The organism is Nocardia colli, assembly GCF_008704205.1.
Lineage (GTDB): Bacteria > Actinomycetota > Actinomycetes > Mycobacteriales > Mycobacteriaceae > Nocardia > Nocardia colli.
Genome location: NZ_VXLC01000014.1, coordinates 1 through 230,686 on the forward strand (window position 1 = coordinate 1; position 230,686 = coordinate 230,686).

At 67.9% G+C, this 230,686-nt stretch carries 214 protein-coding genes; 123 read left to right on the top strand and 91 right to left on the bottom strand.

Features of this window, described 5'->3' with window-relative positions; all coding sequences use genetic code 11:
* Positions 1-996: 996 nt before the first annotated feature.
* From pgl to tkt, 5 genes are read right to left on the bottom strand one after another with little or no spacing between them, the layout of a single operon-like run.
* Positions 997-1,746 (bottom strand): 6-phosphogluconolactonase, encoded by a 750-nt coding sequence (pgl, locus tag F3087_RS24420; protein ID WP_150404373.1) that lies wholly within the window; start codon positions 1,744-1,746, stop codon positions 997-999.
* The gene (gene opcA, locus F3087_RS24425; protein ID WP_191094123.1) at positions 1,739-2,647 is read right to left on the bottom strand and encodes a glucose-6-phosphate dehydrogenase assembly protein OpcA; all 909 of its coding nucleotides are present in this window, start codon (positions 2,645-2,647) and stop codon (positions 1,739-1,741) included. Before opcA ends, pgl begins: the two co-directional genes overlap by 8 nt.
* Positions 2,644-4,203: a glucose-6-phosphate dehydrogenase gene (zwf, locus tag F3087_RS24430; RefSeq protein ID WP_150404375.1), complete on the bottom strand. Its 1,560-nt coding sequence runs from the start codon at positions 4,201-4,203 to the stop codon at positions 2,644-2,646. Before zwf ends, opcA begins: the two co-directional genes overlap by 4 nt.
* A 5-nt stretch (positions 4,204-4,208) precedes the next feature.
* Positions 4,209-5,339 carry a transaldolase gene (tal, locus tag F3087_RS24435; protein WP_150404376.1) on the bottom strand — a complete coding sequence of 377 codons (1,131 nt, stop codon included), beginning with the start codon at positions 5,337-5,339 and terminating at the stop codon, positions 4,209-4,211.
* A 6-nt stretch (positions 5,340-5,345) separates the two neighbouring features.
* Positions 5,346-7,487, bottom strand: coding sequence for a transketolase (gene tkt, locus F3087_RS24440; protein ID WP_150404377.1), 2,142 nt, complete (start codon positions 7,485-7,487; stop codon positions 5,346-5,348).
* Positions 7,488-7,921: 434 nt separating this feature from the next.
* Between tkt and F3087_RS24445 the strand changes: the two genes are divergently transcribed.
* Positions 7,922-8,908 (top strand): heme o synthase, encoded by a 987-nt coding sequence (locus F3087_RS24445; RefSeq protein WP_191094124.1) that lies wholly within the window; start codon positions 7,922-7,924, stop codon positions 8,906-8,908.
* A gap of 152 nt (positions 8,909-9,060) precedes the next feature.
* On the opposite strand, the gene F3087_RS24450 is transcribed toward F3087_RS24445, so the two are convergent.
* Entirely contained in the window at positions 9,061-10,488 is a 1,428-nt protein-coding gene (locus F3087_RS24450; protein ID WP_150404378.1) for an FAD-dependent monooxygenase, read from the bottom strand.
* A gap of 90 nt (positions 10,489-10,578) precedes the next feature.
* Between F3087_RS24450 and F3087_RS24455 the strand changes: the two genes are divergently transcribed.
* Positions 10,579-11,175 carry a TetR/AcrR family transcriptional regulator gene (locus F3087_RS24455; RefSeq protein ID WP_150404825.1) on the top strand — a complete coding sequence of 199 codons (597 nt, stop codon included), beginning with the start codon at positions 10,579-10,581 and terminating at the stop codon, positions 11,173-11,175.
* Between the two features lie 169 nt (positions 11,176-11,344).
* Here F3087_RS24455 and F3087_RS24460 read toward each other — a convergent pair whose 3' ends face one another.
* Positions 11,345-12,310 (bottom strand): quinone oxidoreductase family protein, encoded by a 966-nt coding sequence (locus tag F3087_RS24460; RefSeq protein WP_150404379.1) that lies wholly within the window; start codon positions 12,308-12,310, stop codon positions 11,345-11,347.
* Between the two features lie 61 nt (positions 12,311-12,371).
* On the opposite strand from F3087_RS24460, the gene F3087_RS24465 reads away from it, so the two are divergent.
* The 4 genes from F3087_RS24465 (at position 12,372) to F3087_RS24480 (ending at position 15,276) form a co-directional block, all read left to right on the top strand.
* Positions 12,372-12,722: a hypothetical protein gene (locus tag F3087_RS24465; RefSeq protein ID WP_150404380.1), complete on the top strand. Its 351-nt coding sequence runs from the start codon at positions 12,372-12,374 to the stop codon at positions 12,720-12,722.
* A gap of 3 nt (positions 12,723-12,725) precedes the next feature.
* A complete protein-coding gene (locus tag F3087_RS24470; protein WP_150404381.1) occupies positions 12,726-13,502 on the top strand; it encodes a transporter substrate-binding domain-containing protein in 777 nt (258 codons plus the stop codon).
* 97 nt (positions 13,503-13,599) lie between these two features.
* Entirely contained in the window at positions 13,600-13,809 is a 210-nt protein-coding gene (locus tag F3087_RS24475; protein WP_223885307.1) for a hypothetical protein, read from the top strand.
* A 9-nt stretch (positions 13,810-13,818) separates the two neighbouring features.
* A complete protein-coding gene (locus F3087_RS24480; RefSeq protein ID WP_150404382.1) occupies positions 13,819-15,276 on the top strand; it encodes a flotillin family protein in 1,458 nt (485 codons plus the stop codon).
* A 50-nt stretch (positions 15,277-15,326) separates the two neighbouring features.
* Here the strand turns inward: F3087_RS24480 and F3087_RS24485 are convergent, their stop codons facing one another.
* Positions 15,327-16,238, bottom strand: coding sequence for a 2-hydroxyacid dehydrogenase (locus F3087_RS24485; protein ID WP_191094125.1), 912 nt, complete (start codon positions 16,236-16,238; stop codon positions 15,327-15,329).
* Positions 16,239-16,434: 196 nt separating this feature from the next.
* Between F3087_RS24485 and F3087_RS24490 the strand changes: the two genes are divergently transcribed.
* From F3087_RS24490 to F3087_RS24540, 11 genes are all read left to right on the top strand, one after another.
* Positions 16,435-17,268: an MlaE family ABC transporter permease gene (locus tag F3087_RS24490; RefSeq protein WP_150404383.1), complete on the top strand. Its 834-nt coding sequence runs from the start codon at positions 16,435-16,437 to the stop codon at positions 17,266-17,268.
* A complete protein-coding gene (locus F3087_RS24495; RefSeq protein WP_150404384.1) occupies positions 17,268-18,137 on the top strand; it encodes an MlaE family ABC transporter permease in 870 nt (289 codons plus the stop codon). The genes F3087_RS24490 and F3087_RS24495 overlap by 1 nt, the downstream gene beginning before the upstream one ends.
* Positions 18,138-18,140: 3 nt before the next feature.
* On the top strand, positions 18,141-19,169 hold the full coding sequence (locus tag F3087_RS24500) for an MlaD family protein (protein WP_150404385.1): 1,029 nt from the start codon (positions 18,141-18,143) through the stop codon (positions 19,167-19,169).
* The gene (locus F3087_RS24505) at positions 19,166-20,173 is read left to right on the top strand and encodes an MlaD family protein (RefSeq protein ID WP_150404386.1); all 1,008 of its coding nucleotides are present in this window, start codon (positions 19,166-19,168) and stop codon (positions 20,171-20,173) included. Before F3087_RS24500 ends, F3087_RS24505 begins: the two co-directional genes overlap by 4 nt.
* Complete coding sequence (locus F3087_RS24510; protein WP_223885309.1) at positions 20,164-21,216, top strand: MlaD family protein; 1,053 nt, start codon at positions 20,164-20,166, stop codon at positions 21,214-21,216. Before F3087_RS24505 ends, F3087_RS24510 begins: the two co-directional genes overlap by 10 nt.
* Positions 21,216-22,265, top strand: a complete 1,050-nt coding sequence (locus F3087_RS24515) for an MCE family protein (RefSeq protein ID WP_150404387.1) — start codon at positions 21,216-21,218, stop codon at positions 22,263-22,265. Before F3087_RS24510 ends, F3087_RS24515 begins: the two co-directional genes overlap by 1 nt.
* Positions 22,262-23,281, top strand: a complete 1,020-nt coding sequence (locus F3087_RS24520; RefSeq protein ID WP_150404388.1) for an MlaD family protein — start codon at positions 22,262-22,264, stop codon at positions 23,279-23,281. Before F3087_RS24515 ends, F3087_RS24520 begins: the two co-directional genes overlap by 4 nt.
* On the top strand, positions 23,278-24,222 hold the full coding sequence (locus F3087_RS24525; protein WP_150404389.1) for an MlaD family protein: 945 nt from the start codon (positions 23,278-23,280) through the stop codon (positions 24,220-24,222). The genes F3087_RS24520 and F3087_RS24525 overlap by 4 nt, the downstream gene beginning before the upstream one ends.
* Positions 24,223-24,390: 168 nt before the next feature.
* Positions 24,391-24,924 carry a hypothetical protein gene (locus tag F3087_RS24530; RefSeq protein WP_150404390.1) on the top strand — a complete coding sequence of 178 codons (534 nt, stop codon included), beginning with the start codon at positions 24,391-24,393 and terminating at the stop codon, positions 24,922-24,924.
* Positions 24,925-24,967: 43 nt separating this feature from the next.
* Positions 24,968-25,642, top strand: coding sequence for a TetR/AcrR family transcriptional regulator (locus tag F3087_RS24535; RefSeq protein WP_150404391.1), 675 nt, complete (start codon positions 24,968-24,970; stop codon positions 25,640-25,642).
* The gene (locus F3087_RS24540; protein ID WP_150404392.1) at positions 25,639-26,238 is read left to right on the top strand and encodes a TetR/AcrR family transcriptional regulator; all 600 of its coding nucleotides are present in this window, start codon (positions 25,639-25,641) and stop codon (positions 26,236-26,238) included. Before F3087_RS24535 ends, F3087_RS24540 begins: the two co-directional genes overlap by 4 nt.
* Here the strand turns inward: F3087_RS24540 and pip are convergent.
* From pip to mptB, 5 genes are all read right to left on the bottom strand, one after another.
* On the bottom strand, positions 26,235-27,194 hold the full coding sequence (gene pip / locus F3087_RS24545) for a prolyl aminopeptidase (RefSeq protein WP_150404393.1): 960 nt from the start codon (positions 27,192-27,194) through the stop codon (positions 26,235-26,237). The two genes, F3087_RS24540 and pip, sit on opposite strands and share 4 nt — an antisense overlap.
* 93 nt (positions 27,195-27,287) lie before the next feature.
* Positions 27,288-28,256 (bottom strand): COX15/CtaA family protein, encoded by a 969-nt coding sequence (locus F3087_RS24550; RefSeq protein ID WP_150404829.1) that lies wholly within the window; start codon positions 28,254-28,256, stop codon positions 27,288-27,290.
* 56 nt (positions 28,257-28,312) lie between these two features.
* Positions 28,313-29,104, bottom strand: coding sequence for an ABC transporter permease (locus tag F3087_RS24555; protein ID WP_150404394.1), 792 nt, complete (start codon positions 29,102-29,104; stop codon positions 28,313-28,315).
* Positions 29,101-30,033, bottom strand: coding sequence for an ABC transporter ATP-binding protein (locus tag F3087_RS24560; RefSeq protein WP_150404395.1), 933 nt, complete (start codon positions 30,031-30,033; stop codon positions 29,101-29,103). Before F3087_RS24560 ends, F3087_RS24555 begins: the two co-directional genes overlap by 4 nt.
* Entirely contained in the window at positions 30,030-31,724 is a 1,695-nt protein-coding gene (gene mptB, locus F3087_RS24565) for a polyprenol phosphomannose-dependent alpha 1,6 mannosyltransferase MptB (RefSeq protein WP_223885310.1), read from the bottom strand. Before mptB ends, F3087_RS24560 begins: the two co-directional genes overlap by 4 nt.
* 93 nt (positions 31,725-31,817) lie before the next feature.
* Between mptB and F3087_RS24570 the strand changes: the two genes are divergently transcribed.
* The 9 genes from F3087_RS24570 to F3087_RS24610 all read left to right on the top strand — a co-directional run bounded on the left by F3087_RS24570 (position 31,818) and on the right by F3087_RS24610 (position 40,383).
* A complete protein-coding gene (locus tag F3087_RS24570; RefSeq protein WP_150404397.1) occupies positions 31,818-32,576 on the top strand; it encodes a TetR/AcrR family transcriptional regulator in 759 nt (252 codons plus the stop codon).
* Between the two features lie 39 nt (positions 32,577-32,615).
* Entirely contained in the window at positions 32,616-33,635 is a 1,020-nt protein-coding gene (locus tag F3087_RS24575) for a zinc-dependent alcohol dehydrogenase (RefSeq protein WP_150404398.1), read from the top strand.
* A 356-nt stretch (positions 33,636-33,991) separates the two neighbouring features.
* Complete coding sequence (locus F3087_RS24580; RefSeq protein ID WP_150404399.1) at positions 33,992-34,795, top strand: helix-turn-helix transcriptional regulator; 804 nt, start codon at positions 33,992-33,994, stop codon at positions 34,793-34,795.
* The gene (gene sufB / locus F3087_RS24585) at positions 34,792-36,228 is read left to right on the top strand and encodes a Fe-S cluster assembly protein SufB (protein WP_150404400.1); all 1,437 of its coding nucleotides are present in this window, start codon (positions 34,792-34,794) and stop codon (positions 36,226-36,228) included. The genes F3087_RS24580 and sufB overlap by 4 nt, the downstream gene beginning before the upstream one ends.
* Positions 36,228-37,436: a Fe-S cluster assembly protein SufD gene (sufD, locus tag F3087_RS24590; RefSeq protein ID WP_191094126.1), complete on the top strand. Its 1,209-nt coding sequence runs from the start codon at positions 36,228-36,230 to the stop codon at positions 37,434-37,436. Before sufB ends, sufD begins: the two co-directional genes overlap by 1 nt.
* Before the next feature lie 67 nt (positions 37,437-37,503).
* The gene (sufC, locus tag F3087_RS24595) at positions 37,504-38,280 is read left to right on the top strand and encodes a Fe-S cluster assembly ATPase SufC (protein ID WP_150404401.1); all 777 of its coding nucleotides are present in this window, start codon (positions 37,504-37,506) and stop codon (positions 38,278-38,280) included.
* 1 nt (position 38,281) lies between these two features.
* Positions 38,282-39,535, top strand: a complete 1,254-nt coding sequence (locus tag F3087_RS24600; RefSeq protein ID WP_150404402.1) for a cysteine desulfurase — start codon at positions 38,282-38,284, stop codon at positions 39,533-39,535.
* A gap of 3 nt (positions 39,536-39,538) precedes the next feature.
* Positions 39,539-40,018, top strand: a complete 480-nt coding sequence (gene sufU / locus F3087_RS24605; RefSeq protein ID WP_150404403.1) for a Fe-S cluster assembly sulfur transfer protein SufU — start codon at positions 39,539-39,541, stop codon at positions 40,016-40,018.
* The gene (locus F3087_RS24610; RefSeq protein ID WP_107657857.1) at positions 40,015-40,383 is read left to right on the top strand and encodes a metal-sulfur cluster assembly factor; all 369 of its coding nucleotides are present in this window, start codon (positions 40,015-40,017) and stop codon (positions 40,381-40,383) included. Before sufU ends, F3087_RS24610 begins: the two co-directional genes overlap by 4 nt.
* A 107-nt stretch (positions 40,384-40,490) precedes the next feature.
* Here F3087_RS24610 and F3087_RS24615 read toward each other — a convergent pair whose 3' ends face one another.
* Complete coding sequence (locus F3087_RS24615) at positions 40,491-41,141, bottom strand: hypothetical protein (protein WP_150404404.1); 651 nt, start codon at positions 41,139-41,141, stop codon at positions 40,491-40,493.
* The gene (locus F3087_RS24620) at positions 41,131-41,787 is read right to left on the bottom strand and encodes a CDP-alcohol phosphatidyltransferase family protein (protein WP_150404405.1); all 657 of its coding nucleotides are present in this window, start codon (positions 41,785-41,787) and stop codon (positions 41,131-41,133) included. The genes F3087_RS24615 and F3087_RS24620 overlap by 11 nt, the downstream gene beginning before the upstream one ends.
* A 318-nt stretch (positions 41,788-42,105) precedes the next feature.
* Between F3087_RS24620 and F3087_RS24625 the strand changes: the two genes are divergently transcribed.
* Together F3087_RS24625 and F3087_RS24630 are read left to right on the top strand one after the other, a co-directional pair.
* The gene (locus tag F3087_RS24625) at positions 42,106-42,531 is read left to right on the top strand and encodes a DUF4189 domain-containing protein (RefSeq protein WP_150404406.1); all 426 of its coding nucleotides are present in this window, start codon (positions 42,106-42,108) and stop codon (positions 42,529-42,531) included.
* A gap of 144 nt (positions 42,532-42,675) precedes the next feature.
* Positions 42,676-43,107 (top strand): DUF4189 domain-containing protein, encoded by a 432-nt coding sequence (locus tag F3087_RS24630; RefSeq protein ID WP_150404407.1) that lies wholly within the window; start codon positions 42,676-42,678, stop codon positions 43,105-43,107.
* A gap of 65 nt (positions 43,108-43,172) precedes the next feature.
* On the opposite strand, the gene F3087_RS24635 is transcribed toward F3087_RS24630, so the two are convergent.
* From F3087_RS24635 to F3087_RS24645, 3 genes are read right to left on the bottom strand one after another with little or no spacing between them, the layout of a single operon-like run.
* A complete protein-coding gene (locus tag F3087_RS24635) occupies positions 43,173-43,835 on the bottom strand; it encodes a methionine ABC transporter permease (protein ID WP_150404408.1) in 663 nt (220 codons plus the stop codon).
* Between the two features lie 11 nt (positions 43,836-43,846).
* A complete protein-coding gene (locus tag F3087_RS24640; RefSeq protein ID WP_150404409.1) occupies positions 43,847-44,896 on the bottom strand; it encodes a methionine ABC transporter ATP-binding protein in 1,050 nt (349 codons plus the stop codon).
* Positions 44,893-45,768, bottom strand: a complete 876-nt coding sequence (locus F3087_RS24645) for a MetQ/NlpA family ABC transporter substrate-binding protein (RefSeq protein WP_150404410.1) — start codon at positions 45,766-45,768, stop codon at positions 44,893-44,895. The genes F3087_RS24640 and F3087_RS24645 overlap by 4 nt, the downstream gene beginning before the upstream one ends.
* Before the next feature lie 132 nt (positions 45,769-45,900).
* Between F3087_RS24645 and F3087_RS24650 the strand changes: the two genes are divergently transcribed.
* The gene (locus F3087_RS24650) at positions 45,901-46,767 is read left to right on the top strand and encodes a MetQ/NlpA family ABC transporter substrate-binding protein (RefSeq protein WP_150404411.1); all 867 of its coding nucleotides are present in this window, start codon (positions 45,901-45,903) and stop codon (positions 46,765-46,767) included.
* A 6-nt stretch (positions 46,768-46,773) separates the two neighbouring features.
* Here F3087_RS24650 and F3087_RS24655 read toward each other — a convergent pair whose 3' ends face one another.
* Positions 46,774-47,811, bottom strand: a complete 1,038-nt coding sequence (locus F3087_RS24655) for an isopenicillin N synthase family dioxygenase (RefSeq protein WP_150404412.1) — start codon at positions 47,809-47,811, stop codon at positions 46,774-46,776.
* Positions 47,812-48,043: 232 nt separating this feature from the next.
* Between F3087_RS24655 and F3087_RS24660 the strand changes: the two genes are divergently transcribed.
* The 3 genes from F3087_RS24660 (at position 48,044) to F3087_RS24670 (ending at position 49,686) form a co-directional block, all read left to right on the top strand.
* The gene (locus F3087_RS24660) at positions 48,044-48,460 is read left to right on the top strand and encodes a hypothetical protein (RefSeq protein WP_150404413.1); all 417 of its coding nucleotides are present in this window, start codon (positions 48,044-48,046) and stop codon (positions 48,458-48,460) included.
* Positions 48,461-48,494: 34 nt separating this feature from the next.
* Positions 48,495-48,791 carry a hypothetical protein gene (locus tag F3087_RS24665; RefSeq protein WP_150404414.1) on the top strand — a complete coding sequence of 99 codons (297 nt, stop codon included), beginning with the start codon at positions 48,495-48,497 and terminating at the stop codon, positions 48,789-48,791.
* A gap of 280 nt (positions 48,792-49,071) precedes the next feature.
* Positions 49,072-49,686: a hypothetical protein gene (locus tag F3087_RS24670; RefSeq protein ID WP_150404415.1), complete on the top strand. Its 615-nt coding sequence runs from the start codon at positions 49,072-49,074 to the stop codon at positions 49,684-49,686.
* Between the two features lie 167 nt (positions 49,687-49,853).
* On the opposite strand, the gene F3087_RS24675 is transcribed toward F3087_RS24670, so the two are convergent.
* Genes F3087_RS24675 through F3087_RS24690 form a run of 4 tightly spaced genes read right to left on the bottom strand, consistent with a single transcriptional unit; the run spans position 49,854 to position 53,310 of the window.
* The gene (locus tag F3087_RS24675; RefSeq protein WP_150404416.1) at positions 49,854-50,411 is read right to left on the bottom strand and encodes a GNAT family N-acetyltransferase; all 558 of its coding nucleotides are present in this window, start codon (positions 50,409-50,411) and stop codon (positions 49,854-49,856) included.
* A gap of 33 nt (positions 50,412-50,444) precedes the next feature.
* Positions 50,445-51,368 carry a non-homologous end joining protein Ku gene (gene ku / locus F3087_RS24680; protein WP_150404417.1) on the bottom strand — a complete coding sequence of 308 codons (924 nt, stop codon included), beginning with the start codon at positions 51,366-51,368 and terminating at the stop codon, positions 50,445-50,447.
* A gap of 55 nt (positions 51,369-51,423) precedes the next feature.
* A complete protein-coding gene (locus tag F3087_RS24685; RefSeq protein ID WP_150404418.1) occupies positions 51,424-52,536 on the bottom strand; it encodes a lycopene cyclase family protein in 1,113 nt (370 codons plus the stop codon).
* A gap of 9 nt (positions 52,537-52,545) precedes the next feature.
* A complete protein-coding gene (locus tag F3087_RS24690) occupies positions 52,546-53,310 on the bottom strand; it encodes an SDR family oxidoreductase (RefSeq protein WP_150404419.1) in 765 nt (254 codons plus the stop codon).
* A 162-nt stretch (positions 53,311-53,472) separates the two neighbouring features.
* Between F3087_RS24690 and F3087_RS24695 the strand changes: the two genes are divergently transcribed.
* Positions 53,473-55,104 carry an ABC-F family ATP-binding cassette domain-containing protein gene (locus F3087_RS24695; RefSeq protein ID WP_150404420.1) on the top strand — a complete coding sequence of 544 codons (1,632 nt, stop codon included), beginning with the start codon at positions 53,473-53,475 and terminating at the stop codon, positions 55,102-55,104.
* Between the two features lie 80 nt (positions 55,105-55,184).
* Positions 55,185-55,418 (top strand): helix-turn-helix domain-containing protein, encoded by a 234-nt coding sequence (locus tag F3087_RS46705; RefSeq protein WP_040736162.1) that lies wholly within the window; start codon positions 55,185-55,187, stop codon positions 55,416-55,418.
* 256 nt (positions 55,419-55,674) lie between these two features.
* Here F3087_RS46705 and F3087_RS24705 read toward each other — a convergent pair whose 3' ends face one another.
* The 3 genes from F3087_RS24705 to F3087_RS24715 all read right to left on the bottom strand — a co-directional run bounded on the left by F3087_RS24705 (position 55,675) and on the right by F3087_RS24715 (position 58,068).
* Positions 55,675-56,604: a hypothetical protein gene (locus tag F3087_RS24705; RefSeq protein WP_223885311.1), complete on the bottom strand. Its 930-nt coding sequence runs from the start codon at positions 56,602-56,604 to the stop codon at positions 55,675-55,677.
* A 44-nt stretch (positions 56,605-56,648) separates the two neighbouring features.
* Complete coding sequence (locus tag F3087_RS24710) at positions 56,649-57,149, bottom strand: hypothetical protein (protein WP_150404422.1); 501 nt, start codon at positions 57,147-57,149, stop codon at positions 56,649-56,651.
* Positions 57,150-57,564: 415 nt separating this feature from the next.
* On the bottom strand, positions 57,565-58,068 hold the full coding sequence (locus tag F3087_RS24715; RefSeq protein WP_191094127.1) for a cupin domain-containing protein: 504 nt from the start codon (positions 58,066-58,068) through the stop codon (positions 57,565-57,567).
* Positions 58,069-58,139: 71 nt separating this feature from the next.
* Between F3087_RS24715 and F3087_RS24720 the strand changes: the two genes are divergently transcribed.
* The 7 genes from F3087_RS24720 (at position 58,140) to F3087_RS24745 (ending at position 71,271) form a co-directional block, all read left to right on the top strand.
* Positions 58,140-58,667 (top strand): MarR family winged helix-turn-helix transcriptional regulator, encoded by a 528-nt coding sequence (locus tag F3087_RS24720; protein WP_150404423.1) that lies wholly within the window; start codon positions 58,140-58,142, stop codon positions 58,665-58,667.
* An 807-nt stretch (positions 58,668-59,474) separates the two neighbouring features.
* The gene (locus F3087_RS24725; RefSeq protein ID WP_150404424.1) at positions 59,475-60,287 is read left to right on the top strand and encodes an SDR family NAD(P)-dependent oxidoreductase; all 813 of its coding nucleotides are present in this window, start codon (positions 59,475-59,477) and stop codon (positions 60,285-60,287) included.
* 31 nt (positions 60,288-60,318) lie between these two features.
* Entirely contained in the window at positions 60,319-60,393 is a 75-nt protein-coding gene (locus F3087_RS47485; protein ID WP_375914870.1) for a 50S ribosomal protein bL37, read from the top strand.
* A gap of 193 nt (positions 60,394-60,586) precedes the next feature.
* On the top strand, positions 60,587-61,381 hold the full coding sequence (locus tag F3087_RS24730) for a hypothetical protein (RefSeq protein WP_150404425.1): 795 nt from the start codon (positions 60,587-60,589) through the stop codon (positions 61,379-61,381).
* A gap of 648 nt (positions 61,382-62,029) precedes the next feature.
* Complete coding sequence (locus F3087_RS24735; RefSeq protein WP_150404426.1) at positions 62,030-66,349, top strand: hypothetical protein; 4,320 nt, start codon at positions 62,030-62,032, stop codon at positions 66,347-66,349.
* 648 nt (positions 66,350-66,997) lie between these two features.
* Positions 66,998-67,234: a hypothetical protein gene (locus F3087_RS24740; protein ID WP_150404427.1), complete on the top strand. Its 237-nt coding sequence runs from the start codon at positions 66,998-67,000 to the stop codon at positions 67,232-67,234.
* A 230-nt stretch (positions 67,235-67,464) separates the two neighbouring features.
* Entirely contained in the window at positions 67,465-71,271 is a 3,807-nt protein-coding gene (locus F3087_RS24745) for an AAA family ATPase (RefSeq protein WP_150404428.1), read from the top strand.
* Positions 71,272-71,459: 188 nt separating this feature from the next.
* Here the strand turns inward: F3087_RS24745 and F3087_RS24750 are convergent, their stop codons facing one another.
* Together F3087_RS24750 and F3087_RS24755 are read right to left on the bottom strand one after the other, a co-directional pair.
* Positions 71,460-72,026, bottom strand: a complete 567-nt coding sequence (locus F3087_RS24750; protein ID WP_147132001.1) for a TetR/AcrR family transcriptional regulator — start codon at positions 72,024-72,026, stop codon at positions 71,460-71,462.
* Between the two features lie 87 nt (positions 72,027-72,113).
* A complete protein-coding gene (locus F3087_RS24755; RefSeq protein WP_150404429.1) occupies positions 72,114-74,933 on the bottom strand; it encodes an aconitate hydratase in 2,820 nt (939 codons plus the stop codon).
* A gap of 332 nt (positions 74,934-75,265) precedes the next feature.
* Here F3087_RS24755 and F3087_RS24760 point away from each other — a divergent pair, with 332 nt between their 5' ends.
* The 9 genes from F3087_RS24760 to F3087_RS46050 all read left to right on the top strand — a co-directional run bounded on the left by F3087_RS24760 (position 75,266) and on the right by F3087_RS46050 (position 84,255).
* On the top strand, positions 75,266-75,838 hold the full coding sequence (locus tag F3087_RS24760) for an Rv1476 family membrane protein (protein ID WP_150404430.1): 573 nt from the start codon (positions 75,266-75,268) through the stop codon (positions 75,836-75,838).
* Between the two features lie 265 nt (positions 75,839-76,103).
* Positions 76,104-77,519 (top strand): NlpC/P60 family protein, encoded by a 1,416-nt coding sequence (locus F3087_RS24765; RefSeq protein ID WP_150404431.1) that lies wholly within the window; start codon positions 76,104-76,106, stop codon positions 77,517-77,519.
* A 145-nt stretch (positions 77,520-77,664) separates the two neighbouring features.
* On the top strand, positions 77,665-78,879 hold the full coding sequence (locus tag F3087_RS24770; RefSeq protein WP_150404432.1) for an AAA family ATPase: 1,215 nt from the start codon (positions 77,665-77,667) through the stop codon (positions 78,877-78,879).
* A gap of 26 nt (positions 78,880-78,905) precedes the next feature.
* The gene (locus tag F3087_RS24775; RefSeq protein ID WP_150404433.1) at positions 78,906-79,907 is read left to right on the top strand and encodes a DUF58 domain-containing protein; all 1,002 of its coding nucleotides are present in this window, start codon (positions 78,906-78,908) and stop codon (positions 79,905-79,907) included.
* Positions 79,904-80,908, top strand: a complete 1,005-nt coding sequence (locus tag F3087_RS24780) for a VWA domain-containing protein (RefSeq protein WP_150404434.1) — start codon at positions 79,904-79,906, stop codon at positions 80,906-80,908. The genes F3087_RS24775 and F3087_RS24780 overlap by 4 nt, the downstream gene beginning before the upstream one ends.
* 78 nt (positions 80,909-80,986) lie before the next feature.
* The gene (gene fabG1 / locus F3087_RS24785) at positions 80,987-81,703 is read left to right on the top strand and encodes a 3-oxoacyl-ACP reductase FabG1 (RefSeq protein WP_150404435.1); all 717 of its coding nucleotides are present in this window, start codon (positions 80,987-80,989) and stop codon (positions 81,701-81,703) included.
* Between the two features lie 77 nt (positions 81,704-81,780).
* Positions 81,781-82,617 carry an NADH-dependent enoyl-ACP reductase InhA gene (inhA, locus tag F3087_RS24790; RefSeq protein WP_150404436.1) on the top strand — a complete coding sequence of 279 codons (837 nt, stop codon included), beginning with the start codon at positions 81,781-81,783 and terminating at the stop codon, positions 82,615-82,617.
* Between the two features lie 17 nt (positions 82,618-82,634).
* The gene (locus F3087_RS24795) at positions 82,635-83,696 is read left to right on the top strand and encodes a ferrochelatase (protein WP_150404437.1); all 1,062 of its coding nucleotides are present in this window, start codon (positions 82,635-82,637) and stop codon (positions 83,694-83,696) included.
* A 70-nt stretch (positions 83,697-83,766) separates the two neighbouring features.
* A complete protein-coding gene (locus F3087_RS46050; protein ID WP_191094128.1) occupies positions 83,767-84,255 on the top strand; it encodes a hypothetical protein in 489 nt (162 codons plus the stop codon).
* A 103-nt stretch (positions 84,256-84,358) separates the two neighbouring features.
* Here the strand turns inward: F3087_RS46050 and F3087_RS24805 are convergent, their stop codons facing one another.
* The 3 genes from F3087_RS24805 to F3087_RS24815 form a co-directional block, all read right to left on the bottom strand.
* Entirely contained in the window at positions 84,359-85,111 is a 753-nt protein-coding gene (locus tag F3087_RS24805; RefSeq protein ID WP_150404438.1) for a serine protease, read from the bottom strand.
* A 103-nt stretch (positions 85,112-85,214) separates the two neighbouring features.
* On the bottom strand, positions 85,215-86,030 hold the full coding sequence (locus tag F3087_RS24810; protein ID WP_150404439.1) for a hypothetical protein: 816 nt from the start codon (positions 86,028-86,030) through the stop codon (positions 85,215-85,217).
* 90 nt (positions 86,031-86,120) lie between these two features.
* Entirely contained in the window at positions 86,121-86,948 is an 828-nt protein-coding gene (locus F3087_RS24815) for a DUF3097 domain-containing protein (RefSeq protein WP_150404440.1), read from the bottom strand.
* Positions 86,949-87,069: 121 nt separating this feature from the next.
* On the opposite strand from F3087_RS24815, the gene F3087_RS24820 reads away from it, so the two are divergent.
* The 6 genes from F3087_RS24820 (at position 87,070) to F3087_RS24845 (ending at position 94,972) form a co-directional block, all read left to right on the top strand.
* A complete protein-coding gene (locus F3087_RS24820) occupies positions 87,070-87,501 on the top strand; it encodes an NfeD family protein (protein WP_150404441.1) in 432 nt (143 codons plus the stop codon).
* Entirely contained in the window at positions 87,501-88,799 is a 1,299-nt protein-coding gene (locus F3087_RS24825) for an SPFH domain-containing protein (protein WP_150404442.1), read from the top strand. The genes F3087_RS24820 and F3087_RS24825 overlap by 1 nt, the downstream gene beginning before the upstream one ends.
* 33 nt (positions 88,800-88,832) lie before the next feature.
* On the top strand, positions 88,833-90,128 hold the full coding sequence (locus F3087_RS24830) for an ABC transporter substrate-binding protein (protein WP_223885312.1): 1,296 nt from the start codon (positions 88,833-88,835) through the stop codon (positions 90,126-90,128).
* On the top strand, positions 90,125-92,008 hold the full coding sequence (locus F3087_RS24835; protein ID WP_150404443.1) for a hypothetical protein: 1,884 nt from the start codon (positions 90,125-90,127) through the stop codon (positions 92,006-92,008). Before F3087_RS24830 ends, F3087_RS24835 begins: the two co-directional genes overlap by 4 nt.
* 282 nt (positions 92,009-92,290) lie before the next feature.
* Positions 92,291-94,030, top strand: a complete 1,740-nt coding sequence (locus tag F3087_RS24840) for a tetratricopeptide repeat protein (protein WP_150404444.1) — start codon at positions 92,291-92,293, stop codon at positions 94,028-94,030.
* A gap of 267 nt (positions 94,031-94,297) precedes the next feature.
* Positions 94,298-94,972: an O-methyltransferase gene (locus F3087_RS24845; protein ID WP_150404445.1), complete on the top strand. Its 675-nt coding sequence runs from the start codon at positions 94,298-94,300 to the stop codon at positions 94,970-94,972.
* Between the two features lie 71 nt (positions 94,973-95,043).
* Here F3087_RS24845 and F3087_RS24850 read toward each other — a convergent pair whose 3' ends face one another.
* The 3 genes from F3087_RS24850 to F3087_RS24860 are packed head-to-tail and all read right to left on the bottom strand — an operon-like array spanning position 95,044 to position 97,393.
* On the bottom strand, positions 95,044-95,616 hold the full coding sequence (locus F3087_RS24850; protein ID WP_150404446.1) for a 3'-5' exonuclease: 573 nt from the start codon (positions 95,614-95,616) through the stop codon (positions 95,044-95,046).
* Between the two features lie 45 nt (positions 95,617-95,661).
* Positions 95,662-96,657 (bottom strand): zinc-binding dehydrogenase, encoded by a 996-nt coding sequence (locus tag F3087_RS24855; protein WP_150404447.1) that lies wholly within the window; start codon positions 96,655-96,657, stop codon positions 95,662-95,664.
* 52 nt (positions 96,658-96,709) lie between these two features.
* On the bottom strand, positions 96,710-97,393 hold the full coding sequence (locus tag F3087_RS24860; protein WP_150404448.1) for a TetR/AcrR family transcriptional regulator: 684 nt from the start codon (positions 97,391-97,393) through the stop codon (positions 96,710-96,712).
* 91 nt (positions 97,394-97,484) lie between these two features.
* Here F3087_RS24860 and F3087_RS24865 point away from each other — a divergent pair, with 91 nt between their 5' ends.
* From F3087_RS24865 to F3087_RS24875, 3 genes are all read left to right on the top strand, one after another.
* Positions 97,485-98,984, top strand: coding sequence for an MFS transporter (locus F3087_RS24865; RefSeq protein WP_150404449.1), 1,500 nt, complete (start codon positions 97,485-97,487; stop codon positions 98,982-98,984).
* 52 nt (positions 98,985-99,036) lie between these two features.
* Positions 99,037-99,795, top strand: a complete 759-nt coding sequence (locus F3087_RS24870) for a hypothetical protein (protein ID WP_150404450.1) — start codon at positions 99,037-99,039, stop codon at positions 99,793-99,795.
* An 83-nt stretch (positions 99,796-99,878) separates the two neighbouring features.
* A complete protein-coding gene (locus F3087_RS24875; protein ID WP_223885313.1) occupies positions 99,879-100,772 on the top strand; it encodes an SDR family NAD(P)-dependent oxidoreductase in 894 nt (297 codons plus the stop codon).
* Between the two features lie 197 nt (positions 100,773-100,969).
* Here the strand turns inward: F3087_RS24875 and F3087_RS24880 are convergent, their stop codons facing one another.
* Complete coding sequence (locus tag F3087_RS24880) at positions 100,970-101,173, bottom strand: hypothetical protein (protein ID WP_150404451.1); 204 nt, start codon at positions 101,171-101,173, stop codon at positions 100,970-100,972.
* Between the two features lie 442 nt (positions 101,174-101,615).
* On the opposite strand from F3087_RS24880, the gene F3087_RS24885 reads away from it, so the two are divergent.
* Genes F3087_RS24885 through F3087_RS24895 form a run of 3 tightly spaced genes read left to right on the top strand, consistent with a single transcriptional unit; the run spans position 101,616 to position 103,637 of the window.
* A complete protein-coding gene (locus F3087_RS24885) occupies positions 101,616-102,248 on the top strand; it encodes an urease accessory protein UreF (RefSeq protein WP_191094155.1) in 633 nt (210 codons plus the stop codon).
* A gap of 26 nt (positions 102,249-102,274) precedes the next feature.
* On the top strand, positions 102,275-102,991 hold the full coding sequence (gene ureG, locus F3087_RS24890) for an urease accessory protein UreG (RefSeq protein WP_150404453.1): 717 nt from the start codon (positions 102,275-102,277) through the stop codon (positions 102,989-102,991).
* Positions 102,981-103,637, top strand: coding sequence for an urease accessory protein UreD (locus F3087_RS24895; protein WP_150404454.1), 657 nt, complete (start codon positions 102,981-102,983; stop codon positions 103,635-103,637). The genes ureG and F3087_RS24895 overlap by 11 nt, the downstream gene beginning before the upstream one ends.
* A 315-nt stretch (positions 103,638-103,952) precedes the next feature.
* Here F3087_RS24895 and F3087_RS24900 read toward each other — a convergent pair whose 3' ends face one another.
* From F3087_RS24900 to F3087_RS24910, 3 genes are all read right to left on the bottom strand, one after another.
* Positions 103,953-104,219, bottom strand: coding sequence for a hypothetical protein (locus F3087_RS24900; RefSeq protein ID WP_150404455.1), 267 nt, complete (start codon positions 104,217-104,219; stop codon positions 103,953-103,955).
* A gap of 209 nt (positions 104,220-104,428) precedes the next feature.
* The gene (locus tag F3087_RS24905; protein ID WP_150404456.1) at positions 104,429-105,148 is read right to left on the bottom strand and encodes a DUF456 domain-containing protein; all 720 of its coding nucleotides are present in this window, start codon (positions 105,146-105,148) and stop codon (positions 104,429-104,431) included.
* A gap of 312 nt (positions 105,149-105,460) precedes the next feature.
* Complete coding sequence (locus tag F3087_RS24910) at positions 105,461-106,924, bottom strand: NAD(P)/FAD-dependent oxidoreductase (RefSeq protein ID WP_150404457.1); 1,464 nt, start codon at positions 106,922-106,924, stop codon at positions 105,461-105,463.
* 245 nt (positions 106,925-107,169) lie between these two features.
* Here F3087_RS24910 and F3087_RS24915 point away from each other — a divergent pair, with 245 nt between their 5' ends.
* Positions 107,170-108,681 carry a cytochrome P450 gene (locus F3087_RS24915; protein ID WP_150404458.1) on the top strand — a complete coding sequence of 504 codons (1,512 nt, stop codon included), beginning with the start codon at positions 107,170-107,172 and terminating at the stop codon, positions 108,679-108,681.
* Positions 108,682-108,702: 21 nt separating this feature from the next.
* Here F3087_RS24915 and F3087_RS24920 read toward each other — a convergent pair whose 3' ends face one another.
* The gene (locus F3087_RS24920) at positions 108,703-109,548 is read right to left on the bottom strand and encodes a serine hydrolase (RefSeq protein ID WP_150404459.1); all 846 of its coding nucleotides are present in this window, start codon (positions 109,546-109,548) and stop codon (positions 108,703-108,705) included.
* 667 nt (positions 109,549-110,215) lie between these two features.
* Here F3087_RS24920 and recC point away from each other — a divergent pair.
* The 8 genes from recC to F3087_RS47330 all read left to right on the top strand — a co-directional run bounded on the left by recC (position 110,216) and on the right by F3087_RS47330 (position 122,238).
* Positions 110,216-113,605 carry an exodeoxyribonuclease V subunit gamma gene (gene recC / locus F3087_RS24930; protein ID WP_150404461.1) on the top strand — a complete coding sequence of 1,130 codons (3,390 nt, stop codon included), beginning with the start codon at positions 110,216-110,218 and terminating at the stop codon, positions 113,603-113,605.
* Between the two features lie 331 nt (positions 113,606-113,936).
* Positions 113,937-117,440 (top strand): UvrD-helicase domain-containing protein, encoded by a 3,504-nt coding sequence (locus F3087_RS24935; RefSeq protein WP_150404834.1) that lies wholly within the window; start codon positions 113,937-113,939, stop codon positions 117,438-117,440.
* A 142-nt stretch (positions 117,441-117,582) separates the two neighbouring features.
* Positions 117,583-119,496, top strand: coding sequence for an exodeoxyribonuclease V subunit alpha (gene recD / locus F3087_RS24940; protein WP_150404462.1), 1,914 nt, complete (start codon positions 117,583-117,585; stop codon positions 119,494-119,496).
* 49 nt (positions 119,497-119,545) lie between these two features.
* Positions 119,546-120,019 carry an RNA polymerase sigma factor gene (locus F3087_RS24945; RefSeq protein WP_150404835.1) on the top strand — a complete coding sequence of 158 codons (474 nt, stop codon included), beginning with the start codon at positions 119,546-119,548 and terminating at the stop codon, positions 120,017-120,019.
* A complete protein-coding gene (locus F3087_RS24950; protein ID WP_150404836.1) occupies positions 120,019-120,633 on the top strand; it encodes a methylated-DNA--[protein]-cysteine S-methyltransferase in 615 nt (204 codons plus the stop codon). Before F3087_RS24945 ends, F3087_RS24950 begins: the two co-directional genes overlap by 1 nt.
* Positions 120,634-120,679: 46 nt before the next feature.
* Positions 120,680-121,408, top strand: a complete 729-nt coding sequence (locus F3087_RS24955; RefSeq protein ID WP_150404463.1) for a 2OG-Fe(II) oxygenase — start codon at positions 120,680-120,682, stop codon at positions 121,406-121,408.
* A complete protein-coding gene (locus F3087_RS24960; protein WP_150404464.1) occupies positions 121,395-121,667 on the top strand; it encodes an Ada metal-binding domain-containing protein in 273 nt (90 codons plus the stop codon). The genes F3087_RS24955 and F3087_RS24960 overlap by 14 nt, the downstream gene beginning before the upstream one ends.
* A 61-nt stretch (positions 121,668-121,728) precedes the next feature.
* Positions 121,729-122,238 (top strand): methylated-DNA--[protein]-cysteine S-methyltransferase, encoded by a 510-nt coding sequence (locus F3087_RS47330; RefSeq protein WP_150404465.1) that lies wholly within the window; start codon positions 121,729-121,731, stop codon positions 122,236-122,238.
* A 17-nt stretch (positions 122,239-122,255) separates the two neighbouring features.
* Here the strand turns inward: F3087_RS47330 and F3087_RS24970 are convergent, their stop codons facing one another.
* Positions 122,256-122,648, bottom strand: coding sequence for a hypothetical protein (locus tag F3087_RS24970; RefSeq protein WP_150404466.1), 393 nt, complete (start codon positions 122,646-122,648; stop codon positions 122,256-122,258).
* Between the two features lie 112 nt (positions 122,649-122,760).
* On the opposite strand from F3087_RS24970, the gene F3087_RS24975 reads away from it, so the two are divergent.
* Positions 122,761-123,402, top strand: coding sequence for a TetR/AcrR family transcriptional regulator (locus tag F3087_RS24975; protein WP_150404467.1), 642 nt, complete (start codon positions 122,761-122,763; stop codon positions 123,400-123,402).
* Between the two features lie 61 nt (positions 123,403-123,463).
* Here the strand turns inward: F3087_RS24975 and F3087_RS24980 are convergent, their stop codons facing one another.
* On the bottom strand, positions 123,464-123,667 hold the full coding sequence (locus tag F3087_RS24980; RefSeq protein WP_069166293.1) for a cold-shock protein: 204 nt from the start codon (positions 123,665-123,667) through the stop codon (positions 123,464-123,466).
* Between the two features lie 878 nt (positions 123,668-124,545).
* On the opposite strand from F3087_RS24980, the gene F3087_RS24985 reads away from it, so the two are divergent.
* From F3087_RS24985 to F3087_RS25005, 5 genes are all read left to right on the top strand, one after another.
* Positions 124,546-125,442 carry an alpha/beta hydrolase gene (locus F3087_RS24985; RefSeq protein ID WP_150404837.1) on the top strand — a complete coding sequence of 299 codons (897 nt, stop codon included), beginning with the start codon at positions 124,546-124,548 and terminating at the stop codon, positions 125,440-125,442.
* A 145-nt stretch (positions 125,443-125,587) separates the two neighbouring features.
* Positions 125,588-126,184, top strand: coding sequence for a TetR/AcrR family transcriptional regulator (locus tag F3087_RS24990; protein WP_150404468.1), 597 nt, complete (start codon positions 125,588-125,590; stop codon positions 126,182-126,184).
* Positions 126,185-126,291: 107 nt separating this feature from the next.
* Positions 126,292-127,494, top strand: coding sequence for a cytochrome P450 (locus F3087_RS24995; protein WP_150404469.1), 1,203 nt, complete (start codon positions 126,292-126,294; stop codon positions 127,492-127,494).
* Positions 127,495-127,506: 12 nt separating this feature from the next.
* The gene (locus tag F3087_RS25000; protein ID WP_150404470.1) at positions 127,507-127,737 is read left to right on the top strand and encodes a ferredoxin; all 231 of its coding nucleotides are present in this window, start codon (positions 127,507-127,509) and stop codon (positions 127,735-127,737) included.
* A 116-nt stretch (positions 127,738-127,853) separates the two neighbouring features.
* Positions 127,854-128,213: an SRPBCC family protein gene (locus tag F3087_RS25005; RefSeq protein WP_150404471.1), complete on the top strand. Its 360-nt coding sequence runs from the start codon at positions 127,854-127,856 to the stop codon at positions 128,211-128,213.
* On the opposite strand, the gene F3087_RS25010 is transcribed toward F3087_RS25005, so the two are convergent.
* From F3087_RS25010 to F3087_RS46715, 4 genes are all read right to left on the bottom strand, one after another.
* Positions 128,207-128,794 carry a class IV adenylate cyclase gene (locus F3087_RS25010; protein ID WP_150404472.1) on the bottom strand — a complete coding sequence of 196 codons (588 nt, stop codon included), beginning with the start codon at positions 128,792-128,794 and terminating at the stop codon, positions 128,207-128,209. The genes F3087_RS25005 and F3087_RS25010 overlap by 7 nt on opposite strands.
* A 24-nt stretch (positions 128,795-128,818) precedes the next feature.
* The gene (locus tag F3087_RS25015) at positions 128,819-129,667 is read right to left on the bottom strand and encodes a helix-turn-helix domain-containing protein (RefSeq protein WP_150404473.1); all 849 of its coding nucleotides are present in this window, start codon (positions 129,665-129,667) and stop codon (positions 128,819-128,821) included.
* Complete coding sequence (locus F3087_RS25020) at positions 129,664-130,179, bottom strand: DUF6879 family protein (RefSeq protein WP_223885314.1); 516 nt, start codon at positions 130,177-130,179, stop codon at positions 129,664-129,666. The genes F3087_RS25015 and F3087_RS25020 overlap by 4 nt, the downstream gene beginning before the upstream one ends.
* A gap of 62 nt (positions 130,180-130,241) precedes the next feature.
* Positions 130,242-130,490 (bottom strand): hypothetical protein, encoded by a 249-nt coding sequence (locus F3087_RS46715; protein WP_223885315.1) that lies wholly within the window; start codon positions 130,488-130,490, stop codon positions 130,242-130,244.
* A 143-nt stretch (positions 130,491-130,633) separates the two neighbouring features.
* Here F3087_RS46715 and F3087_RS25030 point away from each other — a divergent pair, with 143 nt between their 5' ends.
* The gene (locus tag F3087_RS25030) at positions 130,634-131,044 is read left to right on the top strand and encodes a P-loop NTPase family protein (RefSeq protein WP_223885316.1); all 411 of its coding nucleotides are present in this window, start codon (positions 130,634-130,636) and stop codon (positions 131,042-131,044) included.
* A 2-nt stretch (positions 131,045-131,046) separates the two neighbouring features.
* Here the strand turns inward: F3087_RS25030 and F3087_RS25035 are convergent, their stop codons facing one another.
* Positions 131,047-131,481, bottom strand: a complete 435-nt coding sequence (locus F3087_RS25035; RefSeq protein WP_223885317.1) for an NUDIX hydrolase — start codon at positions 131,479-131,481, stop codon at positions 131,047-131,049.
* 130 nt (positions 131,482-131,611) lie between these two features.
* On the opposite strand from F3087_RS25035, the gene F3087_RS25040 reads away from it, so the two are divergent.
* Complete coding sequence (locus F3087_RS25040) at positions 131,612-133,624, top strand: TerD family protein (RefSeq protein WP_150404475.1); 2,013 nt, start codon at positions 131,612-131,614, stop codon at positions 133,622-133,624.
* A 36-nt stretch (positions 133,625-133,660) separates the two neighbouring features.
* Here F3087_RS25040 and F3087_RS25045 read toward each other — a convergent pair whose 3' ends face one another.
* Both F3087_RS25045 and F3087_RS25050 read right to left on the bottom strand, forming a co-directional pair.
* On the bottom strand, positions 133,661-135,022 hold the full coding sequence (locus tag F3087_RS25045; RefSeq protein ID WP_150404476.1) for an aldehyde dehydrogenase family protein: 1,362 nt from the start codon (positions 135,020-135,022) through the stop codon (positions 133,661-133,663).
* On the bottom strand, positions 135,022-136,077 hold the full coding sequence (locus tag F3087_RS25050) for an AMP-binding protein (protein ID WP_150404477.1): 1,056 nt from the start codon (positions 136,075-136,077) through the stop codon (positions 135,022-135,024). Before F3087_RS25050 ends, F3087_RS25045 begins: the two co-directional genes overlap by 1 nt.
* A 144-nt stretch (positions 136,078-136,221) precedes the next feature.
* On the opposite strand from F3087_RS25050, the gene F3087_RS25055 reads away from it, so the two are divergent.
* From F3087_RS25055 to F3087_RS25070, 4 genes are all read left to right on the top strand, one after another.
* Positions 136,222-137,100, top strand: a complete 879-nt coding sequence (locus F3087_RS25055) for a LysR family transcriptional regulator (RefSeq protein ID WP_150404478.1) — start codon at positions 136,222-136,224, stop codon at positions 137,098-137,100.
* Positions 137,101-137,429: 329 nt separating this feature from the next.
* Positions 137,430-138,035 carry a response regulator transcription factor gene (locus tag F3087_RS25060; RefSeq protein ID WP_150404479.1) on the top strand — a complete coding sequence of 202 codons (606 nt, stop codon included), beginning with the start codon at positions 137,430-137,432 and terminating at the stop codon, positions 138,033-138,035.
* 203 nt (positions 138,036-138,238) lie between these two features.
* A complete protein-coding gene (gene rpmB / locus F3087_RS25065; RefSeq protein WP_150404480.1) occupies positions 138,239-138,457 on the top strand; it encodes a 50S ribosomal protein L28 in 219 nt (72 codons plus the stop codon).
* Between the two features lie 14 nt (positions 138,458-138,471).
* Complete coding sequence (locus tag F3087_RS25070) at positions 138,472-138,825, top strand: hypothetical protein (protein WP_150404481.1); 354 nt, start codon at positions 138,472-138,474, stop codon at positions 138,823-138,825.
* Positions 138,826-138,882: 57 nt separating this feature from the next.
* On the opposite strand, the gene F3087_RS25075 is transcribed toward F3087_RS25070, so the two are convergent.
* Together F3087_RS25075 and F3087_RS25080 are read right to left on the bottom strand one after the other, a co-directional pair.
* The gene (locus tag F3087_RS25075; RefSeq protein WP_150404482.1) at positions 138,883-139,644 is read right to left on the bottom strand and encodes a nucleotidyltransferase domain-containing protein; all 762 of its coding nucleotides are present in this window, start codon (positions 139,642-139,644) and stop codon (positions 138,883-138,885) included.
* Positions 139,645-139,809: 165 nt separating this feature from the next.
* Positions 139,810-140,400 carry a helix-turn-helix domain-containing protein gene (locus F3087_RS25080; RefSeq protein WP_150404483.1) on the bottom strand — a complete coding sequence of 197 codons (591 nt, stop codon included), beginning with the start codon at positions 140,398-140,400 and terminating at the stop codon, positions 139,810-139,812.
* Between the two features lie 80 nt (positions 140,401-140,480).
* Between F3087_RS25080 and F3087_RS25085 the strand changes: the two genes are divergently transcribed.
* Positions 140,481-141,500: an NAD(P)/FAD-dependent oxidoreductase gene (locus F3087_RS25085; RefSeq protein ID WP_150404484.1), complete on the top strand. Its 1,020-nt coding sequence runs from the start codon at positions 140,481-140,483 to the stop codon at positions 141,498-141,500.
* 318 nt (positions 141,501-141,818) lie between these two features.
* Here F3087_RS25085 and F3087_RS25095 read toward each other — a convergent pair whose 3' ends face one another.
* The 7 genes from F3087_RS25095 to F3087_RS25125 are packed head-to-tail and all read right to left on the bottom strand — an operon-like array spanning position 141,819 to position 150,108.
* Positions 141,819-143,936, bottom strand: a complete 2,118-nt coding sequence (locus F3087_RS25095; protein WP_150404486.1) for an MMPL family transporter — start codon at positions 143,934-143,936, stop codon at positions 141,819-141,821.
* Positions 143,933-145,132, bottom strand: a complete 1,200-nt coding sequence (locus tag F3087_RS25100) for a peptide synthetase (protein WP_150404487.1) — start codon at positions 145,130-145,132, stop codon at positions 143,933-143,935. Before F3087_RS25100 ends, F3087_RS25095 begins: the two co-directional genes overlap by 4 nt.
* Positions 145,133-145,162: 30 nt before the next feature.
* Positions 145,163-146,209 carry an NAD-dependent epimerase/dehydratase family protein gene (locus tag F3087_RS25105; protein ID WP_150404488.1) on the bottom strand — a complete coding sequence of 349 codons (1,047 nt, stop codon included), beginning with the start codon at positions 146,207-146,209 and terminating at the stop codon, positions 145,163-145,165.
* Complete coding sequence (locus F3087_RS25110; protein ID WP_150404489.1) at positions 146,206-146,481, bottom strand: hypothetical protein; 276 nt, start codon at positions 146,479-146,481, stop codon at positions 146,206-146,208. The genes F3087_RS25105 and F3087_RS25110 overlap by 4 nt, the downstream gene beginning before the upstream one ends.
* Positions 146,478-148,151, bottom strand: coding sequence for a fatty acid CoA ligase family protein (locus F3087_RS25115; RefSeq protein ID WP_150404490.1), 1,674 nt, complete (start codon positions 148,149-148,151; stop codon positions 146,478-146,480). The genes F3087_RS25110 and F3087_RS25115 overlap by 4 nt, the downstream gene beginning before the upstream one ends.
* Positions 148,148-149,050 carry a beta-ketoacyl-[acyl-carrier-protein] synthase family protein gene (locus F3087_RS25120; RefSeq protein WP_150404491.1) on the bottom strand — a complete coding sequence of 301 codons (903 nt, stop codon included), beginning with the start codon at positions 149,048-149,050 and terminating at the stop codon, positions 148,148-148,150. The genes F3087_RS25115 and F3087_RS25120 overlap by 4 nt, the downstream gene beginning before the upstream one ends.
* An 8-nt stretch (positions 149,051-149,058) precedes the next feature.
* The gene (locus tag F3087_RS25125; protein ID WP_150404492.1) at positions 149,059-150,108 is read right to left on the bottom strand and encodes a 3-oxoacyl-ACP synthase III family protein; all 1,050 of its coding nucleotides are present in this window, start codon (positions 150,106-150,108) and stop codon (positions 149,059-149,061) included.
* A 559-nt stretch (positions 150,109-150,667) separates the two neighbouring features.
* On the opposite strand from F3087_RS25125, the gene F3087_RS25130 reads away from it, so the two are divergent.
* The gene (locus F3087_RS25130) at positions 150,668-152,161 is read left to right on the top strand and encodes a flavin-containing monooxygenase (protein WP_150404493.1); all 1,494 of its coding nucleotides are present in this window, start codon (positions 150,668-150,670) and stop codon (positions 152,159-152,161) included.
* Here F3087_RS25130 and F3087_RS25135 read toward each other — a convergent pair.
* Positions 152,158-152,856, bottom strand: a complete 699-nt coding sequence (locus F3087_RS25135; RefSeq protein WP_223885318.1) for a TetR/AcrR family transcriptional regulator — start codon at positions 152,854-152,856, stop codon at positions 152,158-152,160. The two genes, F3087_RS25130 and F3087_RS25135, sit on opposite strands and share 4 nt — an antisense overlap.
* Positions 152,857-152,997: 141 nt before the next feature.
* Here F3087_RS25135 and F3087_RS25140 point away from each other — a divergent pair, with 141 nt between their 5' ends.
* Positions 152,998-153,765 carry a ferredoxin reductase gene (locus tag F3087_RS25140; protein WP_150404494.1) on the top strand — a complete coding sequence of 256 codons (768 nt, stop codon included), beginning with the start codon at positions 152,998-153,000 and terminating at the stop codon, positions 153,763-153,765.
* 70 nt (positions 153,766-153,835) lie between these two features.
* On the opposite strand, the gene F3087_RS25145 is transcribed toward F3087_RS25140, so the two are convergent.
* Entirely contained in the window at positions 153,836-154,507 is a 672-nt protein-coding gene (locus tag F3087_RS25145; RefSeq protein ID WP_150404495.1) for a TetR/AcrR family transcriptional regulator, read from the bottom strand.
* A gap of 168 nt (positions 154,508-154,675) precedes the next feature.
* On the opposite strand from F3087_RS25145, the gene F3087_RS25150 reads away from it, so the two are divergent.
* Both F3087_RS25150 and F3087_RS25155 read left to right on the top strand, forming a co-directional pair.
* Positions 154,676-156,247 carry a succinic semialdehyde dehydrogenase gene (locus tag F3087_RS25150; RefSeq protein ID WP_150404496.1) on the top strand — a complete coding sequence of 524 codons (1,572 nt, stop codon included), beginning with the start codon at positions 154,676-154,678 and terminating at the stop codon, positions 156,245-156,247.
* 31 nt (positions 156,248-156,278) lie between these two features.
* Positions 156,279-157,109: an SDR family oxidoreductase gene (locus tag F3087_RS25155; RefSeq protein WP_150404497.1), complete on the top strand. Its 831-nt coding sequence runs from the start codon at positions 156,279-156,281 to the stop codon at positions 157,107-157,109.
* A gap of 3 nt (positions 157,110-157,112) precedes the next feature.
* Here the strand turns inward: F3087_RS25155 and F3087_RS25160 are convergent, their stop codons facing one another.
* Both F3087_RS25160 and F3087_RS25165 read right to left on the bottom strand, forming a co-directional pair.
* Positions 157,113-157,913, bottom strand: coding sequence for a putative protein N(5)-glutamine methyltransferase (locus F3087_RS25160; RefSeq protein WP_150404498.1), 801 nt, complete (start codon positions 157,911-157,913; stop codon positions 157,113-157,115).
* Positions 157,914-158,036: 123 nt separating this feature from the next.
* A complete protein-coding gene (locus F3087_RS25165) occupies positions 158,037-158,906 on the bottom strand; it encodes a YdcF family protein (RefSeq protein WP_150404499.1) in 870 nt (289 codons plus the stop codon).
* A gap of 224 nt (positions 158,907-159,130) precedes the next feature.
* Between F3087_RS25165 and F3087_RS25170 the strand changes: the two genes are divergently transcribed.
* The 7 genes from F3087_RS25170 to F3087_RS25200 all read left to right on the top strand — a co-directional run bounded on the left by F3087_RS25170 (position 159,131) and on the right by F3087_RS25200 (position 166,131).
* A complete protein-coding gene (locus F3087_RS25170) occupies positions 159,131-159,982 on the top strand; it encodes a bifunctional 5,10-methylenetetrahydrofolate dehydrogenase/5,10-methenyltetrahydrofolate cyclohydrolase (RefSeq protein ID WP_150404500.1) in 852 nt (283 codons plus the stop codon).
* Between the two features lie 287 nt (positions 159,983-160,269).
* Positions 160,270-161,568, top strand: coding sequence for an MFS transporter (locus F3087_RS25175; protein ID WP_223885319.1), 1,299 nt, complete (start codon positions 160,270-160,272; stop codon positions 161,566-161,568).
* 77 nt (positions 161,569-161,645) lie between these two features.
* Positions 161,646-162,365 carry a GntR family transcriptional regulator gene (locus F3087_RS25180; RefSeq protein WP_150404502.1) on the top strand — a complete coding sequence of 240 codons (720 nt, stop codon included), beginning with the start codon at positions 161,646-161,648 and terminating at the stop codon, positions 162,363-162,365.
* 124 nt (positions 162,366-162,489) lie between these two features.
* The gene (locus F3087_RS25185) at positions 162,490-163,032 is read left to right on the top strand and encodes a thiamine pyrophosphate-binding protein (protein ID WP_150404503.1); all 543 of its coding nucleotides are present in this window, start codon (positions 162,490-162,492) and stop codon (positions 163,030-163,032) included.
* A 2-nt stretch (positions 163,033-163,034) separates the two neighbouring features.
* Positions 163,035-163,625 (top strand): thiamine pyrophosphate-dependent enzyme, encoded by a 591-nt coding sequence (locus tag F3087_RS25190; protein ID WP_150404504.1) that lies wholly within the window; start codon positions 163,035-163,037, stop codon positions 163,623-163,625.
* The gene (locus F3087_RS25195) at positions 163,622-165,001 is read left to right on the top strand and encodes an aldehyde dehydrogenase family protein (RefSeq protein WP_150404505.1); all 1,380 of its coding nucleotides are present in this window, start codon (positions 163,622-163,624) and stop codon (positions 164,999-165,001) included. The genes F3087_RS25190 and F3087_RS25195 overlap by 4 nt, the downstream gene beginning before the upstream one ends.
* Positions 164,998-166,131 (top strand): mandelate racemase/muconate lactonizing enzyme family protein, encoded by a 1,134-nt coding sequence (locus tag F3087_RS25200; protein WP_150404506.1) that lies wholly within the window; start codon positions 164,998-165,000, stop codon positions 166,129-166,131. Before F3087_RS25195 ends, F3087_RS25200 begins: the two co-directional genes overlap by 4 nt.
* A 9-nt stretch (positions 166,132-166,140) precedes the next feature.
* Here F3087_RS25200 and F3087_RS25205 read toward each other — a convergent pair whose 3' ends face one another.
* Positions 166,141-166,911, bottom strand: a complete 771-nt coding sequence (locus F3087_RS25205) for a hypothetical protein (RefSeq protein WP_150404507.1) — start codon at positions 166,909-166,911, stop codon at positions 166,141-166,143.
* A 170-nt stretch (positions 166,912-167,081) separates the two neighbouring features.
* Positions 167,082-167,507: a MarR family winged helix-turn-helix transcriptional regulator gene (locus tag F3087_RS25210; RefSeq protein WP_150404508.1), complete on the bottom strand. Its 426-nt coding sequence runs from the start codon at positions 167,505-167,507 to the stop codon at positions 167,082-167,084.
* Between the two features lie 83 nt (positions 167,508-167,590).
* On the opposite strand from F3087_RS25210, the gene F3087_RS25215 reads away from it, so the two are divergent.
* The gene (locus F3087_RS25215; protein ID WP_223885320.1) at positions 167,591-169,348 is read left to right on the top strand and encodes an ABC transporter ATP-binding protein; all 1,758 of its coding nucleotides are present in this window, start codon (positions 167,591-167,593) and stop codon (positions 169,346-169,348) included.
* Here F3087_RS25215 and F3087_RS25220 read toward each other — a convergent pair.
* The 3 genes from F3087_RS25220 to F3087_RS25230 form a co-directional block, all read right to left on the bottom strand.
* Positions 169,345-170,244 carry an alpha/beta hydrolase gene (locus F3087_RS25220; RefSeq protein ID WP_150404510.1) on the bottom strand — a complete coding sequence of 300 codons (900 nt, stop codon included), beginning with the start codon at positions 170,242-170,244 and terminating at the stop codon, positions 169,345-169,347. The two genes, F3087_RS25215 and F3087_RS25220, sit on opposite strands and share 4 nt — an antisense overlap.
* A 129-nt stretch (positions 170,245-170,373) precedes the next feature.
* Entirely contained in the window at positions 170,374-171,126 is a 753-nt protein-coding gene (locus tag F3087_RS25225; RefSeq protein WP_150404511.1) for a L,D-transpeptidase, read from the bottom strand.
* A 488-nt stretch (positions 171,127-171,614) separates the two neighbouring features.
* Positions 171,615-172,019 carry a winged helix-turn-helix transcriptional regulator gene (locus F3087_RS25230; RefSeq protein ID WP_150404512.1) on the bottom strand — a complete coding sequence of 135 codons (405 nt, stop codon included), beginning with the start codon at positions 172,017-172,019 and terminating at the stop codon, positions 171,615-171,617.
* A gap of 67 nt (positions 172,020-172,086) precedes the next feature.
* On the opposite strand from F3087_RS25230, the gene F3087_RS25235 reads away from it, so the two are divergent.
* Positions 172,087-173,007: an NADP-dependent oxidoreductase gene (locus F3087_RS25235; RefSeq protein ID WP_150404513.1), complete on the top strand. Its 921-nt coding sequence runs from the start codon at positions 172,087-172,089 to the stop codon at positions 173,005-173,007.
* A 3-nt stretch (positions 173,008-173,010) separates the two neighbouring features.
* Here F3087_RS25235 and F3087_RS25240 read toward each other — a convergent pair whose 3' ends face one another.
* Together F3087_RS25240 and F3087_RS25245 are read right to left on the bottom strand one after the other, a co-directional pair.
* The gene (locus F3087_RS25240; protein WP_150404514.1) at positions 173,011-173,976 is read right to left on the bottom strand and encodes a TIGR03557 family F420-dependent LLM class oxidoreductase; all 966 of its coding nucleotides are present in this window, start codon (positions 173,974-173,976) and stop codon (positions 173,011-173,013) included.
* Positions 173,977-174,044: 68 nt separating this feature from the next.
* Positions 174,045-174,704: a cyclodeaminase/cyclohydrolase family protein gene (locus F3087_RS25245; RefSeq protein WP_150404515.1), complete on the bottom strand. Its 660-nt coding sequence runs from the start codon at positions 174,702-174,704 to the stop codon at positions 174,045-174,047.
* Between the two features lie 131 nt (positions 174,705-174,835).
* On the opposite strand from F3087_RS25245, the gene F3087_RS25250 reads away from it, so the two are divergent.
* The gene (locus F3087_RS25250; protein WP_150404516.1) at positions 174,836-175,873 is read left to right on the top strand and encodes an LLM class F420-dependent oxidoreductase; all 1,038 of its coding nucleotides are present in this window, start codon (positions 174,836-174,838) and stop codon (positions 175,871-175,873) included.
* Between the two features lie 113 nt (positions 175,874-175,986).
* On the top strand, positions 175,987-176,460 hold the full coding sequence (locus F3087_RS25255) for a hypothetical protein (protein WP_150404517.1): 474 nt from the start codon (positions 175,987-175,989) through the stop codon (positions 176,458-176,460).
* A 22-nt stretch (positions 176,461-176,482) separates the two neighbouring features.
* Here the strand turns inward: F3087_RS25255 and F3087_RS25260 are convergent, their stop codons facing one another.
* The 8 genes from F3087_RS25260 to mftR form a co-directional block, all read right to left on the bottom strand.
* A complete protein-coding gene (locus tag F3087_RS25260; RefSeq protein WP_150404841.1) occupies positions 176,483-176,821 on the bottom strand; it encodes an STAS domain-containing protein in 339 nt (112 codons plus the stop codon).
* A gap of 172 nt (positions 176,822-176,993) precedes the next feature.
* Positions 176,994-177,623: a flavin reductase family protein gene (locus F3087_RS25265; protein ID WP_150404518.1), complete on the bottom strand. Its 630-nt coding sequence runs from the start codon at positions 177,621-177,623 to the stop codon at positions 176,994-176,996.
* A 63-nt stretch (positions 177,624-177,686) separates the two neighbouring features.
* A complete protein-coding gene (locus F3087_RS25270) occupies positions 177,687-180,029 on the bottom strand; it encodes a SpoIIE family protein phosphatase (protein ID WP_150404519.1) in 2,343 nt (780 codons plus the stop codon).
* Between the two features lie 13 nt (positions 180,030-180,042).
* Entirely contained in the window at positions 180,043-180,678 is a 636-nt protein-coding gene (locus F3087_RS25275) for a SpoIIE family protein phosphatase (protein ID WP_150404520.1), read from the bottom strand.
* Positions 180,671-181,096, bottom strand: a complete 426-nt coding sequence (locus F3087_RS25280; RefSeq protein WP_150404521.1) for an ATP-binding protein — start codon at positions 181,094-181,096, stop codon at positions 180,671-180,673. Before F3087_RS25280 ends, F3087_RS25275 begins: the two co-directional genes overlap by 8 nt.
* Positions 181,074-181,463, bottom strand: a complete 390-nt coding sequence (locus F3087_RS25285) for an STAS domain-containing protein (protein ID WP_107660644.1) — start codon at positions 181,461-181,463, stop codon at positions 181,074-181,076. The genes F3087_RS25280 and F3087_RS25285 overlap by 23 nt, the downstream gene beginning before the upstream one ends.
* A 14-nt stretch (positions 181,464-181,477) precedes the next feature.
* Positions 181,478-182,383 (bottom strand): STAS domain-containing protein, encoded by a 906-nt coding sequence (locus tag F3087_RS25290; RefSeq protein WP_040735778.1) that lies wholly within the window; start codon positions 182,381-182,383, stop codon positions 181,478-181,480.
* A gap of 127 nt (positions 182,384-182,510) precedes the next feature.
* Positions 182,511-183,104, bottom strand: coding sequence for a mycofactocin system transcriptional regulator (mftR, locus tag F3087_RS25295; protein WP_150404522.1), 594 nt, complete (start codon positions 183,102-183,104; stop codon positions 182,511-182,513).
* A gap of 133 nt (positions 183,105-183,237) precedes the next feature.
* Between mftR and mftE the strand changes: the two genes are divergently transcribed.
* Complete coding sequence (mftE, locus tag F3087_RS25300; RefSeq protein WP_396897585.1) at positions 183,238-183,942, top strand: mycofactocin biosynthesis peptidyl-dipeptidase MftE; 705 nt, start codon at positions 183,238-183,240, stop codon at positions 183,940-183,942.
* Entirely contained in the window at positions 183,939-185,162 is a 1,224-nt protein-coding gene (gene mftD, locus F3087_RS25305) for a pre-mycofactocin synthase MftD (RefSeq protein ID WP_150404524.1), read from the top strand. Before mftE ends, mftD begins: the two co-directional genes overlap by 4 nt.
* A 4-nt stretch (positions 185,163-185,166) precedes the next feature.
* Here the strand turns inward: mftD and F3087_RS25310 are convergent, their stop codons facing one another.
* The gene (locus F3087_RS25310; RefSeq protein WP_150404525.1) at positions 185,167-185,637 is read right to left on the bottom strand and encodes a MarR family winged helix-turn-helix transcriptional regulator; all 471 of its coding nucleotides are present in this window, start codon (positions 185,635-185,637) and stop codon (positions 185,167-185,169) included.
* A 258-nt stretch (positions 185,638-185,895) separates the two neighbouring features.
* On the opposite strand from F3087_RS25310, the gene F3087_RS25315 reads away from it, so the two are divergent.
* Positions 185,896-187,572, top strand: a complete 1,677-nt coding sequence (locus tag F3087_RS25315; RefSeq protein ID WP_150404526.1) for a fumarate hydratase — start codon at positions 185,896-185,898, stop codon at positions 187,570-187,572.
* A gap of 33 nt (positions 187,573-187,605) precedes the next feature.
* Here the strand turns inward: F3087_RS25315 and F3087_RS25320 are convergent, their stop codons facing one another.
* On the bottom strand, positions 187,606-188,784 hold the full coding sequence (locus tag F3087_RS25320) for an alkane 1-monooxygenase (protein WP_150404527.1): 1,179 nt from the start codon (positions 188,782-188,784) through the stop codon (positions 187,606-187,608).
* A gap of 185 nt (positions 188,785-188,969) precedes the next feature.
* Here F3087_RS25320 and F3087_RS25325 point away from each other — a divergent pair, with 185 nt between their 5' ends.
* The 5 genes from F3087_RS25325 (at position 188,970) to F3087_RS25345 (ending at position 192,167) form a co-directional block, all read left to right on the top strand.
* Positions 188,970-189,827 carry a class I SAM-dependent methyltransferase gene (locus F3087_RS25325; RefSeq protein ID WP_150404528.1) on the top strand — a complete coding sequence of 286 codons (858 nt, stop codon included), beginning with the start codon at positions 188,970-188,972 and terminating at the stop codon, positions 189,825-189,827.
* A gap of 280 nt (positions 189,828-190,107) precedes the next feature.
* Positions 190,108-190,575, top strand: a complete 468-nt coding sequence (locus F3087_RS25330; RefSeq protein ID WP_223885321.1) for a hypothetical protein — start codon at positions 190,108-190,110, stop codon at positions 190,573-190,575.
* 476 nt (positions 190,576-191,051) lie between these two features.
* Complete coding sequence (locus F3087_RS25335; RefSeq protein ID WP_150404529.1) at positions 191,052-191,282, top strand: hypothetical protein; 231 nt, start codon at positions 191,052-191,054, stop codon at positions 191,280-191,282.
* Complete coding sequence (locus F3087_RS25340; RefSeq protein WP_150404530.1) at positions 191,279-191,584, top strand: hypothetical protein; 306 nt, start codon at positions 191,279-191,281, stop codon at positions 191,582-191,584. The genes F3087_RS25335 and F3087_RS25340 overlap by 4 nt, the downstream gene beginning before the upstream one ends.
* 52 nt (positions 191,585-191,636) lie before the next feature.
* Positions 191,637-192,167, top strand: coding sequence for a M15 family metallopeptidase (locus F3087_RS25345; protein WP_150404531.1), 531 nt, complete (start codon positions 191,637-191,639; stop codon positions 192,165-192,167).
* Between the two features lie 7 nt (positions 192,168-192,174).
* Here F3087_RS25345 and F3087_RS25350 read toward each other — a convergent pair whose 3' ends face one another.
* Positions 192,175-193,047, bottom strand: coding sequence for an NAD(P)-dependent oxidoreductase (locus F3087_RS25350; RefSeq protein ID WP_150404532.1), 873 nt, complete (start codon positions 193,045-193,047; stop codon positions 192,175-192,177).
* An 82-nt stretch (positions 193,048-193,129) separates the two neighbouring features.
* On the opposite strand from F3087_RS25350, the gene F3087_RS25355 reads away from it, so the two are divergent.
* The 4 genes from F3087_RS25355 to F3087_RS25370 all read left to right on the top strand — a co-directional run bounded on the left by F3087_RS25355 (position 193,130) and on the right by F3087_RS25370 (position 198,221).
* Positions 193,130-193,780 carry a TetR/AcrR family transcriptional regulator gene (locus F3087_RS25355; RefSeq protein ID WP_150404533.1) on the top strand — a complete coding sequence of 217 codons (651 nt, stop codon included), beginning with the start codon at positions 193,130-193,132 and terminating at the stop codon, positions 193,778-193,780.
* A gap of 52 nt (positions 193,781-193,832) precedes the next feature.
* Complete coding sequence (locus F3087_RS25360) at positions 193,833-195,437, top strand: FAD-dependent oxidoreductase (protein WP_150404534.1); 1,605 nt, start codon at positions 193,833-193,835, stop codon at positions 195,435-195,437.
* 347 nt (positions 195,438-195,784) lie between these two features.
* A complete protein-coding gene (locus tag F3087_RS25365) occupies positions 195,785-196,801 on the top strand; it encodes a poly(ethylene terephthalate) hydrolase family protein (protein ID WP_150404535.1) in 1,017 nt (338 codons plus the stop codon).
* Between the two features lie 28 nt (positions 196,802-196,829).
* Complete coding sequence (locus tag F3087_RS25370) at positions 196,830-198,221, top strand: serine hydrolase domain-containing protein (RefSeq protein WP_150404536.1); 1,392 nt, start codon at positions 196,830-196,832, stop codon at positions 198,219-198,221.
* A gap of 72 nt (positions 198,222-198,293) precedes the next feature.
* On the opposite strand, the gene F3087_RS25375 is transcribed toward F3087_RS25370, so the two are convergent.
* The 6 genes from F3087_RS25375 to F3087_RS25400 form a co-directional block, all read right to left on the bottom strand.
* On the bottom strand, positions 198,294-199,625 hold the full coding sequence (locus F3087_RS25375; RefSeq protein ID WP_150404537.1) for an FAD-binding oxidoreductase: 1,332 nt from the start codon (positions 199,623-199,625) through the stop codon (positions 198,294-198,296).
* Positions 199,626-199,701: 76 nt separating this feature from the next.
* Positions 199,702-200,712, bottom strand: a complete 1,011-nt coding sequence (locus F3087_RS25380) for a hypothetical protein (protein WP_150404538.1) — start codon at positions 200,710-200,712, stop codon at positions 199,702-199,704.
* A gap of 23 nt (positions 200,713-200,735) precedes the next feature.
* Positions 200,736-201,077, bottom strand: coding sequence for a RidA family protein (locus F3087_RS25385; RefSeq protein WP_150404539.1), 342 nt, complete (start codon positions 201,075-201,077; stop codon positions 200,736-200,738).
* Positions 201,074-202,171: an alpha-hydroxy acid oxidase gene (locus tag F3087_RS25390; RefSeq protein WP_150404540.1), complete on the bottom strand. Its 1,098-nt coding sequence runs from the start codon at positions 202,169-202,171 to the stop codon at positions 201,074-201,076. Before F3087_RS25390 ends, F3087_RS25385 begins: the two co-directional genes overlap by 4 nt.
* A complete protein-coding gene (locus tag F3087_RS25395) occupies positions 202,168-203,556 on the bottom strand; it encodes an amino acid permease (RefSeq protein WP_150404541.1) in 1,389 nt (462 codons plus the stop codon). Before F3087_RS25395 ends, F3087_RS25390 begins: the two co-directional genes overlap by 4 nt.
* Before the next feature lie 213 nt (positions 203,557-203,769).
* Positions 203,770-204,939, bottom strand: a complete 1,170-nt coding sequence (locus F3087_RS25400; RefSeq protein ID WP_150404542.1) for an MFS transporter — start codon at positions 204,937-204,939, stop codon at positions 203,770-203,772.
* Between the two features lie 132 nt (positions 204,940-205,071).
* Here F3087_RS25400 and F3087_RS25405 point away from each other — a divergent pair, with 132 nt between their 5' ends.
* On the top strand, positions 205,072-205,653 hold the full coding sequence (locus F3087_RS25405; RefSeq protein ID WP_150404543.1) for a TetR/AcrR family transcriptional regulator: 582 nt from the start codon (positions 205,072-205,074) through the stop codon (positions 205,651-205,653).
* Positions 205,654-205,730: 77 nt separating this feature from the next.
* On the opposite strand, the gene F3087_RS25410 is transcribed toward F3087_RS25405, so the two are convergent.
* The 4 genes from F3087_RS25410 to F3087_RS25425 form a co-directional block, all read right to left on the bottom strand.
* A complete protein-coding gene (locus F3087_RS25410; protein ID WP_150404544.1) occupies positions 205,731-209,915 on the bottom strand; it encodes a TIGR02680 family protein in 4,185 nt (1,394 codons plus the stop codon).
* Positions 209,916-209,919: 4 nt separating this feature from the next.
* On the bottom strand, positions 209,920-211,329 hold the full coding sequence (locus F3087_RS25415) for a TIGR02678 family protein (protein ID WP_150404842.1): 1,410 nt from the start codon (positions 211,327-211,329) through the stop codon (positions 209,920-209,922).
* Positions 211,329-212,999, bottom strand: a complete 1,671-nt coding sequence (locus F3087_RS25420) for a TIGR02677 family protein (protein ID WP_396897586.1) — start codon at positions 212,997-212,999, stop codon at positions 211,329-211,331. The genes F3087_RS25415 and F3087_RS25420 overlap by 1 nt, the downstream gene beginning before the upstream one ends.
* Positions 213,000-213,171: 172 nt before the next feature.
* A complete protein-coding gene (locus tag F3087_RS25425; protein ID WP_150404545.1) occupies positions 213,172-214,311 on the bottom strand; it encodes an XRE family transcriptional regulator in 1,140 nt (379 codons plus the stop codon).
* Between the two features lie 328 nt (positions 214,312-214,639).
* On the opposite strand from F3087_RS25425, the gene F3087_RS25430 reads away from it, so the two are divergent.
* Positions 214,640-214,945, top strand: coding sequence for a hypothetical protein (locus F3087_RS25430; RefSeq protein ID WP_150404546.1), 306 nt, complete (start codon positions 214,640-214,642; stop codon positions 214,943-214,945).
* Positions 214,946-215,390: 445 nt separating this feature from the next.
* Here the strand turns inward: F3087_RS25430 and F3087_RS25435 are convergent, their stop codons facing one another.
* Positions 215,391-216,275, bottom strand: coding sequence for a PAC2 family protein (locus F3087_RS25435; RefSeq protein ID WP_150404547.1), 885 nt, complete (start codon positions 216,273-216,275; stop codon positions 215,391-215,393).
* A 149-nt stretch (positions 216,276-216,424) separates the two neighbouring features.
* On the opposite strand from F3087_RS25435, the gene metH reads away from it, so the two are divergent.
* The 6 genes from metH (at position 216,425) to F3087_RS25465 (ending at position 226,724) form a co-directional block, all read left to right on the top strand.
* Positions 216,425-220,021, top strand: coding sequence for a methionine synthase (gene metH / locus F3087_RS25440; protein ID WP_150404548.1), 3,597 nt, complete (start codon positions 216,425-216,427; stop codon positions 220,019-220,021).
* A 477-nt stretch (positions 220,022-220,498) separates the two neighbouring features.
* Positions 220,499-222,214, top strand: a complete 1,716-nt coding sequence (locus F3087_RS25445; RefSeq protein WP_150404549.1) for a serine/threonine-protein kinase — start codon at positions 220,499-220,501, stop codon at positions 222,212-222,214.
* Between the two features lie 119 nt (positions 222,215-222,333).
* Positions 222,334-223,005, top strand: coding sequence for an HAD family hydrolase (locus F3087_RS25450; RefSeq protein WP_263407235.1), 672 nt, complete (start codon positions 222,334-222,336; stop codon positions 223,003-223,005).
* Positions 223,006-223,154: 149 nt separating this feature from the next.
* Positions 223,155-224,018 carry a HalD/BesD family halogenase gene (locus F3087_RS25455; protein ID WP_150404550.1) on the top strand — a complete coding sequence of 288 codons (864 nt, stop codon included), beginning with the start codon at positions 223,155-223,157 and terminating at the stop codon, positions 224,016-224,018.
* A gap of 61 nt (positions 224,019-224,079) precedes the next feature.
* Positions 224,080-224,916, top strand: a complete 837-nt coding sequence (locus tag F3087_RS25460; protein ID WP_223885323.1) for a class I SAM-dependent methyltransferase — start codon at positions 224,080-224,082, stop codon at positions 224,914-224,916.
* Positions 224,913-226,724 carry a choline/carnitine O-acyltransferase gene (locus F3087_RS25465; protein ID WP_150404551.1) on the top strand — a complete coding sequence of 604 codons (1,812 nt, stop codon included), beginning with the start codon at positions 224,913-224,915 and terminating at the stop codon, positions 226,722-226,724. The genes F3087_RS25460 and F3087_RS25465 overlap by 4 nt, the downstream gene beginning before the upstream one ends.
* A 72-nt stretch (positions 226,725-226,796) precedes the next feature.
* On the opposite strand, the gene F3087_RS25470 is transcribed toward F3087_RS25465, so the two are convergent.
* Positions 226,797-227,765 (bottom strand): NAD(P)H-dependent flavin oxidoreductase, encoded by a 969-nt coding sequence (locus F3087_RS25470; protein ID WP_191094130.1) that lies wholly within the window; start codon positions 227,763-227,765, stop codon positions 226,797-226,799.
* Between the two features lie 138 nt (positions 227,766-227,903).
* Between F3087_RS25470 and F3087_RS25475 the strand changes: the two genes are divergently transcribed.
* The 4 genes from F3087_RS25475 (at position 227,904) to F3087_RS25485 (ending at position 230,556) form a co-directional block, all read left to right on the top strand.
* Positions 227,904-228,185 (top strand): phosphoribosyl-ATP diphosphatase, encoded by a 282-nt coding sequence (locus tag F3087_RS25475; RefSeq protein ID WP_174412539.1) that lies wholly within the window; start codon positions 227,904-227,906, stop codon positions 228,183-228,185.
* Between the two features lie 48 nt (positions 228,186-228,233).
* Positions 228,234-229,085: an ATP phosphoribosyltransferase gene (gene hisG / locus F3087_RS25480; protein WP_150404553.1), complete on the top strand. Its 852-nt coding sequence runs from the start codon at positions 228,234-228,236 to the stop codon at positions 229,083-229,085.
* A gap of 125 nt (positions 229,086-229,210) precedes the next feature.
* Positions 229,211-229,345, top strand: coding sequence for a hypothetical protein (locus F3087_RS47165; RefSeq protein WP_263407236.1), 135 nt, complete (start codon positions 229,211-229,213; stop codon positions 229,343-229,345).
* Entirely contained in the window at positions 229,345-230,556 is a 1,212-nt protein-coding gene (locus F3087_RS25485) for a YeiH family protein (RefSeq protein ID WP_150404554.1), read from the top strand. The genes F3087_RS47165 and F3087_RS25485 overlap by 1 nt, the downstream gene beginning before the upstream one ends.
* Positions 230,557-230,686 lie beyond the last annotated feature (130 nt).

Consider the following 230,686-nt stretch of genomic DNA (forward strand, 5'->3'; position numbering starts at 1 on the left):
CACTCGACCTTTGCCCCATCTATGTCCCGCTGGGCGAGCGGCGGTGCGCTGAGCGGGACTAGGCAGAGTGCATAGTCGGCGTTTGGCTCAGCCGTGTCCCGTTCGATGCGCGATGGCGCCCGGACCGGGACATGGCGGAGTGCCCACTCGGCATTCGCTACGGCCATGTCCCGCACGGCGCGCGGGGGTGCGCTGAGCGGGACTAGGCAGAGTGCATAGTCGACGTTTGGCTCAGCTGTGTCCCGTTGGGCGTGCGGTGGTGCGTCGAGTGGGACTAGGCAGAGCGACTACTCGGCGTTTGGCTCAACCCTGTCCCGTTTTGCGAGCAGTGACACCCGGACCGGGGCATGGTGGAGCACTTGCTCGACATTTGGCTCGGTCAGGTCCCGTTGACCGAATAGTGGCCTGGAGCGACGGGCGAGACCACTGGCGTGCGCCTCGTTGGTCATGGCCCGGTCGCGTATCCCTAATGCGGCCACGGCACTTGGCTTGGCTACCAGTCGAATTCGAGGCAACCCCCGCCATGTCCCGTTCGACGCACGTAACCCTAGGTCGGCGGTCCCGAGCGGGCACGACGGAGCCCTCACTCAACATTTGCCTCAACCATGTCCCGCTCGGCGCATAGTGGTGGTTCGAACGGGACACGGCGGAGCGTGTACTCGGCATTTGTCTCGACCATGGTCCGGTGGGCGAGCAGCGACCCGGAGCGACGGGCGGAACGGAACCATTGGCGTGCACGTCGTCGGCCGGATCTCGGCCGGCCACCCCCAACATATCGACGGCTCTTAGATCAGCGACCAGTCGACCCCCCGCCCGTCATGTCCCGTTCAGCGCACTTAACCTCTAGGTCAGCACCCCGAGCGGGACATGACGGAGCCCTCACTCGACTTTCGCCTCAACCTTGTCCCGCTCGGCGCGTTGTGATGAGGCGAGCGGGACGTGGTTGAGGGCCTTCTCGGCGTTTGGCTTCGCCATGTCCCGGTTGGCTGATGACGCTCAGTCCGGGAGTTGGAGGGCTGAGGCTGCGTCTTGGTCTAGGAGCCAGGTGGTGGATTCGAGGCCTACTGCGCCGGCGGAGGGGATGTCTACTGGGTCGGCGCCGGAGATGGCGGCGGCTACTGCGTCGGCTTTGGCTGCGCCGCCTACTACCAGGACTACGTGGCGGGTGCGGTGGATGGCGGGGAGGGTGAGGGTTACCCGGACCGGGGGTGGTTTGGGGGAGTTGGTTACGGCTACGACGAGGTCGTGGGTTTCGCGGACGGCGTCGGTGTCGGGGAACAGGGAGTTGATGTGTCCTTCGCCGCCCATGCCGAGGAGGTGGAGGTCGAAGGAGCCGTGCTCGGCGAGGTAGGCGTGCACGGCGGTGGAGTATTCGGCGGCGGCCTCGATGGGGTCGGGGTATTCGCCGTCGGAGGCCGCGACCGGATGGACGCGGGCCGGGTCCACGGGGACGTGGTCGAGCAGCGCCTCGCGGGCCTGCAGGTCGTTGCGTTCGGGGTCGGCTGCGGGAACGAAACGTTCGTCGCCCCAGAAGAAGTCGACGTTGGACCAGTCGATGTCGCCGGGGGATTTGCGAACCAGTTCGAGCAGGCCGATGCCGGTGCCGCCGCCGGTCAGGACGACCGACGCGGTGCCGCGCTCGGCTTGGGCGGCGACCACGACGTCGACGAAGCGGGTGGCCGCAGCGGCGATCAGGGATTCGGTATCGATGTGGACTTCGACGGTATCTTCAGCGGACTCACTCATAGGTCACCTTCTCGATTCCGGCGAGGGCCTCGGCGTAGATCTCGTCGGCGTCGAGTCGGCGCAGTTCCTCGGCGAGGCAGTCGCGAGTTTCCCGGCGGGCCAACGCGATTCGCTGATCGGGGTCACCGGTGCGGGTCAGGGTGGCGGTGCGCCCGGTCTGCGGTCGTTCGATGGTGACCGACACGGACGGGCGGTGGATCTCCACCCGCAGCGCGCCGGAACGGCGGATCACCGGGCAGTCGAGCCGGATGGCGAGCCAACCGGCCAGGGTGTCCAGCGCCGGTTCGTCGCGCAGCCCGGAGACCAGCACCGATTCGACCGGCTCGAAGGGCGGTTCGTCCAGCGCGGCGGCCAGCAGCGCCCGCCAGTAGGTGATCCGGCTCCAGGCCAGATCGGTGTCGCCGGCGGCGTAGGACTCGAGCCGCTTCTTGATCGCGGCCTGCGGGTCGGCGGCGAAGGTGGCGTCGGTGATGCGCCGAGTCGCCAAGCGCCCCACCGAATCCTTGGACGGGAACTCCGGGGCGCCGCGCGGCCACCAGGCCACCACGGGGGTGTCCGGCAGCAGGAACGGGATGACGACGCTGCTCTCGTGATTGATCAGCTCGCCTTGCAGCCGCAGCACGATCACCTCGGCCGCGCCTGCGTCACCGCCGACCCGGATCTGCGCGTCCAGCCGGGTTTCGGCCTCGCGGTCTCCGCGCGCCAAAACGACCACCCGGCAAGGGTGTTCGCGACTGGCATCGTTGGCGGCATCGATCGCGTCTTCGGCCTCGGAGCTGTCCAGCGTGCACACGACCAGGGTGAGCACCCGCATCATGGTGATCACGCCGTTGCTCTCGCGCAGCTGCACGATGCGCTTGGTGACCTCGCCGGTGGTGGTGTTCGGGATGTCGATGATCACGGCCGCCGCCATTCGCGCCCGGTGCGGGCGAGCATCTCGTCGGCCGAGGCCGGACCCCAGGTGCCCGCCTCGTACGGTTCGGGTTTACCTTCGGTTGCCCAGTGCTCGAGCACCGGATCCAGGATGCCCCAAGACAATTCGACCTCCGCGTTCACCGGGAACAGCGACGGCACCCCGAGTAGCACATCGAGGATCAGGCGCTCGTAGGCCTCGGGGGAGGACTCGGTGAACGCCTCGCCGTAGCTGAAATCCATGTTGACGTCGCGCACTTCCATGCTCGACCCCGGCACCTTCGACCCGAACCGGGTGGTGATGCCCTCGTCCGGCTGCACCCGGATGACCAGCGCGTTCTGCCCGAGATCCTCGGTCATGGTCTGGTCGAACGGCAGGTGCGGCGCGCGCTTGAACATCACCGCGATCTCGGTCACCCTGCGCCCCAGCCGTTTTCCGGTGCGCAGGTAGAACGGCACGCCGGCCCAGCGACGGGTGTCGACCTCCAGCGTGATCGCGGCGTAGGTCTCGGTGCGCGACTCGGGGTCGAAACCCTCCTCGTCGAGCAGGCCGACCACGTGCTCGCCGCCCTGCCAGCCCTCCGCGTACTGCCCGCGCGCGGTCGTCTCATCAAGCGGCTCAACGAGTTTCGTCGCCGAGAGCACCTTGATCTTCTCCGCCTGCAACTGCTTGGGCTGGAAGCTGATCGGCTCCTCCATCGCGGTGAGCGCGAGCAGCTGCAACAGGTGGTTCTGGATCACGTCGCGGGCGGCGCCGATGCCGTCGTAATAGCCTGCGCGCCCGCCCAATCCGATGTCCTCGGCCATGGTGATCTGCACGTGGTCGACGTAGTTGGCGTTCCAGATCGGGTCGTAGAGCTGGTTGGCGAAGCGCAGCGCCAGGATGTTCTGCACCGTCTCTTTGCCGAGGTAGTGGTCGATCCGGAAGACGGTCTCCTCCGGGAACACCCCGTTGACCAGCGCGTTGAGCTCCTGCGCGCTCTCCAGATCGTGCCCGAACGGCTTCTCGATCACCACTCGCCGCCACGGCTTGCGCCCGGCGGCGTCGGTGCTGCTCGGCTGCGCCAGCCCGTGTTCGGAGAGCTGGTTGAGCACCACCGGGAACATGTTCGGCGGAATCGACAGGTAGAAGGCGTGATTGCCGCCGGTGCCGCGCTCCTTGTCCAGCTTCGCCAGGGTGTCGGCGAGGGTGGCGAAGGCCTTGTCGTCGTCGAAACTGCCCTGCACGAACCGGATTCCCTCGGCCAGGTGGTCCCAGACCTCTTGGCGGAAGGGCGTGCGGGCGTGCGTCTTCACCGAGTCGAGCACGACTTTGGCGAAGTCTTCGTCGGCGTAGTCGCGCCGGGCGAAGCCGACCAGCGCGAAACCCGGGGGCAGCAGCCCCCGGTTCGCGAGGTCGTAGATGGCCGGCATCAGTTTCTTCCGGGACAGGTCACCGGTGACACCGAAGATCACCATGCTGCACGGGCCCGCGATGCGCGGCACCCGCTTGTCCCGCTCGTCACGCAGCGGGTTCTGCCAGGTCGGGTTCTTGGGGCCGGCCATCGTTGTCAGTTGTTCCCGGCCGCGGACAGCTCTTCGGTGGTCGCCTCGAGCAGCTCCGCCCAGGACTTCTCGAACTTGTCCACGCCTTCGGTCTCGAGCACCTGGAACACGTCGTCCAGGTCGATGCCGACGGCGGAGAGCTTGTCGAAGACCTCCTGCGACGCCGCCGCGGTGCCGCTGAGCGTGTCACCGCGGATCTCGGCGTGATCGGCGACCGCCTCCAGGGTCTTCTCCGGCAGCGTGTTCACCGTGTTCGCACCCACCAGCTCGGTGACGTACATGACGTCGGAGTACTCGGGGTTCTTCACGCCGGTCGAAGCCCACAGCGGCCGTTGACGATTCGCGCCCGCGGCACCGAGGTGGTTGTAGGTGGAGGTGTGCGCGCCGCCGTCGAACACGTCCTGGTATTCGGCATAGGCCAAGCGCGCGTTGGCGATTCCGGCCTGCCCGCGCAGCGCGAGCGCCTCGTCGGTGCCGATCGCCTCGAGCCGCTTGTCGATCTCGGTGTCCACCCGGGACACGAAGAACGAAGCGACGGAATGGATCTTGCCCAGGTCGTGGCCCGCGGTCTTGGCGCCGCGCAGGCCGTCGAGGTAGGCGCCCATCACCGCGCGGTAGCGCTTGACCGAGAAGATCAGCGTCACGTTCACGCTGATACCCTCGGCGATCGTCTTGGTGATCGCGGGCAGGCCCGCCTCGGTGGCCGGGATCTTGATGAACAGATTCGGCCGGTCGACCGTCTTCCACAGGTCGATCGCCTGCGCGAGGGTCTTGTCCGCGTCGAAGGCGAAGCGCGGGTCGACCTCGATGGAGACGCGGCCGTCGACCCCGTTGGACGCCTCGAAGACGTCGGCGAAGACATCACAGGCCGAGCGCACGTCGTCGGTGGTGATGATGCGGATCGCGGCGTCGGCGTCCGCGCCCTGGGCGGCAAGCTCTTTGAGCTGTCCGTCGTAGGCGTGGCCCTTACTGAGCGCACCCTGGAAGATCGTCGGGTTGGTGGTGACCCCGACGACGCTGCGGGTCTCGATCAGCTCGGCCAGGTTGCCGGACTGGATCCGGTCCCTGGACAGGTCGTCGAGCCATACGGACACACCGGCCGCGGACAGGGCGGCGGTATTCGCGTTCTGTGCCATGAGCGCTTATCCCTTCACGTTCTCGAGTGCGCGCTGCGCGGCGGCAACGACGTTGTCCGGAGTGAAGCCGAACTCGCGGAACAGAGTCTTGTAGTCGGCCGAGGCACCGAAGTGCTCGATCGAGACGGTCTCACCCGCGTCACCGACGAACCGGTGCCACGGCATCGCGATGCCGGCCTCGACGCTGACCCGGGCGCGGATCGCGGGCGGGAGCACCTCGTCCCGGTACGCCTGGTCCTGCGCGTCGAACCACTCCACACACGGCATCGAAACCACCCGGGTGCCGATGCCCTGCGCCTCCAGCGTAGTCCTGGCCTCGACCGCGAGCTGAAGCTCCGAACCGGTAGCGATGAGGATCACCTGCGCAGTGCCGGTGGAGGATTCGGCCAGGATGTAGCCGCCCTTGGCGACGCCCTCGTAGCTGGTGCCCTCCTGGATCGGCAGATCCTGGCGGGTCAGCGCGAGCGCCGACGGGCCGTCCTGGTGCGGCAGCTCGGAGACCGAGAAGTGCGAGGAGTGCTCGCTGCTGTCGCGTTCGAGGATGGTCCGCCACGCGTAGGTGGTCTCGTTGGCGTCGCCGGGGCGCACCACATTGAGGCCGGGGATGGCGCGCAGCGCGGCCAGGTGCTCGATCGGCTGATGCGTCGGGCCGTCCTCGCCGAGGCCGATGGAGTCGTGCGTCCACACGTAGATGGCGGGCACGCGCATCAGCGCGGCCAGGCGCACCGCGGGGCGCATGTAATCGCTGAACACCAGGAAGGTGCCGCCGTACGGGCGGGTCGGGCCGTGCAGGGCGATGCCGTTGAGGATCGCGCCCATCGCGTGCTCGCGCACACCGAAGTGCAGGGTGCGGCCGTACGGGTTGGCCTTCCACATGCCGGTGGAGATGGACTCGGGGCCGAAGCTGCCCTCGCCGGACATGGTGGTGTTGTTGGACTCGGCGAGGTCGGCCGAGCCGCCCCACAGTTCCGGCAGCACCGGCGCGAGCGCGGCGAGCACCTTGCCGGAGGCCTTGCGGGTGGCGACGCCCTTCGGGTCCGGGTCGTAGGTCGGCAGGCTGTCGGCCCAGCCCTTGGGCAGGTCGCGCTTGGCCAGCCGGTCGAAGAGGGTCTTGTTGTCCGGGTTGGCCTGCGCCCACGCATCGAACTGCTCCTGCCAGGCGGCGTGCGCCTGCTTGCCGCGCTCGACCGCCTTGCGGGTGTGCTCGATCACCGCGGCGTCGACCTCGAAGTTCTGCTCCGGATCGAAGCCGAGGATCTTCTTGGTGGCGGCCACCTCGTCCGCGCCCAGGGCGGCGCCGTGCGCGGCGCCGGTGTTCATCTTGGTGGGCGCCGGGTAGCCGATGATGGTGCGCAGCACGATGATCGACGGCTTGCCGGTCTCCGCCTTGGCCGCGGCCAGCGCCGACTCGATGGCGACGACGTCCTCGCCGCCCTCGACGATCTGGACGTGCCAGCCGTAGGCCTCGTAGCGCTTGGCCACGTCCTCGTCGAACGCGATGGTGGTGTCGTCCTCGATGGAGATCTTGTTGTCGTCGTAGATCAGCACGAGGTTGCCCAGCTGCTGGGTGCCGGCGAGCGAGGAGGCCTCGGAGGTGACGCCCTCCTCCATGTCACCGTCGGAGGCGATCACGTAGATGAAGTGATCGAACGGGCTGGCGCCCGGCGCGGCGTGCGGATCGAACAGGCCGCGCTCGCGGCGCGACGCCATCGCCATGCCGACCGCGGAGGCCAGACCCTGACCCAGCGGGCCGGTGGTGATCTCGACGCCGTCGGTGTGGCGGAACTCGGGGTGGCCCGGGGTGAGCGAGCCCCACTTGCGCAGGTTCTTCAGGTCCTCCAGCTCCAGGCCGAAACCGGCCAGGTACAGCTGGATGTACTGGGTGATGCTGGAGTGACCGCAGGACAGCACGAAGCGGTCCCGGCCGACCCAGCTCGGATCGCTCGGGTCGATCCGCATGGTGCGCTGGTAGAGCGAGTACGCCAGCGGCGCCAGGCTCATCGCGGTGCCCGGGTGCCCGTTTCCGGCGTTCTGTACCGCGTCCGCGGCGAGCACTCGGATCGTGTCGACGGCCTTGGTGTCCAGATCCGTCCAGTCGTCCGGGTGATTCGGCTGAGTGAGGGCGCGGATGTCGTCTGTGACTGACACGACCGAGGTTCTCCTGACATTGGTTTCGTCGACGGCGGCATTACTGGCGGCGATGAACGCACGGCAGCGGCGCGTGCAAGCCGGTGTGTACCCAACCACCCTAGATGTGCCCGCTCACGGGCACGAGGGGAACCCTGTGTTTATTGGCTGCGTCTGTCGGCCACGCGGACGCGGTCCGTTCGCGGGCCTGGAGGTCGCACGAGAACGAGGTCCGTTGCCCCGTGTGCTGGACCACATTTCGGATGTTGTTGCGTGGGGCTATGCGCGGAGCAGGGTCGGCGGGGGTCTACCATCCTCTGTAGTAGTAGCCGCGCCGCACGGCTGAAGGGGCGCCGAGGCGGGCGAAGGTCCAGCTCTCGCGCATCCAAGTCGGCGGGACCGAGCGCGCTGCTTGGTCCATGCCGGATGCGATGCACAGCGTGCGAGGAGAAACAGTGCGGATTGGGCAACAGCCGGGTGGCAATGACGCGCACGGCTCCGCTCCGACGGCGCTGGCCGACCGGTTCGCGGGTCCGGGCCTGCCGTCTCGACTGACCCGGCGGGTGCTCGCGTATATCGCGCTCACCAAGCCGCGGGTGATCGAGTTGCTGCTGGTGGCGACGATTCCGACGATGCTGCTCGCCGACCGCGGGCACATCGACATCCGCCTCATCCTGGTCACGCTGTTCGGCGGCTGGATGGGCGCGGCCAGCGCGAACACCCTGAACTGCGTCGCCGACGCCGACATCGACAAGGTGATGAAGCGGACCGCGAAGCGCCCGCTGGCCAGGGAGGCGGTGCCGACCTCGCACGCCTTCGTGTTCGGCGTGCTGCTCGGCCTGGCCTCGTTCGCCTGGCTGTGGTGGCAGGCGAACCTGCTCAGCGGCGTGCTCGTGGTCGCGACGATCCTGTTCTACGTCTTCGTCTACACCCTCGGCCTCAAGCGCCGCACCTCGCAGAACGTGGTGTGGGGCGGCGCGGCGGGCTGCATGCCCGCGCTGGTCGGCTGGTCCGCGGCGACCGGCGGCATCGGCTGGCCGGCCATCGCGCTGTTCGGCGTCATCTTCTTCTGGACGCCGCCGCACACCTGGGCGCTGGCCATGCGCTACAAGGAGGACTACCGCGCGGCCGGCGTGCCGATGCTGCCGGTGGTGGCGACCGAGCAGGTGGTAACCAAGCAGATCGTCATCTACACCTGGCTCACCGTGCTCACCACGCTCGCCCTGGTCCCGGCGACCGGTGTCGTGTACGCGGCCGTGGCGCTGGTGGCCGGAGCGTGGTTCCTGCTCATGGCACACCAGCTGTACTCCGGCGTGCGGCGTGGCGAGTCGGTGAAGCCCCTGCGGTTGTTCCTGCAGTCGAACAACTATCTCGCCGTGGTGTTCTGCGGCCTCGCAGTCGATTCCGTGCTCGGCTGGGACACCATCGGCACCTGGTTCTAAGCGCACAGATTCGGATCGCGCGCATCGATTCGCTTCGTGCGCAGGAATTTGTCAGCGAATTCGCGCGCGGCTGGATGAACCGTGCGCGGCCGGCAGAGGTTGGCGCGGGATCCGATCGGCGCGCAGGTCGAGGCGTGCGCGGCAGGCGGAGTTCAGGCGCGGTGGGCGACGTAGCCGTCGGGACGGATCCGGATGCGGGTACCGGGGCGGGCGGCATAGGCGGCGAACGCGTGGCCTTCGATGTCGATGACGTGCCGCTCGGATGCCGCTGCGCCGAGGCGGACTACTGTGTAAACCTGCACGCCCGGTTCGATCGGAAGTTCGGCGGTCTCGCCGAAGCACAGCACCGTCGCATGCGGACCGCGGAACAGGTCGAACAAGCGAATCGGGTTGCCCGCCATGTCTTTCAGTGGGGCGTCGGGAGCGCGATCACCGGCGACGAGCTCGCCACGGTCGGCCGGGTCTCGGTAGCTGATGTCGAGTTGCTGGGTTTCCGGGCCGCGTTCCATCGCGTCCTCGTCGCCGTCGACCAGTTTGTCGAGCAACGCGGAGCTGACGCCGAGCACGCGGGCGGCGACGGTCCTGCGCTCGGATTCGTAGCTGTCCAACAGTGATTCGTCGCCGTCCAGCGCGGCGGCCAGCTTCCAGCCGAGGTTGTAGGCGTCCTGGATGCCGGTGTTCATGCCCTGCCCGCCGGTCGGCGGATGCACGTGGGCGGCGTCGCCGGCCAGGAAGACGCGCCCGTCGCGGAAGCGTTCGGCCAGCCGGACATTCGGCCGCCAGACGGTGACCCAGGTCAGCTCGGTCAGCGTGAGATCGGTGCGGCCGCAATAGCGGTCGGCGTACTCCTGCAAGACGTCGAGGGTCGGCTCGGCGTCGCCGGTCAGCGGGGCGGCGAACTGGAACTGCCGCCCACCGGGCAAGGGGGACAAGGCGATTCCCTCCATCGGCCGATCGGCCCCGGCGAACCAGTAGCCGAACTCGTGATCGAGCACGTCGGCCCGGACATCGCCGAGCAGCATGCGCAGCGATTCGTCGGTGGTGCCCTCGAACGCGATGCCGAGCTGTTTGCGCACGGTGCTGCGCCCGCCGTCCGCGCCGACCAGATAGTCGACCCGGACGGTCTCCGCGGTCCCGTCGCGGGTCAGTGTCGCGGTGACGCCGGTCGCGTCCTGCTCGAAGCCGGCCAATGCGGTGCCGAGTTCGACCCGCACACCGAATTCCGCGAGCCGCTCGCGCAGGATCGCCTCGGTGCCGGACTGCCCGAGCAGCCACGGATTGGGGTAGGGGAGCGCGGGCGTCGGCGCGATCGGCTCCCACATCCGGCGCTCGCCGACGAACTCGCCGCCGAGGTAGGCCCGCATGATCGGCGTCGGAATGCCCGCGGCCAGCACCGCGTCCAGCACGCCGAGGTCGTCGAACACCTCCAGGGTGCGCGGCTGGATGCCGTCGCCGCGCGAGCCCGCGAAGAACTCGGTGGCCTGATCGATGACGCGTACCGGGACGTTCCGGCGGGCCAGATCGAGGGCGAGGGTGAGTCCGGTGGGGCCGGCGCCGGCGACGAGTACCTGGTTCCGCATGATTTCTCCTAGATGAACTGTCATTCAATGAATTCTGATTCAGTATTGGAGTTGGTACGTTCCCTGTCAAGGAGGTGGGTGCAGGTGTCGATGAGTCGCAAGGAGAAGTCGGCCGAGACCGAGCTCGCGCTGAAGGCGGCGGCCCTAAGGCTGTTCGCGGAACGTGGCTACCTGAACACCAAGATCGTCGACATCACGACCGCGGCCAATCGCGCGGCCGGGTCGTTCTACAACCATTTCGCCGGCAAGGAAGAACTACTCCAGGCGCTGCTGAACGACGTCGCGGCGGCGGGCGACGTGACCGCGGAGGGACCGGACCACAATCCGGACTTCACCGATCCAGCGGCGATCCGCTTCCACGTCGAGGGTTACTGGATCGCGGCGCGCCAGCACTGGGCGGTGTTCCGCTCGATCCAGCAGGCGGCGCTGGTCAACGATGAATTCGCCAGGCAGGCAGGACAGTTCGCGATCCAGCAGCGGCGGGATATCGCCGATCATCTGGATCAGTTCGGTCCACGTGGGCTCGCGTTGCCGACCACTCCTGATGCGAGCCTGGCGATGATGTTCCTGCTCACCACCAGCATGGTCCAGGCGGTCGAAGAGGGCACCGTCGAACTAACCGACAAGCAAGCGGTAGAAGCCTTGACCCGCTTCATCTACCGCGGACTGACCGGCCTCGACTACTAGCGCCGCGGCGGGGCGCTCCGGTATCGCCGCACGCCTTTTGACATCCGCACGCGTGTCAGTGCGGCGAGTTGTGGTGCGGGAAGTCAGAAGGCGTGCGGCGTCGGCTGAACCGCCTGAGTGTTCGCGACGCGGGTTGCAGCACGCGTCGAGAACACGCTCCTAGGTCAAGTCAGGGGATCAGGACGATCGAGCCGGTGGTTTTGCGTGCTTCGAGGTCGCGGTGGGCCTGTTCGGCTTCGGCGAGCGGGTAGGTTGCGCCGACCAGGATTCGTAGCGTGCCGTCCGCGATGGCGTTGAAGATATCGGTTGCGCGCCAGACCAATTCGTCCCGGTCGCGGGTGTAGAAGGCGAGGCTGGGGCGGGTGACGAACAGCGAGCCCGCGCCGTTGAGACGTTGCAGATCGAACGGGGGGACCGGGCCGCTGGCCGCGCCGAAGAGCGCGAGCATGCCGCGCACGCGCAGCGATGCCAGGCTGGCCTCGAAGGTGGCCGCGCCGACTCCGTCGTAGACCGCGGCGACCCCGACCCCGTCGGTGAGTGCGCGTACCTGGTCGGCGAGGTCGTCGTCGTAGCGCAGCACCTCGGCGGCGCCTGCCTCGCGGGACAGTTTTTCCTTCGCGTCCGAGGACACCGTGGTGATCACACGCGCACCGCGCGTCGCAGCGAGCTGGGTGAGGATCAGGCCGACGCCGCCCGCACCCGCGTGCACCAGGACGGACTCGCCGGGCTGCGGGGTGTAGATCGACTCGATCAGATAGTGCGCGGTCATGCCCTGCAGCAGCGCGGACGCGGCGACCGCGGGCTCGACGTCGTCGTGCACCTTGATCGCGACGGTCGCGTTCACCGCGACCCGCTCGGCGTAACTGCCCGGCCCCGCGGCCCACGCGACCCGGTCGCCGACGGCGAATTCGGTGACGTTCGCGCCGATCTCGGCGACCACCCCGCTCGCCTCGGAGCCGGGGATGTACGGCACCGCCTGCGGATAACGCCCGGTCCGGATGTAGGTGTCGATGTAGTTGATGCCGATCGCCTGCACGTCGACCAGCAGCTGGTCCGGGCCGATCTGCGGATCGGGCACCTCGACGTACTTCAGCACTTCGGGACCACCGTGTTCGGACACCTGGATCGCACGCATGAGATCTGTTCTACACCGACAGGTGCTGGACGGTTTCCTACTGGTCGGTAAACTTCCCTCCATGAGTGCTCATGCCGCCACGGCGCCAGTGAAGTTGTCGGGCGCCCTCGTGGAGTCCGTCAAGGGATTCGTCGCCGATCACGACGGTTCGGCCACCGCCGTGTTGCAGCCGGTCGGCCGGGCCGGGGTCCGGGTGACGCTGGTCGGCGCCGACGGCATCCTCGGCGACCGCGTCGTCGCCGACCTGGCGACCGCGAAGGAACTCGTCGCCACCGTCGACGGCCTGACCGAGGCCGACGAGTGGGACCGCGAGCTCACCTCGATCGTCACCCCGCGCAAGTCGCACTGGGCCAAGATGGCCGGCTGGGTAGCCCACCAGAAGCGGTTCCCCAAGGCGCGCAACGAGAGCTGAGCGATGCGCGGAACGCGACTGCTCGGCGCGCTGCTGCTGGCCGGGACAGTCCTTGTCGCACCGGCGATTCCGGCCGGCGCCGAGCCGAATGCCCTGCGCGTGTGCACGCCGGGGGACTATCCGCCGTATTCGGTCGCCGCGGGCGGATACCGGGGCGTGGACATCGATCTGGCCCGCGGATTCGCCGACGTGCTGCGGCGCCCGGTCGAATTCGTGCCGGTCACCTGGGCCACCCTGAAGACGGATTTCGCTGAGCAGCACTGCGATATCGCCGTCGGCGGCATCTCCGATTCGCCCGCCCGCCGCGCCTTCGCCGACTTCTCGATCACTTACGGCACCGACGGCAAGACGCCGATCACCCGGCGCGGCAACGACACCGACTTCTCGACGATCGAGCAGATCAACCGTCCCGAGGTGCGGGTGATCGCGAATCGCGGTGGCACCAACGAGGAGTTCGCCCGCAAGAACTTCCCGGACGCCCAGCTCACCCTCTGGCCGGAGAATCTCACCATCTTCGACGAGGTCGAACAGGGCCGCGCCGACGTCTTCGTCACCGACGGCGTCGAGGGCCGCTACCGCGTCCGCCGGCACCCCGGACTCCAGGTCCTGCACCCGGACAAGCCGTTCGACTCGTTCGGCAAGGTGCTGCTGATTCGCAAGGACGATCCGGTCCTGTCCACCGCGCTGAACGCCTGGCTGGCAACACAACTCGCCACCGGCGGCGTGGACCGCCTGTTCGACCAGTGGATCGGGCCGAACCCGACCGTCCCGGCCGGCTGAGGGGTCCGCTGCCCGTATGGTTTTTGTAAAGATGCTTGCGACAGGGGATTCGGCGGAGTCACCGTTAAGGGTTGAACCGTAGGGGTCGGAGGTGTCGGTGGCGACGGACGTGATCGGTAAGGTCGCGCGCGTAACCGCGGCGATTCGACCGGACCATCTCGGCGAGGTGGTGATCGAGGTGCGGGCGGGGACCGAACGATTCCTGGCGCGCGCGGCCGACGGGGAGACAACCATTCCGAAGCACACCCAGGTCCTCGTGATCGGGAGCCTGGGTGGTCGCACGGTCGAAGTCACTCCCTTGAAATGAAGGTGCATCATGGACGTCCAACTCTTGGTCGTCATCGGGATCGTCGTCGTTCTCATCCTGTTGGCTGTGCTGTTCCGCCTGTCCTGGCGCGTCGCGGAACCCGATGAGGCACTGATTATTTCGGGATTCCGAGCCGGGGAGGGTCCATCGGGGGTCGGCGAGAGCATGGGCTTCCGGATCGTCACCGGACGCGGCTGCTTCGTCATGCCCGGCCTGACCAAGGTGCGCTTCATCTCGCTGGAGGCGCACGAGAGTCAGATCCTGGTGCCGTGCGTGAGCCAGCAGAAGATCAACCTGCAATTGGGCGGCGTGGTGGTCTACAAGATCGGCGACGACTACCGCTCCATCGCCAATGCCGCCCGCCGCTTTCTGGATCGGCCCGCCGAGGAGCTGGAAACCAAGGTGCAGAACGTGTTTGTCGGACACCTGCGGGCGATCGCGGGTTCGATGACCGTCGAGGACATGATCAGCGATCAGGACAAGTTCTCCGAGCAGGTGCGTGATCGCTGCTCGCAGGAGATGGAATCCTTCGGCCTGGTGATCGACAGTTTCCAGATCCAGTCGATCGCCAGCGGTTCGAATTACATTGCCAACCTTGCCATTCCGCATCAGGCGGCGGTCGAGCAGCAGGCGCGGATCGCGCGGGCCAATGCCGACCGGGAGGCGATCGAGCAGGAGCAGGCGGCGCAGCGGCAGATCGCGCTCGCCATGCGCGACACCCAGATCAAGAAGGCGGAGTATCAGGCCGAGATCGACAGCGCCAGTCAGGAAGCCGCACAACAGGGTCCGCTCGCCGAGGCCACCGCGCGGCAGGCGGTGGTCGAGGTGGCGACGAAGGTCTCCCAGCTCGAGGCGCAGCAGATGGAACAGCAGTTGCAGGTGGACGTGCGCAAGCCCGCGGACGCGGAGGCCTACCGGCAGACCACCCTCGCGACCGCCAGCCGCGACGCTCGGATCAGTCAGGCCGAGGCCGACGCCCAGGAGACCCGGTTGCGCGCGGAAGCCGCTGCGGCACAGACGAAGATGCAGGCGCTGGCCGAGGCGGAATCGATCAAGCTGCGCGCGGCGGCGCAGGCGGACGCGACCCGGCTGGCCGGTCAGGCGGAGGCGGACGCGATCAAGGCCCGCGGCTTGGCCGAAGCCGACGCGGTCCGTGCGCACATGGAAGCGGAGGCGGCCGGCATCCAGTTGCGGTCCGAGGCGATGAGTCAGAACCAGGAGGCGGTGATCGCCCAGCAGATCGCCGAGAAGCTGCCGCAGATCGTCGCCGCGGCCGCGGCGCCGTTCGAACACATCGACAAGTTCACCGTGCTCAACGGCGCCCAAGGGGTGACCTCGGCGCTGGCCGAGATCATTCAGCAGGCGGGCGCGCTCACCTCGATGGCGCGCGAATCATTGCTCCCGGCAATGACTTCCGGCGTCAAGCCGGCGGAGAACGGCCACGCCGGCGCGGAGCTGTCGAAGTGAATCAGCGCCATCGCGCCGCATAGTATTGCCCGAAGCCTGGTGTGCGGCGCTCAATATTCGCCGCGCACCAGGTTTTTCGGCTCCTCCCCAGACAGGAAGCGGATGATCTCCGCGCGGACAACGGCATAACCGCGTTCGAAACTGCCGGTGCTGTTGCCGCCGACATGCGGGGTGAGTACCAGGTTCGGGGCGGTCCACAGCGGATGACCCGGCGGGAGCGGTTCGGGGTCGGTGACGTCCAGCGCGGCCCGCAGGCGACCGGACAATAGTTCGGCCACCAAGGCGTCGGTGTCGACGATCGGACCGCGCGCGATATTGACCAGAATGGCGTGGTCGTCCATCGCGGCGAGGAACGCGGCGTCGACCATGCCGACGGTGCGCGAGGTGACCGGGACAGTCAGCACGACGACGTCGTGCCCGGGGATAAGACCGGGAAGTTCGTCGACGCCGTGCACCCCGTCGCGGGCCCGGCCGCCGACCAGGGTCACCGCGGTGTCGAAGCCGCTCAGCCTGCGCACCAGTTCGGCGGTCAGATCGCCCGCCCCGACGATCAGGATCCGCTTGCCGACCAGCGTCTCGGTCTGATGGAAGTCCCAGTGCTGTGCGCGTTTGGCGTCGGTGAAGGGGCCGAGGTCGCGGTAAATGTGCAGCAACGCGGCCATCACCCACTCGGCCGAACTGCCGCCGTGCGCACCGCGTCCGGTGGAAAGCCGCACGCCGTCGGGCAACTGACTGATCCAGCCCTCGGCGCCCGCGGTCATCGTCTGCACCAGTCGCAGCTTGGTCAGCCGGGACAGGTCGACCGTGTCGGCCCTGGACAGAAACTTCGGTACCAGCACCTCCGCGTGCTCCGCGCCGTCCGGCAGCGCTTCGCCTGCGTGGTAGCGCAATAGCTGGACGCCGTCGATTCCGGACAGCGCCGTCATGCCGTAGTCGTCCGGCACCAGAACAATGACCGCCATGCCCGCCAGGTTAGCGGCCGCGGCACCGGCCGCGCAGCCTTCCGTCCGGACATTTTCCGGCCGCTCGGGCCGTGGGAACGCATTTGTCCGCAACTGTCTCAGTCGGTGAGCGGATTGCGCCGAAACGACCGCAGAGTGACATATCAGTCGGTTAAATTGTGCCTCGCCGGGGGGAGCCGGTGGAATCGAGGTCGCAGTGGTCGTAGACAGGGTCGCTCGGGTGTCCGAGCCGCTGGTGCGGTGGGGATTCGATCTGGTGTTGAAGAGTCTGCGGACCTTCGGCCGGACGTTACAGCTCGCGGCCGCCGCGTTCAGCTTTCTGGTCGGCGACGTCATCAAACTGCGGCATCCGTGGCGCGACACCCTCCAGCAGGGCTGGTTCATCGTCAGCGTCACCGCGATTCCCGCTGTGCTGGTGGCGATTCCGTTCGGCGTGATCGTCTCGGTCCAGGTCGGCAGCCTGACCCAGCAGGTCGGCGCCACCTCGGTGGCCGGCGCGGCGGGCGGGCTCGGCGTCATCCGGCAGGGCGCGCCGATGGTGACCGCGCTGCTGCTCGGCGGCGCGGCCGGCTCGGCGATCGCCTCGGATCTCGGCGCGCGCACGATCCGCGAGGAAGTAGATGCGTTGCGCACCATGGGAATCGACCCGGTGCGGCGTCTGGTCGCGCCGCGGCTGGCGGCGATGATCGTGTTGACGCCGCTGCTGTGCCTGCTGGTCATCTTCATGGGCGTGTTCACCGGTTACGTGGTGGCGGTGGGCTTCCAGGGGGTGACGCCGGGCAGCTACCTGTCCTCGTTCGCGGCCTTCGCGACCATGGCCGACCTCGCGGTGGCGATCGCCAAGTCGGTCGTGTTCGGGGTGATCGTGCTGATCGTCGCCTGCCAGCGCGGGCTGGAGGCGACGCACGGGCCGAAGGGCGTCGCGAACGCGGTGAACGCGGCCGTGGTGATCGGGGTGATCGCCGCGTTCGGCGTGAATCTCGTGATCACCCAGCTGGTTTCGATGTTCCTGCCGCAGAAGGTGGGCTGATGACGGAGATTCCCGCCCAGTATCGGCCGTTCGGCCGGGCCGGCCGCCTCGTCGAGCGCGGCGCCCGCGGACCGCTGACCCTGTTCGAATCGCTGGGCCATCAACTGACTTTCGTGATCCAGGTGCTCGCTGCGGTGCCGCACACGCTGCGCGCCTACCGGCGCCAGACCATGCTGATCCTCACCGACATCACCTGGGGCAGCGGCAATATCATCGTCGGCGGCGGCACGGTGGCGGTGCTCGTGTTCCTCGGCGTCGCGGTCGGCGGCTCGATCGGCGTGGAGGGCTTCACCGCGCTGAACATGGTCGGCATGGGTCCGCTGACCGGATTCGTCTCCGCCTACGCGAACACCAGGGAGATGGCGCCGATGGTCGCCGCGATCGGTTTCGCGGCGCAGGCGGGCTGCCGGATGACCGCGGAGATCGGCGCGATGCGCATCTCCGAGGAGATCGACGCGCTGGAAGCCATTGGCATCCGGCCGGTTCCGTTCGTGGTGACCACCAGGGTGATCGCCGGCATGATCACCATCGTCCCGCTCTATCTGCTGACGTTGATCCTCAGCTACCTGTCCTGCGCGGTGGTGGTCAACGTGCTGCACGGCCAGTCCTCGGGCACCTACTACCACTATTTCGACGCCTTCCTGCAACCCGGCGACGTGATCGCGTCGCTGATCAAGGCGACCGTCTTCGTGGTGATGATCATCCTGATCCATGGCTACCAAGGGTTTTACGCGACCGGCGGGCCCGAGGGGGTCGGCCGCGCATCGGGGCGGGCCATCCGCGCCAGCCTGGTGCTCGTGGTGATCGCGGACATGATCATGACGATCGTCTTCTGGGGTCTCGATGTCGGAATCAAGATTTCGGGGTGACGCGTGCCGATATTCGTTGATCATTCAGGACGCACCGCCGGGCGGTGGATGCTGCGGCTGCGCGGGCTGGTCGTCGCGGCCGTCATCCTGGTGGTGGCCGTGTTCACCACGCAGTACGCGCAGGGGAAGTTCGCCGACAAGTTCACCCTGACCATCGATGCGGCCACCCTCGGCGAGGGGCTGGCGCCGGGCGCGGAGGTGAAGTTCCGCGGCTTCGGCATCGGCACCGTGCGCAAGGTCCAGACCGTCGACTACGGGCATCAGCGCATCGAGCTGGCGCTGGATCGCGGCCAGGCCGCCGCGCTGACCGACGACGTGTCGGCGCGGTTCACCTCTTCGAACATCTTCGGTTCCAGCGCAATCGAATTGGTGAACACCGGCCACGGCGGGCGGCTGCCGGAGAACACCACGCTGTTCATCGGCGCCAACGCGAGCAACGCGACCGTGTCCAGTGTGTTCCGCCGGGCAGCGCGGCTGACCCAGGTGCTCGATTCCGACACCGTGCGGGCGCTGTTCGATCTGCTGCTGGACAACACCGCCTCGCTCGGTCCCGCGGTGCAGTCGTTCTTCGCCACCGCCAGGGTGCTCGCCATGAATCAGCGTGCGCCGCTGGCGCATTACCTGGATATCGGCGCCGACGTCAGCACAGGCGTCGCGCAGACGACACCGCCGGTGGTCGACGTGATCCTCGGCGTGCTCGACAACAGCGAGTACTTCGGTTCGGCCGAGAACCGGGAGCGGACAAAGCATTCACTGTCCACCTTGGATACCGCGCTGCTGCTGCCGGTCACCGATCTCTTGCGCCGGGACAACCCCGATCTCGCCGCGATCCTCGGCGGCGTCCTGGATCTGGTGGTGCCGATCAGCGCGTCCATCGGCACCGTCGCGCCCGCGTACAACCGGCTGCCCGCCTTGCTCGCCCGGATCGACAGCGCCTTTCCGGTGGTGGACGGCCGGGTGCAGCTCCAGCTCGAGGTGATCGTGAAAAACATGCCCTATCTGGCGGATTCGATCATCGGGGTGCCGCGATGAACAGTGTGACCGGCGCGGCCGTCAAGCTCGGCATCTTCGTCGCGATCGTCGCGGTGTGCTCGGCCTTCATTGTGGCCGCGCTGAATACCCCGGTGCCGGAGGATAAGGTCTCCTATGACGCTGTCTTCACCGATATTTCGGGGCTCTACGCCGGGGATGTGGTGCGGATGTCCGGCGTTGCGGTCGGGAAGGTCGACGAGGTCGCGTTGGACGGCGCTCGCGCCCGGGTGCGGTTCACCGTGGACCGGCAGCGTCCGGTGTTCGACAACACCGAAGCCGCTGTGCGATACCAGGATCTGATCGGCCAGCGCTACATCGAGCTGATGACCCCGAAGACCGGCGGGGTGCGGCTCGGCGCCGGCGCCACCATTCCGGTGGAGCGCACCATCCCGAGCTTCGATGTGTCCAAGCTGTTCAACGGTTTCAAGCCGCTGTTCGAGACCTTGGACACCGCGCAGCTCAACCAGTTCGGCACCAATATCCTGCGGGTGTTGCAGGGCGACGGCAGCGGCATCGGGCCCGCGCTCGCCGACTTGGATCAGCTCACCAAGCACGCCAAGAGCAGCGAGGCGGTGGTCGTGCTGCTGATCCACAACCTGGGGGAGATCTCCCGCTCGATCAGCGGAAAGTCTGCGGCGGTCGGCGATCTGGTCAAACAGCTGAACGGCGTGCTGAGCGCGTTCGGCAGCCGGACCGCGACGATCATCACCGCCATCGAACAGGCCAACCGCACGCTGGTGCCGCTCATCCCGCTGCTCGAGGAACTACAAGGGGCCTACGACCAGAGCTACCTGCCGCTGGACGGTTTGCTGCGCAGGCTGTTGCCGCAGACCGATCAGCTGGTCGAAATCCTCTCGCTGGTGCCGTCAGTGCTCACCGGGCTCAATCAGAACATCCCGGCGAGCGGCGAGGCGAAGACATATTCCTGCGCGGGTGGCGAACTCGGGCTACCCGGCATCGGCACCGTCGTGCTGGGCAATCAGAAGCTGGTGGTATGCAGATGACCGGTGCGGCAAGGCAACTGGCCGGGCTCCCGTTCCGGCTGTTCGGCGAGCTGAAACAGCTACGCAGCGAGAAGTCGGAATCCTGGTCCCAATTGCGCTGGGGCATCGCCGGAGTGCTGGTGAGCGTGCTCGCTCTGCTGGCCGCCGCGGTGCTCTATGTGGTGCCGTTCGGCGAGCAGTCCTACACGGCGGACTTCCGCAGTTCCGGCGGCGCCCGCACCGGCGACGAGGTGCGGATCGCGGGAATCAAAGTGGGACAGGTCCGTTCGGTGGAGCTGGTGGGCGACCACGTCGAGGTGCGCTTCGGCGTGGACCGCGAGGTGCACGTCGGCGACGCCTCGGCGGTGGCGGTGAAGATGCTGACCCCGATCGGCGGGCACTACCTGTCGCTGGCTCCGCAGGGGGAGTCAGCGCTGGGCGGCAAGCACATTCCGCCGGAACGGACCGCCACGCCGTTCGAGCTGACCGACATCATCGACGTCGCCACCCCGGTGCTGAACCAGGTCGACGGCACCACCTTGCGCAGCACCATCGCCGAGGTGAACGCCGCGCTGGCCGGTCAGCCGGACGCGGTGCGCTCGATCATCGGCAACTTCAACGACCTGACCGGCGTGCTGGCCGACCGGTCGAAGCAGCTGGACTCGGCGGTGCGGGTGTCCGACGAATACATCGGCGCGATCGCCACCGATCGGGCGGTGCTCGCCGACTTCGTGCGGGAGCTCGGCGTCGTCGCGGTGGTGCTCGGGCAGCGCAAGGGCGAGGTCGTCCAGGTCTTCGAGCTGTTGAAGCGGTTCTTCGCGGTGCTGCATCGGCCGGTGCTGGCCTACGGCGATTCGATCGAGCCGTCCGTCGCCGAGTTCGAGGCGCTGTTCAACAAACTCGTGCAGGATCCCGGCCGGCTCGACTCGGTGATCGCGGGGATCAAGGACTTCATCGGGAAGATCTCGGCCATGCTCGGCGCGGACGGGGTGACGATCGACCAGTCCGCCAGCGTGATTCGTGGTCCGGCGCTGTGCATTCCGTACGAGGGGAGGACGTGCTGATGCGGATATGGGGCAGAACGGGTTTGGTCATCGCCGCCGTAGTCGTCACAGTCGCGGTGGTGGTCGGGGTGAGCGGCGCGACCTGGATGGACCGGGTGCAGCCGGCGAAGCAGACCATGTGCGCCGAATTCACCGACACCGTCGGGCTTTACGAGGGCAACACGGTCACCATGCTCGGCGTGGAGATCGGCACCGTCTCCGGCATCGAGGCACTCGGCGACCGGATGAAGGTGACGATGACGATCGACGGCGGGCGCGACCTGCCCGCCGACATCAAAGCGGTGACCATGTCGAGCTCGATCGTCACCGACCGGCACGTCGAGCTGACCAAGACCTACACCGGTGGACCGAAATTCGATACCGCGCACTGCATTCCGCTGGAGCGGACCAAGACGCCGGTCGGTATCAGCGAGGCCCTCGATGCGCTCGGCAAGCTCTCCGGCGACCTGCTCGGCGGGCAGCAGTCGCCGACGCCGGGTGCGCCCTCGGACACCCTGCTCGACCAGACGATCACCGGCGCGGTCCGATCCCTGGACGGCACCGGGCCGCAGTGGAACGCCTTGCTGCAACGCCTGTCTCAGGTCGTCGGCGATCCAGCGGACCGGGATGTGGTGATCCGCAGGCTCGTCGACAACCTCGATCAGCTCACCACCATGTTCATCACCAACTGGCCGGATATGCAGGCGCTGCTGGACAATCTGAAGAACGGCGTCCAACTGGTCGACGGCTTCTCCGCGGAACTGTCCAGGGCGGTCGATCTCGCGCTGCAATTCCTGCCGGTGATCGCGCGCAATGTCGGCAAGTACGACCAGCAGTCCTACGAGTTCCTGGACCGGATCGTGCCGGAGGTGCACCGGTACGCGGTGCTGGCGGGCAGCATCGTCGACCTGCTGGTGCAGTTGCCGCCGCTGGCGGATCGGCTGACCCAGGTGTTCGACCCGGCGACGGGCGCGGTGCGGGTGAATTACCTTCCGCCGCACTATGAATCGGCGGACGGCAGTCAGCCGGGTCTGGTGCGGGTGATCCTCGGATCGTTGGGGGCGCCGTGAAGCGACTGATACCCGCGCTCGGCGCGGTGCTGCTGCTGTTGACCGGGTGTGGGCTGCGCGCGACCGACGTGCCGATCCCCGGAACGTATCTGGCCGGGGACACCTTCTCGATCCGGATCGAATTCGGTTCGGTGCTGAACCTGCCGGACCGGGCAAAGGTGATCTCCGAGGGCGTCGAGGTCGGCATGCTCGACCGGATCGAGCTGATCGGCGATACCGCCGTCGCCACCGTCGACCTGAAATCCGATGTGCAACTGCCGAAGTCGGCCACCGCGGAACTGCGGCAGAGCACCGTCCTCGGGGACATCCACATCGCGTTGCAGGCGCCGCCGAACGCCGGCCCGCCGTTCCTGGTGAACGGCGACGTCATCCCGCGCTCGCGCACGGTGCCCGCCGCGAATGTGGAAGACATCCTGCGGGCGCTGTCGAACATCGTCACCGGCGGGCGTTTCGGGGAAATGCAGGAGCTGGTCTCGAGCGTCAACGCCTCGTTCCCGACCGATCCGGCGGACCTGTCGCGCATCCTGGCCGGCGGCAAGAACGCGCTGCACGACCTGGCCACGCACGGCGCGGAGATCGATCGGATCCTGGCCGCCGCGGCCAGCGTGACGACCACCCTCGAGGCAAACAAGGACAACGTCGATCGCACGCTCACCCTCGGGCCGAGCCGGGCCGCCGGCCTGTCCGACGTGCTGTTCGGGCTGGTCCAGCTGATCATCGACGGCGGCGAATTGGCCAGGTACGTAGGCGATCTCGCGCTGCCGCTCCGCGGCGATCTGCACGACGTGATCAGCATCCTCGCGCCCGCGGCGCTCACCATCGCGAGCGCCGACACCACGGTGCCGATGAACGTCGACGCGATGAACAAGTTGTTGCGCGACAAGCTGATCCCGTTCTTCAGTGCGCCGCCGAACATTCGGGTGCAGCGGGTCAGCGCGGACGCGGTCGCCGCCGACGCGTCGGCCCGCTCGGACCAGATGATCCAGGTGCTGCGCTCGATTGGAATGGTCCGATGAAGCTCTCCGGTCCGGTCTCGCTGGCCCTGCTGCTCGTCATGACCGTGGTCTGCGCCGCGTACATGGCCGTCGGCGTGCTCGACATCGATCCGCGGCGCACGACGAATACCGTGACGGTGCTGATGGATACGTCCGGCGGGCTGATGCAGACCTCCCAGGTCGACCTGCGCGGCATGCGGATCGGGAAGGTGCGCGCGATCACCGCCACCGGCACCGGGCTCGCGGTGCGGATCGAGCTGGACGCGAAGTACCGGGTGCCGATCGGCAGCGAGGTGCACGTCAGCAACCTGTCCGCAGCGGGCGAGCAGTTCATGGACTTCCGCCCGACCGGCCTGGCCGGCCCGTATCTCGGCGACGGCAGCGTGATCCCCGCGCATCAGGTGCGCATCGCGACGACGGTCAGCGAGGCGCTGGCCAAGCTGGACGTGCTGAACGCGCAGATCGATCCGGCGAAGATCGAACAGCTCGCGACCATCCTGTCCCAGGGGTACGCCGGTCGGGAGAGGGAGATCGCCAACCTGACCCGGGCGCTGACCATGACGGCGCAGATGCTGCACGACAAGCGCGACGAGATCACCCGGCTGTATGTGAACGGGCAGGACCTCGCCGAGAACTTCGACGGGTACGGGCCGGTGATCGGCGGCTGGGCCGGCGATTTCACCTCGGTGCTGCCCGAGGTGGTGCACCTGATCATGGGCTTCCAGGGTTATTCCTATGCGGGCGAGCACATCTGGGACGAGCCGCTCGGACCGCTGGTGCAGAAGATCGACCAGTACCTCGCGGTGCTCGGGCCCGATCTCGCGCACATCGCCACCGCGTTGAAGCCGTCCACCAGTGTGCTGAAACCCGTTCGGGTGGACGCGGGTTCGATCATCGACCTGCTGTCGGCGACCTTCCCGGAAGACGGCACCGCCCGAATCACGCTCGACGTTCCGAAATAGAGAGTTGAGGACCGCATGACCACGAACGAGCCCGCCGACGCGACCGAAACCGGCACGGAACCAACGTCGCTCACTGCCTCGGCACCCGAAACTGGGGCCGCTGCGGCGTCCGAGGCCGGTGCAACCTCGCCCCGCGTGGCCGCTACCCCCATACGTGTCGCTACCTCGGTGAATGAGCCGAATTTTCTGCGGCGCAACGGCATCAGCTACGTTCTCGGCGGCCTGACCGTCCTGCTCACCGTGCTCAGCATCGCGCTCGGCCTGTCCTGGCAGTCCACCTCCGACGATCTCAGCGCCCTGCGCGGGCAGAACGCCGATCGGGACAAGGCCGCCGAGATCGCGAAGGACTACACCCTGCGCTCGCTCACCTACGACTACAAGAACCTGCCCGGGTTCTTCGACGGCGTGCAGCGCGGCACCTCCGACGCGCTGCGCAAGCGCTACGACGAGGTGCACGACACCTTGGCGAAGATCATGAACGAGGCGCAGGTGGTGGCGACCGGGCAGGTGCTGGGCACCACGGTGGACGCGCAGGGCAACGAGCAGTTCTCGGTGACGGTGTTCGCGACGCAGAAGACGCAGAACATCCAGCAGCCGACGCCGGCCACCGTGCCGAACCTGCTGGTGGTCACCGTGGCGAAGAACGGCGGCGACTGGCAGGTGGTCGACTACGGCCCGAAGGGCGAGGCGCCGGCGCGTTGATAGGCTGACGAGCTATTTGTGCTGGTTCTGACGAAGGAGTGCTGTGCCGGAGCAGCCCCGCGCCGCCCGTCGTGGTCGGCCACCGCTGGCCGGTCTGCCGGAACGGCGCAGGCAGCAGATCATCGAGTCGGCCTATGCGGTGTTCGTCGAGCGGGGTTACGAGGCGACCGCGATCTCCGATGTGGCCGCGCACGCCGGCATCGGGCAGGGCACGGTGTACCGGTACTTCGCGAGCAAGCGCGAAATCCTCGACCATGTGGTCGATTTCGGGATCGAGAAGCTCATCGGCGCGCTGGAGCCGCAGACGCTGCTGAGCCGTCCGACGTCGGCGCAGGAACTGCTGGCGGGGGTGCGGGCGGCCATCGTGCGGTTGTACGCCATGCTCGAGCACGATCCGGACTTCATCCGGCTGGTGCTCGTCGAGGCGAACGCGATCGACAAGGAACTCAGCGATCGGCTGCTCGGGCTGGAGTTGCTCGTCAGTACCTTTGTGGCGCAAGAACTTCGGCGTGGAGTATCGGCCGGGTGGATTCGCGCGGACATCGATCCCGAAGTGACGGCGCACATTACGATGACCCTGGTGGTGCCCGGGTTGTTGCAGGAGATGCGCGGGGACAACACGCCGCAGGCGCGGGAGCGGGTCACCGACGGGGTGCTCATCGTGCTCGAAAAGGCTTTGCGGCCACGCGATTCCGTCGCCGCCGGAACCGGGCTATGAATGCTGCCCAACGGCGCGCCGAGCTCGTGTTCGCCGCCTATGAGTTGTTCGTGGACAAGGGGTATCGGGCGGTGGTCGTCGCCGATATCGTCGCCCGGGCCGGGGTCAGCCACGGCACCTTCTACAACTACTTCACCAGCAAGCGCGACATCCTCGACGCGGTCATCGACCACTACTTCGAGTTGATCCGCGACCGGGTGTTCGGCCGGGCGGTGACCGGACATCGGCCGCAGACGCTGGACGAGTTCTGCGTGCTGTCGGGGCGGGTCATCGATCAATGCTACGAATTGGTCGGCGACGAACCGGGTTTGGTGACCTTCATCCTGCTCGAGGCGACCTCGATCGACGACCGGGTGGCCGAGCGTTCGATGCGGAACCTGACCATGTACGGCGACGAGGCGACCGCGTGGATCAAGCACGGAATCGCCCTCGGGTACCTGGATTCCGCGCTCGATCCGCGCTTGACCGGCGAGATTCTGCTCTCGATCCTGTTGTCCGCCTTGCTGTCCGCGATCCGGGCCGGCGCGGACGGGCTGGATCAGGTGCGGGTGCGCACCGACCTGGTCGGGTTCGCCCGGGCGGCGCTCGAACCCTAGCGGCGGCCGAAGCGGGCGAGGGCGTCGAGGATGCTCGCGCGCATGGCCGGGCTGCCGGTGTGGCCGGATTCGTCGATGACGTGCAGTTCCGCGTCGGGCCAGGCCTGGGCCAGCTGCCAGGCGTTCTGCAGCGGGGTGCCGAGATCGAGGCGTCCGTGGATCAGTACGCCGGGGATTCCCGCGAGTTTGTGTGCCTCGTCGAGCAGTTGCCCGTCCGGAATCCAGGCGTCGTTGGCGAAGTAGTGCGTGCAGATCCGGACGAAGGCGAGCAGCGCGTCGTCCGGTTTGTCGCTGTAAGCGCCTGGGTGGCCGAGGGTTTCGTGCGCGATGACGGCGTCCTCCCACGCGCACCAATTGCGGGCCGCCGTCGCGCGCACGTCCGGATCTGGATTGTTCATCAAACGGCTATATGCGGCAACGAGATTCCCGTCGCGTTCGGATTCGGGCAGTGCGTTGCGGAACGTCTCCCACGGGCCCGGCAGGAAGCGCGCGACGCCGCGGTAGAGCCAATCGGTCTCCTCCGGCCTGGTCATCGTAACGCTGACCAGCACGATCTCGGACACCCGCGCGGGATAGCGTTCGGCGTAGGCGAGGATCAGCGTCGAACCCCAGGAACCGCCGTACAGCAGCCACTGCTCGATGCCGAGGTGTACCCGGAGCCGCTCCATGTCCTCGATCAGGTGCTCAGTGGTGTTGTGCGCCATATCGACTGCCGGATCCGAGGCATGCGGCAGGCTCTCGCCGCAGCCGCGCTGATCGAACAGCACGATGCGGTAGACGGCGGGATCGAAGTTCTTCCGCGCGCCGCGCTTACCCCCGCTACCCGGTCCGCCGTGCACCACCAGGGCCGGCTTACCGTCCGGATTACCGCTGGTCTCCCAGTAGATCCGGTTGCCGTCGCCGACCTCGAGCAGTCCGTGCGCGTAGGGCTCGATCTCCGGAAATGGTTGCGTCACTTCGACGATGCTAGAAGACCCGCGCGGCCTCGGGCCGGCGGGTCCGGGCATGCAGCGCGAGCACGAATCCCGCCGCGGCGGCGATGACGCCGGTCAGGCGGACTGCTTCGCGGTGACGGTCGCCGGCAGTGGCTCGTGCGTGCGCAGCGAAGCCCACAGTGCGGCGGTGGCGGCGACGCAGGCGGCGGCCCCGCCGACGTGGATGACCACCAGCGCGGCCGGGACGTGGGTGAAGTACTGCACGATGCCGACCAGGGATTGCGAGCAGACGAGCGCGAGCAGCACGAACAGGCGCTTGCGGATCGCGGGGGTGACGCCGACCGCGAACAGGCCGAAGCCCAGGCCGATCAGCAGCGCCAGATAGCCGACGAGCAGCTGCGAATGCAGATGCACCAGGGTGACGATCTCGATCTGCAGGCGCTCGACCTGGCGCTCGATGCTCTTGTCGCCCGCGTGCGGTCCGGCGGCGGTGACCAGCGTTCCGGCGATCAGCACGCCGCTCAGCGCGACACCGCTGAGCGCGGTCAGCCAGCGCAGCGGCGCGGGCGCCTGCACGGTGTCGACGCCGTCGTCGGGTTCGCTGATCTTCGCGTAGAGCACCACGGACAGCCAGACCATCAGCATCGAGGCCAGCAGGTGCACCGAGACGGTCCACCAGAGCAGCCCGGTGCGCACGGTGATGCCGCCGATGACGGCCTGCAACAGCGTGCCGCCGGGCATCAGCCAGGCATAGATCAGCACGTCGCGGCGGCGCCGGGCGCGGATGACCGCGAGCACGATCAGCGCGGCGGCCAGCGAGACGACGAAGGTGAGCAGCCGGTTGCTGAACTCGACGGCCTGATGCAGCACCGGCACCTCGGACACGCCGACCGGGGTGAAACTGCCGGGGAAGCACCGCGGCCAGGTCGGGCAACCGAGGCCGGAGGCGGTGACCCGGACGACGGCCCCGGTGACCGCGATGCCCGCCTGCGTGAGGATGACCGCGATCGCGGTCAGGCGCTGCACCCGCAGCGAGGGCAGCGGCAGCTTGTCGACGAGTCGCAGAAAGGCGCGATACAGCACGTCACGATGGTAGAGCACGGTCAACTACACGCTGTCGTTGGTACCGGCTCGGCGGCCTACTCGAAGCGGAAGTAGCGCGCGGCCAGCAGACCCGAGACCGCGCCCCACACGGCGAGCACGGCGATGCCGAACCAGTCGACGCTGCTGCGCATCGCGTCCTCCAGGGTGACCGCCAGCGCGCCCGAGGGGACCAGGCGGGCAAGCACATTCACCGCGGCGGGCAGATCGTCGGAGGCGAACACGACGCTGGCGATGCCGAGCATGACAAACCACAGGATGTTCGCCAGCGCCAGCACGATCTCCGCCTTCAGCGTGCCGCCGAGCAGCAGGCCCATCGCCGCGAACGTCGCGGTGCCGAGCGCGATCACCAGCGCGCCGAGCGCGAGTCCGGCCGGCTCGGGGCGCCAGCCGAGCGCGAAGCCGATCACGCCGAGCAGAATCGCTTGCAGCACAACGACGATCAGCACGGCCGCGCTCTTGCCCGCGATGATGCCCCAGCGGGGGAGCGGAGTGGCGCCGAGGCGTTTCAGCGCGCCGTAGCGGCGGTCGAAGCCGACCGCGATGGCCTGTCCGGTGAACGCGGTGGACATCACCGCGACCATCATCACTGCGGGCACGATCTTGTCCACCCGGTCGTCGCCGAGGTCGCCGAACGGCAGCAGGCTGAGCCCGACCAGCAGGGTGATCGGGATGAACATGGTCAGCAGCAGCTGTTCGCCGTTGCGCAGCAACAGGATCAGCTCGAGCCGGGTCTGCGCGAGCATCATCGCCGCGCGCGAGCTCGGCCGCGGGTCCGGGGCGAAGGTGCCCGGGGTGAAACGGTTGGCGGTCAGGTCGGGCTGAGTCATCCGCGTAGGTCCCGTCCGGTGAGTTCCAGGAAGACGTCTTCGAGCCTGCGCTGATCGATCCGGATGTCGGTGGCCAGCACGTTCACTCGCGCGCACCACGCGGTCACCGTGGCCAGCACCTGCGGATTGATCTCGCCCTCCACCAGATACGTGCCCGGGGTCGTCTCGCGCGGCGAGAAACCTTCCGGCAGTGCCGATTTCAACAGATCCAGATCGAGTTTCGGTGGGGCGGAGAAGCGTAACTGTCCCGCGGCGCCGTGCGCGGTCACCTCGGCGGGCGTGCCCGACGCGACGATCCGGCCGTGATCGATGATCACCAGCTGATCGGCCAGCTGCTCCGCCTCGTCCATCAGATGCGTGGTCAGCACCACGGTGACCCCGTCGCGCCGCAACGCATCGATCAACTCCCACACGATCAGCCGCGCCTGCGCATCCAACCCCGCCGTCGGCTCATCCAGGAACACGATCTCCGGCTTCCCCACCAGCGCACAAGCCAACGCCAACCGCTGCTGCTGCCCACCGGACAACCGCCGATACGGCGTCCCCCGATTGTCCTGCAACCCGAGCGTCTTCAACAACCACTCCGGATCCAGCGGATCAGCAGAATAAGCCGCCACCAGATCGAGCATCTCGCCCGCCTTGGCCCCCGGATAAGCCCCGCCCCCCTGCAACATCACCCCGATCCGCGGCCGCAACCGATCCGAATCCGCAATCGGATCCAGCCCCAGCACCCGCACCGCCCCCGCATCCGGCGTAACAAACCCCTCACACATTTCCACCGTGGTGGTCTTGCCGGCCCCGTTGGGGCCGAGCAGCGCAAGTACCTGCGCGCGTTCGACATCGAAGCTCAAACCGTCGACCGCCGTGGTCTCGCCATAACGCTTGACGACACCGTCGACGCGAACGGCAGGTCCGGAGGCTCGGTTCACGATGTCACACCGTAAGAGGTGGGCAGTTGTGACGGAGCCGACACCCCCTGCTGCGCCCGCCACGGCAGTTTGTTTCGGGTTATCACGATGAACAGCACCGAGACGATCACGGTGGCGATCGCGGCGCCGACGATCTGGAACACCTCGAGATCGGCGCCGCGCGGCATCAGGATGACGCTGACCACCGCCGAGAAGGCCACGGCCGGAACGCGGAACGCCGGCCGGGTCGCCCAAGCGGCCAGCGGCACGATCGCCCACAGCACGTACCAGGGCTGCACCACGGGGAACAGCAGCACGATCGCACCCATCGAGACGCCGAGCGCGCCGACCGGATGCAGCCGGCCGACACCGGTGGCGACCAGCATGCGCACCGTGAGGAAGCCCGCGATCACCGCCGCGATCGGGCGGGTGATGCTCAACAGCGCGGTGGTGTGATCGCCGAGTCCGAGCAGCACCCCGCCGAACCCGGTGATGATGCTGAGCACCGTCGGCACCGACATCCAGCTGCGCACCTTGTTCGCGACATTGAGCGTGTGGATCCAGCCGAAGCCGAGCCCGCTCATCGAACCGATGAAAAGGGTGGTGCCGATCGCGATGGCGCCGAGCATCGCCGCGGCGATGAGCACATTGCGCAGGTTGAATCCCCAGCGTCGAGCCAACGCCATGCCGACGAACCCGAGCGCGACGATCGAGGTGAGCTTCACCGACGACGAGAGCGTGATGACGATCGCCCCGCCGATCAGCCACGTGTAAGCCCGGCCGTCGAACGGATGTATGTCTTCGATTGCTCGGAGGCAGAACTCCATGCCGGCCAGCATCAGACCGAGCATCAGCGCGTCGTTGTGCACGCCGCCGACCAGGTGGAACAGCACCAGCGGATTCGCGGCGCCCAGCCACAGCGCGCTCACCGGCGCCACGCCGCAACGCACCGACAGCCGGGGCAGCGCCCAGACGATCAGCGCGACGCCGGCCAGCGCGAGCATCCGGTGCACCCACACGCCCGCGATGATGTTGTCACCGGTGATCTCGGCGATGCCACGACCGAGCCAGAGGAACAGCGGCCCATACGGCGCCGGGGTGTCACGCCAGATGTTCGGCACGTTGTTGGTCAGCACGTTGTCGATGCCGAGCCCGGCGACCGGGCCCTCCTGATACGGGTCTATGCCGCGCGCCGCGATTTCGCTTTGGGCCAGATACGAATACACGTCGTTGCTGAACAACGGTGGCGCGATGCTGAGCGGGATGATCCAGAGCAGGAGCGTGCGGTCGAGCTGGGAACGGCTGAGCCGGTGCAGCGGAGACCCGCCGATACCGCCGACGGCGAAGCGCCCCAACAACAACCAGGCCAGGACCACCACGACCGTGCCGGTCATGCACATGGCCAGTGATCCGGTGTGGGCGCGGGCGAAGATGCCTAGGACGCGGACGCCGGAGGTGGGGTTCTGGTGGACGGGTTGGGCGCCGATGCCGAGGGCGCTGATCGCCATCAGGACGGTTCCGGTGGCGCCCATCAGGCGGATGCGGTCCAGTTGGACGCGTTCTTTCCGGTCGAGGCCGGGAACCTCGGTCTCGTCCTGGTGCAGGACCGCGATCGTGTGATCGGCGGTCGGCACGTCCAACCCGAGTGCTCGGCGCCCGAATGCCAGTGTCCTGCGCCGCGCGCCCTCCAGTACCGCCACGAGACGAAGCATAAGGGGCGCGGTCGCGGACAGTCCCGGCACAGACCGGTGACGGCGGTGCTCGTTCCGATCGGCAGCGTCGCCGACCGGGGCACAATCAGACACATGGTTTCGGAGTCCAGGCGGCGGATCGAAGTCGCCGCGTGCGGGCTGCTCGCGCGGCACGGGTATCACGGGTTCGGTCTGAAGGCGTTGAGCGAGGCGGCCGGATTGCCGTATGGCTCTATCTACCACCACTTTCCAGGGGGCAAGGAGGAGATCGCGGTGGCCGCGATCACCGGCACCGGGACGCTCACCGGGCGGATGATCCGGCAGGCGCCGACGGACGTGTTCGCCACGACGACCACCATTTTCGAGTTCATGGTGCGCAAGCTGGCCGCCTCGGAATGGGACGACGGATGTCCGATCGGCACGCCTGCGCTGGACGGCGGCAGTGATGCCGAGTCGATCCGCGCCGCCTGCGCGACCGCCTTCGAGGCGATGGAGCAGGCGTTCGCCGGACTGCTCGCCGAGCTGGGGTTGTCCGCGCAGGACGCGGGGGAGCTGGCCACCACGGTGGTCGCCGCGTACGAGGGCGCGACCATCCTGTCCCGGGTGCGGCGCTCGGAGGCGCCGCTGCACACGGTGGCGGCGGCGATGGAGCGGCTGATCCGGGTGACGTTCACCGAGGCCGGCCTGCCGAACGGCGATCCGGGTACGCCGGACAGCGGCGAGTCGGGCACCGGGTCGTCGGATGTCGACGCGGGAATGATCGAGGTGGACCAGGCGGCCTCGGTCGAGGAGCGGGTGGTCGCGGCCGCCGCGGAATCCGAGGTCGCCGGAATTGTTCCGGAAGTTATTGCCGAGCAGGGAAATTCCTTGTGAGGCATTGACTAGAAAGAACGTTCTAGCGAGACTCGGACGATGAAGCGTCTGATGTTGACCGGTCCCGGCGAGCTGCGCTGGGAAGAACACCCCGAACCCGAGCTCGCCGAACCGGGACAGGCGCTGGTGCGCCCGATCGCCCTGGCCACCTGCGACATCGATCCGGCCGTGCTGCGCGGCGCGTTCCCACTGCCGGGTCCGTACTCGTTCGGGCACGAGGGCGTGGTCGAAGTCGTCGCGATCGGCGATGCGGTGCGCACCGTCGCGGTCGGCGACCGGGTGGTGGTGCCGTTCCAAATCTCTTGCGGCACATGCCCTGCCTGCCTGCGCGGCCGCACCGGCAATTGCACCAGCCATCCGCCGCTGTCCAGTTACGGCCTCGGCCCGCTCGGCGGCCTGGACTGGGGCGGACTCTGGGCCGACCTGGCGCTCATCCCGCACGCCGACGCCATGCTCGTGCCGCTCCCGCCCGGCATCGACCTGGTCGCCGTCGCGAGCGCCAGCGACAACATCCCCGACGGCTATCGCGCGGTCGGCCCGCAGCTCGCGGACAACCCCGGCGCCGAGGTGTTGATCATCGGCGGTCCGGCGGCGCCGTCGATCGGCCTCTACGCCGCAGGCCTCGCCGTCGCGCTCGGATCGGCGCGGGTCGTCTACCTCGACGACTCCGTCGAACGGCTGGAGATCGCGAAATCCCTGGGCGCCGAGGCGATCGAAGGCCCGCGCGACGCCCGCGTCGGCCGATTCCCCATCACCGTCGAATCCGCGGGCGGCGCAAAGGCGTTGCGCGCCGCGATCGACGCCACCGCCTACGACGGCTGGTCCACCAGCGTCAGCGTCCAGCTCACCGACGTGCCGCTGCCGATCTTCGAGATGTACTCCCGCTGCTGCACGTTCCACACCGGACGTGCGCACGCCCGCCCCGCCATCCCCGAAGTCCTGGACCTGGTGGCGGCCGGCCGCTTCGATCCGTCGCTGGTTACCACCCGGACAGCAAACTGGGACGACGCCGTGGACGCTCTGCTGGAGACGCCGATGAAGCTCGTCGCCGTCCGCTGAACCGTCTCGGCGAGGTGGTCGAATGACCATGTGTGATGTATCGCACTGATCACGATCGGGACCGAATGGACCGTCGAAACATCAGCGGCCCAGTCGGCCGATCCCGCGGCGGCGAACTGCTCGCATGTCGCGACGCTCGGCGGCTGTTCACCGAACCAGCAGGTCAAGGCCCATATTTGTGGTCGTTTTAAGACTCGGCTTAAATAGCGGCCTACTCGCGTATCGATCCGCAACTCCGCGGCACCGCGGATCGCCCTCCGCGAGACCCCGGACCGACGGTCTGTGCAGGTCACGAGCCCCGAGAACTCAGGGCACCCTTATTAGATTTCGGGAACGAATTCCGCCACACTGATGTTGTGAAAACCGTGGGTTTGCGGGATGAGGACGAAAGGGCTGGTCGTAAGGCCGGTACCGGGTCGTCTGCTGCGCCCGCGACCGCAGGCGAGGGACACACCCGCGCGGCCATCGTTCAGCTGCTGCTGGAAGAGGGCCCGATCACCGCGACCGCCATCGGCACCACGCTGGGCCTCGCCCCGGCCGGCGTCCGGCGGCACCTGGACGCACTGATCGACTCCGGTCAGGCCCGGGCCAGCAGGTCCGCGCCGTGGCAGCAGAAGGGGCGCGGCCGTCCCGCCAAGCAGTATCAGCTCACCGCCGCGGGCCGTGGCCAACTGGGTCACGCCTACGACGACCTGGCCGGCGCCGCGATCCGCCAGCTCGGCGAGATCGGTGGCGAACAGGCCATCACCGAGTTCGCCCGGAAACGGGCCAGGACTATCGTGGCCGGGATCGCACCGGTCGAGGAGCACACGCCGCAACGCACCGAGGCCAAGGCCGAGGAGATCGCGGACGCGTTCACCGAGGCCGGTTTCGCCGCCTCCACCCGCAAGGTGGGCACCGGCGTGCAGATCTGCCAGCACCACTGCCCGGTCGCGCACGTCGCGGAGGAATTCCCGCAGCTGTGCGAGGCCGAACTCGAGGCGTTCCGTGACCTGCTCGGCACCCATGTGCAGCGGCTGGCCACGATCGCCAACGGCGACTGCGCATGCACGACGCACGTGCCGCTGCTCGTACTACCGATCACCAAAAAAACTTCACCAGAAATCGCTGCACAGCCCGCAGCGGTACGAACGAACGACTCCGGAAGGAGTGCCGAATGACGACAACCACCGACCAGGTGCAGCCGCTCACTCAGGAAGAGACCATCGCTTCGCTGGGTAAATACGGCTACGGCTGGGCCGATTCGGATGTGGCCGGAGCCAGCGCGCAACGAGGCCTGTCCGAGGCGGTTGTTCGCGACATCTCGGCGAAGAAGAGCGAGCAGGACTGGATGCTCGACATCCGGCTCAAGGCGCTGCGCATCTTCGATCGCAAGCCCATGCCGAACTGGGGTTCCAACCTCGACGGCATCGACTTCGACAACATCAAATACTTCGTCCGCTCCAGCGAGAAGCAGGCGGCGACCTGGGACGACCTGCCCGAGGACATCAAGAACACCTATGACAAGCTCGGCATCCCGGAAGCGGAGAAGCAGCGCCTGGTCTCCGGTGTCGCGGCGCAGTACGAGTCCGAGGTCGTCTACCACTCCATCCGTGAGGACCTGGAGAAGCAGGGCGTCATCTTCCTCGACACCGACACGGCGTTGAAGGAGCACCCGGAGCTGTTCCAGCAGTACTTCGGCACGGTGATCCCCGCGGGCGACAACAAGTTCTCCGCGCTGAACACCGCCGTGTGGTCGGGCGGCTCGTTCATCTACGTGCCGCCGGGCGTGCACGTCGACATCCCGCTGCAGGCCTACTTCCGGATCAACACCGAGAACATGGGCCAGTTCGAGCGGACCCTGATCATCGTCGACGAGGGCGCCTACGTGCACTACGTCGAGGGCTGCACCGCGCCGATCTACAAGTCGGACTCGCTGCACTCCGCGGTGGTCGAGATCATCGTGAAGAAGGGCGGCCGCTGCCGCTACACGACCATCCAGAACTGGTCGAACAACGTCTACAACCTGGTCACCAAGCGGGCCAAGGCGGAGGCGGGCGCGACCATGGAGTGGGTCGACGGCAACATCGGCTCCAAGGTGACCATGAAGTACCCGGCGGTCTGGATGACCGGCGAGTACGCCCGCGGCGAGGTGCTCTCGGTGGCGTTCGCCGGCGAGGGCCAGCACCAGGACACCGGCGCGAAGATGCTGCACCTGGCGCCGCACACCTCCTCGAACATCATCAGCAAGTCGGTGGCGCGCGGCGGTGGCCGGGCCTCCTACCGCGGCCTGGTGCAGGTGAACAAGGGCGCGTACGGGTCGAAGTCGACGGTGAAATGCGATGCGCTGCTTGTCGATACGATCAGCCGCTCGGACACCTACCCGTACGTCGACATCCGCGAGGACGACGTGACGATGGGTCACGAGGCCACCGTGTCGAAGGTGTCCGAGGACCAGCTGTTCTACCTGATGAGCCGCGGCATGACCGAGGACGAGGCCATGGCCATGGTGGTGCGCGGCTTCGTCGAGCCCATCGCCAAGGAACTGCCGATGGAATACGCGTTGGAACTGAACCGGCTCATCGAGCTGCAGATGGAAGGAGCCGTCGGCTGATGGCGACAGGTGTCATTGGAGCGGTCGAGGGCGAGAACCCCGCGAAGCCGATTCAGAACCCGGGCGCTGGGGCCGCGACCAACAAGGGCGAGGTCTTCACCTCGTTCGACGTCAACGCCTTCGAGGTGCCGTCGGGCCGCGACGAGGAGTGGCGGTTCACCCCGCTGCGCCGGCTGCGCGGCCTGCACGACGGCTCCGCGGTGCGTGACGGTCAGGCCACGGTCGAGGTCAGCTCGGTCGAGGGCGTTCAGGTGGAAACCGTCGGGCGCGCCGACGAGCGCCTCGGTGCCGCCGGTACCCCCGCGGATCGCGTTGCCGCCCAGGCGTTCTCGGGCTTCGAGTCGGCGACCATCGTGTCGGTCGGCGCGGAGTCCGAGGTCGCCGAGCCGGTGGTCGTCACGGTCACCGGCCCCGGCGAGGGCCGGACCGCCTACGGCCACTTGCAGATCCGGCTCGGCAACTTCGCCACCGCCACCGTGGTCATCGACCAGCGCGGCAGCGGAACCTACGCGGAGAACGTCGAATTCGTGCTCGGCGACAGCGCCAAGCTGACCGTCGTCGCGGTGCAGGACTGGGCCGACGACGCGGTCAACGCGACCGCGCACCACGCGCTACTCGGCCGCGACGCCACGCTGCGCCACATCGCCGTCACCCTCGGCGGCGACCTGGTCCGGCTCACCGGAACCGTCCGCTACGCGGGCCCCGGCGGCGACGCCGAGCTGCTCGGCCTCTACTTCGCCGACGCCGGTCAGCACTTCGAGCAGCGCCTGCTGGTCGACCACTCGCAGCCGAACTGCAAGTCGAACGTGCTGTATAAGGGTGCGCTGCAAGGCGATCCGGACTCGCCCAAGGGCGACGCGCGGACCGTGTGGGTCGGCGACGTGCTGATCCGCGCCGCCGCCGAGGGCACCGACACCTTCGAGGTGAACCGCAACCTGGTGCTCACCGACGGCGCGCGCGCCGACTCGGTGCCGAACCTGGAGATCGAGACTGGCGAGATCGCCGGCGCCGGTCACGCCAGCGCCACCGGCCGCTTCGACGACGAGCAGCTGTTCTACCTGCGCGCCCGCGGCATCCCGGAAGACGTGGCGCGCCGCCTGGTCGTGCGCGGCTTCTTCCAGGAGATCATCCAGAAGATCGCGGTCCCCGAGATCCGGGAGCGGCTGGAGTCGGCCATCGAGGCCGAGCTCGCCGCTGTCGGCGTCTGATGCGCGACTGCTTGCAGGTCGCGCACAACAACACAGCCACTCACTCCCACAAAGGAACTCGAATTCGATGACCACCCTGGAAATCAAGGACCTGCACGTCGAGGTCGCCAACCCGGACGCCTCCGGCGAGCCCATCAAGATCCTGAAGGGCGTCGACCTCACCATCAAGTCCGGTGAGACGCACGCCATCATGGGCCCCAACGGCTCCGGTAAGTCGACCCTGTCCTACGCGATCGCCGGCCACCCGAAGTACACGGTGACCTCCGGCTCGATCACCCTCGACGGCGAGGACGTCCTCGCGATGTCCGTCGACGAGCGGGCGCGCGCGGGCCTGTTTCTGGCCATGCAGTACCCGGTCGAGGTCCCCGGCGTCTCCACCCCGAACTTCCTGCGCACCGCCGCCACCGCCGTGCGCGGCGAGGCGCCCAAGCTGCGGCACTGGGTCAAGGAGGTCAAGGAGTCGATGGCCGAGCTGGAGATCGATCCGGCCTTCGCCGAGCGCAACGTGAACGAGGGCTTCTCCGGCGGCGAGAAGAAGCGCCACGAGATCCTGCAGCTTGGCCTGCTCAAGCCGAAGATCGCCATCCTGGACGAGACCGACTCCGGCCTGGACGTCGACGCGCTGCGCATCGTCTCCGAGGGCGTCAACCGCTACAAGGAGCGCGAGAACGGCGGCGTGCTGCTGATCACGCACTACACCCGGATCCTGCGCTACATCGAGCCGGAATTCGTGCACGTCTTCGTCAACGGCCGCATCGTCGCCGAGGGCGGCTCGGAGCTGGCCGACGAACTCGACGCCAACGGCTACGTCCGTTTTACCCAGACTGCTATTGCGGGAGCTTGATATGACCGCCACGGTCCGCACCCTCGACGTGGCCCGTATCCGGGCCGACTTCCCGATCCTGAGCCGCACGGTTCGGGACGGGAAACCGTTGGTGTACCTGGACTCCGGCGCGACCTCGCAGCGACCGCTGGCGGTGCTCGACGCGGAACGCGAGTTCCTGGTCACGCACAACTCGGCGGTGCACCGCGGTGCGCATCAGCTGGCCGAGGAGGCGACCGACGCCTACGAGAGCGCCCGCGCGGACATCGCCCGGTTCGTCGGGGTCTATGCCGACGAGATCGTGTTCACCAAGAACGCGACCGAATCGCTGAACCTGGTGACGTACTCGTTCGCCGACGATCGGTTCCCGTATCAGGTCGGTCCCGGTGACGAGATCGTCATCACCGAGCTGGAGCATCACGCGAATCTCGTTCCGTGGCAAGAGCTTGCGCGGCGGACCGGCGCGACGCTGAAGTGGTACGGAGTGACCGACGACGGGCGGATCGATCTCGATTCGCTCGAATTGTCGCCCGCCACCAAGGTTGTCGCGTTCACGCATCAGTCCAACGTGACCGGCGCGATCACCGATGTCGCCGAATTGGTCCGCCGGGCAAAGGCGGTCGGCGCGCTGACCGTGCTCGACGCCTGCCAGTCGGTGCCGCACCTGCCGGTGGATTTCCGTGAGCTCGAGGTTGATTTCGCGGCGTTCTCCGGGCACAAGATGTTCGGTCCGTCCGGTGTCGGCGTGCTGTACGGGCGGCGTGCGCTGCTGGCCGAGACGCCGCCGTTCATCACCGGTGGTTCGATGATCGAGACCGTGACCATGGAGGCCACCACCTTCGCGGCGCCGCCGCAGCGGTTCGAGGCCGGCGTGCCGATGACCTCGCAGGTCGTCGGATTGGGCGCGGCCGTGCGGTATCTCGAAGCGCTCGGCATGGATGTCGTTGCGGAGCACGAACATTCGCTGGTCGGTGCCGCGATCGAGGGGCTGAACGCGATCGACGGTGTGCGGATCCTCGGCCCGGTCGAGAACGTGGACCGGGGTGGCGCGGTGTCGTTCGTGGTCGACGGTATCCACGCCCACGACGTCGGTCAGATTCTCGATGACGAAGGTGTCGCCGTCCGGGTCGGCCACTTCTGCGCGTGGCCGCTGCTGCGCCGGTTGGACGCCGCCGCGGCGGTACGCGCCTCGTTCGCCGCCTACAACACGCTCGACGAGGTCGACGCACTGGTCGCGGCCGTGCGGAAGGCTCAGAGCTTCTTTGGGGTTGCATAGAACATGCGCATGGAGCAGATGTACCAGGAAGTGATCCTGGACCACTACAAGCACCCGCATCACCGCGGGCTGCGGGAGCCGTTCGGTGCCGAAGTGCACCACGTGAACCCGACCTGCGGTGACGAGGTCACTCTGCGCGTGCAGCTCGACGCCAACGGGGACGTCGCCGACGTCTCCTACGACGGTCAGGGTTGCTCGATCAGCCAGGCCTCGACCTCGGTCCTCACCGACCAGGTGATCGGCCTGCCGGTGCAGCAGGCGCTCAAGGTGGTCGACTCGTACAGCGAGATGATCTCCAGCCGCGGCACCGTCGAGGGTGACGAGGACATGATCGGCGACGGCATCGCCTTCGCCGGCGTCTCCAAGTACCCGGCGCGAGTGAAATGCGCCTTGCTCGGCTGGATGGCGTTCAAAGACGCGGTGGTCCGGATAACCTCGGCAGAAGAGGCGCAACGTTCGATGGGAAACGGGGATCAGGCATGACCGACACACCGGCAACCGAGACGGCTGAGCAGGTCGAGCTGTCCGCCGAGGACATCAAGCGTCTCGAGGACCTCGAGGAGGCCATGCGCGACGTGGTCGACCCCGAGCTGGGCATCAACGTCGTCGACCTCGGCCTGGTCTACGGCCTGTCCGTGCAGGACGAGGTGGCCATCCTCGACATGACCCTCACCTCCGCCGCCTGCCCCCTCACCGACGTCATCGAAGACCAGTCCCGCAACGCCCTCGTCCGCAGCGGCCTGGTAGACGACCTCAAAATCAACTGGGTCTGGATGCCCCCGTGGGGCCCCGACAAGATCACCGAAGACGGCCGCGAACAACTCCGCGCCCTCGGCTTCACCGTCTGAGTTCAGTTTCACCGACAGCCGCTGAACGGAATGCCCTGGTCGAAGGGTGTTTCCTCAGCGGCTGTCGGCGTTTGTGCAGAGTGTCGTTGCTCGTCGGCCTGGCGGGGCTAGCCGAGGTGCCGACGGCGAATCACTTTGATCCCCAAGGCGACCATGATGGCGATAGATATGGTTCCGAAATTCATCCAGAAGTGCATGGAGCTCGGTGGAGCTTGGGCTAGCTCGCGCAGCATCGGATGTTCGAATGCCATTGTTGCCAGCAGGAAGCCAGCGAACAACCACAACACAATTATTGATCCCATGAACTTTCCCGGGTTCATCGCATTGGGTGCCAAGGCGATCGAGGTGGCCAGAATTGGTACGTAAGGGCTGTGTTCTAGTCCGCCGGTCTGCATGACGAGGAAAGCGAGCGCCAGGAATTGTGCGGTCGATGATGACCACACGAAGACCCAGTAAACCCACGGCGGCAATTCCGTCCGTTCACGGGCGGGCCGGACAGCGGCTGCGTTTCGCACCGCCTCGACCGTATCGTCGATCATCGTCGTTCCTGCGCCGATCACCAGCATGCCCAGGATCGCGCAGATCAGGTAGACGACGAAGGTCTGGCGGGGCACTGGGACCTGATCGCCGTAGAACCCCCACATGATGGCAATGAACAAGCCCACCAAGATTGCGGCAAGCGTGTTGACACCGGATTGCCTTTTCGTGGTCAGCGTCGCCAGGGCGCTGTTTCCGTCTTCGGAGGGATCAGGTGTCACTGCGACCCCTCTGTGGCGATGGCCAGGTGGCTGGCACCTGGACGATGCCGATGAGACTCCGGTCGGCGGTCAGCCGCACCATCTGAGCTGCATAGGTAATGGTGCACCACGCGAGGCCGGCAACCATGCTCCATGTCAGTGGCCACGGCACCTGACCTGTGTACGTCAGCAGACCTCCGGTCATGGCCGTTCCAATGCCTAGTGCCTTGTGTGGCAACGCACCGACACCGATGAAGCCGCGGCGGATCGCCTTGGTCGCCATGTACGACTGGAGGCAGTCCCTGACGATGAGCGCGAGCCACACCACCGGCACCGTGAAGGTGGCGATCGAGTAGGCCAGAAAGGCGCTGTGGATGGCCGCTCGATCGACTGTCGAATCCAGGGCGCGGCGGGTCATCGACTCCGGGCCGAACTTGCGGGCGAAGATCCCATCTAGGATGTCAAGGACCACAAACAGAATCAGCCCCCCGACGGTGATATTCGGCGAGTGTGTGAGAACTCCGTAGATCATGACCGGAATCAAAGGTAGCCGCACATACGTCACGAGCACCGCGAGATGCTGCATCTTGGGCGGGGTAGCGGTCTCCAGGAGCAGCATGGCGATGCCTTTCGTTGGGTGCGGATCAGAGTACTGATCGTCCGGCATTCTCGAGTGTCAATGAATACGCCTGTGGGAAAGCGGTTTTCAGTTCAACTCGATGTCTATCGAAACAAAACTTCTCTTGATGGAAATTGGTCGGGTGACCGACAGGGGTTGCGCGGACGGTGAGCATCGGCTCTGCGCCGCTGGGAAGGTACTGGAGAACTGCGGTCGTCGCCTGCGAAGGCGGCTAGTCGGCCGAATCTCGGTCGGCGCATTCGTCTGTGCTTCCGCTTTCGTTGGGCCGCAACGGGATACTGGACACGGAGGCATTGCTCAGCGATGATCAGCTTCGCGTTACTTCATTGAACCGGGGAGAATCTGGTGTCAGTTCTGAGTAGGGTCGCGGTCGGTGCGGCTCTGACATCCACTGCGGCGCTTGCCTTCGTGGGCGCGGGCTCGGCGGGTGCGGCGGGTAATTACTATGGGACGCTGGCGCTTTCGCCGGGGACCGGGAAGGTGGTCGAGGCGACCGATCAGCCGACCTGGGTGGCGGCGGATGCGGCGGCGATCCGGAACTGCGCGGTGTACGACTGCCGGATCATGGTGCGGTTCGCCAATGGTTGTGCGGCGATCGCGCGCGGCGCGGACGGGCAGTATGCGGCGGACTGGGCGGCGTCGCGGGAGGACGCGGAGCGGTTGGCGATCGCCAAGCTCGGTGAGAGTGCGCCGCCGTTCCCGGATCTGGGCAGTGCCTCGCCGCGGGCGGCGAGCATCGTGCTGTCTTCGTGCACCAAGAACGCCAGCTGAATTTCGTGCGCGCTGCGATCTGAGGGTTTCACTTCGAAAGACCCTATGGCCCAGTCTATTTCGTTCGTCGAAATGATTTGGACAATTCGAGTGCCGTGCCCCATGATCTGACTCGGAGTTATTTCTTTCTCGGGGAGGATCACAATGTCGTTGTCGCGCAAGGCTGCTCTAGGCCTGGTCGTGTCATCCGCGGCCGTCCTGGTCGCAGCCGGTGCGGGCGCCGCCCATGCCGGGCCGGACTCGGAGGGCAGGTACTACGGGTCGATCGCGTTGAACCCCAAGAACTGGGACACCGCGTCGGCGTGGAACTACTCGAGCTATGCCGGGTCCGACGCCCGCGCGCTGGCCGAGTGTGGCAGCCGGGACTGCTTCGTCGTCGTCCGCTTCTCGGACGGCTGCGGTGCGATCTCGGCCAGCTCGGACGGCAAATGGGCCGTCGGCACCGGCCGGGACCGGGGCGAGGCGGAACGAAACGCCATCGCCGCCCTCGGCCCGCTGGCCCCGCCGTTCCCCAACTTCGGCAGCTCGGCACCCAAGCGGGCCGAGATCCTGCACTCGCAGTGCTCGCCGGAGTAAGCACGGCATAACCGCAACGAGGGGTGTCCACGCCGAGCGCGGACACCCCTCGTTCAGTTATTGCCTCAGCGGCGCAACACCTTTCGCGCCAGCCAGTTGCCGAAGAACTGAATCCCCTGCACGCCGGCGATGATGATCAGCGTGGCCACCAGGGTGACCTGCCAGTCGAACCGCTGATACCCGTAGACCAGCGCGAAATCGCCGAGCCCGCCGCCGCCGACGGTGCCGGCCATCGCGGAGATGTCCACGATCCCGATCACCACGAAGGTGTAGCCGAGCACCAGCGGCCCCAGCGCCTCGGGGATCAGCAGCGTGAAGATGATCCGCAACGGCCCGGCGCCGACCGCCCTGGCCGCCTCGATCACGCCGGGATCGACCGTCACCAGGTTCTGCTCCACGATCCGCGCGATGGCGAACGACGCCGCCACGATCATGACGAACGCCGCGGCGTCGGTACCGATAGTGGTGCCGACCACCTTCAACGTCACCGGGCCGAGCGCCGCGAGCAGGATGATGAACGGGATCGGCCGCACCACGTTCACGATCACGTTGAGCAGCACGTTGATCGGCGCGTTCGCCAGCAGTCCGCCCTTGCGGGTGGTGTAGAGCAGGGTGCCGAGGAAGAGCCCGATCAGCCCGCCGACCACGAAGGTGATCATCACCAGATAGATGGTGGTGCCGATCGCCTCGGTCAGGACCGGCTGGAGTTTGTCCCAATCTGTCTGCATCGGTACTCCTTTCAGCCCTTCTGATCGGTTCGAGCGACCTGCAATCGGTCGTCGCTACGGCGTTCGAACTCCTCGATCACCTTGTCGATCGCCTCGTCGGCGCCGTGCAGCGCCAGCGTGACGCTGCCGAATGTCTTGTCCTGCAACGTGCTCACGCCGCCGTAGACCACCTCGAAGCGCACATCGGCATGTGCCGCGGTGGCCAGCGCCGCGCCGATGCCGCGCCGGTCGTCGATGTCGACCGTGACCAGCCGGCCGCCGTGCAGCTCACCGAGCCTGCGTAGTTCGTCCGCGGACGGACGGTTGTGCAGCACGGTCTCCACGAACGACTGCGTCGGCGCCGCCTGCGGGGTCGCGAAAACCTCGAAAGTGCTGGCGAGTTCGACGATCCGGCCCTCCGCGAGCACGGCGACCCGATCGGCCACCGCGCGGATCACGTCCATCTCGTGGGTGATCACCACGATGGTGACGCCGAGCTCCCGGTTGACCTTCTTCAGCAGTCGCAGGACCTCGCCGGTGGTTTCCGGGTCGAGCGCCGAGGTCGATTCGTCGGCGAGCAGCAGCTTCGGCGAGGTGGCCAGGGCGCGGGCGATGCCGACCCGCTGCTTCTGGCCGCCGGAGAGCTGATCGGGGTAGCTGCGCGCCTTGTCGGACAGCCCGACGAACTCCAGCAGCTCGGCGACCCGCGCCTTGCGCTCGGTCCGCTTCCACCCCGCCACCTTCAGCGGATACTCGACATTGCCTGCGGCCGTGCGTGATCGGAACAGGTTGAACTGCTGGAACACCATCCCGATATCGCGGCGCAGCCGCCGCACCTCGGCCTCCCGCACCCCGGTGATCGGGGTGCCGGAGATCTCGACGGTGCCGCTGCTCGGCTTCTCCAGCGCGTTGATCAACCGGACGAGCGTGCTCTTGCCCGCGCCGGAATAGCCGATCACGCCGAAGATTTCGCCCTGCTCGATCCGCAGATCGATATCGTCCAGCGCGACTTGGGCATTCGCGCCCTTACCGAAAACCTTGGTAACCGAACGGAACTCGACAGCGGGCGGCTGCTCGGTCACTTGGTGTCGCGGATGGTCTGCTGCACCCGCTGCAGAATCTGTTCCAGCTCAGGGCCGCTGCGCTGCACCTCGACGGCGGTGTTCTTGGTGACCTCGCTGTGCGCCTTCTGCACCTCCGGGTCGTGCCAGAGCTCGACCAGCTGCAGCAGCTTCGGATTGTTCTTGTCCTCGGCCCGGGTCACCAGCGCGTTGATGTACGGCTCGGCCGCCGGGTTCTTCGGATCGTCCTTGTACAGCGCCGAATTGGGGTCGACGCCGGAACGCTCCAGGAAGGTGTTGTTGATGATCGAGCCGTCGACCGAGGCAAGCGAGAGCGCGGTCTGGGCCGCGTCGACCGGGGTGACCTTGACCTTGGACGCGCCCTTGTCGATGTCGGCGGGGCTCGGCGACTTGACGTCGGAGGACAGCTTCAGCAGGCCGGCCGCCTGCAGCACGAACAGGGCCCGCGCCTGGTTGGTCGGGTCGTTCGGGATCGCGATCTCCGCGCCCTGCGGCAGGTCCGCGAGCGTCTTGTGCTTCTTGGAGTACAGGCCCAGCGGCACGATGTAGGTGGCGCCGATCGGCGTCAGGGTGTCGTTGTTCGCGACGTTGTAGGCACCGAGGAACTGCAGGTGCTGGAACAGATTCACATCGATCTGCTTCTGCGCCAACGCGAGATTCGGCTGCTTGTAATCGGAGAAGTTGGTGATCTTCAGCGTGATGCCCTTGTCCTTGGCGCGCTGCTCGAAGACGTCCCAGGCCTTGTCCTTGTCGGTCGTGCCGATTCGCACTACCGTGTCGGAGGAAGCCTTGTCGTCAGAACCGCACGCCGTAAGGGTGAGGGCCGCGGTTGCTACCAGGACCGGGATCGCCAGTACCCGATGGAATTTCACTCGTGCTCCCGAAATGTTTGTTGCGATATGAACCCGGTAATCCAAGCGGCCCGGCAACCGGGGAGACAACGGTTTGGATTGTGGTGAGCAAAACCCTTCCGAAAAGTTGGACGACCGTCTAGTTTGCTCGCAATGCGCTTGATGCACCGACTACTGCTGATCCCCATCCTGTCCGCCCTGGCCGTCGCCTCGGTTTCGTGTGGCGCGGAGCACCGCGACGATGTGATCCGCATCGGTGTGAACGATCTCGCACTGCCGCACTGGGACGTGTACAAGAAGAAAGCCGCCGATCAGGGCATCACCATCGAGTTCGTCAACTTCACCGACTACAACCAGCCCAATCCCGCACTGGCCCAACGCCGCATCGATCTCAACAAGTTCCAGCACGTGCGGTACCTGGCCAACTACAACGCCCGCAACAACGACACCCTGGTCCCGGTCGGCGCGACCGAGATCTTCCCGCTGGCGCTGTACTCGCGTAAGCACAAGTCGGTCAACGACATTCCGCAGGGCGGCCAGATCACGCTCAGCAACAACCCGGCCAACCAGGTGCGTCCGCTGCTGAGCCTGGCCGCGGCCGGGCTGATCGTGCTGAAGGGCAACGCGGGTTGGGACTCCAAGCTGGAGGATGTCGACACGTCCGCCTCGAAGGTGAAGCTGACCCCCATCGACCCGACGCTGACCGCGCAATCGCTCGGCAGCGTGGACGCCGCCTTCGTCGACGACACCTTCGCTCGCCCAGCGGGTCTGACGAAGAACGAGACCATCTACACCGACGATCCGGAACGGCCGGAACTCAAGCAGTACATCAACATCTTCGCCGCCCGGGCCGCCGACAAGGACAACCCGACGCTGCTGAAACTCGCTCGGCTGTACCACGATCCGGAGGTCGAGGCCGCGGTGCGCGCCGAGACCGGGTATCAGGGCATCTTCAAGACCAACGACCCGGCCGATCTGCAGGCCGCGGCGACGGAGCTGGAAGCCAAGTTCCGCAAGTAGTTTCGGTTACGAGCGCGCCGAGAGGGCCCGTGCGGCTTCGCGCGGCGCGTTCGTATTCGGTTGCAGGCCACGGGAACCAGCGAGCTTCGCCTGCACGTGTTCGGAGACGGTGATCGGCGGGTACTTGCTGCCCGCGCCGATGCACGAGGGGAGTGTCTCGATCAGGGCGTCGAAGTTGCCGTCGTGGAAGAACGCTGCGCTGCGGCGTCGTTCGACGGTGCCGTCGATGATCGGCGGCATCACGCGGTGCAGGGTGGAGAGCCAGCGCTCGTTCGTCCAGCGGGCCATCAGGTCGCCGAGGTTGATCAGCAGGGCGTCGTCGGCGGGCTGCACGTCGTGCCAGTGGCCGTCCGCGCCGAGCACCTGCAGGCCCGGCACCTGATCGGCCCACAGGACGGTGACGATGCCGTAGTCGGTGTGCTCGCCCATGCCCTTGAGTTCGCCGTCGAGGTCGATGCTGCCCGGCGGCAGCGCATAGTTGTTCATGCGCAACACATTCAGCGAATGATCGGTGAAGCTGTCGAAGTAGCCGGCGGGCAGGTCGAGGGCGTCGGCGAAGATGGTGGTGAGGGTGCCCGCGACGCGCGCGGCCTCGGTGTAGTACGTCAGGACTCGCTGCCGGAACGTCGGAAGTTGTGCGGGCCAGACATTTTCGGCGTACCCCGCCGCTGCGGGCAAATCCAGGCCCGGATAGTCGGCGGTCGTCGTGCCGATATTGAACGCCTCGAAGAAATCGTTCATCCGCGTCGCCGACGCCACCCCGAGACTCAAGCTCAGGCTCTCGCTCTTCGGCGGCGAATAGCCACGATTGAACTCGACCGCCGTGCGGTAGGTCTCCTTCGTCGCTTGATCGAGGGCGAAGAAGTCGTCGAGCGCGGCCGCGAACTCGTCCAGCACCGACCGTGCGATGCCATGCCCGCGGATCTGCATGAACCCGACGCTCTGCGCCGCCGCATCGATCTGCCGCGCGACCACCGCCCGTTCCGCCGCGCTCGCACCGCTGACGTAGGCGGAGATATCGATGACCGGAACCTGAAACTCCACGACGAGCCGTCCTTCCCATAGCCGATGACCGCTCCCAGCATGGAACGCCCGAACGTTCCAAACGGCACGTTCGGGTCACATTCCGGTAAATCAGGTTCCAGTCGGGAACCCATCAACGGTCGTTTTTGGAACCTTGCCTGCTAGAGGCGATTTTCTGGCCGATTCCGCTGGCGTGTCCGCCCGTGCCCAGGCCACACTGGTGCCTCATTTTCCAATCGAGATAGGGGGTTACATGTCCGTGACGCTGCCACCACTGGAAGTGCGGGTGCTCAATTTGGAGTCCAAGTACGAGGTGATGGACGAAGACCGGCGCGCGTACGAAGACGCCATTTTCAAAACGAACAGGCGGTCGAAGAAGACCCATCGGCGGGTCCAGGGGATTCAGCAGGAAGTCTGGGAGCTGCGCGAGGACTTCTCGACGTTCCGGCTGGAGATGGGGACCTTCAAGCAGGAGATGGGGGCTTTCAGGCACGAGGTTCGCGATGAATTCGCCTCGGTTCGTGGCGAAGTCGCTTCGGTTCGTGGCGAAGTCGCCTCGGTTCGACACGACGTCGCGTCGGTCAAGAGCGATGTTTCGGACCTCAAGCGGGGCATCGACGCGATCGTCACACGCCTTGGGATCACTACTCCGGAGGGCGAGAACCTGTAGTCAAGCGACCAACCCATTCGAGACAGGGGGCAGGATGTCTGCAACACCGCCGGATCTGGAGGCGCGTGTATGTGTGTTGGAGAGGAGGTCCGAGCGTTCGGAGCAAGACATGGTGGCGTACCAGGACACGATGGTCGAGACCCATGAGGCAGTTAAGACGCTCGTAGTGGGCGTCGAGGCGTTGAAGCGAGACGTGTCGGAGATGAAGCTGGTTGTTCTTGACACACAGACGCGGACGCAGCGCCTCGAACAGGAGGTGTCGGGGCTGACACGGGGCGTCAACGCGATCGTGTCCTACTTCGAGATCACGATTCCCGAAGACGAGAGCTAGTAGATAGCGACCATCCCATTCTGTCGTCCAGCGATGTAGCTCTTCGACGCACGCCGCTGAGTGCGGCCACGCCGCGAAGGCGGATGGGTTCATTCGAGATGGCAGGGGGTTTGTGTGGCAAGGCTGGATGAGCTCGTTGATGATCGGCGCGCCCAGGGTTTGGTGGTCGCCGCTATCGCGTCGCATCTGGGTGTGAAACCTCCCGAAGATCGGGAGAACGAGGACTAAGCCCTAGGCGAAATCCTCTGCGGATGGCGTCCACACCGGACATGATTCCGGTGTGGACGAGCAGATTTATGTGCGATCTCGGCGGGCGCTGCATGCGGTGGCGGAGTTGTTGATCGCGGGACCGCAGTATCGGCAGCACGGGACGATTCGGTTGCGGGCGGTGCCGCAGGGGTTCGGTGGTGTGCAGTGGCCGGTTTCGGTGGTCGGCGCGGAATTGGTGTGGGAGGAGGGGAAGGCGCCGCTGCAGGGGACGTACCGGGAACTCGGGCAGCTGGCGGGGGTCGAGGCGGAGGCCCCGAAGGACGTGTACAAGGACACGACGGGCGTTGATCCCGACAGTGTGACCGATATCGATCCCGAGGCAGCGCGACTGGTAGGGGACTGGTTTGCGCTGGGGGACAAGGCTTTGCGCACTTTCGCGCCGGACGTGACGCCGGTGCTGTGGCCGGAACACTTCGACCTGTCCATCACGATCGACGAAGTGAATTACGGTGTCTCGCCGGGTGATTCATTCCATCAAGGTCCCTACGCCTACGTCGGCCCGTGGACCCCGCGCACCGGCGACTTCTGGAACGCCCCCTTCGGCGCCTACCGCCCACACGCGGAAGTGAACTCGGACGCAACCCTGCTGGAGTTCTTCGAGCAAGGCCGCAAAGCACTCGAGTAAGCCGACCGCATCGCGGGTGCGCTTGGTTCCCACACCCGCACCACTTCTGATTTCCCGCACCGAAAATCGCATGCAAAATTCGGTGCGGGAAATCAGAAGTGGTGCGTCTTCGCGGGATCGAGGGCGAGGGCGGTGCCGGACGACGATCAGATTCCCAACGGCATGTTCTAGCGCGCGGCGCGGTGATTGTCGCCGGCCAGACGCCCGCGGCGGATCAGCGCGCGCTTGGTGCCGGGCGCGATGGCCGCGGCGTCGAGCTGCGAATCCGGTTCGGGGTCATTGGGATTCGGGCGGACGAACAGGGTGACGGTGGCGGCGGGGAGGAAGCCGCTGCGAGTCATCAGGGCGGTGGACGCGGCGTTGCGATCTTCGACATCGGTGACGATCCGCCGGGCGCCACGTGCGAACAGCGCCTCCGAGCAGACGTCGACCAGCCGCCGGGCGATGCCGTGGCCCTGCATGTCCGGCGCGACGGCGATCCACTCGAGGTAGGCCCAGTCGTCGCGGTTCTCGAATTCCATCGACCCGAGCACGAAACCAACCACACGGTCTGAATCGAGCGCGACCCAGCAGGCGTTGTCGGGGCTGTCCAGGTGCTCGGCGACCGAGGTCAGCGACCACGAGGTGTACGGCTTGGTGGTGATGTCGAAGACTTCGTGACCGAGATCGAGGACTTGGCGCAGGTGGCCGAGACCCATCGGGACGATCACAACGGCGGAATCCATATCCGACAGTTTGCCAGGAGTGTGCGCCGATTCTTACGCGCCCTTGCGGGCCGCCGTCTTCTTTGCCGCCTTTTTCGCCGGCTTCGCGGCGGTCTTCTTGGCCGCGGTCTTCTTCGCGGCCGCCTTCTTCGCCGGTTTGGCCTTGCCGTTGTCCTCGGCCTCGCCCGCCGCGCGCCGGCCGCTGGCCTCCAGGCTGCGTTGCAGCGCGGCGACCAGGTCGACCACCTCCGCGTCCATCTCGGCGGGCGCGGATTCGGGTTGCTCGGGCACCTTGCCGGTGCCGCTGGCGATCGCCTCGTCGAGCAGTCGCTTGAGCTCGATCTGGTATTCGTCGGTGTACTGGTCCTGGTCGAAATCGTCGGACATGGTCTCGACCAGCGTCTCGGCCATCTTGATTTCCTGCGGTTTCGGCGCGGCGACGCCGTCGAGCGATTCGAACTCGACCGCGCGCACCTCGTCCGGCCACAGCAGGGTTTGCAGCACGAGCATGCCGTCGCGCACGCGCAGCGCGGCCAGCCTGGTCTTCTGCCGCAGGGTGAAGTGCACGAGCGCGGTGCGGTCGATCTGTTCCAGCGTGGTCGCCAGCAGCACATACGCCTTGGGCGTGGCCGAATCTGGCTCCAGGTAGTAGCTCTTGTCGAACAGGATCGGGTCGATCTGCTCGGACGGCACGAACTGCAACACCGGGATCTCGTGCTTCTCGGCGGCGGGCAGTTTGGCGAAGTCCTCGTCGGTCAGAATGACCTTGTCGCCCTCGGGGGACTCGTACGCCTTGTCGATATCGGCGTACTGCACGGACTTGCCGCACACCGTGCAGACCCGGTCGTATTTGATCCGGCCCCCATCCTTGGCGTGCACCTGATGGAACCGGATGTCGTGGTCCTCGGTCGCGGTGTAGACCTTGACCGGGACGTTCACCAGCCCGAATGCGATCGAGCCCTTCCAGATCGACCTCACTGCTGCATCCCCTCGACGCGGGTACCTCGGATGAGTGCCGGACGTTAAGTCCCACTCATCCTTCCATGATGGCCGACGGTATTCGAATACGCGAGCGAATGCCGATCCCGAGTGTCGCGGCGGCGACGCGCCGACGGAGCTGGGGCGGGAGTGCGCCGAAAAGAGTGCTCATGGCGGTAACGGTGCCGGTCAGGTCGGTTCGCCCGGAGAGATATGCGCGCTGGGCGGCGGGCGGCATGGCGAAGAAGGTGTCGAAGAAGACGGGGAGATCGGCGGGCGGCAGGGCGAGCAGTGCGCGCAAGCCCGCGGCGCGGAGTCGGTAGACGGCGCGGGCTGACGCGGGCCACGCGAGCTTTCCCGAGGCGACGGCATCGGCCGCGGTCAGCGACGCGGCGACGCTGTAACCGGTGGCCGGATGCGCGAATCCGCCTGCCGCGCCGAAGGTTCGGCGTCCAGGACGGCCACCTTCGACTGGGAAGCGCACCCGCTCGACGCGTTCGTCGCCGGTGAATTCGATTCCGCGGGAACGCAATCGGTGATGCAGTCGGGCACGCAGCACGGTGCCGTCGAGCGCCGGCCGACCCGCCAGGCAGGTCTCCTCCAGCAGCATCGACCCGCCGCCGAGCGGCACCGCGTAGAGAAACGACCGAGGTGCCTCGGCAGCCGCACCGTTGTCCGCACGCCAGTCCATGAACAACGATTCGACCCCCGCGCAGTGCCGCGCGTCGAGAACGAGCCCGTAAGCCGTCTGCTCGGCCAATGCGGCAGATCGGGCAATTCCCCGCGCATCGACCACCCGCCGACCCGTCAGCGGCCGTCCAGAGGCCAGCACGACCGTGTCTGCGGTCAGCTCCACCGCACGATCCGCGACGACCTCCGCGCCGGCCAGGTCGAGCGACTCCTGCAGCCGCTCCGAATCGAGCACGACGTACGGCCGATCGATCCGATGCGCACGAGTTCCCCACGCCATCGGCCGCTCGACCGTGGCCGCGATCGCCGTCGGATCGAGCCATTCCGGTAACTCATCCGCCCACGCCGCGTAGGTCGCCGCCCACCGCCGACCCGGCACAGGATCGACCACGGCGACCGACAGCCCACGCGCGAGACACCGATGCGCCAACGCCCGCCCCGCAGGCCCCAGCCCGCAGACGATGATATCCGCGGTCATCGGCAACGGTCAGAGTCCGCCGGTGGACAGCAGTCCGCCATCCACCCGCACCGTCTCACCGGTGATCCACGCCGCCTCGTCGGAAACCAGGAACCCGATCAGCCGCGCGACATCTTCGGGCGTCCCGAGCCGCTTCATCGGGTAGATGCTCGCCGCCCGCTCCTCGTCGGCCGAGTACAGCGCGTCGGCGAACTTGGTCTTGATCACGCCGGGCGCGACCGCGTTCACCCGGATCTTCGGGCCGAGCTGCCAGGCCAATTCGTCGGTGAGCCGGATCAGCGCGGCCTTGGACGCGCCGTAGGCGGCGATCACGCCGGACGAGCGGATGCCCGCGACGCTGGCCACGTTGACCACCGCGCCGCCGTGCTCGCCCATCCACGCCTTGAACGCCTGCTGGATGTAGCCGAGCGCCGCGACCACGTTCACGTCGAAGATCTTGCGCACCGCGTCGAGGTCGGCTTCCATCAGCGAGCCGAACACGGGGTTGATGCCGGTGTTGTTGATCAGGATGTCCACCGACCCGAACTCGGCGAGCAGCCGGTCGACGGCCGCCGCGCGGTCTTCGGCGTGACCCGAGTTGCCGGCCAGCGCGACCACCTCACCCTGATGGCCGAGCGCCCGCAGCTCCGCGGCGGCCTCTTCCAGCGGATCCTTCTTGCGCGCGGTGATCAGCACGTTCGCGCCGCGGCTCAGCAGTTCCGCCGCGACGGCCTTGCCGATGCCCCGGCTGGCCCCGCTGACGAGCGCACTTTTGCCCAACAGATCATTACTCATGCATCGGCAGGTTACTCGCCGGTTCAGTTACGGCCGTCACACCCGAGTCGCTGGGTGTAAAAGCGCTACCGGAACCCAGGTAAAATCAGTGGTTCTTGTGCATATCGCGTCGCACAATCGAGTAGCTACCGCCCAGCACCACTGATCCGCGAGGAGAAATCTGTGATCACCGCGACCGACCTGGAGGTCCGGGCCGGAGTCCGCACCCTGCTGTCGGCCCCCGGACCGGCCCTGCGGGTGCAGTCCGGCGACCGGATCGGACTGGTCGGACGCAACGGTGCTGGCAAGACCACCACGCTGCGCATCCTGGCGGGCGAGGGCGAGCCGTACGCCGGAAAGATTTTGCGCTCCAGCGATATCGGCTATCTGCCGCAGGATCCGCGCGAGGGCAATCTCGACATCCTGGCCCGCGACCGGGTGCTGTCCGCGCGCGGCCTGGACACGCTGATCCGCGACATGGAGAAGCAGCAGGCGCTGATGGCCGAGGTGGCCGACGAGAACGAGCGGGACAAGGCGGTGCGCAAATACGGCCGCCTGGAGGAGCGTTTCTCCGCGCTCGGCGGCTATGTCGCCGAGAGCGACGCGGCCCGCATCTGCAACAGCCTCGGTCTGCCCGACCGCGTGCTCGCCCAGGCGCTGCGCACCCTGTCCGGTGGTCAGCGACGTCGAATCGAGTTGGCGCGCATCCTGTTCGCCGCCTCCGACGGCAGCGGCGGCCGTTCGGACACCATCCTGCTGCTCGACGAGCCGACCAACCACCTCGACGCCGACTCGATCACCTGGCTGCGCGGTTTCCTGCAGAACCACGACGGCGGCCTGATCGTGATCAGCCACGATGTGGAACTGCTCGGCGACGTGGTGAACAAGGTCTGGTTCCTGGACGCGGTGCGCGGCGAGGCCGACGTCTACAACATGGGCTGGCAGAAGTACCTGGACGCGCGCGCCACCGACGAACAGCGCCGCCGTCGCGAACGCGCCAACGCCGAGAAGAAGGCGAGCGCGCTGCGCGTGCAGGCGGCGAAGCTCGGCGCCAAGGCCACCAAAGCCACTGCGGCACAGAACATGGCCAAGCGCGCCGACCGCCTGATCGCCGAGCTGGACGACGTGCGCGTGGCCGACAAGGTGGCCAGGATCAAGTTCCCGGAGCCGGCTCCGTGCGGCAAGACGCCGCTGATGGCGGAGAACCTGACCAAGGTCTACGGCTCGCTGGAGATCTTCACCGGCGTCGACCTGGCCATCGACCGCGGCAGCCGGGTCGTCGTGCTCGGCCTCAACGGCGCGGGCAAGACCACGCTGCTGCGCATGCTCGCCGGGGTCGAGCAACCGACCGCGGGCAACCTGGTCCCCGGGCACGGTCTCAAGGTCGGGTACTTCGCGCAGGAGCACGACACCCTCGACGATCAGGCCACGGTGTGGGAGAACATCCGCCACGCCGCGCCGGACGCGGGGGAGCAGAGCCTGCGCAGCCTGCTCGGCGCGTTCATGTTCACCGGTCCCCAGTTGGAGCAGCCGGCCGGCACGCTGTCCGGTGGTGAGAAGACCCGCCTCGCGCTGGCCGGGCTCGTCTCCTCGGCCGCGAACGTGCTGCTGCTCGACGAACCGACCAACAACCTCGACCCGGTTTCGCGCGAGCAGGTGCTCGATGCGCTGCGCACTTACGCGGGCGCGGTCGTGCTGGTGACGCACGATCCGGGCGCCGCGGAGGCACTGTCGCCGGAGCGGGTGATCTTGCTACCGGACGGTTCGGAAGACCATTGGTCCGCCGAATATTTGGAACTTATTCAGCTTGCGTGACTTTCATCACAAGAATCCGTTGATCACGGACCCTCGAGTGCTTAGCCTGGAAAGAGCTGCTCGGCGACTCGGAGGAAGCCATGAGCGACAGGCCCACGCAAGTCAAAGCCACCCTGGGTAAGGGAACACGTGTCACGGGGAAGTCCCGGGACCGCCTACAGACCCAGTTGAAGAAGCAGTACGAGGCAGGGGCGAGCATTCGCTCGCTGGCGCGAGCAACCGGTCGCTCCTACGGCTTCATCCACAACGTGCTGGTGGAGTCGCATGTGCAACTCCGCAGTCGCGGCGGTGCCAACCGCCGTAAGAGCCAGTAGCGTCCGGACGACTCGAAACCGGTTTCGGCGGTATGTTTTTCGCCGACACCGGTGAGTTCGGCAGGTCCGGTGCGAGCTCGTGTCCGGTGTTGCGCTGCCGATCCGTTGCAGATCAGCGCCCGGGCGACGATTGTTGTGCCGGCACAGGCCGATCCGCGCTCGCGTGCGGGATGTGCTTCGGCCGCTGAGGTTTCCGGGTGTGTTCCCGCAACGGTCGTCCGGTTTGCGGAAACAGGCGTGCTGCCACGGACTCTCGTCAGTAGCCGCTGACTGCCCCGTCGCCGTCGACGAGGAGATTGGCGAGGCTGCGGAAGATCGGCAGGCCCGTCTTGATCTCCAGGTAGGCGAACTGACCCTGCGGGTTGACCTCGAGGAAGTAGTACTCGCCGTCGAGGCCGAGCCGAATGTCCAAGACGCCGAAGGACAATCCGAGCGCGCCCATCAGCGTGGCGAGCGACTTGCTCACCGACGCGGGCAGGTGCTCGGGCACGAAATCGACCGAGGTGTCCAGCCGGGAGTCGACCCGGCCGACGCCGGCCTGCGAGTCGATCCGCACCGTCCACTCGACGCCGTCCACCCAGACGACCCGCAGATCGCACTCCGCGTCGATGTAGTCCTGGAACGTGGTCGGCGAGGAGCGGATACCGGCGAGCCGGGGGTAGTCGGCCTCGGTGATGATCCTGGTCTCGGCGAACTCCGCGCGACTGGTCCCGGTGCGTTTGTAAACGACTGGGCCGGGCCGGGATTCGGCGAAGCTGCGGGCCTCGTCCGGATCGTTGGTGATCAGCGTCTCCGGCACCGCGAACCCGGCGCGCAACGCGGTCTCCAGCTGCACGATCTTGCGGGTCGCGGTGCGGTCGGCGCCGGGATCGTTGACCCAGCCGGCCGGAATGGACCAGAGCATGCCCTGGATGAAGCTGTCGCATTCGGCCTGGCGGTACTCGTCGTCGGCGGCGCGCACCCCGCCGGGCACCTGGCTCAGGTGCGGCCGGCGCCACCAGACCGAACGCACGTCGTCGAGCCCGATCACGTGCGAGAGCGAGCGCGCGGTGCCGAGCCGGTCCAGCCGAAAACTGCCCGACTCCCGGGGGAAGTCGCGCAGGTCGAGGTGAATTGCGTTGAGCGCGTGGTGTTCTCGCAGCGTCGCCGCCATCGCGGTGGCGTGTAGATCGTCGGTTTCCGACACTATGAGGACCGAGCTCGCCCGGCGTGCCGTCATGCGTGCACCGCTCAGTCGAGACTGTCGCAGTTGATGCCGTCGTCGCTGGTCGCGAGCGACTTCGTCTGGCAGTACGTGAACGTCGCGCCGTGTGCGCCGGTGAGGTCGGCGAGTTGCATGCGGTCGGCCCAGGTTTCGGTGAGCTGCTGCAACTGCTCGTCGCCGAGCGCCGCGGACGGCGCCTCGGTGAGCGTCATCGGGCGGTCCACGAGATCGATGCGCAGGCGGCGGGTGAAATCGGCGGTGGCGCCCGCGCGAATGTCCACCAGCACCGGGCGGCCAGGCTCGGCCGCGCCGTCGGACACGGTGCAGACGCCGTCGGGGACGATCGAGATCCCGTCGGGCAGCGGCGAATCGAGCACACGCAGCACATCGGACCGACAGAAAGTCCACGTTCCCTCGGCGACCCGCACGGTGATGTCGCGTTCCGACTCCGCTACCAGCAAACCCTGGAGCGGGGGAACGCGGTCACTCTTCGGCGCGGTGCCAGGGAGGCGGAGTGCGTCGGTCATAACTGTTTCTCCGATCTGCTCGCGATTTGCCACGACCCCCGAGCGTGAACTGGATCATATCGCGGAGCGAGGCCGGATCGGTTCGGATCGGGAGATTTCACGGCCGGTGGCAAACCAGATTTCGATACCGGATGCGCTAGCGCCGAAAGATTTTCGGTACACCAGTAATAGTTCCTGCGCAACCGTTTAGCTATTTCCGAACGGAAAAGTTGAACTACCCATAGCCGAAGGTTGGCGGCTGTGCATCCGTACTTGCGTTTTCGCTGACCGGGCAGGTCGGGGGGCTCGGCCTGCGATGCGAGGTGTTCGCTCCGCATGGCGGAGAGTGGGCGGGCGGCGAGATCGAGCCGCCCGGTGGTCGTCGATATTTCGGCGGTGGCGGTTGCCGTCGAGTTTGCGGGTCCCGTGCCGGGGCTCAGCGGCGGTGGGCGTTGCGCTCGGCCCACCAGTTCGGCGCGTCGACGAAGTGATTGTCGAATTCCTCCTGGGCCGCGGCGAGTTCGGACAGTTCGGACTCGCCCTTGGCGATCCGGTCGAGTAGCCGGAAGTACTCGAACCGCTGCACCCCGGGCATGAGGGCGATCATGATTCGCGCCCCGCTGTCGGGCGCGGCGCCGAACGCGTGCGGCATGAACTTGGGCACCACGACCGAGCCGCCGGCGCCCACGGTGACGATCTTGTCGCCGGCCAGCAGTTGCAATTCGCCGTCGGCGACGTAGAACAGCTCGTCCGAGGTGGTGTGGAAATGCGGCGACGCGCCGTCCGCACCCTGGCGCATGGTGACCTCGAGCGTGCTGAGCGTGCCGTCGGTATCGGCGGCGTCGAGGAGGAGTCGCATGGTGACCGCTTCGGTGCCGAGGGTCTGCGCGTCCTGCGGCTGCCGGATCGCGACGTCCATGCGGGGGGTGGTGATGCTCATCGGGTGCTCCAGGTAGTTCGGTGATTGATAATTCGCTACCGAACTATATATCAGCGAATAGAATCCTGTCCATGGTTGAAACGCCCGAGCCCCCGCAGGACCGCGACGCGGCGGATCCCGTCGACGTGATCATCGATCAGTGGCGGCGCGAGCGACCCGATCTCGAGCTGGAGGCGATGTCGATCCTCGGCCGGCTCGCGCGGCTGCTCATCATCGGCCAGCGGGTGGTCGAGGAGGTCTTCACCGCGCACGGATTGCAGCGCGGGGAGTTCGATGTGCTTGCGGCGCTGCGTCGTTCGGGCGACCCGTATGAGCTGAACCCGTCCGTGCTCGCGGATACGTTGATGCTGTCGCGGGCGGGGATGACCGGGCGGCTCGATCGGCTGGAGTCGGCCGGGTTCGTCCGCCGGATCGCCGACCCGGATGATCGGCGGGCCGTACGCGTCGCGCTGAGTGAAGAGGGTCGCAAGCTGATCGACCGGGTCGTCACCGCGCACGCCGAGAACGAAACCCGCATGCTGGCGGTGCTTTCGCCGGAGGATCGCAGCGAACTCGATCGCATCGCCCGCGCGCTGCTGGGGAGTCTGGAGTCGGGTTAACCGAGCGTCGTGTGCCGTACCCGGCTTACCTCCGCAGTCACGCGGCGTCTGGTTCCGGCGCGCCGGTCATCTGACTGTGCTTGCGTCACAAACGTTTCGACAAGAGTGCCTCGGCCGGCGGCTGTCCCCGTAGTGGTTGACGATGGCCGGCACGGTGAATCCGCCTGCGAAGGTGGCGCACCAACCGGTCACGCCAGGATCCGCACTACCTCTCGGGAGAGTGCGGTTGGGTGGTGGCGGTGCCGGTGGGGTTGGCGGTGCCGGATTGGTGGGCGGCCATTCGAGTCGTTTCGTAGCGCGTGCTCGGCCACCTCGTGTGGCTGTCGGGGGTTTGCCGATGTGGGGCGGGGTTTTGCCGGGGTGTCGGGTGTGGTGGTGTTGGGTTGACTCGATGGGGCGTTGGGTTTCGTAGTGGTGCGCGCCCGAACCCTGGTGTGCCGTCAGGGATTTGTCAATGCGGGGGCGGGGATCTTGTCCAGGGGTGTCGGGCGCGGTTGTATCGAAGGATGACCACGACTTTCGGCCTTGGTCGCGCGCTGCGCGGGGTGCCTGGGGTTGTCGTGTGTTCTGAACAGGATCTTCCGTCCGCCTTGGAGCGTGTTGGTTTCGGGAGTGAGGACGAACCGCCGAGTCCCGGTTCGGTCTGACCTGTTCGCCGCGCGCCGAATGTGTTGCGCGGGCTTCTTTTCGCGCGCCTGACCTGTGTGTTGTTGTGCGCGTTAATCATCCGCGACGTGTGAGCGCGGATCCATTCTCCGCGTGCGTCTTCGGTGACCGCCGGGCGCGCGCTCCCTCGATAGGAGAGCTATGTCCGAATTCCCGTCCGACGGCCGGACCGTGCTGGTGACCGGCGTCGATGAACGACTCGGTTATGCGACGGCGAAGCGGTTGGCGACCGATGGTGCCACGGTCATCGTGCACGCTCAGGACAAGGAACTCGCCGACTATGCGCTGGAACGGTTGATCGCCGACGGTGCGCAGGCGCGGCAGGTTCGTTCGGTGCACGCCGACTTCACCGTGCTGGCCGAGGTGGACGAACTCGCCGAGTTGTTGGCGGCGACCGTGCCGGCGCTCGACGCGCTGATCAACGCGGCGGCGATGCCCGGCTTGCAGCGGCGTTCGCACACCGCCGACGGCAACGAGCTGACCTTGCAGTTCAACTACCTGGCGCCGCAGCGGTTGACCTTCGCCCTGGTCACGGCGCTCGCGCGAGCACGGGGCCGGGTGGTCAACGTGACCTCGCGGCTGCACGTCGGCGGCAACATCGACTACTCCGACCTGGATCGCAACCGCGGCATCTACACCCCGATGTCGGTTTACGCCCAGTCAAAACTCGCGCTGACCATGTTCACCCGCACGCTCGCCGAAACCGGCCCGTCCGGGTTGACCGCGATCAGTGTGTGCCCCGCCGACTTCGAACTGGACATGCCGCAGCTGCGCAGTCACGCGACCGCGCCCGTCGACGGGGCCGCGGATCTGCTGGCGTTGCTGAGCGCCGCGTCGACGCCGGTGGTCAACGGCGGCTACTACGACGGCATCGAAGAGGCGAAACCGGCTGCCCTGGCGCGCAATTCACGCGCCCGGGCACGGCTGGCGGGGTGGAGCCGGCAGCCCGCATAACCGCAACCGCCCAACGAAAGCAGGTACGGCAATGTCCAAGCGCGCGAACAAGAAACGCGCCCGCCGGAAGAACAAAGCCAACCACGGCAAACGGCCGGGCGCCTGAGCCCTCGCTATCCCTCCTGGCAATAGCGAGCCCGGTCCGCCGCGACTCCGAACGGGGTCGCGGCGGGTCCGTTCGGAGTTTACGGTTCGGTGACCGGATCGAGTAGTTCGTTACGCCCGCAATGGCCGCGCAGCGGGCCTACCGTGGGGTTCTGCACCGAAAACCTCGGTGTGGTGGGGCTAGGAGACCAACGATGATCGACATCATCACCCTCCGCGGAACCGGCGAGCCGCGGAATTCGAACGGTGCGCCCGCGGGAATGCTCTACGACGTTACGAAACTGCTCGATACCGAACGCTTCTCGTTCTTCGAACCGAATTGGCCCGCCTCGGTCGGGCCGTCGCCGGATGTGTGGGGATCCTCGCTGGACACCTCGGTGCGGCTGGGCACTGCCGCGGGGGTCAAGGCGATCCAGGATTCGCCGAATGTCTGTGGGCTGCTGAGTTATTCGCTCGGCGGGATCTGCGCGAGCCACATTCTGGAGGGGGTGCGCTCGGGCAAGTACAAGAACGCCGACGGGTCGCCGCTGGAGATCGCGTTCGCGGTGAACATCGCCAATCCGTTGCGCCGGGCGGGACAGTCGGTAGGGAATCTCTGCCCGCCGTCGACCTATGGGCTGCACGGTCAGCGCGGCGCGTGGCCGGGCGTGGTCGCCGTGCGCGAGTACGCCAATCCGGGCGACATCATCACCGCCGCGCCCGCCGACTCGCCGCTGCGCTTCATCGACGTCGGCATTTCGCCGTTCTCGTTCCTGGAGGGTGCCAGGATCGGCAACCTCGGTCCGCTGATCTTCGCGGAACTGCTCGAATGGTTGATGCACGATCCGATCGCGAACCTCGATCGATATGCCACCGCCGTCCGCGGGCTCGTCGGGTACCTGACGCCGTGGCCGGATGGTCAGCATGTTTTGTACTCCGGGCACAACATGCCGGGCACCGATCATCTGTGGACGACCGACGCGGCCGAGTACATCAACGACAACTTCTGAATCGGGTTCATCGGGCTGCCCGACGGGTTTTCCGGGGGTTTGCTGCGCGATCAGAAGAGATAGCTGAAGTGTCGCTGAACCTCCACTTCAACCTTTCTGAAGTTGCCGATCTTCGCGTGTCAAGGGTGGCGGCCGTCAGTATTCCGTAAACCCATTCCGCGGCGGAAAGGTGCAATCCGCAAGCCTAGCTGGTCAGATGTCCAGTGAGACCTTTTTGTCCATTGACGGCCGCGTGTCGCTTCCCAAACCTGGAAGCATGACCAGTTACGAGAGATGCGGAAAAGTAGCTACCGCACGTGCGTCGGTCGTCCTGCGCTCCCGATCCGACATGCGACCGGTGCACGGCCCGCCGCCAAGTGGGTGTTCCGCGACCTGTCCATCCAGGTCGCGATCGCCGTTCCCGTGGGGCGCACGTGCCGAGCAACGCGCGTATCTGTGCTCTCGCGACTCCAGCGGCGCAATCCTCGTCCGCGTTACGACCACCGCCGCAATCACCGGTTTGTGGTCACGGACAGTGTGCGCATCCGGTGCGGCAGGCCGGTCCGACCGGCGAATTCATCCCCATTCGGAGAGCTCGGCGCGAGTCCGTCCGGCCACCTCCGATCCGGCCGCGTACTCGCTGCACCACCTCGATCGAAAGGTCCTCGTATGTTTGCAACACACAAACGTCGCCGGGTAACCACGCCCGGCGCGCGGCACCGCAAGGGTCGCTACGCCGCGGCCGCGGTCGCCTCGCTGGCCACCGTCCTGTTGTCGACCGGTCAGGCCGCCGCCGAGTCACCACCACCTGTTCCCGCCGACCCGAGCGACATCGTTTCCGGCGTGAACTCGGTGGTCTCCATCGCGGTGCCAGAAATCCGCCGGGCAGTGACCGAGTTCGGCGACTCGGTGCCGCCACCCACCGGGGTCCCGGAACTCGATGACCTCGCGGCGACCTGGGGTCCGGTCGTGCAGACCGTGGTCGGCCAGGCGCTCACCGCACTCGACCCAGTGCCCGCGACCCCGCAGGCCGACGGCACGAGCGAGCTGATCCACGATCTGCCCGCGCCTCCGCGTACCGCACTGCCCGCAGGCCTGACTCCCGCCGACGCGGCCACCCCGAACCCGGGCGTAGCCTCGCCACCACCGATCGCCGAACTGGCGTCGGTTGCCGGGCAACTTGCCGACACAGTCGATCTGGGCCAACTCGCCAACGCGCCTGCCCCGACCGGACCGCTCGGCCAACCCGTCCGAGACCTCCTCGCCTTCGTAGATGAGGCCATCGAACAGGCCGGCGTCCGCCGCGACCTACTCGGCGCACCTCTCGAAAACATGGCCGACCAGGCCCGCAGCCCATTCAGCTTCCCGACACCCGGGGCAGACCCGACCGACGCCCTACGCAATCTGCTGAATCCGTCGCCCGGCCAAGCAACGGGCGGCGGGGATTCGTTGCTCGGCCAGGCCACAGGTGGCGGGAATCCGTTGCCGGGCTTGGCCATTGGTTTGCGGCAGTTCATTGGTGATCCGGCCATGACCGGTCTCGGTTCGCTGCTGAATCCGTTGCTTGGCCAGGCGGCAGACGGCGGGGACCTGTTGCCTGGTTTGGCCACCGGTCTGCGGCAGCTTGTCGGTGATCCGGCCGTGACTGGCTTCGGCTCGTTGCTGAATCCGTTGTTCAGCCAGGCGGCGGCGGGTGGCGGGGATTCATTGCTTGGCCAGGCTGCGGGTAGCGGGGATCTGTTGTCGGGCTTGGCCATTGGCTTGCAGGAGCTCGTCGGCGATCCGGCCGTGACCGGTTTCGGTTCGTTGCTGACTCCGTTGCTCGGTCAGGTCGCAGGTGGCGGCGAGTCGTCGTCGGGCTTGATCGCCGGTCTGCGGCAGCTCGTCGCGGACCCGGCTGCGACTGGTCTCGGTTCATTGCTGAGCCCGTTGTTCGGCCAGGCGACGGATGGTGGGGACCCGTTGTCGGGCTTGGTCAGCGGCTTGCGGCAGCTTGTCGGTGATCCGGCTGCGACCGGTCTTGGTTCGCTGCTGAGCCCGTTGTTCGGCCAGTCCGCAGGTGGTGGGGATCTGTTGCTGGGCTTGGGTTCTGGCTTGCGGCAGTTGATCGGTGATCCGGCCGTGGCGGTTGGGTCGATGCTGAACCTGAACACTGCTCGCGGCATGCTGAATGATGGCGGCCTGCTGGGGAGGCACGATGCGATGCTGCCGTTCCTTGATCTGCCGATGATCATCGGCGGTGGACTGCTGCTCGGCACTATGGTGTTCGGTGCCGCCGGCGCGCTCGCGGTGCTGGCCGCGCCGGAGATCATCGGTGCGCTGGCGATCGGTGCAATTCTGCTCGCCCCGATCGCGATTCCCGCGGTGCTCGGGATCGGTGCAGTGCTTGCCGGCCTCGAAGTGCTGGCCTTGCCGTTCGAGATCGCCATCGCAGTACCGGTGCTCGGAGCGCTTGCTCTGGGTGCGGCCGTACTGGTCGGTGGCGCGTTGTTGGCCGCGCCGGAGGTGCTTGGCGTGCTTGGTCTGGGTGCGGCGGTGCTGTTCGGTGGTGCGTTGTTGGCCGCGCCGGAGGTGCTTGGCGTGCTTGGTCTGGGTGCGGCGGTGCTGTTCGGTGGTGCGTTGTTGGCCGCGCCGGAGGTGCTTGGCGTGCTTGGTCTGGGTGCGGCGGTGCTGTTCGGTGGTGCGTTGTTGGCCGCGCCGGAGGTGCTTGGCGTGCTTGGTCTGGGTGCGGCGGTGCTGTTCGGTGGTGCGTTGTTGGCCGCGCCGGAGGTGCTTGGCGTGCTTGGTCTGGGTGCGGCGGTGCTGTTCGGTGGTGCGTTGTTGGCCGCGCCGGAGGTGCTTGGCGTGCTTGGTCTGGGTGCGGCGGTGCTGTTCGGTGGTGCGTTGTTGGCCGCGCCGGAGGTGCTTGGCGTGCTTGGTCTGGGTGCGGCGGTGCTGTTCGGTGGTGCGTTGTTGGCCGCGCCGGAGGTGCTTGGCGTGCTTGGTCTGGGTGCGGCGGTGCTGTTCGGTGGTGCGTTGTTGGCCGCGCCGGAGGTGCTTGGCGTGCTTGGTCTGGGTGCGGCGGTGCTGTTCGGTGGTGCGTTGTTGGCGGCACCCGAGGTGCTTGGCGTGCTTGGTCTGGGTGCGGCGGTGCTGTTCGGTGGTGCGTTGCTGGCCGCGCCGGAGGTGCTCGGAGCACTTGGTCTGGGTGCAGCGGTGCTGTTCAGCGGGGCGCTGTTCACGCTGCCGGTGCTGCTCGGGTTCGGTGTGTTCGCGCTCGGCGCGCTGGCCGGTCTGCTGGCTGGCGGTGGTGCTGCGCTGCTCGCGGTCGGCGGCATGATTGCCGGTGCGGTCGGCACGGTGCTGATCGGGACGCTGATGGCGGGTGCGGCCGCGGCTGCGACGGCCGCCACCGGGCTGGCGCTGGTGACAGTGATCGGCGTGCCGTTGCTGGAGTTCGGCGTGCCCGCGGCGTTCGTGGTGCTGCTGACGCTCGGGATGCTGTCGATGCTGTTCCTGATGATTCCGGTGCTGGAGGAGATGGAGGGCGCCGCACTCTTCGAGGAGCTGATCGGGTCGCTGCTGACCGGATTCGCACCCGAGGTCCCGAGGAGCACGCCCTCGCCGTTCGGTGCCCCCTCGCCTTCGCCTTACGGCCAGGCTCCGGTCCCGTCGCCGTTCGGTGCGCCCTCGCCCTATGGCCAGGCGGCTCCGGGTCCGTTCGCTGCCCCGGCCCCTTCGCCTTACGGCCAGGTTGGTCCAGCACCGTTCGGTGCTCCGGCCCCTTCCCCCTACGGCCAGGTTGGTCCGGCTCCGTCGCCGTTCGGTGAAGCCCCGCGCACTGCCCCTTCGCCTTTCGGTGAGGCACCGCGGACCGCGCCGTCGCCCTTCGGGGAGCATGCTCCTCGTACAGCGCCGTCGCCTTACGGTGAGACGGGCCCGGCTCCGTCGCAGCCGCCGTTCGGCGAATCTTCGCCGCGCACAGCGCCTTCGCCTTTCGGTGAGAGCGGGCCGCGCACAGCGCCTGCACCCAATGGTGAGACGGCACCCGCGCCTTACGGTGAGAACGGTCCCCGCACAGCACCGTCGCCAAATGGCGAAACCGGCCCGCGCACAGCGCCTTCGCCCTATGGCGAGACCGCCCCGCGCACGCAACCCGGTCCGTACAGCGAGCCCGCTCCGCAGGTTCAGCCGGGGCCCTATGCCGAGCCTCGGGTGGAGCCCAGGCCCTACACCGGGCCTGCACCGCGGCCGTACAGCGAGCCGGCCCCGCAGTTCGAGCCCCGGCCGTACGTCGAGCCGCGTGTAGAGCCTCGGCCCTTCACCGGACCCGTGCCGCAGCCGTACAGCGAGCCCGCTCCGCAGTTCGAGCCCCGGCCGTACGCCGAGCCGCGTGTAGAGCCTCGGCCCTTCACCGGACCCGTGCCGCAGCCGTACAGCGAGCCCGCTCCGCAGTTCGAGCCCCGGCCGTACGTCGAGCCGCGTGTAGAGCCTCGGCCCTACACCGGACCTGCGCCGCAGCCGTACAGTGAGCCCGCTCCGCAGATCCAGCCTCGGCCGTACTCCGAGCCTGCTCCGCGCGTGGAACCGTGGAAGTACAGCGAGCCCGCTCCGAGGATCGAGCCCGGACCGTACGTCGAGCCGTGGCAGTACAGCGAGCCTGCCCCGCAGGTTCAGCCCCGGCCGTACTCGGAGCCTGCCCCGTATGCCCAGCCGTGGCAGTACTCGGAGCCCGCGCCGCAGCCGTACGCGCAACCGGCACCGCAGCCGTATGCCGAACCGTGGCAGTACAGCGAGCCCGCTCCGTACGTGGAACCAGCACCGCGGCAGTACGCCGAGCCTGCCCCGTGGCAGTACTCGGAGCCCACGCCGCGGCAGTACATCGAGCCCGCACCGCAGGTAGGGCCTCGGGCGTATGGCACGGCGTACACGAGTTCCGTTGCGCCGCATATTGATACCGGTTTGGCGGAAGGGGTGGGCGTGAACGACCGCGAACTGGTGACGGTCTGAACCGTCGTCGGGCGGACCATTCGTTCGCAGCCGAACCTTGGCGGACGCCGACTCCACGCCATGAGTAGGGCTTGGGTGTACCGCCCTTCGTTCACACATTCCATCGCGTTCTCGGTCGAAAACGTGCACCGTGTTGGCCGCCGAATTGTTGCCTTGGCCCGGAGTTTCGAGCGATCCGGCGACCGGCGAGTACGGGACGCACGCGGTGAAGGGCAGTTCGAGCGTGGCTTCACGGCGCGACGGAAGGCAGGGCGAACAGCTCGGACTGATCGCTTTGTCGACCGGCCGGACCCATTCGCTCGTAACGGAATACGACGAACATGGGAGTTCGATATGAGCCCTACCCCTTGCGGACGCCGACTTCACACCAGGAGTGGGGCTTGGGTCTACCGCCCCGGCGTTCACGCATTCCATCGCGTTCTCGGTCGAAACGTGCACCGTGTTGGCCGCCGAATAGTTGCCCTGGCCCGAAGTTTTGAGCGATCCGGCGACCGGCGAGTACAGGACGAAACTCGGTGAAGGGCGGTTCGCGCGTGACTTCACGGCCCGACGGAAGTGCAGGGCGGACGATCGCGGACTGATGATCGCTTTGTTGATCGGCCGGACCCGTTCGCTCGCAACGGAATACGACGAACAGAGGAGTTCGAGATGAACCCTAACCTGCATACCAGGCCTGAGGGATTGCTCGATATCAGTTCCGCGCCAATCGGGTTCGGCTACAACACGCAGAACGCCGATGCCTCCGAAACCGTTTCGCGGAACGGGGATCACGTCGGCTGGTGGTCGCGCCACCGGCGGCTCACGATTGGGATCGGCATGATGCTGGCGACGGCCTTGGGGCTCGTCCCCGCGGTGCAATACGCAGTTCTCCTAGTGCAGTCGTAGCGAGCCGGGTGGCGCGCACCACGATCGCGGTGCGCGCCACCGAAGCGCAGCGAGCCCGCACTGAACAGACCGACTGGTATGCTCAATTGATCGCTGGAACCGGCCCGCAACGCCAGCGTTTCCTCAGCTCAGCACGCAATTCCTGGACACCCGACCCCATGGTGGTGAACATGCGATTGTTCGGTTCGCTGGTCTGTCCCAAGCCGACACCTCCCCGCGGATAACCCGCCGTGGTCGACCAACGAAACGTCGCCGCCCCGAGCCGGGCCGAGGGTCGCCGTCTGTTCGCCGACCGGCTCAGCGACCTCTTCGCCGCCGCCGGCGGACCCCCGCTGAAGTCGGTGGTCCGAGCCGCGAACGCCCGCCTCCCGCAGGGCGCCGGCAAAATCACCTTTCAACGGATCAGTGACTGGCGGCGCGGGCAGCGCACGCCGGCCGTGTTCGACTCGGTCCGTCCGGTGCTGGAGGTCCTGATCGCGGACGCACGTCGCCGGACCCCGGATAACCCGCGGATCGATCCCACCCTGCTCGATCTGGAACGCTGGCACCAGGACTGGGAGGCGGCCAAGGTCGAGCCGCCGGGGATCGACGCCGATCGCGCACCCTATCGCGGGCTCCAGTCGTACCGGGTCGAGGACAGTGATCTGTTCTTCGGCCGGACCGACGCGAAACAGCGCCTGCTCGAACTGATTTCGGCGGTCGAGTCGAGTGATCGACCGGCTGCGGCGCTGCTGCTCGGCCCGTCCGGCATCGGTAAGTCGTCCCTGCTCGCCGCCGGTCTCCGGGCCGCGCCGGGACCGCGCACCGCGATCGCCATGAGTCCCGGCCACGACCCGGTGGCGGCCTTGGATGTCGTGCTGGCGGATCAGCCGCCGGCCCGCAGGCTGCTGCTCATCGATCACGGCGAGGAGCTGTTCACGCTGTGCACGGATGACGCACTGCGCCAACAGTTCCTACGTCGGCTGACCGCCCTCGCCGATCCCGCCGCCGAGCCGCCGACCACCGTCGTCGCCGCGTTCGACATCGCCTTCCTGCACGAGTTGCTGCACGCCTTCCTGCGGTACTCGTGGACGGTGGAACCGCTGCGCCAGCACGCGATGCTGCTCGACCCGATGACCCTGTCGGAGCTGCGCGAGGTGATCGTCCGCCCCGCCGAGGCCACGGGCCTGCGGGTGGACGACAGTCTGGTCGAAGTGGTGTTGCAGGATCTGGGCGCCATCCAGGCCAACAGCGCGGTCCGGCTCCCGCTGTTGTCCCTCGCCCTGTCTATGACCTGGGCGAATCGCCACGGCCGCACACTGACCGTCGACGGTTATCGCCAGGCGGGCGGACTCAGCGGTGCGTGCGCGATCAGCTGCGAGTCGGTCTGGTCCCAGCTCACCGCCCGCGAGCAGGTAACCGCCCGGCAGGTCCTCGTCGCGCTGACCATCACCGAACCGACCACCGTGGTGCGCAACCGGATGCCCGTCGAACTGCTGATCGAGGAATCGGCCGATCCGGAAGCCGCCCGCACCGCGATCGCCAAGCTGATCTCGGGCCGAATCCTGGTGCAGTACAACGACGATATCGAGCTGGTGCACGAGCTGCTACTCACCGGCTGGCCCCGGCTGGCCGAATGGCTTTCCGAGGAAAGGGAATTCGCCGCCGACCGCCAGCGCATCGAGGCCGACGCCCGCGAGTGGGCGCGGATGGAACGTCCGATATCACTGCTGTACACCAAGACTCGCCTGGAGAACGCGACCGGATGGATGCGACGCACGGAGTCGTCCAACCGGCTCGCCCGCGAGTTCGTCTCGGCGTCGCAGGCTCGGCACCGTACCCGCACCCTCCGCTGGCGTGCCTTCCTGTCCGCCGTCGGCGTGCTAACCGTAATGGCACTGGTGCTTTCGGTCGTGGTGGTCGGTCAGCGCGCGACCGTCACGCAGGAGCACAAGGACACGGTGCTCAGTCAACTCGTCGACCAATCCGAACGCGTCGAGAACGCCGACCCGGTGCTGTCCACCCAGCTCGCGCTCGCCGCCTACCGTTTGGATCCCGCAGATCCCGCGGCCAGGGCTCGTCTGCTGGCCGCCCAAGTGCAGCCGATCGAGCTCGTCACGACAGCCGCCCACGACGGTCCCATCCGCCGCCTGGCCTTCAGCTCGAGCCACCGCCTGGTGGCCACCGCCGGCAGCGACGGCCTCGTAAAGCTGTGGGACATAGCGAATCCCAGCGCGCTCACCCAGATCGGACCACCCCTGAACGGGCATCGAGGCGCGGTCGAATCCGTCGAATTCAACCAAGACGGCACCATGCTGGCCAGCATCGATTCCGCTGGCACGCTGCGACTGTGGGACATCCACGAGCCAGGCAAGGCGAGCCCGGCCGGGACCTTCGACAACGGAGCCCCGCTCACCACCGCCATCTTCTTGCCCGGCGGTCGCACACTGGCCGTCGGCAGCAACGACGGAACCTTGGCCTTCCTCGATATCACTGCACCCCAAGCCATTCGGCGACTCGGCGCGGTCCTCGGCGCACACCCGACCGCGATCAAGACCATGGCCATCGCGCCGGACGCGCCGATGCTCGCCACCGCGGGCGACGACCACACCGTGCGTTTATGGGCCGTCGACGACGCCGAACAGCCGCGCCCGGTCGGCACTCCGCTCGACAGCGGCGGAGCCGTGCAGGCGCTCGCCTTCGGCGCCCTCGGCCGGCTCGCCGCGGGCACCGCCGACGGCCAACTGCTGTTCTGGGACGCCCGCGACCGCGACCGGCCCCAGCTCGTCGACCGGAAACAGACTCGCCCCGTACCGATTTCGGGCTTGCAGTATTGGCTCGACGGGCGCGCAGTCGTGGTCACCGACTCGGGCGGCACCGCCAGAGAATGGAACACCAGCCGCCTCGACCGCGTGTCACCCGTCGTCCTGGACCTGGTGAACAGTGCCGCGGTGCAGTCACTGATGGTGGTCACGAACACCACCGCGATCAGCGCGGGCGCCGACGGAAAGCTCCGGACCTGGAGCCAGGCGGGCGCGCGCCTACCCATCGTGTTCGCCAGCTCGCTCACCTCGCTCGGCTTCGACCAGGCGAGCAAGACGCTGGTCGGCGGCTTCCGCGATGGTGAAGTGGCCGTGTGGGATACCGGCACCCCACTGCTCAGTTCGATGCTCAGCGAGGTGCGGGCGGGCCCGCCGGACCGCCACGGAACGCAGGTGGCACTGCGACCGGACGGCACCCTGCTGGCCACCACCGGCACCGACGAGGTCCGGCTGTGGAGTCTGGCCGACCGCGCCCGCCCCGCACCACTGGGCGCGGTGCCCGCCACCGAGCCGATTGCCTTCGCCCCGAAGGGAGATCGGTTGCTCACCGGCGTGGGCCACCGGTCGTTGCAGCTGTGGGACGTCTCCGACCGAACCGCCCCGCGCCCGCTCGGCGGACCCTTGGTGACCGGACGCGACCGGCAACTCGAACTGGCCGCCTTCGCGCCCGACCGCCCCTTGGTCGCGGCGGCCGACGACGCCCGAATTCACTTGTGGGACATCACCGATCCAGCAAAGTCGGCCCCGGTCTCCCTCGACCTGCACGGCGCAAAAGCCCGCGCCCTGCTCTTCGCCCCCGACGGCAAAACCCTGTTCACCGGCGACGACCGCGGCATGATCCGCTCGTGGGACATCACCGATCCGGCGAAGGCCCGCGAACTGGACGCGGTCCGCGCCCACACAGCCACCATCCGAACGCTGGCAATGGACGAGTCCGGCCACCGCCTGGCCTCCGGCGGCGCGGACGAAACGGCCCGCCTCTGGGACATCACCGACCCATCCCACCTGCGCGCACACGGCGACCCGATCGAGGCCAAAATCGGCTGGACCTGGTTCTTACGCTTCGACCCCGCCGACGAATCCCGCCTGCTCGGCGTCGGCGACCAACTCTCCACCCTCTGGTACACCGACCCGGCCGCAGTCGCGGAAAAGCTCTGCTCGTCCTCATCCGCCATGCTGGACGAGCAAGAGTGGCGCAGCCTGCTCCCCGCAGTGCCCTACACCCGCCCCTGCTGACTCCCGCACGGCCTGCTGAATCCCGCCCGCCCTTGCCGAATCCCGCCCGCCCCTGCTGACTCCCGCATGCCTCATTACTTCCCGCACCATTCTTGATTTCCCGCACCGAAAATCGCATGCAATTTTCGGTGCGGGAAATCAGAAGTGGTGCGGCTCAGTGGGATTCGCGCGGCAGGCCATCCGCGAACTCAGTCGCGACGGCGCACCGAAGCTTCCACGAGATCCAGTACCGCAGTGAGGTTCTCATTGGTATGCCCCGACGCGATCCGCGCGATCAACCCATCCAGCACCAGATCCAGGTACCCGAGCAACACATCGGTAGGCACGTCATCGCGCAACGCCCCCGCAGCCTTGCGCCGCTCCAACCGAGCCAACGTCGCCGCGGTCAACTCCGCCGACCGCTGAGTCCACCCCGCACGGAACTCAGGATCGGTACGCAGCCGGCGCGCGATCTCCAAACGCGTTCCCAGCCAATTGAATTGCTCGGGATGGGCGAGCATGTCCCGCATCACCCCGACGATGCCCTGGTTGGCCGCGACGTCGGCCATCCGTTCGGCGTCCTCCTGCGCCAGCGCGAGGAACAGCGCGTCCTTGTCCCGGAAGTGGTGGAAGATGGCGCCGCGGGACAGGCCGATCTCCTCCTCCAGCCGGCGGACCGTGGCGCCCTCGTACCCGTATTCGGCAAAGCAACGCCGCGCCCCGTCGAGAATCTGGCTGCGCCGGGCGGCGAGGTGATCATCACTGACTTTGGGCATAGCGGGCGTGCTCCTCCAAGAGGTGTGAGAAGTCCGCGCACCGCGAAAACGCGGTGCGCGGACCCTCGACTAACGGCGTGTGCGTGATCAGCCGCGAATCATGTTGCGCAGCACGTACTGCAGGATGCCGCCGTTGCGGTAGTAATCGGCCTCACCGGGGGTGTCGATCCGGACCACGGCGTCGAAGGTGATCTTGTCACCGTTCTCCTTGGTGGCGGTGACCTTCAGGGTCTTCGGCGTCGTGCCCTCGTTCAGCTTGGTGATGCCCTCGATGTCGAAGGTCTCGGTGCCGTCCAGCTTCAGCGACGCGGCCGACTCGCCGGCCGGGAACTGCAGCGGAATGACGCCCATGCCAATGAGATTCGAGCGGTGGATGCGCTCGAACGACTCGGTGATGACGGCCTTCACGCCGAGCAGCGAGGTGCCCTTGGCCGCCCAGTCGCGCGAGGAACCCGAGCCGTACTCCTTGCCGCCGAGCACGACCAGCGGGATGCCCGCGGCCTGGTAGTTCTGCGAGGCGTCGTAGATGAAGGCCTGCGGGCCGCCGTCCTGGGTGAAGTCGCGGGTGTAACCGCCCGAGACGTCGTCCAGGAGCTGGTTGCGCAGCCGGATGTTGGCGAAGGTGCCGCGGATCATCACCTCGTGGTTACCGCGCCGCGAGCCGTAGGAGTTGTAGTCCTTGCGCTCGACGCCGTGACCCTCGAGGTACTGCGCGGCCGGCGTGCCGGCCTTGATGTTGCCCGCGGGGGAGATGTGGTCGGTGGTGACCGAGTCGCCGAGCAGGGCGAGCACCCGCGCGCCGGAGATGTCGGTGACCGGCTCCGGGTTCTGCGGCATGCCGTCGAAGTACGGAGGCTTGCGCACGTAGGTGGAGTCGGCGTCCCAGTCGAAGATCTTGCCCTCGGGGGTCTCCAGGCCGCGCCAGCGCTCGTCACCCTTGAACACGTCGGCGTAGGACTTGATGAACATGTCCTGGCTGATCGCGGTGCCGATGGTCTCCTCGATCTCCTTCGAGGACGGCCAGATGTCCTTCAGGAACACGTCGTTGCCGTCGGCGTCCTGGCCGAGCGCGTCGTGCTCGAAGTCGAAGTCCATCGTTCCGGCGAGCGCGTAGGCGATGACCAGCGGCGGCGAGGCCAGGTAGTTCATCTTCACGTCGGGGGAGATGCGGCCTTCGAAGTTGCGGTTGCCGGACAGCACGGCGGTGACCGAGAGGTCGTTGTCGTTGATCGCCTTGGACACGGCCTCCGGCAGCGGGCCGGTGTTGCCGATGCAGGTGGCGCAGCCGTAGCCGACCAGGAAGAAGCCGAGCTTCTCCAGGTAGGGCCACAGGCCGGCCTTGTTGTAGTAGTCGTTGACGACCTGCGAACCCGGCGCCATGGAGGTCTTCACCCACGGCTTGGAGGTCAGGCCCTTCTCGACGGCGTTGCGCGCGAGCAGCGCGGCGCCGAGCATGACCGACGGGTTGGAGGTGTTGGTGCAGGAGGTGATCGAGGCGACCACCACCGCGCCGTGGTCGAGCACGAAGTCGCCGTACTCCTCCGAGGACACCTTGACCGGCTTGCTCGGGCGGCCGACGGCGCCGTTCGCGGCGGACGGGATCAGCACCGCGTCGTCGTCGGCGAAGGACAGCACGGCCGGATCGCTGGCCGGGAAGGACTCCTCGATCGCCTCGTCCAGGTGTGTGTGCGGGGTGGCGGCGGCGGGGCCGCTCTCCGCGTCGTTGGTGTAGTTGTGGATGTCCTTGCGGAACGCGGTCTTGGAGTCCGACAACAGGATTCGGTCCTGCGGACGCTTCGGGCCTGCGATCGACGGGACCACGTCGCCCAGGTCGAGCTCCATGTACTCCGAGTACACCGGCTCGTGCTCGGCGTCGTGCCACATGCCCTGCTCTTTGGCGTACGCCTCGACCAGCGCGAGCTGGTCGTCGCTGCGACCGGTCAGGCGCAGGTAGTCGATGGTCACCTCGTCGATCGGGAAGATCGCTGCGGTGGAACCGAATTCGGGGCTCATGTTGCCCAGGGTCGCGCGGTTCGCCAGCGGCACCTCGGCGACGCCCTTGCCGTAGAACTCGACGAACTTGCCGACCACGCCGTGCTTGCGCAGCATGTCGGTGACGGTGAGCACCACGTCGGTGGCGGTGACGCCGGGCTTGATCTCACCGGTCAGCTTGAAGCCGACGACGCGCGGGATCAGCATGGAGACGGGCTGGCCGAGCATGGCCGCCTCGGCCTCGATTCCGCCGACGCCCCAACCCAATACGCCGAGGCCGTTGACCATCGTGGTGTGCGAGTCGGTGCCGACGCAGGTGTCCGGGTAGGCCTGGCCGTTGCGGACCATGACGGTGCGGGCCAGGTGCTCGATGTTGACCTGGTGCACGATGCCGGTGCCCGGGGGGACGACCTTGAAGTCGTCGAACGCGCCCTGGCCCCAGCGCAGGAACTGGTAGCGCTCGCGGTTGCGCGAGTATTCGATGTCGACGTTGCGCTCCAGCGCGTCGGCGCGGCCGAACACGTCGATGATCACCGAGTGGTCGATGACCATCTCGGCGGGCGCGAGCGGGTTGACCTTGTCCGGGTCGCCGCCGAGGGTCTGCACGGCCTCCCGCATGGTGGCGAGGTCGACGATGCAGGGCACGCCGGTGAAGTCCTGCATGATCACGCGGGCCGGAGTGAACTGGATCTCGATGCTCGGCTCGGCCGAGGCGTCCCAGTCCGCGATGGCGCGGATGTGGTCGGCGGTGATGTTCGCGCCGTCCTCGGTGCGGAGCAGGTTCTCCGCGAGGACCTTGAGTGCGTAGGGGAGTTTCTTGGTGCCGGGCACGGCGGAGAGGCGGAAGATCTCGTAGGAGTTGCTTCCGACCTCGAGGGTGCCCTTGGCGCCGAAAGTATCGATACTTGTCGTCACGTCAGCTCCACTCGTCTGTGAGGGTTGGCCGTCGGCGGGGCTGTGCCGGCGACCGAGTCTTTGCAGGTTGCTCCGACGCCGAGTGCGCCGGTTCCTCGCGCTACGACCTTAACAGTACGCTTGTCCTGTGAGCGCATCGGCCCCGCCCGCTCAGTCTGCTCCAGGGCCGCCCACGCGGCCGCGCGGGGGCGCGTCGCGTGCCGTCTGCGCGTGCACCGACTCTCCGTCGCGTACTGTGCTTTCGGAGCCAGCCGGGTGGCGTTGCGCTCGCCCAGCAGTGTTGGATGCACGTCGCTTCGGATGCCGATGCGGCTCGACAGACCGGATGGAAGATGACCGTCTCGCACACCTCGGTTTTCACCCCCATGGCCGCCGGCCTGCCGCCGAACGTCACCGAGGACACCGTCGCCACCATCAAGGCCGACCTGGCCGACAATCACGTCGCCACGCTCGACGGTAAGGATCAGTCGGAGCTGGCGTCGGTCGCCGCCGACGCGAACGCGCACGGAATCCCGCTGAACATCGTGATCGTGCCCGGCGCTCCCGGCCACGAAAGCCTGCGTGACCTGGCCACCACTATCGGCAAGGATCAGCAGGGCACCGTCCTCGTGCTGAGCGATGACTGGGCGGGCACCTACAGCGACTCGATCTCCCGGGTCCGGCTCGAGTGGGCCGAGGACAAGGCGAAGTTCAACGGAGGTCACTCCGCCGAGGCGGCCCAACAGTTCGTGGCCAAGCTGGAGCAGCCGGAAGCCGTCTCCTGGACCACGATCGCCAGTGTGTTGCTCGCGGGCACCGCGGCGGTCGTGATCGGGCTCTACTTCGTGAAGTCGCGTCGGCGTGCCGAACCCGCCACGCCGGTGTCTGTTTCAGATTCGGACGGCGATCGGGCCTCCACCGCATAGCTGGTTGCTAACCAGCTACTTTCCCTGACGACCGGTATGTAATACCGCTCGGAAACCTTTGCCGCATCCGGCTATTTCCAGGCAAAGGCAAAATTACGCGCCTGTCATTCTGTGGCTGGAGTTCCTTTGGTGACTCGAGTGTCGTACGGTCGTGTAGTTACCGATGGGGAAAGAGTGTTGTCAGGGGTTATCTGCCCACCATCGAGCCTGTAGGTGTGGTTGGTGCTCGTGGGGCGTTGCTGGGTTCGGGTCCTTGGGAGGTGCGATGCGCAACAACGGCGAAGCCGCCTATCGGCGTCCGCTGGGGATCGCTCTGGGGTTGCTGGTGTCGGTCGCGGTAGTCCTGGCCGGACCCGCCGCCGCGGTGCCCCCCGCCCCGCCGAACCCGAGTGACGGCGAGATCGCCGGTGCCGGAGCCCAAGTCGACGCGGGCGTGACCGAGGTCGGCGGGCTGATCAATCAGGTCGCGGTGGTCGACCAGCAGTTGCAGCAGCTCGACAGCGAGGTCGCGCGCAAGCGCGAAGAGGTGAACAAGGCCCTCGTAGATCTACAGAACGCGCGCGACGCCGCCGACGCGGCCGCCGTCGTCGTCGACAACACCCAGCGCGAATTGGCCGACGCCGGAACGAAAGTCGGCGCGGCCCGGCGCAACTTCGACCAGTTCGCCGCCCAGGCCTACACCCGCCCCGCGGCCGAGTCCATGGTCGTCTACCTAGCCGCGGCCACGCCGGCCGCCGCCCTGGACCAGGCCCAGCTCCTATCCTTGGTCTCGAAGAACCAGCAGCAGGTCCTCGACGGCCTACGCCGCGCGCAGATCGACCAGGGCAACAAGAACTCCAGTGCGCGCCAAGCGAAGTCGGACGCCGACGCGGCCGCCGCGGCCGCCGACCAGGCCAAGCAGGACGCCGAGCACGCGGTCGTCGCCGCGAAGGCCGCGCTCGATCAGCAGACGGTGCAGCGGGACAACCTGCAACGCCAGCGCCAGGATGCGCAGGGCCGCTTGGACTTCGCCCGGCAGAACGTCGCCGGATTACAAGGACAGCGGGACGCCTACTTGAACTGGGAACAGCAGCGCAAGGCCGAAGAGGCCGCAGTGCGCGCCGCAGCCGCGGCCGCCGCTGCCCGCGCCGCCGCCGACCAGAACGCCCAGGGCCGGGCCGGCCAGCTCGGCGACGGCAAGCGCCCGCATACCCAAATGGAGAATTCGCCCCCGCCGCGCCGCAGCACCCCGCGTCCGAGCCTGCCGTCCGTCGGCGGCTCCGCGGCGGTCGAGACGGTGGTCGACCGCGCCATGTCTCAGCTCGGCGTCATCTACGCCTGGGGCGGCGGCGACGAGGACGGCCCGACCTACGGCATCCACGACGGCGGCGTCGCCGACAGCTACGGCGACTTCAACAAGATCGGCTTCGACTGCTCCGGCCTGATGATCTATGCCTTTGCCGGGATCGGGGTTTCGCTGCCGCACTACAGCGGGTACCAGTACAACGCGGGCACTCGCGTGCCGGTCGATCAGCGCGCCCGCGGCGACATGCTGTTCTGGGGTGCGAACGCCAGCGAGCATGTCGCGCTGTACCTGGGTAACGGGCAGATGATCGAGGCGCCGGAGTCCGGCGAGGTCGTCCGGGTGACGTCGGTGCGCGAGGGTGGCATCATGCCGTACGCGGTGCGGATCGTCAGCTGACGTTTATCCTTCGCCGTGCCGCGGATCGACCGAACCGGACATCTGAAAGCTTTGAATTCCCTTCATGTCGGGTCCGGTTGCGGCACATACGGCCATTACCTGGAATAGTTGTGGCAGCACGCACAGGACCAAGGCGAAAGCGGGGATGTTGGTGACTTCGACAGACGGTGTGAGCGGGGCGAAATTGGCGAAAGATGCGCCAGCGTCCACGCCCGACACCCTGGAGCGTGACGTCCAGACCCTGGAGAAGGCGATCTATGAGGTCAAGCGGGTAATCGTCGGCCAGGATCGGCTGGTCGAACGACTGCTCGTGGGCGTGCTCGCGCGTGGTCACGTGTTGCTCGAGGGCGTGCCCGGCATCGCGAAGACGCTGGCCGTGGAGACCTTCGCCAAGGTGATCGGCGGCTCGTTCTCCCGGGTGCAGTTCACTCCGGACCTGGTACCCACCGACCTCATCGGTACCCGTATCTACCGGCAGGGCCGCGAGGAATTCGACACCGAGCTCGGCCCGGTCGTGGCGAACTTCGTACTCGCCGACGAGATCAACCGCGCGCCCGCCAAGGTGCAGTCGGCGCTGCTCGAGGTGATGGCCGAGCGGCACGTCTCGATCGGCGGCAAGACCTACCCGATGCCCAACCCGTTCCTGGTGATGGCGACGCAGAACCCGATCGAGAGCGAAGGTGTGTACCCGCTGCCCGAGGCGCAGCGCGACCGCTTCCTGTTCAAGGTCGTCGTCGACTACCCCTCGGTCGAGGAGGAACGCGAGATCATCTACCGGATGGGTGTCACCCCGCCGGAGGCGACGCGCATCCTGACCCCGGAGGACGTGGTCCGCCTGCAGCAGGTCGCGGCCACCGTGTTCGTGCACCACGCGCTGGTCGACTACGTGGTCCGGGTGATCGCGGCGACCCGCAAGCCTGCCGACTTCGGCATGCAGGATGTGGCCAGCTGGATCGCCTACGGCGCCTCGCCCCGCGCCAGCCTCGGCATCATCGCCGCGGCCCGCGCCGTCGCGCTGATCCGCGGCCGCGACTACGTGGTGCCGCAGGACGTCGTCGAGGTCATCCCGGACGTGCTGCGTCACCGGCTGGTGCTGTCCTACGACGCGCTGGCCGACGAGATCAGCCCGGAGGAAGTGATCACGCGGGTGTTGCAGACCGTCGGCATGCCGCAGGTCGCCCCGCAGGCCGTCGCCCCTGGTGCGCCCGCCGCGCCGCCCGCCGGTGCGCCGCAACAGCTTTCGCCGCAGAACGGTCCCGCGCCGCAGCCTGCCCAGCAACCGCAGCAGGTGCCGCAGGCCGTTCCGCAGCCGCCGAACGGGCAGCAGTCCCAGCCCGCCGGCAACGTTCAGAACAAGTGACCGCAGCGCCGGAACCGCTTCCCGCAGTGTCTACCCACCCCCGGTCGGCTCCGCCTCCCTACCAACCCCCAGCGGCACGGTCACCCCATGCTCCGCCGTCTTTCCACGCGGGCGAGCTGACCGACCCGCGGCTGACCGCGGCGCTGAAAACGCTCGAGCTCACGGTGCGCCGCCGGCTCGACGGCGTGCTGCACGGCGACCACCTCGGCCTGATTCCCGGACCCGGCTCCGAGCCGGGCGAGGCGCGCACCTATCAGCCGGGTGACGATGTGCGGCAGATGGATTGGTCGGTCACCGCCCGCACCACCCATCCGCACGTGCGGCAGAGCATCGCCGACCGGGAGCTGGAAACCTGGATGGTCGTCGACCTGTCGGCCAGCCTCGACTTCGGCACCGCGCTGTGCCAGAAGCGCGACCTGGCGATCGCCGCCGCGGCCGCCATCACCCATCTCACCAGCGGTGGCGGCAACCGGATCGGCGCCGTCGTCGCGACCGGCGAGGAACTGGTCCGGGTGCCCGCGCGCAGCGGCCGGGTGCACGCCCAATCGCTGCTGCGCAGCATCGCGACCACCCCGCACGCCCGCGACGGCGTGCGCGGCGACCTGCGTGGCGGCATCGAATCGCTGCGCCGCCCGCAGCGCAAGCGCGGCCTCGCGGTGATCATCAGCGACTTCCTCGGCGACATCGACTGGCAGCGTTCGCTGCGCGCCATCTCCGCGCGCCACGACCTGCTCGCGGTGGAGGTGCTCGACCCGCGCGACCTGTCGCTGCCCGACGTCGGCGACGTCGTGCTGCACGACCCGGAGACCGGGCGCACCCGCGAATTCAGCGTGACGCCCACGCTGCGCGCCGATTTCGCGGCCGCCGCGCAACGGCACCGGAATCAGGTCGAAGAGGCGTTGCGCAGTTGCGGCGCACCGGTGCTCACCCTGCAGACCGATCGGGACTGGATCTCCGACGTGGTCCGGTTCGTGTCCACCCGGCGCCACAGCTTGGGCGCCCCGACCGGGCGGGTGCCACGCCAGTGAGTATTTCGCATTTCACCGCGCAGATCTGGCTCGGTTTCCTGGCCGTCGTCGCGCTGATCGCGCTCGGCTACATCCTGGTCCAGCGCAGCAGGCACAAGCACATGCTGCAGTTCTCGAATATGGAGCTGCTGGAGAAGGTCGCCCCGTCGCGGCCGAGTCAGTTCCGGCATGTGCCGGTCGCGCTGATGCTGGTCGGCCTGGTCTTCCTGACCGTCGCGGCCGCCGGGCCGACCGCGGTCAAGAAGGTGCCGCGCAATCGCGCGACCGTCATTCTGGTGATGGACGTTTCGCTGTCCATGGAGGCGACCGACGTGCCGCCGAGCCGGTTGCAGGTCGCGCAGAAGGCAGGCAAGGAGTTCGTCGACGGACTCACCCCCGGCATCAACCTCGGCTTCGTCACCTTCGCCGGCACCGCCTCGGTGATGGTCTCGCCGACCACCAACCGGGAAGCCGTCAAGGCCGCTATCGACAACATCAAACTGGCCGAGCGCACCGCGACCGGTGAGGGCATCTTCACCGCGCTCAATTCCATCGACACCCTGGCCTCCGTGCTCGGCGGCGCGGAGACCCCGCCGCCCGCGCGCATCGTGCTGATGTCGGACGGCAAGCAGACCGTGCCGGACGACAAGGACGTCGACAATCCGCGGCACGGCTTCACCGCCGCGCGCCTGGCCAAGAACAAGAACATCCCGGTGTCGACGATCTCGTTCGGCACCGAATGGGGCTCGGTGGAGATCCCTGACCAGGACGGACAGGGTTCCCAGCGGGTCAAGGTGCCGGTCGACAACGACTCGTTGCGCGAGATAGCCAAGCTCTCCGGCGGCGATTTCTACACCGCGTCCAGCCTCGCGGAACTGACCGCCGTCTACGACACCCTCGAACAGCAGATCGGTTACGAGATGACCAGGGGCGATGCGAGCCGGCCGTGGTTGTTGCTCGGCATGCTGCTGGTCGCCGCGGGCGTCGTCACCGGATTGCTTTATCGTCAACGCCTGCCGTAACGCCATGCGACTTGTGGCATCTACCAAGGGGTAGAGCCGAGGCGCGGCGTCCGAACCTCACCAGATAGGTTGATCGTCATGTCGAACATCACATCCCGGTCCGTCCTCGTCACCGGCGGTAATCGCGGCATCGGGCTCGCGGTCGCGCAGCGGCTGCTGGCCGACGGTCACAAGGTGGCTGTCACGCATCGTGGGTCCGGCGCGCCGGAAGGCATGCTCGGCGTGAAATGCGATGTGACCGATAGTGCTTCGGTCGATGCGGCCTTCAGCGAGGTCGAGGAGAAGCAGGGTCCGGTCGAGGTGCTCGTCGCGAACGCGGGCATCACCGACGACACGCTGCTCATGCGGATGACCGAGGAGCAGTTCACCAAGGTCATCGACGCGAACCTGACCGGTGCGTTCCGCTGTGCCAAGCGGGCCAATCGCGCGATGCTGCGGGCGCGCTGGGGCCGGATGATCTTCCTCGGCTCGGTCGTCGGCCTCGGTGGTGGCCCCGGCCAGATCAACTACGCCTCGTCCAAGGCCGGCGTCGTCGGTCTCGCGCGTTCGATCACCCGTGAGCTCGGCTCGCGCTCGATCACCGCGAACGTGGTCGCGCCGGGCTTCATCGAGACCGACATGACCAAGGATCTGCCCGACGATCTGCGCGACACCGCCAAGAAGTTCATCCCGCTGCAGCGCCTCGGCCAGCCCGAAGACGTCGCGGCCGTGGTCAGCTTCCTGGCCTCCGAGGATTCCCGCTACGTGTCCGGCGCGATCATCCCGGTCGACGGCGGCATGGGCATGGGCCACTGACCTGACGGACCCCGCGGCACCGAAACCTCGGCGGCCGCAAGCAATTCCACACTCGACTCCAGGAGAACCGAAAACTTATGGGCGGACTGCTCGAAGGTAAGACCATTCTGGTCACCGGCATCATCACCGACTCGTCGATCGCGTTCCACGCGGCCGCCGTCGCGCAGGAGCAGGGCGCGAAGGTGATCATCACCGGCATTCCGGAGCGGCTGCGGCTGATCGACCGGATCGCCAAGCGGCTGCCGCAAGAGGTCCCCCCGGCCATCCCGCTCGACGTCACCAACGAGGAGAACCTCGCTGAGCTGGCGGACAAGGTGCGCGAGCTGGCGCCCGAGGGCGTCGACGGCGTGCTGCACTCGATCGCGTTCGCGCCGCGCACCCTGATGGGTCCGGAGGCGCGTCCGTTCCTCGAGGGCCCGGGCCCGGATGCGGCCAAGGCGTTCGAGATCTCCGCGTGGAGCTACGCGTCGCTGGCCCGCGCGGTGCTGCCGGTGATGAACGAGCGCGGCTCGATCGTCGGCATGGACTTCGATCCGCGCACCGCGATGCCGTACTACAACTGGATGGGTGTGGCCAAGGCCGCGCTCGAGTCGGTCAACCGGTACGTGGCGCGAGAGGTGGGCGCCGCCAAGAAGATTCGCTCGAATCTGATCGCCGCCGGCCCGATCAAGACCCTGGCCGCCAAGGCCATCGCGGGCACCGCGACCGACGACGCCGCCAAGCTGAACCAGCTCAACGAGTACTGGGACGGCGCTTCGCCGATCGGCTGGGACGTCGACGACCCGACGGTGGTGGCCAAGTCCATCGTCGCGCTGCTGTCGGACTGGCTGCCGGGCACCACCGCATCGATCATCTACGTCGACGGCGGAGCCAGCCACAACACCTGGTTCCCCGAGGGCATGTCGATCAACTGATCTCCGAGGAGGGCATTGTGGTTCGGGCTGCGGATGCGCTGCTGCTGCTGTCCTTCGGCGGTCCGGAACGCCCCGAGGACGTGATGCCGTTCCTGGAGAACGTCACTCGGGGCCGGGGCGTGCCGCGGACACGGCTCGAAGAAGTCGCCCAGCACTACCTGCACTTCGGCGGCGTCTCGCCGATCAATGCGCTCAACCGGGACATCATCGCCGCGGTCGAGGCCGAATTGGCCACGGCCGGAATCGATCTCCCGGTGTACTTCGGTAACCGGAACTGGGCTCCGATGGTGGAGGACACCGTCGCGCGGATGGCCGCCGACGGTGTTCGCTCCGCACTGGTGTTCCCCACGTCGGCGTGGGGTGGGTACTCGGGATGCCTGCAGTATCACGAGGACATCACCAGGGCGCGAACCGCTTTCGGCGCCGATGCGCCGGATCTGGTCAAGCTGCGTCAGTACTTCGACCATCCGCTGTTGATCGAGGCCTTCGCCGATGCGATTCGTGCGGCGCGGGAAGAACTTCCGGCTGAACGTCGCGCGGGTGTGCGGCTCGTGTTCACCGCACACTCGGTGCCGATCAGTGCCGACACCGCCGCGGGACCGCCCGCCGACGGTGGGCATCTGTACAGCCGTCAGGTCGCCGAAGCCGCTCGATTGGCCGCCGCCGCAACCGGTTTCACCGATTACGACGTCGTCTGGCAGTCGCGTTCCGGCCCGCCGCAGGTGCCGTGGCTCGACCCGGACATCGTCGATCATCTCGACGATCTGGCCGCCAAGAACGTCGAGGCGGTCATCGTCTGTCCCGTCGGTTTCGTGTCCGATCACCTCGAGGTGATCTGGGATCTGGACAACGAGGCCAAGGAGAAAGCCGCCGAACTCGGCATGGCCTTCGCCCGCGCGGCCACCCCCGGCACCGATCCGCGCTTCGCTCAGCTGGTCGTCGAATTGATCGATGAGCAGCTGAACGACACCGCCTCCCGGCACCTCGGCGAGGTTCCCGGCTACGGCTGCACGCTGAACGGCACGCCGTGCGCCATCGGTTGCTGTGCGCCGCAGCGGCGTCCAGCGGTCGTTGAGTGACGCGAGTCGGGTTGCGATAGCATCGCTTCGCCTTCGGAGAAAGCCGAAGCGGGGCGAAAGATGAAATTGGATGATCTATACCGAAATGTTGACCGGCGCGGGGTTGCTCGATCCGCAGGTCTGGTCCGACCAGACCGTCTGGGCAGCCGGACTGGAGACGACCGAAGCTCGACGCCGCGGTAGCCATGGGGGGAACAGCGGCGGTTCATGGGTGGTCGGGTTCGTGTGTCTGGGCCTGGTTCTGCTCGGCATCGTGGTGCTCGTCGTGATCTCGCGCAAGAAGAACTCGAACAACCAGCAGCAGCAGACGCAGTTCCCGCAGCAGCACAATGCGCCGCAGCCTTATCAGCAGCCGTATGGACAGCAGCAGTACCCGGGACAGCAGCAATATCCCGGTCAGCAGCCGTATCCGGCCCAGCAGCAGCAGTATTCGCCGCAGCAGTACCAGGGGCAGCAGCAGCCCTATCCGGGCCAGCAGTACGCGCCGCAACAGCAGTACCAGCAGCCGTACACGCCCCAGCAGCCGCAGCAGCAGTACCCGCCGCAGCCGTATCAGTAGCCAGCCGGCCAGGCGCTGGCCAATCCGCACCATTTCTGATTTCCCGCACCGAAAATCGCATGCAATTTTCGGTGCGGGAAATCAGGAGGCGTGCGTTTGTGGCTCAGAACTTGACGGCGGACAGCTTCGTGTAGACCCCTGGGAAGCCTGGGCGGGCGGCGCCCTTGCCCCATGAGGTGAGGCCGGCCAACTGTCCGTCGACGAGAAGCGGTCCGCCGCTGTCGTATTCGGCGGTGTCGGCTTCGGGGGAGCCGGCGCACAGCATCTCGTTCGGATCGAACGCGGAACCGTACGCCGCGGCGCAGTCGGCATCCGAAACGAGTGGGACGCCGGCGCTGCGCAGGTGGGTGTTCGACTCGTCGGACTCCGACGTAGCACCCCAGCCGAGAATCGTTCCGGTGTTTCCCTGTGCGGCAGCGACTTTCACGAACGGACCGGGCTGCGGACGATCGAGGGTGAGAATCGCCAGATCGTTGTGATGCACGGTCTCGCCGTCGAAGTCGGTGTCGTCGAAGCCCGGATGGATCCGAATGTCCTTGACGTGCACCGTGACTCCGCCGGAGTCGCGTAAGTCGGTGCGGCCGAAGGTAACCGTGACCGCCTGGGCGACCAGTTGCGCGAGCGAAACGCAGTGCGCCGCGGTGAGCACCTGATCGGGGGAGATCAGCGCCCCACCGCAGAACTGGCCGGAGGGGCGCGTGAAGAACAGCGGACTGCCGACCGCGCCGAGCCACGGATAGGCGCTCGCCTCGGTCTCGGTACCACCGACGATCGCCGACGCGGGCGCCGCGGCGGGCAGACCGAGCGCGATCAACGCGGCGACCAGGGTCGCGGCACCGCGACGGGGGAGTTGCATGTCATACCGCCTGCTGAGAGGGCCGGAGTGTCGATTCATTCAAGCAGAAATACCGCCGGCGTGAACGTTCGCCCAGGTCGCGACCGCGATCGAGCGCCAGACCTCACGGCGTGCTGCGCGCCGCCGCGTGAATGGCCACCAGCCGCGCGGCGCGGATCGCGTCCCACAACGGGCGTAGTAGTGACTCCTGGGCGCCGATGGCACTCGCCGAGGTCGGTGAGGATGCCGGTTCTCGTTGCGCCACAGTGAGTATCGCCGCCACGTGGTCGGCGGTGTCGAGAATCTTCCTGGCCCGCAACGGGATCGAGTCCGGGTAGTCGTGCCGCGAGTAGTCGGCGAGCTCGGCCTCGATGAGCTCGCGCGGATCCGAGTCCGCCGAGCCGACCGACGTGGTGTGCAGTTGCAGCAGCGCGTCGGCCGCGTCGCGGACCGCTTCGCGCATCGCGTATTCGGCCTCACCGAGCGACATGTCCTGCCCCGGCGCCGGCGGAATCGGCGTGCTGTAGACGGCCCATTGCAACGTGTCCTCGTCGGTCCACTGCGGGATCAGACCGGTGCCGTCGGTACCGGGCACCCCGATCAGCAGACCCTCCTCGGCCTCGATCGCGTCGGCCGCGAAGGCGGTGCCGGTGGGCAGGCCGCGCACGTCGCCGGGCACCGGCAGCACCAGCCGCAGCTGCGCGCCGGGCTGGGCCATGCTTTCCCGAATCACCTTGAGCAGCGCCATCATTCCGGTGCCGGGCAGGTTGCCCCTGGACGACCACGGCAGGTCCGTGCGACCACCCGTGATCGGGTCACCGGCGGCGATGGTGTGCTGGGGCGCCCACGCGTGCAGGGCCTCCAATACGTCGTCGGGCGCGCTACAGCCGGCCAGCCAGGAGCCGGCCCACACCGTCAGCGTGGCACTAGGAGAGCACATAATTATCGAGCATAAAGGGTGACGGTTATTCGCGGGCATTCCCGGAAAGGGCATTCCTGAGCAGCGGCGCGAGCGACCAGGTCGGCCGGGTTATTCCGGTTCTGTGACGAAGTCGATGAGCCGCTCGACCGCGCCGATGAGCGGAGCCTCCAAGTCGCGGAACGACTCCACCGAGCCGTAGACGCGCCGCCACCCTTCCTGCGGGGTGCCCCAGCCGAGCCGATCGCAAATACCCGTTTTCCAGTCTTCGCCGCGCGGCACGTTCGGCCACGCCTCGATCCCGACCGTCGCCGGCCGCACCGCCTGCCAGACGTCGATGAACGGATGACCGGTGACGAGCACGTTCGGGCCGAGCCCGGTGGTGAGTTGGGTTTCCTTCGATCCGGTGACCAGATGGTCGACCAGCACCCCGACCCGGCGACCCGGTCCCGGCGCGAACTCGGTGAGCCGCTCGCCCAGATTGTCCAGCCCCTCCAGATGTTCGACGACCACGCCTTCGACCCGCAGATCGTGTCCCCACACCCGCTCGACCAGCGCCGCGTCGTGCACGCCCTCCACCCAGATCCGGCTGGTCCGGGCGACCCGCGCGCGCAGGCCCTCCACCCGGGTGGATCCGGAGGCCGAGCGCGTCTCCTTCTTCGGCGCGGCGGCGGCCGGCCGGATCAACGTGACCGGCTCGCCGTCGATCAGGAACGCGGCCTCGCGCATCGCGAACAGCCGGACCGCTCCGCGCGCGTCCTCGAGTTTCACGAACTCGCCGTCGTAGCTGCGATCGAATCCGACCACGGCGCCGCAGAATCCGCTGGCCGCGTCCTCCACGACCAGGTCGCGGTCCGCCGTCACCTGCGGTACCACCCGTTTTCTGGCGCGCGCGTGGCCGGCGAAGATGTCACCGCCATAGCTGTCATGTCCGCTCACCCGCCCGAACCTAGCAGGCGGGGAAGCACATTCGGTCTGCGCACGCGGCGTGACAACTTTTGCGACACGTAGCTGCGGCAAGAGCACCGGCGTGGCGCGAAAGCGCACTAGAGTGGTTTTCGTGGCCGCAATAGTTTGGCTGGTCGCGGGGATTCTGCTCGCGGCGGCGGAAATGCTCACCGGGGACCTGACGCTGCTCATGCTCGGTGTCGCCGCGCTGGGCACCGCGGGGGTCAGCGCTGTCGCGGACACCACGCTGGTGGTGGATGCCATCGTGTTCGGCGTGCTCACGCTGCTGCTGTTCCTCGGCGTGCGCCCGCTGCTGCGCCGCCGCTTCGGCACGCCGCCGCCGACGCCGACGAACGTGGATGCGTTGCAAGGCAAATCGGCGACGGTGCTGGAGGAGGTGGCCGCGCACAGCGGCCAGGTGAAGCTGGGCGGTGAGGTCTGGACCGCGCGGCCGATGGACGAGTCCGAGGTTTATGAACCGGGTACGAAGGTGTATGTCATGAGGATCGAAGGCGCGACCGCCGTCGTCTGGAAGGGGCCGTAATGGCTGTACTGATCGTTGCCGCCGTACTCGTGTTGTTGATTGTGGTGGTGGTGTTCAAGTCGATCGCGCTGGTGCCGCAGGCCGAGGCGGCGGTGATCGAGCGGCTCGGCCGGTATTCGCGCACGGTGTCCGGTCAGCTGACGTTCCTGGTGCCGTTCGCCGATCGCATTCGCGCCAAGGTCGATCTGCGCGAGCGGGTGGTGTCGTTCCCGCCGCAGCCGGTGATCACCGAGGACAACCTCACCCTGCACATCGACACCGTGGTGTATTTCCAGGTCACCAGCCCGCAGGCCGCGGTGTACGAGATCAGCAACTACATCGCCGCGGTCGAGCAGCTCACCGTCACCACGCTGCGCAACGTGGTCGGCGGCATGACGCTGGAGCAGACGCTGACCTCCCGCGACCAGATCAACGGCCAGCTGCGCGGCGTGCTGGACGAGGCGACCGGACGCTGGGGCCTGCGGGTGGCGCGGGTCGAGCTGAAGAGCATCGACCCGCCCGCGTCCATCCAGGAGTCGATGGAAAAGCAGATGAAGGCCGACCGCGAGAAGCGCGCGATGATCCTCACCGCCGAGGGCACCCGCGAATCGCAGATCAAGATGGCCGAGGGTTCCAAGCAGGCGCAGGTGCTCTCCGCCGAGGGCGCCAAGCAGTCGGCGATCCTGGAGGCCGAAGGCGAACGGCAGAGCCGCATCCTGCGCGCGCAGGGTGAACGGGCCGCCTCCTACCTGCAGGCGCAGGGTCAGGCCAAGGCCATCGAAAAGGTCTTCGCCGCAATCAAGAACGGCAAGCCCACTCCGGAACTGCTTGCCTACCAATACATGCAGACGCTGCCGATGGTCGCGCGCGGCGACGCCAACAAGGTGTGGCTGGTGCCGAGCGACTTCGGCAAGGCGCTCGAGGGCTTCGCCACCAGCTTCGGCAGCAAGGGCGAGGACGGCATCTTCCGTTATGAACCGCCCGCCGCCGACGGCGAATCGATCAAGGTGGAGGACGACTCCGAGGACGTCGCGGACTGGTTCGACACCGCGCCGGACCCGGCCATCGCCAAGGCGGTCCGTGCCGCCGAGGAGACCGCCCGGACCTCGGTGGACGGCCTGATGAACCCGCCGCCGGCCGCTCCGCGTCAGTCGTCGCCGCATCAGCCGGTGATGCCGCCGCAGGAGGAGTTGCCCCCGCAGCAGTCGCAACCGCAGCAGTTGCCGCAACAGCAACCGCCGCAGCAGCAACCTCAGCAGTACCGCCCCGACGACCCGCACGGTCGGCCGTGGCAGCCGCCGGAGAACTTCTCGAAGTAGGCGCACGCAAGACACAGGCGGCACCGGGGGGTTATGCGAACCAGGCGGGAACTACTGCAAGTGGCGCTGATCGCGCCGCTGGCAGCCGCCTGCGCCCCGAATCTCCTGCTGGGCAACCCCGGTGCGGTCCGCATCGGGGTGTCGTGGAGCGGGTCCGAACTCGCGGCGTTCCGCGCGGTCCTCGCCCGCCTCGACTACCACCATGAGGTCGACGTCGTCCCGCTCGGCGACGAGATCGAGACCGCGTTCACCGCGGGCGGCCGGTCCGCGCCGGACATCGTGATGCTGCCGCAGGCGGGCCGGGTGCGCCCGCTCGCCGAACAACGCAAACTGCGGCCGGTTGCCGACACGCTGTGGTCGGATGAACTCGGCGCCCGCTATCCGGATGTCTGGCGACAGTTGTTGCAGTACAACGGGAAACCGTACGGCGTGCCGTTCAAGGCGGCGGACAAATCGATGGTCTGGTACGACCGCCGCCTCGTGGACAAATACGGCCTCGGCGACCCGGCCGGCTGGACCCTCGCCGACTGGCTGGACCGCATGGAAGTGCTCGCCGAGACCCCCGTCCGGCTGCTCGCCCTCGGTGCTGCCGACGGCTGGGTACTCACCGACGTGTTCGAGAACGCGCTGCTCGCCGAATCGCCGCGGATCTACGACGAGGTGGCCGTCGCGCGCAACGATCGCACCTGGGAGAGCCCCGCCGTGCGGGCCGCGTTCGGCCACCTCGGTTCGCTGTGGGGACACCGGCACGCCTTTCCCGGCGGTATCGCCGCCGCCTTGACCCGCCAATTCCCGGACGCGGTCCGCGAGGTTTTCGAGCATCGGCGCGCGGTCATGGTGGTGACGCCGGACTTCGCCGAACCGATCGTCCGGGCCGCCGTACGCCGGTCCGGACGGCGCGCCGAAGACGTGGTCGGCGTCGCCGCCTTCCCCGCCGTCGCGGCCGGGCAGGACCCGCCACGGATCGTCGGCGGCGACGTGATGGTGGTGACCGAGTCCGCGTCCGATCGCGCCATGGACCTGGTCAAGGCGCTCGCCGATCCGGCCGCGCCGCTGCCCTGGATCAAGGACTACGGCGGCTTCATCGCCCCGAATCTCCGGACAGACGCCCAATATTCGCCGTTCCTCGAACCCGCTGCCCGCACCCTCCGCACCCGCACCGCCTTCGACCTGTCCGATCGGATCGGCGCGGTCGGCGGCCGAAACGGGTTGTGGCGCATCCTGACCGACTTCCTGACCGCGGTCGGGGACGGGCAGACCGAACGGCTCGACGAGGCGACCGATCGCGCGATCGCCGCGCTCGACGCGGTGGATCGGGGGCGGCGATGACGGGATCGAGCGGGGAAGCGGCGAGGACCGGTCCGCCCGAATATCAGTCGCATGGGCTGGCATTGGAGTTGGTTACCCGGCGAATGCGCGGGCCGCTGGTCGCAGGGAGCCATCCGCGACGATGGGTCGGCTGGGCAGCCGGACTGCCCGCGACCGTGCTGACGGTGTCGCTGATCGCGGTACCGGTGGTGTGGACCGTGGTGCTCGCCGTGCGGGCGCGGCCGCTGGTGGTCGGGTCCTGCCTGCTGGTCGCATTCGGAGCGGTCGGCTTGACCCTGCTCGTACGGCACCGGTCGCATCCGGCAATTCGCCTGGGGCCGTGGCAGCTTCCGGGCTGGCCTGTGGTCGCGGGAGTGTGGCCGATCCCGTGCGTTCCGGTTGTCGCGGGGCTGTGGCTGCTCGGCCCCGCCCTGGGACGGGACGGGAGCTGGGCATACCTGCGCACGCTGGTGTGGGTGCTGTTCGGGGTGGTGCTCCTGGTGGTGGCGATGGGGATCGCTTGGTGGGGAAGGGATTCGCGGTGGCTGTGGCTGCCGTTGATCGTGCCGTTCGGGATTTCCGCGGTGGTGTCCGGCGTCGCCTTCCGCCTGATCTTCCAGTACCTCGGTGCCCGGCTCGGGATCGAAAGCGTTGGGGCATACCGTTTCTGGTTCGCGATGATGCTGGGTTGCGCATTCCTGTGGACCTGGCTCGGCTTCGTCACCGGGCTGTTCCGCGCTGGAATCCGCGCTATCGAGAACGATCCGGCGCGCGTCGATGTGCTGCATCGCGAGGGGAAGTCGTTGCCGGTGCGGCTCTACGTACTACTGCGCCCGGTGGTGCTTATTGTCGGTCTCGCCGTCGGCGTCGCGGCGGCCAGGGTGTTCGATGTGGTGCTCATCGGGGTGCCGGGTTCGATGCAGTACCAGGTCGACAGCGCGACCGTGCACTGGTGGCGGTTGGCCGTCGACTCCGATGTCGACCCGGGGGTCGCGGCGGCCTACGGATTTCCGCTCGCCGTGCTGGTCGGATTCTTGGGCTGGCTGCTGCAACACGATGTGGGTAAGCAGCAGACCAGCTGGTCCGCGCCGACGGACAAGCCGGGGTCGACGGCGTGGCAGCGGCCGAAGCCGCTGCGGGTCCTCGGGATGCTTGCGGTGTCGGGGGTGGCATTGTTCCCGATAGTCGCGCTGATCCTGACCATGTTGCAGGACCGGAACGGATGGGGCTCAGGTGCGCTCACGCGCATGTGGCGCGACCCCGCCCTACTGCGGTCGCTGGAGACGACGGCCTGGGTGGCGGCGCTGGCCACGCTCGTCGTGGTGGCCGCGGCGGTTCCGGTCGCGTATCGCCTTGCGGCACTGCGCCCGAACCGTCCCGCCGCCGGCCTCGCGGTGGTCTTCCTGGTGGTGCTCTCAGTGCTGCCGGTGCAGAGCTACCTCGGTCCGGTGAACGCGTTCATCGATAGCTACGGCCTCTCCGGCACCCGAATTCCGTTGATCGTGCTGCACGCGGCGGCCGGCCTGCCGGTCGCCATCCTGGTCCTGCGCGGCGCCCTGCTCGCCCCGCCGGATAGCCCGGCCGCCGATGCGCTGCACGGCTTGGCCGGTCCGGGAACCATCGCCCGGCGGGTGCTGACGTCGGCAGGGCCGGCCCTCGGCGCGGTGGCGGTGCTCGAATTCGTCCAGGTCTGGAACGATTTCGTGATCGGCCTACTGATCAGCGGCGCGGGCGCGACCCCGTGGTCGCTATTGCTCTGGGGCGAAGCACGCCAATTCGGTGAGAACTCCGCCCAATTGGCGGCCGGCGCGCTGATGTCGGCGATCTTGCCCGTCGCGCTGCTACTGGCTACCTGGCGTCGTTGGCTGGTACCCGGCCTCACCGGCGGAGCGCTGCGATGAGCACTCCCGAAGATTCAGCGCGGCAACGTGTCTCGGTCTCGGCGCGCTGTGCGATCGTACGGCCGGCCCGTGCCGCGGCCGGTAGCCCGCGCCCTTGCCGGAAATGCCGATGCTGGAGGTGTTTGTGCTGAGTAACGGGTGGTTGTCGACGAGTCGTTTCGGTGATCTGGAAGACATGGCGCGGCAAGCTGCTTCGGCGGTAGTGGACTCTGTGACCGCGCGGTCGGCATGTCACTCGGTGGCGCTGCCGGGGATGTTCGCGCGCAGCAGCGAGTGCTTGCGATGAGTCATCCCGGGGTGCCTGCGCATCGGGAGGAGGCATCGCAGGTCGAGCCTGGCACGCCGAGATCGTCTATCTGGCAGGGGTTTCTGGGTACCGCGTCGGTGGTGGCCTACGCGCTGTTGTTCGAGTTGGCGCGCAATCTGGTGCTGAATTCACTCGGAGAGAGCCCGGCGGTCAAGGTGGCGGCGGGGACGTTGAGGTGGTTGTCGGTGCTCGTCGTCGCCGCGGCAGCGGTCTATGTGGGGTACCGGTTCGTTCAGCGGTACCGCGAACGGATCCGCACGGCAAACGAACTCGCGCTGATCGCGGATCTGGTCGAGCCGGGGCCGCGGGTTACCGGGGTGGACCCGAACCCGGCTCCGGATTCAACCCCGGAATCGGATCTACCGCACACTGATCCGGACTGGACCGATGAGGTGATCGCGGTAGTGCGGGATTTGCGCATGCGTGAATTCGAAACGGCCGCTTTGCTTGCCGTGTTGACCGCCGCGCTCGACGCACCGGCTCATCGGCCGGTTGAGCAGGGTGGGCAGCGTGAGCCGCCATCGGCTGCCTCGGTGCTGCTTAACAACCTCCTGCGGCACACGCCACCTAGAGTGGAAATCGTTGGTGCACAACGTTATCGAGTGCTCGAGGTGCCCGCGCACCCCGAACGTGCCCAGGTGATCGCACAGGCACGGTGGCCGATGGCGGTGACGGCGCTGGTCCACCATTACGCCGACCTGACAACTCAGTGGGCATTCGCGCTGGATTCGGTGCGTTTCGCCGCGGGGGCGCGACGCTGGTTCGAGGCCCAGGAGGCGAACCTGAGTGCGCTCGTTACCGCCTGCGTGTCGCTCGGCGAGGACATACCGGCGACCGCGGTGGCGGAACTGGTGCGAATCGGGGACGCGCTGGACGGATGGTATGCCCGAACCGGCGACGGGGCGAGCCAGGCCGCGCGGGCCGCCGAACTGTGTTCCGTGCACGGGATGAAAGAGATTGTGCTGCACGGGGATCTGGCCCGAATGCGCGCGGGTGACCTGCACGAGAAGCCGAGGCGGTACCGCCCCCGCAACCTGTCCACCAGTCTTGCCGCACGGTGGGAACATGATGCGGCGCTGCGCCTGCTCATCGTGCCGCCCGGCCATCAGCGCCCGCCGGTCGACTTTGCCGCAGCGTCGGCCCGGTTGGAGGCGTCCTGGTGGTTGCTGCCCCGTGAAGACGTGGCAGGCGAGGTCTGTGCGCTGATCAACCTGGCCGTCGTGCATATCCATCAAGGCAGACTGGACGCCGCCCGGGACCGGCTCGAACTGGCCGAATCACTGACCCGCGGCGGCCGCGACCCCGATGGCCGCGCGCACATCCAGGAGACCATGGGCATCATGTGGTGGGCGCGCGGTGAGTTCCGCCGCGCATTGCGCAGTTGGCAGCAGGCGCTGACCGGCTACCGCGCCTTGGACGACCGCCTCGGTACCGCGCGTTGCCTGCAACACCTCGGCTCCGCCATGGTCAGCGGCCCTGAACGCGGCGGCAGCCTCTTCGCCGCCGACCCTTCGGTAACCACCGCCGAGGTTCAACGCCAAGCCAGCGGCTGGCTGAAGGAAGCCCACCGTCTGCACGACGGGTACGTCCCGCACAACAACGAGTGCTACGCCGAACGCTATATCGCCAAGCTCCGTTCGGCCTTGGCCGGCACCAACCACACAGTCCTGGACCAGATCGACACCTGGCCCCTCCCTGCCCGCGACCCCCACTGACCGCAGCCGCCGCCCGCCTCCCGCGAATCCGCCCCCGCTCGGGACCCCGCACCTTCGCTGGCGGTTCGCACCGTCTCTCAAGGGCCGCACTGTCTCTGAGGGGCCGCACCCGAACTCGGGATCCGCACTCGGAATAGGGCCGTATAGCGAGTGCGGATCCCGAGTTCGGGTGCGGAACTTCGGCGGTCGGCGGCCCGAGTGTCGCGTTGGTCATGGGCGGGTGGAGATCCCGGCGAGAGGGGCGGTTTCGGTGGCAGACTGCGAGGTATGACGACTACCGAATGGGGCGATGTAGACAGCTACATCGTGGACACTCTGGTGCGGGATGCCGATACCGCGGCGGCGCTGACGGCGAATGCGGCCGCGCGATTGCCTGCGATCGATGTGTCGCCGCCGCAGGGGAAGTTTCTGTATCTGCTCGCGGTGACGGCTCGGGCGCGGCGGGTGCTGGAGATCGGCACTCTCGGTGGGTACAGCACGATCTGGCTGGCGCGCGCGGTGGGGGAGAAGGGGCAGGTGGTCACGCTCGAGTTCAAGGCGGAGCATGCCGAGGTCGCGCGGAAGAACCTCGACAACGCGGGGGTGGGCGAGCGGGTCGACATCCGGGTCGGTGCGGCGCTGGACAGCCTCCCGGTGCTGGCCGATGAAGGTCAGGAACCGTTCGACCTGGTGTTCATCGACGCCGACAAGGTCAACAACTCGAACTACGTCCAGTGGGCGCTGAAGCTGACCCGGCCGGGTTCGGTGATCATCGTCGACAACGTCGTCCGCAAGGGCGGCCTCGCCGACTCGGTCTCCGACGACGAGACCATCCGCGCCAGCCGTGCCGTCGTCGAACTGTTCGCCGCCGAGCCGACCCTGGACGCGACCGTCGTGCAGACCGTCGGCAGCAAGGGCTGGGACGGGTTCGCATACGCGGTGGTGAAGGGCGAGACGGACTGAGATCCGATGATCGCGGGCGGCCTGCTCCGCCGTTGCCGTCCGCGATCAATCACTCAGCGCGAGCGGACGGCTCAATCCGTACTTGTCACCCGCCACGCTCCCCGCCGAGCGATTTCGAGGACCAGCGCGGCGATGTTCCACGCGTCGTCCTCGCCGCGGTGGTGCCGCCCTTCGAGCGGCAGTCCAGCTATATGCAGCGCGCCGGCCATCCCCTGTCGGCGTTTCAGCTCGTACGCCTCACTGAACACCAGTTTTGCGTTCGTGTGCCGGTGCCCGAACGGGTATTCGGTGCCGGTCGCCTGGCATTGGCTCAGGAATTGTTTGCGGTCGTAGTCACCCCAGCTGGCCCACGGCCGACTACCGGACTGGTGCTCGGTGGCCAGCATCCGGCAGGCCTCGGCAAACGACACACCGGTATCGACTTCGTCCTGAGTCAGCCCGGTCAGCTCCGTGCAGAACTCGCCTACGGTGGACCGCGCGGGCCGCACCAGAATCCGATGCTTCCCGCCTCGCTCACCCGACTCCAAATCCACCACGGTCAAACCGATTTCGATGATCTCGCGCACCGCACCGGGCGGTGTCTTACCTTCCCAGCAGGTCGCCTCGACATCGACGACATTGAGCAGCCCCCTATTTCCTCCCATGGACGTGGAGCCTAAGGAGGAAACACGAGACCCCTCAATCGGTTTTCAAGGAATCAGCACAACCTTGCCGACGGTCGCTCGCGTCTCCAAGGCGTGGTGCGCCGCGGCGGCCTCGGCCAGCGGGAACTCCTGCACCGCGGGCCGCAACCGCCCGGCCGCCGCTTCCGCCAGGGCCCGATCCTCGAGCACTCGAATGTCCCCACCGGCACGCTGGATCATCGGCGGTCCGAGCACGAACTCGGAGGTGATGCCGCGAGCAGCCAGTTCCTCCGCGGAAAGCGTCAGTGCTGTCGCATCTTTCGGACTCTGCCCGGACGCGCCGAACACCAGGTGCTGCCCACCCTTACCCAGCAGATCGATGGCGGCACGTGCTGTCTCCGCGCCTACGGAATCGAAAAGTACTGTCGCCCGCCGATCCCCGAGGAACCCTCGGACCTGTTCCGGCCAATCGGGCAGCAAGTAGTCGACGGCAAGATCGGCGCCATTGCGTTGCACCAGTTCGACTTTCGCGGGTCCACCGGCAAGGCCGATCACCGTCGCCCCGGCGTTCCTCGCGAATTGCACCAGCAGCGTACCGATTCCACCCGCGGCGGCCGTCACGATCGCGATGCTGTCCGGACCGAGCTCGGTGAATTGCAGAATACCTATGGTCGTCCGCCCGGTACCGATCATCGCCACCGCTTCGGTGGGCCCGAGACCGTCCGGAATCTCATGCAGCCGAGCCACTTCCGCGACCGCGAGTTCGGCATAACCACCGGGCGCCATGCCCAGATGCGCAACCACCTGCTTGCCGGCCCACCCCGGATCGACCTCTGCGCCAACCGCATCGACAGTCCCGGCGACCTCGCGGCCGGGCACGGTGGGCAGCTCCGGAACCGGATACGGTCCAGGCAACCCCTTGCGCAACGCCGTATCGATCAGATGAACCCCGGCCGCCGCCACGGCAATTCGCACCTGACCCGCCCCCGGACTCGGATCGGGAACGGTCTCGTAGCGCAGATTGTCGGCCGGGCCGAAGTCATGAAGTCGGATCGCGTGCACGGTGGCTCCTGTTCGTGATGGTCGCCAACCACCGTGCAACATGAAGCTAGGTTCAGGTCAAGTCGGCGGCCCGCAGCCGCGCCTTGGCCTCGAAGCCGTCGCACAGCGCGGCCAGACCGGCATAGAGCAGATCTTCCTGGGATAGGTCATTGATCCCGCTGCCCTCGAGGTCCGCGAGCGCGGCGGGCACCGGGAATTGTGATCTTCCTTTCAGCATCGTGCGCAGCCCGTTGTCGCCCTCCGGGTTCATTCCCTTGCGGGCCATCAGCGCGGCGCTGATGTGCGGCAGGGTCGCGCCGGAGATGTGGTTCCACACGGTGAACGCCATGGTCGTGGCTTCCCTGGTCGATACATTGAGTTCGGAAAATCCCTCGACCATCCAGGCCAGGCAAGCCAGACTCATCGGACCGAAGCTGTAGCGCGGCGTGGCGAAGGTGAGCAGGACCCACGGATGTTGCTGGTAGAGCGCCCAATCGATCTCGGCGGCGATGCGCACCCGATCGCGCCAGGTCCACTGCTGTCCCTCCGCGGAGGGGTAGGGATTGCGCCGGGCCACCTCGTCGGTCATCTCGGCGAGCAGTTCGTCCTTGTTCGCGACGTGCCGGTACAGGGACATGGCGCCGACGCCCATCTTGTCGGCGATCCGGCGCATGGACAACGCGTCGAGACCCTCTTCGTCGGCAAGCGTTATCGCGGTGTCGATGATGGCGGCTCGGTTGAGCTTGAGCTCAGACATCCCATGACTCACTTTCACTTCCGGGGGAGCTTGCGTACACTGTACTCCAGTTGTGCGTACGGCGTACGCGAGATGGAGAGGATTACCAAGGATGACAGACGTTGAGGCAGTGCGGGCCGCCCAGGCGGCGCCCACTGTCGGCTCGCGCCGTGCCTGGCTCGGCCTTGCGGTGTTGCTGCTGCCGGTGCTGCTGGTGTCGATGGACATCTCGGTGCTGTTCCTGGCCATGCCGACCCTCACCGTCGACCTCGACCCGTCGGCCGCCCAGCAGCTGTGGATCCTGGACATCTACGGCTTCCTGATCGCGGGCCTGCTGATCACCATGGGCAACCTCGGTGACCGGATCGGCCGGCGCAACATCCTGCTCGTCGGGGCCACCATCTTCGGCATCGCCTCCATCCTGGCCGCGTTCGCGCCGAGCGCCGCGGTACTCATCGTCGCGCGGGCCCTGATGGGCGTCGGCGGCGCGACCCTGCTGCCGTCCAGCCTCGCACTGATCTCCACCCTGTTCCCCGACGCGCGCAAGCGGGCCGCCGCCATCGGCATCTGGACCGCGTTCTTCGCCGGCGGTTCGGCGGTCGGGCCGATCATCGGCGGCATGCTGCTGCACCAGTTCTGGTGGGGCTCGGTCTTTCTCATCAACATCCCGGTGCTGCTGATCCTGCTTGCGTTCGGCCCGTTCGTGCTGCCCGAGCATCGCGCCGGAGTGCGCGGGCCGCTGGATCTGCCGAGCGTCGCGCTGTCCATCGGCGGCATCCTGCCGCTGGTGTACGGCATCAAGCACGCCGCGGCCGACGGGGTCGACCTGGAGGCGATCCTCATCTCGCTGATCGGCGTGGTGATCCTGACCGTCTTCGTGCGCAGGCAGCGCAAGCTCGACGAACCGCTGCTCGACCTGCGGTTGTTCGCCCGCGCCGGGTTCTCGGTGGCGATCGGGTCCAGTCTGGTCGGCATGATGTCGCTGGCCGCGATGAGTTACCTCACCAGCATCTACCTGCAATCGGTCACCGGACGTGATCCGCTCGCGGCGGCCCTGTTCGGCATTCCGATGGCGGTCGCCGTGTTCGTCTGCTCGATGAGCGGGGCCCGGTTCGGTCGCCGGTTCGGCACGCGCAACACCTTCGTGTTCGCGCTGACCGCTTCCGCCATAGGCAATCTCATGCTGCTCGGCGTCGGTGTGCACGGCGGGATGTGGTGGTACCTGGTCGGATCCACCGTTGCCGGCATCGGTTACGGCCTTGCGTTCACGCTGGTTTCGGACGTCGCGGTGTCCTCGGTTCCCGCGGAACGCGCCGGCTCGGCCGTCGGTATCTCGGAGACCAGCTTCGAACTCGGCAACGCACTCGGCCTGGCCCTGCTGGGATCCCTTGCCGCACTGATCTTCCGCTCCGGTGGCGACTACGCCGCGACACTGGGGGAGACGATTCAAGAGGCCGGGGACAACACCGCGCTGATCGAGTCCGCGCGCGAATCCTTCGTCTCCGGCATGCATATCGCCACCGCGGTCGGTGCGACGGTGCTCATCGCGATGGCGATGATCGCGCGATTCGCCTCACCGGCCCGCGTCGAAACGAGCACCGCCGGCCACTAGTTCCGGCGCGCCTCCCACGTGAGAAGTGTTGTCCGCGATATAATTAAGTGTCATGTTTACGCATGATTCGGCTGTCGCCGACAACACTTCTTCGCATGACACCGCCACGGTGCAGGACTTCATCCGCCGCTACGACGACACCATTTCCGCAGCGGATTTCGATACTCTGCCAAGCTTTTTCGACGAACAAGTCTTGGTGATCACCCCGACGTCAAGTCGCTGCGTGACCCGCGCGGAGTTCGTCGCTGCCGCCAAAGCCCGGGCCCATGAAATGGATTCGTCCTTCCGCATCGAGTCGACCGAACAGGCGAACGCCGAACCCCTTGCCCGCGAATCATATTCGTCGCTGCGTACTGACTTGGTCGAGCAGGTTGACCTCGAGCCACCCGCTCACAGAGTGGATTCGCTGTCGCATGCTGAGTCAATTGAGCGGGTAGGCATCGAATCATCCTCTGGCAGCGGGGATTCGACGCCGAGCGCAGGGTTGGTCGAGCAGGTGGAGTTCGGGCCGGCTGCGCATGGAGCGGATTCGCTGTCGTGTGCTGAGTCGATTGAGCGGGTAGGCATCGAGTCACCCGCTGGTAGAGGGGATTCGGCGCCGCGTACGGCGCTGGTCGAACAGGCGACCGTCCCGCTCGGTGGACATTGCTGGCTCACCTCTGCGCACTGGCGGCTGAGGCTCGGTGACCGGACGCTCGATCTCTACAGTGACTTCGTGGTCCGCCGCACAGACAACGACCTGCGCATCGCGGCCTACCTCCCTCGGCAGGATCTGCCGCAACTGTTGCGCGAGGCCGCCGGTCAGGTCTGATCGGGAGCTCACCCTGTCGTGCCGCGACCACGACGCCCGACGATCGCGGGCTAAATTGGCGCGCTGCTAATAGAGTCGGAACCGTGAACGACACTTCGGCGCAGAGCAACGGTCGCCCGATCGCCGAGCGAGTGGCCGCGCGACTGCTGTATCCGACCTCGCGCCCGCGCGACGGCAAGCTGCATGCGGCGGTGGACGGCAAGATCGTGCTGATCACCGGCGCGTCGCACGGCATCGGCAAGGCCAGCGCACGCAAGCTCGGCGCGGCAGGCGCCGTCGTGCTGCTCGTCGCCCGCTCCGCCGACGACCTGCACCAGGTCGCCGCCGAGATCAAGGCCGACGGCGGCACCGCCCACGTCTATCCCACCGACCTCACCGATATGGACGCCGTCGAGAAACTCGGCCGCCACCTGCTCGAGGAGCACGGCCACTTAGACGTGGTGATCAACAACGCGGGCAAGTCGATTCGCCGCCCGATCAGCAAGTCCTACGACCGCTTCCACGACTTCACCCGAACCATCGACATCAACTACCTCGGCCCGGTCCGCCTGCTGCTCACCCTGCTGCCGGACATGCGCGAACGCAAACAAGGCCACATCGTCAACATCTCCACCTGGGCCATCCTCGTGCCGCCCGCCCCGCAATGGGCCGCCTACGGCGCCTCGAAATCCGCCTTCGACGTGTGGCTGCGCAGCGTCGCCGCCGAAGCAGCCGGCGACGGCGTCACCTCCACCTCCATCTACATGCCGCTGGTCCACACCCGAATGAGCGCCCCCACCGACTTCAGCCGCGTCCCCGGCCTGACCGTCGACGAAGCCTCCGACCTCGTCTGCCACGCCGTAACCGCCAAGCCCCGCGAAATCGCCCCCTGGTGGTCCGCCCCCGTCCAAGCCTGGACCAACCTCACCCGCAACCAGGTCCAACGCTTCTTCGAACGCATGCCCCGCCGCCTACCCGGCAGTTCCCGCCGCACTTAGCCCCGCTGTACCACCGGATACGGACCGGCCGAATCGCCGGCAGATCCAGGACCAGCTTCACTGATCACCTGACGCCGACCGCGCACGACTGCCCCGAATCACCGTCCTCCAGCGCGGAGAGCTCACGCCAGGCTTAGCTCTCATCGAGGCGAGTCATATGTCGCCAGTTGATCTTCGACAGCGACCATATGACTCGCCTAGATCCCGGAACGACCCTTTGACTTGCCTCGCTGTCCGGCATTGTCATGCCGCCAGATGCTGGACAGCCGGATCGTCAGCCGATCCAGGATCAGCTTCGCTGGGCACGCGCTGCCGAGGCCGATCGCGTACGGCCAGCGCGCGTCGTCGCCTTTAGTGTCCGCGAGCTCGCGCCGGACTTCGCGCTCATCGAGGCGAGTCATATGGTCGCTAGTTGATCTTCGACAACGACCATATGACTCGCGTCGATGTTCCGCGTTGCCGTGCCACCGGATGCTGGACGGCCGGATCACCTGCGGATTCAGGATCGGCTTCGTCGGGATCGCGCTGCCGAGGCCGATCGCGTACGACTGACCTACGTCGCCGGTCTTGATGCCCGCAAGCTCCCGCCAGACTTGACTCGATTCCCGGAGCGACTATTTGGCTCGTCCATTCGATGTGTCCACGGTGGTGCCCCGTTGGGCGGCAAGGGGTGCGCTGAGCGGGACATCATGGTGCGTCTTCTCGATGTTCTTCTCCGCTGTGTCCCGTTCGGGCGTGGAGTTGGTGGGGTGGGCTTCTGGGTGGAGGGAGGGGGAAGGCGCACCAGGACACGCCGATGCAACACGCCAGGCTTAGGATCCGTCGGTGGGTGAAATTGGGTCGGTGAGTCTGGCGACGCTGTTGGCGTTGGCGGATTCGCGGTTGCCGATCGGGGGGCATGTGCATTCGGGTGGGGTTGAGGAGGCGGTCGCGTCCGGGGTGGTGCGGGATGTTGCGACGGTTGAGTTGTATCTGCGTCGCCGGATCAGTACCTCGGGGCTTGTTGCAGCGTCGTTGGCGGCTGCGGTGTGCGCCGGTGCGCTCGAACCGGCGCGGGCTGAAGCGGAGGCCGATGCGCGGACGCCGTCGCCCGCCGCACGTACCGCCTCGCGAGCCCAGGGCCGAGGCCTGCTGCGACTGGCCAAACAGCTGTGGCCGCAAGAAGATTGGTCCGCACTCGGCCCACGCCCGCATCTGTCGACGGTCTTCGGCTTGGTCGGCGCGGCCTGCGCCGTCACCCCGAAGGAGATCGCGGGCGTGGTCGTCTACACGACCCTGACCGGCGCCGCCACCGCCGCCCAACGTTTACTCGCGCTCGACCCAGCCGCCATCGCCGGCTGCACGGTCCGCCTCGCCACCCTCTGCGACCACACCGCGACCACCGCCGCAGAAGGCCTCGCCTGCCTCTCCGACCCACTGCAAGACGCGCTCGCCGAACGACACCTGCACCGCGACATGCCCCTGTTCGCCAGCTGAGTCCCCGATAGAAGGAGATCGCCACCATGCCACCGCACCTGATCGACGGTGAACCGCACGACCACACCCACGATCGCCCGAAACGCGACCGCACCCCGGGTGAGGCGCTGCGCATCGGCATCGGCGGCCCGGTCGGCTCCGGCAAGACCGCGCTGGTGGCCGCGCTGTGCCGGCAACTGCGCGAGGAACTTTCGCTCGCCGTGCTGACCAACGACATCTACACCACCGAGGACGCCGACTTCCTGCGCAGGCACGCGGTGCTGCCGGACGAGCGGATCACCGCGGTGCAGACCGGCGGTTGCCCGCACACCGCCATCCGTGACGACATCACCGCGAACCTGGACGCCATCGATGACCTGATCGCGGCCAACCCGCCCCTGGACCTGATCCTGGTCGAATCCGGCGGCGACAACCTCACCGCGACGTTCTCCTCCGGCCTGATCGACGTGCAGATCTTCGTGGTCGATGTGGCCGGCGGCGACAAGGTGCCGCGCAAAGGCGGTCCGGGCGTGACCTTCTCGGACCTGCTCGTGGTCAACAAGACCGATCTGGCCCCGCTGGTCGGCGCGGATCTCGGCGTGATGGAACGCGACGCGGCGAAGGTCCGCGAGGGCCGCCCGACCGCGCTCATCTCGCTCACCGACGACCCGGCCGCCACCCAGGTGCTCGCCTGGGTGCGCGAGCAACTGCGCGCCATCGCCGAGCAGGACCGGTCCGGCACCGAATCCGCTGTTGCGCACTGAAGTCCGGATCGTCGCGAGCGCCACGACGCTGCCCGAGATCCACGCGAGCGGCGGGCTCTCGGCCCGCCGCACCGCGGCACACACCGTGCACCTGATCGGCACCGCCGCAACCCCGCTCGGCGGAGACGAACTCGACATCACCATCGTGGTCGGCCCGGGCGCGCGCCTCGTCGTGCGCTCGGTCGCGGCCACCATCGCCCTGCCGAGCGCCGCGACCCCATCATCCTTGGCGCACTGGCATTTTCAGGTCGACACCGGGGGAGACCTCGACTTCGACCCCGAGCCGACGATCATCGCAGGCGGCGCCCACCACCACACCATCACCTCGGTCCAGCTAGCCCCCGACGCCCGCCTGCGCCTACGCGAACGCGTACAGATCGGCCGTTCCGGCGAAGAAACCGGCAGCTGGCGCGGCGACCTGATCGCCGACCTCGGCGAAACACCTTTGCTCCGACACCGTTTGGAACTGGGCGCAGACACCACCACCGACGACCAACTCGCCGCACCACGCGCATTGGAAAGCGAACTCCGCTACCCGGACAATCGCCCAGCCGAAACCATAAGCCTCACCGAAACCCGCCTCCCACTAGCAGCCGGCGGCACCCTCCTCACCCGAACCAGCTCACTCCTCGCCTCCGCGCGCTGATCGGCAGCAGCCCGCTCGTATCCAGGGCCCGCTCCGGCGATCACGCCGCGGATCAGCGCATCTGTTCTCTCCGGAATCCCCGCGCCGGTTGCCGACGGACTTCCCGAAGGCACGGCGGTACTGAACCTGACACCGTGACCGCCGAGGAAGCGGCCTGCGGAGCCAGATACGTTGCCGCGGCGGCCCAATCACCGAAAGCCGCACACCATTTGACATCCGCACGGGTGTCCGCGCGGCGAGTCGGTGTGCGGCAAATCAGTTGGTGTGCGGCTGTTTATGCTGGCGGCGCGGTCGGCCCAGCGCATCAGATCGAGCTCAGTCTTCGTCACTCGTTGAACGGCGGGGCAGCTTCGGCTCGCCCGGCGCCTCCCATGACTGGGATGTCCCGCCCCCGCCGAAATCTTGCTGGAAGACCGTGCCGGGCGGGACACCACCGCGCCCCGCCTTGGCGAACGGGTCGTTGTACTCACCACCGTGCCGCCCGTAGCGGCGGATGCGCACGTACCGCGCGACCATCAAGCCGAACGCCGCGAAGAACGGCGCGAGGGACAGCACCACAACCACCCAGCCAGCGGCGTCCATCGCATCCCCTCTCGACAATTGCTGCCGTGTTGCGCTGATCTTGACAGTACGACGACTCGCCGAAAACGACTCGCCGAATCAGAAACGCGCGTGGGTGTCTGCCGTCACCTCGAGGTGTATCCCGCCCAGAAGGGGAGAAACGAGAAAGGGTGGGAACTCGACAGCGTCGTCGAGCTCCCACCCTTGTTCGGTTCTAACCGCACCTATTGTCAGTCGCCCACGACTCGCGAGGGCGCGTTGAACGCGTTGACCGCGCCGACGGCCGCACCGGCCGCGGCACCCACCGCAGCCGCGGGAACGGTGATCACGGCCGCGCCGACGGACGCACCGAGCATCGGCCCGGCCACGATGCCGACCGGCACGAACGGCAGGCCGACGACCAGCCCGATCGCCCCGCCGACGAGCGCGGAGGTCGCCGCGATCGGCGCACCCGAGGCCGCACCGGCGACGGCGCCCATGGCGGCGGTGCCGACGATCTGCCCGGCCATCCGGTCGGACCGGCTGCGTTCCATGCCGACCGAGTCGAAGAAGGTGGCCAGGTTGGCCTCGACCAGCGCCGAGTTGTCGTTGATCTGGATGGCCTGCTCGGAGTCGATGAAGTCCGGCGCATCGACCTGCACGTCACCGAAGCGGAACTTGCCCGGCGGCGGCGCGATCGGCGGCACGGGAGCCACCGGAACGGGCGCGTGCAGCACGCCGACCGGCGCGAGGTACTTCTTCTCCGGCAGCGGCCGCGACCACTGCAGGGAGCTCTTGGTGTTGTCCGGGATGTTCAAGCCCTCGTACGGCATCGCGTTCGGCGGCTCGGCCGCGGGCCACTGCGCCGGATGGTCGGGCTGTGCCGTCACGTTGGGTTGTGCAGGCTCGGCATTGGCGGTGCCGGTGCCGACCAGTGCGAGGACCAGCGGTACCGCACCTGCCGCGACCATCGAGCCCACCTTTTGCCGCTGCGGGTTGGGGGCTCTGTGCTTGCCTGTGCCCATAGGTAGATCGCCTTTCGTCAGGTCAGAAGAGATGTCACTTTCGACGTCCGACATTCGGATCTGCTCGGCGACTGGATGGGTTCTTTTTCGGCCGACTTGCCGGCCTCGGCATTGCCGGTAAATAGCTACGCCGAGTTGCGAACGCCGCCATAAACGACCTTCCGGACATCCCGGAACACATCCCGAAACGACCGAAGGCGACCTTCACGCTGTCTCAACAGCTGAAGGTCGCCTTCGGGCCGGCGCGAGTTGCGGTGATCAGCCCACGCGGCCCTCGACGGCCGCCTTGGCCTTCTCGGCCAACTTGCCCTTCTCCGCCGGCGGCGCACCCAGCGCGGCCGCGAGCTCGTCGGCTTCTTCCTCGTCGGAATTGACCTGCTCGAGCGCGAGCCGGGCGAACACCCACTGCTCGGTCGCGGCCATCTGCCCGCGACTCCGCCCGAGGAACGTGACGAACCACTGAATCACCGTGACGATCCGGCTGCGGTAACCGATCAGGTAGTACAGATGCAGGGCCAGCCACGCGAGCCAGGCGATGAACCCGCTGAACTCCAGCTTGCCGACCTGGCACACGGCGTTGAACCGGGACACGGTCGCCATGCTGCCCTTGTTGAAGTACTTGAACGGCTTACGGTCTTGCGGCGCTTGACCGTTCAGCCCCGCCTTGATCGCCTTGGCCGCGTAGGTGGCGCCCTGGATCGCGCCCTGCGCCTGGCCCGGCACGTCCGGCACGGACATCAGGTCGCCGACGACGAAGACGTTCGGGTGTCCCTTGATGGTCAGGTCCGGCTCGACGATGACCCGCCCGGCCCGGTCCACCTCGGTGCCGTCGGAGCGCTCGGCCAGCATCTTGCCCAGCGGGCTGGCCTGCACACCGGCTGACCAGACCTTGCAGGAGGATTCGATGCGGCGGATGGTGCCGTCGGAGTCCTTCACCGTCACGCCGAGCGCGTCGATGTCGGTGACCATGGCGTTGAGCTGGATCTCGACGCCCATCTTCTCCAGCCGCTTCTTGGCCTTGAGCCCGAGCTTCGGCCCCATCGGCCCGAGCACGGCGCCGGCCCCTTCGAGCAGCACCACGCGGGCGTCGCGCGGATCGATGTTGTGGAACGTGCCTTCGAGCGTGCGATCGGCGAGTTCGGCGATCTGCCCGGCCAATTCGACTCCGGTGGGCCCGGCGCCGACCACCACGAAGGTGAGCAGCCGGTCCCGCATCTCCTGGCTGGTGGCCAGCTCCGCACCCTCGAACGAGCCGAGAATGCGGCCGCGTAGCTCCAGCGCGTCGTCGATGGTCTTCATGCCGGGGGCGTAGGTGGCGAACTGGTTGTTGCCGAAGTACGACTGCTGCGCGCCGGTGGCCACGATCAGGCTGTCGAACGGGGTGACCGTGTTCGAGTTGAGCAGCCGCGAGGTGACCGTCTTCGCCTGGAGGTCGATGTCGATGACATCGCCGAGCAGCACCTGCGCGTTCTTCTGCTTGCGCAACACCAGCCGGGTCGCGGGCGCGATCTCGCCGACCGAGAGGATGCCGGTGGCCACCTGGTAGAGCAGCGGCTGGAACAGGTGCGACGTGGTTTTGGAGATCAACGTGACGTCCACGTCCGCGCGCTTGAGGTGCTTGGTGCCGAACAGGCCGCCGAAGCCGGAGCCGATCACCACCACCTGGTGACGACCCGCCCTGCCACCGCCCCCCACCGAATCGCTGCGCGATGCTGTGCTCATGGTTGCTGACTCCTCGACAGACCTGGGGGTTTGTCCCCCGCGAACGGTTGTTGTCAGATCCCAACCGTAGTCGGCTCCATCCCGGCCGTCGCGACGACATCCCTGTTCCCGGTGTGCGGCCTCGCACATTCGTGCTCGCAAGCGCTCTAAGTTGCGCTGTATTTGCCCGAGTTGGTTGCGGCGAACCGGCCTAAGCAAACGGCGAAAGAGAATACGATGAATACCCTCGTTCAGGGAGGTTCGCGATGGTCGCCGGGGACCGTGCAGTCGGCCGAAAGCCCAGCGTGCGCGGGAAATCCGAAGACTTACCCCGCTCCGAGAACTCCGCGCTGATCGACATCCCGCACGACCATCTACTGGACCGGGCGCTGGATCTGATCCCCGAGCGGCACCAGGTCCTCGCGACCCCGCCGCAGGGCAGCGAGACCACCGCGGTGCACGGCGACGCCGGGCTGCCCTACCTCGGACGAGTGCTCCAATACATGCGCTGGGGCCCGGCCGAGATGGTCGGCCGCTACCGCAAGTACGGACCGGTCTCCTTGAACACCTCGCTCGGCATCGACCGAGTGCTGGTCGCCGGGCCCGAGGCGCTCGACGAGGTGCTCGGCCGCCGTCGCCGCGACTTCGGCCAGGGCTGGGACTACTTCATCGGCCCGTTCTTCCGGCGCGGACTGCTGCTGCTCGAATTCGAGGAGCACAAATTCCATCGCCGGATCATGCAGCAGGCCTTCACCCGGGACCGGCTCGAAGCCCACCTCGCCGCGCTGACCCCGGTCGTGCGCACGAGCATCGATCGCTGGATTCCGCAGGGCGGCAACGCCGAACGGACGGTCCAGCTGTATCCGACGCTCAAGGAACTGACCCTGGACATCGCGGGCGAGACGTTCATGGGCGTCGATGTCGGCGCGCGACGCCGCCAGCTGATCGACGCGTTCATCGATTGCACGCACGCGGGCCTGGCGATCATCCGGCATTCGGTCCCCGGCGGCCACTGGCGATCGGGCCTGCGCGGCCGAAAAGTGTTGCAGGACTACTTCACCGGGATGCTGCCGGAGAAGCGGCGCACCGAGTCACCGGACTTCTTCTCCGGCCTGTGTCACGCGCGCAGCGAGGACGGCGGGGTGTTCGGCGACGCGGATGTGGTGAACCACATGATCTTCCTGATCATGGCCGCGCACGACACCACGACGACCACCGCCACCGCCGTCGCCTACTACCTCGGCAAGCACCCCGAATGGCAGGAGCGGGTGCGCGCAGAGGTGCTCGCGCTCGACGGCGAAAAGGGCGGCGCGGCACCGACTATCACCGATCTGGAGGGTCTGCGCGATCTGGATCTGGTAATCAAGGAGAGCCTGCGGCTGATGCCGCCGGTGCCCGGGCTGTCCCGTCGTGCGGTGCGCGACACCGAGATCGCCGGTCACTACATTCCGGCGGGCACGCCGATCGATCTCGCCTATCAGGTCAACCATCTGCTACCCGAATTGTGGACGCGCCCAGAGCTGTTCGATCCCGAACGATTCAACGAGCAACGGCGCGAAGACAAGTCGCATCGCCTGGCCTGGATGCCCTTCGGTGCGGGCGCGCACAAGTGCATCGGCATGCATTTCGGCACGTTCGAGGTGAAGACGGTCATCGCCGCGCTGGTGCGTGCGTACGCGTGGCAGATTCCGGACGCCTATCGAATGCCGTGGGGGTTCACGTCGATTCCGTTCCCGCGGGACGGAGCGCCGATGGTGTTGCGTCGGCGCTCCGCGTAAACCGGTGTGCGCGTGGCGGGTTCAGCGCCCCGCGAACAACATCTCGGCGACCTTGGTGTCGGTCTCCGAGCCGTCGGTGAAGACGCCGCCGTCGCCGAGCGAGGTCATGATGGCCAGCGTGTAGCGCTCGCCGGGGCCGGCGAAGCCGACCGAGTTGACCACCCAGCCGCCCTGCTCCTGCGACCAGCCGTTCTTCAGGCCCGGCCGCATCGCCTGACCCGCGCCCCACACGCCCCAGTGCTGGTTGCTGTCCACCGCGCGCATGCGGTCCACCAGGTAGTTGCGGTCGTCCGGGTGCATGTTGTTGAGGATGTTGTCCATCAACCGGTCCAGATCGGCGGCCGTGCACTTCTGGAACGACCAATCCGGGTACAGCGCGGTGTTGGTCGGCTGCGGGTCCAGGGTGGCCATGCCGTTGGCGCGGAACGCGTTGTTGAACGCCATCCGGTCCAGGCCCGAGTACTTGGTCCAGAGGATGTCGGCCGCGCCGTCGTTGGACGTGGCGAGCATCGCCTCCATCGTTCCGCGGTCTTCCGGCGTCAGGTTGATCCGGCCGGTGCGCGCCCGGTTCAGCAGATCCTCGGCGATGGCGAGTTTGATCGTGGACGCGGTCCAGACCTTGTTCTCCGCGTTGGCATTCGCGTACACGCCGCCGGAGACCCGGTCGCGCACAACGTAACCGGTGACGCCGGGGCGCCCGGCCAGGTACTTGTCCACCGCGGCGATCCGGCTGCTCATATCGCAGTCGAAACCGGCCATGCACCCTTGGGTATGCGCGATGGGTACCGCGGCGGCACTGGGCAGCAGAGTTGGCGCGCTGGGGATGAGGATCGCCGCAGCGGCGAGGACACAGGCGGATGCGGCCACGCGGGGAACGGAACGGGTGGCGGGCGAGGGTTGACGCACGAGGCAACACGATCGCACATCGGCGAGCCAGACGCACGTCTTGAGCTCGGGACCGGCGTGTGCTAAGCGATGTTGCGTACTTGCGCCCCAGCGGGTTTCAGCCACCACGCACAGTTCAGCGGAACGCGGCCTTCAGTTCCTCTACAGTGCGTCCATTGAGGCGGTAGCAGTGCTCGAACGCCTCGGTGTGCTGGTCGCGCGGCCACGAATGTAGGACGACCGTACGGCCGTAGCCTCGCGAGTTGACGAGCTCCCAACGATCTCCTACGCGGCGGACTGTGAACCCGCCTCGTGGAACCAGGGGAATCACCATCGCAATCATGAACGCGAACCAGCCTTTCGGTGCAGCTCTCTCGTCCTCCCCGGTTCAGCACTGTTGCACATCGGGCGCGCGGATCCGAGCGGACACGGCGTAGGAATGTGTTCTTGTGTGGTTCATTTCACTCCAGTCACACAGGTAACGCGAAGAGGTCCGTTCGGAACTGCTTCGGGGTGGCAAAGTTGCCTCGGAGTCACTGGGCGTATAAACGTGCACGAAGCCCGGAGGCGATTCGCCGCGCGTGCGCGATCACCGATCAGTCGCGAGTCCCGGCGCCCGTCCGACTACTCCACCGACCGAGAGGCGCAGATGCCGCTGCACATCCACCGTGCCGAACGCGCCGATGTCCTGGCCGACGGACTCGCCGAGCTGCTGGCCACGCCGCTGCCCGACCCGTTCGCCACGGAGGTGGTCGCGGTGCCGGCCAAGGGGGTCGAGCGGTGGCTGACGCAGCGGTTGTCGTCGGTGCTCGGAGTGTCCGGGGCGGTGGCGTTCTCGGCGTCCTTCGATGCGGCCTCGACCGACGGTGTCGCGGCGAACATCCAGTTCCCGTCGCCGTCCGCGCTGGTCACGACCGCTTTGGCGGCGGCGAGCGGGGTTCGGCCGGAGGATGATCCATGGGCCGGCGAGCGGGTCGTGTGGACGTTGCTGCGGGTGATCGATGCCTCGCTCGGCGAGCCATGGTGCGCGGTGCTCGCCCGGCATCTGGGCGCGAACGACCCGGCCGGACACGACCATCGGATCGGCCGCCGCTACGCCACGGCCGCGCATGTGGCCGCGCTGTTCGACAATTACGCGGCGCAGCGGCCCCGGCTGATCCTGGAGTGGGCCGCGGGTTCCGACACCGACGGCGCGGGAAATCCGGTGCCCGGCGATCTGCTGTGGCAGCCCGAACTGTGGCGGCGGCTGCGCGCCGAGGTCGGTGCGCCGAGTCCGGCGGAGCGACTCGAGCCGGCGTGCGCGCGACTCCGGGCGGACGCTGAACTTGTTCCATTTCCGGAGCGGTTTTCGTTGTTCGGCGCGACGCGGATGTCCACCGATCAGCTCGCGGTGTTGTCCGCGCTGGCGCAGACGCGGGAGATCCATCTGTGGCTGCCGCACCCGAGTCCGGTGATGTGGACCGAGCTGGCCGGGAGTCCGGCGGCGCGGTCGCGGGTGGCCGATCTCAGCGGGAGCGCGGTGAGTCATCCGCTGCTGGCGGGTCTGGCGCGGGATGTTCGCGAATTGCAGCAGCGGTTGGCGGAGTCCGTGGGCTCCGATACCCACTATCCGATCTCGGATGATCTTGTGGCGGATAGTGATACGTCCGAGGTGACGCTGCTCGCGGCGGTGCAGGCGGGTATCCGCGACGATCGATGGCCGCCGGCCGCGGTGCGGGCCGGTGACGGGACCGTGCAGGTGCACGCCTGTCACGGACCCGCGCGACAGGTCGAGGTGCTGCGCGAATGCCTACTCGGACTGTTCGCCGCGGACGAGACCCTGGAACCGCGCGACGTGCTGGTCATGTGCCCCGAGGTGGAGGCGTTCGCGCCGCTGGTGCGCGCGGCGTTCGGGCAGCGGGCGCCGGGATCGGTTGAGCAGGCGCCGGATTCGGGGCACCCGGCGCATCGCCTGCGGGTTCGGCTCGCGGATCGGGGCCGGGGCATCACCAATCCGCTGCTCGCGGTGATCGGAGTGCTGCTCGAGCTGGCCGACGGCCGGGTCACCGTCACGCAGGTGCTCGATCTGGCCGCGGCCGAAACGGTCCGGCGGCGTTGCGGATTCGACGACGACGATATCGAGCGGCTGCGCGAGTGGGCCGCCGAGTCCGGCGCGCGCTGGGGGATCGGGCAGCGGCAGCGGCAGGCGTTCGGGCTGGCCGACTTCGCGCAGAACACGCTGAACGCCGCGGTGGACCGCATCCTGCTCGGCGTCACCGCGGGCGAAACCTCTGAGGACTGGCTCGATCTCGCGCTGCCCCTGGATGACGTGGACAGCAACGATGTCGATCTGGCCGGTCGGTTCGCCGAATTCATCGACCGGCTCGCCGTCTGCCTGCGTGACCTGCGCGGCCCGCGTCCCGCGCACGAGTGGGCGGCGGTGCTCGGCCGCGCGCTGGATCTGCTGACGGACGTGCCGGATTCGCAGTCCTGGGTGCGCACCGAGGCCCGGCAGGAACTGGCCGCAGCCACCGAGCACGCCGGCGATGTGTCGCTGCGGCTGGCCGACGTCGGGGTGCTGCTGCACTCCCGGCTGGCCGCCCGGCCGACCCGGGCCAACTTCCGCACCGGCGAGTTGACCGTGTGCACGCTGGTGCCGATGCGGTCGGTGCCGCATCGCGTGGTGGTGCTGCTCGGGCTCGATGACGATGTGTTCCCGCGCACCAGCGGGGTGGACGGCGACGATGTGCTCGCCCGCAATCCGCTACTGGGCGAACGGGATCCGCGTAGCGAGGATCGGCAGCTGCTGCTCGACGCGATCCTGTCGGCCCAGGACAAGCTGCTGGTGTTGCACACCGGTGCCGACCCGGTCACCGGCGCGCATCGGCCGCCCGCCATCCCGGTTGCCGAACTGCTCGATGTGCTGCGCGCTCAGGTCGGCGCGGATGGCATGGACGCGGTGGTGACCCGACATCCGTTGCAGGCCTTCGATCGTCGTAACTTCCGCGCCGAACATCCGTTCAGCTTCGACACCGTCGCGCTGGCCGGCGCGCAGTCCGCCGGGCAGCCCTCGGTGCCACGCCCACCGTTCCTGCCGGAGCCGTTGCCGACGCCGGAACTCGCGGATGTCGCACTGGCCGACCTGATTTCGTTCGTCGAACACCCGATCCGCGCGTTCCTGTGGCAGCGGCTCGGCCTGCGCGTTCCCGAACACGAAGAGGACATCGCCGACCGGCTGCCCATCGAACTCGACGGCCTGGCGAAATGGGAACTGGGCGAACGCCTGCTGGCCGCCCGCCTGACCGGTGCGGACGCGGCCGGACTGCGCGCCGCCGAGTGGCGGCGAGGCACGTTGCCGCCCTTCGGTTTCGGCGCGGCGGTGCTCGACGAGGTGGAGCACACGGTGGACAAGCTGGTCCGCGCGTCGCAGGGCGACTACGACGGCAGCCCGCGCGCCGTCGACATCGCGGTCGATCTCGGCAACGGGCGCAGGCTCACCGGCACCGTCCCCGAGGTGCGCGGCGAGACCCTGGTCCGCACCACGTTCTCCCGGCTCGCCCCGAAACACCGGATCGCCGCCTGGGTCTCGCTGCTGGCCCTCGCGGTCACCGAGGACCGCTCCTGGCGCGCCGTCACCACCGGCCGCGGCCAATTCGGCCGCCCCGCATGGCGTTCGGAGATCACCGCCCCGGAAATGCCCGCCGCCCGCGGCATCCTGCGCGAACTAGTCGCCCTCCGCGACGCCGGACTCACCGAACCCCTCCCGATCACCCCCGGCGCGACTGCCGCCTACGCCGAACGCCGCTTCCGCGGCGCCACTGTCGACGAAGCCATCGTCGCCGCCGAACGCGAGTTCAACGGCGGCCCCAACGGCCCCGGCCCCTTCGGCGACCACACCGACCGCCACCTCCGCTACGTCTGGGGCCCGGCCCCCCGCCTCGAACACCTCATGGAAACCCCCGCCCCACCCGGCGAGCCAGGGGAGACGACCCGCTTCGGCGCCCTCGCCCGACGCATGTGGGCACCCCTGCTGAGCGCCGAAAGCCAGGGCCAACCGTGAGCCGTGGTGACGAAGCGTGCCCGGTGTCGACCGGCGGTACCAGCGCGGCATCGAAGCGCGGTGATCGCGTGGGTGCAGCGTCGCGAATTGCGATGGAGACCGGTCGATCTGCGCGGATTCGGGATGGCCGGCCGGAGATCGGAGTGGTGGCGGACGGGTTGCGGGGTGGCGAATATGGGCCGGCCTGGCGTAGGTCGGCGGCGGGTGCGGTGATCGTCACGCGTGTCGGTGGCGCAACGGGATGCGGCGGACCGGCAGAATGGCACTTTCGGCGGGTCGAAAGGCGGGTGTTCGCGTGACCGTGCAAGACACCTCGTTCGTGGTGCCCGAGATGGAGGCGCCCGACAGGTTCGAGCCGTATGGTCCGCTGCCCACGGGGACGACCGTGCTGGAGGCGAGCGCGGGGACCGGCAAGACGCATGCGATCGTCGGGTTGGCGGTGCGGTATGTGGCCGAGGCCGGGATCGATGTCTCGCAGTTGCTGCTGGTGACGTTCAGCCGGGCAGCCACCCAGGAATTGCGTGAGCGCACCCGGGATCGGTTCGTGGTGGTCGCCGCGGGGCTGGCGGATCCTGATCTGGCTCGCGCGCACGCCGACGAACTGATCCGGCATCTGGCTCAGGCGGATCCGGACGAGGTGCGACGCCGCCGGGCCCGATTGCTCGCGGCTCTCTCGGATTTCGACGCGGGCACCATCGCGACCACGCACAGCTTCTGCCAGCGAATGCTGGACGAACTCGGCCTGGCCGGCGAGCACGACCCCGGTTCGCGCCTGGTCGAGACGGTCGACGAGCTGATCGGCACGGTCGCCGACGACCTCTACCTGAACCGGTACGCCCGTACCGAACCGCCGTTCTCGGTCAAGGAGGCGCACACCCTGGCGCTGGCCGCCGTGCGCGACCGGCACGCGGTGCTGATGCCGAAGGGCGACTCCGCCGCGGGCGAACGGGTCGCCTTCGCGACCGCGGTGCGCGCGGAAACCGAACGCCGCAAACGCCTGGCCGGACTGCGCGACTTCGACGACCTGCTCGTCCTGCTGCACGACGTGCTGGCCGACGACGAGCACGGCCCGCGCGCCTGCCGCCGCATCCGCGAGCGCTACCGCGTCGCGTTGGTCGACGAATTCCAGGACACCGACCCGTTGCAATGGGACATCCTGCGCCGCGCCTTCCACGGCCACACCACGCTGGTGCTGGTCGGCGACCCGAAACAGGCCATCTACGCGTTCCGCGGCGCGGAGGTGCTCAGCTACCTGGACGCGGTCGCGCACGCCGACACCCGCAAGGAACTCACCACCAACTGGCGCAGCGACGCCGGTCTGCTCGCCGCGCTGGACCATCTGCAAGGCGGTGCGGCGTTGGGGCACAAGGAGATCACCGTTTACCCGGTGAACGCCACCCGTTCCTGGTCGCGCCTGTCCGGGCCGGACGAGCTGATCACGCCGCTGCGGATGCGGTGCCTGACCCGTACCGGCGCAGGGCCTTTGAACAAATCAGGGTTCCCCGCGGTCGGTCGGATGCGCGCGAAAGTCGCCGATGACCTTGCCGCAGACATCGTCCGGTTGCTCGAGTCCGATGTCTCGCTGGCCACCACTGCGCGACCGAACCATACTGGTCAACCATCTTCCGGGCGAACTGCCGGACCGGCGTTCGGTGAGGTGATCATCGAGCCGGCCATGGAACTGCGTGGGGCGCAGGAATCGAGTCTCGGCACCGATCGATCCAGCGCGGGGACCAGTTCGTCAGGCACGGCCGGACGTCGGAGTGATGGCGAGTCTTCAGCTGTCGCGCGCAGGCCGATCAGCCCCGGCGACATCGCTGTCCTGGTGCGTACGCGATCCCAAATCGATGTCGTACGAGCGGCTTTGGATCGGGTCGGCGTCGCCTCGGTGCTCGCTGGCGGCACCAGTGTGTTCGCGACCAGCAGCGCCACCGACTGGCTCTGGCTGCTGCGCGCACTGGAGCAGCCGCACCGCGGCGACCGAGTCCGGTTGGCCGCCTGCACGCCGCTGATCGGCGTCACCGCCGCCGAGATCGACAGTGGCGGAGCGGATCTGGTCGGCCGGGTCAGCGCGCAACTCCGCGATGCGGCGAGGCTGTTCGCCCGCGCCGGTTTCGCTGCCGTCTTCGAAAAGATCTCCGCCGAAGCGGATCTGGCGCACCGGCTGCTCGCCGTCGAGAACGGCGAGCGCCAGCTGACCGACCTGCGGCACATCGCCCAACTGCTCGATCAAGTCTCGCTCACCGAATCGCTCGGCCTGACCGCGTTGACCCGCTGGCTGGGCGATCGCGTGCGAGATCCCGCGTCGGGCACCGTCGCCGACCGCAGCCGCAGGCTCGACCGCGACGCCGCGGCCGTGCAGATCGCCACCGTGCACGCCAGCAAGGGCCTCGAATTCCCCATCGTCTATTTGCCTTTCGCCTGGGACAACGCGAAGAACCCGTATCCGGCGACGCTGCTGTTCCACGACGACAACGACATGCGCGTGCTCGATGTCGGTGGGCAGGACGCGTCCGGTTACGCGGAACGCAAGCTGCGCAGCGAATCCGAAGAGGCGGGTGAGGAACTGCGCCTGCTGTACGTCGCGCTGACCCGGGCCATGTGCCAGGTCGTCGCCTGGTGGGCGCCGGCGATCACGACCGCGGCCTCGCCGCTGCACCGGATGATCCTCGGCCGCCCCGACGGCGGCGACACCGTTCCACCGCGCGCTTCGGTGCCCGCGGATGCCGTTGCGCCGGGACTGCTTTCGGCCTGGGCCGGGGGAGCGGCGGAGGCGATCTCGGTAACCGCCGTCGTCGGTACCGATGAGGTCGCGATCGAACGAGTGCGCACCGAACCCGTCACGGGTGAGCTGGCCGCCGCGCACTTCGACCGCAAGCTGGACCAGCACTGGCGTCGCACTTCGTATTCGGCGCTCACCGCCTCCGCGCACGGCCCCGTCACCCCGGAGCTGGAGATCGAACCCGAGGACAACCGTGGCCCCGCCGACGAGCCGAGCACCCCGGTCGTCGCCGAGGTCGAAGAGGTTTTCGCGGGCCCGGCCTCGCTGATGAACTCCCTGCCCTACGGCGCGGAGTTCGGCACCCTCGTGCACGGTGTGTTCGAGATGATCGATACGGACGCACCGGATCTCGCCGCCGAGGTGGACAAGCGCTGCCGCGCGGCCGTCGACGAGCTCATGGCCGAGGCCGACCCGGTCGTGCTCAGCACCGCCGTCCTCGCTTCGCTGCGTACTCCGCTCGGCATCGGCTCGCTCGCCGACATCTCGACCCGAGATCGCTTGAACGAGCTGGAATTCGAGCTTCCCCTGGCCGGCGGCGACACCCCGAGCGCCGAAACCGCGACCCTGCGCCAGATCGCCGACCTGCTGCGCACCCATTTGTCGCCCGACGATGACCTTTTCGTCTACGCCGACCACCTGGCCACCCTCGACGACATCCCGCTGCGCGGCTACCTCACCGGCAGCATCGACGCCGTCCTGCGCGTAACCGACGGCACGGACACCCGTTTCGTGATCGTCGACTACAAAACCAACCGCCTCGGCACCGGCGACCTCACCGTCGCCCACTACACCCGCCCCCGCATGGCCGCCGAAATGATCCGCTCCCACTACCCCCTCCAGGCCCTCCTCTACGCGGTAGCCCTGCACCGCTACCTCCGCTGGCGCCTACCCGCCTACGACCCCGCCCACCACTTGGGCGGCGCCCGCTACCTCTTCGTCCGCGGCATGATCGGCCCCGAAACCCCCACCGCCCACGGCGTCTTCGACTGGCACCCCCCAGCCCCCCTCATCCTCGCCATATCCCGCCTCCTCGCCGGAGAGTCCCCCCGATGACCCCCCTCCCCCCAAACACCCGCACACCGTTGCTCGGTCGCGCCGACGGATCGTGTAGCCGCACGGGTTCTGATTTCTCGCACCGAGAATTGCATGCGAATTTCGGTGCGGGAAATCAAGAGTGGTGCGGCGGGGTGGTCTTGTGACGTCGATTCAGTTGGCGCAGCGGGGGACCGGGTTGTTGCGGACGTTCAATGAGGCGGGGGTGTTGTCTGCGGCGGACGTGCATGTGGCGGTTCGGTTGGGGCGGTTGGGGCGGGAGGATGCCGAGGCGGTTTTGTTTGCGGCGGCGCTTGCGGTGCGGGCGGTGCGGTCGGGGTCGGTGTGCTTGGAACTGCATCGGATGCGGGAGATCGGTATCGACGCGGATGAGACCTGGGATACGGGGGAGCGCATCGATCCGGCGACGCTGCCGTGGCCCGACATCGAGGCGGTGGTGGCCGCGCTGCGGGTCAGTCCGCTGGTGACCGGTGGGCCCGCGGGTCCGCTGCAACCGTTGCGGCTGGTGGAATCGCGCAGCCGCGAGGACTCCGGCCCGCTGCTCTACCTGGATCGGTACTACCAGCAGGAGCAGACGGTCCGCCGCGTACTCACCGAGCGCTCCGGTCACCACCCGGTGGTCGACCCGAATATCATTCGCCGCGAACTGGATCGGCTGTTCGACACGCCGGTCGGCGGCGTCCCCGACCGCCAGCGCCTCGCCGCCGCACTCGCCGCGACGCACTGGACCACGGTCGTCGCGGGCGGCCCCGGCACCGGCAAGACGCACACCATCGCGCGCATCATCGGCCTGCTCGACGCGCACCGCAAAGCCAATCCCAAACTGCCCGCACTGCGGATCGCACTGGCCGCGCCGACCGGCAAGGCCGCCGCGCGACTTCAAGAGGCCGTGCGCGAACAGGCCGGAGAACTCGGCCTGCCCGACCTCACCGCCGCCACCCTGCACCGCCTGCTCGGCTGGCAGCGCGGCCGCACCACCCGGTTCAAGTACCACGAATTCAACCGGCTCCCGTACGACGTGATCGTGGTCGACGAAACCTCCATGGTCTCGCTGACCATGATGAGCAGACTGTTCGCCGCACTCCGCCCGGACACCCGCCTGGTCCTCGTCGGCGACCCGGACCAGCTCGCCTCGGTGGACGCGGGCGCCGTGCTCGCCGACCTCGTCGCGGGACCCGTTGCGGGCACCCCGAATCCGATGCTCGACGAGATCCTCGGCGCCGACTCCCCGGAATCGGCCGCGCCGGAACAGAACTCGTCCGCCCTCACCACCCTGGAACGAACCCGCCTGCGCGGCGGCATCGTTCGCCTGACCCGCGGCCGTCGCTTCGGCGGCCGGATCGCCGACCTCGCCGTCGCCGTCCGCGCCGGCGACGCCGACACCGCCTTGGATCTGCTCCGCGCCGGCGGCGACGAACTGTCGCTCAGCGCCCCCGACGAAATGGCCGGTGTCCGTGCGGATGTCGTCCGTGCCGCCCGCGAGGTGACCACCGCCGCCCTCGCCGGCGACGCCGCAGGCGCGCTCACCGCCCTCGAATCACACCGCCTGCTGTGCGCGCACCGCCAGGGCCCGTTCGGCGTCGAACGCTGGGACCGGATGGCCGCCGAATGGGCCGCCGCCGGCGGAGCGGGCCCCGAATCCCACTCCGCCCCTTGGTATCCCGGCCAGCCACTGCTGGTCACCGCCAATGACCACGAGGCCCGCATCTACAACGGCGACACCGGCGTCGTCGTGCGCATGCCCGACGGTTCGCTGCGCGCCGCACTGCAACGCGGCAGCGAGCCGTACCTGGTGCACCCGACCCAGTTCCCGGCCGTGGTCACGGTGTTCGCCATGACCATCCACCGCAGCCAGGGCAGCCAGTACGACACCGTCTCGGTGGTCCTGCCCGAACCGGAATCGACCCTGCTGACCAGGGAGCTGCTCTACACGGCGATCACCCGCGCCCGCCGCCACGTCCGGGTCATCGGCACCGACGAGTCCATCCGGGCCGGCATCGCCCGCCGCGTGCTGCGCGCCAGCGGGCTGTCCCGCCGCCCGGAGGGCGGCCGATGACCAGCGGATCTCACGTTTTCCCGGCCCCGCACGTCTACCCAGTGTGAGATTGCCTCCGTTCGAGGAAGTGGTGGCCGAATACGGCCCGATGGTGTTGCGGGTCTGCCGGGCCGTGCTCGGTCCGACGGACGCGGCCGACGCGTGGTCGGAGACGTTCCTGTCCGCCCTACGCGCCTATCCGGACCTCGACCCCGACGCGAACATCGAGGCATGGCTGGTCACCATCGCGCACCGGCGCGCGATCGACGTCGGCCGCGCGCTCACCCGCGCGCCGATCCCGGCCGAGACCCTGCCCGAGCGCCCGTCCGCGGCGCCCGACCCCGCCGACTACGACCCGCACCTCTGGGCCGCCTTGAAAGCGTTGCCGCCCAAGCAGCGCCAGGCGGTCGCCTACCACTACCTGGCAGGCCTGCCGCACGCCGAAATCGCCGAGCTGCTGGGCAATTCCACCGATGCCGCCCGCCGCGCCGCCGCCGACGGCCTGAAAACTCTGCGCAAGCTCTACCCGAAGGATGACTCATGATGGCCACCATCGATCGTGGCGACCCGAACGGCCTGTTCGACGGCCTGACCCCGGACAACGCCCTGCTGAACGAGCTACACCGCCGATTGGCGGCCGACGCACAGTCCGCGGGCCTGCTCGACGTCGCCTACCGCACCATGGACACCCCCGTCGGCACACTGCTGCTCGCGGCCACCCCGGCCGGCCTGGTCCGCGTCGCCTACCCCAACGAAGACCACGACTCCGTCCTGACCACCCTCTCCGAGCGGGTCAGCCCGCGCGTGCTCGCCGCGCCCGCGCGCCTGGACGCCGCGGCCCGCGAGATCGACGAGTACTTCGCCGGCGCCCGAACACATTTCGACCTGCCCCTGGACCTGCAACTGACCGGCGGCTTCCGGCGTCAGGTGATCGAGCATCTGATCGACATCGGTTACGGGCATCGCGAAAGCTACGCCACCGTCGCCGCCGCGGTCGGAAACCCGCGGGCGGTGCGCGCCGTCGGCTCGGCCTGCGCGCACAACCCACTGCCCGTGGTGATTCCGTGCCATCGGGTGGTCCGCAGCGATGGATCGATCGGTCAGTACGTAGGCGGCATCGACGCCAAGAACACACTGCTGACCCTGGAAGCCGCGTGAGCGCTGTTCGGCGCGGCACCGACAACCCCGCTGACTTGGAGGCGGTATGCAAAACACCGATACCCGTGCCCCGCTGGCTGATCGAGTAGCCGCGCAGCCCTGGGCGGACTTGATCGACGAGATCGACGCCTACGGGTGCGCCCAGACCGGCCCATTGCTGATGCCCGACGAATGCGCCGAGTTCACCGAAATGTGGGAGGACCTGGCGAGATTCCGCTCCACCATCGACATGGCGCGCTACAGATTCGGCCAGGGCACCTATCGATACTTCGCCGATCCGGTGCCCGAGCCGATCATGGCCATGCGCGCGGCGTTCTATCGAAAGCTGTTGCCGGTCGCCCGTTCCTGGGCCGAACGGCTCGGCGATCCGGCACCGTGGCCCGACGACTTCGGCGACTGGCTCGACGCCTGTCATGCTGCGGGACAGTCCAAACCGACGCCGATCCTGTTGCGCTACACCGAAGGTGACTGGAACGCCTTGCACCGCGACCTATACGGCGACCTGGTGTTCCCGTTGCAGGTGGTGATCGGGCTGAACCGTCCGGGGATAGACCACACCGGCGGGGAATTCACGCTCGTCGAGCAACGTCCCCGCGCGCAGTCGAAGGCCACCGTCACCGTGCTGGAACAGGGCCACGGCCTGATCTTCACCACTCGTGACCGGCCGACCCCGTCGAGCCGAGGCTGGTCGCGCGCGCCGGTTCGCCACGGCGTCAGCCGAATTCGTGGCGGTATCCGGCACACCCTCGGTCTAGTCCTGCATGACGCCCAATAACCACCTGTACACGCTGCTCGACGCCGATGGCCGCCCGTATCTCAGCCCTACTCCGGGAACATACGGCGGCCATCGACGCGGCAGAATCTACGGACGCTTGGACTGTCCGTCCGCCCTGCGCGCGCTGTCCCGCGGCTTCTATCGCGCCCACCGCGTCTTCTTCGCCGACGAACCCACCGCGATCAGCGCGGGTTACCGGCCGTGCGCGGTCTGTCTGCCGGAGCAATATGCGGCATGGAAAGCAGCCCGGCACAACTGATCTCACGTTTCTGGCCCGGCCGGCGTCTACCAGGAGACAAGACGCCGAACAGGAGCACACCATGCAGACTTCGACAGCCCGCACAGTCCACGCCTCGCCCCTCGGCAGCCTCCGCATCGAAGCGAGCGCGCTGGGCGTCACCCGCGTCGTGTTCACCGCGGACGCGCCCACCCCGCCGACTGCCGAGAACTCCTGCGCCCTCGAATATCTCGTCACCGCGATCGGCCAGATCGACGGGTACCTGGCGGGCGCCAGGCAGGAATTCACCGTGCCGATGGATCGCTCCGCACTGAGCGGCTTCGACCGGCAGGTCCTGGAAACCCTCGAAGCCACAACCGGATACGGCCACACGACCACCTACGGCGCGCTCACCCGCGCACTCGGCCGCGGCCGCGAGGACGCCCGCAAGGTCGGCGGCGCGCTGGCGCGCAACCCGCTACTGATCCTGCTCCCGTGCCACCGGGTGGTCGGCGCGGACGGCGCGCTCACCGGTTACGCGGGCGGGCTGCCGGCCAAACGCGCTCTGCTCGACCTCGAATCCGCGGATCTGCTACTGCCGCTGGCTATCTGACCGGCTCATCGGGACAGTCAGGCCAGCACGCCGTACGCGGTGGTGAGCATGGCGATCGCGAGCAGCACGCCGCCGACCGCACTCAACGTGTTCGCGGCCGACCACTTGCCCGGCTTGCCGATCGCGAGATTGAGGAACATGCCGCCGGATTGAGCGATCACTCCGACCGCGAGCAACGTGCACACCACCCACAGCACGCCGTCGCCGAATCCGGTGTCCGCGAGAATCGCGAGCGTTGCGAGGACCATCACCAGCAGTACGCCCGCGTGCGCGTGGCCGGCCCGGAAGTAGGTGCGCTGGTACTCGGTCAGCTTCTCGGCGGCGAGCAGGCGCAGGGCCATGACACCGCCGAACATCACGGTGGGCAGGGAGATCAGCGCGATCGCGGTGAACAGCTTGATGGGGTCCATTGGGCGTCCTCGGTAGATGTGTCCGTTCCACTAATCTGAACGGCGTACAGAACGTAGAACGGTATCTGGATGCCGTACAGATTATGTGAGGCGAATCACAAAGAGGGGTCCCATGACTGGTCCGGAGGCCGCGCGCCGCAAGACCTACCGGCACGGCGCGCTGAAGCCGGCGCTGATCGAGGCCGGGCTGCGGCTGGCGCGGGCCGGCGGCGGCCCGGACGCGATCGTGTTGCGCGAGGCGGCTCGGCAGGCCGGTGTCGCGCCGAACGCCGCGTACACCTATTTCGAAGACCGCAACGCGCTGGTCACCGCGGTGGCGAGCGCGGCGCTGGCGCAGATGGCGACCATGATGGCGGCCGAGCAGGAGGGTGTGACGCTCAGTGACGATCCCGCGGTGGCCGCGCGGCAGCGATTCCGCGGCGTAGGTCTCGGTTATCTGAGATTCGCCCGGACCGAACCCGGGTTGTTTCGCACCGCGTTCACGATCGGGCGGAACGACACCGCGGCGGACTCGCCGGACGCGGCGGGACCGACCGGCCGATCCGGCATCGAACTTCTCGGAGACGCGCTCGACGAGATGGTCGATACGGGCAGCCTGCCCCCGGAACGTCGGCCGGGTGCGGAGTATTTGGCCTGGTCGGCCGTGCACGGGCTGGCGTTCCTGGCCATCGACGGGCCGTTGCGAACGATGCCGGACGATCAGCTCGACGCTGTCGGACAGCGGATGCTGGACATGGTCGACCGCGGCATCTGAAGAAATCGTGCAGGTGTGCCCCTCCCACCCGAAAAGTGGGAGGAGCGTCAATCCGGCCTGATCAGATGGCGCGGACGTCCGTGGCCTGCGGACCCTTCTGGCCCTGGCCGACCTCGAACTCCACACGCTGTCCCTCATCGAGGGACTTGAACCCGGACCCGCCGAGAGCCGAGTAGTGGACGAAGACGTCGGGACCGCCGCCGTCCTGCGCGATGAAGCCGAACCCCTTCTCCGCGTTGAACCACTTGACGACGCCCTGTGTCATATTTTCTCCTTGTACTCAGTGATGTTTCAGTCCACCGAAATGTTGCAAAATTACGGACTCAGTGGACAGCATTCCATGCGCGCTGGCCGCATGGTTAACGCGGGCGAGCGGAATGTGTGCAAAAGCATTCTCCGCTCACTGCTCGGCCGACCTGCTGCCGACAGCACTAGCGCCGCGTCAGCCTACCTTTTTCCGGCGGATCGTGGGTGGCGGCGGCTGGGCGGCCCGGCCGACAACCTGGGTAGATCCTTCGGCGCGCCGCGGAATCCGGACGGATGCGACAGGGGTGTGGCATTGAGTGTGATTTGTTCACCGAAATCGGGGGTTTAGTTCGGCGCCGGTTCAACCTTGAACGATGGTGGTGGGGTGCCGGTGAAATTTTTCGGCCGGAAATTTGAGGTCCGATGCGGGTTCTGGATGGCTTATACGCGTTAATTTTCTGAGTGTCCAGCTTGCTCGGATTTTCCGTCAGAAATTGGGCACGATCCAATTTGTCGCGGTGGGATCCGGGGTGGGGCACGGTGCCTCGGTCCGAGGCTTGGGTAGATGCGAGACGCGTCGGTGACGGGCTAGCTTCCTCCTCGCGGATCATCTTCCGCATGCTGAAGATTCGCTGGACGCTCGCAGCGGGGTTGAATCAGCCGGTCCTGCCGCAGCTTCCGATCGTCTGCCCCGAGCTGCTCCGATAGTGTTGTCCCGGTGGGTGTTCGGCGTCATCGACGCTGGTCCCCGGGCTGAGGAGCTCATCGGAGAGGTATCTCGACGCGTTGTCAAGACCCGAATCTTGGTCTTTCCCTTCGGGTTTTAGGCCGGTCCTGCGGCGGTATAACGGAATAGTGGCGGCTTCAAGGGTTTTGGCTTCGCTGGTCGGTGTGTTGATGGTTTCGGCCCTGTCCGTCGGCTCGGCCGCGGCGGCCCCGTCCGGGGCGCGGTTGGTCGAGGAGGCCTCGCTGGGTGGGTCGGTCGCGCGAATGGACGTCTACTCGCCGTCGATGGATCGGGTGGTGACCAACCGGGTGATCCGGGCCGCGGGCGGTCCGGCGCCCACGCTGTATCTGCTCACCGGGATCGGCGGCGGGACCGACGGCATCTCCTGGTGGGACGACACCGACGTCCGGGAGTTCTTCGCGGACAAGCACGTCAACGTGGTGATGCCGGTGGGCGGCGCGTACAGCCTCTACACCGACTGGCTCGCCGACGACCCGGTCGTCGGCCGCAACCGCTGGCTGACCTATCTCACGCGCGAACTCCCCGGCGTGCTCGACGCGCAACTCGGCAGCACCGGCCGCAACGCCATCGCCGGGGTGTCGATGAGCGCGGGCTCCGCGGTCGACCTCGCGATCCAAGCGCCCGATGTGTACACCGCCGTCGCCGCCTACAGCGGATGTCCCTGGACCGCTGACGCTCTCGGCGTCGCGATGGTCAGCGCCCAGGTCCTGCGCGGCGGCGGCAACACCGCGAACATGTGGGGGGTGCCGGGTGACGCGATCTGGCGAGCACACGACGCGTTCGCCAATGCCGCTGTGCTGGCCGGGAAAACGATCTACCTCTCCGCCGCGACCGGCACCCCCGGCGCGATCGATGAAGGCGGACTGGCCTTTCCGCCGATCGAAGCCATCGCGAGCGCGTGCACGGCCGCCTTCGCCGACCGGCTCGATCAACTCGGTTTGCCCGCGGTGCACGTCAACCGGCCCGAGGGCGCGCATACCTGGGGGCAGTTCGAGACGGACCTGCACGATTCCTGGCCGTTGCTGGCCGGTGCGCTCGGCGCGTAACCCCCTGACCTCGCCAAAACGGGCAAAGTAGACAATCCTTAGCGTCAGCCGCGGCCCATTCGCTCGTCCGCCGCGGCCGATGTCAGCGAAGGATCGGTTGCCTGCTTTACGCTGCTCTCCCGGAGATTCGGCAACCGGAGGATGCATGTCCAGCGAGAACGAAACGGTCAGCCGCAAACGGGATTCGGCGGCCACCAGCGCCGCGATTCTGACGGCGGCGCAGGAGCTGTTCGCCGAACGCGGCTACGAGCGGGCGACGGTGCGCGACATCGCGACACGGGCCGGGGTGAATCAGGCGTTGTTGTTCCGGTATTTCGGGAACAAGGACGAACTGTTCCGGGCGGCGATCGCCGATCAGGGGCGGCGCAGGCTGGAAGAGGGGCCGGTCGAAGGGCTGCTGAGCAGGCTGCTGGTCGGGATACTCGAGCCGAGCGGGTCGGTGGCGCAGGAACATTGGTTGCAGGCGGCGCTGCGCTCCAGTGGGCACGACGAGGGGGCTTCGGCGATTCGCCGCGAGCTGGGGGACGAGTACGTCCGTGCGATGTCCTCGCTCGGTGACGATCCCGATAGCGAGCTGTGTGCGGACCTGCTGCTGGCCTGGTTGCTCGGCATCGGCCTGCTGCGCACGGTGCACCGCAGAGAGCCACTGGCCGGCGCGGATTCGGCCACGGTTGCCCGCCATGTGCTGAAGGCCGCTCAGGCGTTGCTGCCCCGGACGGACGTGAATTTCCCGCCGCTGTAACGGAATCCGACCGTTGACGCGGCATTGTGACCTCCCTAACATGAGGTGTTGTAAGCAATTGCTTACATCGCTACCGCGCCAGTCGGCGTCGGCCAAGGGAGACCCGCATGACCGTGAAAACTGAGGTGCGCCAATACCCTTTCGGTGAACCCATCCGCCTGGACATGGATCCGCTGTTCGCCAAGCTGCGCCGCGAGGAACCGACCTCGCGCGTCCAGCTGCCCTACGGCGACGAGGGCTGGCTGGTGACCCGCTACGCGGACGCCAAGTTGGTGCTCGCCGACCCGCGGTTCAGCCGCGCGGTAACCGTTGACCGCGAAGACATTCCGCGCACCACGCCGGGCCCGTCGCGGCAGAACTCGTTGCTCAGCATGGACGCGCCCGAACACAGCAGGCTGCGCAAACTGGTCGCCAAGGCGTTCACCAGCCGCCGGGTCGAGCAGCTGCGCCCGCGCGCCCAGCAGATCGTCGACGAGCGGCTGACCGAGATCGAATCTTGCGGTCCGGTAGCCGATTTGGTGCAGAGTCTCGCGCTGCCGCTGCCGGTCACCGTCATCTGCGAGATGCTCGGCGTGCCCACCGAGGACCAGCACCGCTTCCGCGACTTCTCCGACACCGTGCTGTCCACCACCGCGCACACGCCCGCACAGATCGACGCGGCGCGCGCCTCGCTCGAGGAGTACCTCGCCGAGCTGGTGGCGCAGCGCCGGGCCGAGCCCACCGAAGACCTGCTCGCCGCGCTGGTCGCCGCCCGCGACAACGACGACCGGCTCACCGAGGAAGAGCTGGTCAACATGGGTATCGGCCTGCTGATCGCGGGGCACGAGACCACCGCCAACCAGATCGCCAACTTCACCTACGTCCTGCTCAGCGAGCCGCGGCACTGGGAACTGCTGTGCAGCCGGCCGGAACTGGTGCCCGGCGCGATCGAGGAGCTGCTGCGGTACGTGCAGCTCGGATCGGGCGGGTCCTTCGCTCGCGTCGCCACCGAGGACGTTGTCCTGGGTGACGTCACCGTGCGGGCAGGGGAGTCGGTGATCGTCAACACCCAGGCCGCCAACCGCGACGAGAGCGTGTTCGACAACTCCGAAGAGCTCGATCTCACCCGAAACAACAACCCGCACATGGCGTTCGGCCACGGCATTCACCACTGCCTCGGCGCCCAACTCGCCCGACTGGAGTTGCAGGTCGCGTTAGGCTCACTGCTGCAACGCTTCCCGACGCTGCACCTCGCGGTCCCGTTCGAGGAAGTACCGTGGAAGACCGGCCTGCTGGTCCGTGGGCCGAAAGCGCTTCCCGTCAGCTGGTAAGGGGAAACTGTTATGGCAGAACAGAAGTGGCGGATCGAAGTAGATCGTGGGGCCTGCCTCGGCTCTGGCATGTGCACCGGCCTGGCCCCCGAACACTTCACCCTCGTCGACGGCCGCTCCAGCCCGATCGCCGAGGTCGTCCAGCCCGACGACCTGCTCATCGACGCCGCCGAATCCTGCCCGATCGAAGCGATCCTGGTCCGCGCGGCCGACACCGGAGAGATCCTCAGCCCCGAGCAGTGAACGGTAGAGCCCCTCGTCGCAGGGGCTCTACCCGCCTGCATTGCCGCGCAAGGTCACTGACCACCCACCTCCGTGTGCTACCACCACATCGCCGGTCGCCGCCCTACGCTGCAAGAATGATCGAGTTCGGCGCCCGAACCCGCCGCCTCCCCGCCCCACCCCCCATCGTCTGGGAGTCCCTGACCACCCCCCGACGCCCCGAGGCCCGCCCATGGCTCGACCTCCTCCCCGACGAGATCGAACCCAAAGTCCTAGCAGCCGAAAGCCCCCACCACGTCATCTGGTCCTCCCTCTGGCCCACCAGACCCGACGACCAAATCCACTTCCACCTGACCCCCACCGAATCCGGCGAAACCCTCCTGAACTTCACCCTGCTCACCCCCACCGAACCCCCCGACCAAAGCAAAACCGGCCACCTCCGCCGCCGCCTCAACCACCTCCTCTTCGCGAACCTCCGCTACTCCTACGGTCAATAAGCGCCTGCCCCCGATCCTGGATCGGATTCCGTCGCCGGGTACTCGAACAACAGCGTCGGCTCGGCGAGGATGTCCCGTCCCGTTTCGCTCTTGTAGATCTCGTCCACGCTGCCGAACCTGGCTTCGGCGTAGTCCAGATCCAAGCGCGCCGCCGCTAGACGCACGGCAGCTTCGCTCGGGCCCTCGATCTCCAGAAATGTCGGCAAACCAGGCCAGGTATCCAGGTCGAACACCACCTCGCCTAATTGCCACTCCTCGCGATAGTTCTCCTGGTACCGAACCTGCCGCAATCCGAGTTCGACCAGGATTTCGCCCATGGCGTGGACGTCTCCCACGGTGGTTTCGATTTCCGTGGTGCCGTCGATAGTCGTGGCGTCCGTGACCTGCTTGAGGGTCAACGTGCAGCGAGACCCCTCGTCGCGCAGGCGGACCCATGCACCACGAGTAAGTGCATCGTTGTCGAATATCTTGCGAGTCAACAGTGTTCGCGGAAATGACTTGATCGCGCCGAGCTGCGTGAGCTTGGCGCGCATACCCTCGATGTCTACTGACAGGAATTTCGCCTCGTACTCGTGCTTCATTGCTGCTGTAACCCGCCCTCTCGGTTAGCGCCCTTCGGTGCTGCGCCGCCAGTCGAGGGCGGTCCTGATCAGCTCGCGGACGGCGTCGCCGTAGACGGCCTGTTTCGCGAGTGTTTCGAATGCTCTTCCGTAGGTTGCGATTTCACGCGGCTGGGTGATGGTCATCTCGGCTGTGACGTTCTCGACCATCACTCTGCGGTTGTCGAAGATGATGAAGTTCGACATCGGGACTCGGTATGTGGCTTCCGCTGGAATGACACCGACGGTAACCCTGGGCATGCCGATGACAGCTAGTAGGCGATCCAGTTGCCCGATCATCACGTGATCGTTGCCGACGGTGGTTCGTAAGGCCTGCTCGGCGAGGACGAAATGGAAACGATGATTGCGCCGGTAGAGTATTTGCTGTCGTTCGAGTCTCTTCGAGACACCTTCGTCCAGATCGTTCGGTACTTTCTGGAACGAGATGACGTTGCGGAGGACTTCTTCCGCGTACTCTGCGGTCTGGAGCAGGCCGGGTATCAGGTATGGGTGATAGAGCCGCATGAACTCGGCTTCGGCTTCGATCTTCAGGGATGCCTGTTGTCGCCGCTTGACGCCGGTGCCGAGCACTCGCCGCCACTCCAGGTACGCGGCCTCGATATTGCGTGCCGTGGCAATCAGATCAGGTATCTGATTCTCTGCGCCGGCATGGGTGCACCAGGCTCTGATATCCGCTTCCGTGGGCTTCGTCTTCCCATACTCGATCTTCGAGACCTTGGTCTGATGCCATCCGGTTCGGCGGGCCAGTTCGGTGCCGGAGAGCCCCGCATCCTGGCGAAGCTCCCGGAGTCTGGCTCCGAGAGCTTCTTTGGCCTCGTGAGGCGAGTCCGTCACTGCTGGTTATATTCCGCCAACGGAACGGCCGTCGACCAAACGCGTTCCTTCACAGCGCGAATGTATTCGACTATCCGAGGATCGGTTGTGACGGCTCCGCCGACCCAACGACCGGAAGGTTCGAACAAGGTGAAGGCAACCACCGCATCATCGAAGATCCACCAATCATCGGTTGTCAGATCGGCGGGGTCGATCAGATGGCGTGGTAAGTAGCGAACGTCTTCGCCTGCCTCAACATTGAGGCGAGCAACATGCTTTGCGTAGCTGGTGTAGTCGTTGTGTGGGACGCTCACGATTCGTGCCCGATTGACCGCCACGCCCCGACCGGTTGTCTCACGGACGTGGTTCAACCACGGCTGAAACCATCCATAGTCTTCGGGTTCATCCGCCAGGTATTTGCGAAGGGGCTCGTACTCCGGCGTGTAGTAGGCGTCTTTCACCTCGAGGTGGAAGGCTTCTCGTTTCGCCTCGAGGAAGAGCGCGAGGAACGTGTCATCGTGCGTGAGGAGCACCCGTAGAACATCCTTCCGGCCTTCGGGACTTCGACGCATGTTTCGTCGTCGTAGATGTCCATCTACGACAACGATTCCGCGTCCGCGACCGGCCGCCCGGACAGGGTGAACGTACCGCGACCCGTGTCGGTCATCGCCGCCCCGATGAACGTGTCAGGCGGCACGTAGCCGAGTAGCAGGTGTGGAATTTCGATGGTCTCCGGGACATCGGTCTTCCATCCCTGCACGACATAGGTGTCTTGATCCGTGGCGTATACGGACGGACAACCGCCGCCCTCCGTGCCGCCCTTGCCGAGGAACTTCAGCCGCATGATGACTCCCCTCAGATTCAAGCGCGACTATGCTCGCGCTCTCTCCATTGTCCCCGTGCGAAGCGCAGATTCATCGCTGATGGCTGGATTTGAGCATAGCTGAGCATGGACCTGGCAGTACGCCTCGAGCAGTTCGTAGCGTCATGGCTGGCGCTTGGGACTGGTGCCGTTCAACCCCGTCCCGAGCTGCCGGCCAACAAAGAGTCGAATGGGGTGAATCGATGAGCCGACCGACGGCGATCGGGTATTTGCGGCGGGATGTCTCCGGCTATTCGCAGCCGTGGCATGAGACTCAGATCCGCAGTTTGGCAAAGCGATTGGGGTATGAGTTGGCGAAGACGGTGGTGTTCGGTGCGGAGACCGACGAACCGGTCGAGCGCTTGTTGAATGTGGTTCGCGCCGTTGGGGCCGAAGCCGTCGTCGTGCCCGATGCCGAGCATTTCGGTGGCAAGGTGCCGGAGCGGGTGGTGCGGGTGTGTGACGTGATCACGGTGTTGCCGCATTACACCTATGCGCGGTCGTATGCGTCGCCGTTTCTCGTGGATGGTGCGTGAACTCAGGGGAGTTCGCCGGATTGGTGGAGGTGGTCGAAGATGAGTTGGTCGACGGGGGAGACGTGGGGGCGGTCGGCGTAGGTGAGCCAGACGATTTCGTCGATTTCGCTGCTGGGGGTTGGGGTTCCGTGGTGGTCGGCGGTGTAGCAGGTCATTTGGACGGTGGTGCCGGCCGGGTGGCCGTGGGCTGGGGCGCGGAAGGTGCCCAGGTGGGTGGCGGTGGTGGGATTCAGGGTGATGGCGAGTTCTTCGGTGATTTCTCGGATGAGGGTGTCGAGGTCGGTCTCGCCGGGTTCGCGTTTGCCGCCGGGGATGTAGTAGACGTCTTTGCCGTGTGAGCGGGTGCTGAGGATTCGGCCGTGTACCAGGTGAATCCAGGCGATTTTGTCGATTGTGGTGTTCATCAGGATGCCCTCGTCGGTGAGTGGGTCACACATCTTCGGTGACACGGTAATCCGCTGAAACAGAGCAGCGGCCGACTGTCGGGTGTTCGGGGGACAGACACCGGAAGTCCTGGTTGGGAAACTCGTCGGGCGAGCGTGTCGAATCGCGAGAAGGGTGATCGCTGTGACGTCTCCGATGCTGAGCAAGGGGCAGAATCTGTCGCTGCCCGATGATGTGGTGTGCATCGATGTGGTGATCGGGTGGACCGAGTCGGAGATCGAGGTGGATGGGTCGGCGCTGCTGTTGGGCGCGGACGGGAAGGTTGGTTGTGACAGCGATTTCGTTTTCTACAATCAGCCGGAATCGGTGGATGGGGCGGTGCGGTTTCTGGGAGTGAGTGCGACCGAGGAGGGGGCGCAGGCGCGGATCGCGGTCGATCTGTCGGCGGTCTCCGCAGCGGTTCATACCGTGGCGCTCGTCGGCAGTATCGGTGTCGGCACGTTCGGCGACCTCGGCAAGCTGACGTTGAGAGTTGTTGACGCTGCGGGGCATTCGCTGGCCGAGTACACCACCGCCGACGCGACCACGGAGTCGGCGTTCGTCTTCGGCGAGGTGTATCGGCGCGGCAGTGCGTGGAAGGTCCGCGCGGTGGGTCAGGGGTGGGAGTCGGGTCTGGCGGGGCTGGCGACGCACTTCGGCGTCGAGGTGGACGAGGATGCCGAGCAGGAGCCGATCGAGGCTCCGCCGGTGCGTCCGGAACCGGCGATCGCCGCACCGCAGCTCCGCGAACAACCCGCCAAACCCCAGGTGCAGAACCGCGGAGTACGCACCGCCAAGCGGGCATTGAAGAAGGCAAAGCCGATGGAGTTCAAGCTTGCCGAGCTCGATACCTGGCAGCGGGTTCCGCTGTTCTCGGTGATCGGGGTCGGTGCCGGCGAAGAGCAAGAGCGGCGTGCGACATCGGCCCTGATCGCCACGATGCAGGCCGTGCGCCCGTTCGCGCGGGCGGTGTGTGCGCGGATGGGCGCGCCGGTGGGGGCGTTCGAAGGGTATGTCGAGGTACAGTTCGAACGGGGTGATTCGAAGGTCGTTCCGGATGCCGTGCTCAAGGTGTCGCGCGGCAGCCGAGTGTGGACCGGGCTGCTCGAGGTCAAGACCGGCAACGGCAAGCTGCGGCGGGAACAGCTGGAGAACTACCTCGACGTGGCGCGCAGGAAGAAGTACGACGTGGTGGTCAGCCTGTCGAACGACGTTCCGGCCGGCCCGGGCGAACTCCCGGTCGAGGTCGATCGCCGCAAGCTCGCCAAAGTCGCGCTGCGGCATCTGTCTTGGGCCGAGGTGGCGCACGAGGCGCGAATGTTGCTCTCGCACGGTGGTATCGAAGAAGATCTGCATGCCTGGATCCTGAGCGAGTTCCTGCGCTATCTCGATTGCCCGCGATCGGGCGCGTCGGAATTCGTTGACATGGGCCGACATTGGGTGGCTGTTCGTGATTCGGTGACGGCCGGGACCTTGCGTGCGGGCGATCAGAAGGCGCTGGCTGTCGCGGATACCTGGGTGTCGCTGTCTCGGCATCTCGCGCTGCGACTGACCGCCCAGCTCGGCGCGACCGTCAATCATGTGCTGCCCCGCCGGCATCGGGCGGATCCGGCCGCCCGCAGCGCCGCCGTCGCCGAACGACTCGCCGCCGATGGAACATTCGAGGCGGTGCTCCGGATCCCCGATACCGCAGGTGATCTGGTGGTGGTCGCGGACGTGCGAACCAACAAGATTCGCTGTCGCACCACGCTCGACGCGCCGAACGAGGGCACCTCCGGTCGTCGATTGTCCTGGCTGATCAAGCAACTCGACGACGCACCGGACGACGTCCAGGTCGAAGTAGTCTTCGCCGAACGCGGCACCGAAGCATGCGAACTCCTCCGAACGGTGCGCGCGAACCCGAAGGTGCTGACCGCGGGCCGCACGGGCCCGATCGTGTCTTTCGCACTGGAGCAGAACTTCCCGATGGGCAACCGGCGATCCGGGACCGCGGCCAGCTTCATCGCCAGTGTGAAGTCGGCGACCGACGGGTTCTACGGATCTGTCGTGCAGCCGCTGCGCGGATGGGTGCCCGCGGCGCCGAAGCAATCCGAGGTGGTGCGCCCGGACGACGGGATAGGTTCAGCCCCAACAGAGTTGGTCGGCCACGTCAAGTAGGCGTGTCACGGCTGTGGCCAGTAGCCGTTACGTTCGTCAGCGCAGGACGGCTTTGGTTCGCATGAGGAATTCGCCGAGGTAGCTGTCGTGGGGGAGGCCGGGGTGCATGTGGTTGGTGGGGTGGTTGCCTAGGTAGATGTTGCTGATGGTGGGGTCGTTTATGAGGTCATCGATCAGGTGGGGGTCGGTGGTCAGGGCGGTGAGGACGAGGGTGTTGTGGAGGGGGGTGAGGGGGTCGGTGCGGGTCCAGGGGGCGATCCAGACGCAGGGGAATGGGAGTTCGGCGGTGATTTGTTCGGCGAGGGGGGAGTCGAGCTGGTGGACGGCGGGGCGGAGGATGGCGCTGCCGTTGCCTAGGTCGTGGACGATTCCGGTTCCGCCCAGCCAGGGTTTGGTTCCTGCGGCTCGTTTCAGGAGGTGGTTTTCCAACTGGCGGGCGGCTTGGAGTGTGTGGACGGGGAGGATGGCGCGGTCGTCGTGTGCGGGGAGGCTGGGGAGGGCGGCCAGTCGGTCGGCGACTGCGGCGGCGATCGGGGTGGGGTCGCCTTCGACGAGTAGTGCGGTGGCGTTGACGCAGCCGACACCTCCACCGCCGCTGATGGATTCGATGATGGTGTCGAGGGCGGAGGTCCAGTCGGTGTCTTCGGTCAGGAGGATCTTGGAACGTCCTGGGCCTTGGGGCAAGATGCCTGGGTTACCGGCGTATTTGGCGACGACGTCGTCACCGCCGTAGACCATGCCGAGGTCGGCCAGGCGCAGGATCTCGTCGGCCGCATCGTGATCGGTGGGCAGGAGCATGACCTGGTCTTCGCCGAATCCGGCGGCGCGTAGGGCGCTGATCAATCGGTGGGGGGTGAAGGGCTCGCGGCGTGAGGGGCGGACCGCGACGCGATAGCCGAGAGCGAGGGGTTCCAGCCAACCCTGGTGCACGGCAGGGTGATTGCCTGCGGCGTGTACGGCGAAGACTTCGCCGCGCCGGGTCCATACCGCCCGGCCCGCACGGGTGGATGGATCCCGCCAGTCACCGACGGCGCCGACCGGGCGTGCGTTGTGCACATTGCGATAGGCCTGGGCCGCGGCGCGTTCGATGTCGTCGGTTGCCTGGCGTACCACCGTGATCGGCATACCGGCGACCGCGCTGACTGTGCGCTGGTACTCGTCGGCCGTCTGGCCGGCGACCCGCTCGGTGGCGAAAGCGTGCCCCGCGCGGGCGATTGCCGCGATCCGTTCATCGACGGGAACTGCGGACGAGCGGTGCATGGCCTGCATCGCCCGGGTGACGTAGAGCTCGGGCACGAGACTCAGTGTCGCGACGGGGTTTCCGGTGCGGTCGTGAATAGTCTCCTGCTTGCGGGACCGGTAGGGGCCGGTGGGTCCGAGCGCATCGAGGTGAAGCATCAGTACACCCCCTCGATCACGGCCGCGCCACCGAAGGCGGCGACCGGCGCGACATCGGCGACGGAATCCCCGAAACCCGCTGTCGGCGGAGCCATTCGCACACCGTGGTCGCGTTCGGCGTTGTTGGCCAGCAGTGCTGTCTTACTCAGGTGATTCATCACGACCTGACCTCGTTCGCCGTACGGAACGACCTTCCCGGTGTCCGGGTCGACGATCCGGAAGGTGGTGTACGGGGCGAAAGTGTCGAAGACACAAGGCTCCTCGTCACCCAGGCCGGGACGCTCGATAGCGGCACCGAGAACCATTGTGCTGCCGTACATTCCGACCAGCCGCGACCGCGGAAATACCTCACGACGCAACAGATCCCGTGTATCGGCGTCCAAATGCGCACCACCCCAGATGATCGTGCGGACCTTACGATTGACCAATTCGACCAGGTCGTCGTGCCGCGCCAGCCGCTCCAGCAGCGGTGGCGTCGAGACGAGCACGCCCACGTCCTGACTGCGCAAGACGTGACCGATCTGCACGATCAGATGGTCGATGTAGGCCTCGGCCTGTTCACCGTGCCCGTCGGCGATCAGTCGCTTCACCCAACGCGGGTCCAGATCGATGGTGAAGTTCAAGCTGCCCCGGGCTCGGCACAGGCCGGCGATCGTCGCTCCGACGCCGTGCGGTCCGCTCGGAATCGCGCTGAGCCAGTCGGCTTCCCGGGAGATGCCGAGTGCGTCGAAGCGTTCGCCGAGCCAGTCGGCGGCGCTGCGTTCCCAGTCTGCGGTGAACACCACCCGCTTCGGTTGCCCGGTGGTGCCGCCGCTTTCGAACACCCGCACCGCGCGGTCGTCACATCCGCGCGGAATCAGGTCGCGGACCCCGATATCGCGCAACTCGTCGACGACGTTGGGAAACAGGGCGAGATCGTCGAAACCGCGGACGTCGACCAGCGGATCGAAATCCAGGGTCTTGGCGCGGGCCAGCCAGAACGGCGAACCGGTCTGCTCGCTGAAGTGCCAGCGCATCATCGCCCGCACGAACTCGCCGGATTCTTGCTTGGGCATGGAACATCCTCTCGCAGAACATCTATCGCTCGAAAAGCACGCACTCGGCGGCTTCCCGACCAACGTTAGAATCGGGCAGGTGATAGCGTCCAAGACCGAAATGCTCATGAATTGATGCCATGGCGGTTATGAGGAGGTGTCGGCATGGACTTGCTGGCCTTGCGCTATTTCCAAGTGGTCGCACGCCACGAACACATCAGCCGCGCCGCCGCGGAATTGCGCGTCGCGCAACCGTCGATCAGCCGGACGATCGCCCGCCTGGAGACCGAACTCGGCGTGCAGCTGTTCGACCGGCAGGGACGCCAGATCCGGTTGAACCGATTCGGCGCGACCTTCCTGCGCCGGATCTCCCACGCCCTCGCCGAAATCGACGACGCGCGTAGGGAATTGGCCGATGCCGCCGGGCTGGAGCACGGCCTGGTGGCGGTCGCGTCGGAAACGCTGCTGTCACTCACCGAATTCCTGCCCGGCTTCCGCGCCCGATATCCCGGCGTCGAGATCCAGCTCTATCAGTCCACCGCCGAGCGGATGGTCCAGCAGCTAGCCGCGCGCGAGGTCGACCTCTGCCTCGCGTCCCAGCCGCTCACCGGACCCGACCTGCACACCGTCGAGCTGGTCCGCGAGCCCGTCCTGCTGGCCGTGCCCGCCGCTCATCCGCTGGCCGGCCGCAGCGAGGTCCCGGTCGAGGCACTGGCGGGGGAGCCGATCGTCACCACCCGGACCGGCTATTGGCAGCGCGCGCTCACCGATCAGCTGTTCGCCGCGGCCGGTCTGGTCCCGAACGTCGTGGTGGAGGGTGACGAACTCGCGGCGGTGCAGTACCTGGTCAGTGCGGGACTCGGCATCGGCCTGATCCCGGCGATGTCGCTGCGCGTCGGCACCCATCCCGAGGTCGGCTGGGTGCGGCTGGACAGTCCGGACAGCTACCGCACGCTGCGCCTCGTCTGGCGCGATGACGCCTACCTGTCGCACGCGGCGCAACGGTTCCGCGACATGATCATCGAGCAGCTGGGCGGAAAATAGGTTGGCGCGGGGTGCGGCCGGTCGTAAGGTGGTGGCGTTTGCGGGGCGCGGAGCGCGTCCGGCGTCCATCGAGTTCTGAGGTGATGACCTATCCCAAACGCTTAGGAGTCGTCGTTCCGGCACTGACACCGTGAGCCGCTGAAGCGTGCTCTGGTCGGTGTGTGGACGGCTGCTCCCGCTGGCCTGGGATATTCGTTGTACCTTTCCTGCTCCTGTGCGCAGTTGACCTACGTGGCCCGGCCTGCCCGTTGCTATCTCGTGTAGCCCGGGTGGTCGCGTGATGTCAACGGGCGCAGTGTATTCGGTATTCGCCGACAAGGAATACGCTCATGATTCGAGTGCTGATCGCCGGGGGTCAACGGCTCCCCCGTGAGGCAGTGGCCGCTGTGCTGTCCGCCGAGCCGGGCATGCAGGTGGTTGCGCAAGTGGCGTCGGGGACCGAGGTGGTGGCGAGTGCGCGGCGCACCCGGCCGAACATCGCGCTGCTGGATGCGGAACTCGCAGGGCTGGACGGAGTTTCGGCCGCGGCGCGGTTGAAGTCGGCGCTGCCGGACTGCCGGGTGATCGTCGTGACGACCCCGAACCGCCCCGACGTGCTCAGGTCCGCGCTGGCCGCCCAGGTGGAGGGGTTCCTGAGTAAAGGCGCATCGATCGACGCACTGACCGCCACCGTGCGCCGGGTCGCGCACGGCGACCGGGTGCTGGACCCGCAGGCGGTCACCGAGGCGCTGCACGGACCGGGCAATCCGCTCAGCGCCCGCGACGTCGACATCCTCCGGCTGGCCGCGCGGGGACGCACCCCCGATGAAATCGCTGCGGCGCTGCATCTTTCGTCGGGCACGATTCGTAACAACCTGGCCGCCATCAATCGGAAAGTGGGCGCGCGCAACCGCATCGAGACGATCCGCCTCGCCGCCGACCGCGGCTGGATCTGAGGCAGTGCAATCTGCACGAAATGCCATGCGATCTGCATCGATCCGCAGCGCACGAATGCTCGCACGCGCACTGTTTGCGCTGGTCATAGCCCTGTTTGTCGCCGACGCGGCGAATCGATCGCGGCAGACGGTTCGCGCCGTCCACCAACAATGCAGGTGACCACCGATACCGACGGCAATGCCGTCGGAGAACAGGAGAGACGATGTCCGCCCATTGTGACGTCTGCGGCAAGAAGCCGAGCTTCGGAAAGCAGGTGGCGCGGGCCGGCCGCCGTGCGCAACAGCGGTACGTGAAGGGGCGGACGAGTCGCCGGTTTAATCCGAATATTCAGTCCGTGCGCGCCGTGAAAGACGGTGCGCCTGTGCGAATGAAGGTGTGTACCTCGTGCATCAAGAAGGGCAGCGTGCAGCGTCGCGCGTAGTACTCTCGAATAAGATGTCGGCGCAAACCATTTCGGACTCGGTGCATCGATTGCTGATGTGGTTGAACGGCATCGGCGATCGATCCGACGATGCACGTCGTTACGAACGCGACGAATTTCCGTGCCACGAATGCGGAATGGCGACCGCGCCCATCGACGGCCCGGACGAGTGGTACACGGTGCACGACGCCGTATGGAAATGCGCCGCGGCTTCGGCAAGCAGCATTCTGTGCATCGGCTGTCTCGAAACCCGACTCGGACGCCGCCTGCTGCACACCGATTTCGTTGCCGCCGTACTAAATCAGCCGGGATATGGCCACCACAGCCCGCGATTGCAAAGTCGTCTGCGCCCGCCGGTGGCGAACTGACTTCACACAGCACGCTCCTCGACAGATGCGTCGAGGAGCGTGCGCGCGTCCATTGCCTCAGCTCAGGTGATCCAGCGCACCGTCGAGCAGTGCCTCTGCCTCGATGATCTTCTGGGACAACGACTTCGGGTCCGAGTCGAGTCCGCTGACGATGGCGTCGATGTCACGGAGTCCGGCTTGGTGCAGTAGTCGCTTTTCGTTGGTGGTCCATTCGCCGCGAGCGGCCAGAACCGCGTGCGCGGTCTGCATCGTGGCGATGACCAGCGTTGCCGCCACTTCGGCGGCCTGACCGCGTTGGATGTAGGCATTCTTGGCGTACTGCACCGTCATCGCGGCACGGTTCTGCCAGATCGGTGGGGCCGCCGTGCGAAGCGCTTGCGGGTAGGCGGGGCGGGGGAGGGCGCCGTGCAGGACCTGGTTGATGGCCAGTTCGGCGACGACCAGATAGCTGGGGATGCCGGCCAGATGGAACATCAGTGGTTCCCAATGGAATCGGCCCTGCTCGGCCTCGGCGAGTTCGTGTTCGACCACGTCGAGGTCGCGATAGTGCACGTCGACTTGACGGCCGTCGATGGTGAACCAGGCGCCGCCGTTGAAGACGCCGCCGCCCCACCCGCCGAGTTCGGAAACCTCACCGGGCCAACCGAGTTCGCGGAGGTCGGCGGGTTCGAGGGTTTCCCGGTAGTAGATGGCGAGGTCCCAGTCGCTGTCCGGGGTGTGCGTGCCCTGGGCGCGCGAACCGCCGAGCGTGACCGCCTGGACGCCGGGGATAGCGGCCAACCGGCCGGTGACGTGCTGAAGGAAGGTTTCGTCGGGCATGAGTGTCCTAGGTCGCAGGAGTGATGACGGATGCGGGCAGCACCACCGATCGCTCGATCCGCTACTGCGGCAGCGTGTCCGGCGGGCGCACTCGGCATCGGTCATCACTCCATGACATCGGATGGTACCGAGTGCCCGCGACGATCTCGACTTATTTTCCGACCGCTACTTCTCCGGTGACTTGGGTCGGGCGCGCAGGTGCGCGCGTTCGCCCTGTTTGCCGAAAAGGCTGAGGAATTCGACGGATTCGGCGGTCGCGGCCCCGAACCAGTGCGGCACTCGGGTGTCGAACTCGGCCGCCTCGCCGGGGTTGAGCACGAGGTCGCGTTCGCCGAGCACGAGCCGCAGTTTGCCGTTGAGCACGTAGAGCCACTCGTAGCCCTCGTGGGTTTGCGGCGACGGCTCGGTGCGGCCGGATTTGGCCGGGAGCACCATCTTGTAGGCCTGGATGCCGCCGGCTCGGCGGGTCAGCGGCAGGATGGTCATGCCGTGCGCGGTCATCGGGCGCAGGTGGATGCGCGGGTCGCCGGTGGGCGGGGCGTCGACGAGTTCGTCGAGGGTGACGCCGTGCGCGCGGGCGAGCGGGAGCAGTTGCTCGAGCGTCGGGCGCCGGCCGCCGGATTCCAGCCGGGACAGGGTGCTCACCGAGATCCCCGTGGCCGCGGACAGGGCGGCCAGGGTGGTTTCGCGTTGTTTGCGCAGCGCGCGCAGCCGGGGCCCGACCGCGTCGAGGGCTTGATCGAGGTCGTCGTCCATGCCTACAGATTGCCATATCGGCAACAAAGATTGCACATACGCCGGATTCGGCGGCATGGTGGTCCGTGGAGGTGGTCATGATGACTGAACAGTTGAAAAACGGCTATGACGTGGTGGTGGTCGGCGGCGGCGCGGCCGGATTGAGCGGGGCGCTGATGCTCGGGCGGGCGCGGCGGTCGGTGCTGGTGATCGATGCGGGCGCGCCGCGCAATGCCCCGGCCACCGGCGTGCACGGGTTGCTGGCCCGGGACGGGATGCCGCCGGGCGAACTGGTGGAGCGCGGGCAGGCCGAGGTGCGCGGGTACGGGGGCGAGGTGGTTGCCGGCGCGGTCGAGACCGTGTCGCGCGCGGACGGCGGATTCGTCGTGGCGCTGGCCGACGGCCGGACGGTGCGTGCGCGGCGACTGCTGGTGACCACCGGACTGGTCGATGAATTGCCGGAGATCCCGGGCCTGCGCGAGCGGTGGGGCCGGGATGTGTTGCACTGCCCGTATTGTCACGGCTGGGAGGTCCGCGACCAGGCCATCGGCGTGCTCGGCACCGGGCCTATGGCGGTGCACCAGACGTTGCTGTTCCGTCAATGGAGCGACGACATCACCCTTTTCACGCACACCATGCCGTCGCCCGGCAGCGCGGAGCTGGAGCAGTTCGCCGCGCGCGGCATCACCGTGGTGGACGGCGAAGTGGCGTCGGTGGAGACCGTCGACGATCGACTCGTCGGCGTGCGCATGCGCGACGGCCGGCTGGTCCACCGCGCGGCGCTCACGGTCATGAGCCGGATGTCGGCGCGCACCGATTTCCTTGCCGGACTCGGTCTGCGGCCGACGCAGCATCCGTCCGGTCTGGGCGAGCATCTCGTCGCGGACGCGATGGGCCGGGCCGAGGTGCCCGGCGTGTGGGTCGCGGGCAACGTCACCGATCTGTCCGCGCAGGTCGGCGGGGCCGCGGCGGCAGGCGCTTTCGCGGCCGCGCAGATCAACGCCGACCTCGTCACCGAGGACACCGAACGCGCGGTGGCGGCATATCGAAACACGTTCTCCGCCGAAAACGAGGCGCGCGTCAGCGAATTGGTGTCGGCCGATCGTCGGCACGGCATGTGATTCGGGAAAGACCGGCGGAGTGCTAGGCCTCGGGAATCGGAATCAGTTCCAGATGCTCGGCCATTTTGGGCGTCTTGCACGCACTCCGCCCGGTCACCAAATTCACCCCGCCCTTGTGCGAAACCAGGAATCTGCCGCACACACAGCGCATATAGCGCACCGCCCCGTGAGTAGAGACAAGCATCGGCGATGGCCAGGAGCAGGAGGGGCAGGCGGCGGACATGGGAGCTAAGCCTGGAGAGCGATCGACGGTATTGCAATCTTCATCGCGGCGTGGCGAATTATAATTGCTGCGCTTCGACCGGGCCCCAGCATGATTCAGGGAATTGGTGCTGGTTGTTCCGTGTGTTCGACGGTGGCGGGGATTCGGCGTGGGGTGCGGCGGATCGGGGTCCACCAGTTCGCGGGGCCCATGAGTTTGACGAGGGCCGGAACCAGAAGCATGCGCACAAGAGTGGCGTCGATCAGGAGCGCGATGATCATGCCGAGACCGAGGAAACGCATGGGCGTCAGCGGCGAGAGGGTGAATGCTCCGGTGACGATGACGAGCAAAGTTGCGGCGGCGGTGATCACGCGGGCGGTCTTGAGGGTGCCGATGCGGACCGACGCCGCGGTGTCGGCTCCGGCATTGTGGGCTTCGACCATGCGCGAGAGGAGGAAGACCTCGTAGTCGGTGGAGAGGCCGAAGACTACGGCGATGATGAGCACGAGCATGCCCGCGGCGAGCGGACCGGGGCTGATGCCGAGCAGGCTCGCCAGGTGACCGTCGTTGAAGATCCAGGTGAGGACGCCGAAGGTGGCGGCCAGGCTGAGGAACGCCATCAGTACGGCCTTGAGCGGCAACACGATCGAGCGGAAGGCCGCGAAGAGCAGCAGCACGGTCGCGGTGACCATGGCGAGGATCATCCAGGGCATGGCGTGCACGATCGACCGGACGCTGTCGACGGTGGCGGCGGTGTCGCCGCCGATCCGCAGGACGGTGCCGTCCGGCGGGGTGAGCGCGCGGATGTCTTGTACTGTGGCCGAAGCATTTTCGCTGCGGTCGGTCGCGGTGAGGAATGCGTGGAAGACGACGAAGTCATCGGCGCGGCCCACCTGGAGTACCTGTCGGACGCCGTCGACGTGACTCAGCGCGGTGCTCGCGGCATCGACCGCGGCGGACTGTGGCGGTCCGTCGGTCCCGTGCAGCACAGCGGTGACGCCGCTGCTCGCGGCGGGGAATCCGGCGGTGAGTTCCTCGACGGTGGTGCGCATCTCATTGCCCGCGGGCAACGCCCGATGATCGATGTCGCCGAGTTTCGCGCCGGTCAGCGGCGCGGCAAGCACCAGAAGCACCGCACCGACGACGATGGCGACCAGGCCCGGCCTGCGCAGCACGGCGTCCACCACCCGGCCCCAGAATCGCTCGGTCCGATCCTTGGTGCCCGCCTTGCCGATTCGGGCGCCGAACAGCGCGAGCATGGCGGGCAGCACGGTGAGCGAGAGTCCCGCGGCGAGCGCGACCGCGGCGATCGCGCCGAAACCCAGCGAGCGCAGCACGGCCTGCGGGAACACGAAGGTTCCGGCGAAGGCACAGATCAACAGCAGTGCGGAGAACGCAACGGTGCGACCGGCGGTGGCGCAGGTGCGTTCGATGGCGGACTCGACACTGCGGCCGCCGGCCAGTTCTTCGCGGAACCGGGTCACCAGGAACAGCCCGTAATCGATGGCCATGCCCAGCCCGAGCAGCGAGGCGATATTCACCGCGAACGTGCTGACTTCGGTGAATTCGGTGAGCACCCGGATGGTGCCCATCGCGCCGAGCACGGCGAGCACCCCGACCGCGACCGGCATCGACGCCGCGACCAGGCCGCCGAACACCAGCACGAGGATCAGCAAAGTCAGTGGCAGCGAGATGGATTCGGCGCGCACCAGATCGTGCTGGGACTGGCCGTTGATCTGGGTCGCCAGCGCGCTGTAGCCGGACAGCTTGGTGTCGATCCCCGGAACCTTCAGCGCCGCTTCGATATCCGGGTAGGCGGTGACGCGCCGGTTGTCATCGCCGGCGAGAAAGATCGCCGCCAGCGCCTGCCGGTTGTCGGCGGACTTCAGGAACTGTTTGCGCGGCGGGACGCTGTTCCAATAGGTTTCGATCGGACGCTGGAGCAGCGCCGGATCGATCCGGGCCAGCGACTGCTGAACGCGCGGGCCGATGTCGTCCAGGCGCTGGCCGTCGGGCGCGGTGTAGAGCGCGACCGCGTCGGGTGTCTGCGGACCGAAGTGGTCGCGGACCAGCCGGTCGACGGCCGCCGATTCACTGTGCGGGTCATTGAATCCGGCGGCGCTCACCTTGTCGGCGGTGTTCATGCCGAGCAGCCCGAACAGCAGCATCACCCCGACCACCACGGCGAGCACCGTGCGTGGCCGGGCGATGACGAACCGCGCCCAGCCGGTCATCGGACCGGCGAATCGTGCGGCGCCAGATCGGCTTCCAGCGTGGCGGCGATCTTGTCGAGCAGGGCCTCCAGCCGCGGCTCGATGCCTTCGCCGTTGCGACAGGACACCGTCAGGTCGATCTTCCCGCCCGATTCCATCATTCCGAACAGGAGCGGCATCGCCCCGCTGTGCTGGGGCAGCACCCGCATGGTGCTGGGCGTCCAGCCGGGCACGGCCATCTCGTCCAGGTCGAACTTGCCCATGTGGGACACGGTGGCCGACACCATGTTCCGGTTGAACCGGGCGCCGATCCAGTTGCTGACCCGCAGCACGGACCGGATCGCCGCGGGCGGAAACTTCGACAGGCCGCCGTTGTCGAGCTGGTTCAGTTCGGTCTTCTGCTGCAACCCGGTGCGCATGCGGGCGCTGACCGTTTCCCAGCTGTCGCCGGGCGCGACGTCGAGAAACAGTGGCAGCGCGAGGTTTCCGGTGGAGCGCAGCGCCGGATCGTGCCTGCGCAGGTCGACCGGAACCATGAAGCGGGACTTCGAGCCGGTCTCGGCGGCGAGGATCGCCGCGACCCGCGCGACCATGCCCTTGCCGGTGGCGTGAATGGTCCGGTGCCGCAACAACCAGCGCGACGCCGCCGGATCCTGCCGGCCACGTCCGGTCGGGGCCGGATAGGTGGGCAGCACCAGCGTCTGCTTGCCCGGCGCCCCGACCTGCGCCACCAGTTCGGCGTCGGAGATCGGGTCGGGCGCACCGACCGGAGCCGCGCCGCGCAGCGCGCGCAATACGTCGTCGACCCACATTCGCATGCCCATCCCATCCATCACTCCATGGAAGACACGGAACACGACGGCGGTTTGTTCACCGGTCAGCAGCAGCACCTCGGTGGTCCGATCGGGGGTGGGGCCGATCGGACTGTTGAGCACCTCGTCGTTTTCCAGCGTGGCGTAGTCGAGCGTCCAGCCCGGCACCACCCGGACCTTGGCCGGGACACCGCTGTCCACCCAGTACTTGCCGTCGCGGACCAGCCGCGCACCGGGATTCGCCGCGGACGCCACGTCCACGGCCCGCTGCACCGCGTCGGGGTCGAGGGTGCCGACGCCGTGCACGACCATGTGCATCAGGAACGGCGGCGACACCTCCCTGGTGAAGAAGTACAGGCGCTCCGTGGGCGAGATCTTCCGGCGAAAGACGGTGTCTGGGTTCATGATTGCCTCCGGTGACGACTGGGGGAGTGCTCAGCGCAGATGTCGGGTGAGTTCTTCGGCGCCGCCCTCGGTTTCGAGCCACGCGAGGAAGGTGGCCAGCCCGGTGTCCCGGTCCACGATCGGGGCGTAGCCGAAATCGCGGGTGGCGGCGGTGGTGTCGTAGGTCGCGCTGCGCGTCATCAGGGCGACGGCGTAGCGGGACAGCGGTGGCGACCAGCGGGTCGCGACGGCCGGTATGCGCCAGAGGGTTTCGATGACGTTCACCACGGCGTTGATCACCTTGGGGTTCGGCTTGCGGCTCGGCGGCGCGTAGCCGAGATCCGTCGCCACGGAACCGAGGAACTCCCAGACATTGGTCTTCTCGGCGTCGGCGACGAAATAGGCCTTGCCGCCCACCGCATCCGCGGCCGCCGCCTTGACGCACGCTTCGACGATGTTGTCGACGTGGCACAGCGACGCGTACACGGTGCGACCGAACGAGATGTCCGGCAGCGTGCCCGCGGCGGTCTTGCCGAGCAGGCGCACGATCGGACCGGACCGGTCGCCCGCGCCCCAGATTGCCCGCGGGCGCAGCGCGCAGGTGGTGAATCCCTCGGTGTTCGCGGCCAATACGGCGCGTTCGGCCGCGGCCTTGGTCTCCGAGTAGAGGTTCAAATAGCGCCGCGGGTAGGGGATCGACTCGTCGACGTCGAGCTGATCGCCGCCGTCGTAGTCCATCAACGCGCTCGGGCTGGAGATGAAGACGAAGCGGGACGCGCCGCCGCGGCGCGCGGCGTCCAGGAGCCGTTCGGTCGCCCGAACGTTCTCCGCCCAGAACTGTTCCCGGGTTCCGCGCTCGTCCACCCGTGCGGCGCTGTGGATCACGATGTCGACGCCGTTGGTCGCGGCGACCAGCGAGGCGGGGTCGGTCAGGTCGCCGTAGACCAGCTGCACCCGATCGGCGTCCGCGCCGAGGTCGGTCAGCTTGCTGGTGCGCCGCACCAGGATCGACACATCGTGCTCGCCGTCGCGGACCAGCCTGCGCACGAGCGCGCCGCCGAGGAACCCGGAGGCGCCGGTCACCAATACCTTTGTCATCGCGTCTCCTGCGTTCGCCACCAGGTCATTCCGAAGATCTGCGTCAGCACGGCCGTCTCGACGGGGGAGCGTCCCGAACCCTCGGCTGCCCGCAGCGCGGGCCGGATCTGCGCCGCGTGCACGACGATGCTGAGGAACGCGTCGATCCACCACGCGGCGCGCAGCAGCCGGTTCTGCGGCACCTGATCGGTCGCGACGGCGAGGACGCCACCGGCTAGATACAGCCAGCCGAGGACCGGAATCGCCCGCAGGGCCGTCGTTTTCCCGCTCATCCGCGCTTTCCGATCTGCTCGGCCGCCCACGGGGACAGCAGCTCGCGGCCGATCTTGGCGTTGTGCCGGATATCGACCGGGAACCCCGGGTGGCTCAGGAAATCGGCGATCGCGCGGGTGAGTTCGAATTCCTGCCCGCGGGCCCGCAGCGCGGCCCCGACCGCCGCGCCGTCGGCCTCCGGCTGCACCTCGAAACACAGCACGGGTCGCTGCGCGCCGCGCGCACCGACACCGACCAATGCCGTGCGGGCAACGCCGGCAACGGTATTGAAGATCTGCTCGACCTGGACCGTGAACATCGGTCCGTCGGCTGTCTCGACCCGCTGACTCTTGCGCCCGCAGAACCAGATTCGGCCCTCGTCGTCGATCCAGGCGAGATCGCCGGTGCGATGCCAGATCCGATCGCCGTCGACGATCTTGCCCTGCCGGTTCGCCTCCTCCGGCCAGTAGTAATGCGTGCTGACATTCGGACCCGCGACGACGAGTTCGCCGATGCCGCGCGAGTTCTCGAGCTCACCGGCCAGTTCGTGCACCCGCGCCCAGCTCGGGATCGCCGCGTCGGTGATCGCGATGACGCGAGCATCGATCTTGTCGGCGGGACGCCCGATGCAGGTGCCCTCGCCCTGGTGCGTGCGCTCCACCAGACCGCCGAACAGTTCCCGGGATTCGATGAGCGACATCGGCAATGCCTCGGTCGACCCGTAGCCGGCGAAGATCTGCACGTCCTCGGCCAGCACCTCGCGCAGCCCGGCGATGCACCAGTCCGGCACCGGCGCGCCACCGGAATAGATGCTGCTCAACGTCTTCAGCTCGGTCGGCTGCTGTTCCAGATGGCGCAGCAGCGGAATCAGCAGGGCGGGGGAGGCGAACATCGTCCGCACGCCGAACTTCTCGATCGCGTGCGCGACATGCGCCGGATCGGTGGAACCGACCTTGCTCGGGATCAACGGCGGTAGCACGCACCGGGATCCGAGCAGCAGATCGAGAATTCCGACCAGCGGCAACGTGATCAGCGAGGTCTCCGGCGCGACCTCGCCGCGCGCGGTGTGCACCTGGTCGATCATCGACGCCAGATTGCCGTGGGTCAGCTCGACCGCCTTGGCGGGTCCGGTACTGCCCGTGGTGAATCCGATGACGAGCACGTCGTCGGCGGGAGCGGGCACCCGCTGCGGTGCCGCGCCAGACGGCGTCCGGCCCCACGCCGCCAGGCGTTCGCCCCGCCAGAACCAGCGCTTGCCGACGGTCACCGTGGTGCGCACCTTGCGGAAGCTGCGCCGGAACAACACCCGCACGGCGTGCGCGGGCGGAATCCCGATGAACGCCTCGGCTTCGACCGCGCGCAGGCAGTGCACCATCTTGCGCAGCCCCATGCCCGGGTCGATCACCACGGGCACGGCGCCGATCTTCAACAGCCCGAACAGGATCGCGTACAGCTCCGGGCTCGGCAGCACCAGCACGATGGTGCGGGTGCCCGAGCCGACCCCGGCCGCGGTGAGCCGCTCGGCGATGGCCTCGGACCAGTCGTCGAGCTCGCGGTAGCTGACGTGCCGATAGGACGGGAGGTCACCCGACGCGGTCCCGTCGGGGTAGATGACCGCCTCTCGATCCGGTTCCGTGCGCGCGAACGCACGGAACCGGTCGATGGCCGCCCAGTAGGTCGCCGAGGTCACGCAGCCGCCCCGGCGAACGCGGGCAGCCGGTACAGCACCGCCGCCGCCGACGGGCCCGCGCCCGCCGCGACGAACAGCACGTGAGTGAAGTCCTTCAGGGTGTCCGCGACGACGGCCCGGTCGTAGGCCTGCGGCAGCGACGCGGTGTGCGGGTCGCCGTCGGTCAGATCCGGCGTACGCACCGAATCCTGTTCGATGCCAAGGACATCCGCGAGCCGCCTGGGGAACTCCGCGGTCGGCGTCGACGCGATGAGCGCGGTGCCGGCCAGGTCGGCGTGCTCGGCGAGCGCGGCCTTGGCGGCCTCGGTCGCCACGCTCAGCAACCGATCCTCGAAGTCCGGCTCCCGATCGACGGTCATCAGGCCGCGCCCGACGCTGCCCATGGTGGACAGGTCGACGTACGCCTCGACCACCGGGGTGCCCGCGCCGTTGACCGTGTGCACCGTGCCGAAGCCGTCCGGTTCGTCGGTGTGCTCGAGCAGCAGCGCGGCTCCCGAGGTGGAGTACGGGAAGTCGTCCGCGGCCGCGGTGCGGGTCATCGACGGGTGACCGTCACCGGAGACGATGAGCACGTGCTCGGCGCTGCCGGTCTCCAGCAGCGAGGTGGCGACCTGCACGGCGTTCAGCACGCCGGTCGCGCCATTCATCAGGTCGAAGGAGAAGGTCCGCGGGTCGTCCTTCGCGTACTCCAGGCCGATGCCGGCCGCCTTCTGGATCAGCGCGGACACGGCCGGTTCGACGGTGTTCTGGTCCCGGAAGACACCCGCGTTGATCAGCACGCCGACCTGATCGGGCCGGACCCCGGCCCGCTCCAGGCTCTGCTTCGCGGCCCGGCCGCTGTTCTCCACACTGCTTTGCGTTTCGCGGCTGATGCCGACGGATTTGATGCGCACGCCCATGGCTGACCTCAGACCTTCAGAGACGAGATGGTGGTGGACAGGAAGCCGGTCACGATGCCGGAGGCGGCCGGAATCATCAGCAGCTTCGAGCCCGCCGGGATGTTCTGGTCGCTGAGCTGATCGTGCAGGACGATGAAATGCGAAGTGGTGGAGGTGTTTCCGTACTTCTCGATGACCCGCAGATCCGGCGGCATCGGGGTGCCGAACTCGCGCTCGCAGATGGCGTTCATCCACGGAATGGCGGCCGCGCCGAACTGGTGGTGGATGACGTAGTCGAAGTTCTCGTCGGCGAAGGTGCGGCCCTGCGCCTGCAGGTAGTTGATCTGGCTGTTGGTGCCCAGCAGGAAGCGGTCTTCGTTGTGCATTTTGCGGTTATCGGTGTACAGCGCAACACCCTGGCTCTTGTCGCTGGGCATGCCGAGACACAGCTGCGAGTACTCCGCGGCGGTCATCATCTCGATGTAGTGGATCTTGTCGTTGTCGTCGACGGCCTCGTCGAGCACGACCGCGGCGCCCGAGTCGCCCACCGACAGCGACGCGAACTGCAGATCGTATTTCTCCGAAATCTCGGCCACCGCGGTGTCGGCGATCGGAGTAATGGCCTCACCGCTGACCACCATGCCGTTGCGCACCGCACCCGAGCGGATCATCCGGTCCAGAATGTAAGTGCCGGTGAGCATTCCGGCGCACGCGTTCGATACATCGAACGTAATGGCGTTCGGTGCGCCGATAAGACGGCTTATCGAACCCGCGAAGGATGGCTCCATGTACATGCGGGTGGCGTGGTTGCTCCGCGTGATGGAGGTGGAGATGATGACGTCGAGCTCGCTCGCGTCGTACCGCGACCTGGACAGACAGTCCTCGGCGGCCTTCATGGCGATCGCGAAGGAGTCCTCGTAGCTGTCCGGGTTCGTGTCGTGCACCCGGCGTTCCTGCACTCCGGTAATTTTTTCGAGATCGAAAGACGGGGGTTCCTTCAGCCGGGAGAGCAGCTCCTGGGTGGTGACGATATTCGAAGGCAGATAGGCGCCGATGGATTCGAATCGAGAATGCGACACGCGCGCTCCTGGAAATCGTGGAAAGAAAACGGTTCCGGATCGTCTCTGATCTTCGGTGCGACGGACACTACCCGACGGTAACTACGAACGCCTATGGCTCGGATGTTGGGGTGAGCGACAGTGTGAGAGTAGGTGTTCCGTGAGGTATCACTAACTGGTGACCGACTGGCTATGGAGGGTGAACAGTGCCGCTCCGGCACGAATTTTGCGGGTCGCCAATGGTTTTCGGGTCTGGTGTGCGGAGGCTCGGCGGCGTTGTGCATAACGACGCCGAGACGGACTGGCGAATATTCAGCTAACGAAATGTTCGCGGTGGAGAACGGGTGGCGCGCCGTCGTGATGTGAGTGAGTTCACTGCGAGTCGGGCAATTGGATACCGTCCGGTTTCGCTCGGCGCATCCTTCTCGTGTAGCGCTTAACTACGTTGTGGCCGAACGGAATCCGCGCAAAGCGGGCGGTATCAATGCGGCAGATACATCCCACGATTTATCCGGCTGCGCGGGCGCAACTGTCTGGGTCGTAGGCTGGGCACGCACCCCGCCTAGCCGAGGAGACAGCGATGACAACCGCTACCGAGCACATCGATGTGCTCATTGTCGGGGCCGGACTGTCCGGCGTCGGCGCGGCCTATCAATTGCAGCGAGCGTTCCCGCACCGGACCTACGCGATCCTGGAGGGGCGCGCGGCGCTCGGCGGGACCTGGGATCTGTTCCGCTACCCCGGAATTCGCTCCGACTCCGACATGTACACCCTCGGCTACCGGTTCAAGCCGTGGCTGGGGGAGAAGTCGATCGCCGACGGCGACACCATCCTCGACTACGTCCGGGAGACGGCCGCGGAGAACGGCATCGATCGCCACATCCGGTTCCGGCACCGGGTGCTGCGCGCCGAATGGTCCTCGGTGGACAACCGCTGGACCGTGACGGCCGAGCGCACCGACACCGGCGAAACCGTCACGCTCACCGCCGGTTTCCTGTTCTCCTGCTCCGGCTACTACCGCTACGACGAGCCCTATGTACCGGAGTTCGCCGGCGTCGACCGCTTCACCGGGCCGGTGGTGCATCCCCAGTCCTGGCCCGCGGACCTGGATTACGCGAACAAGAAGGTGGTGGTGATCGGCAGCGGCGCGACCGCGGTCACCCTCGGACCGGCGCTGACCGAGCAGGGCGCGCACGTCACCATGCTGCAGCGCAGCCCGAGCTATATCGTCTCCCGGCCCGCCCGGGACAAGATCGCGATGAAGGTGCGCCGCTATCTGTCCCCGCGCGCGGCCTACGCGGTGGTCCGGGCCAAGAACGTGGCCTTCACGACGACGATGTACGAACTGAGCCAACGTTATCCGGCCTGGATGCGCGAACGCATCCGCGGCCTGCAGCAGCGCTGGCTGCCGCCGGGCTACGACATCGACACGCATTTCACGCCCCGCTACGACCCGTGGGATCAGCGACTCTGCCTGACCCCCAACAACGATTTCTTCCGGGCCATCCGCAAGGACAAGCTGGAGATCGTCACCGACCGGATCGAGACGTTCACCGAGACCGGCTTGCGCCTGGCCTCCGGCGCGACGCTGGACGCCGACATCATCGTCACCGCAACGGGATTGAACCTGCTCGCGTTCGGCGGCATGGATATCGTGGTGGACGGCCAGCCGGTGCAGCTGTCGGAACGCATGGCCTACAAGGCGATGATGCTCTCGGACGTGCCGAACTTCGCCTACATCATCGGCTACACCAACGCCTCGTGGACGCTGAAGGCGGATCTGGTGTCCGAGTACGTGGTTCGGTTGCTCCGGCACATGGACCGGCGCGGGTACGTGCGCTGCATGCCGGTGGGTGATCCGTCGGTCGGCGCCGAATCGTTGTTCGCCGACTTCAATCCCGGCTATGTGCTGCGCTCGGCGAGCGAGTTCCCGATCCAGGGCGATCGTGCGCCGTGGCGGTTGCGGATGAACTATCTGCGTGACCTGGTCACGCTGCGGCACGGATCGGTCACCGACGACGCGATCAGTTTCGGCAAGGCCGGGCGCCCTGCGCCGGTGGCGGTGCCGGACTAGGCCTCGGTGATCACCGAAGAACGGGCGCGGGCAATGTGTTCCAGCACGGTCGCGGCGTGCTCGTCGAATCGGGCACGGGGGACCGGGATCTCACCGTCCAGCCAGGGCCGGTAGAGGTAGGCGAGGGCGCCGAAGATGGCGCTGGCGTTGAGCGCGTTGTCGTGTTCGTCGGGTGGGGCGTTCGAGTAGTCGCCGGCGCTGATCGTCAATGCGATCGGCGCCGTGAATAATCCGATGAGTTCGTTGGCGCGGGGCATCAGCACCGGGGTGGCCTGCGATTCGACGAACATGATCCGGCCGCGCCGGCGATCCTCGACCAGGTAGTCGGTGAAGACGCCGACCAGGTGCCGGAACATGGCGTCGCGTTCGATCGGCGCGGTGGGCAACGCGTCGAGCAGCCGGTCGCGCGCGCCGAGGACGACGGCGTCCAGCACGGTGGTGAGCAGCGCGTCCAGGTTCGCGAAGCTCTCGTAGAAATAGCGTTCGGTGAGCCCGGCCTGCCGGCACACGCCGCGCATGGACGTCTCGGCGGCGCCGACGGTGGCCATCAGTTCGGTGCAGGCCTCGATGAGCTGCTCCCGGCGTCCGGCGACCCGATCGGCGGGGGACCGTCCGCGCCAGCGGCGCATGCCGGGGATGGACCCGTCGTCTTCGGCGACCATCCCGCCATCTTCGCACAGGCCGGGTATTGACATCGGGTGATGTTGACAGCGTCTGATGTCATCAATAGATTGCCAACATGCTGGGCTTCGTTGCCGGTGCTGGGCTTCGCCGATCAGAGATGAGGGATGCGAGATGGGCTCCACGGTCTGTACCGATCAGGCGCACGCGGTCGAGTGACGGCCGTCGAGGAAGGGTATCGGGCGGGTTCCGGGCTGCGGATGATGGCCTCGGCCGACGCGCACAAGCGAGTACTCGGAGAAGCTGATGCGCCGCAGTCACTTTCGATGCGGCAGGTCGTCGTCGATCGGATCGAGCCGGAGGCTGACGGGGTTGTCAGCCTGATCTTGACCGATCCGGACGGCGTGCGGTTGCCCGCATGGACGCCCGGCGCCCACCTCGACGTGGTTCTGCCCTCGGGCAGGCGGCGGCAGTATTCGTTGAACAGTGATCCGGCCGATCACGGGCGATACCGAATTGCCGTGCGCCACATCGCCGATGGCAGTGGCGGATCGAGCGAGATCCACGAGCGATTGCGGGCCGGGGATCGGTTGTCGGTGCGTGCGGTGCGCAACACCTTTCCGTTCAGCGCGGCCCAGCAGTACCTGTTCGTCGCCGGCGGCATCGGCATCGCGCCGATCCTGTCCCTCGTCCACGCCGCCGAACGCGCCGGAACACCTTGGCGGCTCATGTATTTCGGCCGTTCCCGGGCCCGGATGCCGTTCCTGTGCGAACTGGCGCGGCTGACCGGCGGCGACGTGGTGGTCCGGCCGGACGACGAGTTCGGCCGGCCGAACCCGCGGATGATCTTCGAGCAGACCCCGACCGGCGCGACCGTATACGTCTGCGCCCCACCGTCGTTGGCCGAGTCCGCGCGACAGGTGCTGTCGCTGCACGATCCGACGGCGTCGCTGTACACCGAGCGTTTCGCGCCGGTGTCCTGAAACCTGTGGACTCGGCGACCAACGTCGTTCGCCGGGTTCGCGGGTCAGCGCTCCGCTGACCCCGCCGCGATCACACCGGGAAGATGCCGGGCAGCCGCATCGCGTATTCGAGGTCGGTGCGGGTGCCGAGCGTGGTCAGCAGCACGCGGATCATCGTAAGCCGGCCCGCGGCAACCGTTTCCGGGTCCGGTTCGCTGCCGGGGTCGGTGCCCGCGGAGATGCGGTAGACGATGTACTCGCACACGTGCAGTGCGGCATCGAGATCCAGCGGGCTGGGGACCGGGCGGCCGAGTTCGGTGAATCTCTCGCGGACGAGCGCGCGGATATCGTCCAGTGCGCGTTCGCGATACGCCGAGACCGGCGAGCCGGGGTCGTGCAGTTCGGCGAACAGCGGGCGCAGCATGGCGCCGTGGCCGCCGGCCCAGTCGAGGTAGGCGTCGATCAGCCGGATGCCGAGGTCGACGGGTTCGTCGGTGCCGATGAGGGCCAGCCGGATGCCGTCGACCAGGCCGTCGTTGGAGGTGTTGAGCAGTACGTGCAGCGGCTCGGTCGCGTTGCCGAAGTAGCGGTAGAAGGTGGGGCGGGCCAGGCCGGCCTGCTCGATGATCTGCGCGACGTTCAATCCGCGCGATCCGTGGCGGGTGAACACCTCGGCGGTGGCGAGCACGATCCGGGCGCGGACCTCCTCGGCCTGCTCCTGCGTCTGCGGCGGCCGGCCGCGCCGCGTGGTCGCCTCGGTCATCGCGCCTCGGGGACATGGTGCCGGCTCACAGCGAAGCGCCGGTCATGTCTGTGTTCCATGACGAAGAGCTTGACACGAGGTGTGGCACGCCTATTAATCTAACACTAGTGTTCAGTTAAAGGCGGATGCGCTTCCGGCTCGTCCGACCGTCCAATGAGAGGGCCGACAATGACGACCGCCTCCCAGCTCGCCGCCGCCGACGCGTTGCCATCGTCGCTGGTGGAGCCGTTGCTCGCCCGGGCGGTCGCGGGTGGTGCGCCCGCGGTCGAGGTGTTCGCGCCGGCCACCGGGCGCAAGATCGCGGACCTGCCGCAGTCCTCGGTCGACGACATCGACCGGGCCTTCGCGACGGCGCGCGCGGCACAGCAGGAGTGGGCCCGCCGCCCGATCCGCGAGCGCGCCGCGGTGCTGCGCCGCTTCCACGACATCGTGCTCGCCGAGCAGGACACCATCCTCGACATCGTGCAGACCGAGACCGGCAAGTCGCGCGCACACGCCTTCGACGAGGTCGGCGATGTCGCGGTCAACGCCAGGTACTACGCGCAGGTCGCGGCGAAACTGCTGGCCACCCGCAAGCCGCGCGGCGTGCTGCCGGTGCTCACCCAGGTCGACGTGCGACACCGGCCGAAGGGCGTGGTCGCGGTGATCTCGCCGTGGAACTACCCGCTCGCGCTGGCCGCCTCCGACGCGCTGCCCGCCCTGGTCGCGGGCAACGCGGTGGTCGCGCGCCCGGACAACCAGACCGCGATCACCGCGCTCTGGGCCATCGACGCCGCCGAACGCGCCGGCCTGCCGAAGGGGTTGTGGCAGGCCGTGCTCGGGCGCGGTTCGGTGATCGGCCACGAGGTGATCGGCCGCGCGGACTACGTCGACTACACCGGTTCCAGCGCGACCGGCCGCACCATCGCGCAGCAGGCGGGCGAGCGGCTCATCGGCTACTCGCTCGAACTCGGCGGCAAGAACCCCCTGGTGGTGCTCGCCGACGCGGACGTGTCCAGGGCCGCAAAGATCGCCATTCGCGCCTGCTTCGCCTCGGCCGGGCAGCTGTGCGAATCGATGGAGCGAATCTATGTGCACGACAAGGTGTATGACCAGTTCGTCGCCGAATTCATCGAGCAGGTCAAGGGAATCGAGCTCGGCGGCGGGCTGAACTACGACAACGACATGGGCTCGCTGACCTTTCCGCGCCAATTGGACACGGTCCGTTCGCATGTCGACGACGCGGTGGCCAAGGGCGCGACGGTGCTGGCCGGCGGCAAGCACCGGCCCGACCTCGGCCCGTACTTCTACGAGCCGACCGTGCTGAGTGGGGTGCGGCCCGGCATGACGGTGTACCGCGAGGAGACCTTCGGCCCGGTCGTGTCGATCTACCGGGTCGGCAGCGACGACGAGGCGGTCGAGCAGGCCAACGACACCGCCTACGGCCTCAACGCCAGCGTCTGGACCAAGGACATCGGCCGTGGTCGCGAGGTCGCGGCGCGGATCAACGCCGGTTCGGTGAACGTGAACGAGGGCTTCATCGCGGCCTGGGGCAGCGCCGACGCGCCGTCCGGCGGGCTCGGCATCTCCGGCACCGGGCGCAGGCACGGCGCCGAGGGCCTGCTGAAATACATCGACACCCAGACCATCGCGGTGCAGCGGGTGCTGCCGATCGCGCCGCTGCCCGGCATGTCCGAGGAGCTGTGGGCCAAGACCATGACGTTCTACTTCGGGGTCATGAAAAAGCTACGGCAGAAGTAACTTCCAGCGGAATCGACAGGGATAGGGACGGATGAAACTCGACACGGTTGCGGGCAAGAAGGTGCTCGTCACGGGCGCCGCGATGGGCCTGGGCAAGCTGTTCGCCGAGCGGGCGGTGCGCGAGGGCGCGGCCGCTGTGGTGCTGTGGGACATCAACGAGCTCGCGCTGAAGGAAACCGCCGCGGAGCTGACCGGTCTCGGCGGCACCATCCATCACTTCGTGGTCGACGTGTCCGCGCCGGACGCCATCGCCGAGGCGGCGGAATCGGTCCGCGCCGAGGTCGGCGCGATCGACATCCTGGTCAACAACGCGGGCATCGTCCGGGGCAACAGCTACTTCTGGGACACGGAGAATCGCGGCGACATCGAGAAGACGATGGCGATCAACGCGCACGCGCCGATGTACGTCACCCTCGAATTCCTGCCCGCGATGGTGGCCGGTTCGGCCGAGGCGCGGGTGCTGACCATCGCGTCGTCGGCCGGTCTGGTGTCGAATCCGCGGATGAGCGTGTACGCCGCGTCCAAGTGGGCGGCGCTCGGTTGGTCGGATTCGGTGCGCATCGAGCTGGAGCAGGCGGGGCACGAGCACGTCAAGGTGACCACGGTCTGCCCGACCTACATCAACACCGGAATGTTCGACGGCGCAAAGGGATTCCTGTTCACGCCGATCCTGGAGCAGGACGAGGTGGTCGACACCTCGTGGCGCGCGATGAAGAACGGCACGCCGCTGGTGATCCTGCCGTGGACGTCGCGGCTGAACAAGGCGTTGTCCGGCATCCTGCCGATCAAATTGCGCGATCTGTTCCTCAATACCGTCGGCGTGTACCACTCGATGGACGAGTTCACCGGTCGCAAGAAGTAGGGACTAGCGGGCGGGTCTGGTGCCGATGACGACGGTGGCGTAGTCCTCGTCGGATTCGGCGATCCGGCCCGCGAGTCCGTGTTCGGCCAGCACGTCGAGGGCGATCGGGGCCTGCGTCTCGCTGGATTCGATCAGCAGGTGGCCGCCGGGGGCGAGCCAGGTCCGGGCGTCCGCGGCGACCCGGCGGAAGATGTCCAGGCCGTCCGGCCCGCCGTCGAGGGCGGTGCGCGGTTCGTGGTCGCGGGCTTCCGGCGGCATCCGCTCGATCATGCCGGACGGGACGTACGGGGTGTTGGCGAGCAGGATGTCGATGCAGCCGTGCAGTTCCTCGGGCAGTGGTTCGAAGAGATCGCCCTGATAGACCGGTGCGCCGATCGGCGTGAGGTTGCGGCGAGCGCACTCGACGGCCACGGGGTCGATATCGGCGGCGGCGAGGGTCACGAGGGTGTGCTCGGCGGTCAGCATCGTGGCCAGTGCGAGACCCAATGCGCCTGAGCCGCAACATAAATCGACGACCATCGAATGACGGTTGCGGGCGCGGACCAGATCCGCGGCGGCTTCGACGAGAAAAGCAGTGCGCTGGCGTGGCACGAATACGCCCGGCGCCACGGCGACCCGTAGGCCGTGGAATTCGGCCCAGCCGAGCAGGTGTTCCAGGGGCGTGCCGGCTACCCGCTGCGCCACCAGGGCGTTCAGGTCTACGCCGGTTTCCGCGGCGGCGGCGATGAGCAGGCGGGCCTCGTCCTCGGCGAAGACGCATCCCGCTGCGCGTAAGACCTCGACCACCTCGGTGCTAACTGCCATCACCCGCACATACTGCCGTGCGCGGCTGCCGTCGAGCCACTGGATTTTCCGGCGTCGCCGGTCGCGGCGACTGCGCATCCGGGATCCGCACGGTCGCGCGGATCCCGGATGCGGGCGCTGAACTCAGCGCGAAGTGTCCAACTCGAACGTTCGGGTGGCGTCGAGATAGATGCCGCGCTGGGACTGCCGGGCCGGCGGCGGCAGCTGGGAGACCAGCTGTTCCAGCGACGTGGTCGCGCCGACCACCTGGGTGCCCGCCACGATGAAATCGGCGACCGCGCGCCGGATATGGTTGGGCGAGGTGACCACGACCGCGCTGGTCGCGCCGACCTCCCGCAGCTTCTGCGTGCCGAACAGCGCGTTCTGCACGGTCGATCCGGCCCGGCCCTCCACGCTGATCCGGTTCGGCGGCACGCCGTGCCCGATCAGCCAGCCCGCCATCGCGTCCGCCTCGGTGATGCCGTTCTGCGGGTTGCCGCCGGTCACCACGATGGGGGACAGGGGAGCGGCGATCGATTGCAGCCAGGCCGCGGTCAGCCGGTTCACCAGCTCGGGGCGCAGTGCGCCGTCGGGCAGCAGGCCGTAACCGAGGACGACGATGCCGGTCTGCGGACCGATCAGCGCGGGCAGCGGATTCGGCAGGGTGCCGACGGCCGCGCCGATGGCGTTGAGCACGTTGGTCGTGCCGGCCGCCATGCCCGGGTCGACGACGTTGAGCCGGGCCATCGCGTCGGCGAGCGCCGGTAGGTCACCCGCATAGTGCGACCAGATGGCCTGTAGCGAGAGAGCGTCGGCGTCGCCGGGGTCGGCGCCGATCAGGTTACGCAGGTCGGCGCGGCCGGCGACATCGTTGCCGTCGGTGAAGTTGCGCTGGGCGGAGTTGTAGAGGGCGTCGGTCTCACCGGCGTGCGCCGGGACGGCGGCCAGTCCGGTGACGATGGTGGCCGCGAACAGGGACGCCGCCAGATGTTTCCAGTGCCTCGATATCTTCACTACAGTCGACACCTTTCCGCGAAAATGCTGTGGGCATAGAACGGGTAGGGCACGTGCTGGCAGTTAGCCGTGGGCAAGCATGATCACGATACGGCGGCGTGATCTGGAAATCGCGTATTTGCCGGGTGGATTCTGCGGCTTATTTGCGGCATCGGGACAAACCGGGCGCGGCTCGTCGGGCGCGGTCACCGCGTCGCGCGGCCGCCCCGATAAGGTGTGACAACGTGGATACCGTTTCGCTGACCGGCAAGGAACTCGCCGCCGCCATCAACGCCGACACCAAACAACGTGCCGCCGCGCGCGCCGAGGCGGGCGCCGCGCCGCGCCTGGCCCTGATCGTGGCCAACGACGACCCGGCCAGCGCCTGGTATGTGAACTCGCTGCGCAAGGCCGCCGAGCGTCTCGGAATCGCTTGCGACACCGTCGATCTCGGCGCCGACGCGAGCGTGGACACGATCCGCGCGGAACTCGCGGCGCGCAGCGCGGACCGCGCGACCGACGGCATCATGTTGCAGACGCCGCTGCCGGCCGGCATCACCCTCGAAGACGTCAGCTCGGCGATCGCCGCGACCAAGGACGTCGACGGTGTGAGCCCGCTGTCGCTCGGACTGCTCGCCTCCGGGCTCGACGGATTCGTCGCCGCGACGTCCGAAGCGGTGGTCGAGTTGCTGAAGCAGCACGAGATTCCGCTGTCCGGTCGGCATGTCGCGGTCGTCGGGCGGTCCAACGTGGTCGGCAAGCCGCTCGCGCAGCTGCTGCTCGCCGAAAACGCCACTGTCACAATCTGTCACTCGCGGACCACCGACCTGCCCGCCGTCACGTCGGCCGCGGATGTCGTCGTCGCCGCGGCGGGCCGCATCGGCCTGGTCACCGGCAAGCATGTGCGCGAAGGCGCGGTCGTCGTCGATGTCGGCACCAACGAGGCCGCGGACGGCAGCATCGTCGGCGACGTCGATGCCGATTCGGTACGCGGCAAGGCCGCCGCGCTGAGCCCGGTCCCCGGCGGGATCGGTCCCGTCACCACGGCTCTGCTCATGCGGCACGTCGTCGTCGCCGCGGAAAAAGCCGCGAACTAGACGATCCGCGGAGTTCAGCTCCGCTACGCCAACGGCCGGTCCGGGCCAGCATCGCGACCCCGGACCGGCCGTCGTTGTTTCCGGCCCGCGCCGCAACTAGCGTATTTCGGCTATCTCCGTTCGTCGCGTCTGCGAAACTCTTGTGCGTCAGGTCACAGCATGAGTAGCATGCCACTCATCAAGTGAGACATGTTACTGATCTAGGTGGCATGCCATCGCAGCTTGTGGCTCTGTGCTGTGGAGGAAAGAAGATGGACCGTGCGATCCCCCGTACCGAGGGGGAAGTTATGCAGGCGAACGCAATCCGGAAGATCACCCGCCGGGTGGTGCCGTTGCTGGTGATCGGCTACATCGTTAGCTATATCGACCGGATCAACGTCAGCTTCGCCAAGTTCGGGATGGAGGAGACGTTCGGCATGAGCGCGACCCAGTACGGGTTCGTGGCCGGCATCTTCTTCGTCGGATACGTGCTGGCCGAGGTGCCGAGCAACATCATCATGACCAAGGTGGGCGCCCGGATCTGGCTCAGCCGGATCCTGGTCACCTGGGGCATCATCGCCGCGCTGACCGCGTTCGCGACCAGCGTCGAGATGGTCTACGTGCTGCGCTTCCTGCTCGGCGTCGCGGAGGCGGGCTTCTTCCCCGGCATCATCGTCTATCTTGCCCGGTGGTACCCGAATGCCCAGCGCACCAAGGTGATTGCCACGGTGATGGTGGCGATCCCGGTGGCCAGCGTGCTCGGCAGTCCGCTCAACGGATGGATCCTCGACACGTTCGACGGTGCACTCGGAATGGACGGCTGGCGCTGGATCTTCATCGTCGGCGGCGTGCCCGCGATAGTGCTCGGCGTGGTGTTCTTCTTGTTCCTCACCGAATCGCCGGAAAAGGCGATGTGGCTCGACGAGACCGAGCGTGCGTGGTTGAAGGAGACCCTGGACGCGGAGAACGCCGAACGCGCGCAGACCGCGCCGGCCGGTCACCTCGCGGCGCTGCGGGACAAGCGGGTGATCGCCCTGTGCCTGGCCTACTTCCTGCTGCTGTGCGGGGCATATCCGCTGGCCTACTGGATGCCGTCGGTGGTCAAGGAGGTCGGGCACGGGCTGACCAGCTTCCAGATCGGCTGGCTCTCGGCGATCCCGTTCCTGCTCGCCGCGGTCGGGATGTACATCACCGGGCGGCTGGTGCGCAACGACCGTTCGTCGCGGCCGGTGCTGATCGCGCTGGCCATCTCGGTGGTCGCGTTCACCGTGACGGCGTTCGCGCTCGGCTCGCCGCTGCTGGCGTTCACCGCGATCACCGTGGCGACGATGGCCGCGCAGACCGCGAAACCGCTGTTCTGGGCGGTGCCCACGGCCTACCTGGCCGGTGCGGGCGCGGCCAGCGGCATCGCGCTGATCAACTCGCTCGGCAACGCGGCCGGGTTCGTCAGCCCGTACGCGTTCGGCTGGATCAAGGACGCGTCCGGCGGGCACACCAGCTTCGCGATCGCGGTGATGATCTTGGCCAACGTCGGCGCGCTGGTCGTGGTCGGCGCCATCGCCGTGCGGACGCGGGCCCGCCGCGCCGCGGCGGTACCCGCTCCCTGAGCGGCTATGCTGGGGAATCGCCCGAGGTCGGTGTGCCACGGGCGATTTCCGTTTGCTTCGCTCCATGAAGAGGTGCCTTGTCGCAGGACGCGGTTGACAGCAAGTCCGAGCAGATCGCTGCCGAGATCCGGGACGCGATCCGGCAAGGGCGGCTCGAGCGCGGCATCCTCTACTCGTCGCGGGAACTGGGCGAACGGTTCGGGGCCTCGCGGACGCCGGTGCGGGAGGCCTTGCTGAAGCTGGCCGATCTGGGCCTGGTCAAGATCGAACGCAACCGCGGCGCCCGGGTGCTCGGGCAGGACGGTCGCGGCATCGTCGACCTGTGCAGCCTGCGCGTGCTGCTCGAACCGCCGGCCTGCCGCAGCGCCGCCGCGGTGATGACCAGCCGCGACGACGAAGCCATGCTGACCGAATACCGGATCATGGAGCGCACGGCCGACGGTGGCGCCGAATACTTCGCCGCCGATGAGCGGCTGCACGAACTGATCCTGCAGGCCAGCGGCAATCGCCGGCTGGCCAAGTTCGTCAACGAGCTGCGCCAGACGCTGGCCCTCGACGGCAGGCACAGCGTGCCGCGCTACCAGCCGGTGGAGACCGCGCTGAAGGACCACTGGGACATCATCGACGCGCTGCGCAAGCGCGACGGGGTCGGCGCCGAGCGCGCGATGCGCAAGCACCTGGTGCGTTCCGGTGATCTGCTCGTCGCGCACAGCAGCGACGACAACCGCGGCCTGGTCGCGGAATGGCGGCGCTGGGTCTCGGTGTCGGTGCCCGAGGGCGACCAAGTCACCTACTGACCGTCCTGTTCCACACTGGACAGGTGTCACTCATATTCGAGTGTTGCATGCTACTAACGATGAGTAGTATGTTGCAGACACCAAGGGGCTGCGATCGGCAGCCGGTCCGGCGAAGGGACATTCGGTGAATTCCAACTCGTATGCGACGTCCGTCGCCAGAGGCATCTGGGCGGCGGAGGTCGATCTGGTCGGGTACGTGCCATCGGTCAGCGTGGCGCCCGTCATCACGGCGCTGGTGGAGAGCAGCGGCGGCGCGGCGGGCATCTCGGAGCGGGTGTTCCCGCTCTCCAGGGAAGAGGAGGCGGCCGGCCTGATCGGCGCGCTGCCGCTGACCGGGAAGCTCGGCGCGATCGTCATGCAGGACAACGGTTTCGGCAATGCGCTGACCGCGCTGACCACGTTCAACGTGGCCTACCACCTGCCGATGCTGATCGTCGCGAACACCCGCGGCGGGCTCGGCGAGTACAACTCGATGATCCACACGTTCAGCCAGCACGTGCCGCGCATGCTCGACCAGTTCGGCATCCAGACCTTCCAGATCGACCGGCGCAGCGGCCCCGAGGACTGGGAATCGGTGGTGACCGAGGCCGGGGTGCACGCCCGCATGACTTTCCGCCCGGTGGTGGTGCTCGCGCACTTCTGGGCGACCGACGGTAAGGCGGCTTGATCGTGAAACGCATCGACGCACTGCGCATCATCGCCACCCACACGACCGATCTGCCGGTGGTGGTGACCTGTGCCGCGTCCAGCCGGGAGCTGGCGGCGGTGGCGGACCGCCCGAACAACCTGTATCTGCTCGACGCGATGGGGCTGGCCGGTTCGGTGGCCACCGGGGTCGCGCTGGGGATCGCGGACACCGACGTGCCGAAGGTGGTGGCGATCGAGGGCGACGGGTCGCTGCTGATGAACCCGAATGTGCTTCCGACAGCGGGCTTTCTGCGGCCGGCGAAGCTGGTGATGGTGCTGCTGGACAACGGCGTGTACGGCGCTACCGCGAACCTGCCGACCTACGGTTCGCGAATCGACCTGGGCGAGTTGGCTGCCGCGGCAGGCTGGACCGTGCGGCGCGCGGCCGACCCGGAAGAACTCGGAGAACGGTTGACCGAGGTGCTGGCCCTCGACGGCCCGGTGTTCCTGCATGTGCGCATCGCGGTGGGCAACGCCACCGGCGTGCCGAAGCTGCTGGAGAACCCGGTGATCCTCGGCCGGCGCTTCCAGGACTGGCTGGCCGCGCGATCCACGGTGCAGGCGGGCCGATGATCACCACGATCAACCCGGTCGACGGAAGTCCTATCGAGACATACTCTTTCACTCCCGATCATCAGCTGTCGGCGCTGTTGAACCGGGCCGTCGCCGCTGCCCGCCGGGCGGTCGACGAGCCGTTCGCGGACCGTGCCGATCGGCTGCGGCTGCTGGCCGCCCGGCTGCGCTCGGACTCGCCGACACTGGCGGCGCTGATCACCACCGAGATGGGCAAGCCGATCGGCCAGGCGATCGCCGAGATCGAGAAGTGCGCGCTCACCTGTGACTACTACGCCGATCGCGTCGCGGATCTCGTTGCGCCGCAAGCGGTCGACGTCTTCCCCGACGGCGGGCAGATCCGAACCCGGCCGCTCGGCGTCGTTCTGGCGATCATGCCGTGGAACTATCCGTTCTGGCAGGTGTTCCGGTCGATGCTGCCCGCGATCGCGATCGGGAACACGGTGCTGCTCAAGCACGCCGACAATGTCACCGGCTGCGCGCTGGCCGTGCAGCGGCTGTTCGACGAGGTGTGCGGCACGGGCGTGCTGACCACCGTGCTGTTGCCGCCGGATCGGATCGGGCCGCTGATCGATGATCCGCGGATCGCGGCGGTGGCGTTCACCGGCAGCAACCGGGTCGGGGCGATCGTCGGGGCCCGGGCCGGTCGCGCGGTCAAGAAGGTGGTGCTGGAACTCGGCGGGTCCGATCCGTTCATCGTGCTGTCCGATGCCGAGGTGGGCGACGCGGCCGCCGCCGCCGTGCGTTCCCGGTTCCTCAATGCCGGGCAGAGCTGTATCGCCGCGAAGCGAATCATCGTCGAGCGGAACATCTTTCCCGAGTTCGCCGAGGCGATGGTGGCCGAACTCGGCAAGCTGGTCGTCGGCGATCCGGCCTTGCCGGGCACCGATATCGGCCCGATGGCGCGCGCCGATCTGCGCGACGAGTTGCGCAGGCAGCTGCACGCGACGGTCGCCGCCGGCGCCGAGGTATTGGTCGGCGGCGCAGGCGATTCCGGTCCGGGCGCGTGGTTCACGCCGACCATCGTCGAGGTGCCCGACACGTATTCCGTTGCGTTCCAGGAGGAAACGTTCGGCCCGCTCGGCGCGCTGCTGCCGGTCGGCTCGGCGGCCGCCGCCCTGACCGCCGCCAACGCCTCCGCCTACGGCCTGAGCTGCTCGATCTGGGGTCGTGACCTCGGCCGGGTCGAGCAACTCGCGGCCAATGTCGCGGCCGGCTCCGTCTTCGTCAACCGCATCTCCGAATCCGACCCGCGCCTGCCCGTCGGCGGGGTCAAAGCCAGCGGGCACGGCCGCGAGCTGAGCAGCTACGGCGCCACGGAATTCGCCAACATCCAGGCGGTACGCACCGCCCCATCCGCGAGGAGCAGTCGATGACCATCACCCGAATCTCAGCCCGCGTGGTCGGCATCCCGGTCGACAAGCCGACCCGAATGTCCAACCGCGACTTGACCGATCGGCACTACGTCCTGGTCGAGGTCACCGACGACACCGGTGCGACCGGCCTCGGCTACACCTACGCCGGCACCAGCGGCGGCGCGCTGACCAAGTGCGCGGTCGACGACGTGCTCGCGCCGGTCTATCTCGGCGCCGACCACAACGACGTGTACGGACTGTGGAGCCTGGCCTACCAGGAGGCGCTGCTCGCGGGCCGCCGCGGCGCCGTGCTGCGGGCCCTGTCGGCCATCGACATCGCGCTGTGGGACCTGCGCGCGAAACGGGCCGGGCTACCCCTGGCCAGCCTGCTCGGCGGCTCGACCACCCCGCTGCCCGCCTACGCGTCCGGCGGCTACTACCGGCCGGACGAGGGCGAGTGGACCGTGGCCGTGCGCAAAGAGATCGAATTCAATGCCGGACAAGGCTTTACCGATCACAAGATCAAGGTCGGCGGCCTGAGCGTGGCCGAGGACGCGCGCCGGGTGGCGGCCGCGATCGAGGCGATCGGCGACACCGGCCGGCTCGCGCTCGACGCCAACAACGCCTACCGCTCGGTGCACGAAGCGCGCCGCGCCATCGAGGCGTTCGAGCGCGCGGCCGGTGACCGGGAGCTGTGGTGGTTCGAGGAACCGCTCTCGCCGGACGCGATCGCCGGGCACGGCGAACTCGCCCTGCAGATCCGCACGCCGGTCGCCACCGGCGAAATCCACCAGACGCGTTGGGAATTCCGGCAGCTCATCGAGGCGGGCGCGGCCTCGATCCTGCAGGCCGACGCCGGGGTGGTCGGCGGGGTCACCGAATGGCTGCGGGTCGCGCACGCCGCCGACGCGTTCGGCCTGCAGATGGCGCCGCACTGGCATCACAACCTGCACGTGCACCTGTGCGGCGCGGTGGCGAACACGCTGGTGGTCGAATACTTCGCGCTGGAGAAGGGCATCTACAACTTCGAACAGCTGCTCACGCCGGAGACCCGGTTGACCTACGGGTCCAATCAGGTGCAGGTGCCGCAGCGGCCGGGGCTCGGCATCGAACTCGACGAGGACGTCGTCGCCAAGTACGAGTTCGCCTGAGCCGCAGGACTACTGGCCGGGGCTGATGGCGCTGATCAGGGTCCGGCCGTCGTCCTTGGTGGTGGTGACGAGCTGCGGGTTGTAGGTGACCGGCGCGCGGCCGGGGCGGTTCTCGGTGACGACCACCATGTACTGGCCGGCGAACGCGCCGGGGGTGATCGCGACGCAGTAGGTGGTGCCCGCCGGAATGCTGTCGATGCCGCGCTGGATGGCGTCGGCCGGCTCCACCGCCGCGTCCGGGGTGGTCGCGGCGCGGACCTCGTCGCCGGAGCGGGTGACGTAGTACGCGTGCTGGAAGGCGAAGATCGCGCCGGGCCCGGAGTCGAAGTTGCCCGCGTCGTTGCCCTTGATCCGGTTGCCGACCTTCTCCGACGTGCACTGCGCGGCGGCGGAGGCGGCCGGGTCGGCGATCCGCGGCGTGCTGGTCGCCACCGAGGTGGGTTCGTCGCCGCCGGCGAAGAACACGAAGGCGGCGGCCGCCACCGCGGCCGCGCCGAGCACGCCGAGCAGCGGCACCACCCAGCGGCGGGCCGAACGGTTGCGCTTGGACCGATCGATCAGTCCGCTGAACTCGTCCTCGAAGTGGTCCGGTGCGTACTCCGGTTCCGGTTCGTGCTCCGGCATCTGGTCGACCCAATCGGCGTACTCGCCCCGATACCGTTCCTCCGGTGCATACCGTTGCTCCGGTGTGTACCGCTGTTCCGGCACACCACGATTCATCATCTGCGGCCCCCGCCCATAGTCGTATCCGGGCTGTGAGCCCATCTCCGGTCGATCCATCGCCCCACCTTCGTCAGGTCATATCGCCAGGTTATCCGCACCGTTCCCGAAATGCAGCAACGTGCGGACGCGTATGTCCAGCCGACTCGCTGTCGCTCCGGGCAGAATACTGCCCGGTTGCTGACAATGGTGTACGCGCGGGGGATACCGGCCGGTAAGTCCGGATTGTGCTATCCGGTAGTCGAATCGAGGGTGGCCAGCAGGTCTCGCAGGGTTTCGCGTTGGTCGGCGGTGAGGGTGGCGAAGAGTTCCTCGGCGGCCTCGCGGCGCGCATCGGCCATCCGGGCCAGGGTGGCGCGGCCGGATTCGGTCAGGGTGACCAGGGTGGCGCGGCGGTTGGCCGGGTCGGGCGCGCGGGTGACCAGGTCGGCGGCGGTGAGGGCGTCGACGACGGTGGTGGCCGAGCGGGGCACGATGCCGAGTCGTTCGGCGAGCGCGGTCATCCGCAGGGGTTCGTCCTGGTGCGCGATGATGCGCAACGCACGCGCCTGGGCCGGGGTGAGACCCAGCGGGGCGAGCCGGCCGACCTGGTTGCGCCGGATCCGTTTGGCCGCGCGCAGGAACAGTTCGGGCAGGTCGGTGTCGACGGACTCCATGTTTCTGAGCATAACTCATTGTTTCGGGAACAATTATGAGTCATGCTCAGTTTCATGAGTTAGCTTCTCGGAAGGAGGCGCCTATGCAGCCCCCACATCAGCTCCGCCGGATCGTCCGGCTGTTCCGGCCCTATCGGGCCCGGCTGGCCCTCGTGGCCGCCCTTGTTTGTCTCTCCTCGGTCGTCGCCCTGGCCTCGCCGTTCATGCTGCGCGCGGTGCTCGACGACGCGCTCCCGCACGGGCGCACCGGCCTGCTCACCCTGCTCGCCGCGGGCATGATCGCGGTCGCCGCGCTGACCAGTGTGTTCGGCGTGCTCCAGACCTACATCTCGACCACCGTCGGCCAGGACGTCATGCACGACCTGCGGTCCGCGGTGTACGCGCAACTGCAGCGAATGCCGTTGTCCTTCTTCACCAAGACCCGCACCGGTGAGGTGCAGTCGCGCATCGCCAACGACATCGGCGGCATGCAGTCGACCGTCACCTCCACCGCGACGTCGCTGGTCTCGAACTTCACCACCGTGCTCGCCGCGGTGACCGCGATGCTCGTGCTGGACTGGCGATTGACCCTGGTCTCGCTGGTCATGCTGCCGTTTTTCGTCTGGATCAGCCGCCGCGTCGGCAGCGAGCGGCGCAAGATCACCGGTCAGCGGCAGGAGAAGCTGGCCGGCATGTCGGCGATCGTGGAGGAGTCGCTCTCGGTGAGCGGCATCCTGCTCGGCCGCACGATGGGTCGTTCGCCCGCGCTGGTCGACAGTTTCGTGCGGGAATCGCGCGGGCTGGTCGATCTGGAGGTGCGCGCGAGCATGGCCGGACGGTGGCGGCAGTCGACCATCACGATCGTCATGTCTGCCATGCCTGCCGTCATCTATTGGGCAGCCGGGCTCAGCGCGACCGGCGGGCAGCCGCTGGTGTCGATCGGCACCCTGGTCGCGTTCACCACGTTGCAGACCACGCTGCTGCGGCCGATGGTGCAGTTGCTCTCGACCGGTGTCGAGGTGCAGAGCTCGATGGCGTTGTTCGGCCGGATCTTCGAATACCTGGACCTGAAGCCGGATATCGAGGAGCCGGTCGAGCCGGTGCCGCTCGGTGAGGTCACGGGTGCGGTGCGATTCGATCATGTCGGGTTCTCGTATGGATCGGGGAACCGAGAGGTGCTGAGCGACATCGACATCACGGTGCCCGCCGGGTCGAGTCTGGCCATCGTCGGCGAAACCGGTTCCGGTAAGACCACTCTCGGTTATCTGGCCGCTCGGCTCTACGACGTGACCTCCGGACGGATCGCCATCGACGGTAAAGACGTGCGCGACTTGTCCTTTGCCGATCTCGCCGCCGCCGTCGGTGTGGTGTCGCAGGAGACCTACCTGTTCCACGCCACGGTCGCCGACAACCTGCGTTTCGCGAAACCCGATGCGACGGAACGGGAACTGCACGACGCGGCGCGCGCCGCGCAGATCCACGACCACATCATGAGCCTGCCCGACGGCTACGACACGCTCGTGGGCGAGCGTGGCTACCGGTTCTCCGGTGGCGAGAAGCAGCGGCTCGCGGTTGCCCGTGCGGTGCTGCGTAATCCGCCCATCCTGGTGCTGGACGAGGCGACCAGCGCGCTGGACACCCGCACCGAGCAAGAGGTGCAGCAGGCGATCGACGCGCTGTCGGTCGACCGGACCACGATCACCATCGCGCACCGGTTGTCGACCATCCGCGACGCCGATCAGATCGTCGTGCTCGACCAGGGACGCATCGTCGAGAGCGGATCACACGACGAGCTGATGGAACTCGACGGACGTTATGCCGCACTGCTTTCCCGTGACGACACCTTGATCGAAGCGGCCTAGGGCCGCAGGTGTTCGACGAGGAAGGCGGTCTCGTCGGCCACCACCTTGTCGAAATCGGGGGAGACATAGATGTCGAAATGGCCGGCCGGATACTCGTGCACCTCGACGTTGGATCCGGCGGCCGCCGCGTAACGCAGGGTCTGGCGCGGCGGGGCGACGGTGTCTTTCAGGCAGACGCCGAGGAAGACCGGGACGTCGATCTTCCGCAGGCTGCGGCCTGGGCGGTAGAGGGGAAGGGTCAGGCCGATCCGGGACGCGACGGCGTTGGGGTGATTGAACGTCGGTGGCACCAACCCGTTGTAGCCGGGGGCCGCGTCCGGTGCGTTCATCAAGGCGGTCTCGCCCGGCAGGCCCGTGAGCGCGACGGTGACCGGCGGCCTGCGCAAAGCCGCGCCGGCCACGTCCGCGAGCGCGCGGGCAGCGATGCCGAGCAGCGGCCGGAAGCCGACGGTCGGCGCCGAGGCGAGCCCGTCGGTGAACGGGCATTGCGAGACGACCGCCGCGACCCGGCGGTCCTGCGCGGCCACCCGCAGCACGTGCCCGCCGCTGAAAGACGTTCCGAACAAAGCGATTCGAGACGAGTCGACACCGTCGAGCCGGGCGGCGTAGTCGATCGCCGCCGACCAATCGGCGAGCTGACGACCGATGCTCAACAGCTGCCGCGGTTCGCCGTCGCTGGCGCCGAAATGCCGATAGTCGAAGACCACCGCGGCGATGCCTGCGGCGGCGAACTGCTCGGCGAAGGCGTCCAGGCGCATTTCCTTCACGGCGCCGAGTCCGTGTGCCATGACCACGACCGGGACCGCGCCCGCGGTGCTCGCCGGCCGGTACAGCCAGCCCCGGACCGTGGTGCCGTCGGACTGGAATTCGATATCCGAGCGTGGTGCGGTCGTCATCTCTCAGCTCCTGGCAGATCCAGCAATTGAGACCTAGCGTCCCATTCGCTCGATCATGTCATGAGCGGGAGCCGTGGGCGACCCGCGGACCGCCGAAGCGGCGCGCAGGGTCGCGCAGGTGCGATGCGATTACCAGTGCAGCGTGACCGGATCACCGACATTGATGACGTTGTAAACCCATTCGGCGTTTTCCGGGGACAGGTTGAGGCAGCCGTGGCTGACATTCGTGTTGCCCTGTTCCTCGACCGACCACGGCGCCGAGTGAATGTACACGCCGCCCCAGGTGAGGCGTTCGGCGAATTCACCGTTGATCACATAGCCCTCGGGCGAGCTCAGCGGTATGCCGATGGTGCGTGAGTCGAACACGACATTGCGTGCCTTCTCCAGCACGGGGAAGGTGCCCGACGGGGTCGGGTACTTCGGCTTGCCGTACGAGGCGGGCATCGTCCGCGGGATGCCGCCGACGGTCAGCGTGAACGTGTGCGCCGACATGTCGCCGTCACCGTAAACGCCTGCGTTGGTGTCGAATTCGGTGCGGGCATTACCCACGCCGACGGTGATCCTGGCATTGGCGGGCAGGAAGCCGGTCGGCGTCCACACCGCCTCTCGGTCGTTGGTCCACGCGAACGTCCCGGTCAACGGTTGCGTGGTGCGGATATCGATACTTCGCTCGGCTTTCGCGCGATCGGCGACCGCTGTCGCGAATCGAACGGTCACCGGATGGGCCACGCCCACCATCTGCCCGTTCGCGGGCCCGATCGATTCGACCGGACTGGTTGTCGTGGTATTCCCGATCAGCGTCGCTGTCGCCGTTCCCGACCAGAACACGGCCATTACCGCGATCAAGATCATTAGAAACAGATATCGGATGACTCTTCTCATGAGCTCCACCCCTTCGAGATGGTGGGTAGGCAAGCAAACTAAATGTTAGGCCGCATGATCAACTCGGGTCTACGAATCGATCCCAGCCGTGCCGCAGTCGTGACCGACCACCATGCCCCTCTCTATGTTGCCTACCCACCCCGCCCACCACCAAACCCGCCCCACCCCCACACCGCACGACCGTTCGTATGGATCACCCAGCCCTCGCCCCTTCCTGCCCGCCGCGCACGAAACCTCGCGCCGCGCACGAAACTGCTAGCAATTCCATGCGCCGCTGCACAATTCACGCGCAGCAACGGTCGGCCAGCGCACTCCGCAGCCTTTGTTCAAAGCGCTTGTGACGCAACCATGGCCAGATGACCACGCTGGAACTCGATGTTATGCACCTGACCGATAACTAAAGCCGGGTACGGCACACGACGCGCCCAGCACTACTCACGAGAAAACCTGGGTAGGTCTTGAGCTCACTGGACAGGTCGCAGCGGGGTTTACAGACCGAGCGGTTCCGGGGCCGGCCGGGCATCGAAAGCCGCTCGGGCGGCGAGGATTTGGTGTTGGTGCTCGTCCGACCAATTGCCGAGGGCCTGGCTGATCGCGCCGAGGCTTTCGCCGAGGGCGGTCAGAGAGTATTCGACCTTGGGCGGGACGGTCGGATAGACGGCTCGGTGGACGAGGCCCTCGCGTTCGAGATTGCGCAGGGTGCGGGTGAGCATCTTCTGAGTGATGCCGTCGAGGCGGCGGCGCAGGTCGTTGAAGCGGACGGGGGTCTTGCTGTCGCGCAGGACAACCAGCACCAGCAGGACCCATTTGTCGGCGAGCACGGCGAAGATCTCGCGGGCCGGGCACTGATGCAGGTAGCTCTCGACCAGCGTCGGAGCGGGGGCAGTATCCATTGGGTACCTCGGGATCATAAAGGTGCCTTCTTTCCAATAGATACTAGGTCGCCGCAGAATCGTTGGCATGTTGGCAATCATTCAACGCACATTCGGCGGCCCGGACGTTCTCGAAATGGTCGAGGTGGCCCGGCCACAGCCGGGACCAGGGGAGGTGCTGGTGCGGGTCGCCGCGACCAGCGTGAACGCGGCGGATTGGAAGGTTCGTGCAGGACAGGTGCCGGTGCTCGGAAATCCGCCGCTGACACTGGGATTGGACGTTTCCGGGATCGTCGAGGAACTCGGATCCGGTGTGGATCGGTTCCAGCTCGGCGATGCCGTCCACGGGATGGTGATGGGCGGTGCGAACGCCGAATACCTGGTGGCGCAGGCGCATACGCTGGCGCTGAAGCCGGCGAGCCTGGATCACATCCACGCGGCGGCGTTGCCGGTGGCCGCATCGACCGCGTGGCAGGCGCTGGCCGCGGTCGGCGCGGGGCAGCGAGTGCTGGTGCACGCGGCGGCCGGCGGCGTCGGTCATCTCGCGGTGGAGATCGCCAAGCATCGGGGCGCGTACGTGATCGGCACTGCCCGCGCCGCCAATCACGAGTATCTGCGGGAACTCGGTATCGATGAGGTGATCGATTACACCGCAGTCGATTTCGCCGACACCGTCGGTGACATCGATGTCGTGGTCGACCTCGTCGGCGGCGAATACGGATCGCGCTCACTGCGCGTGCTCGGCCCGAACGGTCGCTACCTCGACATGCAGGGCCCGGCCAGCGAGACCGATCCGCGTGACGAGGGCGATCCGCGCTACGAACGCTTCTATGTCGAACCGTCGGGCGTCTCCCTGCGCGAGATCGCCATCATGGTCGACCGCGGGCACCTGCGCGTCTCGGTCGACCAGGTCCTGCCCCTCGCCGACGTGGCAAAAGCCCACCAGCTCAGCGAATCCGGCCGAGTTCGCGGCAAAATCGTTCTGACAGCGTGGAATTCGCCCGCCTAGCGGTCAGCTCGGGGTGAGTTGCCGGAACCTGGGTTCGAGTTCCTGCTGGTAGAAGTCGATGAACCCGTCGGGGTCCGGTCCGGCGTTCTGCATGACCAGGTGATCGAACCCGGCGTCGACGAACTCCTGGGCCACCTCGACATACCGGGCCGGGTCCGGTCCGCAGGCGAACTGCTGAACCACATCCTCGATCCGCACCGTCTTGGACGCGGCATCGAAATTGACCGGGTTGGGCAGTTCGCTCATCACTTTCCACCCGGTCAGCGCCCAGCGGCTGGTCTCGAGCACGGCCTTGGCGGCGGTCTCCTCGTCCGGCGCCCAGGCCATCGGGACCTCCGCGTAGCGCGGGCCGGTGCCGCCGGCCGCCTGGTAGCGCTCGACGATCTCGGACTTCGGCTCGGTGGCGAACAATCCGTCACCGAGTTCGGCGGCGATGCGCGCCGAGGGCGGTCCGCTGGCCGCGACGGCGATGACCGGCAGTTCGTCGGGCAGGTCGAAGACGCGCGCATCCGAGAGCGACAGGTAGCGCCCGTCGTAGGAGCGATACCCGCCCTGCCACAGCAGTCGAATGATCTCCAGCGCCTCGCGCAGCATCTCCTGACGCTTGCGCACGTCCGGGAACTCCCGGGCGACCACATGCTCGTTCAGCCGCTCACCCGAGCCGACACCGAGCGTGAACCGTCCGTCCGACACCAGCGCCAACGTCGCCGCGGCCTGCGCGATGATCGCCGGGTGATAGCGAACGGTCGGGCAGGTCACCCCGGTCGCCAGCCCGATCCGCTCGGTCTGCACCGCGATCGCGCCCAGCACCGTCCAGGCGAACGGTGAATGGCCCTGCACGTCGAGCCACGGGTGATAGTGGTCGCTCATCTCGACGAAATCGAAACCGGCGGATTCGGCCCGAACCGCTTGGCGCATCAGCTCTTTCGGCCCGAATGCCTCCGCGGCCAGCTTGTATCCGATCTGCACGGCTACCTCCTCGGCAATGTCGGCGATTTTCCGCCGACATACCCGGCCGGGCGAACCGGAAACCGGGACTAGCCGCGAACGGCGTGCACCACGTCGGCATGCAGGCCATCGGCCCGCGCGACCAGCTCCTCGATGCGCAGCAAAACCGGGGCGAACCGGTCCCCCTCCGCGGCGGGCAGCGACGCGACATTGATCTCGATATTGAGCTGCGAGCTGCTTGCGGCGGCCCGGCAGGCGTCGGCGGCGGCGCCGATATCGGTGACCACGTTGGGGTTGCCGATCGGGAACAACTCGGTGGCCAGTGACAGCACCTCGTCGGCCTCGTCGACCACTGCCGCAGGCACCCGCGCGGCCTCGACCAGCGCGGCGTTGATCGTCGCGGTGCGCTCGGCGATCTCCTCGGGGGTGGTCTTCGGCAGCTTGTAGGCGGCGCCGACCGCGGTGAACGCGGCGGCATCGGCGTCGGCCAGGGCCAGCGAGCGGGCGCGGGCGGCGTCGGCGGCCTCGATGATCCGGTCGACCACCGGCCGGTTGTCGGCGTCCTTGGCCCGCGTCGTGTAGCGCGCCACCATCGCGACGAGCGCGGCGGCCTGCGCGGCGTGCAGCGCGGCCACGGCCCCGCCGCCGGGCGCGGGAATCTTGGCGGCCAGATCGTCCAGGTACCGCGCGAGCGTCGCCTCGCCGAAAGAGGGTGCGGTTTCCTGGGACGGGGCGCTCGGCTGCGACACGGGTCAGTGGCCTTTCATGGTGCGGCGGGGGTGGGGAGTGCGCGGTCAACGCTACCGGTTTGACCGTGGGCGTTGCCTGCCGGACCGGTCCGGTGCGGCGGTGACCCGTAGTCGCCGTTATGTTGAGTGCTATGCGGATCGGATTGGGCATCAACTACTCGGGCGGTTTCAAAGAGGCGGCGGCGGAGGTCGCCGATCTGGAGCAGGCCGGCCTGGACATCGTGTTCGTCCCCGAGGCGTACTCGTACGACGCGGTGAGCGCGCTCGGCTACCTCGCGGCCAAGACCACCCGGCTGCAACTGGCCTCGGGCATCTTGCAGATCTACACCCGTACCCCGAGCCTGACCGCGATGACCGCGGCCGGCCTCGATTTCGTCTCCGACGGCCGCTACATCCTCGGCCTCGGTGCGTCGGGCCCGCAGGTGATCGAGGGCTTCCACGGCGTGCCCTACGACGCGCCCATCGGACGCACGCGCGAACTGGTGGAGATCTGCCGCAAGGTGTGGCGGCGGGAGCGGCTCGAGTACCAGGGCAAGTACTACCAGATCCCGCTGCCCGAAGGTCAGGGCACGGGCCTGGGCAAGCCGCTCAAGCTGATCAATCATCCGGTGCGCGAACGCATTCCGGTGCTGCTCGCCGCGATCGGCCCGAAGAACGTCGAGCTGACCGCCGAGATCGCCGAGGGCTGGCAGCCGATCTTCTTCCTGCCGGAGCAGGCGAACAAGATCTGGGGCGAGTCGCTCGAGGCCGGTTTCGCCAAGCGCGACCCGCAGCTCGGCCCGCTCGAGGTGTACGCGAGCCCGTTCCTGGCCATCGGCGAGGACGTCGAGCCGCTGCTGGAATTCGTGAAGCCGCACCTCGCGCTCTACATCGGCGGGATGGGCGCCAAGGGCAAGAACTTCTACCACGCGCTGGCCACGAAGTATGGCTACGGCGCCGAGGCCGACCGCATCCAGGAGCTCTACCTGGCGGGCAAGAAGGAGGAGGCGGCCAAGGTCGTCCCCGACGCCCTGGTCCGCGACATCTCCCTGGTCGGCCCCGCCGGCTACGTCAAGGAGCGGGTCGCCGCCTTCGCCGAGGCCGGCGTCACCGTGTTGAACGTGGCGCCGATGGCCGCCACCCCGGCCGATCGGGTCAAGCTGATCGAGCAGCTGCGCGAACTCTGCTGATTCGCGGAAGCGGCTGGCGGGCAAGCATTGTCGGCTTGCTCGCCGCGCCGTAGGCTGCCGTAGTCGGACCCGCGGGCGGTGCCGATCAGTGATTCGGCCGACAGGCGAGGACGATGTTCGACATACCGGAGATGCCACCCGTGGTGGTCGCGTTCATCGCATCGGAGCGGTTGCCGTTGCCGCTGGCCGAGCGTTTCGACTTGGCGCTGACCCATTCGAACGCCCCGAAGTGGGGCGATGTTGCGCTGATGGTGGATCTGTATCTCGACAACCCGGATTTGGATCCGGACCTGCGCGGCCCACTCGCGCTCTTGGGCGCGTACGCCTACCTCCAGACGTGTGAATACATGCTCGATCAGCTCGTTCGACGCGCGCAGATCGTGTTGCGCCTGGTGGACGTGGCCCGTCGGCACGGTGTCGCGGACGCCGACTCAGAGGAGGTGTCCGATGCGGCATGGCGTATCTACGAGCTGGGCGTCGAGTTCGATGACCAGCGGGCCGCGGCGGACCCCGGCGCAACCGAGGATCCGGCTCCGCCCGCGCCGCAGCGCCTGGCCCCGCTTCGAGACAACATCGATCTGGGTTGAGCGCCGCGGCCGAGTGGTCGGATCAGCGGTCGCGGAAGCCCGCGAGCGCCGCTTCCAGGGTGGAATGCACGGCGAAGACCTGATCGAGATTGGTCATTCTCAGTTGGCGGCTGGTGGCCGGGCCGTCGGCCACGACGGCGATCGCGGTCGAGTCGCCCGCACGCTGGTGAGTAGCGACGAGCACGGCCATACCGGCCGAGGCGAGGAAGCTGACCGCGCTCAGATCGATGATCAGGGCCGCGGGCTTGCCGTTCAGGATCGCCTCGATCGAGCTCTCCAGCGCGGGCGCCGTCGCCAGGTCGACCTCGCCGGCCACCGTGAGGACCGTCGCGCCGTCCTGGGAAGCGACGGTGGTGGTCATCGTGTCCGCGAGGGGATACGCGTCTCCGGAAGTGTTGGTCACAACTCCACCCCACACAAGTAGCGGCGAATTCGCAACCTAGGCGCGTTCATAAGGTCAAACACTACCGCAGTAGGCGGGCCCAAGTTGCCGTTGCGGCGCTTCAGAATCGGAGCGTTACCGGGGAGTCTGCTCAATAGCTGGTCGCGGCGCTCGGTATCTGCCACGCGGTGGCCAATCGAGACGGATGCAACTGGGCGCCCTCGCCGAAGTACTCGCAGAACTTCATAATCAGCGGATCCCAGCCGGCCGGATCCACGTGCGCGGTGCCCGGGATGATCAGTTCCTCGGCGACGTGCGCGCGCAGCACCCGCACGGTGTGCGCGATCGCGCCGGTATCGATGCCGAACGGTTCGGCGGACAGCAGTTCGCATTCGAGCTGAATCGGGCACTCGGCGACCCTGGGCGCCGCGACGAGGTCCGCGGGGAGCTGGGTGAGCCCGGCGGCGGTGAACTTGTCCGGCTCGTACCGGTACCTCTTCTCGATCTTGTGCGGGCTCATGACCGGCGAACCCGTCAGCAGCGCAAGGCGATCCACCGCGGCCACCAGAGCCGACGACGGTAGGTTCAGCACACACTCCCGCTCCCGCACCATGTTCCGCGAGGTCTGCGATCCGGTGTTCATCCCGAGCATGCACTGATCGCCGAGCCACCACGCCGACGACATCGGCGCGAGATTCGCTGTCCCGTCGGGGTTCCGGGTGCCGATCAACACCACCGGCGTGCCGAAATAGAGAACCTTGAGCTCAACAACTCGATGCATGCCGACCACGATGCCGTGCGCCGACGGGCCGGTGCTGGCGGTAAATCGACGCGGCGTTGCCGGTCAGCCCGTGATGCGGCGGTTGGTGCCGCGCAACGGGTTTGCCACCGGGAAGGTGATGGCGGGCAGGGTTACCGACATGCGGACGCGGGTGCCGGGGCCGGTGTGGTCGATGTCGAGTTCCTCGGTGAGGGCGCGCATCATGTCGATGCCGCGGCCGCGGTAGCCGGGGTCGGCCGAGCGGGGCTTCCAGCTGCCGGTGTCCTTGACGGTGATCACCACCGTCTCGGTGTTGCAGGTCGCGGTCAGTTCGACCCGGTTGACGTCGCCGGACGGGTCGCGCAGGGCTCGGGCGACGCGCCCCATCGAACGGTCGGTGCTCTCCGGGCGTCCGGTCGGCACGGCGCCGTTGCGGTAGGCGTGCTCGATGCTGTTGCTGCACGCCTCGTTGGTGGCGGCGACCAGATCGGAGGCGAGATCGTGCGGCACCGCGGCGGCGGACAGCCAGGCCTTGAGCGTACGGCGCAGGGCGGCAAGCTCATCCGCGTGCGCGGGCACCTCCAGGCGCAGCGGCGCGGGCGGCTGGCGGTACACCACCATGGCCACGTCGTCGTCGTAGCCCGCGGCGGGCCGCAGGCGCGAGAGCACCGCGTCGGCCACCTCGCGGGGCAGCTTGGCGGAGGTGCCGGAGAGCACGTCGGCGATCTTGGCGAAGCTGTCGTCGATGTCGACGCCGCGCTGTTCGACCAGCCCGTCGGTGAACAGCACCAGGGTCGAGCCCGGCGTCAGCGCGGTGGTCGCCTCCGGGCGGCGCGGCGTCTCGAAGGTGGCGAGCGGGAACGACCGCCCACCCTCCAGCAGGCGACCGGTCGCGTCGACGTCGGCCAGGATCGGCGGCATGTGGCCCGCGCTGCTGTAGCGCACCAGCCCGCGCACCGGATCGAGCACCGCGGCACACACGGTCGTGCACATCGCGCCGGGAATGCGGCCCGCGACCGTGTCCAGTTCAGCGAGCAACTGCGCCGGCCCCGCGCCCCGCAACAGCAAAGCCTGTGCGGCTGTACGCAATTGACCCATCACCACGGCCGCGGACAGACCACGTCCGACGCAGTCGCCGACCACCACGCCGATGGTGCCGTCGCGCAACGGGACCACGTCGTACCAGTCGCCGCCGATCTCCAGCGGCGGCAGCGCCGGCTCGTAATGCACCGAGAACCGCGGTGGCAGTTCGATCGGGCCGAGCATGGCGCGTTGCAGGGTCAGCGAGGTCGAGCGGGCCTGATCGAAGTTGCGCGCCCGCTGCACCGCGAGGCTCAGGTGCCCGATCAGCAGCGAGAACAGGGTCCAGTCGGCGGCGCTGATCGCGCGCGGCGCGGCGAAGCGCAACCACAGTGCGGCGTCACCGGTTTCGCCGAGCGGCGCGACGATCCCCTCGGAGCTGTCGGTGCCCTCCGGGATCGCGAACAGGCTGCGGCCCGGTCTGCGCCGGGCCCGATCGAGCATTGCCCGTGCGCGCGCGTCCAATTCGGCGTTCTCCGGGCCGTTGGCGCCCTCGGCGCCGGAGACGTACACCTCCGGCTCGACGTGCCTGCTCGGCCACACCGACACCACCGCGGTCTGCGCGCCGACGGTGCGCCGCAGTTCGTCGAGCCCGACCGCGAGCACCTCGACCACGCTGGTCGCCGCGCCCACCGCGGTGGCCAGCCGGGACGCGGCCTGATCGCGGGCCTGCGCGTCGTGCTCGGCGGTGACGTCGCGAATGGTGCCGACGAAGATCCGTTCGTTGTTCTCCGGCTTGATCAGCGCGCTGGTGCTCACCGCGAGCCACAGCGAGCGCCCGTCCCGGTGCCGGATCGGAATGACGAAACGCAGTGCCTCCGTGCCGAGATCGGGGTAGCGCGGCCCCTCCGGCATCGACCACGGATGCGGCAGCGGGTAGGGCACGTCGGCGGCGCCGTAACCGGTCAGCGCGCCGAACGCGGAGTTGACCTCGATGATCGCGCCTTGCGAGTCGGCGACGAAGAAGCCGTCCTGCAGCGACTCCACCAACGCGGTGCGGAAGGCGTCGCGACCGGCGAGATCGTCCGCGCGGGTGCGCTGTTGCTCATAGCGGCCGACCCCGTCGAGGTAGCCGCGGGTCGCGATGTCAAGGGCGGCAAGGGTTTGCAGCAGGAATTCCAGCGCCGACTCGGCCAGCCGGGAATCCGGGTCGCCGATGCCCGCGTCCTGCTCGGCGGCCTGCACCACCCGGAAGTGGTTCTCGTTGAGGTCGAGCAGGCTGATGCCCTCGACCAGCGCTCGCCGGCCGAGTTCGTACCCTTCGGCCAGCGTCCCCTGCGTCGGTGAATCCAGGTGCCGCCGTAGCGCTTTCGCGTACTCGTCGAGGAACACGGCCAATGCGGTCATGCGGCCCGGCCCCTCATGACGCCGGGCCCTGCGCCGAGCCGCGGTGGCGCGCGGCGAGCACCAGCGCGTCGTCGGTGTCCTTGGCGTGCTTGCCGAGGATGTCCGAGGTGATGTCCGCGGTCGACTTGGACAGGTCGATCGCGTCGGCGGACTCGCTGACGATGCCGTCGGTGGACATCAGCAGCAGATCGCCGGGGCGCACGTGAATGGTCTGCGGTTGCAGATTCTGCGGTAGTCGGTAACCGACGATGCCCGCGGTGAGCAGGATGGTCGCGCGGACGGCCAGGCCGGCGGGACTCACGGTGAGCACCCGGGATTCGACATTGCCCACGCCGAGCCAGCGCACCGTGTCGCTCGGATCGAAGAGCGCGAGCGAGACCGCGGCGCCGCGGGTGTCGGCCATGGCCCGATGACAGAGCACCATCAGCACGTCCAACGGTTCGGCGCGGTTCTCCGAGAGGACCTGCGCGGCCCGGTCGGCGGCGTCGGCCGCGGGCGCGCCGTGGCCGAGCCCGTCCAGGACGGCGAAAAGCACGGTGCCGCCGCCGGTGTCGAGGATGAGGCCGCGATCACCGGAGACGCGTTGGCCGGGGAGTGCGCGACCGGCCACCGCCCACTCGATTCGGCCGATGAACCCGTCTTCATGCACCGTTGGGTACCCACTTCCACATCTCCACCAACGTGCCTTTGCCCGGCGCGGAATCGACGAGTAGCCGATCCATCAGCCGGCGCGCGCCGGGGAGACCGAGTCCTAGCCCGCGGCCGGTCGAATAGCCGTCCTCCAGCGCGCGGGGGATGTCGATGATGCCGGGCCCCTGGTCCTCGGCCTGAACCACCAGCGCCTGCCGGCCCTCGCGGTCGTCGACCATCAGGCGGATCTCGCCGCTGCCTGCGTAACTGGTGATGTTGCGGGCGATTTCGGAGATCGCCGTGGAGATCATGGTGCGGTCTGTGAGTGTGAATCCGAGCTTCGCTGCCAGTTCGCGGCCGGCCTGACGTGCGATCACGATGTCGCCCGACACTCTGACCGCTATCACCAGGTTCTCAGCGGCCACTGTCACGACCATCCCGCTGGCGGGGGGAGGCGGTCTTCTTGTTCAGCCAGGCCAGACCCTCTTCGAGATCGAGGGCGGTGTGCATGTCCTCGAACGTCAGCCCCAATTGCACCATCGCGAAGGCGACTTCCGGCTGCAGCCCGACGATCACCGTTTCGGCGCCGCGCAGCTGCGTCATGTGCGCGATGGTACGCAACGATCTCGCCGCGAAGGAATCCATGATGTCGATCGCGGTGACGTCGACGATGATTCCGTGCGCCCGGTATTTGCTGACCTGCTTCATCAGATCGTCTTGCAGGCGTTCGGTATCGGCGTCGGTCAACGCTGATTGAACCGACGCGATGAGATAAGTGCCCTGTTTGAGAATCGGTACCGGCATGTGCCCGCCCTGATCTAGCGGCCGTCGCGTTCGGTAACCCGTTCGGCGACTCGGGAAACCTCGTAACCCAGCAGACGTTCGGCTTCCTCGATACCACCTTGGAGGTCACCGACCGCATTCATCTTCGACAGATCCAGCCCGATGGTGACCAGCGTCAGCGCGATCTCCGAGGACAGGCCGGTGATGATCACGTTCGCACCCATCAGGCCGGACGCGTCGACGGTCTGCACCAGGTGGTTGGCCACGGTCGAGTCGATCTGCGGCACACCGGTGATGTCGATGACGACGACCTTGGCGCGGTTGGCCCGGATCGCGCGCAGCAGCTGTTCGGTGAGCTGGCGAGCGCGTTGGCTGTCCAGCACACCGATGATGGGGAGGATGAGCAGCTGTTCACGCACCTGAAGAACCGGGGTGGACAGCTCGCGGATCGCCTCCTGCTGCTGGCGGATGACGCGCTCGCGTTCCTGGACGAAGGAGACGCCCACGGTGTTGGCGATGCGGTTGGCGGCCGGTTCATAGGCGTCGAGCACGGCGTTCAGTAACTGGAAGTCGGCCTGGTACTTCTCGAACAGCGAACGGGCCAGCACGTCGCGCAGCAGCAGCACGATGCCAAGGACCTCGTCGGTTTCGACGCCTCTCGGAATGATGCGCTCGGACAGATCGCGGGCGTAGGCCTGCAGCGCCTCGACGCTACCGGTCTCGAGCACCTCGACGTAGTTGTCGTAGACGGAGGTCGCCTCGGAGAAGATCTCCTCCGGGGTCATCGCGGTCAGGAGTTGCGCGTCGGTGATGCGGCGAGCCCACTCCTCACGCAGCGCGGTGCGGTTCTGGCGCAAGTGCTCGACCAACTGCGGGAGCAGGTTGTCGACCGGTCCCGCGGTCAGCGAATCCGCCGAAAGGCTCATGGACACCTCGGACATGGAAACTCCTGCCCCTTTCGACGGTTTGAGTCGGGATGGTCGTGCGTCTCGGCCGTGAGGCCGACACCGAGCCTAGTCATACCCCAACCGGGTTGCCGATGAAACCTGCCGGTTGTTCGCTTGTGGTTCACGGTAGCGGGGCGAATCCGCGCTCGAGTCCGCGCAGCGCCTCCTCCAGATAGACGGTGAGGTCGGCGTCGGCGCGGGCCAGCCAGGCGTCGAAGGCGGCGCGGGCCGCGGCCAGCGTGGTGCGTCCGACGGCCAGCGGGATCAGCGCGTTGTCCGGTTCGCCGAGGCGGCGGGCGGCGAAGTCGCTGACCGCGTGTTCCCAGGCGTCGTAGTGCGCGCCCGCGGTGGCGGCCAGGGCGGGGATGGTGGCGACCAGTTGCATGCGGGTGCGTAGCTCGGGGACGTCCTCGGCCCGATACCGATTGGCGTTCACGACAACTCGACGTACCGCGGTCATCATCGGAACATCGTCGGGCACCTCGGCGAAGGCGGTGCGCAGAGCGGTGACTTCGTCATCGAACTGGTACCAGAGCACCTCGGCCTTGGTGGGAAAGTAGCGGAAGAAGGTGCGGCCGCTGATTCCGGCCGCGGCGGCGATCTGCTCGACGGTGGTGTCCTCGAAGCCCTGCTCGGTGAACAGTCGCATGGCGATCAGCTCGAGTTCGCGTTTGCTGGTCCCGCGCGGGCGACCGCGGGTGGTCCTGGCTGGCACGGCTATTGATTATGTCAGTGACTGACGATAATCTCCGGATATGTCCGAAACGGGGACGGCAGCCGGCGGAGCCGGCGGGGTGGGTGAACACAGTGTCGCAGGCCACAGCCGCGGGACGGCTGATCCGGCCGCCGTGGCGGCCGATCTCACCTGGCCCGAGGCCGGGGAGCGGGCGGCCGCGGACGCGATTCTCGCGGTCGCGGTCGGCGCGACCGAACAGCACGGACCGCACCTGCCGCTGTCCACCGACACCGACATCGCCGCGGCCCTGTGCGCGCGGCTGGCCGCGGTCCGGCCGGATGTGCTTGTCGCACCGGCCATCCCGTACGGGGCCAGCGGCGAGCACGCGGGCTTCCCCGGCACCCTGTCCATCGGGCAGGCCGCGCTGGAACTGCTGGTGATCGAGCTGTGCCGGTCGGCGACCGACACCTTCGACCGCATCCTGCTCGTCAACTGGCACGGCGGCAACCTCGAACCGCTGCGCCGCGCGGAAACGTTGCTGCGCGCCGAATCCCGCGACGTGCGCGTGTATCTGCCGCGCTACCAAGGCGATCTGCACGCCGGCCGCGCGGAAACCTCCGTGCAACTGGCCCTCACGCCCCACCGGGTGCGGCTCGACCGCGCCGAAGCCGGCGATGTCCGCCCGCTCGCCCAGCTCATGCCGCTGCTGCGCGGCGCGGGGGTGCGCTCGGTCAGCGCCAACGGCGTGCTCGGCGATCCCGCCGGCGCCGGCGCCGGCGAGGGCATCGCCCTGCTCGACCACCTGACCACCGACTTGCTCGACCGAACCCGGCTGTGGTGGCCGGTTGTTGCTCCCGAAAGGACCCTCAGTCGATGAACCCGTGGTTCGAAACCGTTGCCGAAGCGCAGCGGCGTGCGAAGAAGAGACTGCCGAAATCGGTGTACGGCGCGCTGATCGCCGGATCCGAGCGTGGTCAGACGATCGAGGACAACCAGCGGGCGTTCACCGAACTCGGTTTCGCCCCGCACGTCGCCGGCTCGATCGGCGAGCGCGACCAGTCGACCACCGTTCTGGGCCAGCACCTTTCGATGCCGGTAATGATCTCGCCGACCGGCGTGCAGGCGGTGCACCCGGATGGTGAAGTGGCCGTGGCCCGTGCGGCCGCCGCGCGCGGAATCGCGATGGGGCTCAGCTCCTTTGCCAGCAAGCCGATCGAAGAGGTCATCGCGGCCAACCCCGCCACCTTCTTCCAGATGTACTGGTGTGGCAGCAAAGACGAGATCCTGCAACGTATGGAACGGGCGAAGGCGGCCGGCGCGGTGGGCTTGATCCTGACCCTGGACTGGTCGTTCTCGCACGGCCGGGACTGGGGGAGTCCGGTCATCCCGGAGAAGCTCGACCTGCGCACCATGCTGAAGTTCGCGCCGCAGACCCTGGCCAGGCCGCGCTGGCTGGCCACCTATGCGAAGTCCGGGCACATTCCGGATCTCACCGCGCCGAACATGGCCATCGGCGACGGTCCCGCGCCCGGGTTCTTCGGCGCCTACGGCGAATGGATGGGCACGCCGCCGCCGGATTGGGCGGACGTGCAATGGATTTGCGACCAGTGGGACGGTCCGGTGATGCTCAAGGGCGTCATCCGGGTCGATGACGCGTTGCGTGCGGTCGATGCGGGCGTCGCGGCCATCTCGGTGTCCAACCACGGCGGAAACAACCTGGACGGGACGCCCGCGGCCATTCGGGCGCTGCCCGCGGTGGCCGGCGCGGTCGGGTCGCAGATCGAGGTGGTGCTCGACGGCGGCATCCGGCGCGGCAGCGATGTGGTCAAGGCCGTGGCGCTGGGTGCGCGCGCGGTGATGATCGGGCGCGGGTATCTGTGGGGTCTGGCCGCGAATGGGCAAGCGGGCGTGGAGAACGTGCTCGACATCCTGCGCGGCGGAATCGACTCGGCGCTGCTCGGTCTGCGCAAGACCAGTGTCGCCGAACTGGATCGGAGCGACCTCGTGGTGCCCGCGGGATTCGAGCGCGCGCTCGGCCTGCCCGCCGGTGAATCAGCCGACGGCACAATCGAATTGGCGGCCAGCACGTCCGCCTGAGTGGTCAGTTCTCGCTCGGTGTCTGCCGATGATGCGCGAGCAGCGTGTCGTAGATGTCGGCGAGCGCGGCCAGCTGCTGCCGGTCGAGGATGTCGATCATGTGCTTGCGCACGCTGACCACGTGCGCGGGCGCGGCGCCGGTCAGCACCTCGGCGCCGCGCGGGGTCAGCCGGGCCGCGGTGCGGCGCGCGTCGTCGGGGATCGGTTCGCGGACAACGAGTCCGCGCTTCTCCATCCGGGTGATCTGATGCGACAGCCGGCTCTGCGACCACTCGAGCTGCGCGGCCAGGTCGGCGAAGGTGCAGCGGTGCTCCGGGGTTTTGCTCAGGAAGGCCAGCACCGAGTATTCGACATAGGTGAGATTCGATTCGCGCGTCGAGTCTCGCCCGACCGCCGCGGCGATGAGGTCGCGGGTGCGCACAAAGCCCACCCAGGCGCGCATTTCGACGTCATCGAGCCAATGGGGATCGGTCACGATAGCGCTCCAAACTCTGGCGTTCATACATTGTCGCGCGTCGTTGTGTGTCGCGCGACGGTTGTTGCGGCGAGGGGACGCTTGGACGTCCTAACGCTTTTGTGTGGAACGACAGGTAGCACCCCCGGGGTTGAACGTGCAACCTTTTGTGTCAACTGCTAGGGATAAGCCTTGCCTAACCATCGTGTGACGTAGCCGGGTGGATACGCTCGCTGTGCCTGTGACCAGCCCTGCCCCCGCCCGAAGGAGTGCGTTCCCGTGACCGCGCCGGACTTTCGCTATTCAGACCTGCTGCCGATCGGCGCGGACGACACCTCGTATCGGTTGCTCACCACCGAGGGCGTGCACACCTTCGAGGTCGGCGGCCGCACCTTCCTTCAGGTCGAGCCCGAGGCGCTGCGCCTGCTGACCGCCGAGGCGATGCACGACATCAGCCACTACCTGCGGCCCACCCACCTGGCGCAGCTGCGCAAGATCATCGACGACCCGGAGTCCAGCGGCAACGACCGCTTCGTCGCGCTGGATCTGCTGAAGAACGTGAACATCTCCGCGGGCGGCATCCTGCCGATGTGCCAGGACACCGGCACCGCGATCGTCATGGGCAAGAAGTCCGAGGGCGTGCTGACCGGCGTGGACGACGCCGAATGGATCAGCCGCGGCGTCTACGACGCCTACACCAAGCTGAACCTGCGCTACTCCCAGCTCGCCCCGATCACCATGTGGGACGAGAAGAACACCGGGTCCAACCTGCCCGCGCAGATCGAGTTGTATTCCACGCCAGGCGATCCCGCGCATCCGGCGTACAAGTTCCTGTTCATGGCCAAGGGTGGTGGTTCGGCGAACAAGTCGTTCCTGTACCAGGAGACCAAGGCCGTGTTGAACCCGACACGGATGCTGGAGTTCCTGGACGAGAAGATCCGCTCGCTCGGCACCGCGGCCTGCCCGCCGTATCACCTCGCGGTGGTGATCGGCGGCACCAGCGCCGAATTCGCCTTGAAGACGGCCAAATACGCGTCCGCGCACTACCTGGACAACCTGCCCACCGAGGGATCGCTTGCCGCGCACGGGTTCCGGGATCTGGAGCTGGAGGAGGAGGTCTTCAAGCTCACCCAATCCTTCGGCATCGGTGCGCAATTCGGCGGCAAGTACTTCTGCCACGACGTGCGCGTGGTGCGGCTGCCCCGGCACGGCGCCAGCTGCCCGGTGGCCATCGCGGTGTCCTGCTCGGCCGACCGGCAGGCGCTGGCCAAGATCACCGCCGAAGGCGTCTTCCTGGAGCAGCTCGAGCGCGAGCCCGCGCACTACCTGCCGGAGCAGACCGAGTCGATCCTCGGCGGCGACGTGGTGCAGATCGACCTGAACCGGCCGATGTCGGAGATCCGCGCCGAGTTGTCGAAATACCCGGTGAAGACCCGGCTTTCGCTGACCGGGCCGCTGGTCGTCGCCCGCGACATCGCGCACGCCAAGATCAAGGAACGCCTCGATGCCGGCGAGCCGATGCCGCAGTACCTGCGCGACATGGCCGTCTACTACGCGGGCCCGGCCAAGACCCCCGAGGGCTACGCCTCCGGCTCGTTCGGCCCGACCACCGCGGGCCGGATGGACTCCTACGTCGACCAGTTCCAGGCGGCCGGCGGCTCGCACGTCATGCTGGCCAAGGGCAACCGTTCCGCCCAGGTGACCAAGGCGTGCAACGAGCACGGCGGCTTCTACCTCGGCTCGATCGGCGGCCCCGCCGCCCGCCTCGCCCTCGACTGCATCAAGTCCGTCGAGGTCCTCGAATACCCCGAACTCGGCATGGAAGCCGTGTGGAAGATCGAGGTCGAAGACTTCCCCGCGTTCATCGTCGTCGACGACAAGGGCAACGACTTCTTCGCCGAAACCCAGAAGCCGATCGCCCTGCGCGTGCGCACCCGCTCGGCGGAACGAGTCTGATGTACCCGGCTGATCGTCGCGGGGGCGCGACGATCAGCCGGTTGCCCGTCGGTATGCCAGGGTTGCGCGCAACCGGCCCTGTTTGCGCGGTTGGACGTTGGCCAGGGTGATGTCGCCGTTGTAGTGGGCGAGGACGCGGTGGTCCATCACGATGCGCCACAGCGGGGGGACGGCGGCGAGGACGACCATGGTCGCGTAACCCGCGGGCAGTTGCGGCGCCTGGGCCGAGCTGCGCAGAGTCTGGTACCGGCGTCCAGGATTGGCGTGGTGGTCGCTGTGCCGCTGCAGGTGGAACAGGAAGATGTTGGTGACCAGGCGGTCGCTGTTCCAGCTGTCGCGCGGGGAGCAGCGGGCGTAGCGGCCGTTGCTGCGGCGGGCGCGCAGCAGGCCGTAGTGCTCGACGTAGTTCACCGTCTCCAGCAGCGCGATGCCGATCACGGCCTGCAGGGCGAGCCAGGGCAGGATGTGCCAGCCGAACAGCGCGATCAGGGTGCCGAACAGCACCACCGTCATCGCCCACGCCTGCAGGATGTGGTTGTCGATGTCCCACCAGCCGCGTTCCTTGCGCGCGAGCCGTTCGCGTTCGAGGCGGATGGCCGAGCGGAAGCCGCCGCTCACGCTGCGCGGCAGGAACTCCCAGAGCGATTCGCCGAGCCGGGCGCTGGCCGGGTCCTCCGGCGTCGCGACCCGCACGTGATGTCCGCGATTGTGTTCGACGAAGAAATGGCCGTAACCCGATTGGGCAAGGGCGATTTTCGCCAGCCAGCGTTCCAGGTGCTCGACCCGGTGCCCGAGTTCGTGCGCGGCATTGATGCCGATGCCGCTGACGAAACCGAGCGTCGCGGCCAGGCCGAGCTTGTCCACGACGGTGAGCTCGTCGCCGGCCCACAGGTAGCTGGCGATGCCGAGCCCGAACAGTTGGATCGGCAGGAAAAGATAGGTGCACCAGCGGTAATAGCGGTCTCCGGAGAGCAGCTCGTAGTCCTCGTCGCGCGGATTCGCGCCGTCCTCGCCGACCACCCAGTCCAGCACCGGGATGACGATCAGCACGATGATCGGGCCGATCCACCAGAACACCGGCGCGCCGGTGTGCAGCACGAGCTGCGAGGGGAGCAGTGCGCACATCGGCGCGATCAGGCCGAGCATCCACAGCGGGCGCTTGCGGTCCTGGCCTCGGGGCTGACGACGGTTGATCTGCTTGCTTCTTTCCATGAGATTCCGGCGCCGGGCAACCGTAATCTGTTGTGACTGCTGAATTATCCACTGTGCGTTTGTTGCTTGTGCTAGCTGAGTCGCCGGGACCGTGGTTCTCGTTACCGGTGTGGAGCGAAAGCGTTCCGAATTGTGCCAGGCCGCCCGACCCAGCAGGGCAAACGGGTCGTGCCAGACTGGGCGGTATGGCTGGAGGGCAAGCACCGATCTCGAATGTGTCGGACACCGCTCGCTGGGTGGCCGCGTACCGCGCGCGGGAGACCGCGCGCCCCGACTCGCTGTTCCAGGACCCGTTGGCCGACCGGCTGGCCGGCGAACACGGGCACGCGATCGTCGACCAGGCGCCGCGCATCATGCGCAACGGCTGGTCCGTGGTCACTCGCACCAAACTCATCGATGACCTGATCGCGAAGTCGATCGCGGAGGGGTGCGATCGGGTACTGAACCTGGCGGCAGGGCTGGACACGCGCCCGTACCGGCTCGCGCTGCCCGCCGGTTTCGTCTGGATCGAGGCGGATCTGCCCGAACTGCTCGCGGAGAAGGAGCGCGCGCTGGCGGGGGAGACCCCGCGCGGCGTATTGATCCGGCGCGCAGTCGATCTCGCCGATCCGTCGGCGCGGGACACGTTCCTCGACGAGGCGCTCGGCCCGCTCGGGCCGGCGGGGGCTCCTGCCACCAAGGCGCTGGTGCTCACCGAGGGGCTGCTGTTCTACCTCGACGAGGCGACCGTCGCCGATCTGGCCCGCGCTCTGACCAGGCCGGAAATCGCCTGGTGGATGGCCGATCTCACGTTCCGGATGGACCGCATGCGGACCAGCGCGATGTTCGAGAACGCGCCGATGAAGTTCGATCCGGCCGACGGCCTCGCCTTCTTCGGCGCGCTCGGCTGGCAGCCGGTCGACAGCGAGAACCTGCTCGTGCAGGCGCGCAAACTGGGCCGCGCCCCCTGGTATCTGCGACCGTTCAGCTACCTCCCGCAGCCCGACCCGCGCAAGCCGCTGCGCAACCCGTGGTCGGCCGTGGTCCGCTTCCGGCCCGAATAGGTCGCCGGACCGGATCGCCATCGCCGGTCGGGGTTGCTGGCATCTCGGCCGGAAGGCCTGCCGCGTCCGGCTCCGATTCCCCCGATATCGCGTCGATTGGGCGGCGAGTATGCGGGCTGAGCTGGGCGTTCGATTTTCGTGGAGGCTTTTGTGCGGACACACAAATGTCACCCCGATCGCCGGGGTGATGCTGGGGGTTCGCGAGGCACCCTTAGCGATGTACATCGTTGAGTCCAAGGGTGCCGTTCATCGCAGATGCCATTGAAGGTCGAGGAGGGCAATGAGTACGTCCAGGGTCATCACGACAACACTGCGTCTCTCGCAATCCGCCAGCCGCCGGTTGGCCGCACGTGCCGCGCGCGAGGGTACAACTTCTACCGCATTGCTCGACCGCCTCATCCGGGAGGGCGTCGATCAGCTCGATCATCCCGGCATCGTGTTCCGCGGGCCGATGAACGATCGGCGCGCCGCGCTGGTCGCGGGCCCGGACGTGTGGGAAGTCGTTGCCCGCCTACAAGAATTGGACGGTCCGGTCGAGCGCCGCATCGAGGTGCTGAGCGCGAAGTCCAGCCTGCACTCCACCAAGATCAAGATCGCCATCGAGTACGCCCGCGACCACGGCAGCGAGATCATCGAGCGGATCGGGCGCAATCGTGAAGCGGCCGAGGCGATTCGCCGCCCGATGCCGGTGCGCACGCCGGTCGCCGAACGCGACCACCTCACCCTGGTCACTCCGCTGCGCGAGTGATTCGGCCGAATTGTCCGGTGTCGTAGTCGAATTGTCCGTTGTAGTGGCTGTTCACATCGATGGGGAGCGAATGTGGACACTTTCGCCACCTGTGCACAAACCACTCGGCCTGCGGACGCACACCCTTCCTTCAGCCCGGGGTGTCGTCCGCAGCCGGATCGGGGGATGTGGGCGAGAACGGTACGGTCGTGAAACTCGGTAAACCACCGCAATTTTCGCGAATCGGACTGGTAGCAACCGGCCACACAATGTGATCCACAGCACTGGGATAGATTGTGGATAACCTCCGTTCCTTGTGGATGAAGCATTTGCCACGCAACGGATTTCGGGTAAGCATGGGCCATGCATATCGACTATGACTCCTCGTCAAACGCACGCCACGGCCGAGGGTTGCCATTTGCCGCGCCGAATGCTCCGCGCCGCGCTGCGGCCTACGTTCTTCCCGTACGGGGCCGGGTGATCGTATGATGTTGAGTATGAAGGCCCGGATGACGTTGAGTCTCGAACAGGCCACCGCCGACTACATCACCAAGCAGGCGGCGGCCGCAGGCGGGAACGTGTCCGCCTGGGTCGAGCGGCACTTCCGGGAGCAAGCGCTCCGCGAATCGGTCGCGTCCTACGTCGAGTGGGACGCCGCGAACCCCGGTTACGCCGAGGCGGCCGCGGAAGAAGCCGAGGCCGCGGCGCGCGAAGCCGGCCTCGCGTGAATCGCGGGGAAGTCTGGAGCTACGCGCCGATCATCAACCGTCCCGGGGTGTCGACCCGGCGGTTGATCATCAGTGCCGCGCCGATCAACGAGAACCCGCAGCTGAAGGTCGTGCTGACGCTGCACGTCCTCGACTCCGACCCCGGCGGTCTCCTGGCCGTCGACCTGACGCCGCACGGCTGGGCGTCCGCGTTGCACCCGGAGGCAACTGTGCGCGGACGGCTCGACGAGTGTGTCGGCGTCGCGGATACCGACACGATGGAACGAGTATCGGCAGCGCTGCGAGCAGCGCAAGATCTCTGAGTGTCGGCGGCGACTTCGGTCGTCGCCGACCTCGGCCGTTACCATCGCCGACATGGTGTTACGGAGTGGTGTGCGGAAACGGCTGGCGCTCGGTCTGCCGGTGGCGGTGTTGCCCGCGCTGGTCGCGACGGGTTTGACGGCGCCGCAGGCGGCGGCGGAGCGGGGCGTGGCGATCGATCAGCGGGAGGCGCTGGGGTCGGCGGCCGGGACCGAGGGGTTGGAGCCGGGGCTCGCGGTGGCGTACTCGCTGGCCGAATCCGAGGCGCATGCGCAGGGCGTGCCGTTGTCCATCACCTCCGGGTATCGCACGCCCGGCGAACAGCAGCAGCTGTGGGACAACGGACTGGCCACCTACGGCAGCCCGGATGTGGCGCGCCGGTGGGTGCTGCCGCCCGAGGAGTCGACGCACGTGTCCGGCAAGGCGGTCGATGTCGGCCCGCTCGAAGGGGCACAGTGGCTGGAGGCCAACGGAACCCGCTGGGGTCTGTGCCGGATGTACGACAACGAGTGGTGGCATTTCGAGTTGAACACCGCGCCCGGCGGGGTCTGCCCGCCGATGCGCCCGGACGCCAGTAGCCGCTAGCGAGACCTCATTCCCGCAGTAGATCGATGATCTTGGTCTCGTTGAGCTCGCCGTAGCCGGCGTCCACGAGTCGGCTGAAGATGTCGTGCGCGGCATGGCCCAGCGCGGCCGGTCCGTGCACGTCATCGGACAACTCGACGCCGATGCGGGTGTCCTTCAAACGCAGCGTGCCGGTGAACGCGATATCGCGGTCGTGCCCGCCGTCGAGCATCAAACGACCGACGCGCGCCACGTTGGGGCTCCCGGAAATGCTGTGGGCGAGCGTGTCGACGACGGTCGCCAGGTCGAGTCCGGCCAGCTCCGCGACCCGCAGGGCCTCCGCCGTCGCCGCGATCTGGATGGAGCCGAACAGGTTCTGCACCAGCTTGTACGCGGTGCCCGCGCCGACCGCGCCGAAGTGGATGATGTTGGTGCACAGCGGTTCCAGCAGCGGCCGGGCGGCTTCGAGATCCGTCGGGTCGCCGCCGACGAACAGCGTCAACCGACCGGCCGCCGCCGCGGACGGCAGCCCGGTGACGGGGGAGTCGAGGTACCGAAGCCCTTGCGCGCCAGCCTGTTTCGCCAGCTGCAACACCCACGGCCGGGAGATCGTCGAGCACTCCACCGCGAACGCGCCCGGCGTCACCGCACCCGCCAAAGCACCGTCCGCACCGAGCCACACCGCCTGCGACGCTTCGTCATCGGCCATCATCGAAATGATCGCGTCGGCCCCATCCGCCGCCGCCCGGGGCGTCGCCGCAGCGACCGCCCCGGCCGAAATCAGTTCCGCGGCTTTGTCGGCCGACCGATTGAACACGGCCACCTCGTGCCCGGCGGCCAGCATCCGCGCCGCCATCCCCGACCCCATCCGACCCGCCCCGAGAAAGCCAATTTTCGCCATCCCGGCACCCTACCGAGCCCCGGTTGGCCGAAGCCGGGCTCGGGTCGCCGGTGCCTGAACCATCAGCTGTCAGACTGCGAAGATGAACGAATCGGTGCGGCGCCGCGGGCGCCCGGCCAGGCTCTCGCAGGACGCGATCCTTCTGGCCGCGCAGGAGATCGTCGAGTCCGCCGGGATCGACGCGCTGACCATGCGGGCCGTCGCGGAGCGACTGTCCAGTTCGCCGATGGCGATCTACCGGCACGTCCGGGACAAGGACGAACTGCTGCTGTTGCTGCTGGACCGCGCCGCGGCCGGGCTCGAACGTCCCGAGTTGCCCGCGGATCCGCGGCAGCGGTTGCAGGTTCTCTGGCGGTTCCTGCACGACGAGCTCGCCGCGCGTCCGTGGCTGGTCGGCGTGCTCGCGAGCGGTGACCTGGCCGGGAAATCGATCCTGTGGCTGGTCGAGGAGATGTTGCAGGCATTCATGGCGTCCGGGCTCTCCGCGATCCGGGCGGGCGCCGCGTATCGGGCGGTGTGGCAATACACCGTCGGCGTGCTGACCATTCGCATAGCCACCGAGCGCACCACCGCCGCGCTGGATCGTCCGCGCTTCCAGGTCGAGATGATCGCCGCCGCCGACCCGGCGCAGACCCCGGCCGTCGCCGCGTTCGGCGGCGACTGGCCGCACGCCTTCGACAACTACGACTTCGGACTGAACGCACTGCTAGACGGGTTGATTCCGTGCTCTTGACAACCCCTCGCCTATTTTGTGTACTTATACACAAATAAGCGAGGAGAGAGTCATGATCGAGGCGGACGTAGTGGTGATCGGCTCGGGCGCGGCCGGTTTGGCGGCAGCGCTGGCGGCGGCCGACGGGGGAGCCGAGGTGGTGGTGCTGGAGGCGTCGGCGCGCTGGGGCGGATCGACCGCGGTGTCCGGCGGTCAGGTGTGGGCCCCGGCCAACCATCGGATGCTCGAGGCGGGCTTCGCCGACTCGGCCGAGGAGGCGCTGACCTACTGCCGGACCGTGGCGCCCGGACGCGACGAGGTGCTGGTGGAGACGTTCGTGCGGACCGTGCCCGAGGTGGTGCGTTTCGTCGAGGAGCGCACGCCGATCCGGTTCACTCCGGTGCCGTCCTACCCGGATACCTTCGTCGAGCTGCCCGGCGGCAAGACCGCCCGCCACGTCGAAGTGTCGCCACAGGACCTCGGTGATCTCGGCGACCTGTCCGAACTGGTCTGGCCCGCACCGTTTTTCGCGCCGGTGCTGACCAATCAGGAAGCGATGGAGACCCATCTGTTCGCCGGTGGGCCGCCGCCGATGGAGCTCATCGGACAGCGCATGTCCGCCGGGGTGGTGACGCTCGGTGCCGGCCTCATCGTCGGCCTGCTGCACGGCTGCCGGAAGGCGGGCGTCCATCTCATCCGGGACTGCCGAGTGACCGAACTGATCCGTGACGGAGACGGTCGAGTCACCGGGGTGCGCACCGCCGATCCGCTGCGCTCCGTGCGTGCGGACCGCGGCGTCGTGCTCGCGTCCGGCGGTTTCGAACACGATCCGGTCCTGCGCGCGCAACTGCTGTCCGGGCCGCTCACCCATCCGGTGACGCCGCCCGTCCAGCACGGCGACGGGCTGCGGATGGCCGGACTGGTCGGCGCGGCCCTGGCGTACACCGGCGAATACTGGTCCTGGCCCGCCTATCAGGCGCCCGGCCGGACCTGGCCCGATCCGGCCGGAACCGCCCAGCCGCAACTCGCCGTCATGGAACGCTCACTGCCGCACGTGCTGTGGGTGAACCCCGTCGGCCGCCGCTTCGTCAACGAGTCCAGCCACAACTGCGCCGCCGCCTTCGCCGAACTCGATCCCAACACCCACCACCCGCGCAACCTGCCCGCCTGGGCAATCGGCGACGCGCAATTCCGCGCCAGGTATTCGGTCGCGGGCATCCCTGCCGGCACCCCCGCACCGGACTGGCTGATCACCGCCGGCAGCCTCGCCGAACTCGCCGGACTCCTCGACATCGACCCGAAAACGTTGGAGCAAACCATCACTCGCTTCAACGCCATGGCCGAGGCCGGCCGGGACGACGACTTCCAGCGCGGCCGCACCCGCTACGAACACGCCTTCGGCGATCCGTCCGCCGCACACCCGAACCTCGGACCGGTAAGCGAGCCACCGTTTTTCGCCGTCCCCGTCTATCCGAGCGCCGTCGGCACCAAGGGCGGCCCGCGCACCGACGAACGCGCCCGCGTCCTCGACTGGTCCGGCAACCCCATCCCCGGCCTCTACGCCGCGGGCAACGCGGCCGCCGCAGTCTTCGGCCCCGGCACCTTCGCCGGCGGCCTGACCGTCGCCTCCGCCCTCACCTGGGGCTGGATCGCCGGCCACGACCTCACCACGGCGTAAATCCGCACCCTGTCTCGGAGCTGCACCCCGTGTCGGGTCGGCATCCTGTCTCGGGTCGGCATCCCGCGTCGGGTCCGCACTCGCGTGTCCGGTCCGCACTCGCGTCGGACCCGCACCCCTCTCGGGATCTGCACCCCCTCTCTGGATCTGCACTCGAAGTCGGCCCCCATTCCGAGTGCGGATCCCGAGTGGGGGTGCAGATCTCGACGCGATTGGGCGTGTGATGGCGTCCGGCCATTGTGTCGTGGGCCACTGCCGAGTACTCTCGCTGGAATTCGAGACTGAACGGTTTCACTACCGAATTGCAGAGGTCCGGCGATGCCGCCGGGTGGATGAGGGAGCCCTCAATGACGAGGTATGCCGCACGAATGCGCTCGGGGATCGCCGTGGTCGTGGCGACGGTGGCGGTGCTGGCCGCGGTGGCGACCGTGCCCGCCATCGCGGATCAACCGGAGCCGGGGCCGACCGCGCAGAGCGTGTTCAACAAGCCCGGTCCGCATCCTGTCGCGACCGCAGTGCGCACGAATCCGTGCCAGGAATCGGTGTGGGGGATGTTCCAGCACATCGTCGTGCACCTGTTCGCCAACCGCGACGACATGACCTGCACCCAGGCCTTTCCCAACGGCCTGGAGTCGCCGATCGGGGTGAACACCTACTACCCGGCCGATATCGCCGACCTCCCCGGTGCGCCACTGCTGGTGTTCACCTCCGGATTCGACGCGAACCCGGGGATGTACGACGCGCTGGCCCGGCAGTGGGCGAGTAACGGTTTCGTCGTGGCGATCCCGTACGAGTTCTTCAACTCCCTCGCCTATGTGCCCGCCCTCGGCGTCGCCGCCGCGGTCGTCGCGAATCGGGACCCGAATTCCCCGCTGTACAACAAGGTCGACCTGAGCCGGACCCTGTTCGCCGGTCATTCCGGCGGCGGTCAGGCGTCGCTGCAAGCGGGCACCCTGTTCCCCGGCATCGCGTCGCTGATCGATCCGGCGATGCGGGTGCGCGGCGTGCTGGCGATCGAGCCGGGCCCGCTCGCGGTCGGAGCGCTGGTTTCGGTGCCGACGCTGTTCCTCACCGGCTACAACGATTTCGTGGTGCCCGACTTCGCCTGGGTCCGCTGGTGGCAGTACAACCTGACCTTCCAAGCGCCCGCGTGGATCGCCAATGCCCGTGGGGTGAGCCACTTCTCGCCGGTCGACGGGCTGGACAACTACCTGTCCGCCGGTACCGCGCTGGCCTGGCTGCGCTATCAGGCGTTCGGTGACGGCGTCGCCAAGGACTACTTCGTCGGACCGAATTGGCGGCTGCCCGCCGACAAGACGTACTTCAGCGTGGAGCGCAACGCGCTCGCCGACGCCTTGAACTGACCAGGGGAACAAGAGAAATGGGTCGAGTATGAGATTCCGCCGGGCATGGGCAGGTGGGCTCGGTGCCACCGCAGTGGTCACCTTCTCGCTGGTCTGCCCCAGCGCCACCGCGGATCCCGGCATCGTGTGTGCCGAACCTGCTGCGGGCCAGGCGGTTCAACGCGCCGATCCGGCCGCCGCCGGGCTCGATCCGGCCGCGCTGACGGACGCGATCGACTTCGGCACGGCCAAGGGCGCGTATGCGATCCAGGTGTACCGGCACGGCTGCCTGGTCGGTGACCGCACCGGCACCGGCAATCTGCCCGCGCCGCTGGCCAGTTCGTCCAAGGGGGTGGCGTCGGTCGCGGTGGGCCGCGCGATCACCCTGGGCTACTTCGGCCTAGACGATCCGCTCGGCAAGTTCTTTCCGCAGGCCGACGCCGCGCATGCCGCGCTGACCGTGCGTCAGGTGCTGAATCAGACCACCGGCCTGCGCTTCTCCTGGGCCGCCGACATCGCGGGCATCGCCACCGACGAGGTGCTCCAGACCCTGGCAACCCCGCCTGCCTTCGAACCGGGCACCACCTTCCAGTACGCGCAGGCCGTGCTGGTGCTGCTGCCGAAGATCGTGGAGATCACCACCGGGATGGATTTCCAGGACTTCGTCCAGCGGGAAGTCATGCAGCCGTTGGGCATTGCCCGCGACCAGTGGGTCTGGCTGCGCGACCGCAGCGGAAACACCGCGGTCAACGGCGGTCTCGCCATGCGGGCCGACGACCTGGCCCGCCTCGGCCTGCTCCTGTTGCACGAAGGCCGGTGGGGCGGTGCGCAACTCATCGATCCCGACTACATCCGGCAGGCACGGCAGCCGACCGAGGCCAACGGCGGTTACGGATTCCTGTTCTGGCTCAACGCCGGTGACTCCTACAAGACCGCCACCGTACCGTCGGCAAAGGTGTTCGACCATCCGATGTTCCCCGGCGCACCCCGCGACCTGTACGCCTTCGTCGGCGCACTCGGCCAGTTCAATGTGGTGATCCCCAGCCGCGACATGGTGATCGTCCGGCTCGGCGTGCCCGGCGGCATCGACACCGGCAATGTGCAAACCTCCCTCGCGGCCGAATCCAACCCGGACAACAAGGAATTCCTGCGCCGCGTCGTCGCCGCGGTCGCCGACGTCCCCGCCGAACCGGTCGACGACCCGTACCGCTACGGCGACCACTTCGGCCCGATCATCGGCGACCTCGACGACCTCGCCTTCTGGGTGGACCCCGAACACACCGCCCAAATCCTGCTGGGCGTCGGCCCGTACGCCCCGTCGAACTGCAATGTCTTGTGGTGCAACGGAAAACTCGTCCCCCAGGACATCTTCGCCGCCATGCTCGACTCCACCGGTCAGATAGTCGCCGCACTGCTGGGGCTCGGACACGGACCGCGCTGAGCCGAACTCGCTCGGGGTCAGTCCACGAGGCCGAAGGTCACCAGGTGGCGGCCCGCGGCCGGCGAGTCGAGTTCAGTCGAGGATCTTGCCCGGATTCAACAGCCCGAGCGGATCCAGCGCACGTTTGACCGCGGTCATCAGCTCGACCGCCGCGCCGTGCTCGGCCTGGAGGTATTGCTTCTTGGCGAGGCCGATGCCGTGTTCGCCGGAGGCGGTGCCGCCGACCGAGAGCGCGTGGCGGACAACCTGATCGGAGAAATCCCGGGCTCGTTCCGCGGTTTCGGCGGTGTACGGGACGACCACGTGCACGTTGCCGTCGCCGATGTGCCCCGCGACGGCGATGTCGAGGTCGAGTAGCGCGCCGAGTTGTTCGGCCGTCGCCACTGCGTCGGCGATTCGCGAGTAGGGCACGGCGGTGTCGGTCACCAGGAAGCGGTGGCCTGGGTGGCGAGCCTTGAGCGCGAAGAACAGGTGGTGGCGATCCTCCCAGAGACTGTGTTGCGCGGTATGGTTCTGCGCCGCAACGATTTCCAGCGCACGATGGCCGGTGCACAGGGCGCGGATCTCGGTCTCGTCGAGCGCGGCCGCCTCTTCCGAGGTGGCGGTGAGGTCGAGGAACAGCGCGGGCGCGATCGGATGCCGGGTGCCGCGATAGGCGTTGATCGCCGCCATGCTGGTGGCGTCGACCAGTTCGGCCCGGGTCACCGGCAGCGCCTGCCCGAGCATGTCCACCGCCGCGGCCACCGCGTCGGCCACGCTGGGAAACGAGATCCGAAGCGCGCGTTGCCAAGCCGGGATCGGATGCAACCGCACGGTGAGCTCGGTGATGATGCCGAGCGTGCCCGCCGACCCGATCAGCAGATCCTTCAGGTCGTAGCCGCTGCTGGACTTGCGCACCGCGCGCCCGAGCCGGGCCACCGTGCCGTCCGCGAAGACCGCCTGCAGCGCAAGGGTGTTCGCGTGCATCCCGCCGTACCGGACCGTGGTGGTGCCGGTGGCATTGGTGGCGGCCATGCCGCCGATGCTGGCGTCGGCGCCGGGATCGACGGTGAACTGCAACCCGTACGCGGCGGCGGCCGCGTTGAGCCGGGTCCGGGTGACGCCGGGCTGCACGGTCGCGGTGAAGTCGGTGGGGGAGATGGACCGGATCGTGTCCAGCGCGGAGAGGTCGAGCACCACCTCGTCCCCGCGGGCGAGCAGATGCCCCTCCAGGCTGGTGCCCGCGCCGCGGCAGATGATGGGAGTGCCGGTGTGCCTGGCCCATTCGACGGTGCCGAGCACGTCGTCGAGGTCGGCCGCGCGGACGATGCCGCGCGGGCGTCGCCCGGAACGACCGGTCTCGTCGACGGTGTACTCGTCCAGCGCCGCCGCCCGAATGTCCAGCCGATCGGCGACCGTGGTCACGACTCCACCTCGCCGGCGCTCGGCTCCGTCGTGCCCACGGGCAGGCTGTGTCTCTGGTTCGCTCGCCGGCGCTCGCTCACGCCCGCTCCAGGATCGAGGTCACCAGCATGGTGTGATCGTCGAAGGTGCGGGCGATGGTCCAGCCGAGCTCGGCGAACGCCGCCTCGTACTCCTCCTTGGTCCACAGCCGGACGCCGGTGATGGTGTGGTAGATCTCGTAGGTCGGGGAGAACCACGGCTGCCCCGACCACTGCGGGGCTTCCAGCAGGTAGCCGTCGCCGATCACGAGCCGGTGCAGGTTCGGAAACCAGCGCATCCACTCTTTCAGCACCGCGATGATGCCGCCGCCGTCACTGGCCAGCTGGTGCAGCAGGAAGAACGACATCGCGGTCGTGACCTTGCTCCGGTCGATCGCCGCGAGCCATTCGGGATCGGTGGCCTCGGGCTGAACGGAGCCGGGCAGCAACGTGATTCGATCGGCGAAACCTGTTTGGACGACCTCCGCCGACGCCGCGGCGACCACCTCGGCCTCGATATCCACGCCGATGAACTGCTCTTCCGTGGCCAGCTGCGCGAGCGCCCGCACCCGGCCCGCGTCCGCACAACCGAGATCGACCGTGCACCCGGGACCCGTTGCGGCGATAGCCTTTCCGATGCCTTGCAGAATCTCCGGACGCCGCCGCGCGATGTCGGTACAACCGCGCGCCACCGCACCCGCGTCGGTGGCCGCGGGAATGAACGCGCGATCGGCGTTGCCGGCCAGCTGCCGGAACGTGGGCTCCCAACCGCGCGTGACCATGCGGACGAACCCGCGGTTCTTGGCGACGTCGTGCCCGGTGTGGGTCAGCTGGAACCGATGCCCGCGGCGGGTGAGGAACCCGGCGCGGATCAACCCCTCGGTGACGGTCTGCTGGATGCCGCTGGTCGGTGCGATCGGATCGCCGCTCAACAGCGTTGTCCACCAACCCCAGTCGTCGGCGGCCACCACCAGCTGTGCGGCGGTCTGACCCTCGATGACGTCACGGATGGTGAGTCCGGCGGGCGATGGATGATTGAACAGTGCGACGGTGGTGGTTGCGGCGGTCATGACGGATCCTCCTGATATGCGGGCTAATCGGCGAGCGCGATTACCTGGATTTCGATGAGCAGCCCCTCGATGGGCAGGGTGGTGACGGTGGTGGTGCGGGCCGGCGCGGCGGCGCCGAAGAACGCCGCGAACGCGGCGTTCCAGGCCGGAAACCATTGGCGGTCGGCGAGATAGCAGTCCAGCTTCAGCGTCTGCCCGCGCGAGCTGCCCGCCTCGGTGAGCGCCTTGTCCAGCTGGTCGAGCACGGATTCGAGCTGTTCGGCGAAGCCGGCCGAGGTCGGGGTGAGCGTGTCCGGGTCGATCGCGGCGAGCCCGGAGGTGAACACCAGGCCGGAGCCGCGGCGAGCCGACGGGAAGGCGGTCATGACTGCGCTCCGATCAGCCGGGTGGCGTCGAGTTGGTCGATGGTGGCGGCGCCGGACAGGGTCATCAGCGTCCGCAGTTCGTCGGTGAGCAGCTCCAGGACCCGGCTGACCCCGGCCGCTCCGGCGGCGGCGAGGCCGTAGATCGCGGCCCGGCCGATCACCACGGCGCTGGCCCCGAGGGCGAGCGCGAGGAAAACGTCGCTGCCGGTGCGTATTCCGCTGTCGAACAGGATCGGCAGCTCGGGACCGACCGCGGCCCGGATGCGCGGCAGCATGTCCAGGCTGGCGGGTGCCGGATCGAGCTGGCGGCCACCGTGATTGGAGACCACGATCGCGGAAGCGCCTGCGGCCAGCGACCGTTCCGCAGCGTCGGGGGTGAGCACGCCCTTGGCGATCCAGGGCAGCCGGAACTGTGCCGCGGCTTGGCGCAGATCGGTCCAATTCCAGGCCGCGGCACCGTGTTTGAGCAACTGCCCGAACACCTCCGCGACGCCGGGCGCACCGTCGGTTCCGGTGAGGTTGCCGCCGAACTGGCGCATGTCCGGCGCGAACCGGTTCGCCATGTTCCGCGTGCGGAACCCGCCGATCGGACAGTCGACGGTCACGCACAGCGCGGAATAGCCCGCGCGCTGGATCCGTTCGGCCACCGCCGGCGCGTGCGCGAACGGGTGCAACTGCGCGATCCGGGCCGCCTCGGGCGCGACCGCGCGGATCTGCTCATAGGAGTAACTGCCCGCCTCCGGCACGATCGTCACCGTCCCGTGCCGCTGCACCGCCCGGGCCACCGCCAGGTGACCGTCGAGGTGGAACATCGCGTCACCGCCGAACGGCGCGGTGAGGATGGGGGTTTCGAGGGTCATGCCGAGCACCGAGGTCCGGGTGGACGGATTCGCCACCCCGCTCATCGGATCCGGCAGAATTCGCCAGCGGTCGAACGCGTCCCGATTGGCGCGCAGCGTGATCTCCCGCCCCGCCCCGCCTTCCACGAAGTCGAACACGTCCGCGGGCAGTGCGGCGCCCGCGGCCCGATGGATCTCGTCGAGCGTGCCGAAGTCGACCGTGGTCGGGTACATGCTGTCGAGCTGGGCGGTCATGCGGTGCCTTCCGGTGTCGGGACCAGGGAACGACGGCGGCCGTAGCCGAAGTACACGGCCGCCCCTGCCGCGCTCCAGACGGCGAAGCGCAACCAGGTGAGGCCCTCGAAAGTCGTTGCCAGCCAGACGCATCCCGCGATCGCCGCGAGCGGCACCACCGGCATGAACGGCGTCCGGAACGGGCGCGGCCGCTCCGGCGCGCTGCGGCGCAGCAACAGCACGCCGAGCGCGACGACGACGAACGCGAACAGCGCGCCGATGTTCACCAGCTCGGCGACCGTCCCGATCGGCAGCAGCGCCGCGACCAGGGCGATGCCCGTGCCGAGCAGCAGGCTCAACCGCACCGGGGTGCCGCGGCGGCCGGTATGGCACAGGGCGCGCGGCAGCAGTCCGTCGCGGCTCATCGCGAAGATCAGCCGGGTCTGCCCATAGCAGAGCATCAGCAGGCCCTTGGTCAGCGCGATCACCGACGCGACCAGGATGACCTTGCCGATCCAGCCCGCGCCGATCGCGCTGAGCGCGGTGGCGACCGGGGCCGCGTTGTTCAGGCTGGGATAGGGTGCGACGCCGGTGAGCACGGCGCTGACCGCCACGTACAGACCGGTGGCGATGACGACCGAACCGATGATGCCCCAGGGCAGATCGCGCACCGGGTCGCGGGTCTCCTCGGCGGAGGTGGCGACGATGTCGAAACCGAGGTAGGCGAAGAACGCGAGCGCCGCGCCGGCCGCGATGCCGTGCACGCCGAAGGGCATGAACGGCGTCCAATTCGTGGTGTCGAGATGCGGTGTGCCGATGGCGATCACGAGTATCAGGACGACGATCGTCACCGCCACCAATGTTTTCACCACGGTCGCGGTGAGCTTCACATCGAATATGAGGACGGCAATTATCGCGCCGGTGACCAGCAGGGCGGGCAGGTTGATGATTCCACCGTCGGCGGGGCCTGCGGTTATTTCATGCGGAAGGGTCACGCCGAAAAGGGAATACAGCATTGCGGTGCACAGCCCGGACCAGCCGATGGCCACCGCGGCGGCGGCCACCGCGTATTCCAGCAGCAGATTCCAGCCGACCAGGAACGCGGGCGATTCGCCGAGCGTCGCCCTGGTGTAGGTGTAGGCGCTGCCGGATAGCGGAGTCATCGACGCGAGCTCGCTGTAACACAGGGCGACCAGCACGCAGATCGCCCCGGCCAGCACGAACGACAGCACGATCGCCGGCCCCGCCTTGGTAGCGGCGGCCACGCCGGTGGTGACGAAGATGCCCGCGCCGACGATGGTGCCGACGCCCATCGCGACCAGATCGAACCGGCCTAGGGTGCGTTTGAGTGCGGGGGTCGGTTCGGCGCCGCGCGCTGCGGCGATTCGCTGGGTCGGTGCGGCCATGTCGGTCCCGTTCGCTGTTCGAAATATGAATTGCGCCAGCGCTTCTCGCTGGAATGCAATTCAGTAAATCAGCGGCCGTTTGTGTTTTGATGAACTCAGGTAACGTGTCTGTTTCGCAATGTCCGGGAAATCGATTGGTGACCAAATTAATTGGCCACGCCGAAATGCGCAGCGGTGCGCTGCGCTGAATGGGTGGTCGTCGGCGTATTCGAGTTATGCGGTGGTGCTGGTCGCTTCGGTGGGTGTGGCGGTAATGGCGTGCGGCACTGCACGTTTCCGGACGAGAACGGTGGCCGCCGCGACGGCGAGCAAGACCAGCGCGGCCGCGATGACCGCGTCCTGCATGGTGCCGAGGGTGGCGACGACGCCGAAGCCGAGGGTGGCGACGGCCGCGCAGAGGTAGGCGACGGCGGCGTAGCGCGAGGCCACTCGCGCGTGCCGGTCGGGTGGGGTCGCGGCGCTGACGATGCGCAGCCCGGTGCGGTAGGCGATGCCCTGTCCGCAGCCCGCGACCACCGCGCCCGTGAGCAGCACCGCGAGACTGGGCGCGGCCGCCACGGTCGCGGCCAGCGCGACGCCGGCGATGATGGTCAGCTGGCCGATGAGCGGTTCGGCGGGCAACCGGCCCGGCGGCACCGCGCGCTGAACGATCCACGCGCTCACCAGATACAGCGTGACCGGCAGCGCCAGCAGCGGCAGGCTGGTCGTGTCGAGCAGTTCCGCGCCGTAACTCGGCAGCAGCGCGACCACCAGACCGGCGGATACCCACGCGGCAATTCCGTTGAGGTATCCCGCGATTCGCGGCTCGGTGGACGGCAGTGCCGGCCGGTGCGGGCCGGCTGTGGCGTGTTCGCGCGGACTCCGATCGAGCAGCACGGCGAACGCCACGACGCCGAGCAGCGCCGCATGTCCGAGGTAAACCGTCACGCCGGGCGCGGGCAGATACTGCGCGACCCAGGCCGCCGCGATCGTGCCGAGCGCCGACCCGAGCACGGTCGCGGTGGCCATCGCGGTCCGGCCCCCTTCGCCGGACCGTTCCAGGATCAGCCCGGCCAGCGAGCCGGTGACCAGCCCGACCGACAGTCCCGCCAGCACCCGCGCGACGCACGCGGGCCCGGCCGAATCGGCGAGGCTCATCGCGAGGTCGGCGCCGACGCCGCAGGCACTGCCCAGCCCGATCCGCCACCACCAGGCCGCGCGTGACGGCGGCGTGCCGATGAACGAGAGCGTGGGCGTCAGCGCGAACAGGTACGCGGCGAAGATGACGGTGATGAGCAGCGGCGCGAGGTCCCAGGCATGGCGGTAGTACGGCATCATGCCGGTCGCCAGATTGGGCTGGGCCATGATCAGCACGAGCAATACGCCGGGAGCAGCTGCGCGCATCCACCCTCCAAGTGAGGAGATCTTCTCGATTGCTAGCATAGCGAACTGAGAAGATCTTCTCTACTCGAGCGTGTCGATCCGGATCGGCGGTGTCGCCGCGCGGCCGGCGGGCAGGATGGAGGAGTGCAACCGGTGAACACCCGCAGCGATGCCCAGCGCAGCCGGACCGTGCTGGTCGACGCGGTCGGCAGCCTGCTGGCCGAGGGGCGGATCGGCTTCTCGATTCCCGAACTGGCCGGCGCGGCCGGCGTCGGGGTGGCCACCGCGTACCGGCACTTCCCGACACCGCAGGACGCGATGCAGGCGTTCCACCGCAGGGCGATCGAGCAACTGCTGGAGGCGTTCACCGCGCTCGATCCGACCCCGGACGCGGTCGAGCGGTTCCACCGGTTCTGCCGGACCTGGGTCGCGCAGGCGCGGCAGTGGGGACCCGCGGTGCGCCACATCCGCAGCCACAAGGGCTTCATCGAGCGGCTCGCCGCGGGCGATCCCTCGATCACCGCGATGCACGACATCCTCGCCGACGTGCTGGATGCCCTTGTCCAGCAAGGCAAGACGACGCTCGACGATCGAACCTTCGCGGTCCTGCTGTGGATCACCATCTTCGACGAACGCGTCGTCTACGACCTCGGCGCACACCAGGCCTGGTCCGCCGACCAAGTCACCGCCCGCCTCACCCGCGCCGCCGCCGGCGCCCTCGGCATCCAGGTCTGACTTCCCGCACCACTCCTGATTTCCCGCACCGAAAATCGCATGCAAATTTCGGTGCGGGAAATCAGAAGTGGTGCGTGTCAGCTGACGGGGGTGAGTTCTATGGCGCCTTCGATGGTGGTGGGGGTGCGGCGGCGGTTGGGGGAGCCGAGGGCGGCGGTGAGGTCGGTGCCGTCGTGTTCGGCGAGGAGGTCGCCGCTGTCCCAGACCAGAAGGGTTGCGCTGACGGTGTTTTCGGCGGCGGCGTGGGCGAGGTCGTAGTGTGCGCAGCCGGGGACGTGGGGGTAGGTGATCCAGAGGTCGTAGCCGGTCATGAACAGGTCGAGGTCGAATTGGACGCTGAGGCCGAGCAATTCGCTGCGGCCGTTGTCGTCGACGCCGGCGAACGCCTCGTCCAGCGCGAGCAGACGCGGCGCCTGCGGGTCGGCCGAGTCGAGCATGACGTGCGCGGCGGCGAACAGCGGCAGGTGCAGCGAGACCGACTGCTCGCCGCCGGAGAGCGCGCTGTGCCGGGCCACGGTGAGCTTGTCCTCGCTGCCGTCGGCGGAGATCAGGGTGAACGAGAACACCCGCCAGGTGCGGTAATCCAGGGTGGCGGCCAGGATCTCCGGGTAGGAGCGCTCCGGGTGCGCCGCCCGGGCCGCGCGGATCTCGGACGCGAAATGCGCACGGATGGTGGCGAGTTCGTCCGCGCCCAGGACCGAGGCGTCGCGGTCGAGCAGCTTGCACATGGCCCGCGCCGGATCGGACAGCGTGTCGGCCAGCACCCAGTGCACGCCGATGGTGTTGCCCGAGGACATCCGGCGCTGCTTCATCTCCGCGCCCATCCTGGCGATGAGATCGCGGGCGTCGCTGGTGCGTTCGTAGATCTGCTGGGCCAGCCCGGTGAGCAGCGCGTCCTCCAGGATGCGCCGCTCGGCGTCGGTGAGCAGCAGCTCCTGATCCTTGCGCGCGCCGTCGATGCGGGCCGCGAAGTCGGCGAGGGCGGACATGCCGTCGTCGTCCTGCACCTGCACCACGGTCAGCCCGTCGGCGGCATCCCACTGCAACCGGTAGTCGCGACCGGATCCGGACAGCGCCGCGTCGAACTCCTGCAGCGCCGCCGTCACCGCGCTGCGCGTGGTCTTGCGCGTCGCCTCGCTGGCTCGCACCGAAGAGGTTGCGGCGGTGAGGCTTTCGAAGAGTTCGGCGACCTCGTCCGGCAGCACCTGCGGCTCGGCCTCGGGGCCCGCCTGGGAGATCCGGTAGAGCAGCTGCTCCGGCGTCGACCAGGCGGCCTCGCTGCTCGGCCAACGACCCTCGGACGTCGCGCCGAGCAGCCGGAGCAGGTCCGGGCGGGCGTACGGGGCAAGGGCTTTCACGTCGGCGAGCACCTCGGTCAGTGCGGTGCCGAGTGATTCGTGCGCGGTCCGGTAGGCGGCCTCGGCGTCGCCGATCGCCTCGATGGCCTCGTTGGCGGCCTTGCGCGCGGCCTTCTGCTCGGCCTTGGTCGCCTCGATCTTCGCGCGCGCCTTCTCCAGTTCCTGATCGATGTCGGCGGCGCCCGCACCCAATGCCTCGCGCAGGGTTTCGAGCTTGCGCAACTGCTCCTGGTAGCCGGACTTGGCCGCCTCGGCCTCCTCGGCGAACGCCTCGGCCAGGTCCTTGGCCTCGTCGTGCCGGTCGGAGCCCTCGCGTTCGCGCTCGCGTTCCCGCTCGTGTTCGGTACGCAGCCGCAGCAGGCCGGTGCCGGTGTTCTCGAAGTGCCGGATGGCGGCGGCCAGCGCGTCGAGTTCGCGCGGCTCGCGCGGGGTCCGGTGCTTGGTCGCGGCCGCGCGCAGTTTCTTCTCGACCGCGGTGGTGTCGGCGACGGCCTGGTCGAGGTCGCGCTCGGCCTGGGTGGCGGCCTCGGACCGCGAGCGCATCATGCCCGCCGTCTCGGAGACCGCGCGCAACGCGGTGGTGACCGCGGTGGCGCGCGGCAAGGCCTTGGCGGCGGCCGAGATTCGCGCCAGCTCGGCGGTGGCGTCGGCCTCCTGATCCGTGGCCCCGCGCTGTGCTTCGGTCGCCGCCTCGAGTGCGGCGGCGAGTTCGGTCAGCCGGAGCTCGCGGCGACGAGCACGGGCGGTGGCGCCGATGAACTCGGCGTCGGTCTTGTGGTGCCTGCCGACCTGCACGCCCTGCCGGAAGCCGCCCGCGGCGCTGACCGCGAGACCGCCGGCCGGGTCGCCCTTGCCCTCGTGCAGGGCGATGGAGGCGAGCACGTCGGCGACGGCCTGCCGCGGCACCGTCAGTTCGGCCGAATCCTCCTCGACGACAAGCACGTCGGCGAGGGTGCGGCCCTTCGGCCGCTCTTTCTCCGGCAGCGGCACCAAGAACTGGTCCGACTCGTACTTCGCGGGCGGCTCGGCGCAGATCCAGCCGTCGAGCAGATCGGCCGCGTGCAGCGCGGCCTCGATCCCGGCGGCCGCCTCCGGCTTGACGTCGTCGGCGAAGCGGACCAGCCGCCACAGCGGAGCGCCGGGCCGCTCGTCGGCTGCGCGCACGCGCGCGGCGAAAGCCGGTGGCGCGTCGTCGCTTTGCGCGGCGACCCGGTCGCGTTCGGCGGTCAGCTCGGCGATCTGCTCGCCCGCCGTCGCCGCGCGCCCGCGCGCCTCCTGCCGGTCGTTGCGGATCTCGTCGATCAACGACTCGGTGCGCTCGGCCAGCACCTCGGCGACCGTCGCCTCCTCCGAACCCGCCTGCGCGAGCGCGGTATCCAGGTCTTCGAACAGTCCGTTGCCGAGCGGGGAGTAGACCTCGCGGTGCTCGTCCCACCAGCTGCGCAGCGCACTGCTCGCCTCGGTGCGGGCCAGTACGACCGCGGCTTCGGCGTGCGCGACCTCGGCGGCGGCCGCCTCGCTCAGTTCCCGTGCGCGTTCGGCGAGGCGTTCGGCGCGGGTGCGTTCGGCGGCCGCGGTCTCCATGAGCCCCATGGCCTGCCGGACCGCGCGCACGTCGGCGTCGCGTTCCTCGGCATGCGCGCGCACCGTCGCGGTGAGCTGTTCGGCGCGTGCGTTCTCCGAAAGCGCGGTCCAGTCGATCCCGGCTTCCTCCGCGGCGGAACGCAATTCGTCCTCGCCCCGGGCGAGCGCCGCGGCGGCCGTGCGGACCGCCGTGCGCGCGCGTTCGGCCTCCTGCGCCCGCTGATCGAGGGTCTGGCGGGCCTTCAGCGCCTTGTCGCCGTGCACACCCGCCGAGGTCTCCAGGCGGCGCACCGCGTCCGCCAGGTCGTCGAGCTGCTGCTTGCCCTCGTAGGCGCTGGAGCGCTGGAGGTTCTCCCGGTCGCCGAGCGCCTGCTCGTAGGCGCGGTCGGCGTCCTCGGCGCGCGCCTCGGCGGCGGCGCGTTCACCCTCGCGGCGCTCGCGCAGCGCGGTCGCGGCGAACAGCGCGGTGCTCGCGTGGGTGACCGCGTCGAGCCGGGTGCGCAGCTGGTCGACGTCCGTCTTGGCCTGCACCGCAAGGTATTTCCGGTAAACATCGACGAAGGTGCGGGTGGCGCTGTCAGCGTGCACCAGCCCCTCCAGGGTGCGGCCGACCTCCTCCATATCGCTGAACGAGCGGGCCGCGTCCAGGATCAGCTGCTCGTCGAGCGGGCGCAGGCCGTCGGTGAGCGCCTGCGAAAGTCCGCGCGGGTCCAGGTTTTTCGCCAGCTGCGGGCGGCGCAGCGTGAGGATCAGGTTGATCAGCTGGTCGTAGCGCTGGGTGCCGAGCCCGAACATCCTGGCGTCGATGGCGTTCCGGTATTCCACCGGACGATCGACGATCGCGTCGGTGCCGATCTGCTCGGCCAGCTGCTTGCGGGTGAACGGCCGGTCGTCCGGCCCGATCAGGGAGAAGTCGATGCCGACCCGCCCATCGGCGACGAAGTACCAGCGGGTCACCTTGTCCGAGGAGCGGGTGGCGCGCATGCCGATGCCGACGGTCACCGCCTCCGCGTCGTCCCAGTCGCCGCGGGCGAACTCCATCCAGACATAGGAGTAGGCCGATTCCTGCTTGCGGTACAACAGGTTCGACTTCATCGTGCGCTCTTCACCGGCGAACGGGTTGAGCCGGCGCGGCTCGATCCGCCCGTCCAGCACGAACGGGAACAGCACCTCGAGGGCCTTGGTCTTGCCGGATCCGTTGGGGCCGCGCAGCACCAATCTGCCGTCGGCGAAGCAGAATTCCTGGTCGCGGTAGTCCCACAGGTTGACGATTCCGGCGCGGGTCGGGATGAACCGCACTCCGCCGTGAATGAGCGACATCGCCTCAGTTCCCTTCCGTGCCAGTGCTATAGGTATCGGCCGCGGTGACGAACAATTCCTCAGTGCGCTTGGTCCGGACCGTGACGACGGCGCCGCGATAGCGGGCGAGTGCGGGCAGGATCAGCAGCCCGTTGTCCACCGTCTGCACCAGGCGCAGTCGCTCCAGCAGGGCCACCACCTCGGTGGTCAGGCCGGGCACATCGGCCTGCCACTGGGCGGCGAAGGTCGCGCCGTAGCGATCGGCGAGGGCCTGCACGGTCTCGCGCACCCAGGCCGATTCGATCAGCGGGTAGGTCAGCTCGACCGGCTCCTCGGCCTCGGCGTCGAACGTCGAATCCGGTTGTGTCCCAATGTCGTCGAGTGCCCGCAGATCGGCCAGCGGCGCGAAGACGGTCGATTCCGGGATCGCGCCGTCCAGTTGCGCCGCGAGCGCTTCGCCCGCGTCCGGCGCACCGGTGCGCCATTCGAGCGGATTGTCGATGTCGAGCACCCGGTCGGCGATCTCACCGGCCAGCAGCAGCCCGACCTGTGCCAAAGTCCCCGTGCTCGGGAATCGGATATCGGAGAGCCGCCCGGAAGTGTCGATCAGCGCGACCCCCTCGGCCCGCCGTTCGGCCTTGAGCCCGGTGAACATCTCCACATCGGCGACGATCCGATCCTGACCCAGCACCGGTCGTTCCGCCGGCTCGAGGTCGTCGAGATACACCACCGGCCGCTCGACCAGCGTCCGGCGCACCCGGCGCGCGAGATCGGCCGCGGTCGGCGCGTGCGTGGAACCGCTTGCGCCCGCGGCCTCTTCGGTGAGCAGCCCGCGCACGCTGTGCAGATGTTGCAGCGCCCGCGGCGGCCGGAACAGCGCGAACACCACCGGCCGGTCGATGTCGTAGAGCGCCTCGCCCGCCTCCGGATCGCTGGCCCAGCCGCCCGCGTCGCCGTCGGCCAGGGTGAGCGCGCCGCGATGGGTCAGCCAGCCGACCGCGTCGACGAAGGCGTCCCGATCCGCCGCGCGATCGGTGGACAGCTCCAGGCCCTCGACCCGGCCGGCGTAGGCGGCGACCTGATCGGCCAACTCGGACAGGGTGATCTGGTCACCGGCCCGGCCGAGCGCGGCGATGGACAGCGCGAGGTAGGCGTAGCGGCGGCGATCGAAGAGCCGGTCGGCGGGCGTGCGCGCGGGCTTGCCCGCGTCCAGCCGATCGATGATGGGGAACACCCGCGCGGTGGTCTCGGTGACCTCCAGCCGGTAGCCGAACAGTTCGGCCAGGTCCTCGCGCAGCTCGGTGGCCCATCGGCGGATCAGCGGCAGCGCGATCCGATCGGGGTAGGTCCTGGTCACCAGGTGATTGGCCAGGATGACCCGCGCGGCGCGCTGATAGTTGTCCAGCGCAAGCGAATCGATCTTGCGTCCGTGCATCATGCGCGCCCCCCGTTGCCGCGCGGCCGGGTCCTGGTGGTCTGGCGCACCTCTAGCCTGCGGTTGTTCAGGTGCAGCAGCCCGTGCGCGGTCTGCACCACGGTAGACCCGTCGTGCTCGGACACGGTGAGGGTGACGCCGCTGTCGGAACCGGTGGTCCCGGCGACCCGCCCGCTCACCGGCACCCACGCGGTGGACGCGGCGTCGAGCAGCCGCAGCAGCACTTCGGTCTCCCGTTCGTCGAGCACCCGGTCGTGCACGTCGGCGGCGGCCAGCGACTTGGCCGCGTCGGCACGGGCGCGTTGCGCGTCCAGCTGCACCTCGCGCAACCGTCGAATGCCCGCGTCGTTGCGATGGATTCGCGCGGGCGCACCGGCCGAGGGCGGGCGTCCGGTCTCGGCCAGCGTGCGCGAGATCTCCAACGGCGGTGCCTCCCACCAGGATCGCTGCGCCGGGATCAGGTCCGCGTCCGGGTGCTCCATCGCGAGGTGGCGGGGCCGGCCGAGGCCGAACACCGCGTCGTAGAGCGCGTGCGCGCTGTCCGCGGTCGGCGCGGCGGTGAACCAGCCGGCCAGATGCCGCAGCGCGGACTCCCGGCTCACCCCGCCGCGCCGGGTCTCGGTGACCCGGCGCAGCAGCGAGAGCACGGCGGCGATGGCGCTCATGGTCGCCTCGCGCAGCCGTTCCGCCTCGGTGGTGCCGGCGTGCTCGCCGGTGCCGGACGGGACGAACCAGGTGCGCAAGCCGTCCCAGCGCGCGTGCCAATCCGCTTGCCGCTCGGCGAAACTCAGCAGTACCCGCTCGTCGCACCCGGCGGCGCGTTCGATCAGCTCGTCCACGCCCGTCTCCTCGATCTCGCCGATCGCGCCGGCCAGCCGCGGCACGAACCGGGCCAGGTCGAGGCTGAACTCGCGCATGTGCGCGAGCAGCGCGTCCTTGTGCGCCAGGAACGATTCGGGGGTGATCTCGGTGGTCCGCACCAGATCGCCGAGGGATAGGTAGAAGTGCGCGGCGCGCGCGGCCATGTCGGTCAGTGCCGCGTCGAGGCGGCGCAGCGTGCGGTAGACCCGCTCGGCGTCGCCGTCGCGATTGGCCGTGGCGAGGGTGTGCAGATCGGCCAGCAACTCCGGCAGCACCAGCCGCGACAGCGAGGCCTCGTCGAGCCGCGCGTTGAGCACGCCCGCGACCGCCCGGTAGGCCTGGAATCCGGCCTGGGAGAACTGGTAGACGAAGTGCCGGTTGCGATATTCGGCCAGCGTGGCCGCGCGCGTTCCGTCGTAACTGCGTTCCAGCACGCCCCATTGGTGGAGTTGATCGAGTAGCGGGCCGATTTCGGCGGCGGTGAGCCGGGGCGCGTTCGGGCGGGCGCCGCGCTCGCTGGACCAGGCCTGCGCGCTCGCGGGACCGTCGTCGACCGCCGATTTATCTACAGACTGACTGGTCTCCTTGTCCTCGGTATGTTGCTGGGCCTCAACGTCAGGCGCGGGTTCCGGCTCGGCGACGTCGAGCAGGTCGGGGGTGCGCAGGCTGTGTCCGTTGCGCTCGATCCACTCCGCCACATCGTCGGCGTGCAGCAACACCACGTAGGCGGCCCGCGCGCTGTCGAAGGCGCGCAGCACCCACAGATAGTCGGCCCGGCGCTCGGCGGTGGCGAAGGAGAACAGCCGCAGCCGGTCGTCCCACAGGACGGAGGCGCTCGCGGCGGCGTCGACGGAGTCGGTCACCGGGAACAGGGTAGTAGCGGGCCGGTCGCCGACGACGCGTACATACCCGGTTCGGCGTGCGCGTGTCCTGTTTGCCGGATGTTCGCCGACGAATTCGGCTGTGCGGGACCGCTACCGGTCACTCGCTCGAGAGGGAACGCAGCTGGTCGAGGTACACGCGGGTGCGCGGATCGCCCGGATAGCGGGCGATGATTTCGCGCGCGGCCTCGCCGGCGATCCACATCAGCGAGGGCAGCGAACGGCGCTTGCCCGCGAACGCGCGCAGTCCCTCGTCGACCGCGAGTTCCAGATCGCGGTTGCGCACCGCGACGACCGCGAGGGTCAGATGCGCCTCGGACACCCGCATCGGGTTGCGCACCGTACCGTCCGCCCTGGTCGAGTTGCGGATGACCTCGTTCGCATAGGTCTCGGCGAGCCGATCCTCGCCCGCGACGCGGCAGCAGTCCATCGCGTAGAAGTCGAACTTCTGCGGATCGACCACGAAATGGTTGTCCAGGTTGATCGGATGGTCGAGTCGCTGCAAAATTGCCCGGCCTTCGTCCAGGGCCGTTTCCACCTGCTGCTTGTCGCCGAGACGCGCCCAGGCCTTGGCTCGTTGCGCGGCGAGTTGCACACCGACGCCCAGGTTCTGGCTGGACTCCAATGCCTGGTCGACCGCGTCGATCGCGCCTCGGTAGTTACCTTGGGTGAGTGCGAACCAAGCGGCCATTTCCGCACTCCAGCCGGTGATTTCGGCGTTCTCGGCCTCTTGGCCGAGGGACAGTGCGGCGCGCCGGGTCGCCTCGGCGGCGGTGCGCCGGCCGAGGTCGTAATCCACGCAACCCACCAGTAGCGCAACCCATCCCGCGAGCACCAGGATGTCGCGGTGCTGCGCCAAAGTCAGTCGGCCGTCCAGCAGTGAGGTAATCCGCCGCAACCAGCCGGTGCCCTCGGCGTGCAGCTCGTGCGGATCGGCGTAGGAGTACTCGCAGCACAGGCGTTCCGCGGTGATCCGGATCGCGTCCAGGGTGGCGGGGGAGACGTCCGACATGCGCAGTCGCCCGATGAATTCCAGCGTGTCCATGCCGGTTGCCGAGAGCACTTCGTCGTCGCGATTCGGCCTGGCTTTGGGGAAGAACGCCGCAGTGACAGTGTCGAAGGCGGCGGAAATTATCGGTGCGTAAAAATCATCCGGCCGCGACTCGCCCGATTCCCAGCGGCGCCAGTTACGCAGCAGTGTACTGTCTGTCGGCAGGTTGTGGGATGACTTGGCGCGCATCACGCGGACGGCATCGGCTTGTGACCACCCCCGCGCATCGCGTTCGGAGCGCATCCGGACTGCCCAGACGGGTCGATCGTCTCCAGCGGCCACGTCAGTAGTATCGCACCAGTTAACGCCCGGTGGCCGAGATAGGGCATATAGGTGTCAGTGGGTTGACATCTACATTCGCAAGTTGGCGTTGTACATGCTGGACATGAGAGCGGAAAGTTAGCCGGACACATCTCGTCTCGACCAGATGCAATTGCATCTGTCCTTGCAAGGCGCAGTACCCCACAATGGGGAGATCCACATAAGGACAGCGGTACCCAATCCAACGGAGGTTCGGGTGGAAGCGTTGATCTATGGATACTTGCGTGACGATTTGGCCGATGGCCACTGTGCAGAGCTAGAGGATGCGATGAGCACCCTCGCCCGCGAAGAGGGGCTCTGCTTCGCCGCGACGTTCCATGAATCGACTTCCGGTGACGGCGCGGCATTCGTCGAGCTGACCCAGGAACTCAAGCGAGCGGACGCACATCACGTCGTGGTGCCGTCGCTCGATCATCTTGCCGGCCAGACGATCCCGCGGGATATTCTGCTAGCGAAACTGGCCCGCGAGGCGGCGGCACAGGTCTGGACCATCGAGACCTGAGCGCCCGGACGGCCGCGCCCGGCCTGCGGGACAACACCCGCCATCGGTGCCGTCGTCGAACTTCCGCGAGCATCCTCGTCGTGGCCACACCGGCCGGCAGCGAGGCGAGCAACGCCGCAACATGGTGGTGCCCCACCGCGGATCCTCCTGCCAGGGCAGGAGATAACCGAACAGCGAGCTGCCGGCCTGGACCGCCGCAGCCATGGCAATCAGGGCTGGGCGCCCGGCCGTGACCAATCGCTCCCCGGTCCGGCGTATCGAAACGCGCGGGCCCACCCCGGAATCCTGCTGCGCGGCAGCGGATTTGCCAGGGGGCATCAGTCGGCGAACAGCAACCTGGCGGCTACCAATGTGGCGGTCGGCACCGCGCGCAGCGCGACCGCGTCCACCGCATGCCGCAACCCTCCGGCACACGGCGAACCAAAGCGGTTGACGCGCAGGCGGTTCAGAGCCCGAAGCTGCCCGGACCGCGCCTGCGCAGGTACTTCTCGAACTCGGCCGCGATGGCGTCGCCGTCGATCTTGGCCATCGCCTCGTTCACATCGACCGCCGCGTCGCCGCGCTCCTCGAGCGAGCGCACGTACTCGGTGACCTCGTCGTCGCCCGCGGTCATCTCGTTGACCGCGGTCTCCCACTCCTCGGACTGCGCGGGCAGCTCGCCCAGCGGCACCTCGATATCGAGCACGTCCTCGACCCGGTGCAGCAACGCGATGGTGGCCTTCGGGTTCGGCGGCTGCGAAACATAGTGCGGCACGGCGGCCCAGAACGACACCGCCGGCACACCCGCCTTGACGCATTGATCCTGCAACACGCCGGTGATGCCGGTCGGTCCCTCGTACCGGGTCTGCTCCAGATTGAAGCGCTCGGCCGCCTCCTTGCTATAGGCGGAGCCGGTGACCGGAACGGGACGGGTGTGCGGGGTGTCGGCGAGCAGCGCGCCGAGGATGACCACGGTTTGCACGCCGAGTTGTTCGATGAACTCCAGCAGGTCCTCGCAGAAGCTGCGCCAGCGCATGTTGGGCTCGATGCCGCGCAGCAGCACGATGTCGCGATCGCTGCCCGGGGGCGAGCAGACCGACAGCATGGTCGAAGGCCACTGGATTTCCCTGGTCACGCCGTCTACCTGCCGAACGGTCGGCCGGTTGACCTGGTAGTCGTAGTAGTCCTCGGAATCGAGTTCGGCTAGCGGCTCGGCGTCCCAGATCAATTCCAGATGCTCTACGGCGCCGCTTGCGGCGTCGCCCGCGTCGTTCCAGCCTTCGAAGGCCGCGACCAGCACCGGTTCCCGCAATGTCGGCAGTTCCGGATCGGGAGTTTCACTGGGGTTCACTCGGTCAGCCTAATGTGTGCGGGGAACTGGCGTGTCGTATGCCGTGGCCGGGCCCGGCGTGTTCGGCAGCGGCGGCGATGACCGGGTGTGTCGCTGCCCACTCGACTCGGCGAGCTGCACTGTCGCACCCGACCATTACGCTTGATCTCATGTCTGCGTCCATCCCCGCCGTGTTCGACACCACGCTCCTCGACACGTTGCGTCGCCGTGTCGTGATCGGCGACGGTGCGATGGGCACCATGTTGCAGGCGGCCGATCTGACCCTCGATGACTTCATCGGGTTGGAAGGCTGCAACGAGATCCTCAACGACACCCGCCCCGACGTGCTACGCAGTATTCACCGCGCGTACTTCGAGGCCGGCGCCGACGCGGTCGAGACCAACACCTTCGGCTGCAACCTGCCGAACCTGGCCGACTACGACATCGCCGACCGCATCCGCGACCTGTCCGAGCGCGGCACCCGGCTGGCCCGCGAGGTGGCCGACGAGATGGGGCCGTCCGCCGACGGCACCCCGCGCTATGTGCTCGGCTCGATGGGTCCGGGCACGAAGCTGCCCACCCTCGGCCATGCTCCTTATACCGCGCTGCGCGACGCCTACACCGAATCCGCGCTCGGCATGCTCGAGGGCGGCGCCGACGCGATCCTCATCGAGACCTGTCAGGACCTGCTCCAGGTCAAGGCCGCGGTGAACGGCAGCCGGGAGGCCATGCGCCTGCTCGGCCGGCGCATTCCGATCATCACCCACGTCACCGTGGAAACCACCGGCACCATGCTGGTCGGCAGCGAGATCGGCGCGGCGCTCACCGCGCTGGAGCCGCTCGGCATCGACATGATCGGGCTGAACTGCGCGACCGGCCCGGCCGAGATGAGCGAGCACCTGCGGCATCTGTCCCGGCACGCGCAGGTCCCGGTGTCGGTGATGCCGAACGCCGGCCTGCCGGTGCTCGGCAAGCACGGCGCCGAATACCCGCTCACCCCAGAGGAACTCGCGGTCGCGCTGAGCGGCTTCGTCTCCGAGTTCGGCCTCGCGCTGGTCGGCGGCTGCTGTGGCACCACCCCCGAGCACATCCGGCAGGTCACCGAGGCGGTCCGGGAGATCGAGCCGAAGCTGCCCGCGCTCGACGATCGGCGCAGCCCGGTGCACGAGCCCGCGGTGTCCAGCATGTACACGGCGGTGCCGTTCGAGCAGGAAGCGTCGGTCATGATGATCGGCGAGCGGACGAATGCCAACGGCTCCAAGGCATTCCGCGACGCGATGCTGGCCGAGGACTGGCAGAAGTGCCTCGACATCGCCAAGGACCAGACCCGCGACGGCGCGCACATGCTCGACCTGTGCGTCGACTACGTCGGCCGCGACGGCGCGAAGGACATGGAGGCGCTGGCCGCGCGGCTGGCCACCTCCTCGACGCTGCCGATCATGCTCGACTCCACCGAAACCCCGGTGCTGAAGGCCGGTTTGGAGCACCTCGGCGGCCGGTGCGCGGTGAACTCGGTGAACTACGAGGACGGCGACGGCCCCGAATCGCGGTTCCAGCAGACCATGCGGCTGGTCGCCGAGCACGGCGCCGCCGTGGTCGCGCTGACCATCGACGAGGAGGGCCAGGCCCGCACCGCCGCGAAGAAGGTGGCCATCGCCGAGCGGCTCATCGCGGACATCACCGGCAACTGGGGTGTGCGCGAAAGCGACATCATCATCGACACGCTGACCTTCACCCTCGGCACCGGTCAGGAAGAATCGCGCAAGGACGGCATCGAGACCATCGAAGCCATCCGGTTGCTGAAGAGCAAGCATCCGGCCGTGCAGACCACGCTCGGCCTGTCGAACATCTCCTTCGGCCTGAACCCGGCGGCCCGGCAGGTGCTGAATTCGGTGTTCATGCACGAATGCGTCCAGGCGGGACTGGATTCCGCGATCGTGCACGCGTCGAAGATCCTGCCGATGGCGCGGATCCCGGACGAGCAGCGCGAGACCGCGCTCGATCTGGTCTACGACCGGCGCGGCGAGGACTACGACCCGCTGCAGAAGCTGATGGGCCTGTTCGAGGGCGTGTCGACCTCGTCGTCGCGGGCCTCGCGGGCCGAGGAGATGGCGGCGCTGCCGCTGTTCGAGCGGCTGGCCCGGCGGATCGTCGACGGCGAGCGCAACGGCATGGAGGCCGATCTCGAAGAGGCGATGCAGCAGGTGCCGCCGTTGCAGATCATCAACGAGACGCTGCTGTCCGGCATGAAGACGGTCGGTGAGCTGTTCGGCTCCGGCCAGATGCAGCTGCCGTTCGTGTTGCAGTCGGCCGAGGTGATGAAGGCCGCGGTCGCCTACCTGGAGCCGCACATGGAGGCCACCGACGACAGCGGCAAGGGCCGCATCGTGCTGGCCACGGTCAAGGGCGACGTGCACGACATCGGCAAGAACCTGGTCGACATCATCCTGTCCAACAACGGCTACGAGGTGGTCAACCTCGGCATCAAGCAGCCGATCGCGACCATCCTCGATGCCGCGGTGGACAAGAAGGCCGACGTCATCGGCATGTCCGGGCTGCTGGTGAAGTCGACCGTGATCATGAAGGAAAACCTGCAGGAGCTCAACACCAAGGGCGTGGCCGAGCAGTTCCCGGTGCTGCTCGGCGGCGCGGCGCTGACCCGCGGTTACGTCGAGAACGACCTGACCGAGGTGTACGAGGGCGACGTGCACTACGCCCGCGACGCGTTCGAGGGCCTGCGGTTGATGGACGACATCATGACCCGCAAGCGCGGCGGCGGCATCGACCCGGACAGCCCGGAGGCGATCGCCGAGCGGGAGAAGGCGGCCCAGCGCAAGGCGCGCCACGAACGGTCCAAGCGGATCGCCGAAGAGCGCAAGGCCGCCGAGGTGCCGATCGAGGTGCCCGCGCGCTCCGATGTCGCCGCGGACGTGCCGGTGCCGACGCCGCCGTTCTGGGGCACCCGGGTGGTGAAAGGCCTGGCGCTGCACGAGTATTCGGGGCTGCTGGACGAACGGGCCCTGTTCCTCGGCCAGTGGGGTCTGCGCGGCCAGCGCGGCGGCGAGGGGCCGAGCTACGAGGAACTCGTGGAGACCGAGGGCAGGCCGCGGTTCCGCGCCTGGCTGGATCGGCTCAGCACCGAGGGCGTGTTGCAACACGCGGCCGTGGTGTACGGGTACTTCCCGGCGGTGTCCGAGGGCGACGACGTGATCGTGCTCACCGAACCCAATCCTGGTGCGCCCGAACGCTATCGGTTCACCTTCCCGCGTCAGCAGCGCGATCGCTTCCTGTGTATCGCCGACTTCATCCGCTCGCGCGAACGGGCCGAGCAGACCGGTCAGGTGGACGTGCTGCCCTTCCAGCTGGTCACCATGGGCCAGCCGATCGCCGACTTCGCCAACGAGTTGTTCGCCGCGGACAACTACCGCGACTACCTCGAGGTGCACGGCATCGGCGTCCAGCTCACCGAGGCCCTGGCCGAATACTGGCACCGCCGGGTGCGCGAGGAACTGACCCTGGACGGGCACGCGGTCGCCGACGACGACCCCAGCGACGTCCTCGAATACTTCAAACTCGGCTACCGCGGCGCGCGCTACTCGTTCGGCTACGGCGCCTGCCCGGACCTGGACGACCGTGCCAAACTGGTCGACCTGCTCGAGGCCGATCGGATCGGCGTCGTGCTGTCCGAGGAACTCCAGCTGCACCCGGAGCAGTCCACCGACGCCTTCGTCCTGCTGCATCCCGAGGCGAAGTACTTCAACGCCTGAGGCTCGGCGCGCGGGGGAGTCACCCGCGCGCTGTCGTCGAGTTAGCCGCACGCTCGCTACGGGGGTGTGCGGCTTTCGGCGTGTCCGGCGCTTGTCGAATGAGTTATCAAACCGATCGGTATGAAGTGAGCGTGGTCACCGTGCTGCGGAACACTGTTCGCGTACCGCAAGGGCCTTGGCTACCTGCTCGTATGCCATGATTTGGGCAAATCCCGACGCGCCGAGCGGATTTCGTGCTTCGGCGTGGCGGGGCGCTGACCTGGGCGATCTTCCAGGGGCGTTCGGTGAGGTGGATGTGTGTCGGGTGGGTATGCCATTGTCGGAAGCGTTGCAACTGCATCCGGGGCAGTCGGCGGATGCGTCGCCATCGCTGCTTACGGGTGTAAAGGACTACGGCGCGTAGCAATTTCGGGGATTTCCCGGCGTTGCGCGCCACTGCAGTACCAGCTCGGCGCGTAAGCAGGAAGGCACAACAGCATGACGGCGGACCGATTGATCGCGGGACGGTATCGGCTCACGGATCCGATCGGCACAGGCGCGATGGGCGTCGTCTGGCGAGGCACCGATGTCCGCCTGCGCCGCACGGTCGCGGTGAAACAGCTCATCCTCGGGCCGGGATTGACCCGCACCGCCGCGCTGGAGGCGAAGCTGCGCGCCATGCGCGAGGGCCGTATCGCCGCGCGCCTGCACCATCCGCACGCGATCACCGTCTTCGACGTCGCCGAGGAAGACGGCCAGCCGTGGCTGGTCATGGAATACATGGACGCGCCGAGCCTGGCGGCCAAGCTCTCCGGCAAGCGCACCCTGTCGCCGGTCGAGGTCGCCCGGATCGGCGCGCAAGCCGCGGGCGCGCTGGCCGCCGCGCACGACGCGGGCATCATGCACCGCGACGTGAAGCCGGCCAACCTGCTCGTCGGCGACGACGGCACGGTGAAGATCACCGACTTCGGCATCTCCCGCGCCGTCGGCGACGTCACCGTGACCGCCACCGGCTTCCTGGCCGGCACCCCGGCCTACCTCGCGCCCGAGGTGGCGCGCGGCGAGAACCCGGAACCGGCCTCCGACGTATTCGCCCTCGGCTCAACGCTTTACGCCGCCGTGGAGGGCCTGCCGCCGTTCGGCGAGGGGGACAACCCCCTGGCCGTGCTGCACGCCGTCGCGCGCGGACAGGTGCCGAACCCTGAGCACGCCGGCGCGCTCGGGCCCGTCCTGCTGCGCCTGCTCGCCCCGACCATCGATGCGCGCCCGACCATGCGCGAGGCGCAGAAGGCGCTGGAAGCCGTTGCGGAGGGCCGGGTTCCGAGCCTGGGCACGCCCGCGCTCACCAAGGCGCTGCCCGCGCCCGGCGCGGACAACGCGACCACCGTTCTGCCGCAACCGAGTTCGCCGACGAGCACCGACGCCGCGGGTAACGCGAACGACGCGACCACCGTGGTACCGACCGCCGCGTTGACCAATCCGCCGGTCGCCGAATCCGTTTCCGCACAGCCGCCGGTCCCGCCGCGCAGCGGTGCGACGCTGCCGGGCGGTCCGGGCAGCGGGCCGTCGCGCAATCGTTCGCTGGCGATGGCGGGCGCCGCGTTCGTCGTGGTGCTGGCGGTGATCGGGCTCATCGCCTTCGTCACCAACGATCGCAAGAGCGGTGACACCGCGACGCCGCCGGTGAACACGAGCACGTCCTCGTCCGCGGAGGTCCCGGCGCAGCCGCCGAACGCGGCAGGCCCCGGCCAGCCGGAGTCGCCGGCGCCGGTGGCCAACCCCACGCCGTCGGCGCAGCCGAGCGGCACGCCGACGCCGTCGTCGGCCCCGCCGTCCGCGTCGGCCCCGCCCTCGTCCGCGCCGCCGACAACGCCCCCGCCGACCATCAGCGCGACGCCGTTCGGTCCGCCGACGCCGGAGAAGGTTTCTCAGTTCGTGTCCGGCTACTACGGCATGCTCCCCGGCAATCCCAGTGCCGCGTGGTCGCAGCTCTCGCCCGCGTATCAGGGCGTGGCCGGTGGCTACAACGAGTACGTCCGCTGGTGGGGCACGATCAGCTCGATCACCGTGCGCTCGGTGACGCCGAACGGCGACAACCGCGCGGTGGCCTCGCTCACCTATGTGAAGAAGAACGGCGAGACGGTGAACGAGACCCGCTGGTTCCAGGTCGCCGCCGAGAACGGCCGCATGCTGATCACCGCGTCGGGAACGTAAGCACAGTTCTCGTCTCCGGAGTGGTAGGGGCCACAACTGGGCAACTGGCCACGGTGGTCCCCCGGGTGCGGCGGTTATCGTGGCTACGGCCTGATCGGTACTTCGGAACGAGGAGATGTGTGACCGCGCGACCAGTTGCTGTTCTGTGGGATATGGACGGCACGCTCCTGGATTCGGAGAAGCTCTGGGATGTCGCGATGCGCGAACTCGCCGGCCGGCACGACCGGGAGCTGACCGACGAGCTCCGGCACACCTTCATCGGCGCGTCCGGACCGGATGCGCTGCGGCTGCTGTTCACCGGTATCGGCATCGAGCCGACACCCGAGGCGGTGCGCGAAGCGGGGGAGTTCATCGAGCACCGGGTGACCGAGTTGATGACCGGCCCCATCCCGTGGCGGCCGGGCGCGAAGGACGCGCTGGGGTTGGTCCGGGCCGCCGGGCTGAAGTCGGCGCTGGTCACCAATACCAAGCGGTCGCTCGCCGAGTACGGGCTCGACACCCTGGGCCGCGACTTCTTCGACGTGTCGGTCTGCGGCGACGAGGTGGCGCGCGGCAAGCCGGAACCGGACGTGTACCTGCGCGCCGCCGAACTGCTCGGCGTCGACCCGCGCGACTGTGTGGCGGTGGAGGATTCGCCGACCGGCACTCGCGCGGCCCACGCCGCGGGCTGCGCGGTGATCGTGATCCCGTGCGAGATCCCGGTGCCGGACGGACCCGGCCGCAGCTTCCGCGACACCTTGGTCGGGCTGACGGTCGAGGACCTCGGACAGGCGCTGAAGCAGCGCGGCTGACCGGCCGCCGTCCGACACTCCCGACCGCGCTTTATCGAGAGTTACTGTGCCGCAACGGTAGTGCGCGCTGCTGGTAGGTGTGACCGCGATCACCGGCAATCTCGCCCAATCCCGGGCGTGTCGGCGCTCCGCTCTACCAGAATGTCGCCATGACAGCGTTGGGTGTCCTCGACGAGATCGTAGATACCGCACGGTATCCCCTCGCGAATTCCGCGGACCCCGGTCGCGGCGCCGCCGTGGCGCACGCGCGGGCGGAATTGGCCGCGAGCGGGTGCACCGTGCTGCGCGGTTTCATCCGCCCGGAACTGACCGAAACGCTACGGGCGCAGGGCGATGCGATGGCGCCGCACGCCTACTACGAGGTCGAGCGGGTCAACGCGTACAACATCCCGCTGGATACCGAACTGCCGCAAGACCATCCGGGCGCCATCGTGCTCGAGCGCGGTAACGCCTTCGTGCCGCGCGACCGCATCCCCGGCGACGCGCTGATCCATCAGCTCTACACCGACAAGGGATTTCAGCGTTTCGTCGCCGACTGCTTCGGCCTGGCCGAGCTGCACGAGTTCGCCGATCCGCTGGCGGGCCTGTGCCTCAACGTCGTCGCGCCCGGCATGTCGCATCCGTGGCACTTCGACACCAACGAATTCACCGTCAGCATGCTGACCCAGCCCGCCGAGTCGGGCGGAATCTTCGAGTACTGCCCCAACATTCGCACGCCGGAGGCGGAAAACCTGGACGATGTGCGCGCCGTGCTCACCGATGCGGGGGAGGGCCTGATCCAGCGCCTCGACCTGCGCCCCGGCGACCTGCAACTGTTCCAGGGACGCTTCTCCCTGCACCGAGTGTCGCCCGTCGCCGGTGCCACGCAACGGCATTCGGCGATCTTCGCCTACACCGACCGCCCCGGCGTGATCGGCACGGTGGAGCGCACCCGGCAACTCTTCGGCCGTGTACTACCCGACCATCTGGCCGCCGCGGCCGACGTTGTCCGCGGCGACCGTTTGCTCGACTGAGCCGAACGGCCCGATCGATACCAGTGATCGGGAACAACCGCTCGACCCGAGAGGAACGACTGTGGCAGTGCCGTTACACACGACCGGGAAAGCCTCCTTCGACGACATCTACGACCGTCCCGATCCACGCGACTACTACGCCCGCATGTCCGACCTCGACTACCGCATTCCTGAACTGGCGAAACCCGTGTTCCAGCAGCAGATTCGGGAGTACCGCGCCTCGGCCAGGGTCAGCACCCCCACCGTGCTGGACATCGGCTGCTCCTACGGCGTCAACGCGGCCCTGCTGCGCTTCGACACCACCATGGCCGAACTCGCCGAGCACTACCGCGCCGCCGAGGGCGATCACGCGGCGCTCGTCGCCCGCGACCGCGCCGATCTGGGCAGCCGGGACAGCCTCACCGATGTCCGCTTCCTCGGCATGGACGCCTCCGCGCCCGCGCTCGCCTACGCGAAAGAGACGGGCCTGCTGCACGACACCGTGCACGCCGACCTGGAGTCCGGCGAGCCGACCGACGAGCAGCGCGAGCTGCTGGCCGGCGCGGACATCATCATCTCCACCGGTTGCATCGGCTACGTCACCGAGAAAACGCTGACCCGGGTCGCCACCGCGCATCCGCGTCGGCGACCATGGATGGCACACTTCGTGCTGCGCATGTTCGACTTCGCGCCGATCGCCGCGGACCTCGCCGCGCTCGGCTACCGGACCGAGCAGGCGCCGGGGCTCTACCAGCAGCGCAGGTTCGCCTCCGCGGCCGAGCAGACCCAGGTGCTGAACACCTTGTCCGCCAAGGGAATCGACACCACCGACCGGGAAACCGAAGGCTGGCTCTACGCCGGCCTGTACCTATCGCGACCGTTGCCGAAGCACCACGCCGACACCGAGGACCAGCATTGACCGAACGCACGTTCGCCGCCGACGACACCCTGCCCCGGGTGCCCCTGCCGACGCTGGAAGCCAGCAGCGCCCGATTCCTGGAGTGGTGCGCTCCGCTGCTGACCGCCGACGAACTCGCCACCACCGAGGCGGCGGTCACCGACCTGCTGCGCGCGGACGGACCCGGCCGCACCCTGCACGCGGCCCTCGCCGAGTACGACGCCACCCCCGGCGTCGGCAGCTGGCTCGACCTGTTCTGGCCGTCGCGCTACCTGGGCCGGCGCGACCGGATCGCGTTGAACGCCAACTTCTTCTTCCTGTTCCGCGACGAAACGGTGCTCGCCGCCTCGACCGCCGCCACCCAGGTGGACCGGGCGGCCGGAATCATCGCCGCCGCGGTGGATTACAAGATCGCCCTGGACGCCGAGGCGATCCCGCCGGTGCTGCAACGCGGACAGGCGCTGTCCATGTGGCAGAACAAGTACCTGTTCTCCGAGACCCGCATCCCGGGCGCGGAACAGGACAGCGTCCGGGTGCCCTACAGCGCGGAATGGCCCGGCCCGTCCGACGCCAGGCACATCGTGGTCTTCTTCCGCGGCAGCATCTTCCGGATGGACGCGATCGGCCCGGACGGCGTGCCGCACTCGCTGGACGACCTGGCCTGCGGGCTGCGCGAGGTGCTCAAGGCGGGCGCCCGCTCGACCCGAACCGATTCCGCGGTAGGCCATCTCACCACCAAGGCGCGGGCCGAGTGGGCGGCGAGCCGGCAGGAATTGCTGGCCGAGCCGGCCAACGCCGCGGCGCTGGACGCCATCGAGACCGCGCTGTTCTGCGTCTGCCTGGAGGATTTCGCGCCGGCCGACGAGCAGCAGGCGTGTGACAGCCTGCTGCACGGCGACAGCGCGAACCGGTGGTTCGACAAGGCGGTGTCGTTCATCGTCTTCGCGGACGGCCAGGCGGGCATCAACATCGAGCACTGTGGACTCGACGGCACCACCGTGCTGTCCTTCGTCGATGCCCTGCTGGAGACCTCGGCGCAGGACCACGTCGAGCGATCCGGGGCACAGGCGCAGGGCCTGCCCGCGGTCGAGCCGATCGACTTCGTGCTGGATGCGGCGCAGCGCAACGACATTGCCGCGGCCGGGGCGGACTTCGCCCGCTACGCCGCCGAAAACGCCACGCAGACGGTATCTTTCCCGGACTTCGGCACCACCCAGGCCAAGCGGCTCGGCATCTCCCCGGATGCGTTCGCGCAGTTGAGTTATCAGCTCGCGCATCGGCGCAGCAAGGGAATCACCGGCGCCACTTACGAATCCATCGCCACCCGGCAGTACCGCAACGGCCGCACCGAGGCCATGCGGGTGATCACCCCGGAGATGATCGCGTTCGTCGACGCGGTGCAGGACCCCGAGGTCGATCAGGCGGCAAAGCTGGCCGCCGCGCGTACCGCGGCCGCGGCGCACGTCGCCCGGGCCAAGCAGTGCCAGGCCGGTGACGCGCCCGAACAGCACCTCTGGGAACTCCAGTGGATCCAGCGCCGGCGGGGCGCGGAACTCGGTGTCACCGAATCGATTCCGCTCTACGACAGCCCCGGCTGGCTGATCATGCGGGACGACTACCTGAGCACCAGCTCGGCGCCGTCGGTCAACATCCGCTACTTCGGTTTCGGCTCCACCAGCCCGCGCTGCATCGGCGTCGCGTACGTCCTGCTGCCGGATCGCTGGAATCTGTATCTGGCCACGCCGACCACGGTCGCCGACGAGATGCACGCCTTCGCCGACCATCTCCGCACGGCCGTTGCCGATCTGACGACGCTGCTCGCGAATTGACTTGGCGTTCATCGAGTTCGCCTGCGCCACAGCAGGTTGCCTGCCGTGCGCGCAGGCGAACTCGATGAACGCTCAACGGGTGTCGATATGCCGGCGCGCGGCACGGCCGAGCGCGGCGTCGGCCTCCTCGGCAATCCGAGCCAGTACGTCGGCGGCGGGTTCGATCGCGGTGATCAGGTCGACGCCCTCGCCCGCCCAGATCGGGATTTGGGCTGGATCATCGCGCCGCACGGCGTCCAAGTAGACATCCTGCGCGGCGGTGTCCGCGCGTAGTTCGTCCTCGTGTTCTTGCCAGCGATCGAAGAACGGGGTGCGCAGCATGCGTGCGGTGTACTTCGCCGGCCAGGGAGATCGGCGGGCGATGTCGAACACCCGGTTGCGTGCGGTGTCGTCACCGCGCGCGGCGACGATGGCCTGCCGCTCTTCGTGGGTGAGAATCGCCTCGGGGGTCGCCTCGAACCGGGTGCCGATCATGGCTCCGGCCGCACCGAGGGTCACCGCTGCGGCGAGCCCGCGACCGTCCGCGATGCCGCCCGCCGCGAGCACCGGCGTCGGGTGCACCAGATCGGCGACGGCGGGCACCAAGGTCATCGTCGAACGCCCCGCGCCGTGCCCACCTGCCGCACCGCCCTGCGCGACGATCACATCCGCGCCGACTTCGACCGCTCTGCGTGCCTCGTCGAGGTCGGTGACCTGCACCATCAGCACCGCGCTCGCGGCACGAACCGACTCGACGAAGGGCGCCGGATCGCCGAACGACAGCAACACCGCTCGCGGCCGATACTCGGTGAGCGCCCAGCGGACCGTATCGTCGTCGATCGCCCAGCTCAGGAATCCGATACCCCACGCGGACCGTGCGCTGGCCCCGACGATCGCCAGCTCCCGTTCGAGCCACGCGCGATCTCCGCTGCCGACCAGCCCCAACCCGCCGGCATTGGCTACGGCGGCAGCCAGTGCGCCTCCGGCCACACCACCCATCGGCGCCGACACGATCGGATGGCGCAAATCAAACATTTCAGACAACGCGGTGTGCAGCGGCATACCCAATGATGCCCGCACTAGCGGGTCGCGCCCGCCGAGCGGGAACTGGTGCCGGTCGCCTCTCGACCGTTGCCGACACCAGTTCCCGCTCGATCGGACGGGGTCGGTTGGGCCGGAGCAACGGTCCCGCACACCGGTCTGAAACAATGGCTCATCGTGAAGAACTTCGAAACCCTGTTCGCCGAGCTGCAGGATCGTGCGGTTACCCGCCCCGAGGGGTCCGGAACCGTGGCCGCGCTGGACGCGGGCGTGCATAGCCAGGGTAAGAAGGTGCTCGAGGAGGCCGGCGAGGTCTGGCTGGCCGCCGAGCACGAGAGCGACGAGTCGCTCGCCGAGGAGATCTCCCAGCTGCTGTACTGGGTGCAGGTGCTGATGGTGGGTCGTGGACTGAAGCTCGAAGACGTGTACCGACATCTGTGATGGCCGCGTCTTACTCCGTAGTTTCACCTCCCGAAAGGACCCCCTCCCATGCTGCGCGTCGCAGTCCCCAATAAAGGCGCCCTGTCCGAGGCCGCCACCGCCATCCTGGTCGAGGCCGGCTATCGCAAGCGGACCGATGCCCGCGACCTGACCGTGCTGGACCCGGCCAACCAGGTCGAATTCTTCTTCCTGCGTCCCAAGGACATCGCCATCTACGTCGGGTCCGGCGAACTCGACCTCGGCATCACCGGCCGCGATCTCGCGCTCGATTCCGGCGCGCCGGTCAGCGAGCGGCTCGGCCTCGGCTTCGGCCGCTCTTCGTTCCGCTACGCCGCGCCGGCCGGACAGGCCTGGCAGGTCGAGGACCTCTACGACAAGCGGATCGCCACCTCCTACCCGAACCTCGTGCTCAGCGACCTGCAACGGCGCGGCATCGAGGCCGAGGTGATCCGCCTGGACGGCGCGGTGGAGATCTCCATCCAGCTCGGCGTCGCCGACGCGATCGCCGACGTGGTCGGCTCCGGCCGGACGCTGCGTCAGCACAACCTGGTCGCGTTCGGCGAGTCGCTGTGTGACTCGGAGGGGGTGCTGATCGAGCGCACCGGCTCCGATCAGCAGGAACGGGCGCGCAATCAGCTCATCGCCCGCGTGCAGGGCGTGGTCTTCGGCCAGCAGTACATCATGCTGGATTACGACTGCCCGAAGGAGCTGCTGGAGGCGGCGGTCAAGATCACCCCGGGGCTGGAGTCGCCGACGGTCTCGCCGCTGGCCGACGACGGCTGGGTCGCGATCCGGGCGATGGTGCCGCGCAAGCAGGGCAACGAGGTGATGGACCAGCTCGCCGAGCTCGGCGCCAAGGCCATTCTCGCCTTCGACATCCGCTCCTGCCGCGCCTTCTGAGCGGATTATCGCCGTCTGATTTGTCTTGTATGCGTGAATAATTCACGCTGAACGCAACCGGTGTGCCGGGTGACCGGGCGTTGCTACCGTGCGGCCTCTCGATGAGGAACGCAAGGAGCACGCCCGTGTCACAGACATCGCCCGAGGAACGTTCGGGAAGCATATTCGCCTGGAACGAGGACTGGCTGGCGGCGATCGTCGGACTGGCGCTGATCGCGCTGGTCCTGATCGGCGCGATCCCGGATTGGCTGGTGCCGTGATGTCGGATACGCCAGCGCGCGAAGGTGATCCGGCCGCCGAGGGGAGCGTGGTCACCGCCTCGGCCGGAACCGGCTCGGAGGCTCAGGCTTCCGGTCAGGTGAAGTCGGAAACGGCGGCCCTGCAAGCGGTCTCGCGCCCGACCGCCGGGGCGATCGTGGCGGGGCTGGCGGTGGTCATCGCATTGGGCGCGCTGACCCGCTACTTCGACACCCATGTCCCGCAGTGGGCGGCAGACACCCCGTTCAAGCGGGTGGCCAAGTCGATCGAGTTCCCGGTGTACGCCATCGCGATCGGCCTGCTCGGCAATGTCATCCTGTCGAAACTCGCCCTGCGCGAACGCCTTTCGGCCGGTTTCCGCACCGAGTTCTTCATCAAGACCGGCGTGGTGCTGCTCGGCGCCTCGATCAACCTGAAGATCCTGGTGACCGCCGCCGGGCCGTCGATCGTGCAGGCGTTGCTGCTGATCACCGTGGTGTTCGGCTTCACCTGGTGGCTCGGCGGACGGCTCGGGCTCGACGACAAACTGCGCGCGCTGCTGTCCTCGGCCGTGTCCATCTGCGGGGTCAGCGCGGCCATCGCGGCGGCCGGCGCGGTGCAGGCCAAGCGCGAGCAGATCGCCTACGCGGCCTCGCTGGTGATCATCTTCGCGCTCCCGTCGATCTTCGTATTGCCTTGGCTGGCTGACGTTCTCGGGCTGTCCGACGCGGTCGCCGGCGCCTGGATCGGCGGCAACATCGACACCACCGCGGCGGTCGCGGCCTCGGGCGCGATCGCGGGGGAGAAGGCGCTGCAGATCGCCACCATCGTGAAGACCACGCAGAACGCGCTGATCGGCCTCGTCGCGATCGCGTTGACCGCGTACTTCACCTTGAAGGTGGAACGCACCGCCGGCGCCGTGCGGCCCTCGCCGCGGCAGTTCTGGGAGCGGTTCCCCAAGTTCGTCCTCGGCTTCGTCGCCGCCTCCATCATCGGCACGCTCTACCTGCAGTCCGCGGACAAGAAGTCCGGCGCCGCGCACATCCTGATCATCAACGATCTGCGCACCTGGTTCCTGATCTTCGCGTTCGTCTCCATCGGACTGGAGTTCTCGCTGCGTGGACTGCGGGACGCAGGCTGGCGGCCGATCGTCGTCTTCGGCTCCGCAGTCGTAGTCAACCTGGCCGTCGGCCTGGGCCTTTCCGTCCTGCTGTTCCACAACTTCACCCTCTGATCCGCTTCGCCGCGCACGTTGTTGCCAGCCGCGCACGTTGTTGCTAGCGATTTCGTGCGCGGCGCGGGAATTGGTGCGCGGCAGACCGGTCGTGGTCACCCGCTGGCTTAGCGGTCGGTTGTCGCTGCCC

Coding starts and splice junctions, on each gene's coding strand:
- F3087_RS24805 (WP_150404438.1), bottom strand. CDS start 85,111: ATGCAACTCCCCCGTCGCGGTGCCGCGACCCTGGTCGCCGCGTTGATC.
- F3087_RS25145 (WP_150404495.1), bottom strand. CDS start 154,507: ATGACCGAGGCGACCACGCGGCGCGGCCGGCCGCCGCAGACGCAGGAG.
- F3087_RS25385 (WP_150404539.1), bottom strand. CDS start 201,077: ATGACCGCCTTCCCGTCGGCTCGCCGCGGCTCCGGCCTGGTGTTCACC.
- F3087_RS24835 (WP_150404443.1), top strand. CDS start 90,125: ATGACGGGATCGAGCGGGGAAGCGGCGAGGACCGGTCCGCCCGAATAT.
- F3087_RS24740 (WP_150404427.1), top strand. CDS start 66,998: ATGAACCCTAACCTGCATACCAGGCCTGAGGGATTGCTCGATATCAGT.
- F3087_RS24995 (WP_150404469.1), top strand. CDS start 126,292: ATGACCGTGAAAACTGAGGTGCGCCAATACCCTTTCGGTGAACCCATC.
- F3087_RS46705 (WP_040736162.1), top strand. CDS start 55,185: ATGAGCGACAGGCCCACGCAAGTCAAAGCCACCCTGGGTAAGGGAACA.
- F3087_RS24495 (WP_150404384.1), top strand. CDS start 17,268: ATGACGGAGATTCCCGCCCAGTATCGGCCGTTCGGCCGGGCCGGCCGC.
- F3087_RS24910 (WP_150404457.1), bottom strand. CDS start 106,924: ATGAGCACAGCATCGCGCAGCGATTCGGTGGGGGGCGGTGGCAGGGCG.
- F3087_RS25400 (WP_150404542.1), bottom strand. CDS start 204,939: ATGCGCGCAGCTGCTCCCGGCGTATTGCTCGTGCTGATCATGGCCCAG.
- F3087_RS25415 (WP_150404842.1), bottom strand. CDS start 211,329: ATGCACGGACGCAAGATCGATTCGCTTGCGCTGGACAACTATCAGCGC.
- F3087_RS25110 (WP_150404489.1), bottom strand. CDS start 146,481: ATGAGCGGGAAAACGACGGCCCTGCGGGCGATTCCGGTCCTCGGCTGG.
- F3087_RS24665 (WP_150404414.1), top strand. CDS start 48,495: ATGTCTGCAACACCGCCGGATCTGGAGGCGCGTGTATGTGTGTTGGAG.
- F3087_RS24970 (WP_150404466.1), bottom strand. CDS start 122,648: ATGGACCCCATCAAGCTGTTCACCGCGATCGCGCTGATCTCCCTGCCC.
- F3087_RS24980 (WP_069166293.1), bottom strand. CDS start 123,667: ATGACACAGGGCGTCGTCAAGTGGTTCAACGCGGAGAAGGGGTTCGGC.
- F3087_RS25390 (WP_150404540.1), bottom strand. CDS start 202,171: ATGACCGCCCAGCTCGACAGCATGTACCCGACCACGGTCGACTTCGGC.
- F3087_RS24765 (WP_150404431.1), top strand. CDS start 76,104: ATGCGCAACAACGGCGAAGCCGCCTATCGGCGTCCGCTGGGGATCGCT.
- F3087_RS25135 (WP_223885318.1), bottom strand. CDS start 152,856: ATGTCAATACCCGGCCTGTGCGAAGATGGCGGGATGGTCGCCGAAGAC.
- F3087_RS25175 (WP_223885319.1), top strand. CDS start 160,270: ATGCAGGCGAACGCAATCCGGAAGATCACCCGCCGGGTGGTGCCGTTG.
- F3087_RS24460 (WP_150404379.1), bottom strand. CDS start 12,310: ATGCGTGCGATCCAGGTGTCCGAACACGGTGGTCCCGAAGTGCTGAAG.
- F3087_RS25280 (WP_150404521.1), bottom strand. CDS start 181,096: ATGGTCGTGACAGTGGCCGCTGAGAACCTGGTGATAGCGGTCAGAGTG.
- F3087_RS24505 (WP_150404386.1), top strand. CDS start 19,166: ATGAACAGTGTGACCGGCGCGGCCGTCAAGCTCGGCATCTTCGTCGCG.
- F3087_RS25350 (WP_150404532.1), bottom strand. CDS start 193,047: ATGGCGAAAATTGGCTTTCTCGGGGCGGGTCGGATGGGGTCGGGGATG.
- F3087_RS24715 (WP_191094127.1), bottom strand. CDS start 58,068: ATGAGCATCACCACCCCCCGCATGGACGTCGCGATCCGGCAGCCGCAG.
- mftD (WP_150404524.1), top strand. CDS start 183,939: ATGAACCCGTGGTTCGAAACCGTTGCCGAAGCGCAGCGGCGTGCGAAG.
- F3087_RS24685 (WP_150404418.1), bottom strand. CDS start 52,536: ATGACCGCGGATATCATCGTCTGCGGGCTGGGGCCTGCGGGGCGGGCG.
- F3087_RS25095 (WP_150404486.1), bottom strand. CDS start 143,936: ATGACCGGCTGGGCGCGGTTCGTCATCGCCCGGCCACGCACGGTGCTC.
- F3087_RS24975 (WP_150404467.1), top strand. CDS start 122,761: ATGACTGGTCCGGAGGCCGCGCGCCGCAAGACCTACCGGCACGGCGCG.
- rpmB (WP_150404480.1), top strand. CDS start 138,239: ATGTCCGCCCATTGTGACGTCTGCGGCAAGAAGCCGAGCTTCGGAAAG.
- F3087_RS24540 (WP_150404392.1), top strand. CDS start 25,639: ATGAATGCTGCCCAACGGCGCGCCGAGCTCGTGTTCGCCGCCTATGAG.
- F3087_RS25250 (WP_150404516.1), top strand. CDS start 174,836: ATGCGGATCGGATTGGGCATCAACTACTCGGGCGGTTTCAAAGAGGCG.
- F3087_RS24830 (WP_223885312.1), top strand. CDS start 88,833: ATGCGAACCAGGCGGGAACTACTGCAAGTGGCGCTGATCGCGCCGCTG.
- F3087_RS25330 (WP_223885321.1), top strand. CDS start 190,108: ATGAGTACGTCCAGGGTCATCACGACAACACTGCGTCTCTCGCAATCC.
- F3087_RS25325 (WP_150404528.1), top strand. CDS start 188,970: ATGGCTGGAGGGCAAGCACCGATCTCGAATGTGTCGGACACCGCTCGC.
- F3087_RS24620 (WP_150404405.1), bottom strand. CDS start 41,787: ATGCCGGACGATCAGTACTCTGATCCGCACCCAACGAAAGGCATCGCC.
- F3087_RS25445 (WP_150404549.1), top strand. CDS start 220,499: ATGACGGCGGACCGATTGATCGCGGGACGGTATCGGCTCACGGATCCG.
- F3087_RS25265 (WP_150404518.1), bottom strand. CDS start 177,623: ATGCATCGAGTTGTTGAGCTCAAGGTTCTCTATTTCGGCACGCCGGTG.
- F3087_RS25155 (WP_150404497.1), top strand. CDS start 156,279: ATGAAACTCGACACGGTTGCGGGCAAGAAGGTGCTCGTCACGGGCGCC.
- F3087_RS24825 (WP_150404442.1), top strand. CDS start 87,501: ATGGCTGTACTGATCGTTGCCGCCGTACTCGTGTTGTTGATTGTGGTG.
- F3087_RS25050 (WP_150404477.1), bottom strand. CDS start 136,077: ATGCCCAAGCAAGAATCCGGCGAGTTCGTGCGGGCGATGATGCGCTGG.
- F3087_RS24955 (WP_150404463.1), top strand. CDS start 120,680: ATGCAAAACACCGATACCCGTGCCCCGCTGGCTGATCGAGTAGCCGCG.
- F3087_RS25320 (WP_150404527.1), bottom strand. CDS start 188,784: ATGGAAAGAAGCAAGCAGATCAACCGTCGTCAGCCCCGAGGCCAGGAC.
- F3087_RS25035 (WP_223885317.1), bottom strand. CDS start 131,481: ATGTGTGACCCACTCACCGACGAGGGCATCCTGATGAACACCACAATC.
- F3087_RS24600 (WP_150404402.1), top strand. CDS start 38,282: ATGACCGCCACGGTCCGCACCCTCGACGTGGCCCGTATCCGGGCCGAC.
- F3087_RS24770 (WP_150404432.1), top strand. CDS start 77,665: ATGTTGGTGACTTCGACAGACGGTGTGAGCGGGGCGAAATTGGCGAAA.
- F3087_RS25210 (WP_150404508.1), bottom strand. CDS start 167,507: ATGGAGTCCGTCGACACCGACCTGCCCGAACTGTTCCTGCGCGCGGCC.
- F3087_RS25360 (WP_150404534.1), top strand. CDS start 193,833: ATGATCGAGGCGGACGTAGTGGTGATCGGCTCGGGCGCGGCCGGTTTG.
- F3087_RS24455 (WP_150404825.1), top strand. CDS start 10,579: ATGAGTCGCAAGGAGAAGTCGGCCGAGACCGAGCTCGCGCTGAAGGCG.
- F3087_RS25120 (WP_150404491.1), bottom strand. CDS start 149,050: ATGGGCGTGCGCATCAAATCCGTCGGCATCAGCCGCGAAACGCAAAGC.
- F3087_RS25200 (WP_150404506.1), top strand. CDS start 164,998: ATGACCATCACCCGAATCTCAGCCCGCGTGGTCGGCATCCCGGTCGAC.
- F3087_RS25045 (WP_150404476.1), bottom strand. CDS start 135,022: ATGCTTCACCTCGATGCGCTCGGACCCACCGGCCCCTACCGGTCCCGC.
- F3087_RS24650 (WP_150404411.1), top strand. CDS start 45,901: ATGCGCTTGATGCACCGACTACTGCTGATCCCCATCCTGTCCGCCCTG.
- sufC (WP_150404401.1), top strand. CDS start 37,504: ATGACCACCCTGGAAATCAAGGACCTGCACGTCGAGGTCGCCAACCCG.
- F3087_RS24840 (WP_150404444.1), top strand. CDS start 92,291: ATGAGTCATCCCGGGGTGCCTGCGCATCGGGAGGAGGCATCGCAGGTC.
- F3087_RS24465 (WP_150404380.1), top strand. CDS start 12,372: ATGAGTGCTCATGCCGCCACGGCGCCAGTGAAGTTGTCGGGCGCCCTC.
- sufB (WP_150404400.1), top strand. CDS start 34,792: ATGACGACAACCACCGACCAGGTGCAGCCGCTCACTCAGGAAGAGACC.
- F3087_RS24900 (WP_150404455.1), bottom strand. CDS start 104,219: ATGGACGCCGCTGGCTGGGTGGTTGTGGTGCTGTCCCTCGCGCCGTTC.
- F3087_RS24480 (WP_150404382.1), top strand. CDS start 13,819: ATGGACGTCCAACTCTTGGTCGTCATCGGGATCGTCGTCGTTCTCATC.
- F3087_RS24760 (WP_150404430.1), top strand. CDS start 75,266: ATGACCGTCTCGCACACCTCGGTTTTCACCCCCATGGCCGCCGGCCTG.
- F3087_RS25160 (WP_150404498.1), bottom strand. CDS start 157,913: ATGGCAGTTAGCACCGAGGTGGTCGAGGTCTTACGCGCAGCGGGATGC.
- F3087_RS25370 (WP_150404536.1), top strand. CDS start 196,830: ATGAGATTCCGCCGGGCATGGGCAGGTGGGCTCGGTGCCACCGCAGTG.
- F3087_RS46050 (WP_191094128.1), top strand. CDS start 83,767: ATGATCTATACCGAAATGTTGACCGGCGCGGGGTTGCTCGATCCGCAG.
- F3087_RS24690 (WP_150404419.1), bottom strand. CDS start 53,310: ATGAGTAATGATCTGTTGGGCAAAAGTGCGCTCGTCAGCGGGGCCAGC.
- F3087_RS24450 (WP_150404378.1), bottom strand. CDS start 10,488: ATGCGGAACCAGGTACTCGTCGCCGGCGCCGGCCCCACCGGACTCACC.
- F3087_RS25455 (WP_150404550.1), top strand. CDS start 223,155: ATGACAGCGTTGGGTGTCCTCGACGAGATCGTAGATACCGCACGGTAT.
- F3087_RS24720 (WP_150404423.1), top strand. CDS start 58,140: ATGGTTGAAACGCCCGAGCCCCCGCAGGACCGCGACGCGGCGGATCCC.
- F3087_RS24710 (WP_150404422.1), bottom strand. CDS start 57,149: ATGACCGACGCACTCCGCCTCCCTGGCACCGCGCCGAAGAGTGACCGC.
- F3087_RS24575 (WP_150404398.1), top strand. CDS start 32,616: ATGAAGCGTCTGATGTTGACCGGTCCCGGCGAGCTGCGCTGGGAAGAA.
- F3087_RS24845 (WP_150404445.1), top strand. CDS start 94,298: ATGACGACTACCGAATGGGGCGATGTAGACAGCTACATCGTGGACACT.
- sufU (WP_150404403.1), top strand. CDS start 39,539: ATGCGCATGGAGCAGATGTACCAGGAAGTGATCCTGGACCACTACAAG.
- pgl (WP_150404373.1), bottom strand. CDS start 1,746: ATGAGTGAGTCCGCTGAAGATACCGTCGAAGTCCACATCGATACCGAA.
- F3087_RS25285 (WP_107660644.1), bottom strand. CDS start 181,463: ATGCCGGTACCGATTCTCAAACAGGGCACTTATCTCATCGCGTCGGTT.
- F3087_RS25080 (WP_150404483.1), bottom strand. CDS start 140,400: ATGGACGACGACCTCGATCAAGCCCTCGACGCGGTCGGGCCCCGGCTG.
- F3087_RS25055 (WP_150404478.1), top strand. CDS start 136,222: ATGGACTTGCTGGCCTTGCGCTATTTCCAAGTGGTCGCACGCCACGAA.
- F3087_RS25365 (WP_150404535.1), top strand. CDS start 195,785: ATGACGAGGTATGCCGCACGAATGCGCTCGGGGATCGCCGTGGTCGTG.
- F3087_RS25010 (WP_150404472.1), bottom strand. CDS start 128,794: ATGAAGCACGAGTACGAGGCGAAATTCCTGTCAGTAGACATCGAGGGT.
- F3087_RS25005 (WP_150404471.1), top strand. CDS start 127,854: ATGATCGAGTTCGGCGCCCGAACCCGCCGCCTCCCCGCCCCACCCCCC.
- F3087_RS24905 (WP_150404456.1), bottom strand. CDS start 105,148: ATGGTCGCGGCAGGTGCGGTACCGCTGGTCCTCGCACTGGTCGGCACC.
- F3087_RS24730 (WP_150404425.1), top strand. CDS start 60,587: ATGATCGACATCATCACCCTCCGCGGAACCGGCGAGCCGCGGAATTCG.
- mptB (WP_223885310.1), bottom strand. CDS start 31,724: ATGCTTCGTCTCGTGGCGGTACTGGAGGGCGCGCGGCGCAGGACACTG.
- F3087_RS24610 (WP_107657857.1), top strand. CDS start 40,015: ATGACCGACACACCGGCAACCGAGACGGCTGAGCAGGTCGAGCTGTCC.
- F3087_RS25000 (WP_150404470.1), top strand. CDS start 127,507: ATGGCAGAACAGAAGTGGCGGATCGAAGTAGATCGTGGGGCCTGCCTC.
- F3087_RS25030 (WP_223885316.1), top strand. CDS start 130,634: ATGGCTGGCGCTTGGGACTGGTGCCGTTCAACCCCGTCCCGAGCTGCC.
- F3087_RS25205 (WP_150404507.1), bottom strand. CDS start 166,911: ATGGATCGACCGGAGATGGGCTCACAGCCCGGATACGACTATGGGCGG.
- metH (WP_150404548.1), top strand. CDS start 216,425: ATGTCTGCGTCCATCCCCGCCGTGTTCGACACCACGCTCCTCGACACG.
- F3087_RS24860 (WP_150404448.1), bottom strand. CDS start 97,393: ATGTCTGAGCTCAAGCTCAACCGAGCCGCCATCATCGACACCGCGATA.
- F3087_RS24915 (WP_150404458.1), top strand. CDS start 107,170: ATGGTCGCCGGGGACCGTGCAGTCGGCCGAAAGCCCAGCGTGCGCGGG.
- F3087_RS24880 (WP_150404451.1), bottom strand. CDS start 101,173: ATGACTCGCCTCGATGAGCGCGAAGTCCGGCGCGAGCTCGCGGACACT.
- F3087_RS25105 (WP_150404488.1), bottom strand. CDS start 146,209: ATGACAAAGGTATTGGTGACCGGCGCCTCCGGGTTCCTCGGCGGCGCG.
- F3087_RS24990 (WP_150404468.1), top strand. CDS start 125,588: ATGTCCAGCGAGAACGAAACGGTCAGCCGCAAACGGGATTCGGCGGCC.
- F3087_RS24675 (WP_150404416.1), bottom strand. CDS start 50,411: ATGGATTCCGCCGTTGTGATCGTCCCGATGGGTCTCGGCCACCTGCGC.
- hisG (WP_150404553.1), top strand. CDS start 228,234: ATGCTGCGCGTCGCAGTCCCCAATAAAGGCGCCCTGTCCGAGGCCGCC.
- F3087_RS25215 (WP_223885320.1), top strand. CDS start 167,591: ATGCAGCCCCCACATCAGCTCCGCCGGATCGTCCGGCTGTTCCGGCCC.
- F3087_RS25070 (WP_150404481.1), top strand. CDS start 138,472: ATGTCGGCGCAAACCATTTCGGACTCGGTGCATCGATTGCTGATGTGG.
- F3087_RS24810 (WP_150404439.1), bottom strand. CDS start 86,030: ATGTGCTCTCCTAGTGCCACGCTGACGGTGTGGGCCGGCTCCTGGCTG.
- F3087_RS24750 (WP_147132001.1), bottom strand. CDS start 72,026: ATGCCCAAAGTCAGTGATGATCACCTCGCCGCCCGGCGCAGCCAGATT.
- F3087_RS24735 (WP_150404426.1), top strand. CDS start 62,030: ATGTTTGCAACACACAAACGTCGCCGGGTAACCACGCCCGGCGCGCGG.
- ureG (WP_150404453.1), top strand. CDS start 102,275: ATGCCACCGCACCTGATCGACGGTGAACCGCACGACCACACCCACGAT.
- recC (WP_150404461.1), top strand. CDS start 110,216: ATGCCGCTGCACATCCACCGTGCCGAACGCGCCGATGTCCTGGCCGAC.
- F3087_RS25380 (WP_150404538.1), bottom strand. CDS start 200,712: ATGACCGCCGCAACCACCACCGTCGCACTGTTCAATCATCCATCGCCC.
- F3087_RS24935 (WP_150404834.1), top strand. CDS start 113,937: ATGGAGGCGCCCGACAGGTTCGAGCCGTATGGTCCGCTGCCCACGGGG.
- F3087_RS24470 (WP_150404381.1), top strand. CDS start 12,726: ATGCGCGGAACGCGACTGCTCGGCGCGCTGCTGCTGGCCGGGACAGTC.
- F3087_RS25150 (WP_150404496.1), top strand. CDS start 154,676: ATGACGACCGCCTCCCAGCTCGCCGCCGCCGACGCGTTGCCATCGTCG.
- F3087_RS24960 (WP_150404464.1), top strand. CDS start 121,395: ATGACGCCCAATAACCACCTGTACACGCTGCTCGACGCCGATGGCCGC.
- F3087_RS25355 (WP_150404533.1), top strand. CDS start 193,130: ATGAACGAATCGGTGCGGCGCCGCGGGCGCCCGGCCAGGCTCTCGCAG.
- F3087_RS25425 (WP_150404545.1), bottom strand. CDS start 214,311: ATGCGCGCCAAGTCATCCCACAACCTGCCGACAGACAGTACACTGCTG.
- F3087_RS25260 (WP_150404841.1), bottom strand. CDS start 176,821: ATGACCACCACCGTCGCTTCCCAGGACGGCGCGACGGTCCTCACGGTG.
- F3087_RS25220 (WP_150404510.1), bottom strand. CDS start 170,244: ATGACGACCGCACCACGCTCGGATATCGAATTCCAGTCCGACGGCACC.
- F3087_RS24510 (WP_223885309.1), top strand. CDS start 20,164: ATGCAGATGACCGGTGCGGCAAGGCAACTGGCCGGGCTCCCGTTCCGG.
- F3087_RS25470 (WP_191094130.1), bottom strand. CDS start 227,765: ATGCCGCTGCACACCGCGTTGTCTGAAATGTTTGATTTGCGCCATCCG.
- F3087_RS25345 (WP_150404531.1), top strand. CDS start 191,637: ATGGTGTTACGGAGTGGTGTGCGGAAACGGCTGGCGCTCGGTCTGCCG.
- F3087_RS25100 (WP_150404487.1), bottom strand. CDS start 145,132: ATGAACCCAGACACCGTCTTTCGCCGGAAGATCTCGCCCACGGAGCGC.
- F3087_RS24485 (WP_191094125.1), bottom strand. CDS start 16,238: ATGGCGGTCATTGTTCTGGTGCCGGACGACTACGGCATGACGGCGCTG.
- fabG1 (WP_150404435.1), top strand. CDS start 80,987: ATGTCGAACATCACATCCCGGTCCGTCCTCGTCACCGGCGGTAATCGC.
- F3087_RS24660 (WP_150404413.1), top strand. CDS start 48,044: ATGTCCGTGACGCTGCCACCACTGGAAGTGCGGGTGCTCAATTTGGAG.
- F3087_RS25235 (WP_150404513.1), top strand. CDS start 172,087: ATGTTGGCAATCATTCAACGCACATTCGGCGGCCCGGACGTTCTCGAA.
- F3087_RS24635 (WP_150404408.1), bottom strand. CDS start 43,835: ATGCAGACAGATTGGGACAAACTCCAGCCGGTCCTGACCGAGGCGATC.
- F3087_RS25335 (WP_150404529.1), top strand. CDS start 191,052: ATGAAGGCCCGGATGACGTTGAGTCTCGAACAGGCCACCGCCGACTAC.
- F3087_RS25075 (WP_150404482.1), bottom strand. CDS start 139,644: ATGCCCGACGAAACCTTCCTTCAGCACGTCACCGGCCGGTTGGCCGCT.
- F3087_RS25485 (WP_150404554.1), top strand. CDS start 229,345: ATGTCGGATACGCCAGCGCGCGAAGGTGATCCGGCCGCCGAGGGGAGC.
- F3087_RS24950 (WP_150404836.1), top strand. CDS start 120,019: ATGGCCACCATCGATCGTGGCGACCCGAACGGCCTGTTCGACGGCCTG.
- tal (WP_150404376.1), bottom strand. CDS start 5,339: ATGGCACAGAACGCGAATACCGCCGCCCTGTCCGCGGCCGGTGTGTCC.
- F3087_RS25270 (WP_150404519.1), bottom strand. CDS start 180,029: ATGACCGCATTGGCCGTGTTCCTCGACGAGTACGCGAAAGCGCTACGG.
- F3087_RS24570 (WP_150404397.1), top strand. CDS start 31,818: ATGGTTTCGGAGTCCAGGCGGCGGATCGAAGTCGCCGCGTGCGGGCTG.
- F3087_RS24515 (WP_150404387.1), top strand. CDS start 21,216: ATGCGGATATGGGGCAGAACGGGTTTGGTCATCGCCGCCGTAGTCGTC.
- F3087_RS25230 (WP_150404512.1), bottom strand. CDS start 172,019: ATGGATACTGCCCCCGCTCCGACGCTGGTCGAGAGCTACCTGCATCAG.
- F3087_RS25060 (WP_150404479.1), top strand. CDS start 137,430: ATGATTCGAGTGCTGATCGCCGGGGGTCAACGGCTCCCCCGTGAGGCA.
- F3087_RS24630 (WP_150404407.1), top strand. CDS start 42,676: ATGTCGTTGTCGCGCAAGGCTGCTCTAGGCCTGGTCGTGTCATCCGCG.
- F3087_RS25395 (WP_150404541.1), bottom strand. CDS start 203,556: ATGGCCGCACCGACCCAGCGAATCGCCGCAGCGCGCGGCGCCGAACCG.
- F3087_RS24555 (WP_150404394.1), bottom strand. CDS start 29,104: ATGACTCAGCCCGACCTGACCGCCAACCGTTTCACCCCGGGCACCTTC.
- F3087_RS25255 (WP_150404517.1), top strand. CDS start 175,987: ATGTTCGACATACCGGAGATGCCACCCGTGGTGGTCGCGTTCATCGCA.
- F3087_RS24985 (WP_150404837.1), top strand. CDS start 124,546: ATGGTTTCGGCCCTGTCCGTCGGCTCGGCCGCGGCGGCCCCGTCCGGG.
- F3087_RS25290 (WP_040735778.1), bottom strand. CDS start 182,383: ATGTCCGAGGTGTCCATGAGCCTTTCGGCGGATTCGCTGACCGCGGGA.
- F3087_RS24870 (WP_150404450.1), top strand. CDS start 99,037: ATGTTTACGCATGATTCGGCTGTCGCCGACAACACTTCTTCGCATGAC.
- sufD (WP_191094126.1), top strand. CDS start 36,228: ATGGCGACAGGTGTCATTGGAGCGGTCGAGGGCGAGAACCCCGCGAAG.
- F3087_RS25195 (WP_150404505.1), top strand. CDS start 163,622: ATGATCACCACGATCAACCCGGTCGACGGAAGTCCTATCGAGACATAC.
- zwf (WP_150404375.1), bottom strand. CDS start 4,203: ATGGCCGGCCCCAAGAACCCGACCTGGCAGAACCCGCTGCGTGACGAG.
- F3087_RS46715 (WP_223885315.1), bottom strand. CDS start 130,490: ATGCGGCTGAAGTTCCTCGGCAAGGGCGGCACGGAGGGCGGCGGTTGT.
- F3087_RS24525 (WP_150404389.1), top strand. CDS start 23,278: ATGAAGCTCTCCGGTCCGGTCTCGCTGGCCCTGCTGCTCGTCATGACC.
- F3087_RS25410 (WP_150404544.1), bottom strand. CDS start 209,915: ATGTCGCTCATTCACGGCGGAGTGCGGTTCATCCCGACCCGCGCCGGA.
- inhA (WP_150404436.1), top strand. CDS start 81,781: ATGGGCGGACTGCTCGAAGGTAAGACCATTCTGGTCACCGGCATCATC.
- F3087_RS25130 (WP_150404493.1), top strand. CDS start 150,668: ATGACAACCGCTACCGAGCACATCGATGTGCTCATTGTCGGGGCCGGA.
- F3087_RS24725 (WP_150404424.1), top strand. CDS start 59,475: ATGTCCGAATTCCCGTCCGACGGCCGGACCGTGCTGGTGACCGGCGTC.
- F3087_RS47330 (WP_150404465.1), top strand. CDS start 121,729: ATGCAGACTTCGACAGCCCGCACAGTCCACGCCTCGCCCCTCGGCAGC.
- F3087_RS25225 (WP_150404511.1), bottom strand. CDS start 171,126: ATGAGAAGAGTCATCCGATATCTGTTTCTAATGATCTTGATCGCGGTA.
- F3087_RS25085 (WP_150404484.1), top strand. CDS start 140,481: ATGACTGAACAGTTGAAAAACGGCTATGACGTGGTGGTGGTCGGCGGC.
- F3087_RS24865 (WP_150404449.1), top strand. CDS start 97,485: ATGACAGACGTTGAGGCAGTGCGGGCCGCCCAGGCGGCGCCCACTGTC.
- F3087_RS24850 (WP_150404446.1), bottom strand. CDS start 95,616: ATGGGAGGAAATAGGGGGCTGCTCAATGTCGTCGATGTCGAGGCGACC.